Annotated in this window: 202 protein-coding genes, 1 tRNA gene and 10 pseudogenes (2 of these 213 only partly in view); 79 read left to right on the top strand and 134 right to left on the bottom strand. The window is 59.6% G+C overall.

Going from position 1 to position 226,453, the window contains the following annotated elements; genetic code table 11:
• The 3 genes from ACYZT5_RS12020 to ribBA form a co-directional block, all read right to left on the bottom strand.
• Positions 1-163, bottom strand: the 5' end (the start) of a protein-coding gene (locus tag ACYZT5_RS12020) for an ABC transporter permease (RefSeq protein WP_462052240.1). Its footprint begins 782 nt before the window's first position; only the first 163 of its 945 coding nucleotides appear in the window; its start codon is at positions 161-163; its stop codon lies beyond the left edge, outside the window.
• Positions 160-1,185: an ABC transporter substrate-binding protein gene (locus tag ACYZT5_RS12015; protein ID WP_462051290.1), complete on the bottom strand. Its 1,026-nt coding sequence runs from the start codon at positions 1,183-1,185 to the stop codon at positions 160-162. The genes ACYZT5_RS12020 and ACYZT5_RS12015 overlap by 4 nt, the downstream gene beginning before the upstream one ends.
• Positions 1,186-1,435: 250 nt before the next feature.
• Entirely contained in the window at positions 1,436-2,545 is a 1,110-nt protein-coding gene (gene ribBA / locus ACYZT5_RS12010; RefSeq protein WP_462051289.1) for a bifunctional 3,4-dihydroxy-2-butanone-4-phosphate synthase/GTP cyclohydrolase II, read from the bottom strand.
• A gap of 71 nt (positions 2,546-2,616) precedes the next feature.
• Between ribBA and ACYZT5_RS12005 the strand changes: the two genes are divergently transcribed.
• Positions 2,617-2,910, top strand: coding sequence for a DUF1330 domain-containing protein (locus ACYZT5_RS12005; protein WP_462051288.1), 294 nt, complete (start codon positions 2,617-2,619; stop codon positions 2,908-2,910).
• A gap of 6 nt (positions 2,911-2,916) precedes the next feature.
• Here the strand turns inward: ACYZT5_RS12005 and ACYZT5_RS12000 are convergent, their stop codons facing one another.
• From ACYZT5_RS12000 to ACYZT5_RS11970, 7 genes are all read right to left on the bottom strand, one after another.
• The gene (locus tag ACYZT5_RS12000; protein ID WP_462051287.1) at positions 2,917-3,480 is read right to left on the bottom strand and encodes an NUDIX hydrolase; all 564 of its coding nucleotides are present in this window, start codon (positions 3,478-3,480) and stop codon (positions 2,917-2,919) included.
• A 2-nt stretch (positions 3,481-3,482) separates the two neighbouring features.
• Complete coding sequence (locus ACYZT5_RS11995) at positions 3,483-4,235, bottom strand: GntR family transcriptional regulator (RefSeq protein WP_134417103.1); 753 nt, start codon at positions 4,233-4,235, stop codon at positions 3,483-3,485.
• Positions 4,236-4,323: 88 nt separating this feature from the next.
• Positions 4,324-4,713 (bottom strand): carboxymuconolactone decarboxylase family protein, encoded by a 390-nt coding sequence (locus tag ACYZT5_RS11990; RefSeq protein ID WP_046053523.1) that lies wholly within the window; start codon positions 4,711-4,713, stop codon positions 4,324-4,326.
• Between the two features lie 34 nt (positions 4,714-4,747).
• Positions 4,748-5,233, bottom strand: a complete 486-nt coding sequence (locus ACYZT5_RS11985) for a flavin reductase family protein (protein ID WP_095152789.1) — start codon at positions 5,231-5,233, stop codon at positions 4,748-4,750.
• 12 nt (positions 5,234-5,245) lie between these two features.
• Positions 5,246-6,727, bottom strand: coding sequence for an aldehyde dehydrogenase (locus tag ACYZT5_RS11980; protein ID WP_462051286.1), 1,482 nt, complete (start codon positions 6,725-6,727; stop codon positions 5,246-5,248).
• On the bottom strand, positions 6,724-7,557 hold the full coding sequence (locus ACYZT5_RS11975) for an alpha/beta fold hydrolase (protein ID WP_462051285.1): 834 nt from the start codon (positions 7,555-7,557) through the stop codon (positions 6,724-6,726). Before ACYZT5_RS11975 ends, ACYZT5_RS11980 begins: the two co-directional genes overlap by 4 nt.
• A 45-nt stretch (positions 7,558-7,602) precedes the next feature.
• On the bottom strand, positions 7,603-8,193 hold the full coding sequence (locus ACYZT5_RS11970; RefSeq protein WP_462051284.1) for an amino acid synthesis family protein: 591 nt from the start codon (positions 8,191-8,193) through the stop codon (positions 7,603-7,605).
• Positions 8,194-8,495: 302 nt separating this feature from the next.
• On the opposite strand from ACYZT5_RS11970, the gene ltnD reads away from it, so the two are divergent.
• The 5 genes from ltnD (at position 8,496) to otnI (ending at position 13,892) form a co-directional block, all read left to right on the top strand.
• Positions 8,496-9,401 (top strand): L-threonate dehydrogenase, encoded by a 906-nt coding sequence (gene ltnD / locus ACYZT5_RS11965; RefSeq protein WP_462051283.1) that lies wholly within the window; start codon positions 8,496-8,498, stop codon positions 9,399-9,401.
• A gap of 27 nt (positions 9,402-9,428) precedes the next feature.
• The gene (otnK, locus tag ACYZT5_RS11960) at positions 9,429-10,721 is read left to right on the top strand and encodes a 3-oxo-tetronate kinase (RefSeq protein ID WP_462051282.1); all 1,293 of its coding nucleotides are present in this window, start codon (positions 9,429-9,431) and stop codon (positions 10,719-10,721) included.
• Complete coding sequence (otnC, locus tag ACYZT5_RS11955; RefSeq protein ID WP_462051281.1) at positions 10,718-11,356, top strand: 3-oxo-tetronate 4-phosphate decarboxylase; 639 nt, start codon at positions 10,718-10,720, stop codon at positions 11,354-11,356. The genes otnK and otnC overlap by 4 nt, the downstream gene beginning before the upstream one ends.
• A 189-nt stretch (positions 11,357-11,545) precedes the next feature.
• The gene (locus ACYZT5_RS11950) at positions 11,546-13,006 is read left to right on the top strand and encodes a GntT/GntP/DsdX family permease (protein ID WP_462051280.1); all 1,461 of its coding nucleotides are present in this window, start codon (positions 11,546-11,548) and stop codon (positions 13,004-13,006) included.
• 103 nt (positions 13,007-13,109) lie between these two features.
• A complete protein-coding gene (otnI, locus tag ACYZT5_RS11945) occupies positions 13,110-13,892 on the top strand; it encodes a 2-oxo-tetronate isomerase (protein ID WP_462051279.1) in 783 nt (260 codons plus the stop codon).
• Positions 13,893-13,944: 52 nt separating this feature from the next.
• Here the strand turns inward: otnI and ACYZT5_RS11940 are convergent, their stop codons facing one another.
• The 3 genes from ACYZT5_RS11940 to ACYZT5_RS11930 all read right to left on the bottom strand — a co-directional run bounded on the left by ACYZT5_RS11940 (position 13,945) and on the right by ACYZT5_RS11930 (position 16,886).
• A complete protein-coding gene (locus ACYZT5_RS11940; RefSeq protein WP_462051278.1) occupies positions 13,945-14,766 on the bottom strand; it encodes a DeoR/GlpR family DNA-binding transcription regulator in 822 nt (273 codons plus the stop codon).
• A gap of 86 nt (positions 14,767-14,852) precedes the next feature.
• The gene (locus ACYZT5_RS11935) at positions 14,853-15,485 is read right to left on the bottom strand and encodes a response regulator (RefSeq protein WP_462051277.1); all 633 of its coding nucleotides are present in this window, start codon (positions 15,483-15,485) and stop codon (positions 14,853-14,855) included.
• Positions 15,486-15,518: 33 nt separating this feature from the next.
• Entirely contained in the window at positions 15,519-16,886 is a 1,368-nt protein-coding gene (locus ACYZT5_RS11930) for a cache domain-containing protein (protein ID WP_462051276.1), read from the bottom strand.
• Between the two features lie 243 nt (positions 16,887-17,129).
• On the opposite strand from ACYZT5_RS11930, the gene ACYZT5_RS11925 reads away from it, so the two are divergent.
• The 3 genes from ACYZT5_RS11925 (at position 17,130) to ACYZT5_RS11915 (ending at position 20,872) form a co-directional block, all read left to right on the top strand.
• Entirely contained in the window at positions 17,130-19,187 is a 2,058-nt protein-coding gene (locus ACYZT5_RS11925) for a carbon starvation CstA family protein (protein WP_462051275.1), read from the top strand.
• Positions 19,188-19,201: 14 nt separating this feature from the next.
• Complete coding sequence (locus ACYZT5_RS11920) at positions 19,202-19,399, top strand: YbdD/YjiX family protein (protein WP_109631600.1); 198 nt, start codon at positions 19,202-19,204, stop codon at positions 19,397-19,399.
• 141 nt (positions 19,400-19,540) lie between these two features.
• Entirely contained in the window at positions 19,541-20,872 is a 1,332-nt protein-coding gene (locus tag ACYZT5_RS11915; protein WP_462046901.1) for an IS4 family transposase, read from the top strand.
• 294 nt (positions 20,873-21,166) lie between these two features.
• Here the strand turns inward: ACYZT5_RS11915 and ACYZT5_RS11910 are convergent, their stop codons facing one another.
• From ACYZT5_RS11910 to ACYZT5_RS11895, 4 genes are all read right to left on the bottom strand, one after another.
• Positions 21,167-21,880: a metallophosphoesterase gene (locus tag ACYZT5_RS11910; protein WP_462051274.1), complete on the bottom strand. Its 714-nt coding sequence runs from the start codon at positions 21,878-21,880 to the stop codon at positions 21,167-21,169.
• Positions 21,881-22,021: 141 nt separating this feature from the next.
• Complete coding sequence (locus tag ACYZT5_RS11905) at positions 22,022-22,219, bottom strand: hypothetical protein (RefSeq protein WP_462051273.1); 198 nt, start codon at positions 22,217-22,219, stop codon at positions 22,022-22,024.
• 593 nt (positions 22,220-22,812) lie between these two features.
• Entirely contained in the window at positions 22,813-23,487 is a 675-nt protein-coding gene (locus ACYZT5_RS11900) for a polysaccharide lyase family 7 protein (protein WP_462051272.1), read from the bottom strand.
• A gap of 253 nt (positions 23,488-23,740) precedes the next feature.
• Positions 23,741-23,974, bottom strand: coding sequence for a site-specific integrase (locus ACYZT5_RS11895; RefSeq protein WP_462051271.1), 234 nt, complete (start codon positions 23,972-23,974; stop codon positions 23,741-23,743).
• A gap of 443 nt (positions 23,975-24,417) precedes the next feature.
• On the opposite strand from ACYZT5_RS11895, the gene ACYZT5_RS11890 reads away from it, so the two are divergent.
• Positions 24,418-24,804 (top strand): hypothetical protein, encoded by a 387-nt coding sequence (locus ACYZT5_RS11890; protein WP_462051270.1) that lies wholly within the window; start codon positions 24,418-24,420, stop codon positions 24,802-24,804.
• A gap of 157 nt (positions 24,805-24,961) precedes the next feature.
• Here ACYZT5_RS11890 and ACYZT5_RS11885 read toward each other — a convergent pair whose 3' ends face one another.
• The gene (locus tag ACYZT5_RS11885) at positions 24,962-25,180 is read right to left on the bottom strand and encodes a hypothetical protein (protein WP_462051269.1); all 219 of its coding nucleotides are present in this window, start codon (positions 25,178-25,180) and stop codon (positions 24,962-24,964) included.
• Positions 25,181-25,259: 79 nt separating this feature from the next.
• Between ACYZT5_RS11885 and ACYZT5_RS11880 the strand changes: the two are divergent.
• A pseudogene (locus ACYZT5_RS11880) lies at positions 25,260-25,670 on the top strand (cell wall hydrolase); the annotation flags it as partial.
• A 61-nt stretch (positions 25,671-25,731) separates the two neighbouring features.
• Complete coding sequence (locus ACYZT5_RS11875) at positions 25,732-26,193, top strand: lysis system i-spanin subunit Rz (RefSeq protein WP_462052239.1); 462 nt, start codon at positions 25,732-25,734, stop codon at positions 26,191-26,193.
• Here the strand turns inward: ACYZT5_RS11875 and ACYZT5_RS11870 are convergent.
• The 3 genes and pseudogenes from ACYZT5_RS11870 to ACYZT5_RS11860 all read right to left on the bottom strand — a co-directional run bounded on the left by ACYZT5_RS11870 (position 26,129) and on the right by ACYZT5_RS11860 (position 27,661).
• The gene (locus tag ACYZT5_RS11870) at positions 26,129-27,004 is read right to left on the bottom strand and encodes a sterol desaturase family protein (protein WP_462051268.1); all 876 of its coding nucleotides are present in this window, start codon (positions 27,002-27,004) and stop codon (positions 26,129-26,131) included. The two genes, ACYZT5_RS11875 and ACYZT5_RS11870, sit on opposite strands and share 65 nt — an antisense overlap.
• 162 nt (positions 27,005-27,166) lie before the next feature.
• Positions 27,167-27,368 (bottom strand): annotated as a pseudogene (locus ACYZT5_RS11865) (hypothetical protein); the annotation flags it as partial.
• Between the two features lie 205 nt (positions 27,369-27,573).
• Positions 27,574-27,661 (bottom strand) — tRNA-Ser (locus ACYZT5_RS11860).
• Between the two features lie 123 nt (positions 27,662-27,784).
• Here ACYZT5_RS11860 and ACYZT5_RS11855 point away from each other — a divergent pair.
• Entirely contained in the window at positions 27,785-28,456 is a 672-nt protein-coding gene (locus ACYZT5_RS11855; protein ID WP_462051267.1) for a Bax inhibitor-1/YccA family protein, read from the top strand.
• A gap of 65 nt (positions 28,457-28,521) precedes the next feature.
• Here the strand turns inward: ACYZT5_RS11855 and ACYZT5_RS11850 are convergent, their stop codons facing one another.
• Complete coding sequence (locus ACYZT5_RS11850; RefSeq protein ID WP_008155029.1) at positions 28,522-28,959, bottom strand: Lrp/AsnC family transcriptional regulator; 438 nt, start codon at positions 28,957-28,959, stop codon at positions 28,522-28,524.
• 135 nt (positions 28,960-29,094) lie between these two features.
• Between ACYZT5_RS11850 and ACYZT5_RS11845 the strand changes: the two genes are divergently transcribed.
• Entirely contained in the window at positions 29,095-29,991 is an 897-nt protein-coding gene (locus tag ACYZT5_RS11845; protein ID WP_462051266.1) for a DMT family transporter, read from the top strand.
• A gap of 14 nt (positions 29,992-30,005) precedes the next feature.
• Here the strand turns inward: ACYZT5_RS11845 and ACYZT5_RS11840 are convergent, their stop codons facing one another.
• Positions 30,006-31,025, bottom strand: a complete 1,020-nt coding sequence (locus ACYZT5_RS11840) for an FUSC family protein (protein ID WP_462052238.1) — start codon at positions 31,023-31,025, stop codon at positions 30,006-30,008.
• 68 nt (positions 31,026-31,093) lie between these two features.
• Entirely contained in the window at positions 31,094-32,719 is a 1,626-nt protein-coding gene (locus ACYZT5_RS11835) for an NADP-dependent glyceraldehyde-3-phosphate dehydrogenase (protein WP_462051265.1), read from the bottom strand.
• 216 nt (positions 32,720-32,935) lie between these two features.
• Between ACYZT5_RS11835 and ACYZT5_RS11830 the strand changes: the two genes are divergently transcribed.
• From ACYZT5_RS11830 to ACYZT5_RS11820, 3 genes are all read left to right on the top strand, one after another.
• Positions 32,936-33,391, top strand: coding sequence for a metallophosphoesterase family protein (locus ACYZT5_RS11830; RefSeq protein WP_462051264.1), 456 nt, complete (start codon positions 32,936-32,938; stop codon positions 33,389-33,391).
• Between the two features lie 249 nt (positions 33,392-33,640).
• Entirely contained in the window at positions 33,641-34,795 is a 1,155-nt protein-coding gene (locus tag ACYZT5_RS11825) for a hypothetical protein (protein WP_462051263.1), read from the top strand.
• A 58-nt stretch (positions 34,796-34,853) separates the two neighbouring features.
• Entirely contained in the window at positions 34,854-35,972 is a 1,119-nt protein-coding gene (locus ACYZT5_RS11820; RefSeq protein WP_462051262.1) for a glycosyltransferase 61 family protein, read from the top strand.
• On the opposite strand, the gene ACYZT5_RS11815 is transcribed toward ACYZT5_RS11820, so the two are convergent.
• A complete protein-coding gene (locus tag ACYZT5_RS11815; RefSeq protein ID WP_462051261.1) occupies positions 35,967-36,644 on the bottom strand; it encodes a class I SAM-dependent methyltransferase in 678 nt (225 codons plus the stop codon). The two genes, ACYZT5_RS11820 and ACYZT5_RS11815, sit on opposite strands and share 6 nt — an antisense overlap.
• A 192-nt stretch (positions 36,645-36,836) precedes the next feature.
• Between ACYZT5_RS11815 and ACYZT5_RS11810 the strand changes: the two genes are divergently transcribed.
• Both ACYZT5_RS11810 and dapF read left to right on the top strand, forming a co-directional pair.
• Positions 36,837-37,229 (top strand): GFA family protein, encoded by a 393-nt coding sequence (locus ACYZT5_RS11810; protein WP_462051260.1) that lies wholly within the window; start codon positions 36,837-36,839, stop codon positions 37,227-37,229.
• Between the two features lie 71 nt (positions 37,230-37,300).
• Positions 37,301-38,119: a diaminopimelate epimerase gene (dapF, locus tag ACYZT5_RS11805; protein WP_462051259.1), complete on the top strand. Its 819-nt coding sequence runs from the start codon at positions 37,301-37,303 to the stop codon at positions 38,117-38,119.
• 376 nt (positions 38,120-38,495) lie between these two features.
• On the opposite strand, the gene katG is transcribed toward dapF, so the two are convergent.
• From katG to ACYZT5_RS11685, 24 genes and pseudogenes are all read right to left on the bottom strand, one after another.
• Entirely contained in the window at positions 38,496-40,751 is a 2,256-nt protein-coding gene (katG, locus tag ACYZT5_RS11800; protein ID WP_462051258.1) for a catalase/peroxidase HPI, read from the bottom strand.
• Positions 40,752-41,122: 371 nt separating this feature from the next.
• A pseudogene (locus ACYZT5_RS11795) lies at positions 41,123-41,377 on the bottom strand (sulfatase); the annotation flags it as partial.
• A 201-nt stretch (positions 41,378-41,578) separates the two neighbouring features.
• Entirely contained in the window at positions 41,579-42,808 is a 1,230-nt protein-coding gene (locus tag ACYZT5_RS11790; RefSeq protein ID WP_462051257.1) for a hypothetical protein, read from the bottom strand.
• 391 nt (positions 42,809-43,199) lie between these two features.
• On the bottom strand, positions 43,200-44,159 hold the full coding sequence (locus tag ACYZT5_RS11785; RefSeq protein WP_462051256.1) for a PDR/VanB family oxidoreductase: 960 nt from the start codon (positions 44,157-44,159) through the stop codon (positions 43,200-43,202).
• Between the two features lie 3 nt (positions 44,160-44,162).
• Positions 44,163-44,600 carry a Rid family hydrolase gene (locus ACYZT5_RS11780; RefSeq protein ID WP_462051255.1) on the bottom strand — a complete coding sequence of 146 codons (438 nt, stop codon included), beginning with the start codon at positions 44,598-44,600 and terminating at the stop codon, positions 44,163-44,165.
• Complete coding sequence (locus ACYZT5_RS11775) at positions 44,597-45,631, bottom strand: Rieske 2Fe-2S domain-containing protein (RefSeq protein WP_462051254.1); 1,035 nt, start codon at positions 45,629-45,631, stop codon at positions 44,597-44,599. Before ACYZT5_RS11775 ends, ACYZT5_RS11780 begins: the two co-directional genes overlap by 4 nt.
• 21 nt (positions 45,632-45,652) lie before the next feature.
• Positions 45,653-45,880, bottom strand: coding sequence for a recombinase-like helix-turn-helix domain-containing protein (locus tag ACYZT5_RS11770; protein ID WP_462051253.1), 228 nt, complete (start codon positions 45,878-45,880; stop codon positions 45,653-45,655).
• Position 45,881: 1 nt separating this feature from the next.
• Complete coding sequence (locus ACYZT5_RS11765) at positions 45,882-46,199, bottom strand: hypothetical protein (protein WP_461998852.1); 318 nt, start codon at positions 46,197-46,199, stop codon at positions 45,882-45,884.
• 14 nt (positions 46,200-46,213) lie between these two features.
• Positions 46,214-47,356, bottom strand: coding sequence for an FAD-dependent monooxygenase (locus ACYZT5_RS11760; protein WP_462051252.1), 1,143 nt, complete (start codon positions 47,354-47,356; stop codon positions 46,214-46,216).
• Between the two features lie 13 nt (positions 47,357-47,369).
• Positions 47,370-48,335 (bottom strand): VOC family protein, encoded by a 966-nt coding sequence (locus ACYZT5_RS11755; protein WP_462051251.1) that lies wholly within the window; start codon positions 48,333-48,335, stop codon positions 47,370-47,372.
• On the bottom strand, positions 48,332-49,828 hold the full coding sequence (locus tag ACYZT5_RS11750; RefSeq protein WP_462051250.1) for an aldehyde dehydrogenase: 1,497 nt from the start codon (positions 49,826-49,828) through the stop codon (positions 48,332-48,334). The genes ACYZT5_RS11755 and ACYZT5_RS11750 overlap by 4 nt, the downstream gene beginning before the upstream one ends.
• A 10-nt stretch (positions 49,829-49,838) precedes the next feature.
• On the bottom strand, positions 49,839-50,642 hold the full coding sequence (locus ACYZT5_RS11745; protein ID WP_462051249.1) for an aspartate dehydrogenase: 804 nt from the start codon (positions 50,640-50,642) through the stop codon (positions 49,839-49,841).
• Positions 50,643-50,652: 10 nt separating this feature from the next.
• A complete protein-coding gene (locus ACYZT5_RS11740; protein WP_462051248.1) occupies positions 50,653-52,335 on the bottom strand; it encodes a thiamine pyrophosphate-binding protein in 1,683 nt (560 codons plus the stop codon).
• Positions 52,328-53,125 (bottom strand): SDR family oxidoreductase, encoded by a 798-nt coding sequence (locus tag ACYZT5_RS11735; protein ID WP_462051247.1) that lies wholly within the window; start codon positions 53,123-53,125, stop codon positions 52,328-52,330. The genes ACYZT5_RS11740 and ACYZT5_RS11735 overlap by 8 nt, the downstream gene beginning before the upstream one ends.
• Position 53,126: 1 nt before the next feature.
• Entirely contained in the window at positions 53,127-53,963 is an 837-nt protein-coding gene (locus ACYZT5_RS11730) for an IclR family transcriptional regulator (RefSeq protein ID WP_462051246.1), read from the bottom strand.
• Complete coding sequence (locus ACYZT5_RS11725; protein WP_462051245.1) at positions 53,960-54,844, bottom strand: alpha/beta fold hydrolase; 885 nt, start codon at positions 54,842-54,844, stop codon at positions 53,960-53,962. The genes ACYZT5_RS11730 and ACYZT5_RS11725 overlap by 4 nt, the downstream gene beginning before the upstream one ends.
• Positions 54,845-54,848: 4 nt before the next feature.
• Entirely contained in the window at positions 54,849-55,400 is a 552-nt protein-coding gene (locus tag ACYZT5_RS11720; RefSeq protein WP_462051244.1) for a cupin domain-containing protein, read from the bottom strand.
• A gap of 13 nt (positions 55,401-55,413) precedes the next feature.
• A complete protein-coding gene (locus ACYZT5_RS11715; RefSeq protein WP_462051243.1) occupies positions 55,414-56,181 on the bottom strand; it encodes an SDR family oxidoreductase in 768 nt (255 codons plus the stop codon).
• Positions 56,178-56,954 carry an ABC transporter permease gene (locus tag ACYZT5_RS11710; protein ID WP_462051242.1) on the bottom strand — a complete coding sequence of 259 codons (777 nt, stop codon included), beginning with the start codon at positions 56,952-56,954 and terminating at the stop codon, positions 56,178-56,180. The genes ACYZT5_RS11715 and ACYZT5_RS11710 overlap by 4 nt, the downstream gene beginning before the upstream one ends.
• A gap of 28 nt (positions 56,955-56,982) precedes the next feature.
• On the bottom strand, positions 56,983-57,984 hold the full coding sequence (locus tag ACYZT5_RS11705) for an ABC transporter substrate-binding protein (protein ID WP_462051241.1): 1,002 nt from the start codon (positions 57,982-57,984) through the stop codon (positions 56,983-56,985).
• Positions 57,985-58,023: 39 nt separating this feature from the next.
• Positions 58,024-58,860 (bottom strand): ABC transporter ATP-binding protein, encoded by an 837-nt coding sequence (locus ACYZT5_RS11700; protein WP_462052237.1) that lies wholly within the window; start codon positions 58,858-58,860, stop codon positions 58,024-58,026.
• Positions 58,861-59,373: 513 nt separating this feature from the next.
• Entirely contained in the window at positions 59,374-60,168 is a 795-nt protein-coding gene (gene scpB, locus ACYZT5_RS11695; RefSeq protein ID WP_462051240.1) for a methylmalonyl-CoA decarboxylase, read from the bottom strand.
• A complete protein-coding gene (locus tag ACYZT5_RS11690; RefSeq protein ID WP_462051239.1) occupies positions 60,165-61,391 on the bottom strand; it encodes a CaiB/BaiF CoA transferase family protein in 1,227 nt (408 codons plus the stop codon). The genes scpB and ACYZT5_RS11690 overlap by 4 nt, the downstream gene beginning before the upstream one ends.
• A gap of 30 nt (positions 61,392-61,421) precedes the next feature.
• Positions 61,422-62,714 (bottom strand): MFS transporter, encoded by a 1,293-nt coding sequence (locus ACYZT5_RS11685; protein ID WP_462051238.1) that lies wholly within the window; start codon positions 62,712-62,714, stop codon positions 61,422-61,424.
• A gap of 199 nt (positions 62,715-62,913) precedes the next feature.
• Here ACYZT5_RS11685 and ACYZT5_RS11680 point away from each other — a divergent pair, with 199 nt between their 5' ends.
• Positions 62,914-63,831: a LysR substrate-binding domain-containing protein gene (locus ACYZT5_RS11680; RefSeq protein WP_462051237.1), complete on the top strand. Its 918-nt coding sequence runs from the start codon at positions 62,914-62,916 to the stop codon at positions 63,829-63,831.
• A gap of 297 nt (positions 63,832-64,128) precedes the next feature.
• Here the strand turns inward: ACYZT5_RS11680 and ACYZT5_RS11675 are convergent, their stop codons facing one another.
• Both ACYZT5_RS11675 and baeS read right to left on the bottom strand, forming a co-directional pair.
• Positions 64,129-64,812: a response regulator gene (locus ACYZT5_RS11675; protein ID WP_462051236.1), complete on the bottom strand. Its 684-nt coding sequence runs from the start codon at positions 64,810-64,812 to the stop codon at positions 64,129-64,131.
• Positions 64,813-64,815: 3 nt separating this feature from the next.
• Positions 64,816-66,234, bottom strand: coding sequence for a sensor histidine kinase efflux regulator BaeS (baeS, locus tag ACYZT5_RS11670; RefSeq protein ID WP_462051235.1), 1,419 nt, complete (start codon positions 66,232-66,234; stop codon positions 64,816-64,818).
• A gap of 113 nt (positions 66,235-66,347) precedes the next feature.
• On the opposite strand from baeS, the gene ACYZT5_RS11665 reads away from it, so the two are divergent.
• Genes ACYZT5_RS11665 through ACYZT5_RS11655 form a run of 3 tightly spaced genes read left to right on the top strand, consistent with a single transcriptional unit; the run spans position 66,348 to position 72,084 of the window.
• Entirely contained in the window at positions 66,348-67,544 is a 1,197-nt protein-coding gene (locus ACYZT5_RS11665; protein ID WP_462051234.1) for an efflux RND transporter periplasmic adaptor subunit, read from the top strand.
• A gap of 2 nt (positions 67,545-67,546) precedes the next feature.
• Positions 67,547-70,693 carry an efflux RND transporter permease subunit gene (locus ACYZT5_RS11660; RefSeq protein ID WP_462051233.1) on the top strand — a complete coding sequence of 1,049 codons (3,147 nt, stop codon included), beginning with the start codon at positions 67,547-67,549 and terminating at the stop codon, positions 70,691-70,693.
• On the top strand, positions 70,690-72,084 hold the full coding sequence (locus tag ACYZT5_RS11655; RefSeq protein ID WP_462051232.1) for an efflux transporter outer membrane subunit: 1,395 nt from the start codon (positions 70,690-70,692) through the stop codon (positions 72,082-72,084). The genes ACYZT5_RS11660 and ACYZT5_RS11655 overlap by 4 nt, the downstream gene beginning before the upstream one ends.
• 121 nt (positions 72,085-72,205) lie before the next feature.
• On the opposite strand, the gene ACYZT5_RS11650 is transcribed toward ACYZT5_RS11655, so the two are convergent.
• Entirely contained in the window at positions 72,206-72,970 is a 765-nt protein-coding gene (locus ACYZT5_RS11650) for a DUF899 domain-containing protein (RefSeq protein WP_462051231.1), read from the bottom strand.
• An 85-nt stretch (positions 72,971-73,055) separates the two neighbouring features.
• Between ACYZT5_RS11650 and ACYZT5_RS11645 the strand changes: the two genes are divergently transcribed.
• Together ACYZT5_RS11645 and ACYZT5_RS11640 are read left to right on the top strand one after the other, a co-directional pair.
• Positions 73,056-74,276, top strand: coding sequence for a helix-turn-helix domain-containing protein (locus ACYZT5_RS11645; RefSeq protein WP_462051230.1), 1,221 nt, complete (start codon positions 73,056-73,058; stop codon positions 74,274-74,276).
• A gap of 36 nt (positions 74,277-74,312) precedes the next feature.
• On the top strand, positions 74,313-74,942 hold the full coding sequence (locus ACYZT5_RS11640; protein ID WP_462051229.1) for a Vgb family protein: 630 nt from the start codon (positions 74,313-74,315) through the stop codon (positions 74,940-74,942).
• 16 nt (positions 74,943-74,958) lie between these two features.
• On the opposite strand, the gene ACYZT5_RS11635 is transcribed toward ACYZT5_RS11640, so the two are convergent.
• Positions 74,959-75,819: a CAP domain-containing protein gene (locus ACYZT5_RS11635; protein ID WP_462051228.1), complete on the bottom strand. Its 861-nt coding sequence runs from the start codon at positions 75,817-75,819 to the stop codon at positions 74,959-74,961.
• Positions 75,820-75,992: 173 nt separating this feature from the next.
• Between ACYZT5_RS11635 and ACYZT5_RS11630 the strand changes: the two genes are divergently transcribed.
• The gene (locus ACYZT5_RS11630) at positions 75,993-76,400 is read left to right on the top strand and encodes a hypothetical protein (RefSeq protein ID WP_462051227.1); all 408 of its coding nucleotides are present in this window, start codon (positions 75,993-75,995) and stop codon (positions 76,398-76,400) included.
• Here the strand turns inward: ACYZT5_RS11630 and ACYZT5_RS11625 are convergent.
• Positions 76,348-77,238: a DMT family transporter gene (locus tag ACYZT5_RS11625; protein ID WP_462051226.1), complete on the bottom strand. Its 891-nt coding sequence runs from the start codon at positions 77,236-77,238 to the stop codon at positions 76,348-76,350. The two genes, ACYZT5_RS11630 and ACYZT5_RS11625, sit on opposite strands and share 53 nt — an antisense overlap.
• Positions 77,239-77,321: 83 nt before the next feature.
• Here ACYZT5_RS11625 and ACYZT5_RS11620 point away from each other — a divergent pair, with 83 nt between their 5' ends.
• From ACYZT5_RS11620 to ACYZT5_RS11610, 3 genes are all read left to right on the top strand, one after another.
• On the top strand, positions 77,322-78,653 hold the full coding sequence (locus tag ACYZT5_RS11620) for an aminotransferase-like domain-containing protein (protein ID WP_462051225.1): 1,332 nt from the start codon (positions 77,322-77,324) through the stop codon (positions 78,651-78,653).
• A gap of 207 nt (positions 78,654-78,860) precedes the next feature.
• The gene (locus tag ACYZT5_RS11615) at positions 78,861-79,277 is read left to right on the top strand and encodes an organic hydroperoxide resistance protein (RefSeq protein WP_462051224.1); all 417 of its coding nucleotides are present in this window, start codon (positions 78,861-78,863) and stop codon (positions 79,275-79,277) included.
• A 186-nt stretch (positions 79,278-79,463) separates the two neighbouring features.
• Positions 79,464-80,735: an epoxide hydrolase family protein gene (locus ACYZT5_RS11610; protein ID WP_462051223.1), complete on the top strand. Its 1,272-nt coding sequence runs from the start codon at positions 79,464-79,466 to the stop codon at positions 80,733-80,735.
• A 2-nt stretch (positions 80,736-80,737) separates the two neighbouring features.
• Here ACYZT5_RS11610 and ACYZT5_RS11605 read toward each other — a convergent pair whose 3' ends face one another.
• From ACYZT5_RS11605 to ACYZT5_RS11595, 3 genes are all read right to left on the bottom strand, one after another.
• Positions 80,738-81,337, bottom strand: coding sequence for an LOG family protein (locus ACYZT5_RS11605; protein WP_462051222.1), 600 nt, complete (start codon positions 81,335-81,337; stop codon positions 80,738-80,740).
• Between the two features lie 121 nt (positions 81,338-81,458).
• Positions 81,459-82,877: a MocR-like pyridoxine biosynthesis transcription factor PdxR gene (gene pdxR, locus ACYZT5_RS11600; protein WP_462051221.1), complete on the bottom strand. Its 1,419-nt coding sequence runs from the start codon at positions 82,875-82,877 to the stop codon at positions 81,459-81,461.
• 55 nt (positions 82,878-82,932) lie between these two features.
• Positions 82,933-83,553: an FMN-dependent NADH-azoreductase gene (locus tag ACYZT5_RS11595; protein ID WP_462051220.1), complete on the bottom strand. Its 621-nt coding sequence runs from the start codon at positions 83,551-83,553 to the stop codon at positions 82,933-82,935.
• Positions 83,554-83,768: 215 nt separating this feature from the next.
• On the opposite strand from ACYZT5_RS11595, the pseudogene ACYZT5_RS11590 reads away from it, so the two are divergent.
• Positions 83,769-84,220 (top strand): annotated as a pseudogene (locus ACYZT5_RS11590) (carboxymuconolactone decarboxylase family protein).
• Between the two features lie 81 nt (positions 84,221-84,301).
• Positions 84,302-84,622, top strand: coding sequence for a DMT family transporter (locus tag ACYZT5_RS11585; RefSeq protein WP_462051219.1), 321 nt, complete (start codon positions 84,302-84,304; stop codon positions 84,620-84,622).
• 95 nt (positions 84,623-84,717) lie between these two features.
• On the opposite strand, the gene ACYZT5_RS11580 is transcribed toward ACYZT5_RS11585, so the two are convergent.
• On the bottom strand, positions 84,718-86,001 hold the full coding sequence (locus ACYZT5_RS11580; RefSeq protein WP_462051218.1) for an MFS transporter: 1,284 nt from the start codon (positions 85,999-86,001) through the stop codon (positions 84,718-84,720).
• 137 nt (positions 86,002-86,138) lie between these two features.
• Between ACYZT5_RS11580 and ACYZT5_RS11575 the strand changes: the two genes are divergently transcribed.
• Positions 86,139-86,597 carry a winged helix-turn-helix transcriptional regulator gene (locus ACYZT5_RS11575; RefSeq protein ID WP_462051217.1) on the top strand — a complete coding sequence of 153 codons (459 nt, stop codon included), beginning with the start codon at positions 86,139-86,141 and terminating at the stop codon, positions 86,595-86,597.
• A 274-nt stretch (positions 86,598-86,871) separates the two neighbouring features.
• On the opposite strand, the gene ACYZT5_RS11570 is transcribed toward ACYZT5_RS11575, so the two are convergent.
• Entirely contained in the window at positions 86,872-87,765 is an 894-nt protein-coding gene (locus ACYZT5_RS11570) for a LysR family transcriptional regulator (RefSeq protein WP_462051216.1), read from the bottom strand.
• A gap of 99 nt (positions 87,766-87,864) precedes the next feature.
• Between ACYZT5_RS11570 and ACYZT5_RS11565 the strand changes: the two genes are divergently transcribed.
• From ACYZT5_RS11565 to ACYZT5_RS11555, 3 genes are read left to right on the top strand one after another with little or no spacing between them, the layout of a single operon-like run.
• Positions 87,865-89,088: an MFS transporter gene (locus ACYZT5_RS11565; protein WP_462051215.1), complete on the top strand. Its 1,224-nt coding sequence runs from the start codon at positions 87,865-87,867 to the stop codon at positions 89,086-89,088.
• 31 nt (positions 89,089-89,119) lie between these two features.
• Positions 89,120-89,680 (top strand): cyclophilin-like fold protein, encoded by a 561-nt coding sequence (locus tag ACYZT5_RS11560; protein ID WP_462052236.1) that lies wholly within the window; start codon positions 89,120-89,122, stop codon positions 89,678-89,680.
• Positions 89,681-89,705: 25 nt separating this feature from the next.
• The gene (locus ACYZT5_RS11555) at positions 89,706-90,734 is read left to right on the top strand and encodes an alpha/beta hydrolase (RefSeq protein ID WP_462051214.1); all 1,029 of its coding nucleotides are present in this window, start codon (positions 89,706-89,708) and stop codon (positions 90,732-90,734) included.
• A 373-nt stretch (positions 90,735-91,107) separates the two neighbouring features.
• Here the strand turns inward: ACYZT5_RS11555 and ACYZT5_RS11550 are convergent, their stop codons facing one another.
• The 3 genes from ACYZT5_RS11550 to ACYZT5_RS11540 form a co-directional block, all read right to left on the bottom strand.
• Positions 91,108-91,614, bottom strand: a complete 507-nt coding sequence (locus tag ACYZT5_RS11550; protein ID WP_462051213.1) for a LysR substrate-binding domain-containing protein — start codon at positions 91,612-91,614, stop codon at positions 91,108-91,110.
• Between the two features lie 291 nt (positions 91,615-91,905).
• Positions 91,906-93,021 (bottom strand): serine hydrolase domain-containing protein, encoded by a 1,116-nt coding sequence (locus ACYZT5_RS11545; protein WP_462051212.1) that lies wholly within the window; start codon positions 93,019-93,021, stop codon positions 91,906-91,908.
• A 649-nt stretch (positions 93,022-93,670) separates the two neighbouring features.
• Positions 93,671-94,459 carry an alpha/beta hydrolase gene (locus tag ACYZT5_RS11540; RefSeq protein WP_462051211.1) on the bottom strand — a complete coding sequence of 263 codons (789 nt, stop codon included), beginning with the start codon at positions 94,457-94,459 and terminating at the stop codon, positions 93,671-93,673.
• A gap of 85 nt (positions 94,460-94,544) precedes the next feature.
• On the opposite strand from ACYZT5_RS11540, the gene ACYZT5_RS11535 reads away from it, so the two are divergent.
• Together ACYZT5_RS11535 and ACYZT5_RS11530 are read left to right on the top strand one after the other, a co-directional pair.
• A complete protein-coding gene (locus tag ACYZT5_RS11535) occupies positions 94,545-95,831 on the top strand; it encodes an NTP/NDP exchange transporter (RefSeq protein ID WP_462051210.1) in 1,287 nt (428 codons plus the stop codon).
• Positions 95,818-96,762, top strand: coding sequence for an aldo/keto reductase (locus ACYZT5_RS11530; RefSeq protein WP_462051209.1), 945 nt, complete (start codon positions 95,818-95,820; stop codon positions 96,760-96,762). Before ACYZT5_RS11535 ends, ACYZT5_RS11530 begins: the two co-directional genes overlap by 14 nt.
• An 18-nt stretch (positions 96,763-96,780) precedes the next feature.
• On the opposite strand, the gene ACYZT5_RS11525 is transcribed toward ACYZT5_RS11530, so the two are convergent.
• Positions 96,781-97,461, bottom strand: a complete 681-nt coding sequence (locus ACYZT5_RS11525) for a glutathione S-transferase family protein (RefSeq protein WP_462052235.1) — start codon at positions 97,459-97,461, stop codon at positions 96,781-96,783.
• Positions 97,462-97,569: 108 nt separating this feature from the next.
• Here ACYZT5_RS11525 and ACYZT5_RS11520 point away from each other — a divergent pair, with 108 nt between their 5' ends.
• On the top strand, positions 97,570-97,941 hold the full coding sequence (locus tag ACYZT5_RS11520; protein WP_462051208.1) for a nuclear transport factor 2 family protein: 372 nt from the start codon (positions 97,570-97,572) through the stop codon (positions 97,939-97,941).
• A gap of 47 nt (positions 97,942-97,988) precedes the next feature.
• On the opposite strand, the gene ACYZT5_RS11515 is transcribed toward ACYZT5_RS11520, so the two are convergent.
• Positions 97,989-99,380, bottom strand: coding sequence for an aldehyde dehydrogenase family protein (locus tag ACYZT5_RS11515; RefSeq protein ID WP_462051207.1), 1,392 nt, complete (start codon positions 99,378-99,380; stop codon positions 97,989-97,991).
• Positions 99,381-99,480: 100 nt separating this feature from the next.
• Between ACYZT5_RS11515 and ptrR the strand changes: the two genes are divergently transcribed.
• A complete protein-coding gene (gene ptrR / locus ACYZT5_RS11510) occupies positions 99,481-100,365 on the top strand; it encodes a putrescine utilization regulator PtrR (RefSeq protein WP_462051206.1) in 885 nt (294 codons plus the stop codon).
• A 35-nt stretch (positions 100,366-100,400) separates the two neighbouring features.
• Here the strand turns inward: ptrR and ACYZT5_RS11505 are convergent, their stop codons facing one another.
• The 4 genes from ACYZT5_RS11505 to ACYZT5_RS11490 form a co-directional block, all read right to left on the bottom strand.
• Positions 100,401-100,862, bottom strand: coding sequence for a MarR family winged helix-turn-helix transcriptional regulator (locus ACYZT5_RS11505; protein ID WP_462051205.1), 462 nt, complete (start codon positions 100,860-100,862; stop codon positions 100,401-100,403).
• A 133-nt stretch (positions 100,863-100,995) separates the two neighbouring features.
• The gene (locus ACYZT5_RS11500; protein ID WP_462051204.1) at positions 100,996-101,436 is read right to left on the bottom strand and encodes an Ohr family peroxiredoxin; all 441 of its coding nucleotides are present in this window, start codon (positions 101,434-101,436) and stop codon (positions 100,996-100,998) included.
• A gap of 108 nt (positions 101,437-101,544) precedes the next feature.
• Entirely contained in the window at positions 101,545-101,997 is a 453-nt protein-coding gene (locus ACYZT5_RS11495) for an Ohr family peroxiredoxin (RefSeq protein WP_462051203.1), read from the bottom strand.
• A 76-nt stretch (positions 101,998-102,073) separates the two neighbouring features.
• Positions 102,074-102,514 (bottom strand): Ohr family peroxiredoxin, encoded by a 441-nt coding sequence (locus tag ACYZT5_RS11490; RefSeq protein WP_462051202.1) that lies wholly within the window; start codon positions 102,512-102,514, stop codon positions 102,074-102,076.
• Between the two features lie 236 nt (positions 102,515-102,750).
• Here ACYZT5_RS11490 and ACYZT5_RS11485 point away from each other — a divergent pair, with 236 nt between their 5' ends.
• Positions 102,751-103,758, top strand: coding sequence for an Ldh family oxidoreductase (locus ACYZT5_RS11485; protein ID WP_462052234.1), 1,008 nt, complete (start codon positions 102,751-102,753; stop codon positions 103,756-103,758).
• A gap of 33 nt (positions 103,759-103,791) precedes the next feature.
• On the opposite strand, the gene ACYZT5_RS11480 is transcribed toward ACYZT5_RS11485, so the two are convergent.
• The 15 genes from ACYZT5_RS11480 to ACYZT5_RS11410 all read right to left on the bottom strand — a co-directional run bounded on the left by ACYZT5_RS11480 (position 103,792) and on the right by ACYZT5_RS11410 (position 119,218).
• Positions 103,792-105,372 carry an aldehyde dehydrogenase (NADP(+)) gene (locus tag ACYZT5_RS11480; RefSeq protein ID WP_462051201.1) on the bottom strand — a complete coding sequence of 527 codons (1,581 nt, stop codon included), beginning with the start codon at positions 105,370-105,372 and terminating at the stop codon, positions 103,792-103,794.
• Between the two features lie 147 nt (positions 105,373-105,519).
• Positions 105,520-106,917 (bottom strand): fosfomycin efflux MFS transporter AbaF, encoded by a 1,398-nt coding sequence (gene abaF, locus ACYZT5_RS11475; protein ID WP_462051200.1) that lies wholly within the window; start codon positions 106,915-106,917, stop codon positions 105,520-105,522.
• Between the two features lie 71 nt (positions 106,918-106,988).
• Positions 106,989-107,906 carry a dihydrodipicolinate synthase family protein gene (locus ACYZT5_RS11470; protein WP_462051199.1) on the bottom strand — a complete coding sequence of 306 codons (918 nt, stop codon included), beginning with the start codon at positions 107,904-107,906 and terminating at the stop codon, positions 106,989-106,991.
• A 136-nt stretch (positions 107,907-108,042) separates the two neighbouring features.
• Complete coding sequence (locus tag ACYZT5_RS11465) at positions 108,043-109,071, bottom strand: trans-3-hydroxy-L-proline dehydratase (RefSeq protein WP_462051198.1); 1,029 nt, start codon at positions 109,069-109,071, stop codon at positions 108,043-108,045.
• Positions 109,072-109,188: 117 nt separating this feature from the next.
• The gene (locus ACYZT5_RS11460) at positions 109,189-109,911 is read right to left on the bottom strand and encodes an amino acid ABC transporter ATP-binding protein (protein ID WP_462051197.1); all 723 of its coding nucleotides are present in this window, start codon (positions 109,909-109,911) and stop codon (positions 109,189-109,191) included.
• A complete protein-coding gene (locus tag ACYZT5_RS11455) occupies positions 109,904-110,554 on the bottom strand; it encodes an amino acid ABC transporter permease (protein WP_008157201.1) in 651 nt (216 codons plus the stop codon). The genes ACYZT5_RS11460 and ACYZT5_RS11455 overlap by 8 nt, the downstream gene beginning before the upstream one ends.
• Positions 110,555-110,564: 10 nt before the next feature.
• A complete protein-coding gene (locus ACYZT5_RS11450) occupies positions 110,565-111,230 on the bottom strand; it encodes an amino acid ABC transporter permease (protein ID WP_462051196.1) in 666 nt (221 codons plus the stop codon).
• On the bottom strand, positions 111,223-113,001 hold the full coding sequence (lhpI, locus tag ACYZT5_RS11445; protein WP_462051195.1) for a cis-3-hydroxy-L-proline dehydratase: 1,779 nt from the start codon (positions 112,999-113,001) through the stop codon (positions 111,223-111,225). Before lhpI ends, ACYZT5_RS11450 begins: the two co-directional genes overlap by 8 nt.
• A gap of 10 nt (positions 113,002-113,011) precedes the next feature.
• On the bottom strand, positions 113,012-113,830 hold the full coding sequence (locus ACYZT5_RS11440; RefSeq protein WP_462051194.1) for an ABC transporter substrate-binding protein: 819 nt from the start codon (positions 113,828-113,830) through the stop codon (positions 113,012-113,014).
• 250 nt (positions 113,831-114,080) lie between these two features.
• Positions 114,081-114,830 (bottom strand): AraC family transcriptional regulator, encoded by a 750-nt coding sequence (locus tag ACYZT5_RS11435; protein WP_462051193.1) that lies wholly within the window; start codon positions 114,828-114,830, stop codon positions 114,081-114,083.
• 75 nt (positions 114,831-114,905) lie between these two features.
• Positions 114,906-116,162 (bottom strand): FAD-dependent oxidoreductase, encoded by a 1,257-nt coding sequence (locus ACYZT5_RS11430; protein ID WP_462051192.1) that lies wholly within the window; start codon positions 116,160-116,162, stop codon positions 114,906-114,908.
• Positions 116,159-116,395 (bottom strand): (2Fe-2S)-binding protein, encoded by a 237-nt coding sequence (locus ACYZT5_RS11425; RefSeq protein WP_008157207.1) that lies wholly within the window; start codon positions 116,393-116,395, stop codon positions 116,159-116,161. The genes ACYZT5_RS11430 and ACYZT5_RS11425 overlap by 4 nt, the downstream gene beginning before the upstream one ends.
• Positions 116,388-117,503 carry an NAD(P)/FAD-dependent oxidoreductase gene (locus ACYZT5_RS11420; RefSeq protein ID WP_462051191.1) on the bottom strand — a complete coding sequence of 372 codons (1,116 nt, stop codon included), beginning with the start codon at positions 117,501-117,503 and terminating at the stop codon, positions 116,388-116,390. The genes ACYZT5_RS11425 and ACYZT5_RS11420 overlap by 8 nt, the downstream gene beginning before the upstream one ends.
• A complete protein-coding gene (locus tag ACYZT5_RS11415; protein ID WP_462051190.1) occupies positions 117,500-118,432 on the bottom strand; it encodes a 4-hydroxyproline epimerase in 933 nt (310 codons plus the stop codon). The genes ACYZT5_RS11420 and ACYZT5_RS11415 overlap by 4 nt, the downstream gene beginning before the upstream one ends.
• A gap of 114 nt (positions 118,433-118,546) precedes the next feature.
• Positions 118,547-119,218: a GntR family transcriptional regulator gene (locus tag ACYZT5_RS11410; protein ID WP_282382455.1), complete on the bottom strand. Its 672-nt coding sequence runs from the start codon at positions 119,216-119,218 to the stop codon at positions 118,547-118,549.
• Between the two features lie 149 nt (positions 119,219-119,367).
• Between ACYZT5_RS11410 and ACYZT5_RS11405 the strand changes: the two genes are divergently transcribed.
• Positions 119,368-120,171 carry a hypothetical protein gene (locus ACYZT5_RS11405; protein WP_462052233.1) on the top strand — a complete coding sequence of 268 codons (804 nt, stop codon included), beginning with the start codon at positions 119,368-119,370 and terminating at the stop codon, positions 120,169-120,171.
• A gap of 41 nt (positions 120,172-120,212) precedes the next feature.
• On the opposite strand, the gene ACYZT5_RS11400 is transcribed toward ACYZT5_RS11405, so the two are convergent.
• The 6 genes from ACYZT5_RS11400 to ACYZT5_RS11375 all read right to left on the bottom strand — a co-directional run bounded on the left by ACYZT5_RS11400 (position 120,213) and on the right by ACYZT5_RS11375 (position 129,386).
• Positions 120,213-120,956 carry a hypothetical protein gene (locus tag ACYZT5_RS11400; RefSeq protein WP_462051189.1) on the bottom strand — a complete coding sequence of 248 codons (744 nt, stop codon included), beginning with the start codon at positions 120,954-120,956 and terminating at the stop codon, positions 120,213-120,215.
• Positions 120,957-121,270: 314 nt separating this feature from the next.
• Positions 121,271-122,761, bottom strand: coding sequence for a M15 family metallopeptidase (locus ACYZT5_RS11395; RefSeq protein ID WP_462051188.1), 1,491 nt, complete (start codon positions 122,759-122,761; stop codon positions 121,271-121,273).
• 219 nt (positions 122,762-122,980) lie between these two features.
• Positions 122,981-124,513, bottom strand: a complete 1,533-nt coding sequence (locus tag ACYZT5_RS11390; protein ID WP_462051187.1) for a multiheme c-type cytochrome — start codon at positions 124,511-124,513, stop codon at positions 122,981-122,983.
• A gap of 459 nt (positions 124,514-124,972) precedes the next feature.
• Positions 124,973-126,301, bottom strand: a complete 1,329-nt coding sequence (locus ACYZT5_RS11385; RefSeq protein ID WP_462051186.1) for a TolC family outer membrane protein — start codon at positions 126,299-126,301, stop codon at positions 124,973-124,975.
• Position 126,302: 1 nt separating this feature from the next.
• Entirely contained in the window at positions 126,303-127,643 is a 1,341-nt protein-coding gene (locus ACYZT5_RS11380; RefSeq protein ID WP_462051185.1) for an HlyD family type I secretion periplasmic adaptor subunit, read from the bottom strand.
• A 6-nt stretch (positions 127,644-127,649) separates the two neighbouring features.
• Complete coding sequence (locus ACYZT5_RS11375; RefSeq protein WP_462051184.1) at positions 127,650-129,386, bottom strand: type I secretion system permease/ATPase; 1,737 nt, start codon at positions 129,384-129,386, stop codon at positions 127,650-127,652.
• A 684-nt stretch (positions 129,387-130,070) separates the two neighbouring features.
• Here ACYZT5_RS11375 and ACYZT5_RS11370 point away from each other — a divergent pair.
• Both ACYZT5_RS11370 and ACYZT5_RS11365 read left to right on the top strand, forming a co-directional pair.
• The gene (locus ACYZT5_RS11370; RefSeq protein ID WP_462051183.1) at positions 130,071-141,119 is read left to right on the top strand and encodes a peroxidase family protein; all 11,049 of its coding nucleotides are present in this window, start codon (positions 130,071-130,073) and stop codon (positions 141,117-141,119) included.
• Between the two features lie 166 nt (positions 141,120-141,285).
• Positions 141,286-141,384 (top strand): annotated as a pseudogene (locus tag ACYZT5_RS11365) (KUP/HAK/KT family potassium transporter); the annotation flags it as partial.
• 35 nt (positions 141,385-141,419) lie between these two features.
• Here ACYZT5_RS11365 and kdpE read toward each other — a convergent pair.
• From kdpE to ACYZT5_RS11305, 12 genes and pseudogenes are all read right to left on the bottom strand, one after another.
• Positions 141,420-142,109 (bottom strand): two-component system response regulator KdpE, encoded by a 690-nt coding sequence (gene kdpE / locus ACYZT5_RS11360; protein WP_462051182.1) that lies wholly within the window; start codon positions 142,107-142,109, stop codon positions 141,420-141,422.
• A complete protein-coding gene (kdpD, locus tag ACYZT5_RS11355) occupies positions 142,106-144,805 on the bottom strand; it encodes a two-component system sensor histidine kinase KdpD (RefSeq protein WP_462051181.1) in 2,700 nt (899 codons plus the stop codon). The genes kdpE and kdpD overlap by 4 nt, the downstream gene beginning before the upstream one ends.
• A gap of 26 nt (positions 144,806-144,831) precedes the next feature.
• Entirely contained in the window at positions 144,832-145,404 is a 573-nt protein-coding gene (kdpC, locus tag ACYZT5_RS11350; protein WP_462051180.1) for a potassium-transporting ATPase subunit KdpC, read from the bottom strand.
• 12 nt (positions 145,405-145,416) lie between these two features.
• Positions 145,417-147,495: a potassium-transporting ATPase subunit KdpB gene (kdpB, locus tag ACYZT5_RS11345; RefSeq protein ID WP_462051179.1), complete on the bottom strand. Its 2,079-nt coding sequence runs from the start codon at positions 147,493-147,495 to the stop codon at positions 145,417-145,419.
• A 10-nt stretch (positions 147,496-147,505) separates the two neighbouring features.
• Positions 147,506-149,278 carry a potassium-transporting ATPase subunit KdpA gene (kdpA, locus tag ACYZT5_RS11340; protein ID WP_462051178.1) on the bottom strand — a complete coding sequence of 591 codons (1,773 nt, stop codon included), beginning with the start codon at positions 149,276-149,278 and terminating at the stop codon, positions 147,506-147,508.
• The gene (kdpF, locus tag ACYZT5_RS11335; protein ID WP_103316005.1) at positions 149,275-149,367 is read right to left on the bottom strand and encodes a K(+)-transporting ATPase subunit F; all 93 of its coding nucleotides are present in this window, start codon (positions 149,365-149,367) and stop codon (positions 149,275-149,277) included. The genes kdpA and kdpF overlap by 4 nt, the downstream gene beginning before the upstream one ends.
• Positions 149,368-149,796: 429 nt before the next feature.
• The gene (locus tag ACYZT5_RS11330) at positions 149,797-152,715 is read right to left on the bottom strand and encodes a multicopper oxidase domain-containing protein (RefSeq protein WP_462051177.1); all 2,919 of its coding nucleotides are present in this window, start codon (positions 152,713-152,715) and stop codon (positions 149,797-149,799) included.
• A gap of 337 nt (positions 152,716-153,052) precedes the next feature.
• Positions 153,053-153,208: pseudogene (locus ACYZT5_RS11325) on the bottom strand (GNAT family N-acetyltransferase); the annotation flags it as partial.
• Positions 153,209-153,220: 12 nt separating this feature from the next.
• Positions 153,221-153,700 (bottom strand): hypothetical protein, encoded by a 480-nt coding sequence (locus ACYZT5_RS11320; RefSeq protein ID WP_462051176.1) that lies wholly within the window; start codon positions 153,698-153,700, stop codon positions 153,221-153,223.
• A gap of 142 nt (positions 153,701-153,842) precedes the next feature.
• Positions 153,843-154,277, bottom strand: a complete 435-nt coding sequence (locus ACYZT5_RS11315) for a VOC family protein (RefSeq protein WP_462051175.1) — start codon at positions 154,275-154,277, stop codon at positions 153,843-153,845.
• 305 nt (positions 154,278-154,582) lie between these two features.
• Positions 154,583-155,413, bottom strand: coding sequence for an alpha/beta fold hydrolase (locus tag ACYZT5_RS11310; RefSeq protein ID WP_462051174.1), 831 nt, complete (start codon positions 155,411-155,413; stop codon positions 154,583-154,585).
• A gap of 374 nt (positions 155,414-155,787) precedes the next feature.
• Positions 155,788-156,141 (bottom strand): annotated as a pseudogene (locus tag ACYZT5_RS11305) (MBL fold metallo-hydrolase); the annotation flags it as partial.
• Positions 156,142-156,144: 3 nt separating this feature from the next.
• Here ACYZT5_RS11305 and ACYZT5_RS11300 point away from each other — a divergent pair.
• Positions 156,145-156,273, top strand: a pseudogene (locus ACYZT5_RS11300) (DNA-binding response regulator); the annotation flags it as partial.
• Positions 156,274-156,546: 273 nt separating this feature from the next.
• Here the strand turns inward: ACYZT5_RS11300 and ACYZT5_RS11295 are convergent.
• The gene (locus ACYZT5_RS11295) at positions 156,547-157,029 is read right to left on the bottom strand and encodes a GNAT family N-acetyltransferase (protein WP_462051173.1); all 483 of its coding nucleotides are present in this window, start codon (positions 157,027-157,029) and stop codon (positions 156,547-156,549) included.
• Between the two features lie 340 nt (positions 157,030-157,369).
• Between ACYZT5_RS11295 and ACYZT5_RS11290 the strand changes: the two genes are divergently transcribed.
• Positions 157,370-157,585, top strand: a complete 216-nt coding sequence (locus tag ACYZT5_RS11290; RefSeq protein ID WP_462051172.1) for a hypothetical protein — start codon at positions 157,370-157,372, stop codon at positions 157,583-157,585.
• A 43-nt stretch (positions 157,586-157,628) separates the two neighbouring features.
• On the opposite strand, the gene ACYZT5_RS11285 is transcribed toward ACYZT5_RS11290, so the two are convergent.
• Together ACYZT5_RS11285 and ACYZT5_RS11280 are read right to left on the bottom strand one after the other, a co-directional pair.
• The gene (locus tag ACYZT5_RS11285) at positions 157,629-158,369 is read right to left on the bottom strand and encodes a Mut7-C RNAse domain-containing protein (protein WP_462051171.1); all 741 of its coding nucleotides are present in this window, start codon (positions 158,367-158,369) and stop codon (positions 157,629-157,631) included.
• Positions 158,370-158,830: 461 nt separating this feature from the next.
• Positions 158,831-159,766, bottom strand: a complete 936-nt coding sequence (locus ACYZT5_RS11280) for a DMT family transporter (RefSeq protein WP_462051170.1) — start codon at positions 159,764-159,766, stop codon at positions 158,831-158,833.
• 99 nt (positions 159,767-159,865) lie between these two features.
• Between ACYZT5_RS11280 and ACYZT5_RS11275 the strand changes: the two genes are divergently transcribed.
• The gene (locus ACYZT5_RS11275) at positions 159,866-160,735 is read left to right on the top strand and encodes a LysR substrate-binding domain-containing protein (RefSeq protein ID WP_462051169.1); all 870 of its coding nucleotides are present in this window, start codon (positions 159,866-159,868) and stop codon (positions 160,733-160,735) included.
• A 33-nt stretch (positions 160,736-160,768) separates the two neighbouring features.
• Here the strand turns inward: ACYZT5_RS11275 and ACYZT5_RS11270 are convergent, their stop codons facing one another.
• Positions 160,769-160,930, bottom strand: coding sequence for a DUF2986 domain-containing protein (locus ACYZT5_RS11270; RefSeq protein WP_462051168.1), 162 nt, complete (start codon positions 160,928-160,930; stop codon positions 160,769-160,771).
• A gap of 635 nt (positions 160,931-161,565) precedes the next feature.
• On the opposite strand from ACYZT5_RS11270, the gene ACYZT5_RS11265 reads away from it, so the two are divergent.
• Together ACYZT5_RS11265 and ACYZT5_RS11260 are read left to right on the top strand one after the other, a co-directional pair.
• On the top strand, positions 161,566-162,162 hold the full coding sequence (locus tag ACYZT5_RS11265; protein WP_462051167.1) for an eCIS core domain-containing protein: 597 nt from the start codon (positions 161,566-161,568) through the stop codon (positions 162,160-162,162).
• Between the two features lie 352 nt (positions 162,163-162,514).
• The gene (locus tag ACYZT5_RS11260) at positions 162,515-163,648 is read left to right on the top strand and encodes an aminotransferase class V-fold PLP-dependent enzyme (RefSeq protein WP_201117413.1); all 1,134 of its coding nucleotides are present in this window, start codon (positions 162,515-162,517) and stop codon (positions 163,646-163,648) included.
• A gap of 436 nt (positions 163,649-164,084) precedes the next feature.
• Here ACYZT5_RS11260 and ACYZT5_RS11255 read toward each other — a convergent pair whose 3' ends face one another.
• From ACYZT5_RS11255 to ACYZT5_RS11235, 5 genes and pseudogenes are all read right to left on the bottom strand, one after another.
• Positions 164,085-164,570 carry a hypothetical protein gene (locus ACYZT5_RS11255; RefSeq protein WP_462051166.1) on the bottom strand — a complete coding sequence of 162 codons (486 nt, stop codon included), beginning with the start codon at positions 164,568-164,570 and terminating at the stop codon, positions 164,085-164,087.
• Positions 164,571-164,594: 24 nt separating this feature from the next.
• Positions 164,595-165,281 (bottom strand): hypothetical protein, encoded by a 687-nt coding sequence (locus tag ACYZT5_RS11250; RefSeq protein ID WP_462051165.1) that lies wholly within the window; start codon positions 165,279-165,281, stop codon positions 164,595-164,597.
• 111 nt (positions 165,282-165,392) lie between these two features.
• Positions 165,393-165,839 carry a GNAT family N-acetyltransferase gene (locus ACYZT5_RS11245; protein ID WP_462051164.1) on the bottom strand — a complete coding sequence of 149 codons (447 nt, stop codon included), beginning with the start codon at positions 165,837-165,839 and terminating at the stop codon, positions 165,393-165,395.
• A 286-nt stretch (positions 165,840-166,125) separates the two neighbouring features.
• Positions 166,126-166,554, bottom strand: a complete 429-nt coding sequence (locus tag ACYZT5_RS11240) for a hypothetical protein (RefSeq protein WP_462051163.1) — start codon at positions 166,552-166,554, stop codon at positions 166,126-166,128.
• A gap of 212 nt (positions 166,555-166,766) precedes the next feature.
• Positions 166,767-166,967 (bottom strand): annotated as a pseudogene (locus ACYZT5_RS11235) (AAA family ATPase); the annotation flags it as partial.
• Here ACYZT5_RS11235 and ACYZT5_RS11230 point away from each other — a divergent pair.
• Positions 166,964-167,173 (top strand): annotated as a pseudogene (locus ACYZT5_RS11230) (DUF6124 family protein); the annotation flags it as partial. The pseudogenes ACYZT5_RS11235 and ACYZT5_RS11230 sit on opposite strands and share 4 nt — an antisense overlap.
• A 56-nt stretch (positions 167,174-167,229) precedes the next feature.
• On the opposite strand, the gene ACYZT5_RS11225 reads toward ACYZT5_RS11230, so the two are convergent.
• The 4 genes from ACYZT5_RS11225 to ACYZT5_RS11210 all read right to left on the bottom strand — a co-directional run bounded on the left by ACYZT5_RS11225 (position 167,230) and on the right by ACYZT5_RS11210 (position 172,886).
• Positions 167,230-168,795 (bottom strand): amino acid permease, encoded by a 1,566-nt coding sequence (locus tag ACYZT5_RS11225; RefSeq protein WP_462051162.1) that lies wholly within the window; start codon positions 168,793-168,795, stop codon positions 167,230-167,232.
• A gap of 154 nt (positions 168,796-168,949) precedes the next feature.
• Positions 168,950-170,110 (bottom strand): iron-containing alcohol dehydrogenase, encoded by a 1,161-nt coding sequence (locus ACYZT5_RS11220; RefSeq protein WP_462051161.1) that lies wholly within the window; start codon positions 170,108-170,110, stop codon positions 168,950-168,952.
• Positions 170,111-170,113: 3 nt separating this feature from the next.
• Positions 170,114-171,505, bottom strand: coding sequence for an aldehyde dehydrogenase family protein (locus ACYZT5_RS11215; RefSeq protein ID WP_462051160.1), 1,392 nt, complete (start codon positions 171,503-171,505; stop codon positions 170,114-170,116).
• A gap of 7 nt (positions 171,506-171,512) precedes the next feature.
• Positions 171,513-172,886 (bottom strand): glutamine synthetase family protein, encoded by a 1,374-nt coding sequence (locus ACYZT5_RS11210; protein ID WP_462051159.1) that lies wholly within the window; start codon positions 172,884-172,886, stop codon positions 171,513-171,515.
• Between the two features lie 196 nt (positions 172,887-173,082).
• Here ACYZT5_RS11210 and ACYZT5_RS11205 point away from each other — a divergent pair, with 196 nt between their 5' ends.
• Positions 173,083-173,400: a carboxymuconolactone decarboxylase family protein gene (locus ACYZT5_RS11205; RefSeq protein WP_449643590.1), complete on the top strand. Its 318-nt coding sequence runs from the start codon at positions 173,083-173,085 to the stop codon at positions 173,398-173,400.
• A gap of 86 nt (positions 173,401-173,486) precedes the next feature.
• On the opposite strand, the gene ACYZT5_RS11200 is transcribed toward ACYZT5_RS11205, so the two are convergent.
• Entirely contained in the window at positions 173,487-174,380 is an 894-nt protein-coding gene (locus ACYZT5_RS11200; RefSeq protein WP_462051158.1) for an AraC family transcriptional regulator, read from the bottom strand.
• A 138-nt stretch (positions 174,381-174,518) separates the two neighbouring features.
• Here ACYZT5_RS11200 and ACYZT5_RS11195 point away from each other — a divergent pair, with 138 nt between their 5' ends.
• The 3 genes from ACYZT5_RS11195 to ACYZT5_RS11185 are packed head-to-tail and all read left to right on the top strand — an operon-like array spanning position 174,519 to position 176,667.
• Positions 174,519-175,262, top strand: a complete 744-nt coding sequence (locus ACYZT5_RS11195) for an SDR family NAD(P)-dependent oxidoreductase (protein WP_462051157.1) — start codon at positions 174,519-174,521, stop codon at positions 175,260-175,262.
• A gap of 29 nt (positions 175,263-175,291) precedes the next feature.
• Positions 175,292-175,693, top strand: coding sequence for a VOC family protein (locus ACYZT5_RS11190; RefSeq protein ID WP_150640965.1), 402 nt, complete (start codon positions 175,292-175,294; stop codon positions 175,691-175,693).
• Positions 175,690-176,667, top strand: coding sequence for a saccharopine dehydrogenase family protein (locus ACYZT5_RS11185; protein ID WP_462051156.1), 978 nt, complete (start codon positions 175,690-175,692; stop codon positions 176,665-176,667). Before ACYZT5_RS11190 ends, ACYZT5_RS11185 begins: the two co-directional genes overlap by 4 nt.
• A 134-nt stretch (positions 176,668-176,801) precedes the next feature.
• Here the strand turns inward: ACYZT5_RS11185 and ACYZT5_RS11180 are convergent, their stop codons facing one another.
• The gene (locus ACYZT5_RS11180) at positions 176,802-177,254 is read right to left on the bottom strand and encodes a hypothetical protein (RefSeq protein ID WP_462051155.1); all 453 of its coding nucleotides are present in this window, start codon (positions 177,252-177,254) and stop codon (positions 176,802-176,804) included.
• Between the two features lie 238 nt (positions 177,255-177,492).
• Between ACYZT5_RS11180 and ACYZT5_RS11175 the strand changes: the two genes are divergently transcribed.
• Positions 177,493-177,765, top strand: coding sequence for a DUF2790 domain-containing protein (locus tag ACYZT5_RS11175; protein ID WP_462052232.1), 273 nt, complete (start codon positions 177,493-177,495; stop codon positions 177,763-177,765).
• A gap of 62 nt (positions 177,766-177,827) precedes the next feature.
• On the opposite strand, the gene ACYZT5_RS11170 is transcribed toward ACYZT5_RS11175, so the two are convergent.
• From ACYZT5_RS11170 to ACYZT5_RS11150, 5 genes are all read right to left on the bottom strand, one after another.
• Complete coding sequence (locus tag ACYZT5_RS11170; RefSeq protein WP_462051154.1) at positions 177,828-178,766, bottom strand: LysR family transcriptional regulator; 939 nt, start codon at positions 178,764-178,766, stop codon at positions 177,828-177,830.
• 65 nt (positions 178,767-178,831) lie between these two features.
• Complete coding sequence (locus ACYZT5_RS11165; RefSeq protein WP_462051153.1) at positions 178,832-179,782, bottom strand: aldo/keto reductase; 951 nt, start codon at positions 179,780-179,782, stop codon at positions 178,832-178,834.
• A 23-nt stretch (positions 179,783-179,805) separates the two neighbouring features.
• Complete coding sequence (locus ACYZT5_RS11160; protein WP_462051152.1) at positions 179,806-181,296, bottom strand: efflux transporter outer membrane subunit; 1,491 nt, start codon at positions 181,294-181,296, stop codon at positions 179,806-179,808.
• Positions 181,297-181,315: 19 nt separating this feature from the next.
• Positions 181,316-182,800 carry a DHA2 family efflux MFS transporter permease subunit gene (locus tag ACYZT5_RS11155; protein WP_462051151.1) on the bottom strand — a complete coding sequence of 495 codons (1,485 nt, stop codon included), beginning with the start codon at positions 182,798-182,800 and terminating at the stop codon, positions 181,316-181,318.
• Positions 182,800-183,936, bottom strand: a complete 1,137-nt coding sequence (locus ACYZT5_RS11150) for an HlyD family secretion protein (protein ID WP_462051150.1) — start codon at positions 183,934-183,936, stop codon at positions 182,800-182,802. The genes ACYZT5_RS11155 and ACYZT5_RS11150 overlap by 1 nt, the downstream gene beginning before the upstream one ends.
• Before the next feature lie 225 nt (positions 183,937-184,161).
• Between ACYZT5_RS11150 and ACYZT5_RS11145 the strand changes: the two genes are divergently transcribed.
• Together ACYZT5_RS11145 and mug are read left to right on the top strand one after the other, a co-directional pair.
• A complete protein-coding gene (locus ACYZT5_RS11145; RefSeq protein ID WP_462051149.1) occupies positions 184,162-184,788 on the top strand; it encodes a TetR/AcrR family transcriptional regulator in 627 nt (208 codons plus the stop codon).
• An 8-nt stretch (positions 184,789-184,796) separates the two neighbouring features.
• Positions 184,797-185,330 (top strand): G/U mismatch-specific DNA glycosylase, encoded by a 534-nt coding sequence (mug, locus tag ACYZT5_RS11140; RefSeq protein ID WP_462051148.1) that lies wholly within the window; start codon positions 184,797-184,799, stop codon positions 185,328-185,330.
• On the opposite strand, the gene yghX is transcribed toward mug, so the two are convergent.
• On the bottom strand, positions 185,327-186,214 hold the full coding sequence (gene yghX / locus ACYZT5_RS11135; protein ID WP_462051147.1) for a YghX family hydrolase: 888 nt from the start codon (positions 186,212-186,214) through the stop codon (positions 185,327-185,329). The genes mug and yghX overlap by 4 nt on opposite strands.
• Before the next feature lie 359 nt (positions 186,215-186,573).
• Between yghX and ACYZT5_RS11130 the strand changes: the two genes are divergently transcribed.
• Positions 186,574-188,034 carry an MFS transporter gene (locus tag ACYZT5_RS11130; protein WP_462051146.1) on the top strand — a complete coding sequence of 487 codons (1,461 nt, stop codon included), beginning with the start codon at positions 186,574-186,576 and terminating at the stop codon, positions 188,032-188,034.
• Between the two features lie 113 nt (positions 188,035-188,147).
• On the opposite strand, the gene ACYZT5_RS11125 is transcribed toward ACYZT5_RS11130, so the two are convergent.
• The 5 genes from ACYZT5_RS11125 to glcD all read right to left on the bottom strand — a co-directional run bounded on the left by ACYZT5_RS11125 (position 188,148) and on the right by glcD (position 194,598).
• Complete coding sequence (locus tag ACYZT5_RS11125) at positions 188,148-190,328, bottom strand: malate synthase G (RefSeq protein WP_462051145.1); 2,181 nt, start codon at positions 190,326-190,328, stop codon at positions 188,148-188,150.
• 63 nt (positions 190,329-190,391) lie between these two features.
• Entirely contained in the window at positions 190,392-190,793 is a 402-nt protein-coding gene (locus ACYZT5_RS11120) for a heme-binding protein (RefSeq protein WP_462051144.1), read from the bottom strand.
• A 20-nt stretch (positions 190,794-190,813) separates the two neighbouring features.
• Positions 190,814-192,031: a glycolate oxidase subunit GlcF gene (gene glcF, locus ACYZT5_RS11115; protein ID WP_462051143.1), complete on the bottom strand. Its 1,218-nt coding sequence runs from the start codon at positions 192,029-192,031 to the stop codon at positions 190,814-190,816.
• Between the two features lie 3 nt (positions 192,032-192,034).
• Positions 192,035-193,099 (bottom strand): glycolate oxidase subunit GlcE, encoded by a 1,065-nt coding sequence (gene glcE / locus ACYZT5_RS11110; RefSeq protein WP_462051142.1) that lies wholly within the window; start codon positions 193,097-193,099, stop codon positions 192,035-192,037.
• On the bottom strand, positions 193,099-194,598 hold the full coding sequence (gene glcD, locus ACYZT5_RS11105) for a glycolate oxidase subunit GlcD (protein ID WP_462051141.1): 1,500 nt from the start codon (positions 194,596-194,598) through the stop codon (positions 193,099-193,101). Before glcD ends, glcE begins: the two co-directional genes overlap by 1 nt.
• Before the next feature lie 233 nt (positions 194,599-194,831).
• On the opposite strand from glcD, the gene glcC reads away from it, so the two are divergent.
• The 6 genes from glcC (at position 194,832) to ACYZT5_RS11075 (ending at position 200,687) form a co-directional block, all read left to right on the top strand.
• A complete protein-coding gene (gene glcC, locus ACYZT5_RS11100; RefSeq protein WP_462051140.1) occupies positions 194,832-195,599 on the top strand; it encodes a transcriptional regulator GlcC in 768 nt (255 codons plus the stop codon).
• Entirely contained in the window at positions 195,599-196,510 is a 912-nt protein-coding gene (locus ACYZT5_RS11095; RefSeq protein WP_462051139.1) for a LysR family transcriptional regulator, read from the top strand. Before glcC ends, ACYZT5_RS11095 begins: the two co-directional genes overlap by 1 nt.
• A gap of 113 nt (positions 196,511-196,623) precedes the next feature.
• Positions 196,624-197,553 (top strand): hydroxymethylglutaryl-CoA lyase, encoded by a 930-nt coding sequence (locus tag ACYZT5_RS11090; RefSeq protein ID WP_462051138.1) that lies wholly within the window; start codon positions 196,624-196,626, stop codon positions 197,551-197,553.
• Positions 197,554-197,577: 24 nt separating this feature from the next.
• The gene (locus ACYZT5_RS11085; protein ID WP_462051137.1) at positions 197,578-198,768 is read left to right on the top strand and encodes a CaiB/BaiF CoA transferase family protein; all 1,191 of its coding nucleotides are present in this window, start codon (positions 197,578-197,580) and stop codon (positions 198,766-198,768) included.
• A gap of 12 nt (positions 198,769-198,780) precedes the next feature.
• The gene (locus tag ACYZT5_RS11080; protein ID WP_462051136.1) at positions 198,781-199,305 is read left to right on the top strand and encodes a gamma carbonic anhydrase family protein; all 525 of its coding nucleotides are present in this window, start codon (positions 198,781-198,783) and stop codon (positions 199,303-199,305) included.
• A gap of 65 nt (positions 199,306-199,370) precedes the next feature.
• Positions 199,371-200,687 carry an MFS transporter gene (locus ACYZT5_RS11075; protein ID WP_462051135.1) on the top strand — a complete coding sequence of 439 codons (1,317 nt, stop codon included), beginning with the start codon at positions 199,371-199,373 and terminating at the stop codon, positions 200,685-200,687.
• A gap of 49 nt (positions 200,688-200,736) precedes the next feature.
• Here the strand turns inward: ACYZT5_RS11075 and ACYZT5_RS11070 are convergent, their stop codons facing one another.
• Complete coding sequence (locus ACYZT5_RS11070) at positions 200,737-202,500, bottom strand: L-lactate permease (RefSeq protein ID WP_462051134.1); 1,764 nt, start codon at positions 202,498-202,500, stop codon at positions 200,737-200,739.
• Positions 202,501-202,672: 172 nt separating this feature from the next.
• Here ACYZT5_RS11070 and ACYZT5_RS11065 point away from each other — a divergent pair, with 172 nt between their 5' ends.
• The 3 genes from ACYZT5_RS11065 to ACYZT5_RS11055 all read left to right on the top strand — a co-directional run bounded on the left by ACYZT5_RS11065 (position 202,673) and on the right by ACYZT5_RS11055 (position 205,434).
• Positions 202,673-202,909, top strand: a complete 237-nt coding sequence (locus ACYZT5_RS11065) for a hypothetical protein (RefSeq protein ID WP_008151753.1) — start codon at positions 202,673-202,675, stop codon at positions 202,907-202,909.
• A gap of 42 nt (positions 202,910-202,951) precedes the next feature.
• Positions 202,952-203,386: a DUF1801 domain-containing protein gene (locus ACYZT5_RS11060; protein WP_462052231.1), complete on the top strand. Its 435-nt coding sequence runs from the start codon at positions 202,952-202,954 to the stop codon at positions 203,384-203,386.
• Positions 203,387-204,030: 644 nt separating this feature from the next.
• A complete protein-coding gene (locus ACYZT5_RS11055) occupies positions 204,031-205,434 on the top strand; it encodes an MFS transporter (RefSeq protein ID WP_462051133.1) in 1,404 nt (467 codons plus the stop codon).
• Between the two features lie 55 nt (positions 205,435-205,489).
• On the opposite strand, the gene ACYZT5_RS11050 is transcribed toward ACYZT5_RS11055, so the two are convergent.
• From ACYZT5_RS11050 to ACYZT5_RS11040, 3 genes are all read right to left on the bottom strand, one after another.
• Positions 205,490-206,416 (bottom strand): sugar ABC transporter substrate-binding protein, encoded by a 927-nt coding sequence (locus tag ACYZT5_RS11050; protein WP_462051132.1) that lies wholly within the window; start codon positions 206,414-206,416, stop codon positions 205,490-205,492.
• Positions 206,417-206,651: 235 nt separating this feature from the next.
• Positions 206,652-207,440: a TIM barrel protein gene (locus ACYZT5_RS11045; protein ID WP_462051131.1), complete on the bottom strand. Its 789-nt coding sequence runs from the start codon at positions 207,438-207,440 to the stop codon at positions 206,652-206,654.
• Positions 207,437-208,459, bottom strand: a complete 1,023-nt coding sequence (locus ACYZT5_RS11040; protein ID WP_462051130.1) for a Gfo/Idh/MocA family oxidoreductase — start codon at positions 208,457-208,459, stop codon at positions 207,437-207,439. The genes ACYZT5_RS11045 and ACYZT5_RS11040 overlap by 4 nt, the downstream gene beginning before the upstream one ends.
• Before the next feature lie 200 nt (positions 208,460-208,659).
• Here ACYZT5_RS11040 and ACYZT5_RS11035 point away from each other — a divergent pair, with 200 nt between their 5' ends.
• Positions 208,660-210,666: a sigma-54 interaction domain-containing protein gene (locus ACYZT5_RS11035; RefSeq protein WP_462052230.1), complete on the top strand. Its 2,007-nt coding sequence runs from the start codon at positions 208,660-208,662 to the stop codon at positions 210,664-210,666.
• On the opposite strand, the gene ACYZT5_RS11030 is transcribed toward ACYZT5_RS11035, so the two are convergent.
• Positions 210,646-211,695, bottom strand: coding sequence for a LacI family DNA-binding transcriptional regulator (locus ACYZT5_RS11030; protein WP_462051129.1), 1,050 nt, complete (start codon positions 211,693-211,695; stop codon positions 210,646-210,648). The genes ACYZT5_RS11035 and ACYZT5_RS11030 overlap by 21 nt on opposite strands.
• Before the next feature lie 181 nt (positions 211,696-211,876).
• Here ACYZT5_RS11030 and ACYZT5_RS11025 point away from each other — a divergent pair, with 181 nt between their 5' ends.
• The 5 genes from ACYZT5_RS11025 (at position 211,877) to ACYZT5_RS11005 (ending at position 216,406) form a co-directional block, all read left to right on the top strand.
• Positions 211,877-212,989, top strand: a complete 1,113-nt coding sequence (locus tag ACYZT5_RS11025; RefSeq protein WP_462051128.1) for a fatty acid desaturase family protein — start codon at positions 211,877-211,879, stop codon at positions 212,987-212,989.
• Positions 212,990-213,025: 36 nt separating this feature from the next.
• Entirely contained in the window at positions 213,026-213,346 is a 321-nt protein-coding gene (locus tag ACYZT5_RS11020) for a MocE family 2Fe-2S type ferredoxin (protein WP_415768608.1), read from the top strand.
• Between the two features lie 18 nt (positions 213,347-213,364).
• Positions 213,365-214,606 carry an NAD(P)/FAD-dependent oxidoreductase gene (locus tag ACYZT5_RS11015; RefSeq protein WP_462051127.1) on the top strand — a complete coding sequence of 414 codons (1,242 nt, stop codon included), beginning with the start codon at positions 213,365-213,367 and terminating at the stop codon, positions 214,604-214,606.
• Position 214,607: 1 nt separating this feature from the next.
• Positions 214,608-215,477 carry a sugar phosphate isomerase/epimerase family protein gene (locus ACYZT5_RS11010; RefSeq protein WP_462051126.1) on the top strand — a complete coding sequence of 290 codons (870 nt, stop codon included), beginning with the start codon at positions 214,608-214,610 and terminating at the stop codon, positions 215,475-215,477.
• Positions 215,478-215,965: 488 nt separating this feature from the next.
• Positions 215,966-216,406: a cupin domain-containing protein gene (locus ACYZT5_RS11005; RefSeq protein WP_462051125.1), complete on the top strand. Its 441-nt coding sequence runs from the start codon at positions 215,966-215,968 to the stop codon at positions 216,404-216,406.
• A gap of 13 nt (positions 216,407-216,419) precedes the next feature.
• Here the strand turns inward: ACYZT5_RS11005 and ACYZT5_RS11000 are convergent, their stop codons facing one another.
• Positions 216,420-217,850 carry an MFS transporter gene (locus tag ACYZT5_RS11000; RefSeq protein WP_462051124.1) on the bottom strand — a complete coding sequence of 477 codons (1,431 nt, stop codon included), beginning with the start codon at positions 217,848-217,850 and terminating at the stop codon, positions 216,420-216,422.
• A 134-nt stretch (positions 217,851-217,984) separates the two neighbouring features.
• Between ACYZT5_RS11000 and ACYZT5_RS10995 the strand changes: the two genes are divergently transcribed.
• From ACYZT5_RS10995 to ACYZT5_RS10970, 6 genes are all read left to right on the top strand, one after another.
• Complete coding sequence (locus tag ACYZT5_RS10995; RefSeq protein ID WP_462051123.1) at positions 217,985-218,875, top strand: LysR family transcriptional regulator; 891 nt, start codon at positions 217,985-217,987, stop codon at positions 218,873-218,875.
• A 562-nt stretch (positions 218,876-219,437) separates the two neighbouring features.
• On the top strand, positions 219,438-220,775 hold the full coding sequence (locus ACYZT5_RS10990) for a TackOD1 domain-containing metal-binding protein (RefSeq protein WP_462051122.1): 1,338 nt from the start codon (positions 219,438-219,440) through the stop codon (positions 220,773-220,775).
• A gap of 6 nt (positions 220,776-220,781) precedes the next feature.
• Positions 220,782-222,110, top strand: coding sequence for a glycosyltransferase family 2 protein (locus tag ACYZT5_RS10985; RefSeq protein WP_462051121.1), 1,329 nt, complete (start codon positions 220,782-220,784; stop codon positions 222,108-222,110).
• A gap of 1 nt (position 222,111) precedes the next feature.
• Positions 222,112-222,960: a hypothetical protein gene (locus tag ACYZT5_RS10980; protein WP_462051120.1), complete on the top strand. Its 849-nt coding sequence runs from the start codon at positions 222,112-222,114 to the stop codon at positions 222,958-222,960.
• 6 nt (positions 222,961-222,966) lie between these two features.
• Positions 222,967-224,082 (top strand): HlyD family secretion protein, encoded by a 1,116-nt coding sequence (locus ACYZT5_RS10975; protein WP_462051119.1) that lies wholly within the window; start codon positions 222,967-222,969, stop codon positions 224,080-224,082.
• Positions 224,083-224,085: 3 nt separating this feature from the next.
• Positions 224,086-225,033 carry an NAD-dependent epimerase/dehydratase family protein gene (locus tag ACYZT5_RS10970; protein ID WP_462051118.1) on the top strand — a complete coding sequence of 316 codons (948 nt, stop codon included), beginning with the start codon at positions 224,086-224,088 and terminating at the stop codon, positions 225,031-225,033.
• Here ACYZT5_RS10970 and ACYZT5_RS10965 read toward each other — a convergent pair.
• Positions 225,005-225,265: a hypothetical protein gene (locus ACYZT5_RS10965; RefSeq protein ID WP_462051117.1), complete on the bottom strand. Its 261-nt coding sequence runs from the start codon at positions 225,263-225,265 to the stop codon at positions 225,005-225,007. The two genes, ACYZT5_RS10970 and ACYZT5_RS10965, sit on opposite strands and share 29 nt — an antisense overlap.
• A gap of 369 nt (positions 225,266-225,634) precedes the next feature.
• On the opposite strand from ACYZT5_RS10965, the gene ACYZT5_RS10960 reads away from it, so the two are divergent.
• Positions 225,635-226,453: the 5' portion of a hypothetical protein gene (locus ACYZT5_RS10960; RefSeq protein ID WP_462051116.1), read on the top strand. 267 nt of this gene lie beyond the right edge of the window; only the first 819 of its 1,086 coding nucleotides appear in the window; its start codon is at positions 225,635-225,637; its stop codon lies beyond the right edge, outside the window.

The following is a 226,453-nucleotide window of genomic DNA, read 5'->3' as shown; positions in this document are numbered from 1 at the left end:
CGAGGAACAGCAGGGCGGGGATCAGGTTGCTTGCGCCACGCCAGCGCTGTGCCAGTGAAGGGGATTGGTTCATCGCAGCCGCCTTGCCGAGTGCCGAGCCGGCAGCGCCAGTGGCGCTCCCGGTCTGCGTGGGTTGGCGGGACGCGGTTGCCGTCATTTTCATTTGACCAGCCATTCGTTCCACCGTGTCGCGATGGCCGGACCGTTTTTGGCCCAGTACGCGAAATCAAGAGTGATTTGATCCTTAGCGTAGGCAGTCGGCAGGTTAGGGGCCAGTACCGAATCCAGGCGCGCCACGCTGTCGACGTTGACCGGCGCATAGGCGGTCAGGTTGGAGAAGTCAGCTTGTCCTTTGGCGCTGCTGGCGTTGGCCAGGAACTTCATGGCAGCGGCCTTGTTTTTCGTCCCTTTTGGCACGACCAGAATGTCGGCCATGACCAGGTTCTGTTTCCAGCTCACGCCTACCGGTGCGCCGTCTTCTTGCAGGGCGTGGATCCGGCCATTCCAGAACTGACCCATGCTCACTTCACCCGAGGCCAGCAACTGTTGCGACTGGGCACCGCCGCCCCACCAGACGATGTCTTTCTTGATGGTGTCGAGTTTCTTGAAGGCGCGATCCAGGTCCAGCGGGTAGAGCTTGTCGGCGGCTACACCATCGGCCAGCAGGGCCAGTTCCAGCACGCCAGGGCTTGGCCATTTGTAGAGGGCGCGTTTGCCGGGATAGGTCTTGGTGTCGAACAGCGCGGACCAGTCCTGAGGTTTACCGGCGCCAAGCTTGCCTTCGTTGTAGCCGAGGACGAAGGAGAAGAAGAACGAACCGACGCCGTGATCGGAGACAAACCGTGGGTCGATTTTGTCGCGCTGGATGACCGAGAAATCGAGGGGTTCGAGCAGGCCTTCGGCGGCAGCGCGCAAGGCGAAGTCAGCTTCGACGTCGACCACGTCCCACTGCACATTGCCGCTTTCGACCATGGCTTTGAGTTTGCCGTAGTCGGTCGGACCATCCTGGACCACGGTGATGCCGCTGGCTTTGCTGAACGGATCGGCCCAGGCCTGCTTCTGCGCATCCTGGGTGCTACCACCCCAGCTGACGAAGTTGACGCTTTCGGCCGCCATCAATGCCTGACTGGTCACGCTCAGCAGTCCCGCAAAAAATATTGCGGTTGCACGTTTGTTCAACACCATTTTCACGCCCTCATTTGTTGTGTTTTGAGCGGGCTTGGTAATGCCCGCCTATCGGGAGCAGTAAGTCCATCTGGCCTCTAAAGGCGACCGTGCCAAGGGCTGTTATTGGTGCTTTTCCTGTCGGGGGCACTTGGCTGAAGCGTTCGGTCTATGGAATATCATATTATGGTATTCCAAACTTTGTGCAAGCACTTTGCCTTACCGGCTATCAGCCAAAAGTGTTTTTGTGGCGAGGGAGAGCGCCTCGGGATCACTGGGTGAAAGGAATGCTCTCCACCACTTCCAAGTTGTAACCGGTCAAACCGGCGTATTTCAGCGGCGGGCCAAGATGACGCAGCTTGCCGACACCAAGATCCTGCAGAATCTGCGCCCCGGTACCGACTTCAGAATAGATGCGCGACTGCGAACGACTGAACTGGCGAGGTGGCTGGGTCAGCTGCGGGACTCGCTCAAGCAGCGCCTGTGACGACTCATGATTGGCGAGCACCACCACCACGCCACGACCTTCCTCGGCCACTCGCTGCAGCGCCGCCCACAACGTCCAGTTGGAAGGGCCGCTGTATTCGGCGCCCACCAGATCGCGTAGCGGATCGATCACATGCACGCGCACCAGCGTCGGTTCGTCCCGGTGCAACTTGCCCATGACCATTGCCATGTGGACGCCGCCTTCGATGCGGTCTTCGAAGGTGATCAGGCGGAAGGTGCCATGCACCGTGGGCAGTTCACGTTCACCGATTCGCACCACGGTGTGTTCGGTGCTGAGGCGATAGTGGATCAGGTCGGCGATGGTGCCGATCTTGATTCCATGCTTGCGCGCGAACACTTCCAGGTCCGGACGGCGGGCCATGGTGCCGTCATCGTTCATCACTTCGACGATCACCGAGGCCGGGGTGAAGCCGGCCAGGCGTGCCAGGTCGCAACCGGCCTCGGTATGACCGGCACGAGTCAGCACGCCGCCTTCCTTGGCGCGCAAGGGAAAGATGTGGCCGGGTTGCACGAGGTCGGTGGCCCCGGCGTTGGGGGAGACAGCGGCTGCAACGGTGCGCGCCCGGTCGGCGGCGGAGATGCCGGTGGTCACGCCGACGGCGGCCTCGATGGACACGGTGAAAGCGGTGCTGAAGACGCTGCCGTTGCTCGGCACCATCTGCTCCAGCCCGAGGCGCTGGCAGTGGTCATCGGTCAAGGTCAGGCAGATCAGACCGCGCGCTTCCCGGGCCATGAAGCTGATGGTCTCGGCCGTGCAGCAATCGGCGGCCAGCAGCAGGTCGCCTTCGTTTTCCCGATCTTCGTCGTCAACCAGGAGCACCATCTTGCCTTGTCGATAATCTTCGATGATTTCTTCGATGCTGTTGAAGGCCATGTAAGGATTCTCAGTGTTTGATGGAAATATTTTGTGGTATACCATAATACAAAACAAACCGAGAGGTCACTATGAAGGCGTACTGGATTGCTCATGTAGATGTCACCGACCCCGATCAATACAGCCAATACACCCAGCGGGCACCGGCGGCCTTCGCGTTGTATGGCGGGCGGATGTTGGCCCGGGGCGGGCGCAGCGAAGCGCTGGAAGGACGGCCGACGCCGCAACGTAGTGTGGTGATCGAATTTGATTCCTACGAACAGGCGGTTGCGTGCTATCAGTCCGAGCAGTATCAGGAGGCGAAAGGGCATCGCGAGGGCGTGGCCCGGGCCGAGATCATTATTGTCGAGGGCGTGGCGCCCTGAGGGATGTCAGCGAATGAAGTGGATCTTGCCGGTATCATCGTTGCCGATATAGATGCCATAAACCCCGGCCTGGCGTTCCTCGATATACCGCTCAAGGATCTGCCGAATCGCCGGGTAGTAGATGCTATCCCAAGGGATGTCCTCGGGTGCGAAGAATTTGTAGTCAAGGGTTTCCGGCCCGTACTGGCCGGTGATCTCCAGCGCGATGGCGCGGAAGATGATGTACACCTCGCTGATCTTCGGCACGCTGAAGATCGAGTACGGCGAGAGAATTTCCGCGCGCACGCCGCTCTCTTCCCAGACTTCGCGCAGCGCTGCTTGTTCGGTGGTCTCGCCGCCTTCCATGAAGCCGGCCGGCAGCGTCCAGGTGCCCGGACGCGGCGGGATGGCGCGCTGACACAGCAAATACTTGCCGTCCTGCTCGATAATGCAGCCGGCGATGATTTTCGGATTGATGTAATGGATGTAGCCGCAACCGCGGCACATCAGGCGCTCGTGCGTATCGCCCGGCGGCAGCTGAGACCTAAGGTCACTGCCACCACACTTTGGGCAAAAGCTCGGGCTGAACATGTTTAGCGACCTATGCGCGGTTCTTTAAGCGCGATCGGCAGGGTGATCTGCGGGATCGCCCCGGTCTCTTCCTGCTTGCGCTTGAGGTATTCCAGGGCGACCGCCGCGGCGGCGCGTACGTGGTTGACGCAAGCCTGGTGGGCGGCAAGGGGATCGCCGCTCTTGATTGCTTCCACAATCAGCTCCATTTCCTGATTACTGGCGCCGCGACGGTTTTCCTGGGACACCGACGTCGCACGCAAGTAGCTGATACGCGCCTGCAGCTGACGCAATTGCAGCGCCGCGACATGATTGCCGGAGCCTTCGAGCAGTACATCGTAGAAACCCTGAACCGAATCGATGACCTGTTGCAGCTCGCCGTCCTTGAGGGCCTTGCGGTTTTCCTCGAGGGCTTTTTCCAGGGCCTTGATGTCCTTGGCCTTGGCGCGCAGGGTGAACAGCTGGACGATCAGGCCTTCGAGCACGCAACGCAGCTCATAGATGTCGCCGGCATCGGAGAGGGTAATGATCGCGACCCGTGGGCCCTTGGCGTCGGCGAATTCCACCAGGCCTTCGGATTCCAGGTGACGCAAGGCTTCGCGTACGGACGTGCGACTGACGCCCAGGCGATCGCACAGATCGCGCTCGACCAGACGGTCTCCCGGCAGAAGCTGGAAGTTCATGATGGCGCTTCGCAGTTTATCCAGCACGATTTCGCGCAGGGTAACGGGGTTGCGATTGACCTTGAAGCTGTCGTCGAGTGGCAGGCGTTTCATGGGGTCCGCTCTGAGTGTGGCTGTCCATGCAAAAAGAGCACTTCGATTGCAAGAATCTCCGTGCTCGGTCAGATCAAACAGCCAAGGGTTAACTGGAGGCCTCGGCATCGGCTTCGGCGAACGCTTCACGGGCGAGCCGGAAACTGTCTACGGCAGCGGGGACACCGCAATAAATACCGACCTGAAGCAGAATTTCGCGTATTTGTTCACGAGTCAGTCCGTTACGCAAGGCGCCGCGTACATGCAGCTTGAGTTCGTGAGGCCGATTGAGGGCCGAAATCATGGCCAAGTTTATCATGCTGCGCTCTTTAAGCGACAAACCCTCACGGCCCCAGACATGGCCCCAGCAGTACTCCGTGACCATTTCCTGCAGCGGCCGGGTGAAGTCGTCGGCGTTTTCGATGGAGCGTTTCACGTAGGCTTCGCCCAGCACTTGAGTGCGGATTTTCAGGCCTTTTTCGTACTTTTCATTGCTCATCATCATCCTCTCCCACAGGTGTTGAGTATTCCTGTCAGGCCAGGGCGGGCAGGGGGCCCAGCTTGCCTTTGTGATAGATCATCGGCGTCACCGGCTGGTCGGGCAGAATCAGATTCTTCACCGCGCCGACGATGATCGCGTGGTCACCGCCGTCGTATTCGCGCCACAGTTCGCACTCGATGATCGCCGTGGCTTTGCCCAGCAGCGGGTTGCCCAGTGCGCTGAGGTGCCATTCGATATCCTTGGCTTTGTCCTTGCCTTTACTGGCAAACGCATAGGCTTCGGCGGTCTGGTCAGCGGACAGCAGGTGAATCGCAAACTGCTTGCTGTCGCGCAGGATCGGGTAAGTGTCAGAGGCATAGTTGGGGCAGAACAGCACCAGTGCCGGATCGATCGACAGCGCACTGAAAGCGCTGGCGGTAATGCCGACGATGCCGCCGTCCGGGTCCAGGGTGGTGACCACCGTGACCCCGGACGGGAACGAGCTCATGACGTCTTTGTAAATGCCGGGTTCGATCATTTCGCAAATCTCCTAGCGCATCACAAACGGATCAGGCATTGGCGCCTGGGAGAGGTTGATCCACACCGTTTTCAGCTCGGTGTAGGCCAGCACCGAATCGATACCGCTCTCGCGTCCATAGCCGCTGTTCTTGAAGCCGCCGATCGGCGCCATGGCCGACACGGCGCGGTAGGTGTTGACCCAAATGATTCCGGATCGCACGTCCCGGGCCAGGCGATGAGCCCTGCCCAGATCGCGAGTCCAGATGCCCGCAGCGAGGCCGAACTGCGAGTCGTTGGCAATCGCCAAGGCTTCGGCTTCATCCTTAAAACGGATGACCGAGGCCACCGGGCCGAAGACTTCTTCCTGCATGATCTTCATCGAGTTGCGGTCGCATTCGAACAAGGTCGGCTCATAAAACCAGCCTTCGCCCAGATTCTGCGGACGCTTGCCGCCCAGACGCAGGCGCGCACCTTCGGCGATGGCATCGGCCACCAGGCCTTCGACGACGGCCAGTTGTTGCGCGGTGGCCATGGGGCCCATTTCGCTGCTGTCTTCCTGCGGGTTGCCGATGCGGATGCGTTTGGCGCGCTCGACCAAACGATCGACGAACTCATCGTAGATTTCGTCCTGCACCAGCAGCCGCGAACCGGAGACGCAGCTCTGACCGGAGGCCGCGTAGATCCCGGCAATCGCGCCGTTGATTGCGCTGTCGAGGTCGGCGTCGGCGAAGATAATGTTCGGCGATTTTCCGCCCAGTTCCAGCGACAGCTTGGCGAAGTTCTCGGCGCTGCTGCGCACCACGTGCCGCGCCGTCGCAGCGCCGCCGGTGAAGGCGATTTTGCGGATCAGCGGATGACGGGTGAGGGCCGCGCCGGTGCTTGGGCCGTAGCCGGTGACGACGTTGACCACCCCCGGCGGGATGCCGGCTTCCAGCGCCAGACGGGCCAGCTCGAGAATGGTAGCGGAGGCGTGCTCCGACGGTTTGATCACGATGGTGTTGCCCGCCGCCAGGGCCGGGGCGAGTTTGATTGCGGTCAGGTACAGCGGACTGTTCCAGGGAATGATCGCCGCGACCACGCCCATGGCTTCGTGCACCGTGTAGGCAAACAGGTCCGGCTTGTCGAGGGGCAGGGTGCCGCCTTCGAGTTTGTCCGCCAGGCCCGCGGTGTAGTGGAAGAACTCCGGCAAGTAGCTGACCTGGCCACGGGTTTCGCGGATCAGTTTGCCGTTGTCACGGCTTTCCAGCTGCGCCAGGTGTTCCTTGTTTTCGGCGATCAGGTCGCCCAGGCGCCGCAGCAGTTTGCCGCGGGCGGTGGCGGTCAGGCCGCGCCAGGCCGGGCTGTCGAAGGCGGTCTGCGCCGCTTGTACAGCGCGCTCGACGTCGGCTTCGTCGGCATCGGGCAGTTCGGCCCAGGCTTCGGCCAGGGCCGGGTTCAGGCTTTCAAAAGTCTTGCCGGACAGGGCATCGACCCATTCACCGCCGATGCACATCTGGAAGCGTGCGAGTGTCATGCAACGATCCCCTTTATTTGGTTTTGTCGGGCGTTTGCCGTGTCGAGAAACTCCAGCAACAGCTGGTTGACCAGGCGCGGCGATTCTACGGGCATCATATGCCGCTGTTCGGCGAGCACGGCAACTGTCGCGCCGGGAATGCGCTCGGCCAATTGCTGGGCCATTTCCGGAGTCGAACCCGGGTCCAGTTCACCGGTGGCGATCAGTGTCGGCACCTGAATGCTGGCCAAATCGTCAGCGCGGTACATGTCCTGGGTCGCGAACAGCTCATAGGTGGTCAGGTAGCCCTGTGGGTCATTGTCTGCCAAGGTTTGGCGCAAGGCAGCGATCTGCGCCGGGTTGGCCGCCTGATATTCGCGGCTGAACCAGCGCGACAGGGCGGCCTCGGCGTTGGCATCCGGTCCGTGCTCGGCCGCTTGAGCGGTGCGGGCGATGACCCCTGCGCGCTGTTCGGGGCTGCGATTGAACACGCTGTTGAGCACTACCAGGCCTTGCAGCCGTTGCGGGTAATGCAAGGCAAAAGCCCGCGCCACCAGCCCGCCCATGGAAAAACCGATCACTGTCGCCTGGGGCAATTGCAGGTGATCGAGCAGCTCCAGCAACTGGTCGGCATAGCCGAGCAGGGGCGTGCCGCTTTCCGGGCGCGGGCTGGCGCCGTGACCGAGCATGTCGTAGGCAATCACGCGGTACTTCGTGGCCAGACCAACGACTTGGCCGCCCCACATTTCTTTGTTCAGGCCCACGCCGTGGATCAAAACCACGGGCTGGCCTTGGCCGGTCGCCAGGTAACTGGTGCCAGCCGGGGTGAGTTCAGCGGTGAGCCGAATCATGGAGCGCTCCTGCATGCCTTTTTGTTGTAGTTGCTCTTTGCGGAATTACTGGGCGTTCTCGGCAGCCAGTTCTTCCAGATCGATGTAACGGTTGCCGATGCGTGGGTGCAGGCGGCCGCCGTCGGCGCAACCCAGGACCACGACGATTTCGTCGGCACGTGGTGCATCTTCGATCTGCATTTCCAGGGTGATGTAGTGCGAACGCAGGCCTTCGTCGTCCTTGTGCATCATCGGGATCTGGATCGAGGTGCCCGGGCCGCCGCGCTTGTTGGTGAAGCTCAGGTAGCTCTTGGCTTTCACCGCTTCGCGGTAATGGTTGCCAAAGCGCAGGGTATGGATGACGGCGGAGGCGTGTTCAATTTCACCGTCGGCGCCCACGACAGCGGCCTTGCCATAAGCCTCGATCTTCTCGGCTCCGCCGATGATGCCCACCAGACGCTCGACCATCAGTGCGCCGAGGTCGGAGCAGTTGGCGCGAATTTCCGGTTTCAGGTCTTCGACAAAGCCGCGGCCCAGCCAGGGGTTTTTCATCACGACGGCCAGACCGACCATGGTGACGGGCGTATCGGTGGCCTTGCCGCCTTCGATAAAGGTTTCTTCGACGTAGCTGACGATCTTGCGGATTTCGAAACTCATGAGCTGCTCCGTGTAGGGTAAGAGTGTCTGTGCGTCTGATGGTATACCATAATACCGGAAGCACAAGTCCCTGAAATGAGTTTCTGGTCGGAAGGCGACAAAAAGGGGGAATACGCAGGGCTGCTTCTTGGTGGCAATGACCCCATCGGGTCAATGCATCCGAGCTGCAGTTCAAGGGCAATGTTAAAAAATGTTATTCAAAAAAATAACTTCACATTTTCTGATCACTGGAGGATTATCTGCTCAACCTGTACGCGCCTTGCTGGCGTTGAAAAAGCCGCTGCTTTCCTCTGGAGTACCCCATGAATAACAAGAATGTCGGTGTAGTCGGTCTGGGCGCGATGGGCCTGGGCATTGCCCGCTCGCTGTTGCGCAGCGGCTTCAATGTGCATGCCTGCGATGTGCGAGCGGCGGTGGCGGAACAGTTTGCCAGCGAGGGCGGCGTGGCGTGCGCTTCGCCCGCACACATGGCCGCCGAGTGCGACGTGATCATTACAGTCGTGGTGAATGCCGAGCAGACGCAGACCGTATTGTTTGGCGAGGGGGGGGCCGTGGCCGCTTTGCGTCCTGGCAGTCTGCTGATCGGCTGCGCCACCGTGGCCCCGACCTACGCCGTGGACCTGGGTCAGCGTCTGGCCGAGCAAGGCCTGCTGTATCTGGACGCACCGATCTCCGGTGGCGCGGCCAAGGCTGCCGCCGGCGAGATGACCATGATGACGTCGGGCCCGGCTGACGCTTATGCCAAGGCCGAAGCGATCCTGGCGGGCATGGCCGGCAAGGTTTATCGCCTGGGTGACGTCCATGGCCTGGGTTCGAAGGTCAAAATCATCAATCAGCTGCTCGCCGGGGTGCACATCGCCGCTTCTGCCGAAGCCATGGCGCTGGGCCTGCGTGAAGGGGTCGATGCCGATGCGCTGTATGAGGTAATTACCCACAGCGCCGGTAATTCCTGGATGTTCGAAAACCGCGTACCGCACATTCTCAAGGCTGACTACACACCGTTGTCCGCGGTGGATATTTTCGTCAAGGACCTGGGCCTGGTGCTGGATACCGCCCGGGCCAGCAAATTCCCGCTGCCGCTGTCGGCCACCGCTCACCAGATGTTCATGCAGGCGTCCAGTGCCGGCTTCGGCCGTGAGGACGACTCGGCGGTGATCAAGATTTTTCCGGGCATCGAATTGCCGACTGCCAAGCCCCAGTCCGTTTGAAGCCCGAGCCCGTTTAAGGAACACCCCATGACTACCTCCACCGCACGCCCGCTGTTGGGCTGCATCGCCGACGATTTCACCGGTGCCACGGACCTTGCCAACATGCTGGTGCGCGGCGGAATGCGTACCGTGCAAAGCATCGGTATCCCGAGCGCAGATGTAGCTGCCGGGCTTGACGCCGATGCGATCGTCATTGCTCTGAAATCGCGTACCACGCCGGTCGCCGAAGCGGTCGAGCAGTCCCTCGCAGCGCTGGCCTGGCTGCGCGACCAAGGCTGCGAGCAGATCTTCTTCAAATATTGCTCGACGTTCGACTCCACCGCGGCCGGCAATATCGGCCAGGTCAGCGAAGCGCTGCTGGCCGCATTGGGTAGCGACTTCACCCTGGCCTGCCCGGCGTTCCCGGAGAATGGCCGGACGATCTTTCGCGGCCACTTGTTTGTGCAGGATCAGTTGCTCAGCGAGTCGGGCATGCAGCATCACCCGCTGACGCCGATGACCGATGCCAATCTGGTTCGGGTCCTGCAATCGCAGACCCGCCTGAATGTCGGCCTGTTGCGCTACGACACCATTGCCGGTGGCACTGAGCAGGTGCGTGCGCGAATCGCCGAGTTGCGGGCTCAAGGTGTCGGCATGGCCATCGCGGATGCCTTGTCGGACAGCGATCTGTACACCCTCGGTGCCGCCTGTGCCGATCTGCCGTTGTTGACGGGTGGTTCGGGGCTGGCCCTGGGTTTGCCGGAAAATTTCCGTCGCGCCGGCAAGCTGCGCGACCTCGACGCGTCGAAACTCCCGACGGTGTTCGGCGGGGAAGTGGTGTTGGCCGGCAGTGCTTCGATCGCCACCAATGGGCAAGTGGCCGCCTGGCTCGAAGCCGGCCGGCCGGCCCTGCGGATTGATCCGTTGGCTTTGGCAGCAGGTGAACCGGTGGTGGCGCAAGCCTTGACCTTCGCCCGTGATAACCAACAAACCGTATTGATCTACGCCACCAGCTCACCGGATGAGGTCAAGTCGGTGCAACAGCAACTGGGTGTCGAGCAGGCTGGCAGTCTGGTGGAAAACGCCTTTGGCGAAATTGCCCACGGTCTGCGCCAGAGCGGTGTGCGCCGCTTCGTGATCGCCGGCGGAGAAACCTCGGGCGCTGTGGTTCAAGCGCTGGGCGTACAGCTGCTGCAGATCGGCGCGCAGATTGATCCGGGTGTGCCGGCGACCGTCAGCAGTACTGACGAACCTTTGGCGCTGGCACTCAAATCGGGCAACTTCGGTGGCCGCGACTTCTTCAGCAAAGCCTTGAAGCAACTGTCCGGGGGTGTGCAGTGAGTAATGAAAACGCCCTGCGCGAAGAAATCTGCCAGGTCGGCCGCAGCCTTTATGAGCGCGGTTACACCGTCGGCAGCGCCGGCAATATCAGCGCGCGGCTGGACGACGGCTGGTTGATCACACCGACCGACGTCTGCCTCGGACGCCTCGATCCGGCGACCATCGCCAAGGTCAACCTGGCCGGCGAATGGGTGTCCGGTGACAAGCCTTCAAAGACCCTGGCGCTGCATCGCCAGGTCTACGACCGCAACCCGAATGTCGGTGGCGTGGTGCATACCCACTCCACCCATCTGGTGGCGTTGACGCTGGCAGGTGTCTGGCAGGCGGACGACATTCTGCCGCCGCTGACGCCGTATCAGGTGATGAAAGTCGGGCATATCCCGTTGATTGGCTACCAGCGGCCCGGTTCGCCGAAGGTGGCCGAACAGGTTGCTCGGCTGGCCAACGACGTTCGTGGCGTGATGCTTGAACGACTTGGCCCGGTGGTCTGGGAGAGTTCGGTGTCCAGGGCCAGTTACGCCCTGGAGGAACTCGAGGAAACCGCGCGGCTCTGGCTGATGAGCAATCCCAAGCCTGAACCGCTCGATCAGGCGGCGCTGGACGAGCTGCGAGAGACTTTTGGTGCGCACTGGTAAGGCGTTGGCTTAACACGACAGATCGATAACGCAGGCCCTGACCGGGAGACGCGCAGCGACTCTCGATGGCCGAGGCTTGCCAAAAAATACAATAACAAGAGGAAAACCAGGCATGACTCATCTTCATTGCGGCATGTTCAGATCCAGTGGCGGAAGCCTTTCGTTCACCCGGCGTAGAGGGTGTCTGAAATGAGCCCGTTAATCCTGCTGGTTACCGCAGGGCTCGGGATCGCTCTGTTGTTGTTCCTGGTGCTCAAGTACAAGTTCCAGCCCTTCGTGGCCTTGATGCTGGTGAGCATTCTGGTGGCGCTGGTGGCCGGAGTGAAGCCGGCCGATCTGGTCGCCACCATCGAAGGCGGCATGGGCAAGACCCTGGGACATATTGCGATCATCATTGCCCTGGGCGCGATGATCGGGCGGATCATCGAGCTCTCCGGCGGTGCCGAGGCGCTGGCCAAGACACTGATTACTCGTTTCGGCAACCGGCGTACGCCGCTGGCGTTGACGATTGCCGGCTTCATGGTCGGGGTGCCGGTGTTCTTCGAGGTCGGCGTGATCATCCTGATGCCGCTGGCCTATGGTATTGCGCGCAGCGCGCGTAAGCCGTTGTTGGTGTTTGCGCTGCCGATGTGCGCTGCCTTGTTGACCGTACACGCCTTTCTGCCGCCACACCCGGGCGCAGTTGCCGCTGCCAGTCAATTGGGCGCGGACCTGGGCCGCGTGCTCATGTTCGGTCTGCCAATCACCGCGTTCCTTTGCTATGTCGGCTACCGCGTGGCCGGGCGCATGACCCGTCGGGTGTACCCGATGACCGATGATATTCGTGCCGAGGTCTATGGCCCGCATGTCACCAACGAAGATCTGGCCGCCTGGTCCAATGGCAACGACAAGAGCACTGAGCGAGCGGCTGTGGCCGTGTCGCACATGGGCCTGGAAGAGTCCACCAGCAGCATCGTTTCCAAGTTGCCGCAGGCACCCGCACCTGGTTTTGGCCTGATCGTCAGCCTGATCCTGCTACCCATCATTCTGATTCTGCTGGGGACTCTGTCCACCTCGTTGCTGCCTGCCGAATCGATCCTGCGCGGCATCATGACCGTGCTCGGCGCGCCGCTGGTGGCGCTGCTGATCGACACCTTGCTGTGTGCCTGGTTGCTGGGTTCGCGTCGGGGCTGGAGTCGCACTCAGGTGTCGGACGTGATTGGTTCGGCCTTGCCCGGTGTGGCCATGGTGATCCTGATTGCTGGTGCCGGTGGGGTGTTTGGCAAGGTGCTGGTGGATACCGGAATCGGTGCCGTGGTCTCCGATATGTTGCGCACCACCGGTCTGCCGGTGCTGGCGCTGGGCTTTCTGCTGACCTTGCTGTTGCGCGCGGTGCAGGGCTCGACCACGGTGGCGCTGGTGACCACTGCCGGCATCATCAGCCCGCTGATTGCGACCCTCAATCTCACCCCGAACCACATGGCCCTGCTGTGCCTGGCCATGGGCGGTGGCGGGTTGGCCATGTCCCATATCAATGATGCCGGTTACTGGATCTTCACCAAGCTGTCCGGACTGAACGTGGCCGACGGCTTGCGCACCTGGACGGTGTTGACCACTTTGCTCGGCACCTTGGGTTTCTGTATTACCCTGCTGATCTGGCCCTTTGTCTAACGAACTGTCGACCTGTAGGAGCACGGCTTGCCGGCGATGGCGTCCTTGAGATCGCCATCGCGAGCAAGCTCAGCTCCTACAAAAGCCATCTATAGGAGCTACCATGCCTCGTTTTGCTGCCAACCTCAGCATGCTCTACCCGGAACATGCGTTTCTGGATCGCTTCGCCGCCGCGGCTGCTGATGGTTTCGAAGCGGTGGAGTATCTGTTTCCCTACGACTATAGCGCTGAAGAACTCAAGCAACGCTTGAGCGACAACGGCCTGGTGCAGGCACTGTTCAACGCGCCACCCGGTGATTGGACGGCGGGCGAGCGGGGCACGGTGTCGTTGCCGGGTCGAGAGGGTGAATTTCGTAGCGGTTTTGATCGCGCCCTGGAATACGCAGAGGTACTGGGCAACTCACGCATCCATGTCATGGCCGGGCTGCTGCCCTCCGAGAGTGATCGGGCACGGCATCACGCCATTTATCTGGACAACCTCGCCTACGCCACCGCCCAAGCGGCCAAGGCAGGCGTCACGGTATTGCTCGAGCCGATCAATACGCGGGACATGCCGGGCTTTTTCCTCAACCGGCAGGATCAGGCCCAGGCCATCTGCAAGGAAGTGGGCGCCAGTAACCTGAAGGTTCAGTTTGACTGCTACCACTGCCAAATCGTCGAGGGTGACCTGGCCACTAAACTGCGTCGGGACTTCGACGGTATCGGCCACATCCAGATCGCCGGTGTGCCGGACCGACATGAACCGGACCTGGGAGAAGTCAACTATCCCTATCTGTTCGAACTGATCGACCAGTTGGGCTATGACGGCTGGGTAGGGTGCGAATACCGGCCGCGTGGCAACACCTCGGCCGGCTTGCAGTGGTTGCGGGACTGGAAGGCGCGCTAAGCGCAACAGAGGCGGGGTGACGGGCTCTGCTGGATGCAGGAGCCCGTTGGTTTCAGGCCGGGGTATTGTCAGACGGCAGCAACAGCTCGACACCCTGCTTGCGGATGCTATCGGCCGCCGCAGGGGTCAACGCGTCGTCGCTGAGAATGATGTCGAACTGTTCGAGCCCGGCGATCCTGTACATGCTGAACGTGCCGTACTTCGAACTGCTGGCCACCAGCACTACTTGCGAGGCCGATTGCATCGCGACTTGCTTGACCTCCACCTTAAGCGCCGAAGGCGTGGTGAGGCCGCGATGCAAATCCCAGGAACTGGTCGATATGAAGGCGATATCGGTGACGACCTGACGCAAGGTGGCAACCGCCAGACCGCCCACGCACGATTGATTGGAGTGATCCAGCTGCCCGCCGGTATGAATCACCGTGACTTGGGGGGCTTCGATCAGTGCCTGGACAATGCCGAAATCATTGGTCACCACGGTCATGCCGGACAGCGCCTTGATGTAGGGGACGATTTCCAGCGTGCTGGTTCCCGCATCCAGGTAAATCGTCATATCGGCATGCAGTAGCCGGGCGGCGAGCTTGGCCATGGCCTGCTTCTGCGGCAACTCGACCACCGCCTTGAACTGATGGCTGGGCTCACTGTGAAGCTGGCTGGCGATTCGCACCCCACCTGTTACCGAGTAAGCACGTCCTTCCTGTTCAAGCAACGCGATATCGCGGCGTATGGTCATGTGCGAACAGTCGAACATGTCCATCAATTGATGAACGCTCAGCACCTGATGTTTGCGCAACTGCCGCAACATCAACTCACGGCGCTGTTCAGGAATCATCGGTGCGCCGCTTTCGGTGGCGATGTCCTTTTGACTAGGCATTCGAGCTCCAGAATGAAGAAATCCGCAGACAAGGAACGCGGGCAAACATAGTAGCGAATCTACGGTGAAGGAACGAGGAGTGCCTGCTACCGAGAGATGATTCCGTGATCAATCGCGTATTTGACCAGGGCCGCCGGTTTGTCGATGTTGAGTTTGCGACGGATGCTCAGGCGATGGGTTTCTACCGTCCGGACGCTGATGTCCAGTTCGCGGGCCATCTCCTTGTTGTTCAGTCCTTGAGCCATCTTGTACAACACCTGGCTTTCGCGCGGTGTCAGCTCGTTGTCGGTACTTTTATCGGCGATGAGCCGCTGGGCGATCTCGGCGCTGTAGAACGTACCACCACTGGCGATGGCTTCGATCGCTGCAATGATTTCCCGCGACGGTGAGTTCTTCAGTACATAGCCGCTGGCACCCGCGCGAACGGACTCACTCACGTATTCATTATTGTCGTACATGCTGAGCACCAGTACCTTGAGCGACGGGTACTGGCTGCGTAACACCCGGGTCAGCTCAAGCCCGTTCATGTCCTTAAGGCTGATGTCGACCAGCAACAGGTCCGGCTGGCAGCGCCCAACCATTTCAATGGCATCCGCGCCATTCTCGGCTTCGCCCACCACTTCCAGGGGGGCCATGACCGCCAGCAGCGCTTTGATGCCGTCGCGGACCAGGGAGTGATCGTCGACCAGGGCGACGCGGATCGGGTAGGGCAGGTTCATCGCGGGCATTCACTCTTGTTGTTGTGTGGCGTGTCAGCGTTTTGCGCCGGGCACTTTCATCGGCAGCAGTACGTCCAGCTCACTTCTTCCCGGCATCGAGATCAGGTCGAATCGTCCACCAAAATGCTCGACACGCTCACGGATATTACGCAGGCCAATGCCCGCATGACGACGTTCGACCTGAGCGACGTTGAAACCGATACCGTCATCGACCACCGTCAACCGTACGGACTCTTCAGACCCGTGCAGGGTAATGGAGACGTTTTTAGCCTGGGCGTGTCGTTCAATGTTAGTCAGGCCTTCTTGCACGATGCGAAACAGCGAGACCGCTGCCCCATCGACCAAATGACAGTCGAATTCGTTGTCGTTGTAGGTCACCACCAGGCCGCTGCGTTGCTCGAATTCTGCGGCGAGTTGACCGATCGCCGCCGGCAGGCCCAGGGTGTCGAGCAGCGACGAGCGCAGGTCGTGAGAGAGGCTGCGAACCTCGCCAATCGCTTCCCCCAGTCGTTCCGTGGCGTCCCTCAGCGTGCTCAAACCCTTGTCGTGTGCTTGCCCATTCTCGAGCAGATGGCTGGCCAGTTCGAATTGAAATTTGATGGAGACGAGCAGCTGGCTGATGCCGTCGTGCAGTTCACGGGAAACCCGTGATCGCTCTTCCTCCTGCAAGCTAACGATACGCTGAGTCAGGCGCTGAAGTTTTTTGTCGGCCAGGCGATGCTCGCTGACGTTGAGCGTCATGCCGCTGGCGAAGACAAACAGCACCGCCACGAGGGCCACCGCGGCAATCGCCAGCATGGTTTTACGAATGCCCTGGGCCACTTCGTCACGCGCCTGTTGGGTAGCGCGCTCAACGTCTTCAAGGTAGATGCCGGTGCCGAGCATCCAGCCCCAACGATCCAGCATCACCACGTAGGCGAGCTTGTCGGTCACTTGACCGGAGGAGGGTTTGTTCCAGGCGTAGCGTTGAAAGCCTTCGCCTGATTGCGCACTTTTGAGCAACGCCTGGATCACTGGCAAACCGTGAGGGTCCTTCATGTCCCACAGGTATTTGCCGACCAACTCTGACTGGCGCGCGTGCATCAGGCTGCGACCTTCGTGGTCGTAGACAAAGAAGTAGCCATTGATGCCAAAGCTGAGCTTGCGCAGTTCTTCCAGCACTTGTTGCTGTGCGTGTTCGTCACCGTGGCCGTCGTCGTACAGCGGCTCGATCAGGCTTTGCGCCATTTCGACGTAGTTCTTAAGTTCTGCGCGCTTGCTCGCCAGAATGCTGTCTTCGATCAGTTGCGCCTGTTGTTCACCCAGTTGCCGGTTCATGGAAATCACCAGCGCGCAGATGACGGCGATGGCCAACACCAGCGGCAGAATCCCGAGCGCGACGATTTTGTGTTTGAGCTGCATCTCTGCTCCTGTCCGGACCGAGGGAAGGCGAAGGCCCGGCATCATATGCCAAAGATACGCGCGTCCAGTAGCGGTGCTGGACGGGATGACAAACCGTCTACGTAGAACTACGTAGGCGCCGCGTACGTAGTAACGCGGATTTATTTGTAGACGGCATGCGGGGATATTGGGCCAGCTCCGCACAGCGGACACAATTATAAAAATTACCGCCGCAGTCCACTGGCTGTCGGCAGGAGACACGCTATGCCCCGTCTGGCTAAACACCTCGCCTGGTTTGCCGTGGCTGTCCTGGGAGCGTTTGCGCTAAGTGTCGTGGCCCTGCGCCGCGGCGAAGCGATCAATGCCCTCTGGATCGTAGTCGCAGCAGTCGCTATTTATCTCGTCGCTTATCGCTACTACAGCCTGTTCATCGCCAACAAGGTGATGCAACTCGACCCCAATCGTGCCACGCCCGCTGTCGTCAACAACGACGGTCTGGACTACGTACCGACCAACAAACATGTACTCTTCGGCCACCACTTCGCAGCCATCGCTGGCGCGGGTCCGTTGGTCGGTCCGGTCCTGGCCGCACAGATGGGCTATTTGCCCGGTACGCTGTGGCTGATTGCCGGTGTAGTGCTGGCCGGTGCCGTTCAGGACTTCATGGTCTTGTTCATGTCCACCCGCCGCAACGGTCGTTCCCTCGGTGACATGGTCCGTGAAGAAATGGGCCGCATCCCTGGCACCATCGCGCTGTTTGGCTGCTTCCTGATCATGATCATCATCCTCGCGGTGCTGGCGCTGATCGTGGTCAAAGCATTGGCCGAGAGCCCTTGGGGTATTTTCACGGTGATGGCGACCATCCCGATCGCGATGTTCATGGGCATTTACATGCGCTATATCCGCCCGGGTCGCATCGGTGAAATCTCCGTGGTCGGCGTGTTGCTGCTGCTGGGTTCGATCTGGCTGGGCGGGCAGATTGCCGCTGATCCGGTGTGGGCCAAGGCACTCACCTTCACCGGCATCCAGATCACCTGGATGCTGATCGGCTACGGTTTCGTCGCCGCGGTATTGCCGGTGTGGCTGATCCTGGCGCCGCGCGATTACCTGTCGACCTTCCTGAAAATCGGCACCATCGTGGCCTTGGCGATCGGCATCCTGATCACCATGCCCGAGCTGAAAATGCCGGCACTGACCCAGTTCATCGACGGCACCGGGCCGGTGTGGAAGGGCGGTCTGTTCCCATTCCTGTTCATCACCATCGCCTGTGGCGCGGTCTCCGGTTTCCACGCGCTGATCGCTTCCGGCACCACGCCGAAGTTGCTGGCCAGCGAAGGCCATGCCCGTTACATCGGTTACGGCGGCATGCTGATGGAATCCTTCGTCGCCATCATGGCCATGGTCGCGGCTTCGGTGATCGATCCGGGCGTGTACTTCGCCATGAACAGCCCGGCGGCCGTGGTCGGCGGTGACGCTATTGCCGTCGCACAAACCGTCAGCAGCTGGGGCTTTGCAATCACCCCGGAAGCCCTGCAAGCGGTGGCCAAGGACATCGGTGAAACCACTATCCTGGCTCGCGCCGGCGGTGCGCCGACCCTGGCGGTCGGTATCGCGCAAATCCTGCACCACGTTCTGCCCGGTGAAAACACCATGGCGTTCTGGTACCACTTTGCGATCCTGTTCGAAGCGCTGTTCATCCTGACGGCCGTCGATGCCGGTACCCGTGCCGGCCGTTTCATGTTGCAGGACTTGCTCGGCTCTTTCGTACCAGCGCTGAAGCGTACTGATTCCTGGACCGCCAACCTGATCGCAACCGCCGGATGTGTGGCGATGTGGGGTTACCTGTTGTACCAAGGCGTGATCGATCCGCTGGGTGGCATCAACACCTTGTGGCCGCTGTTCGGTATCTCCAACCAAATGCTGGCCGGTATCGCGCTGATGTTGGCGACCGTCGTACTGATCAAAATGAAACGCCAACGCTACGTCTGGGTCACCATGCTGCCAGCGGTATGGTTGCTGATCTGCACCGTCACCGCAGGCTTCATCAAGCTGTTCGACGCCAACCCGGCGATCGGTTTCCTGGCCTTGGCCAAGAAATACAGCGATGCCCTGGCCAACGGTCAGGTACTTGCCCCGGCCAAAAGTATCGAGCAGATGCAGCACGTGATCTACAACGCCTACACCAACGCGACGCTGACCGCGCTGTTCTTGTTCGTGGTCTTCAGCATCCTGTTCTTTGCACTCAAGGTCGGTATTGCCGCCTGGGGTACCAAGGAACGTACGGATAAAGAAGCGCCATTCCAGGCTTTGCCGGAAGCTTGATCGAGGAGTGCACCATGTTCAATGACCTGAGTCGCCTCGGTAAATACCTCGGTCAGGCCGCACGCCTGATGGTCGGGATGCCCGACTACGACACTTACGTCGAGCATATGCAAAGCAAGCACCCGGACAAACCGGTGATGAGTTATGAGGTGTTCTTTCGGGAGCGTCAGGAAGCTCGTTACGGAAGCAAGGCTGGGCCGAAGTGCTGTTGATGGTCGGTGGCAGTGATGCCACCTAAATAGCTAATAAAAAACCCGGCTGATGAGGCTAATGCCGATCAGTTAAGCCCTTTCGCTTGACCTTTGGCCGCAAGAAATCAAAATCCGATGCCTGTACTGGCATCGGATTTTTTTATGCGTCTCGCTCGGGCACTGGAACTGACCCACACCATCGTCTCCACTCCAAACTCAATCGAGGGATTGGACTCCTTGCTCGACCCTTCTTTGGTCGAGCAAGCACTTGAACAGGCAGGCGTAGCGACCCTGCGCAAGCGGCGCTTGCCGTTGGAAATGATGCTTTGGTGCGTGATCTCCATGGCGTTCTTTCGGCGCATGTCGGCGTGGGATGTGGTCAGCCGCATGAATATCATGCTGCCGGGCCAGCGCCCGCTGGTGGCACCCAGCGCCGTGGTTCAAGCCCGTCAGAGATTGGGCCGCGAGGCTGTACGACAAGTCTTCCATCTGACTCAGAAAAGTTGGCATGAAGCGGCCTCTCATCCAACTTGGGCCGGTTTACGTTTACTGGGGGTCGATGGCGTTGTCTGGCGAACGCCCGATACGCTGGAAAACCGTGCGCGTTACGACTCCGCCAGCAACCAGCATGGCGACACCGGTTTTCCTCAGGTACGCATGGTCTGCCAAATGGAGTTGACCAGCCATTTGCTCATCGGCAGTGCGTTTGACGGCTATCGCAGCAACGAGATGAAACTGGCGGAGCAGTTGATCGAAACCACCCCTGATCACTCGCTGACGCTGTTTGATCGTGGTTTTTATTCGTTAGGTTTACTGCATCAATGGCAGCAGGCAGGGATCGAGCGTCACTGGCTGATGCCGCTGAAAAAAGGCTCGCAGTACGAAGTGCTTCAGCGTTTGGGGCGCCAGGATGCGGTTGTCTCATTAAGCACTTCGCCGCAGGCCCGCAAGCAATGGCCGGGGCTGCCGGAGCGCCTGACCGCGCGGCTCCTGAGCAAAACGGTCAAGGGCAAGGTGTGTCAGATCCTGACGTCGATGGCCGATCCGCTGCGCTTTCCGCCCGACGAAATCGTCGACCTGTACAGCCAGCGATGGGAGATCGAATTAGGATTTCGGGAGATGAAACAGACTTTGCTCAACAGCAGTTACACGCTGCGCAGCAAGACGCCGGAGATGATCGAGCAGGAGCTGTGGGGAGTACTGCTGGGCTACAACTTGTTGCGCTATCAGATGGTGGAAATGAGTCGTCACTGTCCAGGAATTTACCCATGCGAAATGAGCTTTAGCGCGTGCACCTGGGCGATTCTCGGGTTTATCAACAGCGTCTCCGCCGACCGTTCCGGGAACATCCCCAAGTACCTGGCCGAGCTTCATGCCTCAGCCATGCATTACGTCCTGCCTCATCGGCGGGAGGAACGCATTTATCCTCGGGCTATTAGGCTCAAATCCCCGAAGTATCCGATCAAAAATAAAAATGCCAGTCAGCTTAACTGACTGGCATTAGGCTGATGAGGCCGGGTTTTTATTAAGTGAACTCCAATGTCGATCTGCGGATTCAGCAGTGGTTCGACTGTTTTCCCAGAGCCCGGTCAGCGACCTTGGCGTTGTGGATGAGGCGGCACAGGACAGCTGACGTGATGACCGACAGCAGTGGCCAGTAAATGAAAATGGCTTTCAGAAGCATGGCGTCACCTTCGCTTCATCTGATCCTCATAATCGTCGGAACTCCCGGCACCCGTATGCGGCCAATTGCCGAACGCTATTGTCCCCGGCCGATCCGTGGTTGAGTCAGGTTGCGGGGATGGTTTCGAGCGTTTCGAGATTCAGAAGGGTGAAATAGCCACGGTCCGGCCTCCAGCCAGCAGTATCGATGTGAATCACATTACCAAGGCTGACAGGCATCTGAAGCGGCGTATGCCCTACGACGAGTGCGCGTAGGCCATCAACGCCATGCATTTGCATCTGATCGATCCGCCTTCGCGACCACATGCAGTAGTTTTGGACCACCTGCAGCTGCCCGTTGCTTTCTGGCAATTCCAGTTCCTCACGCAGCTGTTCCCATGATGGAAATGGACAATCGGCGTGCACGATGCCGATCAGGCCGTGTGCTGTTTCGACTTCGATCGCGATAGGGAGCTTGGCGAACTGCGCCGCGAATGCTTGCTTCTCGAATGGCGACAGGTCCGTGAACCACGAGCCGCCGTTGCCGATCCAGCTGTCGAGGTCGCAAGTGTCGAAACACACCACGTAGTCGTCATGGTTGCCCCGCACCGGGTGGAACCATGGTTTGTCCAGCCAATCGAGCGCGTCACGGCACTCGGGCCCGCGGTCAATCAGATCGCCAACACTGAACAGGCGATCTACCGAGGGGTTGAGCCCGGCCGCGTCCAGAGCGGCCTGCAACCGAGTGAAATGGCCATGAATGTCACCGACCGCGAAATCTCGGCCGGCAACATTTGCGGCGAAGCGCTTCACGCGCGGCATCTTGATAGCTTCGAGCATGGGAATGCTTCTCCCGCAGCTCCCCAACGGGCTGGTAGTCTGTTGAGTTTAGGCCAGGAAGTGCTGGTCGACGACTACCGCGGCGACATGAAGACCTTTACCGCCTGCGCGACAAGCTTCCCGGATCCAGCACGGTTAGAGTCAGTAGCCAGTTGCTTGCCCGAAGTGGTTGTCCTGCCCTCCAGCGATGAGGTGCAGGGGCACGTGTTGCGCATCAATGGATGTGACTTCGAAAGTTTCCACTATATGGGTGTGGCGCTCACTCAGCCCGGTCGACTCTTCTACAAGAGCCTTAGCCATTCTCGCGTGGTTCGCTGCGATTTCATTGAGAGTTGACACGTTACATCTCCCGGTGACTGACCAAGCGTATCGCTGGAGTCCTTAAGCGTTAATTTAAAGTGCCGCCGCGTCAGAATTACGTCGTTCTGGGGCTGCTACGAGCGTCTTTTGCAATCCTTAAGCCAGGAATAGTCAATAAATTCGCGCCACGTTTCTCATGCGACGAATGGTTGCGCGAGGTTGGAAAGGTCCGATATTTGCTGGCAAGCGAGAGCCGCGTTGTAATCGTTCGCCTCCTTCAGCTGGGATATTTCCTGAGCCTATAAGGCCGGGGGAAAAGGTGATTAGACGTGCAGCCGTTGTTTTGCTAAAAAAATAGTGCATGGCTGCTGTTGACGCGCCAATGCATCTCCATTTCAGTTAAATGGAAATCGCCCAACATTGAGCTGGGCAATGATCAATGAGTCTGATGGCCAATACAGGGATAAGTAACAGCGACTTTGGCCAACTGTTCGCGCACCAAGGCATTGGGCTCATTGATCCCCTTTCTTCTGAAGGTTGATCCTTTCCGCTTCCCGCTACACCCTGTTGCCAAGGTGCAGCAGTGATGCTTCCTTGCTGCCCGTGTCGCTAGTCAGGCCGAGTAGGTGGTATCAGGCGTGAGTGATAGACAGATCGCTGATGACGCAGACTGAACCGTCTTCCGGGTCCGTGGTTTCGGAGTAATCGATCTGGTTGTACACGCCACCGTGGAAGGCGAGTGTTTTTGTTTCCCAGGTGTTGTCGAGACGCATGATCGCCGAAGTGGATTTGACGCCGTTACAGCTAGCCGATACGGAGACAGCGCCGCTCGAATTGGCGTGAATGTTGATTTTGAAAAGTGCACCGAGCGGCACGTTCTCCAAAACCGTCGAGTTGACCGGGTCGTCCTGGAGGTAACTCGATCGGAAGCCCATGGTGATTTTTCCTTTGTTCCAGAACACCTTTACCGGAGGTCGCTCTGAATCCTTCACATGAATTTGGCCGATCACAACTTTCTGCAGCGAGTTGACCTTCGTCAGTCGCATTTCTTGTTTGTTCCAGTGGTCCGCGGCACTGGAGAACAGCCAGTAACCTGGCTCCTTCCACTCGCAGCGAGTCCGCAGCGTGCTCTTGCTCGAAGCGCCAAGTGTCGGCGCCGTCATCTGCAGCGAACCATCGTCAAGCATCGTGACGACATCGGGGCATTCGTTTAGCACCCGCCAACCGATAAGCTCAAGCGCAATCGGGTTGGTGTCGGAGATTGGAAGCGGGGTAGCGATGGTGAAGTTGCTGATGTCTACAGTCATGGTTTTTGCCTCATTCCATTGATGTCGTTTTTTGCTCTGTTGAGCCTTGCGTTTGATGCGGCCTGCATCCCATTGCCCACTCAGTGAATGGGCAGGGTGAAATGTTCCGAGTTTCCGTTCATGTCTTAGTGATACTGTTTGGATATACAGTAGTCCAGGCGTGACGATTGGGCAAGGGTTAGCCGAGGGGGCGTATCGTTTTGTAGGTGTGTTCGGTCGGCGGGGCGCCGCAGGAAGGGGTAAAACGGGCTATTCACATAGCGCCGATGCGGCGGTAAACGCGCTCCGTGATGTCATCTTTGGTGTGCCCCAACAGCAGACTAGCCTCGCCGACATCGATGATTTCTGACGCGGCTTTTGGCCTGATATCTCGGAACTGAAAAGCCGCAATACGACCAGCGAGTAAAGTATCGCCGATCTCGATTGCTGCCAATCGTGCTTTCTCGCGAGCAATATCCCATCGTTTTCTCAGCATCGTCGCAGTCATCCGCTTTCCGTGCCGGCTCACAATCAGATAGTTCGAGAGGTGCCGAGTATTGCGCTCGGTTACGCGCTTGCTCCGATGCAGGGCTACGTCAAGGACTCGGCTGACGCACTGCGGGCACTGATCAATCAGTAGACGGCACCGTTCAACGTGCTGTCGGGAGGAACTGCTGCCGCAGCGTTCACAACGCGAGCAGTAGCCCCGCCCACAGCGCACACACTAGAAGCCGCTTGGCAAAACACCGGCACCACAGCAACGGTACAGTTCACGCCATCCGATGCAGGCACTCCCGTTGGTAGTAGCGGCTGGGTGGTGTTTGTCATGCCTGGCGCCATTTTCAATGGTCGATGCCCAATCGCCGCAGACGGCACCATTACCTACAAGGCCAGCGGTGGTGGCAGCGCCAGTTGTTACGCGCTCGGCTACTACTTCGACAGGTGATCAACATGCCCTATGCAATAACCGCATCAAGCTGGAGAGCCATCAACGCCGACATGGAGCTGCTCGAAGGGGAAAGACTCGTTGAGCAGATACCCCAGTCGTTGATAGGCGCGATCGCGGCCCAGGATCTATTGCGCGAAACGTCTGCCGATCTCAATGCGCGCACCCGTCTCGCATCAGCGCAGGTCACGGCGCTCCAAAGCCGAGTCGATGCAATCAACGACGCCATTGTCGGCAATTACGCATTGCCGGAAGAGGTCGAGGAAAAACCGCTGCGCGCAGCAATGCTGACGGAGTGGAAGAAAATACCGCGTGTTTCTCGGGCGTGTGACCGGCCAACCGATCTGGCCTGCGGTGCCGGCTTGGCCAGACCAACCGGAGCCCTACAATGAAGAAACCAGCGCCGCCCGAGCGGTATCAGCCCTGATCTGACCGCATCAAGAAATCGCACCCGCCATGAGCGGTTTTTTTGCCTGGAGAAAACCATGCGCGATCGCTGCAATGCTCTCGCTTAGCGAGAAGTCCAGACTAGTAGGGTGCGGAGCTGATTCAGTTCGCACCCAATTTAAACTTTATGTTGTTTGAAGGCCACCAGGACCACGACGGGGGCGGCGTGTAGCAGCCTGGCTGATTGGCCGGGGTCGCATCACAGCGAACGGTGTAGCCCTTGTTGTTGAATTCCCTTCCGCCTTCACCGGTACCGCGCTCACTGTATGAGGCGCAGCCGCCGAGCAAAGCGGCAATCAAAAGAATCGTTTTGTACTTCATAAATGCCTCCATGCGTGAGTGCATAGCTTAACCATTGAGTCCCGCCTAGTGCGGGTATTTTTTTGTCTGGAGAAAAGTGATGACTGCAACGGATAATGACTGCGACATCCTGGCCCGCACCCTTTGGGGTGAGGCCCGCGGGGAAAGTCTCGCCGGCCAGATCGCCGTGGCCTGGACCATCCGCAACCGTGTGAGCGATGGCAAAGCCAAGTCGTGGTGGGGCGAGGGCTACGCCGGTGTCTGCCTGGCCCCGTACCAGTTCAGCTGCTGGAACAAGAACGACCCGAACTTCGCCTACCTGAGCGGTGCGAAACCGATCCCGTTCCGCGAGTTTGCCCAAGCGCAAATCGCTGCGGACCAGGTGATGTCAGGCAAAGTGCCCGATCCCACCGGCGGCGCCACGCACTATTACGCGACCACCATGCCGTCGCCGGCTTGGGCGGCGAAGGCTAAGCAAACGCTGAAGGTCGGTCACCACGTTTTTTTCAAGGTGTGCCATGAGCCCCGCGGCATAGCGGTTGGCCGGGTGGCTGCTACTCATCTTGCTGCTGATGACTGGGAGTGGTGCGGCAGCCTGGCGCTGGCAGGCCAACAGCTACGGAGCGATCATCGCGGCCAATGAGGCGAATCGGCAGGCCGACCTTACCCTGATTGCTAATGCGGGTGCCACACAGGCCTGCAAAGCTCTTGAGCAGCAGCAGATAGCCGAGCAGGCGCTTGCTGACCTCGACCAGAAAGCCCAGAAGGAAAAGACCGATGGACTTGCCGAAAATGAAACTCTGCGCCGCGCTGCTGCTGACTCTGCTCGCCGGCTGCGCATTGCGGGAAGTTGTCGTGCCAGTTGTGGGGATGTGCCCGGTCCCGCCAGCTCCGCCAGCCTGGGCGATGCAGGAACCGTCGAACTCTCTGCAGCTTCTGGATCAACTGTTTTCGATTTCCGCGCCGGGATCATTGCCGATCAAGCAGCCTTGAGGGCGCTTCAGGCGTATGTGCGTGAGGTGTGCTTGCGGTAGCACTTTCATTTCGCCATGACAAAAAGGCTTGCTTGAGCGGATTCTGAGGGGAGACATCATCTCGAACGCCCGTTTCCACCCATTCTTCCTTTTTTGGTAGTCGTAGTGTGCCAAACATAAGGTCTAAAACCGGAAAGAACGCTGCATAGTTTGAGTTGTGATATTGAGTTTCTTTTCCGTGATGCAGTCTGTGCCATTGTGGACCTGAGATTATTCGGGTGAGGGGGCCCAATGAGAAACGGACATTCGCATGATTGAAGTAGCCCCAGCCACTGAACAATATCAATGAGCCTAGATAGGGAACCGTGTTCCCCCCGCAAATTATTGCGGTAGGTATGTGCGCAAGAAAATAGCCGATTAATGCACCCCCTACGCTCTGGCGTAGAGAGGTTGAGGCATTCATGTGCGCATCGCTGTGATGCACCCTATGGAATGCCCACAGGGCAACATATTTGTGCTCAAGTCGATGGGTCCAGTATTGGAAAAAGTCCCAAATGAATGCATAGATGAGAGTGGCAAGGATGCCACCGACTATGCCTTTTGATTGCCAATCCGGCACCATGCGTTCAAGCAGTGAAATGCTCGGCAAGAGTTGCGCGCATCGATTTAATACCGGGGCTGCAAAAGCTAAGCCGATCAGCAATAAAATGAAGACTTTGACGTTGTGCCACCTACCGCCTAAGCCGGGGTCGGCTACTGCTGGCCTCCACCACTCAAATAACCAAACCCCACCCGTCATCATGACTGCGATGATCACTTCCTTAGCGTTGCCTTGAAACACCAGGATGATGTACTGCAAGAAGTCGTTCATCGCTGCCCCATTTTTGTGGGCGAGTCTACAGAGACCCAGCTTGTCAGGTCCAATGCGATCGAGGGCGTCGGGCCAGAACCGATCAACCCGCTGCTAAGTGTCAGGCAATTTGGTGCGATCACCGGGTGGAGATATGTAGAGCCGCGTGGACAAGCTTGGCGGCTCGGGCGTCATGAGGACCGCGAGCGTTAGCTTGATGAACTCCTCGTTCCTATCGATGGTGTCCAAGGCGCCGTGTACGTTGTCGGCGACGTCAGCCGAACCGCGGGCCTCGACCAGAAAGCTCCATGATGGCAGCTTCGAGCGCGAGTTGATTTTCGTTGATCTTGAACAGCAGGGATGGGAGCAGGTCTGAATGTGGCATCGAAGATCCTCAGTTTTGAGGACAGCGCAGCATCACGTTACATGAAGGATATTTAACGATCGGCAGGACGCCGGAGGAGGGTAAAAGCGAGTTAGTTCTGGAACGCTTCCAGAATAGTTATGGAACACATCGCATGCGAGGCTCCATCGCCCAAACCCCAGAAACGACAAAGCCCTGAATAATCAGGGCTTTGACGGTACAAATATGGCGGAGGCGATGGGATTCGAACTCATGGACCTGTTACAGTCGACGGTTTTCAAGACCGTTGCCTTAAACCACTCGGCCACACCTCCGTTTGCGTTGCGGGCGCCATAATACCTGAATGAAACACACTGTCAAACTCTCTGCGTAGCTTGTTACAGAGCGTCTGTTATGATCTTTGCGACTGAACGTTTCAAACCAACAGGAGTGTCGCCATGCGCGAACAGGATTACGCAGTTAATAACAGCGTGCAGGCTGAGCAGCTAGAGGTTAGCCGCGTCCTGCGCAACACTTACGGCTTACTCGCTCTCACCCTCGCATTCAGCGGCGTGATGGCGTTTGTCGCTCAGCAGATGCGTGTCGGCTACCCGAACGTTTTCGTGGTGCTGATCGGTTTCTACGGCCTTTTCTTCCTCACCAACAAACTCCGTGATTCTGCCTGGGGCCTGTTGTCGGCATTTGCCCTGACAGGTTTCATGGGTTTCCTGCTCGGCCCGATCCTCAACCGTTACCTGGGTATGCAGGGCGGCGCCGAGGTGGTCAGTTCGGCCTTCGCAATGACTGCGCTGGTGTTCGGCGGCCTGTCGGCCTATGTACTGATCACTCGCAAGGACATGAGCTTCCTCGGCGGATTCATTACCGCAGGCTTCTTCGTGCTGCTGGGTGCGACACTGGCGAGCTTCTTCTTCCAGATCAGCGGTCTGCAATTGGCGATCAGCGCAGGTTTCGTGCTGTTCTCCTCGGTCTGCATTCTGTTCCAGACCAGCGCCATCATTCACGGCGGCGAACGCAACTACATCATGGCGACCATCAGCCTGTATGTATCGATCTACAACCTGTTTATCAGCTTGTTGCAGCTGTTTGGCATCATGAGCCGCGATGATTAATCGTCAGCCTTGAGGAAAAAACCCGCTTCGGCGGGTTTTTTCTTGCCTGCGATTTGAGTAAAGACTCACGCCATCGGTGGCAGCCGGCGCTTGACCGGGGTTTTCTTGACGATCGCCGTGTTGGTTTCGGCGTGGGTGTTGAGGCGGTCGAGCAGAGTGTCCAGTTGTTCCATCGAACGTACATGCAGACGGGCGATGAAACAGTCGTCGCCGGTGACCTTGTCGCACTCCGTGAATTCAGGGATGGCCTGGATCTGCCGCTCCACTTCCTGCAACTGGCCTGGCAACGGGCGAATGCGGACGATGGCTTGTAGTTGATAACCGAAGCATTTGGGGTCGATCTCGACGGTATAGCCTTTAAGCACGCCACGCTCTTCGAGGCGGCGCAGGCGCTCGGCGACGCTGGGCGAAGACAGGCCGCTGATTTGCGCCAGGGCCTTGAGCGAGCGGCGTGAATCTTCCATCAATGCCGTGATCAGCACTTGGTCGATATCGTCAGTCATGGCGAAAACCCTATTAGGCAATTAATTCAAACCGCCTTGATAAAAAAGGCAGAAGCCGAGTTTAGCCTGTTTTTTGCGCTGGAGAAGCCCCCCTGCGGATTGGCATACTTTGAGCTCAAACACAGGAGTCTGATGATGGACAAAACAATACGTCGCGGGTCATTTGAAATGACTGCCGCCATGCTGATTTCCGGGACCATCGGCTGGTTCGTGCTGGTGTCCGGGCAACCGGTGCTGGACGTGGTGTTCTGGCGCTGCGTGTTCGGCGCCGGCACGTTGTTGCTGATCTGCGCGGCATTCGGCTTCCTGCGCCAAGGCATTTTGACCCGCACCACGTTCTTGCTGGCCGTGCTCAGCGGGGTGGCGATTGTCGGCAACTGGGTGCTGTTGTTTGCTTCTTACTCCCGTGCCTCGATTGCCATCGGCACGGCGGTATACAACGTTCAACCGTTCATGTTGGTGGGGCTGGCCGCATTGTTCCTCAACGAGAAAATCACCCTGCAGAAACTGTTCTGGCTGGGCATCTCGTTTCTCGGGATGTTGGCGATTGTCAGCGCACATGGCGGGCAGGGCGAGAGCGGCAACGATTACCTGGTGGGCATCGCTCTGGCGTTGGGCGCTGCTTTCCTTTACGCGATTGCCGCGTTGATCATCAAACGCCTGACCGGTACACCGCCGCATCTGATCGCGTTGATTCAGGTTCTCACCGGCGTGCTGTTACTCGCGCCATTCGCGCACTTTTCGGCGCTGCCGCAAGCACCGAGCGCGTGGGCCAGCCTGGTGACCCTGGGCATCGTCCACACCGGCGTGATGTACGTGCTGCTTTACGGCGCGATTCAAAAACTGCCGACGGCACTGACCGGTGCACTGTCATTCATCTACCCGATTGCGGCGATTTTCGTCGACTGGTTCGCTTTCGGCCATCGCCTGGAGCCGCTGCAATGGCTCGGTGTCGCCGCGATTCTGTTGGCCGCTGCCGGCATGCAACAGGGTTGGAGCCTTAAGTTCCGTCGGGCGGTGACGACGCAGTAAGCCGTTAAGAAACGTCAGATGTTCCAGCGCGGTGCAGTCTTGGCCAAGCGCTGGCGCATCTCGCCGATGTTGGCGGCTAACTGTCGGACCAATAACCGGTAGCCGTCCAGAGGACTGTAAACCGGTGCGGCCAGGCTTGAGTCCGACGGCAGCTCGACGGGCCGACTCAGCCGCTGGGACGCACCGGATTTCAGGGCCCGGGCCATACCGATCAGTTGCACCCGAATCAACCGATGTTCGGCTTTCAAGGCCGATTGCAGATGGGCCATGGCATCCGGGTCACTGGCATCCGGTCGGGTGTTGCCGAGGATTTCCAGGGTGCTGACGCACATCCGCAGATGGCGCTGAATGGCATCGAGTTCAGTCATGGAGATCCGCACTTCCTTGGACACCGACGGCATCAATGAGCGCAGTTGCACCATCACCGTGTTCAGGCGTCCCACGAGTTTATGGTGTTCGTCATCGGTGACCGACTGGCCATTGATGATGCGCCCGTAGATCGTCGCGCAGTCGCGCAAGGCGTCGGCCAGGTTATAGCGCCAGGAATAAACCGCGTAGAGCGGCAGGGCGAAAGAAAATGCCAGGGCCAGGGCGATGCCGATCAGGATGTCCACCCCACGCCACAACCCGTCGGTGATCGGATTGTCACCATGCCCCGCGACGATAAACACGGTAATCGCCGAGAGTAACGCGGTGTAACCGCCCTTGCCGATGGCGTGGTACGAGAAGAACCCGCAGACCACCGCCATCGCGAAATAGGTTAGCCACGGCATCCCGAGCCAGGCCTGTTGCGCCACCAGCAGCAAGCCGACGCCGGCTCCGATCAAGGTGCCGATGGCGCGTTCGGCGGCTTTTTTACCGATGTTGCCGTGGTGCTGCAAACCGCCAATCACCACCAGCATCGTCACCGATGCCCACTCACCGTGGGGCAGGTGAATACCGGTGGTGAGCAGGATTGTTGCCAGCAACCCCAGCGACACGCGCACCGCGTGGATCACTCTGGCGTGGCGATAGCGCCGATACGGGTCCAGCAACGGACGCAGCAGTCGGCGCAACAGCGGTGGCAGTCGATTGGCTCTGAATGTGCTCAGGCTCGGTCTCCTCAGAAGATGTAATCGGTGGTCAGGAAACTCGAACTGCGTCCGCTGATGATCTCGCTGATGAGTTCTTTGTTGGTTTCCTGGAACTTGGTCGCCACCAGTGTGCGGATCGAAAACACCCGCAGCGCATCATGTACCGACAGCGTGCCTTCGGCGGAGTTCTTGCGGCCGTTGAACGGAAAGGTGTCCGGGCCGCGCTGGCACTGGGCGTTGAGGTTGATCCGGCCGACCTGGTTGGCGAAGGTGTCTACCAGTCGGCCGACCGCCACCGGGTTGGTGCCGAAGATACTCAGCTGCTGGCCGAAATCCGATTCCAGGACGTAATCAATCACCGTGTCCAAATGGCGGTAAGGCACGATCGGGACGACCGGGCCGAACTGTTCTTCCTGATAGACACGCATCTGCGGCGTCACCGGATACAGCACGGCGGGGTAGAAGAACGAAGCACGGGCTTCACCGCCATTGGGGTTGACCACGGTGGCGCCTTTGCCGACGGCATCCGCCACCAGCGAGTGCAAGTAATCGACCTTGCTCGCTTCCGGTAACGGCGTCAGCGCCACGCCGCTGTCCCACGGCATGCCAGGTTTGAGACTGGCAAGTTTGGCGTTGAATTTCTCGATGAAAGCGTCGACCACGTCTTCATGGACGAAGAGGATTTTCAACGCGGTGCAGCGCTGACCATTGAACGACAGCGAGCCGGTGACCGCTTCGTTCACCGCGTTGTCCAGATCCACCTCAGGCAGCACGATGCCGGGGTTTTTCGCATCCAGGCCCAACGCCGCGCGCAAGCGGTGCGGTTTTGGATGGAGTTTTTTCAGGTCGCTGGCGGCCTTGTTCGTGCCAATGAACGCAAAGATATCAATCTTGCCGCTGGCCATCAGCGCGCTGACGGTCTCGCGGCCGCTGCCGTAGATCACGTTGATCACCCCGGCCGGGAAGCTGTCGCGGAATGCTTCCAGCAGCGGACGAATCAACAGCACGCCCAGCTTGGCCGGTTTGAACACCACGGTGTTGCCCATGATCAGCGCCGGGATCAGCGTGGTGAAGGTTTCGTTCAGCGGGTAGTTGTAAGGTCCCATGCACAACGCCACACCCAGCGGTACGCGGCGGATCTGGCCGAGGGTGTCCTGTTCCAGTTCGAAGCGGCTGGAGCGGCGGTCGAGCTCCTTGAGCGCGTTGATGGTGTCGACGATGTAATCGCAGGTGCGGTCGAACTCTTTCTCCGAGTCCTTGAGGTTCTTGCCGATTTCCCACATCAGCAACTTGACCACGGCTTCGCGCTGTTCACGCATACGCTCCAGGAAAGCTTCGACGTGCTGGATGCGCTCGGCCACGCGCATCGTCGGCCACAGACCCTGGCCTCGGTCATAGGCACGGACGGCGGCGTCGAGGGCGGTCAATGCAGTGTCGGCATCGAGCAGTGGCGTGCTGCCAAGGATCACTTGTTCATCGCCATTTTCACCCGTCAGGTACACCGGGCTGCGGACTTGGGCGAGGGGCCCGGACCAGGTTTTCAGCTCGCCATCGACCAGGTATTCACGCTGTTCGGTCTGGCCGTCGAGGCGGTATTTTTCCGGTATGTCGGTGGAGTCGGGAAACAGGTTGCCAAGGATGTGTGCTGTGGTCATGTCGCTACCCCGTGTGTGGTGTAAGCCATGTGCTGGCGGCTTGCAGTTCGCAATTCACTTCAAAGGTTATACGCCTTAATGACTCGATTTTTTAACTGCAATCAAGCGCAAATGGGCAGAGCAGAGGGGTGATGGTCTGGATCTTGTGTCCCAAGCGTAGACCGCTTTGCTTAGTTACACTGTGTTCCGACTCTTGAGCCTGGTCTGGAGCTTTGCATGAAAGTTGGCGTGATTTCCGATACCCATGGCTTGCTACGCGCCGAAGCCCGTGCTGCCCTGGAGGGTTGCGAACGGATCATTCACGCGGGCGACATCGGCAACCCCGACATTCTCGATCAACTGAAGTCTATCGCCCCACTGCACGTAGTCCGCGGGAACAATGACCTGGACGCGCCTTGGGCAGAAAATATCGCCGACCGTTTACGTTTCGACCTCAACGGTTGGCAGACTCTGCTGGTGCATGACATCGCCGATGTCCCAGACGTGCTTGATGCAGGCATAAAGCTGGTGATCACCGGCCATTCGCACAAGCCACGCATAGAATGGCGCGGCGAACAGCTATACCTCAATCCCGGCAGCGCGGGACGGCGGCGCTTCAAGTTGCCGGTGACGCTGGTTCTGCTTGAGGTGCTTGAGACCTCAATTGAGCCGCGTCTGATCTCGCTGGAATGACCTTTCCCTGAACTGTCTCGGAGCAACGGCAGGCCGGCTCTGATAGGAAACATCTCGACATAAAATATACGCCTGACGCCCTCCGTATGTCGCTTGCAAAGCCTCTACCTCGTATCTTTACTGTTACCGAACAACAGAACATCACCTCTTCAAATATGTCTTTCATGTCAAGGTTTAAGCGCGCCTCTTGAAGTTCCGCCTGGATCTTTTTCTGATCTATCACCAGAAAACTCATAGGATGACGAAGAAATGAAAGGGAACTTGGCGGCAGTTATCCGAAGTCTCCTATCTCCTTCTATGCGGTATGAGATAAGAAACGCTTCAAACCGGTTGCGAGACATCCTTGGACGTGCGTGTTTCTGGCGCTGGGAGATTGCCAGGTTCAGACTGCAGAGCGAAAGTCCTTACGAAATCCTTTATATCGGAAGGAAAAAGCAGCGGGAAATGGCCAAGCTTCTCATCGGGGGGAAGTCCCCAGGAAATACCCCTATGGCTGACGGCGAACCGGAAACTTCCGCGTTGAATCATAGGGTAGTGGTCAGTGAAATGCCGACCTCGGGGGCCTTGTCTGTACCCTTGTATCTAAGTGCCGTCGTACCACTGGGGCGCTCCATCGAGGAGATCACCACAAAATACGATAGCGAGTTGCGTCGAAATATACGCAAGAACCGACCGCGCTACCGAATGATCCAGACGCTGTTGGATGAAGACATTGAAAAGGCAGACAGGGAAATGCTTCGACCTTATGCCACGGCAAGGCAAGGTATCCACGCTGCGCAAGTTGCCACGCAGGAAGTTTTGAGGATCGCCAAGACGGTGGGCCGGCTCGACCTGATAATGCTGGAGGACGAAGTTGTTGCATGCCACCTTGGCTGCGTACTGACTCGGGGCGGAAAGCGCTACTGGAGCACACTGCGTTTCGGCTATACCGAGGCGATTTTTTCAGATGCCAAAAGACTGCGCGAAGTCAATTCGATCACCACTTTCATGGCGCTTGAATGGGCGATCGATAATGGCTTCGATTATTACGACATCGGTCTTTGTGTGGCACGGCCTGATGATGGTCTTCTGAAATGGAAAAGACGGCGCGGCGGTGATATTGATTCCTTGGGAAACCACGCTTATATGTTTGTCCGGCTGCCCAAGACAGGTACAGCCCAATTCCTCTGGGACACGCCGCTATTCGCTGTCGAAGGGAAGGAAATGACCCTCCACCTTGGCTTGCCGGACGGGCCAAGCGATGAGGAGGTCGCCAGCCGTTATCATGAAATGGTCTTTGGCGGGCTGCACAAAATTTATCTCCATTGCGCCCAGAGCTCGGGCGAACAGTTCATCGAAACCATGCGCAGTCGCTATGCCAGTCTGCAGACCCCACCCATCATGCAAAGGATTGCATCCAGCTGAGCCATTTCCAGGACTGAAATTACAGCGCTTCGCGCCTGTCCCGCAGGGAGGACTTTTCATGGAAAGCGATGTCTCGGAAATAAGCACGTCGACCGCTGGCAATCGAAAAAAATGGACCCTTGCCGCCTACAGGTATATGGCGAGAAAAAGGCTGGCACGGAAGGCGGAGATCAACTTGAAAAGCCTGGCGGTGAAAAGCTGGGATATTGCGCCGGGTGGGACATCGCATTCGCCGCCGGCTATCTTCCTGCCCGGTCAAATGGAACGTGTGACAGGATGGGAGGCGAAGCGCTTTTATCCTTTCGAGCATCCCGCTCGCACCATGGAAGGGCTGGGTGACGTGGTTCAGGGCCCGACACGTGGCTACTTGCTCAAGGATGTCTGGCTGATCGATGGAGCGCTCTACAAGGACAATGCAAGTCTGTGGTTGTCTCTCAAGCCGAGTATGTTTCCGCGAATTCTCGTGGAAAACGAGATTGATCGCGGGGCCGTCTACTGCACGCAAAATGGAAATACATGGTTTGGCACATGGTTGATGGAAGACTGCCCGACTTATTCGTTGGCCTGCGACGAAGGCGTCCCGGTCACCACCGCGCCATCCGCCAGGTTTCCCATATTTACCCAGGCCCCCGCGTATGAGGACTGGGTTGGCATGAAACCGGTTCGCTTGAACGGTGCGTTTTTTCGTGAGCTCGTGCTATTCGACGATCTGAGCAACAATCGAAGCCGGCATTTACGTTTCCGTGCCATGGGTGAAAAGCTACTGTCGCACGTGAGCTATGAGTCTCACCCTGGCGTGTTCATTCTCCGGGGTGGCGACGGTGACTTGCGCTTTTTGCGCAATGAAATTGAGCTCGCTGAACATCTGCGTAAGAGTAGGGGGTTTCGCATAATCGATCCTTTGAAAACCGATGTCCCGACCATAGTGGCGACGTGTGCCGGGGCGCGGACCGTGGTGGGGGTCGAAGGGAGCCAGCTCGTACATGGTGTCAATGTACTGCAGCAGGGTGGTTCGTTGCTGGCACTGCAGCCACCGAACCGTTTCGTCAGCTACTTCAAGTACCTGACGGATCGCGACAGCCAGAATTTTGGCTTTGTGGTCGGAACGCCAGAGGGCGATGGCTTCAAAATCGACATTCAAGAGGTTGAGCGCACACTGGACCTGCTCCCATCATGACGGCTGGCGTTGCTCGACCACCAACAGCAACGACTGCGGCACAGGACTTTGCGGGTGCTGCGGCTCCTGCAGGCTGGCCAGCCGAAAGCCGGCCATGTCCAGCGCATTGAGCCAACTGGACAAGGTGCGCAAGTACCACGGCATGGGTTGCCACTGCCCCTTGAACCCAGCGAAGGTCTCTTCCCGCCAACCATCCTGATAGTCGCCCGCCGCCACGATCCACGGATGCAGCGTCTGGATCACCAGCGCACCGCCAGGGGCGAGCAGGGCGTTCATGGCGGCGAGCAGCGGGATGATGTCCTGGTGCAGCAGGGCGAAGTTGGCGCAGATCAGGTCGTAGTCGCTGCCGATGTCCACCTTCGCCTCCACCAACGCTTCATAGCTCGCCAAATGCACCTGCGAAGAGCCCGCCGCCCGCGCCGCCTCGACCAGCGTCGCATCGCCATCCACACCGACCGCCTTGATGGCGCGTTCAGCCAGCGCACGCAACAGCCAGCCCTCGCCGCAGCCCAGGTCGAGCACACGCTCGGGCTGGCGGCCTAGCACCGCCAGCAGGATTGCCTGGTCGGTGACTTTGAGGCGGCTTTCAATGGTGCCGGTGCGAATGGCTTCGATCCAGGATTGGGCATTGTGGTGCCAGCTTTGGAGGAGGGCGGATTCGGAGGCGGGCATTTCGATCTCCAGAGTTGTTGGTTGAATGGAAGGATAGGACAAGTGCTGGTGGATCGGACCTTATCGGTGACGGTTTACCTGCGTCATAATCACCGGCGATGGCCTTTTGCGAAGTCACGCCGGCGCGTCACTCGGGAAGACCGGCTTTGCGTTGCAAACATTCCGACCGCTTGATTGTAGAGGAGACGCAGCATGGAACGATTCACCGGCGGTTGCCTGTGCGGCGACGTCCGAATTGAGGCTTCGGGACGCCCATACCGGGTCGGCCTTTGTCACTGTCTCGACTGCCGCAAGCATCATGGGGCCCTCTTTCACGCTTCCGCAGTGTTCCCTCAGGATGCGGTGACGATCAATGGCGAAACACGCGACTACGCCGGGCGGTTTTTCTGTCCCCGCTGCGGCTCGTCCGTTTTCGCACGCACCGCCGACGAAATCGAAGTGAACCTGGGATCCCTGGATACCCCTGACCAGCTGATGCCAACCTACGAAAGCTGGAACGTCCGCCGCGAGTCCTGGTTGCCGCCGTTTCCGCTCACGAGACGATACGAGCGCGATCGTGACGCGACGGGTCGCTTTGAGGAGTAGGCCGCACGAACGGTGCGAAGGACTATTTTGTGGGATTCCATATTTGCTGGATCGCGAAAAGGGAACTATCAATGCCGCTGAGTTTTCATAAAATGCACGCCAATGGCGATGACTTCGTTATCGTGGACTCGCGAAACTCGTCCAATCCAATGACAAGTAACATGGCTCGGCGAATGGGGGATCGGAATCGAGGAGTCGGATTCAATCAACTCGCAGTGGTGCTCGATTGCGATGATGCAGATGCGCGCGTGATGTTTTGGAATGCAGATGGCTCCACGCTGGACGCTTGTGGCAGCGCAACGCGGGGGGCCGCGGATATGCTGATGCGCGAATCAAATATTACGTCGATAGCGCTCCGAACCAACCGTGGTCTACTCACTTGCGAACGAACCTCAACCGGCGCAATTTCTGTCAACATGGGAGAGCCGCTTTTCGGCTGGTCGGATATTCCTCTGGCTCTGGAAATGGATACTGCTGTTTTGCCACTTGCTGGTGGCCCAACTGCTTGCAGCATGGGAAATCCGCACTGCACCTATTTTGTGGATGATCTGACAGCCGTTGATATAGCGACAATAGGACCGACAATTGAAACCAACCCCCTATTTCCCCTCAGGACGAACGTGCATTTCGTCCAGATCATTGACCGAAAGCACATTCGATTGCGCATTTGGGAGCGCTGGGGGGGTATTCCGCTTGGTTCAGGTTCCTGCTCTTGTGGTGCCGCTGTTAACGGAATTCGTCGTGGCTTGTTAGACAATTCCGTGGAGGTTGAATGTGATGGCGGAACCGTAACGGTTCAATGGGATGGCGTGGGACCTGTCTTTCTCATCGGACCGGTAGAGACGACTTTTTCTGGAGTAATCACGGATAGCCTGTTACAGGCTTTGTAGTTTCTATCCCTGTGATAAACAGAGGAATTATTCATTCAGTCAAAAGCCCGCTGAGCCGGTGATGGTCAGCGGGCTTTTACTCGGGCGAGTTTTGTTCTGATCCGTATTTTCCTTCGCTACCTGCATCTGTAACCCACGCAGTCGCCGGCTCACAATGACAGCACGCTCCGCAGTTGCGGCAACCGCTGTACTGCAAACTCATAACGTAGGAGGCCCAATGGGCAAGATGGCAATTTTCCTGGGTGGATTTCTGGTGTTGACCATTTTGATCGGTGCGCTTGCCACGATTTCTCCCGTTTAGACACTTCCTCCAATCAGTAAAAAGCACAACGCCTCCACATTGGGAGGCGTTGCAGTTTCAGCACTACCGCCCGCGTTACTTAAGATCGAAGCGATCCACGTTCATCACCTTGGTCCAGGCAGCCACGAAGTCTTTAACAAACTTTTCCTTCGCATCAGCGGTTGCATAGACTTCGGCCAACGCGCGCAACTGCGCATGTGAGCCGAAGACGAGGTCGACACGGGTGCCTGTCCACTTCACTTCGCCGGTTTTGCGATCGCGCCCTTCAAACTCCTCATTAGCCTCCGAGACCGGTTTCCATTCCACGCCCATATCCAGCAGGTTCTTGAAGAAGTCGTTGGTCAACGCCTCCGGTTGCTGCGTGAACACACCGTGTTTGGTTTGCCCGACGTTGGTGTTCAGCACGCGCATACCGCCAATGAGCGCGGTCATTTCTGGCGCGGTGAGTGTCAGCAGTTGCGCCTTGTCGATCAACAGCTGCTCGGCCGGTACGCGGTATCTGCCTTTGAGGTAGTTACGGAAACCATCGGCGATGGGTTCGAGGAAGCCGAAGGATTCCACGTCCGTCTGCTCCTGGGAGGCGTCCATCCGTCCTGGCGTGAAAGGCACCGTCACGGTTTGACCGGCGTTTTTTGCCGCCTGTTCGACGCCAGCGCTACCGGCCAGCACGATCAGGTCCGCCAGCGAGATCTTCTTGCCGCTGTTGTTGAACTCGCTCTGAATGCTCTCGAGTTTCGCCAGCACGTTCGCCAGTTGCTCAGGCTGGTTGGCCTGCCAGAACTTCTGCGGGGCCAGACGCAGACGCCCACCGTTGGCACCGCCGCGTTTGTCGGAGCCACGGAAGGTGGAAGCCGCCGCCCAGGCAGTTGATACAAGCTGCGAGACTGTCAGGCCCGAGGCCAGGAGTTTGCTCTTGAGTTCGGCGACGTCACTGTCGTTGACCAGGGTATGGTCGACCGCTGGAATCGGATCTTGCCAAAGCAGTTCTTCGCTTGGCATTTCCGGGCCGAGGTAGCGGGAGAGAGGCCCCATGTCGCGGTGGATCAGCTTGAACCAGGCACGGGCGAACGCGTCGGCCAACTGGTCTGGATTGGCCAGGAAGCGCCGCGAAATCGGTTCATAGATCGGGTCGAATCGCAGCGACAGGTCGGTGGTCAGCATGGTCGGATTGCGTCGTTTGGACGGGTCGTGAGCATCCGGAATGATGCCGGCGCCGGCGTTGTTTTTCGGTATCCACTGGTTCGCACCGGCCGGGCTTTTACTCAGCTCCCACTCGAAGCCGAACAGGTTTTCCAGGTAGTTGTTGCTCCACCGGGTGGGCGTGGTGGTCCAGGTGACTTCCAGGCCGCTGGTGATGGTGTCCGGGCCTTTGCCGGTGCCGAAGCTGTTCTTCCAGCCAAAGCCCTGCGCTTCGAGGCCAGCGGCTTCGGGTTCGGCGCCGACATTGTCGGCAGGTCCGGCGCCGTGGGTCTTGCCGAAGGCGTGGCCGCCGGCAATCAGTGCCACGGTTTCTTCGTCATTCATCGCCATGCGCGCGAAGGTCTCGCGGATGTCTTTCCCGGCCGCAACCGGGTCCGGGTTGCCTTCCGGGCCTTCAGGGTTCACGTAGATCAAGCCCATTTGCACCGCAGCGAGCGGGTTTTCGAGGTTGCGCCCTTGCTCGGTACGACTCTCCTCATTTTCCCCCGGCTCGGCAACGAGTGGGCCTTCGCCGGGCTCTTGCATGGGCTCATTTTCTTTGCCATAGCGGGTGTCGCCACCCAGCCACTTGTTTTCCGAGCCCCAGTAAACATCCTCATCCGGTTCCCAGACGTCCGGACGACCGCCGGAAAAGCCAAAGGTCTTGAAGCCCATGGACTCCAGCGCGACGTTGCCGGTGAGGACAATCAGGTCTGCCCAGGAGATGTTACGGCCATACTTTTGCTTGATCGGCCAGAGCAGCCGACGCGCCTTGTCGAGGCTGACGTTGTCCGGCCAACTGTTGAGCGGCGCAAAGCGCTGCTGGCCGGAACCGGCGCCACCACGACCGTCACCGGTGCGATACGTACCGGCGGCGTGCCAGGCCATGCGAATGAAGAGTGGCCCGTAGTGACCGAAGTCCGCCGGCCACCAGTCTTGCGAATCGGTCATCAACGCCGTCAGGTCTCTTTTGACCGCTTCAAAGTCCAGGGTTTTGAATGCTTCGGCGTAGTTGAAGCCCTCGTCCATGGGGTCGGACAGGGACGAGTGCTGATGGAGGATCTTCAGATTCAGTTGGTTCGGCCACCAGTCGCGGTTTGTCGTGCCACCGCCAGCGGCGCTAAGGAACGGGCATTTCGATTCATTTGCCATGTGTGAGCTACCTTTGGTCGTGTTCATCCGGCTATTCGGCCCAGCGTGGGCGTTAAATAGCAACGAGCGAAACCAATGACACAGGCTGCAGGGCCAGCAGTTTGATCAACTGATTGTTTTGATCACACGGGAATTCTGAACAGCGGCAATCGAGTTGCCTGCACGGTGGCCTACGGCAGATTTAGTCAGGCTTCTGACCCATTCCTATCTCCTTATCAGCTCTTAACCGGCCGGCTAGGGTGCCAGCGCTCGAATAAGGTTAGACCCCAGTTGGGAAGTCAGCTAATAGGTGGAGTATTGGGTCGCGATAGGCAGAGTCTTTTACCGGCATCAGGGGTAGGCCCGCGCCTATTTGAGACGCGGGAAAGCCGTCACTTTCGCACGTTCTGGTACAGCATCAACCTTGAGGTTTCATGCATGGCGCGGGTCAACTGCGACAGGCGATTGAACTCTTCAGGGTTTTTCTCGGCGACGTTGTCCAGTGGCGTCGGTGAGGCCAGGTCATGGAGGCTTGGCGAGCTGCCGTCGTGCTCCATCTGCACCATGTAGTGTTGAGTAACGCCGGCAATCAGCGGGAATGTGCCTTCACGTAATACTAGCGGCACCACACGCTCACCCTCGCGCGCTAACACTCGCTAGTACAAGATCGGGTTTAATGAATTTCTGTTTTGTAAGCAATTGTTTGTCATGCGCTGCCATGTCGATGAACAACGCTCAATGGACAGGCTGAAACTACCGGACTAGAGGGATACCGATTCGAGCCAGCGGGGCTGACGGGTCATCCGCGCCGCTGGTCGAAAAAGCCTCGGGGTTCGGCGATAACGGGATCAGAAGTAGTACCCGATATTGACGTTGGTCCGGTAGTACCACTGATTGCTGCCAACCGAACTGGTATTGGTAAAGCCCGTACCGTTTTCCGCACCGCCATAGGGGTTGGCGTTTTTCGCCCAGGTCAGGTCGACCCACGCCATGATCGGCATGGCCAGGAACTGCGCACCGACGGTGTACATCTGCGAGTCGTCCCAACCGCTCTTGTCTTTCATCATTCGACTGTAGTCGTTGTACAGCTTGATCTTCTTTAGCTGCCCCAGTTTCGGCGTGGGGATGTCATAGCTAACATTCAGCGAGGCAATGGTGGCTTTGGAGGCGATCAGGTACGCGGGGGTCAGGCCGTTGCCGCCCATCAGCACCGAGTCGTTGCTGACACCGGCAGGGTTTTTTGGGTCGTACTCGTAGCGAATGCCTTGGGTGGAGACGGTCCACGCGCCGGCGTTGATGATGGCGTGGATACCGCCGGCCCAGTAATCGCCGTCGTCTTTGGTGGTGGCGTTGTACAACTGGGCGGCGGCCACCGATGCGCCGATTTCGGTTTTCCAGCCATCATTGATAAAGGTCCGCGCGACCCGGGCGTTGATCTGGTTGTGTTTCTCGTTGTCCTGGCGCGACTGGGTGAAAGGGATCGCATTGTCCTTGAGGTCGGCGAAACGCCCGACTTCCGGTGAGTAGCGAATGTCGGAAGGCAACATGCGCGGGAAATACCCGAGTTGCAGATCCCAGTCCTGATCCTTGTAGCTGTACTTCAAGCCAGTGCCGGCGCTGACGCCATAGCCCATGAAGAAGGGCAGGTGATAGCTCCAGCCAAATTGCGGGTAGGGTTCCAGGCCGAATGGTTTGAACGGCGCGCCCAGTTGCAGGTTTGAATTGCTGTTGAGGCGGTAACCGACGAAGCCGCGGTCGATGGAGCGTTTGCCGTCATCCTGAAACCAGTAGCCGACGTCACTGTAGAGGTTTTTGTACTTTGCCTGTACGTCGATGCGGAAGGTGTCGAAGAGAAAACGTCCGTTGTTTTCGGTGGTGTCCCAATGCTCGTCGCGGTAGTTGGTCCGCAAGGCACCGCCGATGTCCAGGCTGCTTTCGCCATCATCACTGCGCCAGGCGATATGCGGAAACGGCTTTTTTCCGGTCGTTGGCGAGTCGGGTGCAGCGGGACCGGGTTCACCGGCGAAACTCACGCAACTGCTCATCATCAGTCCCAGACATATAACGTAATGCTTCATGTTGACTCCGCTGCTCAATTGAACGCTACCAAGTGACCGGCAACACTGTTCCGTTCGCCTTAAAAGTGGCGATTGGCGGATAAACGTCGAGTGTTGCTTTGATTAAGTGCGTTTCTGTTTTTATTGTTTCATGGGTAATACGGCGTATGACAGATGAACTCATGTTTACTGAGCAGAAACTATGCCAACTGCCGAAGGCTTGCTAGATGCTTAAAAGTTCAATGAAAACAATTGTTTATATAGGAAACATAGTTGTTTGTGTTGCCCATGAAACAAGGGCTCCAGGGGGTAACGAAACTGCACGTTAACTGTGCGTTTTGTAGGTCACACCCCATAAAAAAGGCCGACATCACTGTCGGCCTGTTTAACCTGGGAAACTCAACTATCCGTGTTATAGATCCAGTACCAATCGCCGACTCTTGCATCCCGATACACACACCATCATGGATTTATTCGCCGCACGTTCGGCTTTGGTCAGCACGCCGTCCCGATGGTCGACATCACCTTCCAGCACGCGTGTTTCGCACGAACCGCACACGCCTTCGCGACAGCTGTACTCGATGTCACAGCCGGCATCGAGCAGCACGTCGAGCAAACTCAAGCCGGGCTCAATCGACAACGTCTTGCCGGATTTTTTCAGCTCGACGCTGTAGCTGCTCTGGGCATCTTCGGACGGTGGCAGTTCGGCCGCCGCGAAACGCTCGATATGCGCATGGGGGTAACCGAGACCTTCGCAGGTGCTTTCGAAAGCATCGAGCATCGGCGTCGGACCGCAGCAATAGAAGTGTGTATCGCTGGGCTGATCGGCCAGGTAGGCGCTCAGGTCTGGCGGCATGCCCTTTTCATCGTTGAAGTGATAGACGACTTTGGCACTCAAGCCGCTGAGTTCCTCAACCAGCGCGGCTTCCTGTCGCGAGCGGGCGCAGTAGATCAGTTCGGCGGATTTTCCCAGCGCCAACAGTTGGCGGAACATGCAGTAGATCGGCGTGATACCGATACCGCCAGCCACCAGCACGCTGTGTTTGGCGCTGAGGTCGAGCTGGAAATTATTGCGCGGTGACGAGATCGGCAGTTGCATGCCGACCCGCAGTTGCGCGTGCACAAATTCCGAGCCGCCGCGGCTGTTGCGATCACGCAGGATGCCGATCACGTAACGGCCTCGATCGCTCGGCGAGTTGAGCAGTGAATAACTGCGTACCAGTCCGTTGGGAAGATGCAGATCGATGTGCGAGCCGGCTTCAAACGGGGCGAACACCGTGTCGCCAAACGGCCGCAACTCGACGCTGATGATGCCTTCGGCTTCATAGCGCAGCGTGTGCACTCGAGCGGTGAGGGGGGAGGAATGGGACATCGGTCACCTCTTTTCGACAGTACGCAAATCGAGATCAAGACGCGCACTGGCCTCGATCTCCACCCGCAGTTCGGGAAACACCAGTGCGCTGACTTCGACCAGCGTGGAGGTCGGGAAAACCGCCTGACCTTCGAAGAAGTCATGGCGCGCGCGGCCCACTTCATCCTTGTCGGCGATTGCAGTGACATACACCGTCAAACGGTAAATGTTGCCGACATGCCCACCTGCCGCTTCAACCAGCGCCCGGACTTTGTTCAGCACGACCAGTGTCTGGGCGTAGGCATCGAGCGGCGCGTCAGCCACAACGGCCAGGCGTGTAGCGGGATGGCCGGTCATGCCGGACATCACCACTTCATTGCCGATCAGCAAGGCATTCGACCAGGTGGCGCTGGCCGGCTCGATCAACGAGCCGGCCTGAACACGTTGCACGGCTGCGTTCATGGCAACTGCTTCGCGTCGATCAGCTCCAGTTGGGCCTTGGCCGCGTTTTTCAGGTAGCGGCGCAGACGCACCACACCGAGGTCATGCTGGTAGAGGTTTTCCCGCTGGTTGGCGTCCGGCTCCATGAATTCGAGCAGCACCCGATCCTGTTCCAGCACCGCCCAGTGCCGTGCTTCCAGGCGGTTCTTGTAGAGGAAACGCCAAGTGTCGCGCTGCCAGCCGGTCAGTGGGCGGCATCGCCAGTGGAACACCGCCGACAAGGAGCGGCTGCTCGGTGTGTAGCTGCCGATGATGGTGAAGTTGCCGCCCGGGCCGCCGGTTTTCGGATACGGGATTTCCAGGCGCAGCCAGTGGCAGCCGTTATCCATGAACTCGGTCCAGTCGAAATTCACCCCGCGCTGGCCTTCTTTCTCGAAGAAGAAACCGTTGTCGGTGTCGCGGGTGACGAACTTGGCGGTGGCTTCGCCTTCGCTCATGGAGTGCGACATCTTGTGCAGGTAGGTGCCGTGCATCGGGTCCATGACGTTGTCGATGACGTAGCGATAATCGCCTTTCCACTCGGTGTAGCAGACGAAGCTGCTCCATTCGGGGGAGGTCAGTTGCTCCGGCAAGACCAGCTCCGGCGGAGTGTCCACGTGCGGATCTGCAGCGTTGTACAGAAAGATGGCGCCAGCGGCTTCACGGGTGTGGAACATGCGTGTCGGGCGGCTGCCTTCGAGCTTGCAACCGGGGCTGCCGGGGACTTTGGTGACCGTGCCGTCGCAGCGCACTTCGACGCCGTGATAAGGGCATTGCAGACGGTCACCCAACACCGGCCCCTGGGACAACGGCGCGCCGCGATGAGGGCAGTGATCTTCCAGGGCATGGACGCTGCCGTCATTGTCGCGCCACAGGGCGATCTTGTAGCCCAGACGGCGAATCGATACCGGTTTTTCGCCCAATTGATCGGAGGGCAGGACCGGGAACCAAAGGTTTTTCAACCCATTGGCCAAGAGGTTTTCAGCTGGATCGACGGTTGTATTCATGTTCATTTCTTATTGTCCTCCGGCGGGTCATTCGCCCAGCCGAGCCATCAGGGTTTTATAGGCGTCTGGTGTCCACTCTCCGGTGGTCAGCGGGCAGGGCGGCCCGGCCAGATTCAGGTGCACGAGCAGGTCGGGCAACTCGGTCACCCCGTTGCCAAAGGCGCGCTCGATAGAGTCACCGAGCAACTCTTCGAACTGGGTGTTGGGGCGTTTGCGGGCCTGATGCGGCTCCAGGTAGGGTTCGGTATTGCTCATCTCATTGACCTCCGTTACGTACCCGTTCGCGGATCATTTCGCGCACGGGAATAAAGTCATACGTCGGGAAAACTTCGGTGCTGAACACACCCCAGGCCGAGCGTTCGAGCTCGACGTTGAGGGTCGGCAGCAGACTTGGTGGCAAACGCAGGGTGACGATCTGGCCCAGGCCCATGGCCACGGTCCAGGACACCACCTCGACGCCTTGCGGGGGAAACCGTTCCCACCAGTCCTGCTGCTTCATATGCCGCTGAATGTCTTCCAGGTTCTTTGATTGGTCGTGCTTGAGCAGCACGGTCACCAGCAAGGTCTCGCTCATGCTCGTGTCCCTGCTCAAGCCACGTTCGGCATCGGTACAGCCCAGGCGTCATAGCCATAAACCCAGTCGGCGTTGCCGCCGTCCTTGAGCCATTGGTTGCCGCGCGAGCCGATCTGGATCTGGCTGGTGCGTTGCAGCCGTGCCTGCTGATAATCCTGCAGTGCATCGGCGATCTGCGCGGTGCTGGTCAGGTCTTGCAAATGGCGAGCGAGCACAACTGCGTCTTCGATCGCCTGGCCGGCGCCTTGCGCCATGAACGGCATCATTGGATGGCAGGCATCGCCCAGCAGGGTCATCGAACCCTTCGACCAAAACGGCAGCGGATCGCGTTCGTACAGCGCGGTCTTGAGCACCTCATTGCACGCATCGAGCAGGGCGCGAGCATCCGGGTGGAAGTCCTGATAGTGACTGCGCAACTCGTCGGCATCGCCGGCGCTGGTCCAGGACTCTTCATGCCAACTGTCCTGGGCGGTGGTGGCGAAGATGAAAATGTCCCGCCCCTGATTGAGTGGAAAGGTCACAATCTGGCTTTCCGGGGTCGGTCCCCACCATTTGGTGAACGCCTGAATGTTCGGCACATGGGCCACGCTCTCGGCCGGTACGACCGCGCGGTAGGCAACTACACCGGTAAAGCGCGGTTGCTCATCACCGAACAACGCGTTGCGCACTACCGAATGGATGCCGTCGGCGCCGATCAACAGATCGGTGACGTGGCGACTGCCATCCTTGAAACGCAACTCGATACCGTTGGCGGTTTGCACGACGTGCTCTGCGCGTTTGCCGAACTGCACCTGTTCTTGTGGAAAGACGTCTGCCAGCGCGGCAAGCAGATCGGCGCGGTGAATGGTCAGTTGCGGTGCACCGTATTTCTGTTCGGCGGCATCGGACATTTCCAGGCGCGAGGTTTCCTCGCCGCTGTCCCATAAACGGCTGATCCGGTGCGTTGGACGCGCGGCAGGGATGCGCACGGCAGCGCCTACCCCAAGACCATCCAGAGCACGTACGGCATTAGGTGTCAGGTTGATATCGGCACCGACCCGCAAAAAGGCTTTCGACTGTTCGAATACGGTGACGTTATGGCCTGCGCGAAGCAGGGCGATGGCGGCGGTCAGGCCACCGATTCCGGCACCAGCAATAGCGATATTCAGCGAAGACATGGACGACTCCTGCTCAGGGTTTCGGTTTGTCGGTGAGGAACTTGCCTTGCGGCGCTTCGACATGTTGCTGGCGTCGGGTATTGCCATCGATGCCGCCGGCGATGGCCCATTCGGCGAAGACCGTCGGGCCGGGTTCGAAGGTGCGCGGTTCCCATTCGCCGGTCAGTTGGTCTTCGTCGGCGTAGTACTCGACCAGCGCGCCGGCCGGGTTTTTGAAGTACCAGAAGAACGCCGACGACACCGGATGTCGACCCGGACCGATTTCCGTTGCCCAGCCGCTGCGGGAAATGTGCATGCCGCCGCCGAACACTTCGTGCACATCGCGCACGGTGAAGGCGACGTGGTTCAAGCCGGCACGAGGGGCGGGCAGTTGCAGCATGAACAGGTCGTGGTGGCCGCCTTCTTCGGCGGTGCGCAGGAACGCCCCGCGATCCGGATAGCGGTCAGAGGCCTGGAAGCCGAAACGTTCGTGATAGAAGGCTTCGCAGGCGTTCACGTCCTTGACGAAAAACACCACATGGCCGACTTCGATCGGCGTGGCGCGGTCGTAGACCGGCGCGGCCTTGTTGATCCGGCCTTTGGTCTGCCAGGTGTTATGGCCGCTGCACTCGATCACCAGTTCTCGCTTGCGGGTCACTTGCAGGCGGATCGCCAAGCCGTTGGGATCGGTGCAACCGATGCGCCCATCAGCTTCGATGAAGCCCGGATCGTTGGCGATTCGTTCGCTATAAAGCCTCAAGTCAGCGTCGCTTTCGACGCCCCAGACCACTTCGCGCACGGTCGAACCGGCCTCGATGGCGGGCGGCAAACCCGCCTTGTTGATGTCGGCGAGCACCACGCGGCAACCGTTGAGGGTTTCGAAGATCACTTCGTCAGGCTGCTCGCTGACTTTCGTCAGGCCCCAGTCGCTGAAAAAACGCACGCTGGTGTCGAGGTCCTCGACGCCGTAGGTGACTTCATCAATGCCTAAAACGCTCATAACCCAACCTCTCGTTGCACACCGGCCCAGGCCAATGGCTGTTCATTCATGCCCCAATAAAGGCTTTTCTGTTCCATGTACTGCAGGATGCCGAGGCGACCTTTTTCACGGCCCAGACCGCTGTCGCGCCAGCCGCCGAACGGTGTGGAAATCGAGAACTGTTTGTAGGTGTTGATCCACACCGTACCGGCCTGAATTTTTCGACCCAGCGCCCAGGCGCGTTTGTAATCGCGCGTCCAGATGCCGGCGGCGAGCGCGTACAGGCTGTCGTTGGCCTGCTCGAGCAATTGCGCTTCGTCATCGAAGGGCATGGCGACCAGAACGGGGCCGAAGATCTCTTCCTGACAGACCTGTTGGCTGTTGTTCAAACCTTCGAGGATGGTCGGCGGGTAGTAATAACCCTGGTCGTACACGCCGCCGCTCGGACGCTTGCCACCGAGCAACAGGCGTCCACCTTCGGCCAGTCCCAGAGCAACATAACGCTCCACCGACTCGCGGTGGCCGGCACTGATCAACGGGCCCATTTGGGTACGTTCATCGGCCGGATCACCGACGCGCAGTTCGGCCGCGGCCGCCACCAGGCGCGACATGAACGGCTCATACAACGCGCGGGCGACGAACAATCGCGAGCCGGCGATGCAGGCTTCGCCCGAAGAGCTGAAGATGCCGTACAGCACACCCGCCACCGCGTGGTCGAGGTCGGCGTCATCAAGAACGATGGTCGGCGATTTGCCGCCCAGTTCCAGCGACACCGGCATCATCTTGTCAGCGGCGATGTGGGCAATGTGTTTGCCGGTTTTGGTGCCACCCGTGAACGACACGCGCTTGACCAACGGATGACGCGTCAGCGCATCACCGAGCAGCGAACCCTTGCCCGGCAGCACACTGAGCAGACCTTTAGGCAAGCCGGCGTCCTCGCAGATGCGTGCCAGTTGCAAAGCCATCAGCGGCGTGATTTCCGCCGGTTTGATCACCACTGCGTTGCCCGCAGCGAGTGCCGGAGCGACTTTCTGCGCTTCGCTGGCAATCGGCGAGTTCCACGGGGTGATCGCGGCGATCACGCCCATTGGCTCGTACACACTCATGCTGACGAAATCACCGCGCGATGGCGTGATGGTTTCTTCGAGGGTTTCACAGGCCGCGGCGAAAAACTGAAACGTGCCGGCGGCGCTGGCCACCAGGGCACGGGTTTCGTTGATCGGTTTGCCGTTGTCCTGACGCTGCAATTGCGCCAGTTCTTCGCTGCGCTCACGGATCAGCTCGGCGATGCGGTACAGCACGCTGGCCCGTTCATGAGGTTTGCGCTGCGCCCAGCCGCTGTGCAAAAACGCTTGGTGGGCGCCTTGCACGGCGTCTTCCACGTCTTCGACACTGGCGGCATTCAGCCAGGCGACGGTTTCGCCCGTGGCGGGGTAGCACGTGGCATAACGCTCGCCGCGACCGAGGCGCCAGTCGCCGGCAATGCAGATCGGTAAAGTCTGTTCTAGAGTCATTGGCGGTCCCCTAAATCGAAATCGCGTGGGCGTGGTTGCCCAAGGCGCGGACGACGCTATAAACGGTCAGCGCCGAGGTCTTCGGGTTGGCCAGCAGCGGCTTGCCACGCAAGCTCAGTTCGAAACCGCCGAATGCACCGCGCGCTTCGAAGTGATGGACGTTCTCCTCGCTCAGCGGGTCGGCGATCAGTGTCACGTGGGTGCGATCCAGGCCGAGCCCGGCCAGCGACAAGGTCGCCGCGACGTTGGCGTTTTTTGGATAGAGCCGTGCCGCTTCGCGAGCGCTGCCTTCAAAAATCACCGTTGCTTCGGTAATGCTGTCCAGGTCGCAGGCCTGTTCAGCAGGGGTGTTTTTCCAGGCTTTAGCCGGTTTGCGACCGGTGTAATTGACCGAATCCAGCCCACCGACTTTGGCTGCCGACAGGGCGTCGATACCGCCGATGGCGCCGGGCAGCAATTCGATGCGGGTCTGGCCGCGTTCGGCCGCTGCTTCCAGGCGTTCAACCAGGCCGACTTCGGACAGCGCGCCGACCGAGACGATCAGGCAGGCAATGCCACGCTCCAGCGCGGGCAACACATGTTCTTCGATGGCGCGGTGGCCGGCGCACTCGACCAACAGGTCGGGACGGGCATCGGCCGGCAACGCGGTCAGCACCTGCGGCGGTTGCTTGAAGCTGGCCAGCCTTTGACGGACAAGCTCTTCAGACCCGGCCGAAGCGATGACGTAGTCAACGCACAGCTGCGGGTCCTTCTCCAGCAGTTCGAGCACGCCGACGCCAATGGCGCCGCAGCCGATCATGGTGATATGCAGCATGACGAAGTCCTCAGGCCGTGGCTTTTTGCGCTTTGGTTTCGCTGTTGGGCGGACCGGCGAACTGGGTGGCGAAGCTGCCGACGGCGAGCATGTCGACTTCCAGCAGGAACGGGCCGGGTTGAGCCAACGCGCCGTCGACCACGCGGCCGAAATCCTTCAGGTCGGTGACCAGGCCGTGGCGCAGGTTCAGGGATTGCGCCAGCTTGGAGTAATCCGGCGTGTGCAGGTCGACGTAGCAGTGACGGCTGCCATACACCGCGTCCTGAATGTTGCGGATCACGCCGTAACGTTGGTCGTTCATCAGCAGAATCACCACGTTGGCTTTTTCTTGCACCAGCGTCGCCAGTTCGCCGAGGTTGAGGATGAAACCGCCGTCACCGGCCAGGGCGAAGACCTTGCGCTCAGGCGCCGTTTCAGCCGCGGCCACGGCAGCACCGATCCCCATCGACAGGCCCTGGCCAATGCCGCCTCCGAGTGCATGCACGCCGGCGCGAGGGTGGAACAGGGTCAGCAGGCGGTTGCCCCAGATGCTGTTGGACAGCGTGACGTCGCGCACCCAGGAGAAATTGCGCCCGGTGATCGCTTGTAGCTGTTCGACCATGGCCGAATACGGGCCGAGGTCGGCGATCAATTGGGTGCGGGATTTTTCGCGGACATCCTTGAGTTCGGCGAGGAATGTCGGGTCGATCTGCAGGCGACCTTCCAGGCGATCCGCCAGACCTTCAAGGGCCAGCGCCGAATCGCCACAGATGAACAGTTCGCTGTTATAGCTGCGCCCTTCGATGGCCGGGTTGGCATCGATACGCAAGGTGTTGCGTGGCAATTTCAACGCGTACTTGAAGGTTTCGTTGCTGCGCAGACGCGAGCCTGCGATCAGCAAGGCATCGCAGCTTTGCAGGAACTGCTCGACGAGTTTGTTTTGCGAGAACGCGCCGAGGCAACGCTCGTCATCTTCGTTGACCACGCCGCGACCCTGAGTCGAGGTGATCACGCCGACGCCCATGTCCAGCAGGCGTTTGACTTGAGGCCCGGCATGCCGTGCGCCGCCGCCGAGCCACAACAGTGGACGGGTGGCGGTGGCCAGACGCTCGGCCACCAGGTCCAGCGCTTCAGGCGCAGGCACGGCAACCGGAATCGGCAGCGGTGACAGGTCGGTGGGCATCGGGATGAAGGTCGACTGGATGTCGATCGGGATCTCTACGCTGACCGGCCCGGTGGGGGCGGTCAGGGCAGTCTGCACGGCCAGCTTCATTGTGCTGAGCGCGGTTTCGACGCTGCGCACACGGAACGCAGCCTTCGACACGGCCTTGAGCATGGTCAGTTGGTCGCGAGCTTCATGGATATAAGCGAACTCTTGATCCAGATAAGGCGTTTCGATCTGCCCGGTGATGTGCAGCAGCGGAGTGCCGGCAGTCAACGCTTCGACCAAGGCGCCGGCGGCGTTACCGGCGGCGGTGCCAGTGGACGTCAGGCAGACACCGAGGCCGCCGGTGGTGCGGGCATAAGCGTCGGCCATGTTGGTGGCGCCGGCTTCACCGCGAGCCATGACGAAGCGGATGTTTCCGCGAACGGCGAAGGCATCGAGGATCGGCATGTTGTGGATCGAGATCACGCCGAACGCGGCCTTGACGTCGCACTGCTCGAGAAATGCGGTGATGGCAGCGCCAACGGTGACAGTATTTTCATTACGCATGGCGGGACAGGCCTCCAGAAACATCGATATGGCTGCCTGTGGTGTAAGCCGACAGAGGCGAGGCCAGAAACAGGATCGCGCGGGCCGCTTCAATCGGCAGGCCCAGGCGCCCTAAGGGAATGTGTTTGTGTTGCGCCAGCTGGGCGGTCCATTGGGTCCAGTCCAGATCCCGCTCTTCGCGGGCATCGAAACGTCGGCGCCATTGCCCGGATTCAACCAGGCCAATGAGGATGCCGTTGACCCGAATGCCTTGACCTGCAAATTCGGTGGCCATCGAGCGCACCAGGTTCATGACCCCGGCGCGAGCGGCCGAGGTGGCGACCATGTGCGGTTCCGGCTGGCTGGCCAGCAGCGAGTTGACGCAGACGATGGCCGCGTTCGGCTGGCGTTGCAGCTGTGCCATGAAGGCGTGGACCGGGTTGATCACCGAGAAGAACTTCAGGTTCAACTCTTCGGTCCAGGCACTGTCGGTGGTGTCGGCGAAGGTCGACACCCGACCTTGCCCGGCGTTGTTGATCAGCACGCTGGCCGGGCCCAATGCGGCCAGACTAGCCGCGGCAAACGCCTTGACCGAGTCCGCATCGAGCACGTTGCAAACATGGGCGAGCAGTCGTGCTTCGGGGAAGCGTTGACGCAACTCGGCTTCGGCGCTGCGCAACCGGTTTTCGTCCCGGCCGCAAAAGGCCACGGCCGCGCCGGCTTCGAGCAACAATTCGACGCAGGCCAGGCCAATGCCCGAGGAGCCTCCGGTGACAATCGCTGTGCTGTCTTGCAGTTGATAAAGGCTCATTTCAATCCCTCATCAACGCAGTGACGCGGTGCTGACCGTCATGGGCAGTAGCGCTGTTGTAGTTGAGCAGCCGCGACAGTTCGTCGGCACTGCGGCGCACTTGCAGCAGCAACTCGTTGAAGTTGACGTGGGCGATCTGTGCGGTCGGGATCGTGACGCCCAGAGCGGCGACGATCCTGCTCGTCTCATCGCGCACCGGGGCGGCGACGGTTGAGATCGTTGACTCAAAGAACCCTTCGCTGCTGACGAAACCGCGCTGGCGGTCGGCTTGAACCAGGTCGAACAGTTCCATCACGGTTTTCGGCGTGCACTCGGAGAACTGCTCCAGGTGTTCTTCCGGGTACAGCTCACGCAACTCTGCCAGCGACAGGTCTTCGAGCAGAATTCGCCCCAGGACCGTGGCGTGGGCGGGCAGGCGAGTGCCGACGTTGACCGCGCTGGAGAACACTGACGGCGGCGAGACCTTGGCCACGTAAACAATCGAACGACCATCGCGCACCACCAGGTTGCTCGGGTAGTTGAGGCGGTCGCACAAACGCGCCAACAGCGGCTGGCCCAGTTCGGTCAGCTCCAGCGAAGCCAGGTATTCAAAGCCCAGGCGCAGCACCGACATGCCCAGGCGGTATTCATTGCCGCTGCGGGTGACGAAGCCCATGGTTTCCAGGGTCGTCAGCAGACGAAATATGGTTGAGCGCGGCAGCGCCAGACGCCGTGCCAGTTCCGGCGCGGTCAGCGTGCGATTGCGCCGGCTGAATTCGCAGAGCAGCAGCAGGCCGCGTTCCAGGCCCGGCACGATGTATTTGTCCTGAGCGTCCTTCAGCAGATCTGAATCGTTCATAGAGATGCACCTGTCAGGGATTCTTTAATGGCAAAGGCCAGACGGCCCGCCACGACATAAGGTTGTTCGATAGGGCTGGCATGCCCGGCATCGGCAATCAGGTTGAACGTGGCGCCCAACGCCTTGGCCAGGGTCAGGCAGCTTTCGGGAGCCGTGATGCTGTCGGCTTCGCCGCAATGCACTTCGCAAGGCATCGACAGCGGTGGGTGCCGCAGCAGGTCATCGCTGCACAGCAGTTCAATGGCCTGGCGATAGCCATCGGGATTGAGCCGCGCCATGTTCCACTGCACCCAGGCCTGTGCTTTCGGGCTGGCGGCGGGTGAAAGCATGTAGGGACTGCGTTGCTCGGCCATCTGCTGAATGCTCTGTTGTTCCAGGGCACGCAGGCGTTTGTTGCGCACTTCCTGACGCTGCAAGGCGCGTGATGGATGGCCATAGCCTTGGGCAGGGCTGATCAAGACCAGCCGGCTGATCCGTTGTTGCTGCACGCCGCTGGCGAACGCTGTGGCCGTCATCGCGCCCAGGGAATGACCCACCAGCACACAGCGCTGGATACCCAGAGCGTCGAGCATCTGCAGCAGTCGTTCGGCGTAGTCCGAAGCGTCGGGGGCCAGCGATCTCAGCGGCGTGGAATCACCGTAGCCGGGAGCGTCCCAGGCAATCACCCGGGCGCTCTGCCCAAGCTCCTGCGCCACCTCTAACCACGACGCCGAGCCCGAGCCGATCCCGTGCAACAACACAATGGCCGGCCCGGCGCCGCATTCGCGAAAGGCCTGGCGACCGCCTGCGATCTCCAGCGTGCGCACTGGAAAGTTCAGGGCCAGTTGTGCCTGGAGGTCAGCCGTGAGCGGCGGGACGAGATTATCGATGGCGTACGACATGGGCTTATCCGCGCTTGATCGAGGCCAGGGGGTGTTCTGGCGGGTAGGTCGGAGTCAGCGGTTTTTTCGCGCCGAGCATCACGCACATCAGCGCGTCTTCATCGCCGATGTTGATCTCTTCGCGGTACACGCCGGGCGGTACGGAAATCACGTCGCGGTCGGTGAGGATGGTTTCGAAACGCTCACCGTCCTTCTCGATCACCACTTTGAGTTTGCCGCGCAGCACAAAGAACACTTCTTCAACATCGGTGTGCAGGTGCGGCGGGCCCTCGTGACCGGCCGGAATCACCATGGTGGAGAACGTGAAGTTCTCCGACGGGATGGTGTTCATGTCGGTACTCACGCCCGTGCCGCCGGTGCCGATGTAGCGCATTTGCGCACGACGGAATTTCGGGTCGTAATCGGCCTGGAACTTCAGCGCGTTCCAGTCGTACTTGCGCGTGTCGTAGCGGGCGATGCGGGTTTTCATCCAGCTTTCCAGATCGCTGCCGGCCGGTTGTTCCCAGCTTTTCGGGGTTGCTTGTTGTGAAGAAGAGTGTGCGGATAGATCGGTCATGGCTGTCTCCTGATCAAGGCATGACGAACCCGCCGTTGACCGGCAAGGTTTGTCCAGTGATGAAACGGGCGAGGTCGGACAGCGCGAACAGCACGGCGCCGCTGACGTCTTCGGGAAGTTGCGGGCGTTGGATGGCCCGGTGGTCGTTGTACAAACGGTGACGTGCTTCGGGCACGTAGGCGGTGGCTTCGACCAGCACCAGGCCAGGCGCGATGGCGTTGACCGTGATGTTGTCGGTGCCCAGTTCGCGGGCCAGGCTGCGGGTCATCGCAATGATTGCGCCTTTGCTGGCGACATAGGCCAGCAGGTTGGGCGCACCCCACAGCGGCGTGTCGGACGCCAGGTTGACGATGGCGCCATGACCACTGGCGCGCAGGGCCGGCAGACACGCTTTGGTCATCAGCCAGGTGCCGCGCACGTTGACTTGCATGACCTGATCCCAGGTATCGAGGCTCAGTTCTTCGCACGTCTTGCCGCCGGAATTGGTGATTGACGCGTTGTTCACCAGACCGTCGAGCCCACCGAGCAATCGGGTGGTTTCAGCCACGCAGGCATCGATCGAATCGGGTTGTGCAAGATCAACCGTCACGCCATGCACGGTCAGGCCTTCGGCGACCAGTTCAGTGGCCGATTGCTGGACGCGTTCGGCAAGAATGTCGGCGATCACCACGTGGGCACCGGCGCGGCCGATGGCCTGGGCAAACGCATAACCCAATCCGCGGGCACCCCCGGTGACCAGGATCCGGCGGCCTTCAAGCAAACGATTGAGGGCCGTCATCATTGAGTACTCAGCATGGCTTTGGGCATGTAATGCAGAACGCGTTTCTCGGCCCAGACCACCGCGCCGTAGGAGAGCACCCCGATCAGCGTGAGCATGACAATGGCGACGAATACGCCCGCGGTGTTGCCCTGACCTTCGGCATCGACCAGCAGGAAGCCCAGGCCCTGGTTACCGCCGACCAGCTCACCAACCGTGACGCCGATCACGGCCAGGGTCGAGGCAATGCGCAAGCCCGAGAACAGCGCAGCCATGGCCGAGGGGAACTCCACCAGGCGGAAGATCTGCCAGCGACTGGCGTTCATCGTCCGCACGAGGTTGATCATGTCCGGGTCAACGGTGCGGATAGCCGACAGCACGTTGATCATCACCGGGAAGAACACAATCAGGATGGCGATCAGGATCTTCGGGTAGATGGTGTAGCCCAGCCACATCACGAACAGCGGGGCGAAGGCGACTTTCGGGGCGATTTGCAGGGCCAGAATGTAAGGCGACAGCATGGCTTCAGCGGCGGGCGAGAGCCCGAGCGAAACACCGATCGCCACGCCGAGCAGAGCGCCCAGGCCGAAGCCGACAATGATCTCGAATGCTGTAATCAGGGTATGTTGCAGCAGGCCGCCGGTTTGCCACATCACCATACTTTCCTGGGCCACACGGCTCAGGTGCGGCATGACGAACTCTGGCATGCCGAGCAGTCCCGGGCCCCATTGCCAGAGCACCAGGAACAGGATCAGCAGTGCAACGCTGCCGAGCATGGAGTTATTGAGGTTTTTCATCGTGTCGTTACCTTGTTGTCACTCGCCGTTATTGCGCAGCTGTTTGGGTGTCGATGAACTGGTTGGTGTACAGGTCGTCGAGCTTCGGTTCCTGGGTGACGATGCCTTCGCTGACATAGAACTTGCGGACGGCTTCCAGCCGGTCGGGATCGATGCGGCCCAGTACGGTTTGATTGGCGTAGACGTGTTCGACGTAAAGCTTGAAAACCTTCTCCAGCGAATCTTCCTTGCCGGCGTAGGCGGGGACCGCTTTGGCGAAGGTGACCGCCGCGGCGCGCGGGTCCTGAATGATGTCGTGCATGCCTTGCAGGGTGGCCTGGACCACGCCGCGAACAATCTCCGGGTGCGTCTTGATGGCGTCGTCCGAAGCGAGGATCGCCTGGGCCATGCTCTCGAAAATCTGCGATTGCGGAATCAGCTTGATCTTCACCCCGGCTTCTTCGGCGTTGACCACCCAGTCCGGTACGCCCGCCATCGCCTGGGCTTTGTCAGCCGAGAACAACTGCCAGACGCCCGACGGACCGGCCGCCTGGATATTCACGTCGGTTTTGCTCAGGCCGGCTTTGCGAAGGGAGGCGAGCAAGGCGTAGTAGGTGGTATCCGAGTAGGACATCACCGTCATGGTCTTGCCCTTGAGGTCAGTGATCGAGTTGATATTTTCCGCGGCATTGGTGGCAATCATGGTCACGCCACCCGCGCCCAGCACGGCGACGGCGCGCACCGGAATACCGTTGGCCCGCACCACAATCGGGGTATCGCCCAAGGCACCGCCGAGCATGGCGTTACCGGCACCGATCTGTTTCGCCACGTCCACACCGCCCTTGGCCGCGATGAAGGTCATGTTCAGGTTCTGGGCGGCGTAGTAACCCTTTTCCTGAGCGATGATCCACGGGGCGAACGCCGGCGAGTTCGGCGGCGCCGGCAACAAGTAGGTCACGTCGGTTGGCTGCGCCTGCGCGGCGAAGGCCATGCCCAGGCCGAGCGCAATGCCGGTGGCCTGGCTGAAGCGTTGAAACAGTGACTTGAACATGCGTACTCCTGAATCGGTTGATGGCCGCAAGGGCGTTGATCAATGCAGTTCGGTGTCTTCGCCGACTTTCAGCAACTCCATCAGGCGACCGGCCAGCGGGCCGATCTCCGGCAGCTTGCGGCGCTCCAGCGGGTTGTCGCGAAACGGCAGGTCGACAGTGATTTCTTCGATGATGGTGCCCGGGCGGGCACTCATGACCAGCAGCCGGTCGGACATGGCGATGGCTTCGATCAGGTCATGGGTAATGAACAGGGCGGTTTTCTTTTCATCGAACAGCATCCGGGCCATGTCCTGCTGCAGGATCATCTTGGTCTGCGCATCCAGGGCCGAGAACGGCTCGTCGAGGAACAGCACTTGCGGGTCGATGGCCAGGGTGCGAGCCAGGGCTGCACGCTGACGCATGCCGCCCGACAGCTGGAACGGGTAGTGGTCGGCAAAGCCTTGCAGGTGGCAACGATCAAGCAGATCTTTGGCCACGGCCTGACGCTTGGCGGCAGGTACACCTTGAATTTCCAGGCCCAGTTCGACATTGCGGCGAATGCTGCGCCATGGCATCAGCAAATCTTTTTGCAGCATGAAAGCGACTTGGCGAACCGGACCTGTGACCGCTTCACCGCCGACGAACACTTCGCCTTCGGAAGGTCGATACAGGCCGGAGCCCATGTTGAGGATGGTGCTTTTGCCGCAGCCGGAAGGGCCGATGATCGACACCACTTCACCACGGCGAATCTTGAAATTAACGTCGCGAATGGCAAACGGCGCTTCGGATTTTCCTTTGGCCGGGAAACATTTGCCGACATTGCGAAATTCAATTTCGATGGGCTCCAGATCTTCCTTGGGAGCGGGTTTATTCCATTGAGGGGCGATGGCGTACATCTCGTTCACAGCCATTGGGAAGGGTCTCTGGTCTGTTTTATAGGTGATACGGTGTTTAGTGCATGAACAATGCCACCCCAATGCCAGGTTGATTTTTTGTTTAAAAAGCTTTGTTTATTAATGAGTTGCGAGTTTTTTAAGGTTTTTGGCGTGTTTCATATACGAAACAAGGTTTCCTGTATGGCACGAAATTGCACATTGAATGTGCGTGCCATGGGAAACGGCGAGAAAGAAGGGGTTGTTGGGGTAACGCGGAGGGGGCAAAAACAGGGCTTTTGTTTTACATATGAAACGAGGGGGCGGCTTTTTGTATTTTGGGTCGGGATTAGTGTTTTTCGTTCGGGCCTCATCGCGAGCAATCCCGCTCCTGTAGGAGCAGAGCTTGCTCGCGAAGGCGGTGGCTCAGTCAGTAGGGATGTTGAATGTGATGGCCTCATCGCGAGCAATCCCGCTCCTACAGGAGTGTGGCTTGGGCAGCACAAACGGTGAAAATTTCAGATCGGATCTGCTGTGCTATTTACCGCTAAACACCGCCGGCCGACGCTCGGTGAAGGCCGCCAGCCCTTCAGTGAAATCGGCGCTTTCGCAGGCCTGTCGCCGCAGTTCCGCAATCTGCTCCATCGCCTGAACGGGCATCGGTTGCAGGTCTTCCAGAATTCGCAATTGTTCCTTCACCGCCGCAATGGCCAGCGGTGCTTTGGCGGCGATGCCTTGGGCCATGTCGAGCGCAGTCGATTCCAGCGCGTCGCTGTCGACCAGCCTGTTCACCAAACCAAACCTTTCAGCGCGTTCGGCATCGAGCTTCTGCGCGGTGAAGAACATTTCCTTCAACACGTGAATTGGCAAATTGTTGAAGAACCGCAGCAACCCGCTGGTGGTGTAGGGCAAGCCGATGTTGGCCGGGGTCATTGCGAAGCTTGCACTGCGATCGGCAACGACCAGGTCGCAGCTCATTACCAGGTCGACCGCGCCGCCCCACACCGAGCCGCAGACTTGGGCGATCACCACGCCGGGGTAGGCGCGGATGCGGCGCAATACCTGTTCGAGGGGTTTGCCGTAGGCAATGGGGTCGCGGTCATGTTGCAGTTCGCGAATGTCATGGCCGGCGCTCCATACCGGTTGGCCCACTTCGCTGCCAAGTATCACAACGGGGATGCGTTGTGAGGCGAGGGCGGCGAGGCTTTCGTCTAGGGATGCCAGCAACTGCGCGCTGAGGGCGTTGCGGTGGGTGGGGTTGCTGAAGACCACCCGCGCGATGCGTTCATCGACCCGGTTGACGGTCACGGTGGCGGAAGAGGTTGGGTTCATAGGGCGGTTCCTGTTGATTGTTCGGGCGAATCGTCGGTGTCCTGGAACACGACCTTGGCGGCGAGCAGTGCGTTGATCGATGCGGCATCGAAACCGGCTTCGCGCAGGACTTCGATGGTGTGTTCACCCAGGAGCGGCGGCGGGCGGCTGGCGGCGCCGTCGGTGGCGCTGAACACCGGTGTCACGACCTGACGCAATGCGCCAAGTGTCGGGTGCGTGAGTGTTTCGGTCAGTTGGCTGTGCAGCACTTGCGGATCGTCGAACACTTCGTCGAGTGTGTTGATCGGACCGGCGGGCAATCCTGCCTCGACGAACAGCGTGGTCCATTCGAGTTTGCTGCGAGTTTTCAATCGGCTTTCCAACATCTCCCGCAACTCGTCACGACGTTCGACTCTCGCTTCGTTGGTGGCAAATCGCGGGTCATCCGGCAACTCAGGCAAATCGAGCAGCACACACAAACGTCCCCACATGGCCGAGGTGATCGGCGCCAGATTGAGCGGGCCGTCCAGCGTCTGGAACACGCCATAAGGCGCAATCACCGAATGCGCATTGCCGGTACGGCGCGGCACATCACCCAGGCTGAGATAGCGTTGACCGTGCACACTCAACAGCCCGACCAGACTGGCCAGCAACGACGTGCTGACGTGTTGGCCTTGCCCGGTAGTCGAGCGCTCCAGCAGGGCCGCCAACACGGCCGTCACCAGCCACATGCCCGAGGTCAAATCGCCGATGGCGGTGCCGGTACGCGTCGGGTCGCCATCGACGAAACCGGTCAGGCTCATCAGCCCCGAATAACCCTGTGCAATCTGGTCGAAGCCCGGCCAACTGCTCATCGGCCCGTCGGTGCCAAAGGCGTTGATGCTGCCCATGATCAGTCGCGGATTGCGGGCCCTGAGCACGTCATAACCGAGCCCCATACTCTCCAGGGTGCCGGGTTTGAAGTTCTCGATGACGACGTCGGCCTCATCGATCAACCGCTGGATCGTGGCCAATCCCTGGGGATTGCGAAAGTCGATGCACAGGCCGCGCTTGTTGCGGTTACACGACAGATAGTAAGTGCTCACGCCCCGGTCGAACGGGCCCCAGGTGCGGCTCATGTCGCCGGTCGGGCCGGGCTCGACCTTGATCACATCCGCACCGAGGTCCGCCAGCACCATGGTGCAGAACGGCCCCGACAGTGCGCGGCTCAGATCAACAATCTTCACGCCTTGCAAAGCTTGCATAGGGTTCTCCAGTGAAGGGTCAGGCGCGCGTTATTGCGGCAAGGTTTGATCACGGGTTTCGACGGCAAACGGCAGGATCAGAATGCCGGCCACGAAGGCCGCGGCCGTCCAAGCGATGGGCGCGCCCAGCGAGCCGTACCAATGAATCGCAGCGGCCAGCAGGAAGTTGACGCCCGCGCCGATGAAGCGGCCGACCGAGGCATTGAAGGCGAAGGCCGTGGCGCGGATCCGGGTCGGATACTGCTCGGGCAGCCAGAGGGAGAAAATCGCGAAGTTGCCGCCGAAGAAGCCGAGGAACACCAGCGACACCATGAACAGATGAAGGCCATCGTCCATGTAGAACACCCAGCCGAACGCGACAATGATCGATGCCGCCATGCCGGCGAAATAGATCCCCAGCGCAACCCGTCGACCCAGTCGTTCGGCCAGCCAGGGCGCCACGAGGCAACCCAGAATCGTGCTGAGCGACAGCACCGCCGCGCCGATGGAGGCGAGGTGCACGGCCCCGACGTGATCGATACCCGCTTGGGTGGCCAGCGTGACGACGGCCGTCGCTTCGTAAACCGAGCCGGCCCACAAGCCGACGATGGCGACGCCGACCAGTAAGGAGCTGGTCAGCGTGCGGCGCCGAAAGGCTGGTGCAAAGATTTCCCACCACGACGCGCGGGTTGCAGGCTTCAACGCGGGCGGTTTGACGTTGAGCGCAGGCTTGCGCACCTGGCCAGGCTCTTTCACTTTCAGCGCGGTATAGATCGCAATGAACGCCGGGAACAGGCCGCAGAGAAACATCACGCGCCAGCCATAGGTTGCGCCGACGGTGTAGTTCAGCAGCGCGGCAATGAAGAAGCCAAAGTAGTAGCCGGTTTGCAGATACCCCGCGCCCATCTTGCGCCGGTCTTCTGGCCAGCTCTCGGCGACATAGGTGCCGGCGAGTGCCCACTCGCCACCGACGCCAATCCCGGCGATCAGCCGGAACGCCGCCAATTGCCAGATGTTCTCCGAGAACGCCGCCGCGCCGGTAAACAGCGAGTAGACCAGAATGCTGGCGGCCAACATCTTCACCCGGCCAAAGCGGTCGGCGAGCGGCCCCCAGATAAACGACAGGCCCCAGCCGATCAGAAACAACCCGAACGTTATCGAACCGTACATGGCGATGTTGGTGGCGGTGGGCTCAATGCCCGAGGCGGGCAGCAGTTCGGTCAGGGCAGGAATCAAAACCAGTGCGAAGATCACCGAATCCACACCATCCAGAACCCATCCCACGTAGACCGTCCAGAAGCCGCGAATCTGCTCGCGGGTCAGGGGCGTTTTGATGGGCTTCACGCCCGTTGCTGAGGCTGTTAACACGCTAGACATTGAGATCTCCCATTGACCTTGATCAGGCCTATAGAAGCGCTGCTTGCCGGTGCCGGCCGTTAGCGCTTCGTTTGTTGTGAGACGAGTCTAGGCGTCGTATCTCATAAGCTTCAAATATGATATTCCTCTGCTTCCATCGGAAGGTTATATGGCTTTGGAGGGATGCATGGACCTGCGCCAGTTGCGGTATTTCATCAAAGTGGTCGAGTGCGGCAACATCACTCGCGCCAGCGAAGCACTGCATATCGCGCAGCCCGCGATCAGCCAGCAAATGCGCAATCTGGAACTGGACATGGACATGCAACTGCTCGAGCGCAGCGTGCATGGCGTGGTGCCCACGGCAGCCGGGCAGACGCTGTATCGGCATGCCATCGAACTGCTGCGCCAGGCTGACGGCACGCAGGAACTGTTGCGTCAGGACGCCGACTTCCCGCAGGGCAAAGTGTCGGTCGGCATGCCGTCGAGTACTGCACGCATGTTGGCGATTCCGCTTGCGCGCACGATTCGCAGTCGCTATCCGGGCATCAAGCTGGAGTTGATCGATGCGCCGAGCGCTGACCTCGGACGCCTGATCACGGTCGGGCGGGTGGCACTGGCAGTGAATGTCGATGCGGTCGAAACCCGTGGCATGGCCATGCAGCGGCTGTTCACCGAAACGCTGTACCTGGTGGCGTGGCCAGAGTTTTCATTACCGGATGAACCGCTGTCGATTGAAGCGTTGGCGAAGATGCCGCTGGTGCTGCCCTGTGCGCCAAACACGATCCGCAGTCGGGTCGAGTCAGCCTTCCAGGAGGCCGGCCTGCACTGCGAGGTTGAGTTCGAGGCCAATTCCACGGACCTGTTGTTCTCGGCCGTCCTGGCCAATCTGGGCGTGACAATCCTGCCGTGGGCGGCCGCCCATGTTGAACTTGAGCAACACAGGCTCAAGCTGGCCAGGATCGATCATCGACTGTTTACCCGTGATCTTTCGCTGTGCTGGCATGACACGGTCGTCGAGAGCAACGCGGTGCAAAAGGTCAAATCGACCATTTTTGAACTGTTCGAAGACTTTGGGCGACAGCCGGGGTGGGCGGCTGGACGATGACGCTGTGAGGGCTGCCTTTTGTCGGTGTGCCTGAACCGGACTCGCGATCGGTTGATCCATGTAGAAGGACTCAGGAGCTGTCGTCATTCTCTGCATTGAGGAACTCTAATCATTCAGCCCAAGGTACACCTGCGATACGACCTAACGCTGCTGATGCTGTTTGGGTTGATCGTCGTGGTGCTGGGCTATTCACCCCGCAGCAGAGTGGATTGGGCACTGGAACACTTGTGTGTCGGCATCGTCGGGCGTTCAAACCGGGCGGAGCGGGCGGCGATCATCCTCAGCCCGGACGACGCCTCAGTCGTCGGCGAGCTGAAACCGATAACCCACGCCATACAACGACTCGATGGGATTCTCCCCGGGGCAGGCCTGTTCGAGCTTGCGCCGCAGATTGCGAATATGGCTGTCGACCGTGCGGTCGGTCACCACTCGGTGATCGGAGTAGATCTTGTCGAGCAACTGATCCCGAGAAAACACGCGTCCTGGAGAGCGGGCGAGGGTGCTGAGCAGTCGCAGTTCCAGGGGCGTCAGGTCCAGTGCAATACCGTCGAAGGAGGCCTGGTACTGCTCTTCATCAATCTGCAGACGCGATCGCGCAGACGTCAAAAGATGCGGGCTGCGTCGCAGGATGGCCTTGACTCGGGCGACCACTTCACGGGGGCTGAAAGGTTTGCAGATGTAGTCGTCGGCACCCAGGTCCAGTCCGAGCAGGCGATCCACTTCCTCGACTCGGGCGGTGATCATGATGATGGGCACCGCACTGAAGCTGCGCAGTTCTTTGCACACTTGCAGGCCATCACGTCCGGGCAGCATCAGGTCGAGAAGGATCAGTCGCGGCTCGCGGGCACGTACCGCCGGCACCACGTCCAACCCGTTGTCCAGACACTGGGTCGGGTAGCCCGCAACGGTCAGGTAGTCGCGCATCAACGCGGCCAGTTTGGGTTCATCTTCGACGATGAGAATCGGAGTGTCGTTGACCATGGTTCAGGCATTCCGTGGCAGGCGCAGGGTCAGCCAGAGGCCACCCAAGGGAGAGTGGTCGGCCGTCAGGCTGCCGCCGTGGGCCAGGGCGATGCTATGACAGATTGCCAATCCGAGGCCGGCCCCGCCACTGGCGCGATTGCGTGAGGCTTCGCCGCGGTAGAAACGCTCAAACAGCCGGGGCAATTGTTGCGCTTCAACCCCGGGGCCGGAATCGAGGAATTCGATGCGCACGTCGTCGCCATCGATGGCAGCGCTGATGCGCAGTACACCGCCCGGATCGGTATAACGCACAGCGTTTTCCAGCAGGTTGCCGAACAGTTGTTGCAGGCGCTTGGGGTCGGCCTCCAACCGCAGCGGTTGCGCCGGCAGGTCCAGCTCCAGACGCAGCTGCGCAGCGTTGCAGCGCTCTTGAAACATGGCCGCGCTGCTTTCCAGCAGCTCGTTGAGCACGCATTCGCTCTTGCGATAGTTCAGTGCGCCGACGTCCGCCAGGGACAGCTCGTAAAGGTCATCCACCAGTTTGCTGAGCATGCCGACTTCGCCTTGCAGCGACTTCATCGAGGTCTGATCGAGGGTGCGCACGCCGTCCTCGATGGCCTCCAGTTCACCGCGCAATACCGACAGCGGGGTGCGCAGTTCGTGGGAGACATCGGCCATGAATTCCCGACGCATCTGTTCGTTGCGTTCCAGCGTGTACGCAAGCTGGTTGAAGTCGCGAGCCAGTTGGCCCACTTCGTCGTCGGACGACACGGTCACTCGATTGCTGTATTCCCCGGCGGCCAGACGGTGAGTGGCCGCGGCCACCCGTTTGACCGGTTCGAGCAGGGTGCGGGCAATCCACCAGGCGATCAGCATCGCCAACAGCAACGAGAGCACCCCCATCGCCAGGCTGGCACGCCATTGATACTGCTGAAAGCGTTCGCCCCCTGCTTCCGTCACGCTCTGGAAAGGGGTGACTGCCAGCCAACCGACGGTTTTGCCGGCCACTTCGATCGGACGCAGCAAGGCGTCATCTCCGATCGCGGGGTAACCGGTGACGCGTTTTTTTTGCTGATCCAGCAAGGCTATGCGGAACAACGCGCCCGTCAGGTCAGAGGGTGATGGAATCCTCAGCTCGTGGAACACATCTCCATCCCTCGGCTCCGGCCGCATGATCTCGAACCAGCGATCCGGCTGGTTGCGCAGGAATTCCCAGTTGCCCTCACGCTCGTAGGCGCTGGCCAGGCGCGGCAGCACCGGGGCCATGCGCTCCAGGGCCTGTTCATTGAGGTAGCCGAGAAACCCCCGGCCAAAACTCCAGCTGGTGGCCAGGCCCATGCTCAGGATGACAAACAGCACGCTGGCCAGTACTGCAACAAACAGCTTGGTGGAGATACTCAGTTTCATGGGCTCGGGCGGGTCGGTGAATGGCCCGGTCATTTAGGCCCTGACGCGACGAAGATTCAAGCTCGGCGGGCAATCTTCAATTTTCCTGCACATTTGCCTCGCAGTATGGCGCATGGCTCAAGCCACCCCGTCTTGCAGAGGCAGATATGTCGACCAAACTTTTCGCCAAATCCCTGGTAACCGCCGCCGTTATTCTTTCCCTGATCGTTCTGTTCGTGTTGAGCGGTTGTTCGGCCGGCGAGTCCGCGCCTGTCGCTGTCGCACCAAAAGTTTCGGTGATCACCGTGCAACCTCAGAGTCAGGCGCTGACCACTGAACTGGCCGGGCGCACCCAGTCATTCATGGTCGCCGAGATCCGCCCGCAGGTCGGCGGTATCGTCCAGCAACGCTTGTTTGTCGAAGGCGCCGAGGTCAAGGCCGGACAGGCGCTGTATCAGCTGGATGCGGCCCCTTATAAGGCCGCATTGGCTGAAGCGCAGGCGACCGTGGCCAAGGCCCGCGCCACCCTGAAGTCAGCCCAGGCCACCGCCAAACGCAATGCCCAACTGGCGAAGATCGACGCCATCAGCCAGCAGGATAACGAGGATGCTCAGGCCAGCCTGTTGACCGCCGAGGCCGAACTGCAAGTAGCGCAGGCCGGTGTGGATACAGCGCGCATCAACCTGGCGTATACCCGCATCAGCTCGCCCGTCGGCGGGCGCATCGAAACGTCGACCGTCACCCCCGGCGCGCTCGTCGTGGCCAATCAGGACAGCGCACTGACCACGGTGCAGCAGCTGGACCCGATCTACGTTGATGTCACGCAATCGACCACCGAACTGCTGCGCCTCAAGCGCGATCTGGCCAGCGGCGCATTGCAAGGCAACGGCGAGGGTGAAGCGCGGATCAGCCTCAAACTCGACGACGGCAGTACCTATAACCACGAAGGCCGCTTGAAATTCAGCGGGGTCAGTGTCAACCAAGGCACCGGCACGGTGACCCTGCGCGCCGAGTTCGACAACCCGGAGCATCTGCTGCTGCCGGGCATGTATGTGCGGGCGGTGCTGGAGCAGGCCTGGAATGATCAGGCGATTCTGATTCCACAACAGGCCGTGAGCCGCAGCGCCAGCGGCGTGACCTCGGTGTTGCTGGTGGTCAACGGCAAGGTCGAGCAGCGCGTGCTGACCATCGACCGCGCCGTGGGCAACCAGTGGTGGGTCACCGCAGGCCTGAAGGCGGGTGATCAGGTGATCGTGGAAGGCGGACAGAAAGTCCGCGTCGGCGCCGCGGTGTTGGCGCAAAACACCCGCACTCGGGGACGGACGCTGCACGCCGCCCCCACTGCCATTGCGCAGGAGGGTTGAGCATGGCGCGCTTCTTTATTGATCGACCGATTTTTGCCTGGGTCATCGCCATCGTCATCATGCTCGCCGGCGCGTTGTCCATCAGCCAACTGCCCCTGGAACAGTACCCGGATATCGCGCCGCCGACGGTGCGGATTTCCGCCACTTACACCGGTGCTTCGGCCAAGACCGTGGAGGATTCGGTGACCCAGGTGATCGAGCAGCAGATGACCGGTCTGGACAACCTGACCTATATGTCTGCCTCCAGCAGCTCGGCGGGCAGCGCCAGCATCAACCTGACGTTCAACGCCGGTACCGACCCCGACGTGGCGCAGATGCAGGTGCAGAACAAGCTGCAACAAGTTGAATCGAGACTGCCGCAGTCGGTGCAAAGTGAAGGCCTGACCGTGACCAAGGGCGGCTCGGACTTCCTGATGATTGCCGCCCTGGCCTCCGACAACCCGAGTGTCACCGGTACCCAAATTGGCGACTACATTTCCAGCACTTTGCTTGACCAGATCAGTCGTATCGATGGCGTCGGCGATGTGCAGACCCTCGGTTCGGGCTATGCCATGCGCATCTGGCTCGACCCGGCCCTGCTGGAAAAATACGCGCTGATGCCCTCGGACATCAGTACGGCCCTGGAGGCGCAGAACACCGAAGTGTCCGCCGGCCAGCTCGGCGCCTTGCCGGCGGTGGCAGGGCAGCAGTTGAACGCCACGATCAGTGCCCGCAGCAAGCTGCAAACCGCGGAAGAATTTCGCAATGTCGTGGTCAAGTCTTCAAGCGACGGCGCAGTGGTCTTGCTCGGCGATGTCGCGACGATTGAGCTGGGCAGTGAAAGCTATGACGTGAACTCGGCCCTCAACGGCAAGCCCACTGCCGCCATGGGCGTACAGCTCGCCGCGGGCGCCAATGCCCTGAAAGTCGGCGAAGCGGTGAAGGCCAAGCTCAAGGAGCTGGCGCCGTTTTACCCGACGGAAATGCAGTTGAAAAACGTCATTGCCTACGACACCACGCCCTTTGTCAGCCTGTCCATCGAGGAGGTGGTCAAGTCGTTGGGCGAGGCCATTGTTCTGGTGGTGCTGATCATGTTCCTGTTCCTGCAAAACCTGCGGGCCACGCTGATTCCGGCGATCACCGTACCGGTGGTGCTGTTGGGCACGTTCGGCGTGCTGGCGCTGTTCGGCTATTCGATTAACACCCTGACGATGTTCGCTATGGTTCTGGCCATCGGCCTGTTGGTGGACGACGCAATTGTGGTGGTGGAGAACGTCGAACGGGTGATGGGCGAGCAGGGGCTTTCGGCCCTGGCCGCCACGCGCCAGTCGATGGATGAAATCACCAGCGCACTGATCGGCATCGCCCTGGTGCTGAGCGCAGTGTTTATTCCCATGGCGTTTTTTGGTGGCTCCACGGGGATCATCTACCGACAGTTCTCGGTGACCATCGTCTCGGCCATGGTGCTCTCGGTGCTGGTGGCCATGACGCTGACGCCGGCGTTGTGCGCGACCCTGCTCAAGCCGTCCGATGCTCAGGGCCATGGCGCTCAAGGCGGGTTCTTCGGCTGGTTCAACCGCACCTTCGAGCGCGGTGCCGAGGCCTATAAAGGGCTGGTGGGCGGAATTTTGCAGCGTGGGCGTCGCAGCCTGCTGGTGTATGGGCTGGTGGGGCTGGCGATGGCGGCGGGTTATGCCAGCCTGCCGACCTCGTTCCTGCCGGACGAAGACCAGGGCATTCTCATGGCTCAGGTGCAATTGCCGGTAGGCGCCACCGACAGTCGCACCCAAGCGGTGATGAAGCAGTTCGAAAACTACATGCTCGAACAACCGGAAGTCGAGGCGCTGATCAGCATCACCGGCCTGGGCATGGGCGGCAACAGCCAGAACACCGCCCGCGCCTTTATCCGGCTCAAGGACTGGAGCGAGCGGTTGGGGGCAGGGCAGGATTCGGCGTCCATCGCCCAGCGGGCGACCCAGGCGCTGGCGAGCATCGGTGATGCCAATGTGTTTGTCATGCAGCCGCCGGCCGTGCGCGGCCTGGGGCAGAGTTCCGGTTTCGACTTGCAACTCAAGGATCTCGGTGGCCTGGGGCACGACGCCCTGGTGGCGGCACGGGAGCAGTTCATCGAGCTGGCGGAAAAAGACCCGCGGTTGCTGGGTGTGCGCAGCAATGGTCTGGACGACACGCCCCAGCTCAAGGTCAATATCGATGATCGCAAGGCCGGCGCCTTGAGTCTGAGCACCAGCGACATCAACGCCACCTTGTCGACGGCCCTGGGCGGGAGTTACGTCAATGACTTCCTCAATCAGGGGCGGGTCAAGAAGGTTTATGTTCAGGGCCAGGCGTCAGCGCGCATGCAAGCGGCGGATCTGGATCATTGGTTTGTGCGCAACAGCAACGATGAGATGGTGCCGTTTTCCTCCTTCGCCAGCAGCTCGTGGAGTTATGGCTCGCCGTTGCTGGAGCGCTATAACGGCAGCGCTTCTTTGGAAGTCGTTGGCGATCCGGCGCCGGGCGTGAGTTCCGGCGTGGCGATGGACGCGGTGGAAGCGATCATCAAGCATTTGCCGGAAGGCATCGGTTACGAGTGGACCGGGCAGTCGTATCAGCTGCGCCTGTCCGGTACCCAGGCGCCGCTGCTGTACGGGATCTCGGTGCTGTTTGTGTTCCTCTGCCTGGCCGCTCTTTACGAGAGTTGGTCGGTGCCATTCTCGGTGATGCTGGTGGTGCCATTGGGTGTGGTCGGCGCGGTATTGGCGACCCGTTTCACGGGCTTGAGCAATGACGTGTACTTCCAGGTGGGGTTGTTGACCACCGTGGGGCTGGCGGCCAAAAACGCGATTTTGATTGTTGAGTTCGCCAAGCATCTGCAAGAGCAGGGCAACAGCTTGCGGGAGGCGACGTTGATTGCCGTGCGCCAACGCCTGCGGCCCATTCTCATGACGTCCCTGGCCTTCATGTTCGGCGTGCTACCCCTGGCTTTGAGCTCCGGCGCCGGTTCCGCCGGGCGCCAGGCCATCGGCACCGGCGTGCTGGGCGGTATGTTCAGCGCCACGGTGCTGGGGATCTTCTTCGTACCGCTGTTCTTTGTGCAGATCCGCCGCCGTTTTGGCCGCGCTTCCACGGCTTCGACCTCCACCCAATCCGTCCAGACAGGTGACGCATGATCAAGTTTCACTGGCCATTGCTGGCCGTTCTGGCCCTCGGCGGCTGTGTCAATCTGGCGCCTCAGTATGAGCGCCCTGAAGCGCCCGTCGCCGAGCAATGGCTGCCGGCAGCCAGCACGCCCAAGGGGCAGGTGGCCGCCGACATCGAGTGGCAGCAGTTTTTCTCCGACAGCCGTCTGGCGCGCTTGCAGTCCCTGGCGCTGGTCAATAATCGCGACCTGCGCCTGGCCAGTCTGAACATCGAAAAGGCTCAGGCTCAATACCGCATCCAGCGAGCAGCGGCCTTGCCCTCGATCGATGCCGGCGTCAGCGGCACTCACAGTCGCACTCCGGGCTCGTTGTCCAGCAGCGGCACGGCGGCCACCAGTCATGACTACAGCGCGCAACTGGGGTTGAGCAGTTATGAGCTGGATGTGTTCGGGCGGGTACAGAACCTTCAGGACGAAGCGCTGGAAGCCTATCTGGCGCTGACCGAAACCCGGCGCAGCACACAGATCAGCCTGGTGGCCGAAGTGGCCACCGCCTGGCTGACCCTGGCGGCGGACAACGAACTGTTGCAGCTGGCTCAGGAGACCTTGCGCAGTCAGCAGGCGACCTACGAATTGACCCAGCGCAGTCACGCGTTGGGTGGTTCTTCCGGTCTGGCCCTGGCACAGGCGCAAACCACCGTGGAGTCGGCCCGGGGCGACGTGGCGGTCTATGAAAGCCAGATTCTCCAGGACCGCAATGCCTTGCGCCTGCTGGTCGGTAGCGACATTCCTGATGAACTGCTGCCGGGCGTGAGCCTGCAATCGGCTGCGGCGCTGGTTCAAGTGCCGGCTGAACTGCCATCCAGCCTGTTGCAACGCCGCCCGGACGTCCTGGCCGCCGAACACACGCTCAAGTCGGCCAATATCGACATCGGTGCGGCCCGCGCGGCGTTCTTTCCGAGCATTAGCCTGACGGCCAATGCCGGTTCCGCGAGTTCGGCCTTGTCCGGTCTGTTCAAGTCCGGCAGCGGTGCCTGGACGTTTGCCCCGAGCGTCAGCCTGCCGATCTTCGATGCCGGCAGTAACCGCGCAACGTTGGACGCGGCCAAGGTCGAGCGCGAGATTCAGGTACAAACCTACCAACAAACCCTGCAGACGGCTTTCAAGGAAGTGGCCGATGCCTTGGCGGTGCGCAGCACGCTGGATCAACGCCTGGCGGCCCAGCAAGCGTTGACCGCCGCCAGCCGCAAAAGCTTCGAACTGGCCGACGCGCTCTACCGTGGCGGTTCGCAAAGCTATCTCGAAGCCCTCGACGCCCAGCGTTCGCTGTACAGCGCGCAACAGGACTTGATCACCCTGCGCTTGGCCGAACAGAGCAACCGGGTGAGTTTGTACAAAGTGCTGGGGGGCGGCTGGAATTAACCGCTAGCTGAAAAAAACTCAAGCGACTGTCGGTCGAGCACCCTACGGGAGAGTGGTCTAACCCGTAATGCGAACTGTGCAGTTGCCGAACGCAGGCTTCGCCAGCGGCTACAAAAGGGGTTCAGTCCTTTTTGTATTCGTCATGCCGACGCCACCAAGGCCCCGTTTCATTGCGACCCTTGGGCGCACGATCAAGCCATTGGTACATGCCCCATAGCCCATCCAGCCCGCGGGCAAAGGTGGAATAGGTGTGGAAGATCTCACCGTCCTCGCGCACAAACGCACTCAGCCCCGGTCTGTCGCGCGAGTAAGTGGGCGCGTCGGTGCCGCAGGTGGCCGCGAACCGGGCGACGGCTTCCGGGATTTGTGCTGCGTCCATGGCATGTCCGCCACGCTGGTAGTTGTATTCAACGAGACCTTCGCGCTGTTGCGCTTCGGTGAACGAGACGTTGAAATCGGCGGTGAAGTCGCTGTCGGGCGCGGACGCCCAAGGGAACGTCCAGCCCATCCGCCGCTTGTACGCTTGCAACGTTGCGAGCGGTGCGCGAGACACTGCCACCAATGAGACGTCGTGGTTCGCCAGGTGAATGACGATGCCGTCAAAGCCGTCCGCAATCGCTGAGCAGGACGGGCACCCGGCCTTGTAATCGGGGCCGAACATGAAGTGGTAGACGAGCAGTTGCGAGCGCTTCTGGAAGAGGTCGGCCAAAGAGGCCGTGCCTTCCTCAGTGTCGAATCGGTAATCCTTGTCGACCCGCACCCACGGCAGCGCCTGACGTTGCCGTGCCAGTTCGTCGCTGCGCCGGGTCAGCGCTTTCTCTGCTTCGAGCAGTTCGAGCCGCGCTGTCAGCCATTCTTCACGAGTGGCGATCATGTGGTTGTTCATCGTTGTCCGCTCCGGGTGGATGGTCGTGAATTAGACTAAACAGCGAACATCCGACGGTGGGAGTGACAAATGTGGCGGGATTCCTATGGATTCGCTGATCACAGCCGCAGCACAGGCGCTGGCAGAGGGTGATCCGCTCGGCGCGCTGAACCGGGTTGCGTTGCGCGACGATGCGCCGGCGCTGGCGTTGCGCGGCATTGCGATGGCGCAACTCGGCGATCTGGTTCGGGCCAAGGCGCTGGTGCAGAAAGCAGCGCGGGCCTTCGGTCCGAAGGAGGCCTTGGCTCGGGCGCGGTGTGTGGTCGCTGAAGCCGAGATCGCGCTGGCCTCCCGGGAGTTGGGCTGGCCGGTGAAGGCACTCGATTCGGCGCGGGTGACGCTTGAGGCGCACGGCGATCGAGTGAACGCCGCTCATGCGCGGTATCTGCAGATTCGGCGTTTGCTGCTGATCGGGCATCTCGATGAGGCCGACGTGCTGCTCGCCGAGCTTGACCCCGCACCCTTACCGCCGGCATTGCGCGCTGCGCACGAACTGGTCGTGGCGGGGATCGCGATGCGGCGACTCGAGACGCAGAGGGCGCGGTCTGCACTCACCAGGGCCGAACACGCCGCACGCGATGCCGGTATTCCTGCGCTGACGGCCGAGGTGGAAAACGCTGTCCTTGCCCTGAATACGCCCGTCGCGCGGCTGATTTCCCGTGGTGAAGAACGGCCTCTGTTGCTGGATGAGGTTGAAGCGCTGCTCGGGTCAACGTCGCTGGTCGTGGACGCGTGTCGCTACGTCGTGCGTGGCGCCGGCATGTCGGTTTCCCTCGCCACACGCCCGGTATTGTTTGCCCTCGCACGGGCACTGGCCGAAGCCTGGCCCGCCGACGTGTCGAGGGAAACGCTGATTGCCCAGGCCTTTCGTTTGAAGCTCGCCGATGAGTCCCTTCGCGCGCGGTTGAGAGTCGAAGTCGGTCGGCTGCGCGCGGCGCTTAAACCCTGGGCCGGCGTCACTGCAACCAAGCGTGGTTTTGCCCTGGTGTCGCTGGTTGCCTCCGACGTTGTGGTGCTGGCGCAACCCGTCGAAGAGCAACACGCGGGGGTGTTCGCCTTCCTCGTCGACGGTGAATCGTGGTCGAGTTCGGCCCTGGCACTGGCCCTTGGCGTCAGCCAGCGGACGGTGCAACGGGCACTCGACGAACTGGCCTGCGCGGGCAAGGTGCAGTCGTTCGGTCGCGGCCGGGCACGTCGCTGGATGACCCCGCCGGTGCCGGGTTTCGCGACGACCTTGTTACTCCCGGTGCCACTGCCGGGTGACTAGGATGAACGCCACCCACCCGTAACGAGGAAAACCAACATGAAACAGTCAGCCGCTCAAATCCTTCGTGAATATGGACCCTTTGCCGGTGTCGACAAGGTGCATGGCGTCACCTGGGACGGCCGGCACGTCTGGTTTGCAACCGGCGAAAAACTCAACGCCCTGGACCCCGCGAGCGGCAAGACACTGCGCTCAATCGACGTCGCTGCCCATGCCGGCACTGCCTTCGACGGCCAGCACCTGTTCCAGATCGCCGAGGACCGCATCCAGAAAATTGACCCGCAGACCGGCCGCGTACTCGCGACTATCCCGGCGCCTGGTGGCAGTGACTCAGGGCTGACGTGGGCGGAAGGGACGTTGTGGGTCGGTGAGTATCAGGAGCGGAAGATTCATCAGATCGATCCCGAGACCGGCGCGATTCTTCGCACGATCGAATCCAACCGCTTCGTCACCGGGGTGACCTGGGTCGAGGGGCAGCTGTGGCATGGCACGTGGGAAGGGGATGAAAGTGAGTTACGTCATATTGATTCGAACACCGGCGAGGTACTGGAGAGCGTGAGGTTGCCGGCGGGCGTCGGGGTGTCGGGGCTTGAATCGGACGGCGGCGATCAGTTTTTCTGCGGCGGCGGTGGCAGTGGAACGGTGAGGGCGGTGCGGCGCCCCAAATAAGGCGCCGCTCAATCACTCAAGGCGCCCCAAACAACATCGTCCAGTAAACCCCCTCATCGCTGCGCGCGTCCGCCGCATAGGCTCCACCCATCTGGGTAAACATCGGGTTCATCAAGTTGGCGCAATGCCCCGGGCTGGCCAGCCAGCCCGACATTGCCTTGCTCGGTGAGCCCTGACCGGCAGCGATGTTCTCGCCGATCTGCCGGCCACGGAAACCAGCGGCTCGCGCCCGGTCTGCTGGCATCTCACCGTCGGGGTCCTGGTGTGCGAAGTAGTTGCCGTAGGCCATCGCCTTGCTGTGCCCTTGCGCCGCAGCGCCCAAGGCTGCGTTCCAGGCCAATGGCCGTGCGGCAGCGAAGCGCTGACGACCGCAGAGGCGTGGCTTTGAGCGTGCCGCATTGACCTGTGCCAGCAACGCCTTGCTGACCGCTCGCGTATCGCCCACCTGACTATCGAGCACCGGCCGTGCCAGCACGACCTGCCATTCACTCCGGGCGCGACTGACGCCAATGTCGGCGAACTGGGTATCGAGCAACGCCCCGCAGTAATCACTCTGGAGCATGTCGAAGGCCTCGTCGGCATCCCGCGCACCGACCACACGTATGGTGCGCACCGTCACCGCCTGATAACCGGAGGCTTTCAATCTATCCCGCACACCGCCGCCATAGCCGATCGGAAGGGCCAGGTTCGACTTCAACGACAGCGGCGATAACGCTCGACCCGCACGCCCCGAGCAGCGGTCGGGGTGCGCGCGGTAGTCGTTGATGGCTTCCACCAACTGCCTTTCGGCACCGGCGTGGGCGGGGTTGGCGAACAGGGAAAACAGGGGAATGAAACAGAGCGAGGCAACGCGAAAGGACAGGAGGGTTTGGCGCATGGATGGACAGCTCTGAGCGGGCAAGTGGATTTCACGGCTCGGCTATGACTGGCGCTTCAGTACAAGGTTCACGAGCGCAAGAGACATATTTGCGGTGGGGTCAGTGCGTCCGCCAAAGAGGACAGGGAGGTATCGTATGATGGCTTCTTTTCGCCAGTCACAAGGATTCACTCATGCCGTTAAGCAAACGCGATCAGGCGCACATCGAGCGTCGCCTGGTGGCCACCCTGACCGAGGCGTGTGAGACGGCCAAAGTGGAGATCGTCGGGTTCTGCTGGCTGACCCACGAGGTCGATTACGACCTGTTCCCCTCCAGTCTGAGGGTCATCTGGGTCTTCGATTCGCAGGCCAATAAGGATCAGGCGCTGGCCAGTGGACAGGGCGAGCGCATGCTCGAGTTGACCGCCATTGCGTTAAGCGAAGCGGACGTTCTCGTCAGCCCGGTATCGACCCATGTGCAGTTCGATTCTGAAGAAGCCTGTCAGCGTGCCAATGCCGGAAACTGGCAGCAACGCTTGTCGCGCCCGCTCACTTCGAAAACTTTCGCGCCCCGGCAACGCAAAGGATCACCGCGACGGTAACCCCCAGCATGCCAATGCTGACCTGCTCGTGAAGCAGCGTGGCCGCCAGCGCTAATCCAAAAAACGGCTGTAGCAGTTGAAGCTGGCCGACGGCAGCAATCCCCCCTTGGGCAAGCCCGCGGTACCAGAAGACGAAACCGATCAGCATGCTGAAGATCGATACGTAAGCCAGGCTGATCCACGCAGGTGTGGTAATTCCCGAGAACGAAGCTGGGGCCATGAACCAGGTTAGCGGGATCATGACGGGCAGCGACAGCACCAATGCCCAGGAGATCACCTGCCAGCCACCCAGTGTTCTGGAAAGCTTTGCACCTTCGGCATAACCCAGCCCGCAGGCGAGGATGGCCAGCAGCATGAGCATGTCGCCTGTGGGAGAAGCTGTCAGGCCTTGAGAGATCGCAAACCCCACGACCAACGCGCTTCCCAGGACCGAGAAGAACCAGAATACCGGCCGTGGACGCTCCCCTCCGCGCAACACGCCGAACACCGCTGTGGCGAGCGGCAACAGGCCAACGAAGACGATGGAATGCGCCGACGTCACGTACTGAAGCGCCAGCGCCGTCAGCAGCGGAAACCCTACTACAACGCCCATCGCCACGATCGCCAAGGGCATAAGCTGACGCTTGGCGGGACGTTTTTCTTTAAACAGCACAAGCATGCAAAGCGCAAGGAGCCCGGCAATCGCCGCTCGGGCCACCGTCAGGAACACCGGGTCGAATTCCAGCACGGCTAACCGCGTGGCTGGCAGCGAGCCGCTGAAAATCAGCACGCCGATGAACCCGTTGAGCCATCCGCTCGCGGTCTTTTCCGTCGTTGGGTTTTGCAGGGTCCGTTCCATGTGAGGGCACTCTCAATTTGTAGAGATCCATCGTATGATCGACGGTCACTACAATCAAAAAATTGTCATGGATACATCTAGACATGCCTCGCTCACGGTACAAGTCATTAGTGGATGCTTTTGCGGCTGACATCCGGTCCGGACGATTGTTGCCGGGCACGCGATTGCCGACGCACCGTCAACTCGCAGCGACAGAAGGGCTGGCGCTGGTGACCGCCACTCGGGTCTATGCAGAGCTCGAAGCCATGGGCCTGGTCAGTGGGGAAACGGGGCGAGGCACGTTCATACGGGAGACTTCGTTGCCGCCTGGCTTGGGTATCGACCAGAAAAACGTTGCCGTTGGAATGACCGACCTCAACTTCAACTATCCCTCGCTGCCCGGGCAGGCGGAACTCTTGCGAAATGCGCTGCGCCAACTCGCGTCGGGCGGTGATCTGGAGTCCCTGTTGCGCTACCAGCCACACGCCGGCCGTGCGCATGAGCGCGCCTCGGTGGCGCGGCATTTGCTCGCCCGAGGACTGACGGTGGATGCCGAGCAAGTGTTAGTGGTCAGTGGTGCCCAGCATGGGCTGGCCGTGACAATGATGGCGCTGCTGCAACCCGGTGATGTGATTGCAGCGGATGCGCTGACCTATTCAGGATTCATCGTGCTGGCCGAAGCCTTGCACCTTGAAATCGTGCCCATTCCCGTGACTGAACATGGACCTGACCTGGAGGCGCTGGACAGCCTGTGCGTTCGTCGCCGCGTGCGGGCGGTGTACACGATGCCGACGCTGCACAATCCGTTGGGATGGGTCATGAGTGCCGATCAGCGCGAGTCGCTGGTGACGATTGCGCGCAGGCATGACTTGCTCATCATCGAGGACGCGGCTTATGCCTTCCTTGCTGAGGACCCGCCTGCACCGTTAGCGCAACTCGCCCCCGAGCGGACCGTTTACGTTTCAGGGCTCTCCAAGAGTGTGGCCACCGGATTGCGCGTAGGTTTCGTCGCCGCCCCCACCGAAAAAGTGCCTGCGTTGGAGCGAACGATCAGGGCGACCACCTGGAATACCCCGGGCGTGTTGACGGCGATCGCGAGCACCTGGCTCGACGATGGCACGGTCATGCAGTTGGAAGCTGAAAAACGCCGGGATGCACAGGCCAGGCAAGCCATGGCCGCAGAAGTGTTGGCGGGGCTTGAGTGCGTTCGTCACCCGTCGTCCTATTTTCTTTGGCTGCCGTTGTCTGATGATGCAAGGGCTGACCAGATTGCCGGCGCGCTGATGCGTGAAAAAGTGGCGGTTTCAACCGCCGAGCCTTTTGCCACTTCTGCTCATGTCCCGCATGCGATTCGCCTGGCGTTGGGGTCAGCAGAGATGGGCGCACTGCGTGAGGCGCTTGAAAAAGTTAAGTGGGTAATAGGCGCTTACTCATAGCCCGAAGTCGCCCACCCACCATCTTTTTTTGTTCCCCTCTTGCGCGGCGTACGAGGGTAACCAACGACGTCTATATTGAAAGGTCCAGTCCGCTGCAGGTAACACAAGCGCCCTGACGAGTGGCGAATCCATCAAGCAAGAAGGACTGGTTGATACGGTCACGAAGGGCAATCTTTTTCATCCAGCATTTTCAATCAGGAGATCATCATGACCCAGATCGAAAAAGTACTGTACACCGCCAAAGTCCACACCACAGGTGGGCGGGATGGCGCTTCACGCAGTGATGATGGACGACTCGACGTCAAGCTTTCGTCCCCTGGCACCAAGGGCGATGGCACCAATCCGGAGCAGTTGTTCGCCACGGGGTGGTCAGCCTGCTTCATCGGTGCGATGCAGGTCGCTGCCGGTAAAATGAAGGTCACGCTCCCGCCTGACCTGGCCATTGACGCCGAAGTTGACCTGGGCACCAACCCAGGCGGTTACCTCCTGCAGGCTCGCCTCAACATCAGCCTGCCGGGAATGGATCGCGAAACAGCCCGGGCGCTGGTGGATGAAGGGCACAAGCTGTGTCCGTACTCCAAAGCCACACGGGGCAACATCAACGTCGAAATCAACCTGATCTGAGCCTGTCCTGTTAGGCAACTTGGGCAAGGCATCGCAAGGGTGAAGCTCAGCGTTTCGCCCTTGCGATATGGCTCACGTGCCCCATGCATTCTCTGACTGGCTGGCAAGGCGTCTTCCTGCAATGTGCACGGTGACCGATAAGCGCAAATTCGTAACTCATCGTGACCCTCAACTGAGGCAATGAAGATGAAGCCTACATTCGCGGTTGTTATCGCTACCCTCGCGCTTTGCGTCTCGGCCCTCGCCAACGCAGCTCCCGCCGCCGATCCCCAAGCCATTCAACCCTTCCACGTCAAGGTTGCGGACAAGGAACTCACCGATTTGCGCAACCGTATCGCGGCGACCCGTTGGCCGGACAAAGAGACGGTTTCCGATCGATCACAAGGCGCACAACTGGCGCAGTTGCAAGAGCTGGTTCGCTACTGGGGCACGAACTATGACTGGCGCAAGGCCGAGGCGCAGCTCAATGGCCTGGCGCAGTACGTGACCACCCTCGACGGAGTCGATATCCACTTTATCTGGGTGCGCTCCCCGCACCCGAACGCTCTGCCGATGATCATGACCCACGGTTGGCCAGGCTCCGTGTTCGAGTTCATCAAGGTCGTCGGTCCGCTCACCGATCCGACCGCGCACGGGGGCAACGCCGCCGATGCATTCGAAGTGGTGATTCCGTCCATCCCCGGCTACGGCTTCTCCGGCAAGCCGAGTGGTATCGGTTGGGATCCGGATCACATCGCGCGGGTCTGGGCGCAGCTGATGCAGCGCCTCGAATACACGCACTACGTCGCCCAGGGTGGTGACTGGGGCGCCCCCATTACCAGCGCGATGGCACGCCAGGCGCCGGCCGGATTGCGCGGCATTCACCTTAACCTGCCGGCCACGATACCGGCGGAAGCGAGCGCGGCGCTCGCTGTCGGAGGACCGGCGCCGGCGGGATTTTCCGAGGAGGAGCGCGCGACCTATGACGCCGTCTCCACGCTCGTCAAAAAAGGGAACCTGGCGTACAGCACAATGATGGCCGCGCGGCCGCAGATGATCGGTTACGGCGCGACGGATTCACCGGCCTTCCTCGCGGCGCTCCTGCTCGTGCATCCAGGCTTTGCCCGGTGGACTTATGGCGCCGACCCCCAACAGTCGCCGACGAAGGATGAAGTGCTGGACGACATCACGCTCTACTGGCTGACCAATAGCGCCGCCTCGGCAGCCAGGCTCTACTGGGAGAACAGGGGGCGAAGCCCGCTTTCTTCGGTCGCACAGAAGACCACCGAGATCTCGCTGCCGGTGGCCGTCACTGTGTTTCCAGAGGATGTCTACTGCCCGCCGGAGACGTGGGCACGGCGCGCCTATCGCAACTTGATCTACTTCCACCAGGCCGACAAGGGCGGCCACTTCGCGGCTTGGGAACAGCCGCAGCTCTTTACCGAGGAACTTCGCGTGGCGTTCCGATCGCTGCGCTAAGTTCAAACACCCTTGGGGCCAATCCATTTCGTGACGGTGGGGGTTTGCCACTGTTCAAGCGCATCGATCAGCGCCGACGGATCGGTGTGGAAGATCAGCATTTCGCTGTGTTCGGTTTTCATGAAACCTTCGTTCACAGCATGGTCGAGAAGGCTGCGAACCGGATTGAAAAAATCGTCGATGTTCAGGCAGCCGAGGCCTTTGTGGTGTTCGCCCAATTGAGTCAGGGTCGCGACTTCAAACAACTCTTCAAATGTCCCCAGGCCGCCAGGCAGCGCAATGAACGCATCGGCCCATTCACTCATGCGCGTCTTTCGGCTGCGCATGTCTTGCGTCACTTCATGCCGGGTCAGTCCGCCATGAAGATGCCCGAGGTCAAACAGCAGGCGAGTAATGATGCCGATGACTTCACCGCCTTCGGCGAGTACAGCATCTGCCATGACGCCCATCAGACCCTTATTGGTGCCGCCATAGACCAGTCGCATTCCGCGTTTTGCGATTTCCCGGCCCAAGGCTTGGGCGCCTTCGACATACTCGGGGTTGAAGCCGAAATTGGAGCCAGAGAACACAGCAAGGCTGCGAAGCGGGGGAGGCGTGGGCATCGGAGTATTCCCGGTGGAAGGTCAGCCCCCATGATGCGCACGCCTGGACCCGCGAAAAAGATCCAAGAATTGGCTGATGGACTGGGCCATAGCCCTCGACAGGTGTGCAGCGCCGATGCTTTTACATTAATTCCAGAATGCGTTTGCCAAGCTGTTCGGCGGCGTCTTGCGAGCCGATGTTCGCGAACCCGAGCAGCAGCGCAGAGTCGGTCTGGCCACGGATACTCCAGTCGGTCAGGGCTTCTGCATAAATCCCCGCGTGCTGTAGACGCTCGACCAGCGACTTGTCGGATTGCGGTGCCGTCAGTCGAAGGATCAGGTGCATGCCGCCCGGCTGCGCATCAATGCGAATGTGATCGCCCAGAGCCTTCTTCAGCCCCCTCGCGGTCGCCTCCCGGCGTTCGCCGTAGAGTTTTCGCATGCGCTGGATGTGGCGAGCAAAATGACCTTCGGTCAAGAACGTCACGACGATGGCTTGCGTGAGTTCCGGGCAACCGCCCAGGAAGGTCTGGCTGACGTCTTCGAATCGTTCGACCTGCGCTGGCGGTACAACCAGGTACGCGAGCCGTATTCCAGGAAACAGCACCTTGCTGAAGGTCCCGCAATAGAGCACCCGACCCTCACGATCCAGGCTCTTGAGCGCGGGCAACGGGCGACTGATGTAGCGGTACTCGCCGTCGTAATCGTCTTCGACAATCCAGGCTTGCTGCTGGCTCGCCCACTCCAGCAGCTCCAGGCGTCGTGGCAGCGACAGCGACACGCACAGCGGGCTCTGATGGGCCGGGGTGACGACAGCCGCACGCGCGTCGGGCGAGCTGTTCACACCTTGCGTGACACGCATGCCGTCCTGGTCGACCGGAACGGGGGCAATGTCCATCTGAAGATGTTTCAGCAACTGGCGGGTGGGCAGGTATCCAGGGTCTTCAACCAGCACGCGATCTCCCGGTTTAAGAAGTGCATAGGCGATCAACGCCAGGGTGTTTCGGTAGCCCGACGTGATGAACACTTGAGAGGGCGAGCAGGTAATTCCCCGCGCGACCTGCAGGTAGGTGGCAATCGCGGTGCGCAACGACTCCAGTCCATAGACGGACGGATTGGCCATGTCCGGGATCCGGGTGGCACGCACGCAGCGTGCGCCGATTTGCGACCAGATTTTCCTTGGAAAAGCGTCCAGCGCGGGCAGTGCCATTTGAAAGGGCAGCACCGGTGCCTTTTGCCTGATTGAAGGGCTTCCCGCTGAACCGAAGGGGTGCTCGGTGGGGGCAGAAGACGCCCGGACGTTGATCCCCGGCGCCACGACCGTGCCTGCCTGACCACGAGACTGGATGTACCCCTCGGCGGTCAGGAGTGAGTACGCGGTATCGATCGTTCCTCTTGCCAGCCCAAGTTCTTTCGCCAGTGCCCGGGCCGCAGGAATCCGGTCCCCCGGTGTGAGCGCGCCGTCAGTGATCGCGCCGCGGAACCGCCAATATATTTGCCGGTAAATCGGTTCCGTGGAGGCTGGATCGAGGGGTGAAAAACTGTTGATTTGAGTTGCCATTAGCCTCGCCCGTACATTCCATCGCGCTCAGTCTGCGCCAAAAGCGCTGCCAGCATTAGCCAGCCAAATGACGTTGGCGCAAAAAATAGTCGTGCAGCGCCTGGTCTGTCTTGCTCCGGGCCTGCGCTACCGCCTCCGGGCCAAAGGCTGTGCCTTCAACAGAGAAGAACGTCAGGTCATGCAGCCCGATCATGCCCAGCACGGCTTTTAGATACGGCGTCAGAAAGTCTGGCTGACGTGGGTGCTCCCCTGAAAATCTTCCGCCCGATGACACGGCGATAAAAACCGGACGGTCGCGCAGCAGGCTGGTTTTGCCTTCCGGGCCGACATTGAACGTGCGACGAACGCGAGCAATATGATCGATCCAGAGCTTCAGTGCAGCCGGTACGGTGAAGTTATGCATAGGCGTTCCAATGACCACGACATCGGCACTCTCCAGTTCTTCAATCAGTTCTTCCGAGCGGGCGATAGAACCTTCTTGAGAGACGTCTGCGGACGACTGTTGGGAAATCGCGTAAGGCTCATCCACCTGCGATAGAACATCACCCCCCACCACTCGGTTTATCACGTTCGCCGTTGGATCGTTGTTGAGTAAACACCCAATAATGTTTTTAGAAAGTCTGTAGCTCTCGGAAGTGTGCCCGCGAGGACTGCAAGTCACGTGGAGGATTTTCATGATTCACCCGTTTCTGAAGTGGCGTGTTTGAGGGAATCATTCTAGGAAGCGTATGACCCAGACCAAAGGTCCATGAATGGAGTTTGACACTGGGCCATGAGGGTTAGGGGTGGTGATGATCATGGCCCAGAACACAAGGCTGATCATGGACCTTATCAAATAGACCAAGCCGCAGCACGATGGAGTCCCTCAACCAAGCACTACAAGGATTCATCATGAGCAATCGTCTCGACTACGCCAAGGCTTCACCTGATGGTTACAAGGCTTTTGGAGGGGTGTACGTCTACCTTCAAAATAGCGGTCTGTCACACGAACTGATCGATCTTGTCTACCTTCGGGTTTCGCAAATCAATGGCTGCGCTTATTGCATCGACATGCATTCACGCGATCTGATCAAGCTCGGCGTTGCCGTAGAAAAACTCGTATTAGTGCCCGTATGGCGCGATGCCGGTGACGTGTTCAGCACCCGTGAGCGCATCGCACTCAGTTGGGCGGAAACAGTCACTCGCGTCGCTGAAACGGGCCCGAGGCAGACTATCAAGCCGCTGCTGCCGAGTTCAGTGATAAAGAACTGACTGATCTCACTTATGCGATCGGATTGATGAACGCCTTCAATCGACTCGGCATTACGTTCCGCTCGGTGCCTGCGGCTGCCGGCAACGCTTGAAGTACCCCATAAGTCACTAGAACGCTCACCCCGTCTCGCCGGGCCGTAACGCTTGGCGAGTCAACCAACGGAACGATCACTATGGCATGGGCACTACTTGGCATCGCCGGCATCCTCGAAATCGCATTCGCCTTCTACATGAAGGGCTCTGACGGTTTCACGCGATTAACCCCTGGACTCTTGGCGGCCGCCACTGGCTTGTCGAGCGTCTTTCTTCTTTCACTCTCGCTGCGAACACTGCCCGTAGGGACCGCCTACGCGGTCTGGACCGGGATCGGAGCGGCAGGCACCGCGATTCTGGGCATGGTGCTGCTGGGCGACGCCACGACGGCGCTGCGGATAGCTTGCATCGTGCTCATTTTGGCGGGTGTTATTGGACTGCGGCTGGTCTCGGGAAATTGAGGACCGGCGTTTTCATCCACTTGTGGCCGATTGCTGCCCGTCGCGAAGCACAGCTATGGCAGTAATCGAGATGGCGAGCAGTAGGTGCCTGGCTTTCATGCTGATCTTCCTTGATTGGTCGTTGAAAAATGAAACGTGAGAAACCACAGAACCAAGGCAGTAGCGCTGATCAAGGCGCCCAGTAGGCTTACAGCACTCCAGCCCCATAGCGCATAAACCTGGGTCGCGGCCGCGGCTCCCAGCGCGCTACCGACCGAGTAGAAGCACATGTATGCGCCGACCATGCGACTTTGGGCGTCGGGTCGTGCAGCAAAAATGAGGCTCTGGTTGGTGACGTGTACTGCTTGCACCGCGAAGTCGAGCAGTACTACGCCGCAAACCAGAGCGATCAGTGACGTTTCGGCAAAAGTGATGGGCAGCCAGGAAAGCGTCAGGAGCCCCAGCGAAATGCCGGTAACTCGTTGCGCCAGGCCTTGATCAGCCCAGCGACCGGCTCTACTGGCAGCAAGGGCACCGGCGACGCCGGCCAATCCAAACATGCCGATTGCAGTGTGTGAAAGCGACAGCGGCGGGGCGCTCAACGGCAGCACCATGGATGTCCACAGCACGGAAAAAGCGGCAAAGATCAGTAAGGCCAGAAGGCCCCTGGCGCGTAACGTGCGTTCGGTGATGAACAGTTTGAAGACCGAACCTATGAGCGTCAGGTAGGAGTCTTGGTGCCTTGGCGGCGCCGTGACAGGAACCACTTTCCACAGCACCGCCGCGATGGTCAGCATCAATCCTGAGGACACGAAGTAAACGGCGCGCCAGCCCGCGATGTCCGCAATCAGGCCAGAGGTAAACCGCGCCAGAAGAATGCCCAGGACAATTCCACTGGTTACCGTCCCCACTGCATGCCCGCGTTGTGATGGCATGGCCAACACGGCGGCGTATGCCACAAGTACTTGAACAACCACTGCCAGTAAGCCCATCACGATCATGGCACCCAACAGGGCCAGCCATTGCTGTGCTGCGCCGACCGCCGCGAGTGCAACCGCAGACAGCAGTACCTGAGTCAGAATCAGTCGCTTACGGTTTACCAAATCGCCCAGCGGGACGATGAACAGCAACCCCAACGCGTAACCAACCTGAGTAGCAGTCACGACAATTCCGATCATTGATGAGGCCACACCCAGGCTCTGAGCCATTGAATCGAGTAACGGTTGTGCGAAGTAAACGTTGGCTACTGCCAGCGCGCAGGTGACAGAAAACAATAACGTGAGCGACGGAGAAAGCCCTGGTGACCGGTCGGTCCTGCTGCTTTCTCCGGTATCCGAATGCAGTAATCCCGAAGGCTGCCTGGAGAACCGTTTGGTGGCTGAGTCGGCATCTGCTGTCATGTACACCTCCATGGCGTTAAACTGGTTTCAATTAAAAACTGGATTCAATTGTTGCTGTATCCGGTTTTAAATTGCAACCATATTGCACCAGGCTGGTGGACAGACTTGGCAAATCCACATTCCGGAAGGTCAAAAAGATGGTCGAAGACGCTTCACCGCAAAGCAGCGAATGCCCAGTAGCAAGGACACTGGAGGCCATTGGGGATCGCTGGTCGCTCATGATCATCCGCGACGCTTTTGATGACATTCGCCGATTCAGCGAATTTCAAAAGAGTTTGGGCGTGGCCAAAAATATTCTGGCATCGCGACTGAAAACGTTGGTCGAGGTCGGGGTATTCGACGTTCAACCGGCGTCAGATGGAAGCGCCTACAAGGAGTACGTCCTTACGGACAAAGGACGGGAGATCTTTCCGGTTGTGGTCAGTATGAGGCAGTGGGGCGAACGTTTCCTGTTCAAGCCACAGGAGACGCGTTCTGTGCTGATGGACAACGAGTCCGGCCAGCCTCTGATGCCGATTGATGTTCGCTCATCAAACGGTCAAAAACTTGGACCGTCTGACTGCCACAGAGTGAGACTTGTTGACGGCGAGTCGTGAATCGACAGCAGACTTGCCTCACACCAGAACGACGCTGGGGGAATTAGAGTCAGTGTGCTGGGCGTAGTTGACAAGAGCATGTCGGCTTTTGGCCGATTGCTGACGGTCACGATGGACCAGTAATCGAGCCAAGGCGGACGTCAGATGTTTGTCTGTCAATTGATTGCGCCGGGCCTCTGTACTCGGTCGTCTCAGCATCGTCGCTACCATCAACGAAGAAGGATGATGCATAGACTCTGCTCTACCCAAGTACTGAGTCTGCGATTCTCCGCCTCTAGACTCCTTCGCGCAGTGCTCTGGAAACAAGCGAAAATGCCGGAGAAGGTTGCCGCCTGCTGGGGTAATACAAATAGTATCCAGCGAACGGGGGGCACCAGTCATCGAGTATTCGCATCAGCCTACCTTCCTGAAGATGTGGTTCAAATTCCTCCTCGGGCAGATAGGCAATTCCCAATCCCGACAATGCTGCATCCACTATGTGGACGGACGTATTGAAAGTGAGTTGTCCGGTTACGCGGACGTTCACCTGCTTGCCGCGTCGCTCAAAGTCCCACACGTAAAGCCCGCCTGATGTCTGCATGCGTTGGTTGATACAGCGATGGTCCATCAAGTCGCGTGGGTTTTTGGGAACAGTACGAGTGGCAAAGTAAGCTGGCGCGGCAACGGCCGCCATCCGTAATGGCGGCCCTATGGGCACTGCAATCATGTCTTTGTCGATGGTGTCGCCCAACCGCACACCCGCATCAAAACGATCAGCCACGATGTCTCTGAATCCGTAATTGACGTCGAACTCGACCTCGATATCCGGATATTCGTGGAGCAATGGAGTGAGCTTGGGCAGCAGTGTTTTGCGCAGGACGTGATCGCCGCATGTGATTCGCACAGTCCCGGCTGGCTTGTCACGCAGTTCCGTCAGTACATCCAGTTCCGCTTCTATTTCATCGAAGCGATGGCCGATGGCTTGCAACAGTCGCTCGCCCGCTACTGTAGGCGAGACGCTGCGCGTGGTACGTGTGAGCAACCTGATCTGGAGGCGCGCTTCCAGGCCGCTGATGGCCTGACTCAGCGCAGATTGGGTGACCCCCAGGATCGAGGCAGCGCGAGTGAAGCTGCCCTCGCGCGCCACGGTGACAAAAGACAGCAGGTCGTTAAGGTTTCTTCTGACCATATTGCATCAGCCCTGCAGATTATTGATTAGCCTTACTTATAGCCTCATTAAGTATTCATTAGCTAGTCAGTGGAAAGTCCGTACCTCACCATTCCATTCATGAATACGAATGAAAATGAGGCCCCGATGGCTACTGTTTTCCCAATGGCTGAGGTAAATGATCAACCCGCTTACTGGAGCGGGGTCTTTGCAATGACGCTTTGCGTTTTCGCGCTGATCGCGTCGGAATTCATGCCCGTCAGCCTGCTGACACCGATAGCCGTTGATCTTCATGTCACTGAAGGGCTGGTAGGGCAGGGCATCGCGATCTCCGGGGCATTCGCGGTACTGACCAGCTTGTCGATTTCGGGGCTGGCAGGTACCTTCGACCGCAAAACGTTGTTGCTGGCGCTGACCGGGCTGATGGCTCTATCCGGTGTCGTGGTCGGGATGGCGCCAAACTATCTGACGTACATGGTCGGCCGTGCGCTCATCGGCGTGGTGATCGGTGGTTTTTGGTCCATGTCCGCTGCAACGGCCATGCGCCTGGTGCCTGCCAACCAGGTGCCGAAGGCATTGGCCATCTTCAACGGCGGTAACGCGTTGGCGACAGTGATTGCCGCACCACTGGGCAGCTATCTGGGTTCGGTCATGGGTTGGCGTGGCGCTTTTTTCTGCTTGGTGCCGGTAGCGGCGATCGCGCTGATCTGGCTATGGACCAGCCTGCCGGTCATGAAGGCGGATGAGCGTACGCCGGGCTCCGGCAATGTCTTCAAACTGCTGAAGCACCGGTCCGTGGCGCTGGGCATGGCCGGGTGCGCCGCGTTCTTCATGGGGCAGTTCGCTCTGTTCACCTATTTGCGGCCGTTCCTCGAAACAGTGACGCAGGTTGACGTAACCACGCTGTCGATGATCTTGCTCGTGATTGGCGGAGCGGGCTTCATCGGCACCCTGATTATTGGCACGTTCCTGCGGCGTGGGCTATTTCGGACACTCGTCACCATTCCCTTACTGATGGCCGGGATCGCCTTGGCATTGATTCCCTTTGGAACCTCGGTACTTGCCGTTGCTGTGATGCTCGGTCTATGGGGGCTCGTAGCTACGGCGGCGCCTGTGGGCTGGTGGGGTTGGATTGCACAAGCCCTACCCAGGAATGCTGAGGCCGGCGGCGGCCTGATGGTGGCCGTGATTCAGTTAGCCATCGCTATGGGCTCTACGGTTGGCGGTCTGCTGTTCGATAGCAGCGGCTATCAGAGCACTTTCGTGGCGAGCGCAGCCGTACTGCTACTTGGGGCTTTTCTGACTGCTTTGACTTCGCGCTCGAAAACACCCCAGGCCACTTGAGCCACGCACAGAGCAGGTAGACGTCATGACCATGAGCAGCCTCGGTACCCCTATTAACGATCTGCGTATCTTCGCCTCAGCAATCGAGCACCGCCGAGTCTGGAGCCTGAAGGGCCTGCGTTGGCTGGGATTGCTGTATGGAATGCTTTTAATCGGCGGTTACGAAGCCCGCCAACATCCTGCATCTGGCTCACATGAAACAGCTGCGAAAGATGCCGCATCGGCGTCGTTGATATTGGAGGAAACACGCATGTGGATGGACGTCGGCGAGCATCGTTTCGCCATTACTTTGACCGACTCTGATACCGCTCGCGCGTTTGCCGCGATGCTTGCGCTGACGTTGGAGATGAGCGATCTCAACAGCAATGAGAAATTCGCCAGTCTTCCTGAAGCGTTGCCCACCCATGCGAGTGCCCCAGGAACGCTGCGCAATGGCGATCTCATGTTGTATGGCACGGACACGCTGGTGGTCTTCTACCTGACCTTCAACTCGTCGTACTCGTACACGCGCCTCGGTCGTGTGGACGACCCTGTCGGCCTGTCTCAGGCGCTAGGTCTGCGTGATGTGCGGGTCGTGTTTTCCAAAGACTAATTTCTGCACATGAATAGGGTTTCCAATGAAAAAAATCATTCTTCTACTCACGCTTCTTGTCAGTTCACTTTCAGCAATAGGAGCGGATATGTCTAACGGCGCCGATAATTTTTATACGAGCGAAAAAGTGACCGTGCAAAAAGTCACGTTCAAAAACCAATACCAAATGAACGTGGCCGGGAATCTTTTCACGCCCAAAAATCTGGATCGCAGCGCGAAGAGTCCCGCTATCGTTGTCGGCCATCCGATGGGTGCGGTCAAGGAGCAGAGCGCGAACCTCTATGCCACGAAAATGGCGGAGCAGGGCTTCGTGACGCTGTCCCTGGACCTTTCGTTTTGGGGCGAAAGCGAGGGACAACCTCGCAACGCTGTCTCGCCGGATATCTATGCCGAGGACTTTAGCGCGGCGGTGGATTTTCTGGGTACCCAGCCTTTCATTGACAGGGAGCGGATTGGAGCCATCGGGATTTGTGGCAGCGGCAGCTTCGTGATCAGTGCGGCCAAGATCGATCCACGCATGAAAGCCATCGCAACCGTGAGCATGTATGACATGGGCGCAGCCAATCGCAATGGATTGAAGCATTCACAGACGCTTGGGCAACGTAAAGACATCATCGCGCAAGCAGCGCAACAACGTTATGTGGAGTTCACTGGCGGTGAAACCCGCTACACCAGCGGTACGGTGCATCAACTGGACGAGAATACGCATCCTATCCAGCGTGAATTCTACGACTTCTACCGCACACCGCGCGGCGAGTACACGCCACCCAGCTCGACGAAGGAACTGACGACGCACCCGACGCTGGCCAGCAACATCAAGTTCATGAACTTCTACCCGTTCAATGACATTGAGACGATTTCACCTCGTCCGATGTTGTTCATTGCAGGCGCAGATGCGCACTCAAGGGAATTCAGCGAAGAGGCCTACAAGTTGGCCGGTCAACCCAAGGAGCTTGTCATCATTCCAGGCGCTGGTCATGTCGACCTCTATGACCGTGTCAATCTCATTCCCTTTGACAAGCTGACGACCTTTTTTCAGAGCAACCTGAAGTAATCGATTGATCGGGTTTCCCTCGCAAATGAGCCTCACGAAAGTGAGGTTTTTGCAGCAATCAGATAGGCTCCCTCATGTCGTTTATCCAAGGTATTTAGCGATGCGTGAATGTCCGCTTCTGGCCGAATGCAGCCGTTGGATTACCTTTGCGAAGCATACGTGGGGATAGGGATTCGACCCCCTTCTCGTATCCACGAGGAATGCTCCAGACCAGTAAAAGCGACGGCCTCCCAACTGGCCAATGAAAGACTTTTCCACACCCAAGCAGGGGAGCTACTTTTTTAACAAAGTCAGTCGTTTGCGACCTCTCGCTGGGGCCGCTATCAGCCAGAGGGACTTCAGTGCACTCATAAAGCGCAGAAAGCCGCTCAAGTTATTGGATAGACAAACTGCGCTCAATCCAGTCAATAATCCATTTGACGTCAGGATGAATGTCCGACGACGGAGTTACCGCCTGACAAAATTCGATAGATATCGAGACATCTATCGCTTTCAAGAGCTGGCCAGTCTTAAGTTGCTCTGATACGAGCAGGTGAGTTGCTAGCGCAATTCCTGCGCCTTGTTCGGCTATCGTGAGAGCTATGTCATTACTCGTATGGGCAGTAGCTGCCTTAATATCAACATCCACACCAGAAGCTCTAAGCCAGATTCGCCACCACTCACCGTCATCTACGTGAATGAGTTCTCGAGAAAGAAGAGATTTAACGTCACCACATTTGCCTGCCCTATCCAAGTAGGAAGGTGAGCAAACAGGGAACACGGCTGGCTGGATGAGCAGCTTGTGGGGAAATACAAATTCATCGGGCATGCCATAAGTAATGCAAAGGTCCGCACTGCGAATTACGGCATCCGTGATGCGGGTGACTGGTTCAATGGACATTCACATGGCCGGGCACGCTTGAGACAGTGCATTCAACCTTGGGGTAAGCCACCTTGAAGCAAAAGCAGGGGCGCATACGATACTTATCCACCGCTCTTGGTCCTTCTCTCCAATGGCATTTCCCGCATCTATCAGCGTCTGGAAGCCTTTATTGACTGCGACAAAATATAGCTTTCCGGCAGGAGTCAGATTAACCCCTCGGGGTGTACGTTGAAAAAGTTTGATTTTTGCCCATGGTAGGTGTCAGGCACCCACTGAAAGATGGGATTAGGGTCTCCTCATTTTAATGCATTAATGCAACGCTTGAATCAGGGAGTTGAAGAAAACACCCTGCTCGCCATACAACACATCAGGTCCTTCAGCGTGCTCCCAAGTGGACCACTGGACCATAATCAAATTTTCCTTCTGATTGATTGCGATCGCTTGGCCGAAAATGCCATAGGCCCAAAAGGTTTCGTCTGAATTAAAGGTACTTGTAGGTGCATAGGAAGCCTCATCACCGGGCGCAAAGCCCATATACCACCACTGATATCCATACTGACCCTTCGGAGCCCATGACTTTACGGATCCGTCTGCGTTAGTCCAATCCGTAGAACGCTTTATCCAGTCGCTAGGCAGGACATGTTCGCCGTTAGAAAGTACGCCATTATTGGCCACAAACAGACCGAAGCGACCCCAATCTCGCAATGTTGCGTTGAAGCCATGGCCACCCATATCAACTTTTCCAGGTTTAAGCGCATACCAAACACCGTCTCGCTCCATTCCAGCTGGCTGCCACACTTTTTTCTCCAAGTATTTGGCGATGGTCATTCCGGTTGCACGTTCCAAAACCAAACCTACCAGCCAAGCCCCACCAGTGTTGTAGCTCCAGCGCTCTCCTGGTTTTACACCGGGATTTCGGGCGAGGCCGCTAACGAGCGAGAGGATACAACTGTAAGGATCTTTAGTGGTCTCGCATAAAATCATCTTGGAAACATCGGAATTGGGATCAGCGTAATCCTCACTCCATTGTATGCCGGAAGTATGTTGCATGAGTTGGTGCAGCGTTACTCCTTCCCATGCCGTACCTTCTAGCTCGGGAATATATTTCGTGATCAACGTATCAACCGATTCGATGGCATGGTCTTTTATCGCCGCACCAATGAGTACAGATACAATGGATTTAGCAACTGATCTGGATGCCCAAAGCGTCGTCTCATTAACGCTGTTACCGTAATGCTCAAGGACAATTTTGCCGTTCTTTATTACCAGCAATCCCGCAGCGCTTTGATTTTTTAGGTAGTCACTAATGCCAAGTTTTTTGTTGTCTAACTTATATTCCACATTTGAAATAGATTGGCCGGCCGGTAGCTTTTGTATGTTATTTTCGGAGCTAAAAAAAACATCACCACCATAAAGGTGGTACATATTTTTAGAACCAACAACCCTTTCACTCTGACTCCAGGTAATTTTTTTTTAGGGTCAGGAATAATTCTATCGACCGGTTCTGGGCAAGAGTGCATCATATAACCATAGCAAGCCATAAGAGGGCTGGCATAAGCTTCCTGCCAAAGTAAACTGCCGATAAGCAAGCTGCAAATTTTTATTGACTTGATCGCGCTGTTGGAAATTATTATTTTCATGGCGGGCCTCAATGAACTATTCAGTGTATCCACTCATAGCGTCATCTGTTGGTTATGCGGAATTCCGCTTGATCAATATAGTCATCGGATCAAATATTCCAAATTGAAATCATCAAAAACATGTAATTTCGAAATACCAATTTGAGGCAAAAAACTACTGTATATTCCGATTGGCTATTCCTGTAAAAAATTTGAGACAACTAGGGGTGAGTATCGACCTTCACTTATTGTTAGAGTTGCAGGAGGGGAATCATGGCCATTGATCGATCACGCCACTACGCATCATAAAAAGTCCTGGCTCTTCAACGTCAGGCCCAAAGGCATCACGGCTACCGAGTGGTTGAGATCGTAGTTATTGACTGGTGATTAAATATTGAATCACCTCTGGCTTTATAGACACACCCGAATGACAGCTTTTGGCCGAAAGCGGCCACTTACAAACCACCACCCAAGACCTTGAGATACTCCGGACTCTCGGAGATTGAGTTGTGCCCCGTACCCGGTATGACCTTCAGCGACGCCACCCCATTGGCGAAATGCGTGAAGAGCCGCTCCGTGCTGGAACGCGGTATCACTTCGTCGTGCTCAGCCGCGATCAACAGCGTCGGCACCGTGATGTGGGCGGCGTACCTCCAGGATTCAAAGGTGTCCTTGAGCAACCACTTCACCGGGAAAATGGGGAACTGCCGGGCGGCGAGTTCTTCAAGACTGTTGTAGGGCGTGATCAGCACCAGACGCGCCGCCGGGCGTTGGCTGGCGAGGCGCACGGCGACGCCCGAGCCCAGGCTGCGACCGACAACCGTAATGTGTGGATGGGTGGCGTAGACCTGGTCAAACAAGGTCATGGCGTCGCGCGAAATCATCTCCTCGGAGGGCGATCCGGAACTGCCACCGTAGCCTCTGTAGTGAAGCAAGTAGAGGGCGTGATCGGCAAAGGCTTCGGAAAACGAAGGCAGGCTCCGGGAGACGTCCTCGGCATTTCCACCGAAATAGATCAACGCGTTGGGCCCCGCGTGCGGTCTGACGGACACCAGCACCTGCGCGTCGGCGACTGACAGCGTGAGCAGCGTTGCCGATGTGCCGACAGCGCGAGGTTGCGGGTAGTAGATGAGGGCGCGCTGGAAGATGAACAGCGCAGCGCAGAGCGCCAGATACACGACGGCAACGATGACGAGGAGGGACACCAGTGTTCGTGACATTCGGCTAACTTTAGTGGGCGGCATTGACGGCTCTGGCCGGAAGACGGCTATCGCTTGATCGCTGTCAGAGTGTAGTAGACCGATAGCGCGACGCACCGGGAGGGCACCCATGCCCAACGTTGTGAAATGGCTCAACGTTCTGCCCTCCGAAAGAGCGGCGCTGAGGCTGGGTTTCGCCTTCCATTTCTGCGTGCTGGCCAGCTATTACCTGGTACGACCGCTGCGCGATGCCTTGGGTCTTGAAGGCGGAGCCGACAAGTTGCAGTGGCTGTTCACGGCCACTTTCGTGGTGATGCTGCTGATGGTGCCATTGTTTGGTGCGCTGGTTTCGCGGCTGCCGGCCACCCGTTTCGTGCCGTTGATCTATCGCTTGATCGCCTTATCGATGCTGGTGTTTGGTGTGTTGATCGCCCATCACGTTGCGCCGGTGGCGGTTGGCCGCGTGTTTTTCGTCTGGATCAGTATCTATAACCTGTTCATTGTCTCCATCTTCTGGAGCGTGCTGGTGGACCGGTTTTCCAGCGAACAAGGGCGGCGGTTGTTCGGCTTCATCGCGGCCGGTGGAACGCTGGGTACGTTCATCGGGCCTTTACTGGCTGCGACCATGGCCACCCGGTTTGGCCCGATGGCGTTGACCGTCGCCGCGGCGGTGCTGCTGGAGGTCGCGGTGCGCTGCTATCGGGCACTGTTGTCCCGTACCGCGTCGCAGGCAGGCATACGGTCGCTGGATGATCGGCGCATGGGTGGCAGCATGCTCGCCGGCATCACGCTGATTCTGCGCTCGTCTTATCTGCTGGGGCTGGTGTTGTTCATGCTGTTGCACACCAGCGCGGCGACCTTGTTGTATTTCGAACAGGGGCGAATTGTCGCCGGTAGCTATGCTGATGTGGCCAGCCGGACGCAATTCTTCGCCGTCGTCGATTTGATCGTGTCGGCACTGACCTTGATGTTTCAGCTCATGCTGACGGCACCGTTGATCCGTCTGATTGGTATCGGCGGGGCGCTTGCAGCATTGCCGTTGGCGACAATCGTGGCGTTCGCCGCCATGGCCCTGGCGCCCATGCCTGCAACCGTGGCGCTGGCACAGGGGCTGCGCCGTGCGGTTGAGTTCGCCATCGTGCGTCCGGCGCGAGAAGTGTTGTGGACGGTGGTCAGCCGGGAAGAAAAATACAAGGCCAAGAATGTGATCGAAACCCTGGTGTATCGCGGCGGAGATGCCGCCAGTGGCTGGCTGTCCGCCGGGTTGACGGCGCTGGGAGCCGGTTTCGGTCTGGTGGCGCTGGTGATCGTGCCGTTTGCCGGGCTGTGGGGCGGGTTATGCCTGTGGCTGGCCAGGCAGCAGGAGCAAAGGGCTGATAGCAAAAATGTGGAAGGACAATTCCATGAGCCACACTGATGGCTACACGCGTCGAAAAATACTCACGCTGGCTGCCGGAGTTTCGGCGGTTTTCACCCTCGATCCGGCCTTTGCAGCATCTACGCCGTCGACGGAAACAGGAGGCAAGAACATGCTGACCCGGGCCATTCCATCCAGCGCCGAGCCATTGCCGATCGTCGGGTTGGGCACGTATCGCGGCTTTGATGTCGAGCCTTCAAGCCCCGCCTACAAGCAGCTGCCAGCCGTGCTCAGTGCATTGTTCGAGAAGGGCGGGACGGTGATCGACAGTTCACCCATGTACGGTCGCGCCGAACAGACGACCGGTGAACTGCTGTCGATTCATGAGCCACGTTCGCCGGCCTTCCTGGCCACCAAGGTGTGGACCCGTGGCCGCGAAGAGGGCATCGCGCAGATGGAACAGTCCTTCAAACTGCTGCAGACCGACCGTATCGACCTGATGCAGATTCACAACCTGCTGGACTGGAAAACCCATTTGCCGACCTTGCGCCAATGGAAGGAAGAAGGTCGCATTCGCTACATCGGCATCACCCATTACACGGCGTCGGCGTATGACGAGGTGGAAGCGGTGCTCAAGGCCGAGCCGTTGGACTTTTTGCAGATCAACTATGCCCTGGACGATCGCGGGGTCGAGAAACGCATCCTGCCGCTGTGTCGCGAGCGAGGCGTGGCGGTGATCTGCAATCGGCCATTCGGCGGCGGTGATTTGCTCGCCCGCTTGAAGGGCAAGCCGCTACCGGGATGGGTCGCGCAAGTGGGCGTCAACAGCTGGCCGCAACTGGCGCTCAAGTTCCTGCTCACGCATTCGGCGGTGACCTGCGTCATCCCCGGCACCGGCAACCCGCGTTACATGGCGGAAAATGCGCGTGCCGGGTTCGGCCCGATGCTGACGGGGGCGCAGCGCGAGCAGTTGATTGACGTGGTGGGGTAGGCGCGTTTGCGAGAGCCGTCAGGTGTTGTCCGGCGCCAGAAGGAAGCGCTTCGGGATGGCCTCAGCAAACGGATAAAACGAAAACCAGGGCCTGGCTTCGTCAATGACCCGTTGAACGGAGGGTCTGTTCATCAGCCTGTCGAAATAGGCTTTCAAATGGTCATGGTTGTCGGGGAACGGCTCGAGCGTGCTGGTATAGAAAAGTGCCGGGGCGGCGGCGCAATCGGCCAGGCTGAAATCGTCACTGGCGACCCAGGTTCTGCACGCCATCTGACGGTCGAACATGCCGTACGCCGTCTGTAGCGTGGAACGTTCTCTGGTCAAATCGCCGTTAGCGGCGCGCATGCGATCAAAGACAATCTGTTGGAGCGGCCCCTGCAGATAGTGGTCGCAGATACGGTCCCACAGACGAACCTCCAGCGCGGTGTCCCAATTGTTGGGAATGAGCGGATGTGCACCTGGATAAAACCGGTCCAGGTATTCGATGATGATCGTGGTCTCCGCCACGTTGCGCTGGCGAGTGTGGTCGCGGATGACCGGGAATTTGCCGATCGGCCATAGCGCTTGCAGCTCTACTCTGTCTGCATCGTTCGCGAGATCGATGATGCGCTTTTCGAATTCGACAGCGTTTTCGTAGAGCGCGATGAGCACTTTGTGGCAGAACGATGACAGCGGATGATAGTAAAGAGTCAGCGACATCTTCAGCGCCTCACAAGAAGTGGCCTCCATCAGCATAGTCGCCGTCCGGATTGGTTCGAAACGCAGTGCTAGACTTTTTAGGTTGGACGAGAAAGCTGGAGGTATGCCATGACTGCTCAATCGATGGATAAAGAGCACATCAGTGTTGTGGTGCGCAATTATGTAGAAGGCATGGTATTCGCCGACGAAGCCTTGCTACGACAGGCTTTTCATCCCGCTTGTCGCATCATCGGCCACTACCATAAAGAACTGGAATGGTTATCGCTGGAAGACTTTATCAGCGCGATCAAGGCCGAGGGCCCGGCGGCCAAAGAGGTCAAACCGTTTTGGGAAACCGTTAGCGTTGATGTAACGGGCGATGCCGCCGCCGTGAAAGTCATTGATGACTACGTCGGTATGCGGTTCACGGATTATCTGTCGTTACTGAAAATCAATGAACGCTGGATGATTGTTAACAAGGTGTATTACCTGAACGAATAGAGCGCAGTTGCCTGGGAACCAAAAAACTCCCAGGCAACTGAAGGCAATCAGCGCCGATCCAGCCACACCGTCTGGGCATTGCAGAATTCGCGTACACCGAAATGCGAGAGCTCACGGCCAAAACCGCTTTTCTTCACGCCGCCGAAGGTGACACGCGGGTCGGATGCGCAATAACCATTGATAAACACGCCACCGGTTTCCAGTTCACCGGCCATCTGCTGGGCAAGCTCGACGTTGCGTGTGTAAATGGTTGAGGCGAGGCCGAATTCACTGTCATTCGCCAGTTCCAGCGCGTGGGCTGCATCGCGCGCAGTGATGATCGAGGCTACTGGGCCAAACAATTCCTGCTTGAACGAGGTCATCTGGTCAGTGACATCAGCGAAGACAGTTGGCTCGTAGAAGTTGCCCGGGCCTTCAGCCTTCTTGCCGCCCAGCAACAACGTTGCGCCTTCTTCCAGGGTATCGCGCACCTGTTGATCCAGTTCATCACGAAGATCAAAGCGAGCCATCGGACCGATGTAAGTGTCGGCGGCCAGTGGATCGCCGACCACCAGTTTTTGCGTGGCTTCGACGAACTTGCGTGTGAATTCCTCGACGATGCCTTGCTCGACAATCAGGCGTTTGGCGGCCGCGCAGACTTGCCCGGTGTTTTGATAACGGCCAATCACGGCGGCTTTGACCGCTTCGTCGAGGTCGGCATCGTTAAGCACAATGAAGGGATCGGAGCCGCCCAGTTCCAGTACACACTTTTTCAACGCCGCACCGGCTTGAGCGCCGATGGCCATGCCGGCTCGCACGCTGCCGGTGAGGGTCACCGCAGCGATACGTGGATCAGCAATCGCGGTGGAGACGCCGTCCGGCGTGACATTGATGACCTCGAAGACACCTTCGGGAAAGTCGGCGCGTTTGAAGGCTTCCCGCAGCAGATAAGCGCTGCCCATCACGTTTGGCGCATGTTTGAGCACGTAGGTGTTGCCGGCGATCAACGCTGGAACGGCCCCGCGCACGACCTGCCAGATCGGGAAGTTCCACGGCATCACAGCGAGAATCGGACCGAGCGGGCGATATTCAATGCGCGCTTTGCCACCTTCAACCAACGTCGGTTCCGCAGTCAGCATGGCGGGGCCGTGTTCGGCGTACCATTCGCAGAGCTGCGCACACTTTTCAATTTCGCCGCGCGCCTGAGTGATCGGCTTGCCCATCTCCAGCGTGATCATGTTCGCCATTGCTGCGGTGTTGTCGCGCAATGCCTGGGCCAGGGCGATCAACAACTGCGAGCGTTGATCAACGGGTTTGCTGCGCCAGACGCGGAACCCGGCAGCGGCGCGGGCAAGGGCGGCGTCCAGTGCCGATGCGGATTCGAAAGGGTAGAGGCCGATCTGCTCGCCGGTGGCGGGGTTGATCGAAATGGCATGGTTGAGGCTGGAAACTTGGGTCATGGCACCGTCCTGCGAGGTGGGGATGCGCTCAGGTTACGGTGGCGTTTGTTTTCTGGAAACTGAATAATACTGAGCATATCGTTCACGTTTGGAGAATGACTTGGATCTGGTTCAGCTCGAAATTTTCAAAGCCGTTGCCGAGCACGGCAGTATCAGCGCGGCCGCTCAGCACATCCACCGGGTGCCTTCGAACCTGACGACGCGGATCAAGCAGTTGGAGCTGGATCTGGGCGTGGACCTGTTTATCCGCGAGAAGAGCCGTCTGCGCCTTTCGCCGGCCGGCTGGAGTTTCCTGGACTATGCACGGCGCATCCTCGACCTGGTCCAGGAGGCCCGCGCCACTGTGGCGGGCGAAGAACCGCAGGGATCGTTTCCCCTGGGGTCACTGGAGAGCACCGCTGCGGTGCGTATCCCTGAACTGTTGGCCGCGTATAACCAGAAGCACGCCAAGGTCGAGCTGGATCTGTCCACCGGCCCGTCGGGGACCATGATCGACGGGGTGTTGTCTGGCCGGCTGGCGGCAGCGTTTGTCGATGGACCGGTGCTGCACCCGGCACTGGAAGGCGTGCCGGCGTTTGAGGAAGAAATGGTGGTGATCGCACCGCTCAACCATTCCCCGATCCATCGCGCGGGAGATGTTAACGGTGAAAACATCTATGCCTTCCGCTCCAATTGCTCCTACCGCCACCACTTCGAAAGCTGGTTCGCCAAGGACGCCGCAGTACCCGGCAAGATTTTCGAAATGGAGTCCTATCACGGCATGCTGGCGTGCGTCAGCGCCGGTGCAGGCCTGGCGCTGATGCCCCGCAGCATGCTCGAGAGCATGCCCGGATGCACCACGGTGAGCGTCTGGCCGTTGTCGGAATCGTTCCGCTATTTGCGCACCTGGCTGGTGTGGCGCCGGGGGACGGTGTCACAAAGTCTGACCATGTTTGTGCGCTTGCTGGAAGAGCGCGGGGTGGTGCGGGATGAGGCGGTGCGCTAGTTCGCGCGCGAGAATGTCCAGACCGGTATGCCGGCTCATTCCCCGGCTTTCGTCGACTTGATCAGATTATTACGCAGCTTCACGATCGCCTTCTGCAGGGTCGTGAACTCGTCGAGTGTCAGGCCCGTCGCGTCGGCGAGGCCCATTTCCGGTTGGCCTTCGCGCAGCTGCCGACCGTTCTTCGTCAGGCTGATCCGTACCTGGCGCTCGTCCTCGGGATCGCGCTGCCTTTGCAAAAAGCCCATCGCTTCCAGCTTCTTCAGGATCGGGGTCAGCGTGTTCGATTCGAGAAACAGCTTTTCGCCCAGGCTGCCGACGGTCTGATGGTCTTCCTCCCAGAGCGCGACGATGGTGATGTATTGCGTATAGGTCAGCCCAAGCTGCTCGAGTATCGGCTTGTAAGCCTTGCCGAAAGCCAGGTTCGTGGAATAGACCGCAAAACACAGGAAGTCGGAGAGCTTCAGGTTGTCGGGGGCGGCGTTGTCAGTGGGTTTCATGTACATCCTCTTTGGCCGAAGACTGATGGCTCGCAAAAAGTGAAATATACCTCGTATGCGATTGTGTCGAAACGACTCTAACTGACGGTGGCGGCCGGTTCGACGGCGAAAGTCGAACCGGTCGTACGGTGCATCATGCTGTCAGGGCGTGTATGACCACGTCGATATTGCCTCGCGTCGCCTTCGAGTACGGGCAGATTTGGTCTGCGGCGTGCGCCAGTTCCGTCGCGACGTCTTGCGTCAAGCCTGGCACGCGAAGACTCAGTCGGGCCTGGAGGAAGTAGGCCGGACCGGTCTGGCCCAGATCGATCTCAATATCAATGGCCAGATTGGGCGGCAGCGTCACCTTCATATTTTTTGCCGCGAGCTCGACGGCGGCGGTGTAGCAGGCCGACCATGCGCCGGCGAACAGCTGCTCTGCGGATGGGTGCGGCACAATGGCGGCGAACTCGTGTGCCAGTTTCGGGTTTCCAGGCGACGAGAGCTGGATGTCGAGGCCGCGGGAAGAGTTGCCACCGTCGCTGAACGTCGTGTGGGTTTTGCCTGTGGCCAGGACTTTTTCGATCTTGTTCATGGTTGAGTCCTCATCGTTTTGTTGGGTTGTGATTCGTATGCGCTTTAAGCGCATACGATATATGTGGCGTATCGACAGTGCCAATCGATAGCAACGCCGCGCGGTGCGTCAAGCCGTGAGGACGTTCAGGGCCACGTCAATGTTACCCCGCGTCGCTTTCGAGTACGGGCAAATTTGATCTGCGGTGTGCGCCAGTGTCGTCGCAACGTCGTGCGCCAGACCCGGCACGCGCAGGGTCAATCGAGCCTGAAGGAAGTAGGCCGCACCGGTCTGACCCAGATCGACTTCGATGTCGACGGACAAATCCGACGGCAGCACCACATTCATCTCACCGGCCACCAGCCCGACGGCGGCGGTGTAGCAGGCCGACCATGCGCCGGCGAACAGTTGCTCGGCGGTCGGGTGCGGCTGGGTGCCGGCGAACACGTGGGCTGGCTTGGCGTTGCCAGGCGTCGACAGGATGATGTCGAGGCTGCCGTCATGGCCGCGCGAGGTGTTGCCAGCGTCGCTGACGGTGGTGTGGGTTTTGCCGGTGGCCAGTACTTTTTCGATCTTGCTCATGATGATTTCCTAAGTTTCTACTGATTTCGTATGCGCTTATATCGCATGCGACATATTTAATGGATTAAATCGATCTTCACGCCGTCAGGACGTTCAGCGCCACGTCGATGTTGCCCAGCGTCGCTTTCGAGTACGGGCAGAGTTCGTGTGCGGCGTGCGCCAGTGCGGTTGCGACGTCGTGTTCAACGCCCGGCAAGCGGACAAAGAATCGAGCCTGAAGGAAGTAAGCCTGACCGGTCTGGCCCAGATCGACCTCGATGTCGACAGACACATCGGCCGGCAGCACCACTTTTTTCGCCTTGGCTATGTGTTCGATGGCGGAGATGTAGCAGGCCGACCATGCACCGGCGAACAGTTGCTCGGCGGTCGGGTGCGCTTGGGTGGCTGCGAACACGTGGGCCGGTTTTGCGTCACCTGGCGACGACAGCTCGATGTCGAGGTTGCCGTGGGCACGGGTCGCGTCGCTGAACGTGGTGTGGGTTTTGCCGGTAACCAGTACTTTTTCGATCTTGCTCATGGGATGAATCCTCAACGTTTCAATAGGTGGTGTTTGTCTGTCGTATACGTTTGTATCGTATGCGATGGAAATAATACTCGCGCAGAGCTCAATCGGTGTCAAGGGGTGGTGTGAGGTCCAGCCGACGAATGGTTTGTCGGCGGAATATGCCGAATTCGTCGTCGACCGGGCCTAAAGCGATCAAGCCGTGGCGTCTGGAATGGGCCAGTCTGGACGGTCTGTCCAAGGAGTTGATGATGAAACGACTGTCCCTGGCCGAAGCTCGCGAGCTGGCCGAATCGATCTTGCTGAACAACGGTTTCAACCTTGCCCACGCTCAGGCGGTGGCCGCCACGGTGATTGCCGGCGAGCGCGATGGCTGCGCCTCCCACGGTCTGTACCGGGTTTTGGGATGCGTAAATTCGCTCAGGGCCGGCAAGGTGGTGGCCGATGCCCAGCCACGGGTGGTCGACCAGGCCCCTTCGATCGTGCGGGTCGATGCGGCGGGTGGTTTCTCCCAATTGGCGTTTCAGGCAGGCCTGCCATTACTGGAGGAGAAAGCCCGGGCAAACGGGATTGCGGCGTTAGCGATCAATCGCTGTGTGCATTTTTCCGCACTGTGGGTCGAGATCGAGCAGCTGACCGCTGCCGGCCTGGTGGCGCTGGCGTGTAGTCCCAGCCATGCCTGGGTCGCGCCGGCAGGAGGCAGTCAGCCGGTGTTCGGGACTAATCCCATCGCATTCGGTTGGCCGCGTTCGGGCACGGATCCCTTTGTGTTCGACTTCGCCACCAGCGCGATTGCCCGTGGCGAAATCGAGTTGCATCGACGTGCCGGCCAAGCGATTCCCGAGGGTTGGGGTGTGGACGCTGACGGGCAGCCGAGCACCGATGCGAACGTGGTGCTTGATGCGGGCGCGATGCTGACGTTCGGCGGGCACAAGGGCTCGGCGCTGGCCGCCATGGTGGAGTTGATCGCCGGGCCGTTGATCGGTGACCTGACCAGTGCCGAATCGCTGGCCTATGACGCCGGCAGCAAGTCATCGCCGTACCACGGCGAGCTGATCATCGCCCTCGATCCGCGGCGCTTTCTTGGCGAGGCCACCGAGCAGCACTTGGCCCGTGCCGAAGTGATGTTCCAGAGCATACAAGAGCAGGGCGCACGCTTGCCTTCGCAACGGCGTTACGAGGCGCGAGCACGCAGTCTGGTGGAGGGCGTGCAGATTCCCGAAGCCTTGTACAACGACTTGAAGGCACTGCTGGATTGAAGGGAAACGGGCGCCAGTGGCGCCCGTTTGGTTCTACAGCGGTTGGCGATGGCTGTTGCCGTCGACCAGGCGGGTGATGCCAAGCGGATTGGCGTTTTTCAACGCCTCGGGCAAGAGCGCATCCGGGCAGTTCTGGTAGCACACCGGGCGCTGGAAACGCTCGATGGCCAGGCTGCCGACCGAGGTGCCACGGGCATCGGAGGTGGCCGGGTAGGGACCTCCATGCACCATCGCATCGCAGACTTCGACGCCAGTCGGGTAGCCATTGAACAGTACCCGGCCGACTTTTTGTTCGAGCAGCGGCAGCAGCTCGTCATGGGTTTGCAGGTCACCGGCCTCGGCAATCAACGTGGCCGTGAGTTGACCGTGCAAACTCTGCAACGCCCGTTGCAGTTCCACCTTGTCGGCCACTTCCACCAGAACCGTGGTGGGGCCGAACACTTCTTCCTGCAGCAGCGGGTCGCCGTTGAGTAGCAGGCTGACGTCGGCCTTGAACAGCTGCGGCTGGGCTTGCTTGCCCTGTTGTTCACGACCGGCCAGGTGGCTGATGTGCGGATGCGCGTGCAGCGCCTGCACACCCTTGGCGTAGCTGGTTAACGTGCCGGCGTTGAGCATGGTTTGCCCCGGCTGGTCGGCCATTACCGTGCTGAGCGATTCAACAAATGCGCTGAACTCGGGGGAGCGAATGCCGATCACCAATCCGGGGTTGGTGCAGAATTGGCCGCAGCCGAGCACCACTGACGCGGCGAGTTCGCTGGCGATTTTCTCTCCCCGCAACTGCAGGGCTTCGGGCAACACCAGCACCGGATTGATGCTGCTCATTTCGGCGAACACCGGGATCGGTTGTGGCCGTGCGGCGGCCATGTCGCAGAGGGCGCGGCCACCCTTGAGCGAACCGGTAAAGCCCACCGCCTGGATCGCCGGATGCTTGACCAGCGCTTCACCGACACCCGCGCCGTAGATCATGTTGAACACGCCTTTGGGCATGCCGGTTTGCTCGGCGGCGCGAATGATCGCATCGGCCACCTGCTCGGCAGTCGCCATATGCCCGCTGTGGGCCTTGAACACCACTGGGCAACCGGCGGCCAGGGCGGCTGCGGTATCGCCACCGGCGGTAGAGAACGCAAGCGGGAAATTGCTCGCGCCGAACACCGCGACCGGGCCGACGCCGATCCGGTACTGACGCAGATCGACCCGTGGCAGCGGCTGACGCTCGGGCACGGCCCGGTCGATGCGCGCACCGTAGAAATCGCCACGGCGCAGGACTTGGGCAAACAGCCGCATCTGGCCGCTGGTGCGACCGCGTTCACCTTGAATGCGCCCGGTCGGCAGCGCCGTCTCGCGGGTTACCAGGGCGACGAACTCATCGTCCAGCGCATCGAGTTGCGCGGCGATGGCCTCGAGAAATTCCGCGCGCCGGCTCGCCGGCAAGTTGCGAAAGGCCGGGTAGGCGGCAGCCGCGGCTTGGGCAGCGGCGTCCACTTCCTCAATGTTGGCTTGCATGAACGAGTAGGGCAGCGCTTCACCGGTGCTGGCGTCATGGCTTTGCACGGTGGTGTTGCCGGCGGCGCTGCGCGCACCGCCGATGTAGTTGTGGCCGATGATGTGGGGCATGAAAAACTCCTGTCGAAATGTTGGGGCCGGGTTCTTTGTAGGAGCGAGGCTTGCCCGCGAAGAACTCAAGAACGACGCGTTTATTTCAGACAACACGCGTTATCGTTGACGTCCATCGCGGGCAAGCCTCGCTCCTACAGGGGCGTCTCAAGCCAACGAATCGCCCCGGCGAGGGATGGCGGGTTCGGCGGTGTCCAGGGCAGCGATCCGCGCGGCAGATTCGGCATCCACCAGGTGCAGCGACTTGCCGCGGGTTTCTCGAGTCAGACCGACGGCGACGATGGAGATCAGCGCGGCGCCGACCAGGTACCAGGCGATCGGTGTCGAGCTGTGGTACTTGTTGAGCAGAGTGAGGGCAATCAGCGGCGCCAATGAGCCGGCGAAGATCGGTGCCACCTGATAGCACAGGGACAACGCGGTGTAGCGCACGTGGGTCGGGAACATTTCGGCCATCAGCGCCGAATAGGGTGCGTAGGTCATCGACTCGATCGCCAGGCCCAGGGTGATCGCCGCGATGATCAGCCAGTTGTTGCCGGTGTCCATCATCGGGAAACCGATGAAGCCCCAGAACGCGGTGAGGATCGCGCCGGTCAGGTACACCGGTTTGCGCCCGACCAGGTCGGACAAATAACCCATCAGCGGGATCATGAAGAAATGCAGCAGGTGCGCGCCGAACATCAGAAACAGAATCTCTGAGGTGTCCTTGTGCACCACCAGTTTCAGGTAGGTAATCGAGAAGGTCACGACGGTGTAGTAAAGGATGTTCTCGGCAAACCGCGCACCGATGCCGACCAGTACCGCACGCCAGTGATGACGCAGCACTTCGACCACGCCCAGCTGTTGTTGCTTGTTTTGCGCCTGACGGGCCTGGGCTTCCTTGAAGATTGGCGCGTCATCGACGCTGGTGCGAATCCAGTAGCCGATCAGCACCACGACGGCCGAGAACCAGAACGCGACGCGCCAGCCCCAGGCAAGGAATTGCTCCTCGGAAAGGTTCGACGACAACAGTAGCAACGCGACAGTCGCCACCAGGTTGCCGGCCGGGACACCGGCTTGCGGCCAGCTGGCCCAGAAGCCCCGGCGATTGTCCGGGCAGTGTTCGGACACCAGCAGAATCGCACCGCCCCATTCACCGCCGAAGGCGAAGCCCTGGATCAGCCGCAGCAACACCAGCAACACTGGCGCGGCGTAGCCGATTTGGTCGAAACCGGGCAGGCAACCCATCAGGAAGGTGGTGATACCGACCACCACCAGGCTCAGTTGCAGCAGGCGTTTGCGGCCGAATTTGTCACCGTAATGACCGAACACCAGCCCCCCCAACGGGCGGGCGAGGAAGCCGACGGCATACAGGGCGAATGCAGCGAGGATGCCGTCGATCGGGCTGTCGGTCTGGCGAAAGAACAACTGGCCGAAGACCAGTGCAGAGGCGGTGCCGTAGAGGAAGAATTCATACCATTCGGCGACGGTGCCGGCCATGGCGGCGGCCACGACACGTTTGAGTCCCGAGGGTGTGGTTGCGCGGGAGGTGCTGTGAGGATTGGACAAGCTGGCGTTTCCTGTAGAGGCGCAAAGACAGGCAGCCGGGCCGGGTCCTCAAGGACCCGCCCGACAATCACTCAGAGACCGACGTCCGGCAACTCCGGACGATTGGCCAGGGCCTTGGCCATGATCTGCTCGACGAACACGCGATCAGCTTCCGGCAAGGCTAGGCGAGGCGGACGGGTCAGGGCGCTGCCGCGACCGGCGATGGCTTCGCACAACTTGATGCACTGCACCAGATCGGCACGGGCGTCGAGGTGCAGAATCGGCATCAGCCATTCGTAGATCGGCATGGCTTCGGCGAAGCGACCGGCCTTGGCCAGGCGGAAGATGGTTTCGCCTTCTTTCGGGAACACGTTGGACATGCCCGAGACCCAGCCTTCGGCGCCTACTGCGATGCTTTCCAGTACTACGTCGTCGAGACCGGCGAACAGCACAAAGCGGTTACCGACTTCATTGCGCACGTCGATGAAGCGCCGAGTGTCGCCGGAGGAATCCTTGAAGCACACCACGTTGTCGCAGTCGGCCAGGGAAATCAGGATGTCCGGGGTGACGTCGTTTTTGTAGATCGGCGGGTTGTTGTAAACCATCAGCGGTACGTCGGCGTTTTTCGCCACGTAGCGGTAGTGCTCGGCAGTCTCGAACGGCTTGGAACTGTAGACCAGCGCCGGCATCAGCATGACCCCGTCGACGCCAACCCGGCGCACGGCGTTTGCGACTTTGGCCGCTGCGACGCTGGTGAACTCGGCCACGCCGCAGATCACTGGCACGCGACCGCGGGAGGCGTCGACCGCGACTTCGGTCACGGCGATTTTTTCTTCGGCGGTCAACGAGGTGTTTTCCCCCACCGAACCGCAAACCACCAGGCCCGACACGCCGTCACGGATCACGTTGGAAATCACCTGGTGGGTTTTTTCCAGGTTGATGGTGAAGTCATCGTTGAATTGAGTGGTCACCGCGGGGAAGACGCCACTCCAGTTAATGCGCTTGCTCATTGTTGCCTCCGGTCCAGTAATTGTATTTCGTATACGATATTGCAAGTGACAACGCTCGGCCAGTGCTTTTTTCAGTTACGTAGGGTTTTTGCTAGCCGTTTGTCAGAGTTTTTGGTGATGGTTTGTAGGACTGTAATCAGGCCCCAGGCCAGGTGTCAGACAGGCGATAGCCTTGCGGCCAGGGATCGCTCGGATCGAGCAGCAACTGGTGGGTACCGGTGATCCAGGCCCGGCCGGAAATGCACGGGTAGATCGCCGGGCGTCCCGCCACTTCGGTCAGCGAATCGATGCGGCAGTGGAACTCGGAGCCGATGATCGAGCGGCCGATAAAACGCTCGCCGACCTGCATCAATCCCTTGGCCTGCAGAACCGCCATCCGCGCCGAGCAACCGGTGCCGGTCGGTGAACGGTCGATCTTGCCGGGTTGAATCACCACCGCGTTGGCCCCGGTGGCGATGCCATCTTCAACGACGATGGGCGCGGCAATCTGGCAGAAAGAAATATGCGACCACTCGGGGTTCAGCGGATGGACAAAACCCAGTTGTTCATTGGCCGCGCGGGTGATTTTCAGCCCGACCTCGACCAGTTCCGCCGCCTCATCAGGACGAATGGAGAAGCCCAGGCGCTTGGCGTCGGCGATTACAAAACTGTCGCCGCCGTACGCGGTGTCGACCTGCAATGAGCCGAGGCCTTCGACTTCGATCCAGGCATCGAGGCGGTCAGCGAAGGAGGGCACGTTCTTGATTTCCACCCGTTCGACCTTGCCGTCACGGCAGTCGGCAACCGCTTCGATCAGCCCGCCCGGCGCTTCGAGCACCAGCCGGGTTTGTGGTTCGGTCATCGGCAGGATGCCGCTGTCGAGCAACACGGTGGCCACGCACAGCGAGTTGGAACCGGACATCGGCGGTGTGTCGGCCGGTTCCATGATGATCCAGGCCATCTGCGCCCGAGGATCCTTGGCCGGCACCAGCAGATTGACGTGGCGAAACACCCCGCCGCGCGGCTCGTTGAGGACGAAGTTGCGCAAGGTTTGGTCCTTGGCTATCCAGCGCGACTGTTCCCACACGGTGGCCCCGGGCGGTGGCGCGACGCCGCCGACGATCACGTCGCCGACTTCACCTTCGGCGTGGCAGCTGACTACATGAATCACTTTCGATGAGCGCATGGTTTGCTCCTTGTTTTGTCTGTTTGGGCCCCTTCGCGAGCAGGCTCGCTCCCACATTGGCCTGGTGTACACCCCCAAACCCTGTGGGAGCGAGCCTGCTCGCGATGGGGCCATCCGTTACTTCACCGATTTCAGGAAGGCCGCGGTTTCCGCATGCACCGGATTACCAATAACCTGATCCGGCGAACCGATCTCGTGCACCAGGCCATTGCGAAAGAACGCCACGCGGTCGGACACATCGCGGGCGAAGCGGATTTCGTGGGTCACCAGGACCATGGTCATGCCGTCTTCGGCGAGCATGCGCATGGTGTCGAGTACCTCGCCCACCAATTGTGGATCGAGGGCTGAAGTGGCTTCGTCGAACAGCATGTAGTCCGGCGACATGGCCAGGGCACGGGCAATCGCCATCCGCTGTTGCTGGCCGCCGGAGAGCTTGCCGGGAAAGGCTTTGAGCTTGTCGCCCAGGCCGACGTGGGTCAGTTGTTTCACCGCCAGTTCCTCGGCGTCGCACTTGCTCTTGCCCAGCACTTTGCGTGGCGCCAGCATCACGTTTTCCAGCACTGTCAGGTGTGGGAACGCGTTCCATTGCTGGAAGACGATGCCGATCTTCTGCCGCAGGCGGTTGAGGTCGGTGGCGCTATGGTGGACCTCGACACTGTCGACGCGGATGTTGCCTTTCTGGATCGGTTCCAGGCCGTTGATGCACATCAGCAGGGTCGATTTGCCCGAGCCGGAGCCGCCGATGATCGACACCACCTCGCCCTTGTTCACCGTCAGGTTGACGCCCTTGACCACTTCGAGGTTGCCGAAGGATTTGTGTACGTTGTCGATCTCAATCATTTTCTTGCCACCTTCTTTCCAGACGAGCGCCCAGGCGAGCGACCACCAGGCTCATGACGTAGTAAATGAGGCCCGCGATGCACAGCACCAGCAGCGGTTCCTGAATGCGGGTCACGATGGTTTGCGAAGCGCGCAGCAGTTCGACGATGCCGATCCACATCACCAGCGCGGTGTCTTTCATCACGCTGAGCACCAGGTTCAGCCAGCCGGGAAAGGCCACCCGTGTGGCCATCGGCAGGACGATCCAGCGCAGGTCCTGCAGGAAACTCAGGCCCAACGAGCGACTGGCCCGGCGCACGGTGAAGGGCACCGAAAGCACGCCGCTGCGCACGATCTCGGTGAAGTACGCGGCGGCGTAGACCCCGAGCACAATGCAACCAACGCTGAAGGCGCTGATGTTCAAGCCGACGATGCTTTTCAGCGAATTGAACAACACAAACTGGATCAGCAGCGGCACGCTGCGAAACACGTCCAGCACCCAGGCCAGTGGTAGGCTGGCGCGCGGCAACAGCGCTCGCAGCAAGCCGAACAGCAGCCCGGCGAAAGAGCCGAGGATGATCGACCAGAACGTGAGTTTCAGAGTGACCCAGGCGCCATCAAGCAAGAACAACAGGTCATTCCAGGAAAAACTGGTGGTCAACATGGTCACCTCCTCAGTAACGGAACAGCCGCCAGGCCATCAGCCGGGCGACGGCGACGATTGCCTTGGCAATCAGGTAGTACAGCGCCGCGGCGATGGCGAAGTATTCGAAGGTGCGGAACGTCTTGACGTTGTAATCCTGGGTCACGCCGGTGAGGTCATTGTTCAGCCCGACGATCACCCCCAGCGACGTCATCAGCACCGCCCAGACCATCTGGTTACTCAACGGGTAGAACACGATCCGCAACAGCTGCGGAACGATGATCATCCGGTAGGCCTGAAAGGCACTCATGCCCAGCGAACGCGCGGCGCGCACTTGCGTGCCCGGCACAGCCTTGAGGCCACCGCGAAAGTTTTCCGCCAGGTAGCCGGCATTGTTGAAGGTGATCCCGGCCAGCAACGCGAACCATGAACTGACATGCAAACCCAGCGAGCCGAGGCCGAAGTAGAGGACGTAGATCTGGAACAGCGACGGGGTGTTGCGGGCGATCGACACCCAGCCATTGCCGATGCCGCGCAACAACGGTTGTTTGGTTTCGCGCATCACCGTCAGGGCCAGGGCGATCAACACGCCGAAGATCATCGACAGCGCGGCGGTCTCGAAGGTGACCCAGGCGCCGGCGAGCATGTCCGGCAGGGCGCGCAGGGTCGCGCGCCATTGGAAGGTGTAATCAAACATGCGCGTGGCTCTCCAGAGGGGCGGCTGATTGCAACCAGGCCGGCAAACGACCGCTGGCCGTGGCGTTGCAAGCGGCGTCGACACATTCGGCGAGGTTGGCGAAGTGCACCTTGCGGCCCACCAGGCCGGGTGCGTAATGGGCGTACTTGCCCGAATTGGTCATCAAGGTTTTGGCGGCCAGCGGGATCACCGGTTCGCCGAGCATGCACCAGCAGGTATCGGTGACCAGGGTGGCGCCGAAGGCTTCGATCACGGCGATATGTCCAGCCTCGCGGGCCTGCTCCAGCACCGCACGACCGCAGGTGATGGCGAGCACCACCTCGGGGTGTTTGTGCCGACCCCGACACAGCCGCGCCAGATGCGCGAATTCGCTGAGGGAGAAATGCGGGTTGCCCAGCGAGACCACATCCACCCGGTTGTCGCGTGCACTGTTGAGTTCACGCCAGCTGAGCAGCAAATCCTTCAGGCGGATTTTTTCCACCGGCACATCGGCATCCGCCTCCAGTACTTGCGTCGGGTCGAGTGCTTCCGGCGTCACCCCGGCGATATGGAACAGCGGCGCGGCGGAGGTGGTGGCAAAAGCCGCGCCGAAGGCTTTCAGGTCATCCAGGCTCGGCCTGCTGTGTTCCAGCCCCAGCACCAGCGCAATCCTGCTGCCGGCCAGGGCTCCGATGTGGTAACCGAGCAGGGGGTAGAAGGCATCATCCAACTCAGCCAAAACCGGCAATTCGATTTGCAGTCTCGCTTTACGTTGCGCGTCCAGATGGCAACCAATCAACGGCGCGCGGCCGGTCAGGGCGATGCAGATATCCAGGTAGTCCGGGTATTTCAGGGTGCGTGCGCCGAGCACGCTGTTGGCATAAACAACGGCGTTGGATTCGGCCCAGACGATTTGCTCGCCGGCCTTCGGCGCGCTGTCGAGCAAGTAGGGTGCGCAGGTGAAACTGAGCTGCGCGCCCATCGCCATATAGGCATCGCCCAGGGCAGTGGCCGGTACGCCAAGCGCCGGGTCGATGCCCAACTCACGCCACCGACGCTGGTCGACGGAAATCGAATTGAGCGTGGTCGGCACCCGTACTTTGGCTCCCCACTGCACCAGTTGTTCGGCGAAGCGCAGGCTCGCAGGTCCCGTATAAATGCAGCCGTCGATGTGTGCCTGGGTGACATCCACCAGGTTGCGCGCGCCTTGCAGTTCGGCCATGCGCAGGACGATCTGCATGGCGATCTGGGCGGCCTTGCCATACTCGCCATCGAGCAGCGCCCGATCGTGTTCGGTGAGTTCGATAGAGGTGATTTTTTCTGCTGTCTGCAACGGACTGTCGAGTGCCTGCCAGGCATCACCCGGCAGGCGTTCGAACACGGTCACCGTTGATGCTTCGACCCGAGCAAAGACCTTGCCGCGCAACGCGATGAAGGCTTCCCGGCCGATGCACAGCACCGGCAGGGAACGCTCGAAAATGGTCTGTGCCACGAGCACGCCCAGGGTCAGGATCTCATCGGGCTCGGCCAGCACCAGTGCGGCCGGCGCATGACCGTTGCTGATCAATTCCATCAGCACACTGCTTCCTGTGCACGAGCCGCGGCCGCTGGGAATGGCCAGCACCCGGCCGGCCAGGTAGTCGCCGCTCAGCGGGTGGTGACGGTCGATGACTTCGCCGCTGTACGGGTCGACCCCGCCCCAGAAACTCAGCCCGACATCGGCAAACAGCAAGGCGCCTTGTGCGGCGCCGGCGACCAGGCTGCGACCGGTCAGAGAAGTGGGCCTAGGCATGCCTGACACCTCAGTAATAGACCTTGGGCACGGTCAGGTCGGTGGGTGAAATCTCGGTGCCGACCCATTTGGTGAACAGCTCGTTGTATCGCCCGCTGCGCACTTGCTGGTTAACGAACAGGTTGAGGTAGTTGAGCAGGCCATACTCGTTGCGCTTGGCGCCCAGGGACACGTAGTCGATGGTGTACGGCGCGTTACCGGCGATTTTCAGGTTCTTGTATTTGCCCGACTTGATCGTGGCGGCGGCCACGGTGTTGGTCACCACGGTGGCGTCGATGTGGCCCTGGGCGACCGCCAGCAGCGTGTCGTTCTGCGACTGATAGGCGCGGAAGGAGCCGCTGCCCCAGCTCTTCACGTCTTTTTCCAGGGCGATGGCTTCGTAGGTGCCGCTGGTGTTGCCCAAGGCTTTGCCTTTGATATCAGCGAAGCTGTTGATGCCGGTGTTGTCGCGGGTCAGCACCACCATTTGAAAGGCGAAGTACGGCACGGTGAGGCCGACGGTCTTGGCCCGTTCAAGAGTGTCGGACGTGGAGGCAACGATTACGTCGGCACGCCCGGAGACCAGCGCCGGAATTCGATCGGGGAAGGGCGTTTCAACCACTTCGGCGTCGACCCCGAGGATTTTCGCCAGGTCGCGGCAGTAGTCGACGTCGAAGCCGGCGGGGTTGTTGCCTTCATCGCGAAAACCCATCGGTGGGAAGTCCAGGGTCACAGCGCAGCGCAGCTTGCCCGATCCAATAATGTCGTCGAGCTTGTCGGCCTGGGCGGTGGCGATGAAGGAAGTACTGAGAACAGCGCTGAGGGCTACGGCAAATGCGGGGTTTTTCATAGAGGCCTCGTGGTCGGAAAGTGCTGTTGGATATCGTATTGTGAATTTCGTATACGATATTAGATTAGCAATGAGCGTGCCTGTTTCTGAACAGCGGCGAGAATTGTTCGCCAAGCCTTGAGCTAAACGTCTTGCAAGATTGTGGGAATGGGGCGTAGGAGACGAACGCCTCGATGGCCTGTATCAGGCGGTGTTACAGAAGGGAGCAGTGGGAACGCCGGGCGCCCCTTAAAGGAACACTCGCCCGGGTTCAGCGACGACTTTCGCGATACTGACTCGGCGCCAGACTGGTCAAGGCGCGGAACTGTCGGCTGAAGGCACTGTGATCGGTGTAACCGCAGCGCAGGGCGATCTCGGTGATGGGCAGGTCAGTGTGCAGTAACAGCCGCGAGCCTTCTTCCAGGCGGGCCTTGTGAATCATCTGCCGTGGGGTGAGTTGGAACACGCGTTTGCAGTGGCGCTCCAGTTGCGCCACGGAAAACCCGGCAATCGCGGTCAGTTCGGCGAGGCTGATGGGGCGGGCGAAATGGCTGCGGATATGCGCGTCCACCGCTGCGAGTTTCTGGAACGCCGGATGGCTGGACTGTGGCAGTTGCAGGTCGCGGGAGATGCCGGCCAAGCCGACCACATGACCCTGCAGGTCGCGCAGCGCGAGTTTGTGGGTCAGGCACCAGACCGGCTGGTTGCCGTAATACAGGTGCAGTTCGAGTTGGTCAGCCAGCTCGCGGCCGGTGGACAGCACCCGCCGATCCTGCTCCGTATACAGCGGGCCGAAGCGCTCGGGAAAGACCATGTCGGCGGTGCGCCCGAGCAACTCGTCAGTGTGTTTGAAGCCGCAGCGCCGGGCCAGGGTCTGGTTGACGAAGGCGTAGCGGGCCTCGCTGTCCTTGATGAAAAACACCACGTCCGACAGGGTATCGAGCAGCGCCGCGATCGGCTGCAGACTGCTAAGCAGCGTCGGCAGGTCGCAGGGTTTGAAGGTAGTGAGCGAGGCATACATGGCGCTGGGCGTCTGGTGGCAATGCCCCGGATCATAGAGACTCGGCAGCGGACCCGAAAGCCCCCGGGCCGGCATTCAGGCCGGTGGGGTGTCGTCCAGGCACAACAAGGTCTCGATCCGCGCCGGACTGAAGGGCGGGCGTGGTGCCGAAGGTTGCCAACCGAACAGGTGCTGCAATGCGCCGCCACACACCCGGCCCTGGCACGCGCCCATGCCGCAGCGGCTGGCCAGTTTGGCCTCGCGCCAGTCAGCGTGCCCGGCAAGCAGCCCGTAAGGCACGTCTTCGCACCGGCACACCAGGGTGTCGGGTTGCGCCAGCGACTTGAGTTGCGGGTCGAGGGTGAATGCCTTGTTCAGGGCGTTGGCGAAACCCTGCCAACGCGCACGCCGAGGCCACAATGCTCGGGCCGAATCAACGTCACCGACCGCGGCATGACCGGCGATTGCGCCTTCGACCAACGCCAGTTCACTGCCACCGAAACCGGTGCATTCACCCGCCGCGAAGTGGTCGGCGCGGCTGCTGGTCTGCCAGGCATCGACCGCGAGCGCCTGGCCATCGAGTTCGCAGCCCAGGGCCTGGCCGAGTTGGGTATTGGGGATCAGACCGAAACCGCAGGCCAGGCGATCACATTCCAGTTCGACGATTTTTCCTTGCTGTTGCAGGCGCACACCTTCCAGCCGCTCAGTGCCCAGGGCGGCCAGTACATGGGTGCCGGTACGGTAATGGTGGTCGAACAACGTGACCGACTGCATCAACTTGTTGGGCCAGCGTGGCAGTCGGGCGGCGAAACCGCCGACGGCAGCCGAGGAGGCCTGCTCGGCGATGCGCAGCACTTGGGCGCCGTTGTGTTTTGCGGTGGCGGCGCTGGCCAGCAATAACGGTCCGCTGCCGGCAATCACAACGCGTTCGTCCTGCACCGGCAGGCCGCCCTTGATCAATGCCTGGAGGCCGCCAACTCCCGTCACGCCGGGCAGCGTCCAGCCGGGGAAGGGCAGAAGCAACTCGCGGGCGCCGGTACACAGAATCAGTTTGTCGTAACCGATCAACCAGCCTCGATCGGCGTCTTCGACCAGCAGTTGTTTCGGCCCGGCGCAGGCAATCACCCGAGTGCCGGAGTGGCGGCGGATGTTGCTGCACGCCTCCAGTCGCTGGCGCATCTGACGTGCCGGGTTCGGCAGCTTGGCCTGAGGCCCGTCACGCCAGATTTGCCCGCCCGGCAGCGGGTTGTCATCGAGCAGGACGATGCGCGCACCGCTTGACGCCGCAGCGAGCGCAGCGGCCATGCCGGCGGGACCGGCACCGATGATCAGCAGGTCGGCGTATTCGCTCATGCTTGAGTCTCCACGTGCATGCCGTCACGGCACAGCGTTTGGCAGGCCAAGCGCCGTCGACCGTCGATGGTCACCCGGCATTCCTGGCAAATGCCCATACCGCACAGCGGGGCGCGGCGTTGGCCACTGACCGAGGTGCGCGTGCAGCCATCGCCGCTCAGGGCCAGTGCTGCGGCGACACTGGTGCCTTCGGCAACCCGCAGGGCACGTCCGTCCAGCATCAATTCAGGCATAAACGGGCTCTCCGAGAAAACGTTGCGGCAGATACGGTTGCGCGGCCAGTGGCGGCGTTTCGTCGAACAGCTGCGCGACCAGCAGGTCGGCGGTGCCGGGGGCGGTGGTGACGCCGAGGCCCTCATGACCGACCGCCAGCCATAAACCTTTGCGTTGTGGATGCTGACCCACCAGCGGCAAGCCGTCGGGGCTGGCAGCGCGAAAACCGGTCCAGGCACGGATGCCGTTGAGCTGAGCCAGACCCGGCATGTAGTCGGCGGCACGTCTGAGCATTTTCGCCAGCATCCAGCCTTCGACCTGCGGGTCGGTGGTGCCGAACTGCCGCGAGGCACCGATGAACAGTTGCCCGGTCGGCCGGGGCTGAATATTGCACGCCGTCGATGGGCCAGTGGCGTTGTGGGCACTGGTGACGTAACCGAGTTCCACCAAGGTGTGGGTGACTTTTCCGGGGTAGCGGTCGGTGATCAGCAAGTGGCCTTTCTTTGGCTCGATCGGCAACTCCGGGCACAGCTCGTTGGCCTGGACGCCGTTGGCCAGAATCACCGCTTCGGCGCTTAGCCAGTGGCCGTCGTCGAGTCGCACGCGGTTGCCGTCGACTTCGCTGACCCGCGCCCGGCGTTGGCTGATGTTTGGTGTGTCGAGCATCCAATTGGCCGTCGCCGGCGCATAAAGAATGCCGTCGCCATTGATCAGCAGTCCGCCTTCCAGGCCCTCGCGCAGTTCCGGTTCGCGCTGGCGCAAGTCGCTGCGGGTGATCAATTCGCAGGCCACGCCTTGGGCCTGCAAGTTCAGGTATTTGCTGTGGGCGACGGCCATTTCTTCGGCATTGGCCGCCAGCCAGAGGGTGCCGTTGCGGCGAAACGCGCAGCCCTCGGGAAGGGCCGGCGCCAGTTCGCGCCAGCGTTGCAGGGAATATTGACTGAGGGCCAGTTCGGCCGGGTTGTCATCGAGGACCAGCAAGTGGCCCATGCCCGCCGCCGTAGCGCCCGGCAGGCCTGCGTCCAGCACCAGCACGCGCAAGCCGCGACCCGCCAGCGCCTGGGCACAAGCGGCGCCGATGATGCCGGCGCCGATCACGATCACATCGGCCACGTGGCCCTCGCTCACGGGCGAATGCCCCAGGCGAACGGGTCGTCCTGTTCGATGATCAGGCTGGCTTCGGCGCTGATAAAGGCGCGGCCGCGAATGGTCGGCACGATGCGCTCGCCCTGAAGTTCATAGGAACCCTCGAACTCGCTGCCGATGACACTGGCCTGACGCCAGATCTGTCCCGGCTGCAATTTGTCGTCGGCCGCCAGGCATGCCAGTTTGGCACTGGTGCCGGTGCCACAGGGCGAGCGATCGTAGGCCTTGCCGGGGCAGAGGACGAAGTTGCGGCTGTCAGCCTGCTCGTCATCGGCGAACAGCTCGACATGGTCGATCAAGCCGCCATCTTCGCCGCGGATCCCCTGAGCTTCCAGTGCTTGCTGCACGGCGAAAGTGTAGGCGGTCAGCGCCTCAATGTTGTCGCCAGCAATGTCCAGGCCATGCTCGGCGATCAGGAAGAACCAGTTACCACCCCAGGCAATATCGCCGACCACCTGGCCGACACCCGGCACCTGCAGCGCCAGCGCTTTGCGGTAACGGTACGCCGGCACATTGCGCACGCTGACCGAATGGTCTTCGTGCAGCGTCGCCTGCACCGTGCCGACCGGGGTTTCGATGCTGTGCACGCCAGGGCCGATCTTGCCCAAATGCGCCAGCGAGGCCACCAGGCCAATGGTGCCGTGGCCGCACATACCGAGGTAACCGCTGTTGTTGAAAAAAATCACGCCGGCACAGGCGCTCGGGTCCACCGGCTCACAGAGCAGGGCGCCGACCAGCACGTCACTGCCCCGTGGTTCGAGTACGCAGGCAGCGCGCCATTGATCATGCTGTTCGGCCAGCCGCTGTCGACGTTCGGCCATGCTGCCGTTGCCCAGGTCAGGAAAACCGGCGGTCACCAGGCGGGTCGGTTCGCCGCCGGTGTGGGAGTCGATCACGGTGATGCGTTTCATGGGAGGGCCACGTCCGTTCAGATGAGTGAACGAAAGAGTGGCCTGTGCGGGGGCTTGCCGGCTTGATGGTTTTATCCAGTGCCGATGACGAAATCGGCACAGTGGATTGAGCGGTCAGTGGCTGTGAGGCAGGTGTTCGAACAGGGTCTTGCAGACGCCGGCAATGTGCTCGTCGAGCAACTTCACCGCGAGGTCCACGTCACCGGCGCGACAGGCCGCCAGGATTTCCCGATGTTCGTGATCGGCGCGATCCTTGCCGGCCGAAAGGCTCATCTGCATGCGCAGGTAACGCTCCAGCTTGTCGTTGACCGAGCGGATCAGGCTGACCAGAAACGGCCGCTGCGCCGGCTCATAGAGGCAGGCGTGCAATTCCCAGTTGAGCTCGGCCCAGCGTCCCACGTCATCTTCGCCGATGAACTCCTGGCAGATGCGTTCGGCGCGCGCGAAAGTGTCTTCGGTCATGTTGGGAATGGCCAGGCGCAGCACCTTGTCTTCGAGCAGCATGCGCACTTCGAACATCTGCGCCAGCTCTGCATCGGAAACCCGGGTGACCATCGCCCCGCGATTGCGCTGAAACATCACCAGGCCTTCGGCCTCCAGGCGCTTGAGGGCTTCGCGCACCGGAATCTTGCTGACGTTGAACTGGCGGGCGATGTCGTCCTGGCGAATCGGCTCGTCCTCGGCGAAATGCCCGGCGACGATGGCGTCACGCAGATGACGGGTGATGATTTCCGACGTCGAAGGCGAATTGCCAAGGTCGGGAGCGTTGAGTTTTGTCAGGGCCACGGTCGTGATCGTTCGGAATGAGTTGCAGATATGGTATACGAATTTGCCCGGGTGTTCGTCGGCCGTGGCCAGCCACGAGAATATCTTCACCCCCGGTGGCAACTGCTAAGCTTCGATCTGGCGGCGCTCAACCTGCACGGAGGCGGGCGATTGTGATCAATTTCGTTGGCAATTCGAGTGCGGACATCGTTCCCGAGCCTCTTGGCCGGGAAGAGGTGGAGCGGGTGCTCGCGCTGTTATTGGCCAGCCCGTTGTTCGCCAAGTCCCGGCGGATGGGCAGCCTGCTGCGCTTCCTGGTCGAGCACGACCTCCAATTTTCCAACACGCCTCTTACCGAGCACGCCATCGGCATCGCGGTGTTTCGCCGTGACCCGGCGGTCTACTGCACGGGCGATGATCCCGTGGTGCGGGTTCAGGTAGGCCGGTTGCGGCGCAAGCTCGCCAGTCATTACGCCACGTTTGGCCAACAGGATCCGGTGCGTCTGAGCATACCGGCCGGTTGTTATCGGCTGGCGTACCAGCGGCAAAGACCCAGGGCGACCGGCACGCGCCATCCTGTCCTGCAACTCCAGCCGTTTACCTGCATCACCCGCGACGGCGACGACTTTACCCAGGGCTTGTGCGAAGAGTTGAGCTGCAGGCTGTTCGAGTCGTTCGAACAGACGCAAACGCCGGCGAACCATGTGCTGATGAAGGTGCCACGAAGCAGCGTAAAAGCACCAGACCTGGGGCGCGCCAGGCGCGGCAGCTATTCCCTGGAGGGCAGCGTGCGGGTGGAACCTGCGCGTGTCCGGACCTCGGTACGCTTGATTGATGTCGCTCAGGGGCGAATCCGTTGGTCAGCGCAATTTGATCGCAATCGACCCTACGGCATCGCCACTCAGGAAGATCTGGCCGAGTCCATCTGCCGCTCGTTGACGGGCTATTTCGCCAAGGGTGGCAGTGACGATTGATGAGCAGAGGGGCAACCGCAAGGTTGCCCCGGATGTTGGCGTTACACGACAGTCCAGCTACCGCCAGAGTAGAGGCGGGTCGCACTATTATCGAAGGTCAAATCGATTTCGATTGATTGCGAGCGCGAGGTGCTGAACATGGTGCTGGTCTGCACGTTCTGTTCGAACCACACCAGAATGGTCTCGACGGGGGTTAGCACGGTCTGGCCGGTGACTACTTGTGCCGAGGCCACGTAGATGGGTGTGCTGATCTGCTTGCCATCGATGCCCGTGGACAATTGGCTGATGCCGGGGTGGATCGCACCGTAGTTGTTCACGAGGGTGATGGAGGTGTCGGGGCCACCACTCGTTGCCGAACCCAGCAGGCCGGCATTGTCGAGTATCGACTGTTGGCCCAGTCCGATATTGACGATGTTGGTCGACACATCGACTTGAACGTTGGCCTGGAAAACGTTGGACCCGAACAACTGATACTGGGGCGTCCAGCTGAAAGTGCTGTTGCTCAGGTACTGGACGTAGGACTGCCAGACCACGTTGTAGGCTTCATTTCCGACCTTCTTGGCAAAGCACAGCTTGTAGCCTGATTGTTTGAGCAAGGTCAGGTCACCGGCAGCGATCTGAATCTTGACCGACTTTTGGGTGGCCGCCAGGGTCGAGGTCAGCACCTTGCTGTAGTCGGTGGTCTTCAGGGCCGTTGAGGCGACGCTCTGGAACGACTTGAAGGCCTCTTGTACGTCATTGTGCAGCTGCTGGCTTTGTTCGCTTACTGCTTTTGACTGACTCATGGTTTCCCTCTTCCTTGGTGGTGTGTTGGGCAATCAATGGGCAGCGGGCATCGAATTCGACAAGGGATCTGGCAGCACCCGTGACACGTCTTCCATGCCTCCACCGGCGGAGGCGGGCGGTGCTGGTGATGTGTCACAACCCTGTAAGCACATTGACGGCTTCACGGTAGGCGGGTCGCGCAGCGCGGCGAAGTGTCTTGGCGTAACAGTCTGGAGGGTCATGGGCGCCGGTGCAGATCATGAAGTAACAGCCTGCGTAACGACGTTGTATCAATGGGGCGCAGCTATCGCTCAGGTGGCCTGAGTCGACGGTATCAGCGTTTGGGCAGATTCCAGCGTTTGCGAAAGTGCTCGTATTCCACCTCGGGCATTTGAACCAGCAAAGGGGACTGGCGAGGATCCAGCCAATTGAACAAGCGAGAAATATCCGCTTGATCCATGGCTGTGCAACCCAGCGTCGGGGAAGTGGCACCACGCCAGATGTGGAAGAAAATGCACGAGCCCGAGGCGGGGGACGCCGGTGTATTGTGCTCGATGAAAATGCCTTTTCGATACATGTCGTCATCGCGACGCATCCGTTCGGAGCTGTTCCAGTCTTTCGATACTGTCGCTCCGTCGACAAGCTCGTTATAGCGTGTCGAGTGGCTGTCATCCACGCATTCGATGGTCGATGTCAGCGCAAGGTAGGGCAGTTTGGTTTCGACCGTACTGTCGTAGCCAAAAGCCGTCCCCAGTTTGAATACCCCGGCGGGCGCTTTTCCATCGCCTTCACGTTTGACCGGACCTTCGCGTTGCTCAACGCTGCTTAGACCCTTGCCCCACGCCAGCCCGCTCTTGCCGACCACCACCGGAAACGGCGCTTGGTATTTTCGAAAGGTGTTTCCCTGCCGTTCATAGCGCTGGGCAGTGCCCTGGATGTCAGTCCAGTTTTTTGTGGTGACCACAATCAGCTGATGGCTGGTGTCGAGAGCAGCGCTTGCACCCAGCGGCGTGATGGGGAAGTCCATGACGTTCTTCGGCGAACCTTCCCCACTGTATGTGAAGTGCCACCATTCCTTCGAGTACCCGGTAAATCCTTCTTTCTCCATGGCCCGGCTGAGCTTCTGGCGATTGTCCCTGGCGGCTGCGTTGATCATCGGGTTGTCGGTATGCGCTCGCTCATCGAAGCAATCGAAACCTGTGCCCATATCGAGTGCGCCATCGCGCCAACGCTGGCCATAAGGGGCCGTGCAATCGACTTGCTCGGCTGACGGTGTCCAGCTATCGGCGGGCAGGGCATCCGGTCCGGTCAGTGTCAGATCCACGGTTGAGCCTTTGGAGTGGTTCGACACCCGTGCCACGTAACCCAGGCGCCAGAAGTCCTGCTTGTCCACGCGCGGATAGAACTCGGCCTTGCGGGGGTCACCCGGCACCAAAGCGAAGCGCCCCAGATCGGCAACGGCACGGCTGGGTCGATAACAGTCAAACACCTTCAAACCGTAGCCCTGCGCCTGCAATGCCGTTTGTACCCGAGCGAGGGCTTTTGCAGCCTCCAGCGATAACAGACACTCCCCAGCGGCGTAACCGTCGAGTGGGTGCCCGGTGAAGTTGTGCGCGCTGGCATAGCGAATGTCTTGCTCAATGCCCGGATCAATCGTATGCAAATAAACCATGTTCTCGGGTTGAGGCTCTGCACCGGCCATGCAGGGCACGACAATGCTCAAGCACAGGGCCCATCGCAGCCAGGGCCGCGCGAGCAGGGTGTGCGAGCGGAGCGAAAACAGTGTCGAGGCGGGCAGAGGCACGAGGGTGCAGGGATAGCGCATGCGGTGCTCCAAAAAGAGGCCGGTTCTCTAGCCAGATCAGGCGATGGGTCGAGTCGGTGACAGTAGCAACGCACGACCCGCTGCACCAGCCGCACCTGTTCAGCGCCGTATTGGCTGAATGGGCGTAAAGGAATAAAGCGGTAGCTAACCCTCGTTTCAGTCACCCGGTGACGTGGATGGGACGGGTCCGCTTCTACTTTTTTTGCGCAAACTGCGCAGCTAAAAGTGCGCAGTGACTGACCCGACGGCTGGCAGGCTTGTCGACAAGGGGACGCTCTGTGTGACTTTGGCCATCTGGGTGATTTCCACCTGCAACTTATCCTTGCCAAGCAGGTAGTCGGCCAGCTTCTGCGAAAACGGCCAGTAGTTCAGTTCGGCAGTCAAGGTGAGCGGCCCGACGGCGTCGGCCGGCACCAGGAAGGAGAACGCCCCAATATCGTAGCCCTTGGGCAGAATGCGGTTGTCCGAGAGAATTTGCGTGGCATTCCAGACCTCGACGTCCAATGGATTGCCGTCCTTGTCGCCTATGTGCACTTTGAAATTTCGCGTGTTGTCCTCGGTCTTGCCGTCCTTGATCGAGCCCAGCCGATAGAGCTCGCGACCACTGGCATCCAGCACCCGGAAATCGATCCACATCTCCCGTCCCTCCGGAAAGCCGGTCGGCAGCTTGTGCCCGGCGCCGACATTGGAAACTTTCACGGCTACCGAGGTGTATTGCCCGGGAATGATGGCTGCCGGCAGTTGCTGGAACTTTATTTCCCCCGCGCTCGCGAGCATGTCGCGTGAGCGTTGCGCGCCCGCATCCTGACCGAGATGCTTGAGCATCATAGCGTTGGCTCCGCTGAACCAATGCGAGGCGACCTGCTCGCGGTCTGGCCCCATGATCGCGGCCTTACCCGCAAAACCCGGCATATGGCAGCTCTGGCAGGTTATATCGTTGAGGCTGTAGGCGCTCTCCTGCCATTCGTCATAGGTTCGCTCGACCGCCACACTGCTGAACGGGTGCGTGACGTTGTGGCAGGTGCCGCAAAAGTCCGAGCGCGTGTGCAGAGCGGAATATACGGTGTCGTGATAGGGCGAAACGGCATCTTTACGCGGGCCGAACTTAGTCGGTTTACCGTGCGCTCGAGGGCTCAGGACATAGGCGCCGTTATCGAGGCCCGTGCGAGCACTAATGTTGTGGCAGGTCTCGCAATCGACCCCAGGCATTGGATGATTTTTCGTGCTGTCTTCAATCGAGGAGCGATTGATTTCCGAATTGATTTGCCCGGTCGTGAGGCCGATCGGGGTATGGCAGCCGGTGCAGAAGTTATCGACCTTCCCCTCGGTGGCCGAACTCGCACGCTTGAGCAAGGCCCGATAGATGGGTTCATCCCAGGCTTGGGACATCATCGATGAGCGCCACTGCTTGTAGATCTCCGTATGGCAAGCGCCACATACCTGAGCATTGTCGAAGTCTTTTACATTCAAAACCAGATTGCCGGGGGTATTGGCCCGATGCGGAAAGAACGGCATCGCGCCATTCACATGCATGAGCGTGGAGCGTGCAGGCTCCAGCCACTTCTCATTACCCTGATTGTCATTGCCCTGAGGTTCGTCGGCCGCCACCAGCGTTACCGTAAGCAGGCAGGCTAGAAAGCATAGAAAACGGCGAACGAATGGTCTGATCACCCGGACGATCAGGTTGTGGACAAAGGCTGCCAGTAATTCACTTGGCCTGGGCGCGTGTTTGCATGTGGGGTTGTGGTTCATAAGAGTTTCCCCAAGACGGTTGCAGAGGATGACTGCAGCACTTCCATTGAGTTGACAGGATTACTTCATCCTGCAAGCCATTGGTTATATGTACGGCTCCTCGACTCTCCACCTTTCATGAACGGGAGAAGCTCACTCGGTAATGACGTTGCAAGGACTGTGACAAAATATGTGCAATGACCTGAAGGTCCAGCAAACATTGGTTGGAGGCTGAGTTTTTTGCTGATCGAGACGCGAATACTGCGGGGGAACTGCACCCATTAGTGGGGGAGTTCACTCCGGAATCGGGGGGGGGGTAATGCCGATCAGTTTAGCCGTAACACGATCTGCAGCTGGCGAAGCCTGCGTTCGGCTGCTACAAGGTTTGTGTTGCGGCTGAAATGGCTTAACTGATCGGCATTACGCTGTTGTGCCTGGGTTTTGCCGACCACCTTGTAAAAATTGCCGCGCAAGTAAAAGTCAGTTGGTGACCAATAGTTCCGGGCCGAGGTAGTCGTTGATGTGGTCGATATCGTCGTCGCCCAGACTGCCCACCGAAGACGCCAGGCGCAGGTGCGACATCAAATAGCGCACCTTGGCCTCGAACAGATCGTGGCGCGCAACGAAGAGCAGCTCTTCGGCATTGAGGACGTCCGAGTTGGTGCTGGTGCCCCCCTCTTTGAAGCCCTTGCGTGTCGAAGCCAGCGAGCGTTCGTTGGACTCCACAGCCCTCTCCAGCGCGTGAACACGTTTGGTGCCGCTCTGTACGCCCTGATACTCACGGGTGGTTCCGGAGATGACTTCCTGTCGCGTGGCGTCGAGTTCGTCCAGGGCCTTATAGCTATTGGCACTCGCCTGGCGTGTCAACGCGCTGGTGCCGCCACCGTTGTACAACGGAAAGTTTACTTCCAGCCCGATTGAGGCGTAGCGGTTGCGTTGATTCAGCTCGGAGATTGATTGGCTCTCGCCCGCGGTGTAGCCGGCAACGAAATCCAGTGTCGGCCAGTGGCCAGCCCTGGCGCGTTTCACTTCTTCTTCAGCGAGGTCGCTGCTATGACGGCGCGCCTGGATCAGCGGGCTGTCGGTCTGGGCTTTGACCAACCAGTCCTGCAGGTTGCTCGGTAGCAGCGGTGGTGTATTGAAGCTCGGGCGTAAGGTGGTCACCGATTCGGGGGTTTCACCGATAAATTCCTCAAGCTTGCGGCGCGCGTTGACCAGGTTGTCCTGCGCTTCGATCAGCTCGGCCTCGGCGAGGTCGCGGCGAGCGACCGACTCGTCGATGTCGGTGACGGTGCCGGCCCCCAGCTCCATACGCCGTTTCGCCGAAGCGAGTTGCTCATCGAAGGCGCTCAGCTTGGACTTGGCCAGGACGATGGTTTCGCTGGCCAGAAGCACGTCGAAATAGCTTTCGGCCAGGCGCACCGCGGCGTCCTGACTCTTGGCGTCGAACACCGCGACGCTGTAGTCGGCACGCTGTTTACCTTGGCGGTACTCGGCCATTTTCTGTTTGTTGAACAGCGGCTGGCGCAAGCGCACGTTAGCGCCCTTGGAGGTGTAGTCGAGATCCCTTTCGATGCCGCTCTGGCGCTGGGTGCCATTGACCTTGTTGTCGTAGGCCGAGGCACTGATCTGCGGTAGCAAACCCGCCAAGCCGATGGCGCGGTTTTCCACACCGGCCTCCTTTTCATGCACGGCGGATCGATAGACGGGGCCTTGGAACTGCAACAGATCCCAGGCTTGTTTGAGGTCCATGGCGCTGACCGGGAGAGACAACGCTAACAGGCAGAAGATCAGGCAATGACGATCCATTTCATTGTTCCTTGAAGGAGCTGTCAACACGCTCAAGCATTGGTTTGAGAAGATAGCTCATCATGTTGCGCTCGCCAGTCTTGATGGTGACGCTGGCGGGCATACCGGGACGAATGTGATTACTGCCAAGCAGGCTCATGCCATCGGGCGTGACTTCTACCTGAGCCAGATAGAACGGTTGCTTGCTTTCCTCGTCGAGCAGGCGGTCGGCGGAGACGGTCTTCACGCGGCCGGGTATGTTGGGCGTCCGGGCATGGTTGAAGGCCGGGAAGGCAATGTCCACGGCCAGGCCAGGGACCATCTTGTCGATGGCTTGCACGGGAATCATCGCGTCGACCTGCAGTGGTTCGTTGTCCGGAACGATTTCCATGATCTTGAAGCCGGGCTGAATGATCCCGCCGATGGTCGCAATGCTCAGGGACTGGACCATGCCATCGATGGGCGATCGAATCACCGTGTGGGTCACTTCATAGTCCAGCGCACGCAAGCGGTCGGCCAAGGTGGTGTTTTCCTTGGCGGTGTCGGTGAGCTGCGATTCGACTTCCTTCAGGTAATCGTGCTGGCGCTGCAGGATGCGCAGCTTGATTTCGGTGGTCTGGCTACGCACGCGAGCGATGTTATTGAGGTTCTCGGCCTGGCCGGCGGAGAGGTCGGCATTGCTGCGTTCCAGCTCAAGCAGACGGTTGCGCGGCACATAGCCTTCGGCCGCCAGCACGCGGGTGCCTGTTAGTTCCTGGTTGAGGAAGTTGATCTGCGAGGCGCGGGCGCCATAGACCTGCTGCAGACCCTTGAGCTGCACCGCCGACGCCGCGAGGTTTTCCTGCAGGATGCTGATTTCGCCAGCGAGGCCGGCGCGCCGGGTGTCCAGCAGGCGTTGTTGCAGATCCATGGCGGCCACCAGGCGGTGGTCATTCCCGAAGCGTTTGAGCAATTGGGGATCGTAGTTCACCACATCGCGGCCGTCACGTTCCGCTTCCAGGCGGTTTTCCACCGTCTTGCTGACGATGTATTGGGCGCTGACCGCACCCTGTTCGGCAACGGCACGCAGCGAGTCGAGGCGGACCACCTCCTGGCCTTTTTTCACTGCATCGCCTTCGCGAATAAGAATGGCCTCCACGGTGCCGCCGCTCAGATGCTGCACGGCTTTGCGATTGCTGGTGACTTTTACCGTGCCTGTCGCTACCACGCCGGCATCCAGCGGCGCCAGCCAGCACCACAGGAGGAAGCCGCCGAAGCCGGCGAGCATCAGCAACATGCCCCAGCGCACGGGTTTACCGACGTCCAGATCCACTACGTTCCTGGGATCGGCGCGAATCATCTCGGTGGTTTGGTTCATTTGCATGATCGGTCACTCCTGTGCTTTGACGGAGGCCAGCGGAGTTGAGGCGCCTGCAGGCATCACACTGGCCTTGCGCAGCGCTGCGAATACTTCGTCGCGAGTCCCGAGCATCTGCACGCCGCCGTCGCGCAGCATCAGGACCTTATCGACGGCGCAGAGCACATTGGGACGGTGGGAAATCAGAATGACGGTGGCACCGCGGTTTTTGAGTTGGGCCAGCGCATCGACCAAGGCCTTTTCACCGACGTCGTCGAGGTTGGCGTTCGGTTCATCCAGCACAATCAGATTGGGTTCTCCATACAGCGCGCGGGCCAAGGCGATCCGTTGCTTCTGGCCACCGGAAAGCGGGCTGCCATCGGTGCCCAGACGGGTCTCATAACCCTGCGCCAAACGCAGGATCATCTCGTGCACTCCAGTCGTCCTGGCGGCGCGGATGACCGCGTCGCTGTCCACTTCGCCAAAGCGTGCAATGTTGTCGGCGATGGTGCCCTCGAACAGCTCCACGTCCTGTGGCAGGTAACCGAGCCAGGGGCCAAGTTCGCCCTTGTTCCAGGTGAATATGTCCGCGCCGTCCAGGCGCACCTTGCCGGCCTGGGCCGGCCAGACGCCGACCAACAGGCGGGCGAGGGTGGATTTGCCCGAGGCGGATGGACCGATAATGCCAAGGCTTTCGCCGGGAGAAAGGTTGAAGCTCACCCCGCGCAGAATCGTATTGCTGGTGCCAGGGGCACCGGCGTACACATTCTCCACCGCCAGCATGCCCAGCGGCCGCTGCAGCGACATGCTCGGTGACCGGCGCGGATAGTCGTTCAGCATCTCGTTCAAACGGCCCCAAGCCGAACGGCAGCCAAGCAGCTGCTTCCACGACGCGATGACTTGTTCCACCGGGCCCAACGCGCGGCCGGTGAGGATCGAGCAAGCAATCATCATCCCGGGGGTGATCTTGCCTTCGATCGCCAGCAGCGCGCCGGCGCCGAGGATCAGCGACTGCAACGTGATCCGCACGAAGCGCCCGGTGCTGCTGATCAGGGCGGCACGGTCGGAGGCCAGGGTCTGCATTTCCAGAATGCGCAAATGGCTTTGGTACCAGCGCTTGCCGATCGACGGCAGCATGCCCATGGCCTCGATGACCTCGGCGTTGCGCAGGTTGTTGTTGGCGTAGCTGGCGGAGGAGAGGGCGGCCTGATTGGCTTCGGCCAGCGGCTTTTGCGTCGCCTTCTCGGTGAGATAAGCCAGGCTCACCAGAATCAGCGAGCCGATCAGCGTGACCAGTCCGAGCAGCGGGTGGATCAGATAGGCGACCAGCAGGTAGATCGGCGTCCATGGCGCATCAAAGAAAGCGAACAGGCCATTGCCGGTGAGGAACTGACGCACCTGCGCGAGATCCTGCAGGGCCTGGGCCGGATTACCTCCGGCGCGGCTCAGGTTGCGCTCGAATGCTGCGGTGAAAATGCGTCGATTGAGGTCCATGTCGAGGCAGTTGCCGACCCGGATCAGCACGCGGGTGCGGAACATTTCCAGCGTGGCCATCAGCAAGAACAGGCCTATCACCAGAATGGTCAACATCGTCAACGTTGTGACGTTGCGACTGACCAAGGCCCGATCGTAGACCTGCAGCATATAAATAGCTGGCGTCAACATCATGACGTTGATGACGCCGCTGAACCCTGCCAACGAGTAAAAACTGCGGCGAAGTCGAAAAAGCGCGTCAGCCAGTTCGGATCGAATGCTCGATTGTTTGTGCATTTGGGTGACCCCTCTTCGAAAAGCCGTTAGCCCTTGCGGCGCGACAGCTAACAGATGTAGTCCGCAGGCAGCTGGTCGATACGCAGGGTGGTCGCTCTAGGGCGGGATCTCCTGCAAATCTCTGCGTTGCTTTCCTAGGCAGCAGCGTAGGTGGCGTCGAAACAATCGGAAATAACATTTCGCTCTAATGCTGCGAAGAACTGTCTATTAGTCTTTTGAAAACAGCTAGTTGAGAAGTCAAATACCAATCGTCTGTTTTGTGCGGCATAAAATTGACAATTTTTTACTATGCAACTTTAGTCCTACTCAATTGAGGGAGCCGCCCGCCTGGAGCCTGTCAACTTTTTGGCAACGCAAGGCACGGTGATTTTCCCGAGGGAGGGCACCATGTTGATTATTTCGTTCTTCTGCGGAGTGAAGGGGCTGTTCAGGAAGTTCGCCGTTACTTCAAGTTTCCATGGCCCACCCAGGGCTCGGGTTCGCTCTGCCTAATCGCTCAGCGAGCCATTCTTTCGCGAATTCCAGGCGCGCATCCCGGGGGGCCGTGTAACGGCTTTGCCATCCCGCGCCAGCGCTCGCCAAAAACAAAAGAACCAACACACTGCGCAAGCCAGCACCGGACTGGGCGTGGGAGGATTCTTATCGTCCCGTGTCCTTTCCCCAAAGAGATCGAGGGCAATCAAAATGGCCAATTTCAACAAGTCGGACCTGGAGTTCATCCTCAAGCAAATCTTCATCGCAGAAGCGCATGCCGACGGCGCCAGCCTCAGTGATTTGCTACCCAACAGTCAGGTGCCATTCGGCCTGCGCACCGTCGATGGCAGCTACAACAACCTGGTCGCCGGGCAAAGCGAGTTTGGCGCCGCGGACAATTCCTTCCTGCGCCTGCTTGATGCCCAGTATCGAGCGGCCTATGCCGCGTCAGGGAATGTGGTTGACCCGCAGCCACGGATTATCAGTAACCTGATTGTCGACCAGACCGCCAACAACCCGGCCGCAGTGGCGGCGAACGGCGGTGCAGACCCGGTGATCAGCCCCGGTCTGGATGGCGTGTTCGGCACGGCCGACGACAAGGAAGTGTTCTTCATCCCCAACGTGTCGCCGGACGCCGGTCTGACCGCCGGCTTCAACTCGTGGATGACCTTCTTTGGCCAGTTCTTCGACCACGGCCTCGACCTGGTCACCAAGAGCAGTACCGACTTCGTGTTTATTCCGCTGCAGTCGGACGATCCGTTGTTCGTGCCGGGCAGCCCGACCAACTTCATGGTGCTGCCACGTGCAGTGCATACCCCCGGCGCGGACGGAATACTCGGCACTGCCGATGATGGCCAGCCCAACACCACCTCGCCGTTCGTAGACCAGAGCCAAACTTACAGCTCGCACCCCTCGCATCAGGTGTTCCTGCGCGAGTATGTCCTCAACGCGGCAGGTGACCCTGTTGCAACGGGACGCTTGATTACCAACCGCGATCTCGGCGCCGATGGCAAGTTCGGCACTGCCGATGATGGCGACGGCACAAATGGCGGCATGGCGACCTGGGCAGTGGTCAAGGCCCAGGCCCGTGACATTCTCGGCATCAACCTGACCGACGCCGATGTGCACAGCGTTCCGCTGCTGGCAACCGATGCATATGGCAACTTCATCCGGGGCTCGAGCGGCATGCCGCAGGTGGTGATGCGCGTCAGTAACGGTACTGACGGTATTGCCGGAACGGCTGATGACGTCACTCAACTGGTCGAAGGCAATCGGGATGTTCCGATCAGTCTGGCCAGCGCGGTGAGCACCGGCCATGGCTTCCTCGACGACATCGCTCACAATGCCGCGCCGGTAGTCGTGGGCGGGGTTCTGCAGGCGGATGCTGACGCCGATGTCGGTAATGCGCAGCTGGTTGGCGCGGGCGGCAACAACCTGACCTACGACAACGAACTGCTCGACGCTCACTACATAGCCGGCGACGGCCGGGTGAACGAGAACATCGGCCTGACGACCGTGCACCATGTGTTCCACTCCGAACACAACCGCCTGGTCCAGCAAACCAAGGACACTCTCCTTGCTGCCGGCGATCTGGCCTTCCTCAATGAGTGGCTGGTGGACGACGTGACCGCGATTCCGACTACACCCGCCGGAATCGCGGCGTTGGTGTGGGACGGCGAACGCCTGTTCCAGGCCGCCAAGTTCGGCACCGAGATGCAGTACCAGCACCTGGTGTTCGAGGAGTTCGCGCGGACCATTCAGCCGCAGATCGACGAATTCCTTGCCCCCAACGGGTATGACACCTCGATCAACCCGGCCATCCTCGCCGAGTTCGCCCACGTGGTGTATCGCTTCGGTCACTCGATGTTGACCGAGACCGTCGATCGCTTCGACCCCGAATTCAATCCGCTCCTCACTGACCCGAACAACCCGGACTCGCAAATGGGTCTGATCGCGGCCTTCCTCAACCCGCTGGCGTTCGCCGGCAGCGGGGCGACTGCGGACGAAGCGGCAGGGGCGATCATTCGCGGTGTGACCCGTCAGCTTGGCAACGAGATCGACGAGTTCGTCACCGAGGCGTTGCGCAACAATCTGCTCGGTCTACCGCTCGATTTGCCGGCCCTGAACCTGGCGCGTGGTCGCGACACTGGCATCCCCACGTTGAATGAAGCGCGCCGTGAGATGTACGCATCAACCGGCGACAGCCAACTCAAGCCGTACATCAGTTGGGCTGACTTTGCGGACCACCTCAAGCACCCCGAGTCGTTGGTCAACTTCATCGCTGCCTTTGGCACGCATGACACGATTACGTTGGCGACCACACTGGCAGACAAACGCGCTGCAGCCTTGGCGCTGGTATTCGGCGGTGCTGGTTCACCGGCTGACCGCCTGAGCTTCCTCAACAGCACCGGTGACTATGCCAACGTAACGCTGGCCGGCAAGGATGGGCTGCTGGGTACTGCCGACGACGTGACGGGTGTGACGATCACAGGCCTTGACGACATCGACTTCTGGGTCGGTGGCCTCGCCGAAGAGAAGATGCCGTTCGGCGGCATGCTCGGCTCGACGTTCAACTTCGTGTTTGAAACCCAGCTGGAGGCGTTGCAGAACGGCGACCGTTTCTACTACCTGTCGCGTACCGCGGGCCTGAACTTCGGCACCGAGTTGGAGAACAACTCCTTTGCCAAGCTGATCATGCTCAACACCGATGTCACCCACCTGGCGAACACCGTGTTCCTGACGCCGACCTACACCCTCGAAGTGAATCGGGCCAATCAGTTCACTAACCTTGGCGCGGACGGCAGCGCCGACCCGACAGGCGGCCTCATGATCAACGGCGTGGAAATCGTGCCACTGGTGATCCGCGACAACCCCGACACCCCTGGTCTGGACAATAATTATCTGCAGTACACCGGTGAAGACCATGTCGTCCTGGGCGGTACCGCCGGTAATGACATCATCATCTCCGGTGACGGCGATGACACCCTTTACGGCGACGGCGGTAACGATCGCCTCGAAGGCGGCGCCGGGAATGATGCGGTACTGGGTGGCGCGGGCGATGACATCATCACCGACTCGTTTGGCGACAACCGTCTGGAAGGTAATGCCGGTAACGACGTGATCGTGGCCGGTAGCATGGGGGTTGCAGGCAACCTGATCCTGGGTGGCGATGGCCAGGACTTCATCGTCACCACCGAAGACATCACCACCACCTTCGGCGGTCAGGGTGACGATTTCATCCTCGGCGCCAAGACCAACCTGCCACCTACCGGCAACGAAGGTGATGACTGGATCGAGAAAGGCACCCAGGACGGTGCGCCTGGCGATAACGCTGCGCCGTTGCTCACTGACGATACGATCGGCAACGACATCTTTGTCGGTGGTGGTGGCTTCGACGAAATGATCGGCGAGGGTGGCGATGACATCTTTGTCGGCAGCGATGCCCAGGACAAGATGGATGGCATGTCGGGTTTCGACTGGGTGACCTACAAAAATGACAGGGTCGGCGTGACCGTTGACCTTGCCTTGGCCGCGCTGGCGCAGCCACACGGCAATGCGCCAAACCAGAACACCGGGGTGTTCAATCCGGTCGGCGCCTCGCCGGCCTCGATTCTCGACCGTTTTGCCGAGGTCGAAGGTTTGTCCGGTTCGAAATACGGTGATGTGCTCAAGGGCGATAATGTTGATGCGGTCACGATCATCAACCACGGTGGTGCCACGGGCGGTGCACTGACCAATGTGGCGTTGATCCGCGGACTGGAGCAGTTTCTGGCCGATGCCGGCTTGCCGACCACCGGTTTTGCCACGGGCAACATCATTCTCGGTGGCAATGGCAGTGACCTGATCGAGGGCCGCGGTGGCGATGATCTGATCGATGGCGACAAATGGATCAACGTCAGAATTGCAGTCTATGCCCCCGGCGACGTCAACCATACCGGCCCCGAGATCGCCAGCTTCGACAGCATGGTCGATATGATTCCGTTCATGCTGGACCGCACGTATAACCCGGGGCAGCTCAAGGCCGTGCGGGAAATCCTTCCCGGCACCTCGACGGGCGGGGCGGCCTTTGACACCGCCATTTTCTCCGGGCTCCAGTCCGAGTATGTGGTGACGCAGGACACACGCGGCACCGCCAATGTGGCGGACGATGTCTGGACGGTGACCGATACCGTAGCGGCTCGCGACGGCACCGATACCCTGCTGCATATCGAACGCCTGCAGTTCGCCGATACCCAGCGAGTGCTGGTGTCGGCGCAGAATGCGCAACCGACGGGCAGGCCGACCGTCGCGGATGGAAACGGCGGCGCGATCACAGTGGGCGACACACTGACGGTGAGCATGGCCGGTGTGCGCGATGCCAACAACATGACGGTGGGTAACCTGCAGGGGTTCGTCAACAACACCTCGGTGTCCTACTATTGGCAGTTCGAAGCCGACCCCGGTACCGGCGTGTTCGAAGACATCATCCTGCTGCCTGCGGGTGACCTGGCGTTCCAAAGTGCTGATGGCACCTCGTTCAAGGTCTCGCCGGATCTTGCCGGGCTGACACTGCGGGTCAAGGCGATCTACCAGGATGGTCATGGCACGACTGAAGTGGTGTTCTCCCAACCGACCGGCGTGGTGGTTCCCGGCGCGCCGGTCGTGCCGACGGCGCAGGTACCGGTAGTCGATGCCACTGCGGGTGGCGCGGGCCTGCACATGGTCCGCTCCGACCTCAACTTCATCCTTGATCAGATCAAGATTGCCGAGGCAGACGCGGCCGGTCAGGACATCCTCTCGCTGATCCCGAATATCCGCGCGCCATTGGGCCTGCGTGCGGTCGATGGCTCGAACAACAACCTGATGAACCTCAATGGCATTAACAACACCGAGTTTGGTGCCGCGGATAACACCTTCCCGCGTTTGACCGATCCAGTCTTCAATCCGGCGGAAGGTGCACCTGCCGGGTTCTTTGGCCCCGGCTCGCCGGCCATCCCGGGATCGTCGTACCAGCAGAACAGCGGCTATGTATATGACTCGCAGCCGCGCACTATCAGTAATCTGATCGTCGACCAGACGTCGAACAACCCGGCGGCGTATGCCACGGCTTACGATGTGGGCGCGGACGGTGAGCTCAACTACGGCGTAGTGGGTAGCGGTAACGACGACGTGCTCAAGGATGGCGTACGGATAGTCGCCAGCCCCGGCATGGATGGTCAGTTCGGTACTGCTGACGACCACGATGTGTACCTGTTCGAGAACACCACGGCGGATGCGGGGTTGTCCGCGCCGTTCAACGCCTGGATGACCTTCTTCGGGCAGTTCTTCGATCACGGTCTGGACCTGGTGACCAAAGGCGGTTCGGGCACCATCTTCATCCCGCTGCAACCGGATGATCCGCTGTATGTGCAAGGCGGCCACGCTAACTTCATGGTGCTGACCCGCGCAACCAACCTGCCGGGGGCGGATGGCGTTCTCGGCACGGCCGATGACATCCATGAGCACACCAACACCACCTCGCCGTTCGTGGACCAAAACCAGACCTACAGCTCGCACCCATCGCACCAAGTATTCCTGCGCGGTTATGAGCTTACCGACAACGGCCCGATCGCGACCGGCAGGCTAATCACTAACCGTGACCTGGGGGCGGATGGCAAGTATGGTACCGCGGACGACACCGAAATCGGTGGTATGGCGACCTGGAAGGTGGTCAAGGCGCAGGCCAACGACATCCTGGGTATCCACCTTACCGATGCCGACGTCGATAACGCCCCGCTGTTGGCGACTGACGCCTATGGCAATTTCATCAAGGGGCCGAACGGCTTCCCGATGGTCGTGATGAAGGGGGCTGACGGTCTTGGTGGCACGGCTGATGACGTCCTTGTCGAAGGCAATCTGCTTTCCCCCATTAGCCTGACCAATGCTGTGCGCACCGGTCACCAGTTCCTCGTCGACATTAACAACAATGCAGCGCCGGTGTTCAGCGGTGGCGTGCTCGTGCCTGACGCGGATTCCTATATTGGCAACGCAGTGCCGTTCAATCCGCAGACCGGGGCCAACCTGGCCTACGACAACGAACTGTTGGATGCGCATTACATCGCTGGCGACGGCCGGGTCAACGAGAACATCGGCCTGACCACGGTGCATGCGATCTTCCACTCCGAGCACAATCGGCTGGTCGCGCAGACCAAGGACACCGTGCTCGATTCGGGTGACGTGGCTTTCCTGAACGAGTGGTTGCTCACTCCAGTGAGCGCGTTGCCAGCCAACCAGGCCGAGATCGATGCGCTGGTGTGGAATGGCGAGCGCCTGTTCCAGGCTGCCAAGTTCGGCACCGAGATGCAGTATCAGCACTTGGTGTTCGAGGAGTTTGCGCGGACCATCCAGCCCAGGGTCGACCTGTTCTTCGCACCGACCCAAGTCTATGACGTTGACCTCGATGCCTCGATCGTCGCCGAGTTCGCCCACACCGTGTACCGGTTTGGCCACTCGATGCTGACCGAGACCGTCGATCGCTTCGACGTCGATTTCAACGTGGTCGGCGATCCGAACAGCGGTGATCCTGATCAGCAACTTGGCCTGATCGCGGCGTTCCTCAACCCGTTGGCGTACGCCGCCAGTGGTGTGACGCCCGAGGATGCGACCAGTGCGATCGTGCGTGGGTTGACTCGGCAAACCGGTAACGAAATCGACGAGTTCGTCACCGAGGCGCTGCGCAACAACCTGCTCGGCCTGCCGCTCGACCTGCCTGCGATGAACATCGCCCGTGGCCGCGACGTGGGGATTCCTTCGCTCAATGCGATCCGCCGCGACATCTTCAGCCAAACCGGTGATACCCAACTCAAGCCTTACATCAGTTGGGTCGACCTGGTGCAGCACCTCAAACATCCGGAGTCGTTGATCAACTTCATCGCGGCCTATGGCACTCATGAAACGATCACGGCGGCGACCACGCTGGAAGAAAAACGCGCGGCAGCCATGGCGCTGGTATTCGGTGGTACGGGTGCGCCGGATGACCGCCTGGACTTCCTCAACGGCACCGATGCCTGGGCCAACGTAACGCTGGCCGGCAAGGATGGGTTGCTGGGTACTGCCGACGATCTGAAGGGTGTGACTGTCACGGGGGTCGATGCCATCGACCTCTGGATTGGCGGCCTGGCCGAAGAGAAAACCCCGTTCGGCGGCATGCTCGGCTCGACCTTCAACTTCGTGTTCGAGAACCAGTTGGAAAAACTGCAGGACGGTGACCGCTTCTACTACCTGGAGCGTACCGCTGGCCTGTCGATGAACGCCGAACTGGAAAGCAACTCGTTCGCCAAGCTGATCATGGCCAACACTTCGGCTACGCACTTGCCGGGCCTGGTGTTCTCGGACCCTGCGTACTATCTGGAAGTGGACAAGACCAAGCAGTACAACGATGGCCTGGGCTACGCCGATCCGCTTGACGACAACAATCATCAGGTGGTGTTCCGCGACAACCCGCTGACCGCGGGGCCGGACACCAACTACATCCGGTACTCGGGTGAAGAGCACATCGTGCTGGGCGGCACCAACTACGCCGACATCCTCATCTCGAGTGAGGGTGATGACACGGTCTGGGGTGACGGCGGCAACGATCGCATTGACGGCGGTTACGGCAACGACCAACTGCGCGGTGGCGCCGGCGACGACATCATCACTGACGTCGGCGGCGACGATAACATCCAGGGTGGCGACGGCAACGACGTGCTGCACGGTGGCAACGGCGTCAACCTGATCATTGGCGGGTTCGGCAATGACTTCATCATCACCGGCGAGGACGCTTCCGAGGCCATTGGTGGCCAGGGCAACGACTTCATCCTGGGCAGCAAAGCCAACGAACAGGACATGGGTAACGAAGGCGACGACTGGATCGAGAAGGGCACTTCGGACGGTGCACCTGGCGACAACTTCGACCCGGCTGGCAACGACACGGTGATCGGCAACGATGTGTTCATCGGCGGTAACGAGAACGATAAGTTCAATGCCGAAGGTGGCGACGACATCATGGTCGGCAGTCTCGGCCTGGGTGACCGCTATATCGGCGGCTCCGGCTATGACTGGGCGACCTTCAAGGGGCTCGCCCAAGGCGTGACCATCGATTACACCGACCGTTTTTTCGATGTTCCACCAATGCCGGGGTCGGGTGCTTCGGCGCTGGTACGTTTCGACATCGTGGAAGGTCTGTCGGGTTCATCGCACGGTGACTTCCTGCGCGGTGATAACGAAGATGCCACATCGCTGCCCACTGCGGGGGCAACCGGCAGTGTGCTGACCAACATCAACCTGATCAACGGCCTGGCTGATTTGCTGCCAGACGGAGCGACGTTCTACGACGGCGGCAACATCATCCTCGGCGGTAGCGGCAGCGACCTGATCGAAGGTCGCGGTGGTGACGACATCATCGATGGTGACAAGTGGCTGAACGTACGCATCAGCGTACGGGAACACGTTGATGGCACTGGCGCGGAAATCGCCACGTTCGACAGCATGGAGCCACTGGTGCCGTTTATGCTGAACGGTACTTACAACCCGGGCCAGTTGGTCATCGTGCGGGAGATTCTGACCGGCGATAACAGCTTCGACACCGCGCTGTACTCCGGTAATTTTGGGGAATACGGCATCGAGATCGATGGCGACACGGTCATTGTGACCGACTCGGTGGCAGGGCGTGATGGCGTCGATCGCCTGACGGGCATCGAGCGTCTGCAGTTCGCTGACGTTGCGCTGTCGTCCGGAGTCGGCACCGCGCAAAACAAAGACCCATCGGGTCATCTGGCAATCGTCGATGCTGCCACCGGTGTGCGTGACGAAACGCCTGTCGCCGGCCAGTTGCTGCGCGTCAGTGATCGGGGGGTACACGACGCGGACAACCAAAGCGTGGCTAATCCGACCGGTGCGGTGACCGGTGGGGTGGCTTACTACTGGCAGGTCGAAAACATTCCCGGCACGGGTGTCTATGAAGACATCACCTTTGTCGCCGCTGGCGAGGCATCGCGGGCGACTGGCACCACCTTCCGGGTGGGGGCCGATGAGGCGGGTCTGAACATCCGCGTCCGTGCGGTGTATCAGGATGCCAAGGGCACGCTGGAGATCGTCGACTCGTCCGGGAACAGTACACCGACCGAAGGGCCGAGCGTTATCGGGCTTGCCGTGCAGAACCAGGTGTTGACCGCTGACCCGTCGAGCATCATCGACCTCGATGGCTTGAGCAATCCGCAGTTCACCTACCAATGGCAGGCGAACGACGGGCTGGGCTTCGTCAACATCGCCGGCGCTACCGCTAGCACGTTCGCGCTTGGCCAGACTCAGGTCGGCCAGGAAGTGCGCGTGGTGATGGGTTACGTGGATAACTTCGGTGTGGCCGAAAGCGTTTCGTCCAACATCCTGGGGCCGGTGGACAACGTCAACGATGCACCGACTGCAGGGCCGACCGTCACCGGGCTTGCAGTGCAGAACCAGGTGTTGACTGCTAACCCGGCGAGCATCATCGACGTTGATGGACTCAGCAATCCGCAGTTCACCTACCAATGGCAGGCGAACAACGGGTCTGGCTTCGTCAACATCGCCGGCGCTACCGGTAGCACGTTCGCGCTTGGCCAGGCTCAGGTCGGCCAGGCAGTGCGCGTGGTGGTCGGTTACGTGGATGACTTCGGTGCGGCCGAAAGCGCTTCGTCCAACATCCTGGGGCCGGTGGCCAACGTCAACGATGCACCGACAGGCGCGTTGCTGATCAGCGATACGACACCGGATCAAGGGCAGGTGCTGACCGCACTGACGGGTGGGATTGCCGATCCGGATGGGCTGGGCACCTTCAGCTTCCAGTGGCAGCAAGGTGTCGGCGCGTCCTTCACTAACATCAACGGCGCGACTGCTGCGACCTTCACCCCTGGTGCGGCGCAGGTCAATCTGCAACTGCGAGTGATCGTGCGCTACACCGATGGCTTCGGCACGCTGGAGTCGGTGACCTCTGCGGCGACGGCGGCGGTTGCGGCACTTGGCGTGGTGCTGCAGGGCAACGCTTTGGCGAACACCCTCACCGGCACCGCGGGTAACGATGTGCTGCTTGGCCTGGGCGGGGACGATACGCTGAATGGCCTCGCCGGTATCGACCAGTTGTTTGGCGGCACTGGCAACGACATCCTCAACGGCGGAGACGACAACGACGTCCTCAATGGCGAGGACGGCAACGACACCCTCAACGGTGGGCTCGGCGCGGATGCCATGAACGGCGGTGCCGGCAACGACACGTTTGTGGTCGACAACGTCGGTGACGTTGTCGCCGAGGCGCTGGGTGGTGGTACCGATCTGGTGCAAACCAGCCTGACGACCTACCTGCTCGGTGCCAACGTCGAGAACCTGACCTATACGGGAGCCGGTAACTTCACCGGTACCGGTAACGCGCTAGCCAACACCATCACCGGCGGGGCGGGTAACGACCTCCTCAATGGCGGTGCGGGCGCTGACCGGATGGTGGGGGGCGCCGGAAACGATACCTACGTTGTCGATGCAGCCGCAGACGTGGTGGTCGAGGTGGCGGGGGGCGGTACGGACACCGTGCAGACCTCGCTGGCCAGCTACACGCTGGGCGCTAATGTCGAAAATCTGACCTACACCGGAGCCGGCAACTTCGTCGGCAATGGCAACGGGTTGAACAACGTCATCACCGCCGGAGCGGGTAATGACACCCTCAATGGTGGCGACGGCAACGACATCCTCACCGGTAACGGCGGTAACGACACACTGAATGGCGACGCCGGTAACGACCAACTGTTCGGTGGCCTTGGCACGGATACCCTCAACGGCGGCGCTGGCGATGACAGCCTCGACGGCGGTGATGGGGCGGATGTCTTGAATGGTGGAGCAGGCAACGATACGCTGCTCGGTGGTGATGCTAACGATACATTGTTGGGTGGTGCCGGCAATGACTCTATCGATGGCGGTACTGGCAACAATACGGTGACTGGCGGTGCCGGCAACGACGTGATGGTTGCCAGCAGTGGCAACGATATCTTCATGTTCGCAGCAGGCTTCGGGGTCGATCAGATCATCGGCTTCGATGCCAACGCGGTGGGAGGCCAGGACCGGCTCGATATTTCCGCGTTCGGCGTCACTGCTGCGACCTTTGCCGGCAACGTCATCATCACTGATGTCGGTGCGGATACCTTGATCAGCTCCGCAGGAATAGCTGACTCCATCCGCCTGGTCGGTGTGGCCGATGCAACAACCGTCACTGCCGCAGACTTCATTCTCGCCACTTGAGGTCCTGATCAGTACTGTCGCAGACGCGTGAAAGCGGAGGGGAGGGCATGGATGCCCTCCCTTTTCTTTTTAATAAAACTGGCCGTTTTTTAAGCTGGAAAAGGGTGAACCACAAGGATCGTCAACGCTCTGGAAGTATCAGGCGTTAGCCCGCCGCGCAGCCGCTCTATTCGTTTTTTTGCTCAAGAACGCGAACAGCAATCTGAAGTACTTCAAGTTGCCACTGAACAGGGCGATAGAGCTGGGCACGCAGGTCGAGATGTAGCGGTAAACAAAGCGGCTTACTCCTGCAACCTATGCTCAAGGAATAAAGCGGTAGCCAACCCCCGTTTCAGTCACCAGATGACGTGGCTGGGAAGGGTCCGCTTCTACTTTTTTGCGCAAACCGCCCATGAAGACACGAAGGTAAGGTGTGTCGGTGGTGTGCGAAGGCCCCCACACGGCCTTGAGTAGTTGCAAGTGCGTCAGGACCCGATTTGGATTGGAGCAAAGATGAACCAGCAAGCGGTATTCCAGCGGCGTCAAATGCAAGGGCGCGCCGCAGCGTTCCACGACCCGTCGTTCTACATCGATTCGCACGTCACCGAATGTCAGTACCGAGTTGTTTTCGGCATCTTTCGCCTGTCTGCGCAACAGCGCGCGCACACGGGCGAGCAGTTCGCCGGTGCCAAAGGGCTTCACCAGATAGTCGTCAGCGCCAGTGTCCAGGGCCAGGATTTTGTCTGACTCTGCGCCACGGGCAGACAACACAATAATGGGCACCGGCGACCAGCTCCTGACATCCCGGATAAGGTCAATGCCGTCACCGTCGGGAAGTCCCAGGTCGAGCACGATCAGATCGGGCCGGCGCGTGCCCGCGTCGATGAGGCCCCGGTGAAAGGTATCGGCTTCATGAACTTCCAGGCCTTCGGCTTGCAGGGCCATTCGCACGAAGCGTCGTATTTCCTTCTCATCCTCAATGATCAGGACGTGGGGCACTGATTCGGTCATGGTAGGTCCTCGTCAGTTTGTTGCTCAAAAGGTTCGATGATCGGAGGGGCTTCACGGGGCAGACGTAACGTGAAGCAAGCACCGCCCTCTGGCCGGGTGACACCCAGAATGGTCCCTGCATGAACCTGGGCGATGGCCCGGCAGATGGCCAGGCCCAGCCCGACGCCGGGTATCGAGCTTTCCTTCTTGCCACGCATGAATTTGCTGAAGATCGCCTCTTCGTGACCGTGTGGTAGCCCCGGTCCTTCGTCGGTGACCCACAACTCGATGTTGTCAGGCGTGGCCCTGGCCCCCAGGCCAATGGTGGTGCCTTGGGGCGTGTACTTGACGGCGTTCTCGATCAGGTTGATGAGGACGCGTTCGATCAGCACCGCGTCGATGTGTACGGGAGGTAAATCATCGTCCAGAGCGACCTGCACCGAACGCTTGCCCAGAATCGGCTGAATAGCTCGCAGGGCGCTGCCCACCACGTCTTCAATGGGTTGCCACTGCCGATTCAAGACCACTTTGCCGGATTCGAGGCGCGCCATGTCCAGCAGGTTGTTGACCAGCGTATTCATACGTAGCGCGGACTCACCCACCGCCGTGGCAATCTCCGCGGCTTCGCCTGTCAGGGGTGGCTTGGTCAGCTTGAGCGCTTCGGCAAGTCCGACCATGACCGACAGCGGGGTTCGCAGATCGTGGGAGATGGCCGACAGCAAGGAGTTGCGCAACCGTTCGGACTCCATTTGAACCGTCGTGTCCTGGGCCACGTGAATGTAGTGAATCCGTTCGAGCGAGATGGCCAGCAATGACGCACAGGTGTCGAGCAGGCGTCGTTGTTCTGGCACCACCAGCCGGGTTGTGTCTCGCGGTTGCACAGCCAACACCCCGCGCACCCGCATGGGCGCCGACAAGGGCAGGTAGAGCGTTGAGCTTGAGGGCAGGGTGTCGGTGCCGTAGCCGGCCGGTTCGGCTTTGTCGAACGACCACTGGGCGATGGCAATGTCCACTTGCGGTGCATCTCCCGTCACCATGGGGGCTTGCAGCTTATTGTTATCGTCTGCCACGAGCAGCGCCGACCTTGCACTAAACTCGGCGGACAGAAACCGTGCGCTGATGTCCGCGACCTGTTCGGTCAGCAGCGCGGCCGAGAGAAGGCGAGACATGTCGTACAGCGCCCGCATGCGGTCTTCGCGCCGTTGCGCCACCCGCGCCTGATAAGTCAGGCCGGCCGTCATTTGTCCGATGACCAGGGCAACCACGAGCATGACGCTGAAGGTCACCAGGTATTGGGCATCGGCGAAGGCAAACGAAAAACGCGGCGATACAAAGAAGAAGTCAAAGGCACCCACTGACACAAAGGCTGCCAGGACAGCCGGGCCTCGGCCAAAGCGAACCGCCACGGCGACGACCACCAACAGGAAGATCATGACGATGTTGGCCAGTTCCAGCACGTGCGCCATGGGCATGACCACCAACGTCGTCACCGCGCAGAGCGCCACGCTCCAGACATAGGATCGCCACACGATCGGGCTATCGCTCGTGGCAGGCGTCGTCTCGTTCCGGGGCCGTCGATTGGCCGGGAGTGAGATTTGAATCACGTCAAGGTCGACGCCCAGCGCACCAATCCGATCGGCAAGCTCGCGCCGCCAGAGGCGCCGCCGCGGACGTTCGTCACGGCCCAGCACGACTTTTGAAAGGTTGTACTGCCGAGCGTACTTGACCAGTGCTTCGGCGATGTCCTGACCGGCCAGCGTCGAAATCTGCGCGCCCATGTCCTGGGCCAGTTTCAGACTCGCCAGAACGCGGCGGCGCTTGGCGTCGGGCAGACGCTGCAAGGCCGGGGTTTCGACATACACGGCGTGCCAGGGCACATTGAGCTGAGCCGCCAGACGGGCCGTCGAGCGTACGGTTTTTTCGGCCTGCTCATGGGGGCCGATGCAGGCGAGCAGGGAATCGCGGGTACTCCAGACCGGTTTGACCGCACCGCTTTGGCGGTACTGCAACATGTCGCTGTCGACACGGTCGGCGGTCCGGCGCAGCGCCAGTTCGCGCAGGGCAATCAGGTTGCCTTTGCGAAAGAAATTCTGCACCGCGCGCTCGGCCTGTTGCGCCAGATAAACCTTGCCTTCCTTCAAGCGCTGCAGCAGATCGTCGGGTGGCAAGTCGACGATAACCACTTCATCGGCCGTGTCGAAAACAGGGTCGGGCACGGTCTCCCAGACCCGAATGCCGGTGATACCGCCGACAATGTCGTTCAGGCTCTCCAGGTGCTGGACGTTCATGGTTGACCAGACATCGATCCCCACGCTGAGCAGTTCTTCCACGTCCTGCCAGCGCTTTGGGTGCCGAGAGCCGATAGCGTTGGAGTGAGCCAGTTCGTCAATCAGAATCAAGCCCGGGTGACGCGCGAGTGCGGCGTCCAGGTCGAACTCGGTCAGTGTGCGGTGCTTGTCGATGACCTGCTTGAGCGGCAGCAGTTCGAGACCCACTGTCAGCGCCTGGGTTTCAGCGCGGCCGTGAGTCTCGATCACGCCGATCAGCACGTTGATGTCCTGCAGTTTCGCGGTATGGGCGGCCGCCAGCATGGCGTAGGTTTTTCCGACACCTGCGCTGGCGCCAAAAAAAATCTTCAGCCGACCGCGTTTGGCGTGCGCTTCTTCTTCGCGAATCTGGGCCAGTAGCTGGTCCGGGTCAGGACGTTGTTCGGCCATCAGGCTCACCGTGTGAGAGTTAGCGCTCAATGTGCGGCGTCGAGTGCCAGGTTCAGTGCCAATACGTTGACCCGGGGTTCACCGAGGAACCCGAGCAGCATCCCTTCAGAATGCTCGCTGATCAGCTGGCGAACGCGCTCGACGGGCAGGTTGCGCGCTCGCGAAACCCGACCCGCCTGGTACAGCGCGGCCGCGATGCTGATATGCGGATCAAGGCCACTGGCGGAACTGTAGACCAGGTCGGCGGGCACCGTGGCGGTGTTGCCAGGATCGGCCGCGTGCAAGGCGTCGATCCGTCCCTTGAGCGCCTCCGCCAGTGCCGGATTCAGCGGGCCCAGGTTCGACCCTGCCGAGGCCAGCGGGTTGTAGGGCATGGGGCTGGTGGCGGAAGGGCGGCTCCAGAAATGCCCGGGATCACTGAAACCCTGACCGATCAGCAATGAGCCCACGGTTTTGCCATCCCGTTCGATCAGACTGCCCGCCGCCTGAGAGGGGAAGACCAGCCTGGCAATCCCGGTCGTGACGAGTGGATAGGCCAGGCCGGTGAGCAGTGAAAATACAATCAGCAGGGTCAACGCTGGACGCAGCAGAGAAGCCATGACAGTGCTCCCTCAAGTCAGACCGACAGCGAATAACGCCATGTCGATCACCTTGATGCCAATGAATGGAACGATGACCCCACCCAGCCCATAGATCAACAGGTTGCGCCGCAGCAGCAGGGCGGCACCGACCGGGCGGTACTTCACGCCTTTGAGCGCCAGGGGAATCAGGAAAATGATAATCAGCGCATTGAAAATCACCGCCGACAGGACCGCGGAGTTCGGGCTCGTCAGCCCCATGATGTTGAGTGCCGCGAGCTGAGGGTACGTGGTGACAAACGCGGCCGGCACGATGGCGAAATACTTGGCGATGTCGTTGGCAATCGAGAAGGTGGTCAGCGAACCACGGGTCATCAGCATCTGTTTGCCGGTTTCCACTACCTCGATCAACTTCGTCGGGTTGCTGTCCAGGTCCACCATGTTGCCGGCTTCCTTGGCGGCCTGAGTCCCCGAGTTCATTGCCACGGCGACATCCGCTTGGGCCAATGCCGGGGCATCGTTGGTGCCGTCGCCCGTCATGGCCACCAGCCGGCCTTCGGCCTGGTAGCTGCGGATCAGTTCCAGCTTCTGTTCGGGTGTCGCCTCGGCCAGAAAGTCATCGACACCGGCTTCAGCGGCGATGGCAGCGGCGGTGACCCGGTTGTCGCCCGTCACCATGACCGTCTTGATTCCCATGCGGCGCAGTTCGACGAAACGCTCCTTGATGCCACCTTTCACGATGTCCTTGAGCTCGATGACGCCCAGCACCTTGACCCCGTCGGCGACGACCAGCGGGGTGCTGCCCCGGCGCGCCACCTCCTCGATGCTGGTTTGCACTGCCTCGGGAAAGCTGCCGCCCAGACCCTGGACATGCTTGAGGATCGCCTCGCCAGCGCCCTTGCGTATTTGCCGGTCGCCCAGGTTGACACCGCTCATGCGCGTTTGCGCCGAAAAGTGCACGAAGTGGGCGTCGAGTGCGCCGATTTCTCGTTCCCGCAGATTGAAACGCTGCTTGGCCAAGACAACGATACTGCGTCCCTCAGGGGTTTCGTCGGCCAGGGAGGCCAGTTGCGCCACATCCGCCAGTTCGGCCTCCTTGATGCCCGGCGCCGGTAAAAATGCCGAGGCGTGACGGTTGCCCAGCGTGATCGTCCCGGTTTTATCGAGCAGCAGAACGTCCACGTCGCCGGCGGCTTCCACGGCTCGGCCGGACGTGGCGATCACGTTGGCTTCCATCATGCGACTCATGCCGGCCACGCCGACGGCCGACAGCAGGCCGGCAATGGTCGTGGGGATCAAGCACACCAGCAACGAGATGAGGACAGTGATCGAGACGGGCGCTCCGGATTTGGCCACGGCGACACCGAACAGCGAGAAGGGCAGCAGCGTCACCGTCACGCCCAGGAACACGATCGTCAGCGCGACCAATAAAATCGACAAGGCGATTTCATTCGGGGTCTTTTGCCGCTTCGCGTTCTCGACCATGGCGATCATGCGATCGACGAAGGTTTCGCCGGGGTTGGTGGTCACGCGCACGACAATCCAGTCAGAAAGCACCCGGGTGCCGCCGGTCACGGCCGAGAAGTCGCCGCCAGCTTCGCGAATCACCGGGGCCGACTCGCCGGTGATGGCGGACTCATCCACCGAGGCCGCGCCTTCGATCACTTCGCCGTCGGCGGGGATGACCGAGTCCCCAAGGTCGCCAGCTTCGACCACCACCACGTCGCCTTTGCACAGGTCGCTCGACTGAGCCAACTGCCACTCGGCGCCGTAGTGCGGTTCGCGCAGTTTCTTGGCCCAGGTTTCCTTTTTCAGGTTGCGCAGGGAAGCCGCCTGGGCCTTGCTGCGGCCTTCGGCCAGTGCCTCGGCAAAGTTAGCGAACAGCAAGGTGAACCAGAGCCACAAGCTGATCGCCAGGATGAACCCGGTGGCGGCTTCCCCCTTGCCACTCAGCGCCTGGCCCCATAGGGCGGTGGTGATGATCGCGCCGATGTAGACGACGAACATCACCGGGTTTCGCCACTGGATCCTGGGGCTGAGTTTGCGCACTGACTCGACCATGGCAGGCGTGATCAGTTTCGGGTCGAACAAGGAGAACGCTTTGCGTGTCATGTTCGTGGTCTCACTTGATCATGAGGAAGTGTTCGACGACGGGCCCCAGCGCGAGCGCCGGGACATAGTTCAGCAAGCCGACCAGCAACACCGTGCCGATCAGCAGCACCACGAACAGCATCCCGTGGGTGGGCATCGTGCCGCCGGTCACCGCCAGGCGTTTCTTCGCGGCCAGGCTGCCGGCGACCGCGAGTACCGGTACGATCACGCCGAAGCGGCCAAACCAGGCGATGATCGCCAGCATCGTGTTGTAGAACGGTGTGTTGGCCGACAGACCGGCGAATGCGCTGCCATTGTTATTGGCGGCCGAGGTGAAGGCGTAGAGGATTTCCGAGAACCCATGGGCACCGGGGTTGGCAATCCCCAGCCTGCCAGCCTCGGCCATGACGGCAATAGCAGTACCAAACAGCACCAGCAACGGCGTCACCAGAATCGCGATGGCGACCATTTTCATCTCGTAGGCTTCGATCTTCTTGCCCAGGTATTCAGGTGTACGCCCGATCATCAGACCGGCGATAAACACCGCCAGGATGGCGAACACCAGCATGCCGTACAGACCCGAGCCCGTGCCGCCGAACACCACCTCACCCAATTGCATGAGTATCAGCGGCACCGCACCGCCCAGTGGCGTGAACGAGTCGTGCATCGCGTTGACCGCACCGCATGAAGCCGCCGTGGTCACCGCCGCGAACAGACTGGATGCGCTGATACCGAAGCGCAGTTCCTTGCCTTCCATGTTGCCCGCCGCCGTATCGATGCCCAGTGCTGAAAACTGTGGGTTGCCCAGTTGTTCGTAATGGGTAACGGCAACCACCGCGATCACGAAGATGATCGTCATCGCCGCCAGCAGGGCCCAGCCCTGTCGTATGTCACCCACGACGTGGCCGAAGACAAAACACAGCGCCGTCGGGATCAGGAAGATCGCGATCAACTGAAAGAAGTTCGTGACGGCTGTAGGGTTCTCGTAGGGGTGGGCCGAGTTGGCATTGAAGAAACCACCGCCATTGGTGCCCAGCATCTTGATCGCCTCTTGCGAGGCAACGGGGCCCATGGCGATGGTTTGCTTGTCGGTGCTGCTGGCCTGGGTCACCGGGTTGCCCTGGGCATCGAGGGTCGGCTGACCGGCGTCATTGAGCACCGGAGCCTGGTACTGCATGACCTCCATCGTCGTGACTTCCTTATAGGGGTCAAGATTCTGGATCGCGCCCTGGCTGACGAAGAACAGCGCGAACATCAGCGACAGCGGCAGCAACACCCACAAGGTGATGCGAGTGAGGTCAGCCCAGGCATTGCCGATGCTGGTTGCGCTGTGGCGGGCGAACCCGCGAATCAGGGCAACGGCCACCACAATGCCGGTGGCGGCAGACAGGAAGTTCTGCACCGTTAGCGCAAGCATCTGGGTGAGGTAGCTCATCGTCGACTCGCCGCTATAGGCTTGCCAGTTGGTATTGGTGACGAAGCTGGCGGCGGTATTGAACGAAGAGTCGGGCGTAATAGCGCCAAATCCCTGCGGGTTGAACGGCAGTACACCTTGCAGCCGTTGCAGCGCGTAGACGACCAGTAACCCCAGCGCGTTAAACAGAATCAGTGCGAGGGCGTACTGCAGCCAACCCATTTGCGTTTCAGGTTTGACGCCGGCCAAGCGATAAAGCGGCGACTCGATGCGCGAGCCGAGGGCAAACCGGCCCTCCACTACGGTGGTCAGCCAATGCCCGAGTGGCCAAGCCAAACTACCCATCACCAGCAGAAAGGCCCCGAGGAGGACCCAGGCTTGAGTCGTCATAGGAAGTCCTCCGGAAACAGCAGCGCAGCGACCAGGTAAACCAGCAACCCGGCAGCAATGATGCCGCCGAACAGATAGAAACCGGTCATGACCGTCTCCTGTCCAACGCCGCACAGCCGCGCGCCAGGCCGACCAGGCTGATGAACAACAGGGCACCGAGTACCAAAAAGATGAAGTCCATGGCATTTCCTCCCGCGATGAGGAAAGCCTAAGTGGATGCTTGGAAAGTTGTTAAAAGGATTGGGGGCAAGAGAATAAAGATCTTGTAAAGGTGCTATTCAAATAGTGCGGTCATGTCGAAAGCTGGCAGGCGGATTTACCTCGCCTCCGCGTCAATCCGAAGTTCTCCAAGGCTCGTAGACTTAATCGACTGACCGCTTTTGGCCGATTTCTGCCTTCCACGACCGGCTGAAACCGACCCAAAGCCGACTGTGATGATAGGCGGCTTTGGATTGAAACGGTCATGTAAGCGTTTTTTGCGTTTGCTGACGACATAACTAGCCGTTTGATAGGCGACGCTAGCCGTTGCCTTTGCCTTTGCCTCCGCTGCCACTGCCGCTGCCACTGCCGCTGCCACTGCCACTGCCGCTGCCACTGCCACTGCTATTTTCTTGGTCATTGTTGGCCTTGACCTGTGGCCCGACGCCATCTCCCGTACGGAATGTTGGTAACGCAACCGAGTTCACGAATTTCACGCCGTCCCAGCTAGGCAATGGTGTGGGCATCAATTGAATCTGGCCCGGGTGCTCAGAGTCCCAGCGCAGCAACATCGACGTGTCCTCATGCTGTGTGTTGTGGCAGTGCTCCATGTAGGTACCGGCAAACTCACGGATGCGTATGGCCATTTCGACATTGTCGAGGCTCTCAGGATGGCGGCCTATATTGTAGATATCTTTGCGCGCCCCTTTTTCCCATTCTGGTGGTGTTTTGCCACCTCGACTGAGAATGATCCCTTCCTCGAAGTGCACATGCACCGGGTGACTCCAGCCATTGCCGCCGTTCTGGATCTTCCAGACTTCCAGCGTGCCTTCACCCTTGAACCCTGCCGGTGTCGGGCCAGTGGCCAGTTGTGGCGCGGCTGAAATCCGGCGCGGGTCCATGTTGAAGCCTTCGCCGCCATCGGTCTTGATCGTCCAGGGCTTAAAATCTGTGCCGTTGGAGCGGCCAAAGATAAAGGTGCGGTGCCGCGCTTGGGCAAGCCGGGCGATATCGGCAGGGTCATCACGGTGCAAGGGCAGGGGGATCATGAACTTGCCCTCGGGCTTGCCAGGCTTGGCGGGCTCGAAGTCGACCGGATTCATGCTGACATCCTGGCCGGTGTAAGGCTTGATGTTCAGTTGCATGAACACGCCCACGCCCGGGTCACCCTCGTCCCACTGTGGCCCGTGGCTGGTTTGCCTGACAACGGGCAGGTACTTCTCGGAGAGTACATCCGCCAATGGAATGTCACGTTTGGGAAGCTTGCCGTTTTCATGCTCCTCGATGTTGACGAAGAAAATCTTGTCGCCCAGCTTGATGCCGTTTTTCGCGAAGTCGACGACGATGTCATAGCGTTCGGAAATGCCCAGTATCGGCAGTATGGCATTGTGGTCCTGTGTGTCGCCGTCGCCATCGAGGTCCAGGCTGCCATCGAACGGCACCGCGTGCTCCATGATGTTGCCGTCGTTGGCAATCATGTGGAACGGCACCCGATTATATGAAACCCCGGAGCTTTTCGGGCCAGGAAACTCGCCACCATTACCATTGACCTGACGCACCACCGCCAGCTTGAAGTAGCGAGAAACCGATCCGTTGAGAATGCGGAAACGGTAGCGGCGGGCACGTACGTCCAGGAAGGGCTTGTAATCCCAGTTGCTCAGCACCTGGTCACCGAGAAAACCGTCGGTGTTGAAGGGGTTGAACCACAACTGGCCGGCTTGGTCCCAGGCCTTGTCGGCGATCGTCAAGTTGATGTCATAGTCGCGGTTACCCCACCCCAGCCCCGAACCGCTGGGCAAGCGCAGGTTGACCCCGTCGTCGACCGACTCATTGCCACGGTCCACGGCGCTGTAGTAGTTCATCATCGTAGCATTGCCCTTGTAGACATTCTGCGCGGTGAAATCGAGCATGTGGTCGTGGAACCAGTGGGTGCTCATGGTTTCGCGCCAGTCACCACGGATCTTGATGGTGCCGTTGTTGCAGGTCTTGAAGCCGGGGTTGGCGTCGTTGACGAAAAGCTTTTCACCGGGGTCGCACGGGAACGCTGCCCGTGCGTCCTCGGCCTTGGTATTGATGCTGTCGTAACCGGCCAACTGGATCGGCCAGCGATAGTCGTAGTACTGGCCCGGGAAGAAGAACGCGTTGGCAAAGCCGTCGCTTTCCGCGGGCGAGTGGCCGTTATGTTCATGGGTGGTGATGGTGTGCAGGCCAAAGCCCCGGTTGGCCGATGGGTCAATGGGCAAGGCATCGTAATGACGCATCAGCATCGCTTGGCCATAGCGTACTTGAAGCAGTTTGGGCGGAAAGGTGCCGTCGAATGTCCACAACGCATTATGGTCCTGGACAGGGAAGTTTGGGTGAAACTGCACTGCAATGCCCTTGGTTGTGCCCTCGTTGACCGGGTCGCCGCTGGTGTTGTGATAGAGCCCGCCTGGCGCAAATTCCCCCACGGCGTAGTTATGCCGTTGCATACGATCACGTAAGCCGCTGTTGACGTGCGCGCCTGCTTGCACAGTCTTGAAGGCGTTGCGCGGGAAAAACTCATTGAAACGTTGGTGCGACCAGCCTTTTCCCGGTGGCCGGCCTTCTGCGGGCGAATCGACTCGGCGATTGAGGAAATCCTCGATCTGCGCCTTCCAGGGGTTGCGGTCCAGTACATTGGAGAACTCTGTCGGGAAGGGCGTCAATGCTGGCTGCTTGAGAAAGGCATCCAGCGCAGCCGGCGACGGGCCGCTACGCGCCACCTTCAATGGATCTTGCGCCGGTGCGGGGCCCAGCGTCGGAACCGGAAACGGAACGGGTGATGGCGGGTCGGTCGCATCCAGTTTGTTCGAGCCGAACTCCTCGAAAAGTTCAAGCTTCTGTGTGAACGGTTTAGCCCCGAACACCGGGCTGGCATTTCCGTTAGTGGGGATATTGAAGCTGGTTTGCAGATCGGGTGGCAGCACATTGTCGACCAAGGGGGTCTTGCGGTCACCGCCCACTCCGTTGGGTAAGTCGAAGGCCCCGACGTTTGCGGGAGGCTGCTTGAGCAAGTCCCTCAATGCGGCTTTGGGGTCGGCGGGCTGATTGGTGAGCGCCGATGGGTCGGTAGGAGGCGGTGGATCGGTGTTGTCGAGGGGGACTGCCTGGGTCTGGGACAAGCCCAGCCCCAACATGATCGCGGCAGCAGAGATACTCAGCGCCAGCCTGGTTTTGGACAATGGACTAGGTTTCAACCTTCCGGTATCTAGTTTCATCGCAAACACCTCTGACTGGTTCCTCGGAACGCGTGGCAATACATGAGCAACGAGCCCCTGCTTCTAGCCCAGATGGCGAAACGTTTGATTTCGAGCCGGGATGAGAACGATGCAAATTTCCCGCCAAAAGTGACAGGTGGTGACTAATGGCTCTACGCCGCGTTCCCCTTGTCTGCTGGCTTTAAGCAGGCGTATGAGAAGCCAGGATGAAAGCCCCGATGACGGGGAAAATCCCCCACTACAGGGTGCGATTGTGTGGGGGCGGGCGGGCTAAGAGAAGTCGCCACTTTCTGAATGTATCGATGGCCGCTTGTGGCCGCCATAACACTTTTGCGGGCGTGGCCATTAGCAGTCGCCCTATGCGTGTCCCTTGATAAGGCGGGTCGACGAATACGCTTCGGACGGTCCCGATCAAGACTGCCGTCGCAACGACATGATTGTCGATTGTCGCCACGTACATCTGACGCTGAGCTAGAAAGTGAAGGATCGCCAGGGGGGAAAAGCCCTATTCCGAGGGGTACTTGGACCACGTCGCGTTGAGGGCTTCGGAGACCAGGTCGGTCAGGATTGGTTTGGAACTCGACTCCATCTCCATACCAATTTTGTCTTGTTGCTCTCTGACTTTCGGCGCGTACTTTGATGCTCGACCTTCAGATGCGAGCGAAGACAATTCCTCTTGAGAGAATAATTTTTCAAAAGCTTGCGCGATGTTTTCATCCCACTTGGGCTGGTACTTGGGCAGCAAAGCCTTGATCTCGTTCGATACCGCTGTAGACGCATCCGCACGTCCCAGCTTGGCGGCGATCGTCGCAAAGGTCACCGTCTGCTTCGCGACAAATAGTGCAATACCGGGGAGGTTTCGACCTATCTGTGCTTGGTTGACGAACGTTTGAGCGTCCCGATGTGATGGTGTTTCAGCGGACACTCCGTTTGAAAGTGCGAAGAGCAACGTCAGCGCGAGGGTGGCAGACTTAATCCTTGTCATTATCCAGTCCCACAAGGGCTGCAATGACCCAAAGGTGAACTTCGTTCCGGCTCGCCAGACGGCCGGAAAGCCGGCATACAAGAGGTTGGGCGGCTGCCTGCCTACGCGGTGATTGTCGTGCGCGCGAGCGAGCCGCCCGCCCTTAGCCGAGTTGCTCGGCAAGCCCGACGATGATGCCCTCAGGCCCACGAATATAGGCGAGCCGGTACGATTTCTCGTACTGCATCTGGCCAATGAGTTCTGCGCCATGGGCCTGCACCCGCGCAACGACAGCATCGATGTCATCGACGGCAAACATGATGCGACGAAGACCCAAAGCGTTCACTGGCGCGTCCACGGGCCCAAACCTGACTGCGTTTGGCGTGTGGAATTTGTCCAGTTCAATTCCCTGCCCATCGGGAGTCCGCAGCATCGCGAGGGTGGCTCGGACATCTCCAAGCCCTATGAGGCTCCCGACAGAAGGCCCTTCAACCGTGGTTTGGCCCTCAAGCTCGAGGCCCAACTCGATAAAGAACGCCTTCACCGCTTCGAGATCGTCGACAACTATCAGGACGTTGTCCATTCGCTTGACTGTCATGTCCTTCGGTCCCTCGTTCAACGGTGTCGCGTATTTGGGGGAATTGGCGTCTGGATCGAGCCGGGCGGATGATTATACCGAGGAAACAGCCTACCCGAGAGCTGCCCTTGGCGACTCCTTGGCCTCGATGTTCACCTTGGATAAAGCGCTCGAATACGTTGCCGATTCTGCCGGGGGAAAGTGTTCAGGTTTGAATACGGATTTTACATTTATCTTTTTGTGATGATCGTTGATCCAAGATCAATCCAACGCCGACCATTTCAGACGCCGCGACGGCGATCAGACCGCCGTCACGACGTTAGTGCTCAACCGCGAATGAACGCCAACAAATCGGCGTTGATCTGATCCGCGTTGGTAGTCGGCATGCCGTGAGGAAAGCCCGGGTACGTCTTGAGAGTGGAATGCTTCAATAGTTTGGCCGAAAGCGGCGCAGAGTCGGCAAACGGCACAATCTGATCATCCTCTCCATGCATGACCAGTGTTGGCACCTGAATCGCCTTTAGATCTTCGGTGAAGTCGGTCTCGGAAAACGCTTTGATGCAGTCGTAATGAGCTTTTGCACCGCCCATCATGCCTTGACGCCACCAGTTGTCGATTACGCCTTGTGAAACCTTGGCCCCGGGTCGATTGAAACCGTAGAACGGCCCCGACGGCACGTCCACGTAAAACTGCGCGCGACTGGCGACCAGTGCCGAACGGAACCCGTCGAACACTTCCAGAGGTAAACCGCCGGGGTTACTCTCGGACTTAACCATGATTGGGGGAACCGCGCTGATCAGTACGGCCTTGGCAACGCGTCCCGGTTTGGCTCGAGCGGCGTAGCGCGCTACTTCACCACCACCGGTCGAATGGCCAACATGGATCGCACCTCTAAGGTCGAGCGCATCGGTCAGCTCTATGACGTCAGCGGTATAGGTGTCCATTTCGTTGCCCACCCAAGTTTGGGTCGAGCGCCCGTGACCACGGCGGTCGTGCGCGATCACCCGGTAGCCTTTGAGCAAGAAAAACATCATCTGGTTGTCCCAGTCGTCCGCGCTCAATGGCCAGCCGTGGTGAAACACGATGGGCGTCGCGTCTTTCGGACCCCAATCCTTGTAGAAAATCTCGGTGCCGTCTTTGGTCGTAATGGAATTCATGGCGTGCATCCCCACGTGATCTGGTTTGTGTTGGGTTGCAGGGTACTTATTAGCGGCCTGCGTCAACTCGGAAAAGCTGGAAAGCGGTACCATCAAACTTGCGGCCACTACTGCTGAACTTGTCAATATGGCCCGACGCTGCAGATCTGTCTCCCGATTGGAGCCTTTCATTGGCGGCCTCTTCGATCATATTTTGTTGCTCAGGGGTGGTATCTCGAAGCTCATGAGGTTTCACCGCGTCACCTCCTCGTCCCATTCGTCGCCAACAGCCAAAGCAAGGGGAGATTGGACGGAGGCGCAAACCCAACAAGCAATCAGTAGTCCCAGAAACCCGCTACCCAGCGAAAGGTGTCACCATCCACTGCCACCCGGCCCTGGTTGGCGGTTGCCCGCAGAACGTCCGGCACCGGCGACGGCATGGAGGTGAGGGAAAAATCGGGCGACTCCCAGAACGCGACCTCAGTGGCCGAAACGTGGATACGCACGTCTGGACGCAGCTGGTTCCTCACCTCATCGACAAGCAGCCCGCCAATATGGTCCATGTGCATGTGAGTAATAACCACGTCGGTCACGGACGCAAGTTCGATACCGGCGGCCTTCAGTCGCTTTGGGAACTGCCCGGCCCGCGGAAAGCCGGGGAACTGCGCTCCCAGTCCAGCGTCGACGAGGATGACTTTGTCGGCGCTACGCACTACGAGTACGTTTAGCGCCCAATCGAACGCGTCTGAGCTGGCATACGCGTCGAGACGTTCGCATCGACTAGGGAATTTCTTCAACAACCAAAGGCAGATTGTGCAAGCTGTTTAGTCCTTGATGTGCGACTGCAAGGTAATAGTGGTCTTGAGTTCCAAAGCCAGTTGGGTGGGGAAGCCGGTTGCCAGTGAACGGCCGCTTCTGGCCCAGGCTGTGTGAAAACGCAGGCACCGTTTTGAAGTCTGCGTTGCTACGTAAAATCTGCCAGCGTTTGGTTAATCAGCAGACTGGAAATTTGCGTAGGAACGCGATTTTCGTTCTGGTTTTGGCCGTAAAACCTGCTCTAAAACGTTTTCACACAGCTTGGGCCGATTGCTGTCAATCACGAATGATCCCGCAGAAGTCCCTCGAACCTCTTTTCACCTTTAGGGGAATCGCCTTTACAGACGCATGCCCATCTCGAAAGCACGAGTCTCAAACCCGAACTCTGTGTACATGCGAGCAGCACGTGCATTGAACGGCCAGACAGACAACCTCAAGTCCTGGGCGTCATTTTCGATTGCCCAGTTTTTAACGAGTTGAATAAGCCTACGTCCAATACCTTTCCCCCAAAATTGCTCGGCAACACATACCGATCCGATGCGAACAACATTCAGCGGTTGCATCAGCGGCCCAGAGCTTGCCGACAGGCTGGCAGTAATGAAGGCTGCGGCCTGGTGACCGACATTCGCGATGAATACAACCTGACCCGGTTTCTCGAAAAGACCTGACCAGTGAGGAAGGTCGCGCGAAAAGTCTTGGGTGGCAGCCGCGTAAATATCGGGACGGGCAGCGTGGTGCACCGCGTTAAGTAATTGTCCCAACTCACAAATGCTAAATGCGTCTTCTACCGTTGCGATTCGGTAAGTAATGGCTTCGTCCATGATGTGCAACTCTCCTTGATTGTGTGGGTGGTTCGCAGGGCTCCCAGTCTTTGTCTCATGGCAGGGAGGATATTCCAATGGCTGCTTTTGGCCTATTTCTGCCTGTCACCATGAGGCGGCAATGACACAACGTAATCATTCAGTGGATCCACAAAATCGTGGACAGCATCTTTCCACCCGTACAGATCGTTGAGAAAACAGTATCTGGAACCGGTGGTTTCGGACGTTCAAGCGGTAATTCAGCCGGCGCCGGTGGCGCAAAACCGGCTCTTTGCAACTGAAACACTGGCGAAACATTCGGGCCGTATGATCCGCTTCACGGAAACCGAAGGTGTTAGAGATGAATCGGCCATCACGAAGCATGCGCAAGTTGCTCGACTCAGTCGCTACCAACAACGAGGTCGCGGCGCTGGATGTAATGCGCGCAGCTGAGCAGCTCGAGGACGAGTTGTTGCGCCAGCGGTTGCTCAACCTGATTCACCGGCTCAATCAGGACGCCAATGACTTGCGATTGGCGCGCGACGACATCCAGGGCGGTGCCATCAAATTAGCGTGACCGGCCGCCGGCGGGCCCAACGCAGCCGGCCCGATGTGCCCGGCTATCGGTCCAGCAGAGGTGCCAGCAGTGCACACATGCCGCGCCAGTGCGAACCCTCCCAGTAAACCCGTTGGCAGGCGTCGCAGCGCAGGAAGTGCGAATAGAGGGCGCCAACGCGTGGCGGCACCTGCGGCCGGGCCAGTTCCGGGCTGATCTCGTGCAGCGGCAGGTTGCAATGAAGGCACAGGCTGAATGGCCGCGCACTACGCGCCAGGTCGAGGCGTTCGTACAATTCGCGCAGCTGCAGCGACGGTTTCAGGGCATGCACGTAACAGCCGTGGCTGATGATCCGCCGCTTGAGCAGTTCGCGGTCGCGGGTTAGCACGATGCGTCCTTGCTGCGCAGCGATCTCGGCGATCTCGCCATCCTCGAAGCCATTGTCGTAGAGGGTGTCGAAGCCGCTCATGCGCAGCAGGCTGGCCAGCCCGCCAAGGTGCGCATCAGCGACAAAGCGCAGCACCCGTAAAGGTTGCGCACGAACCTTGAGCAGCGGGCTGATGTCCAGCGCTTCGAACTTGGGATAGACCGCCAGCCGGTCACCGTCGAAAATCATCCGCTCGAAGCCCACCGACTCGCCGTTGAGCAGCACCAGCTCGACCTCCGTGTGCGGTATCCCGAGCGCCTCGATCATGTGCTTGACCGTCGCCCCTCGCGCGCACTCGCAGGTGAATGACTGCCGCCGCCGTTCGGCCGGCAGGAAATCGTTGAGCTCCTCGTAGAAGCGGAAGGTTGCACTGGTCATGCTGAACAGTATGGCAGGGCTGCAGGATGAGCGAGTCTAGTCCGGACATCTTCTCCGGCAGGTCCCAAACTACGATCGTAATAATGTTGAAATTGACTATGCCATGGAGCTTCGCTGCTGGATGTACTGCTTGAAATTGTTATCCGCGTCATTTGCTACCCAGCAGGCTGGGCATTCATCAAAATCGTAATATTGGGAGGGCGACCGGATAGAACGGCATGGTGCGCGGATACACCAGAAAACGAGTCCATCACCGAGCTGGGAGCCGCAATGTGTGGTTGTACTCGTGTTGATGCTGTTCAGGCAGTTCACATTAGGCCGAGCAAGCCAGCTTTTTGGCCATTAGTCGCGCTACATGACCGGCAGCTATCGACCCAGGCTGTGTAAAAACGCAGGCACCGCTTTGAAGTCTGAGATGGACTCAAGACGTTCATTAATCGTCGGCGCACGCCACCCGTGTTTTATAAAGAGCAACTTTCGCGCCGGCTGGCCTTGCTGGAACGAAGCCCGTCCACTGGGCTCATCCCCAGCAATAGCAATCCCAGCAGGGTCAATCCGACGCCGACTATTGCACTGACGGTCAACGGGTCGCCGAACTGCAGCCATGCCCACATCATGGTCACCGGTGGTGTCAGAAAAAGTGCACCACTGATGCGTTGAATGCTGAAACGTTGCAGGCACAGCCAATAAAATCCATAGCCACCCAAGGTCGCGAAGACCACTAGCCACAAAACGCCCCCTGCAAAGCCTGCGCTGGTCGGCGGCCGTATTTGCCCTTCGAGGCAGGCCAGCACCGTAAACACCGGGATCACTGCACATACCTGAATGAACAGCGCGGTCGGGGCCGGCATCGAAGCACCGGGCGAAGCTTTCTGGTACAGCGTGGCCGCCGCCAGGGAGAGGACTGCCAGCAGTGGCAAGCTGTAAACCCAGAGGTCAGCGGCATCCCATTCGACGCTAGCACCGCTGGCCACCAGCATGCCGGTCAGACACAGCGCCAGGCCCACCCACTGCCAGCCGCGCGTGCGCTGCCCGGGCACGCTACCTGCCAACACCACAATCGTCAGTGGCAATAGATTGGCGATGAGCGAGGCAGTGCCCGGCGCGACACCCAGTTGAATGGCTCCGGCGATCGGTCCGATGTAACCGCCAATCGCGAACAACCCCAGCAGTCCTTGATGGGCTACATCACTGCCGCGCAATTCACGCAAACCCGCCCAAGCGAAGGGCAGCAACACAGCCGCCGCCAGGATGAAGCGCCATAAAGAGGCCAGATAGACGCTTCCCTGATCGGCCACATAGCGGTAACCGATGAAACCAGAGCTCCAGCTGACGACCATGGCCAACAGCAACACGCCGCTAGTCAAAAGTGATAAGCGAGTTTGTATTACGTTCATCGAATGGCACCTGACAGGGGGCTGAATTCGATGGTATGAATAATACGCTGATGCAATCAAACGATACGATCAGCACCATTGATGCAGGATTTATAAACCATGGCCGAAGCGCTTGATATTGAACTGCTGCGAACTTTTCATGCGATTGTGCGCTTTGGGCAATTCCTGGCTGCTGCAAGCTTTTTGAACAAAAGCCCATCGGCGGTCAGTCTGCATGTTCGTCGCCTGGAAGCATTGGCAGGGGGACGCTTGTTGGAGCGCGATAATCAGACAGTGAGCCTGACTCCACTGGGCCGTCGCTTTGCGCTGCAAAGCGCCGAACTGTTACGGCTCCACGACCGGCTGCTTGCCAGCTTTACCGCGCCGGTGGCCAGTGGTCGAGTCCGACTGGGCATTTCCGAGGAGTACGCCGGCGCGGTACTGGGTTGTACGCTGCCGCACTTGACGGCGGATTTTCCTTACATAGAACTGGAGGTAGAAACCGGTGCCAGTGGCCGCTTGAACACCCGCCTTCAGCGTGGGCAGCTGGATATGGCACTGTTAGTGGCGCTGGTTGATGTTGCTGCGCCGCAGATGCGTTGCATAAAGACCTTCGGCATCACCCAACCCGTCTGGGTTGCCGCTCACGACTACATACAGGACCTCACCAAACCGGTCCCCCTTGCATTGCACGGCAAGGGTTGCCCGTATCGAAGCGTGGCTGTTGACGCGCTGACCCAGCAAGGTCGTCGCTGGCGGGCGGTCATCATGAGCGCCGGGGTCACCGCATTGGAAACCGCCATTGAGGCCGGATTGGCCATTGGCATCGTCGACCGTGCCCACGTGCGTCAAGGCATGCGCGTGCTGACTGTTGCTGACGGGTTTCCTGAGCTGCCCGTGCATGAATTACGACTGATGTTGGCCCCGGGGGAGTTGAGTGAGGCAGGGGAGGTGTTGGTGGGATTGATCGGCCATGGCTTTGAGCGTTAACGCGTCAGAATCAGTAGCGAGCGACCGCTTTGATCAGCTCTCTGGGGCATTGGTTGAGTCTAGACTGGGTTCAGCAGCTAGTTTCAATCGGTCAGCTTTACTAATGTATTTAGACTTACTTGGCGGTGCCAATTTGGCACTGGCCTTTTTTGCGTGAGCCTTTAATAACTGCTTTATTTTTTTACGACGATTCATATTTTCTACTCGGCTTGTAAGTCCTTGAATGATGGCAGAGGTTTGCGCACGAAACCTAGGTAGTGAGATAGGGCTTCACTGCGTCTTCAAGCATGTCCACCCGCTCAGGATCCATGTAGCGAAAGTCGTCGGGAATATCCAGATCGCTTCCGCCGTGGGACTACGCCATTGGTTACGACTGCAGACGAACAGGAGGTTTGTCACTCTTGATCCAACAGTTGGCGGGTGGTGCGCGCCTCGTGAGTACCGGGTTCAGCAGCCGCGGCAATACGAGTTGGGAGTATGGTAAGCGTGAATCGGGGGCAGTGGCTAGGTTGTTGAGTTCCCGATACCAGCAGCGCCCGCTTCTGGCCCAGGCTGTGTAAAAACGCAGGCACCGTTTTGAAGTCTGCGTTGCTACGTAAAATCTGCCAGTGCTTGGTTAGTCAGCAGACCTGAAATTAAGGGAGCAACGGGCTAACAACCGTAAAGCCAAGGCGACAGGTGCCTTGACACGTACCGATTCGCAGGAAAGGTAGTCTGTCGCTTCCTCCGATTATCTTGGGGGCGCTTAGTTCGGGACTACGCTAAAGCTATGCGGGTCGTCGATCAATTGTGACCCACTGTTCGCGCTGCGTCCGTCCTTGGAGCGCCCAATGCCGCCCATCACCACGCGCCTGCTGGCGCTGTTTGTTCTTTGCCTGACTCTTGAAGTGCCAGCCCAGACCAACGCCTGCCCAGCTGGCGAGAAACAAGTGTGCCTGGACGACTGCATCTGCCTGCCAGACGTGGGACAGCTGCTCGGCCCCCTGCCTGATGGCATCTACCAGATCGCGGCACCTGCCCTGGCGCTGTGGCTGACCCAAGCCCGCGCTGAAGCAGCCAACGCCGGCATCCAACCCATTCCACCGCACATCCGGGAGCAACTGCTGCGCTGGTACGACCCCAGCGTCCTCGATACCGCGCACTACAAAGTTAGCGACAACGGCCAATTCAACGCCGCCACTGCCATGCTGCAAAACCCCGATGTCGGTGCCGTGACGCTGATCGACATTATCCTCTTCCGGGACGCTCAAACCGCAGAACAGAACATCGCGCTCTGGGCTCACGAATTAAAGCATGTGCAGCAGTATCAGGAATGGGGGGTAGAAGGATTCGCCCAGCGGTATACACAAGATTTCAATGCTGTGGAGGCGCCGGCTTATGCCATACAGGCTGAGGTCAGACGGTTGGTGCGGGAAGGGGCTTACTGAAGGGTAATGGATCAGTCACGGGGCATGTTCAGCAGCGCCCTCACAGCAGCAAAGCTTCGCGGTTTTGAGTGACTGCTTCTGGCCGGTTTCTGCCCCTCACGGAGGGCCGCTATGGGTCGGCTGCTGCCCTTCGTAACTGGTCGTTATCGACCGAACGTAAGGAGGTAGGAACCTTTAAGGCCCACCCTCCCACAACTCAGCAGCCACCTGCGAGCATTGCTACGTCCAGTAATCGACCTGATGATGCCAGCCGCTCGACAGAAGTCGCAATTCAATCCCGAGCAATCTTGTCATTTGCCAAGGCTTAGGGCAGGGTCGATACCACTGAGATCTCTGCCAAAGGAGTCACCCCATGTCAAAGCTATATCCCAGTATCGATCCCGAGGGGCTGGTCGAGTACTCAGTGGTCTACACCGACCGCTCGCTCAACCACATGTCGCAGTCATTTCAAGGCGTGATGAAGAACATTTCCAGGACCCTGAAACAGGTCTACAACGCCCAGGCTGTTGCGGTGGTCCCGGGCAGCGGCACATTCGGCATGGAAGCGGTGGCGCGACAGTTTGCCACCGACCAGCAATGCCTGGTGATACGCAACGGCTGGTTCAGTTATCGCTGGAGCCAGATCCTTGAGATGGGCAACATCCCGGCGGCCACCACGGTGCTGAAAGCCCGACCGGTCGACACTGGTCGCCAGGCTGCCTACGCCCCACCCCCTCTTGACGAAGTGCTGGCAGCCATTCAGGCGCAGAAGCCGCAGATTGTCTTCGCCCCCCACGTTGAAACCTCATCAGGGATTATCCTGCCCGACGAGTACCTGCGGGCCGTCGGCGACGCCGTGCATGCGGTGGGTGGCCTGTTCGTGCTGGACTGCATCGCCTCAGGCACGCTTTGGGTTGATATGCAGAAATGCGCAGTCGACCTGCTGATCAGCGCACCGCAGAAAGGCTGGAGCGCCTCCCCTTGCTGCGCCCTGGTGATGCTCAGTTCTTTGGCCCTCGAGCGCATCGAACAGACGCATAGCAGCAGCTTCGCCTGCGACCTGAAAAAGTGGCTTCAGATCATGCAGGCCTACGAACAGGGCGGACATGCCTACCATGCGACCATGCCCAGCGATTCCCTCGCGCGATTTAACGAAGTGATGAAAGAGACGCAAGCCTACGGTTTCGACAAGGTCCGCGGCGAACAACAGGCTCTGGGCGATCGGGTGCGCGCAATGTTGACCGGAAAAGGCATCAAAAGCGTGGCCGCAGCCGGCTTTCAGGCCCCTGGCGTAGTGGTGAGCTACACCGATGATGCCGACATCAAGAGCGGTAAGAAATTTGCCAACCACGGCCTACAGATCGCCGCCGGAGTGCCGTTGCAATGCGACGAGCCGGCCGACTTCCAGACCTTCCGCATCGGTCTGTTCGGACTCGAAAAGCTGCACAATATCGAGCGCACGGTCAGCACCCTCGAACAGGCACTGGACGAGGTGATGGTTAACTAAGCCCTCATCTTGCCCGCAGCACATACCGAACTTGTGAATTCTAGGAAGGCATCCTGCCCTGGGCACTGCCGGCCCATGGCGCTGATCTTCGACGAATATGACGCTGGTCGCCCGGACGTCATGTTAGAACCACAAGGGAAAGCCCGTGCACGCGTCTTACTGACACGTGCGCCCTCCAGCGCTATCAGAAAAGGTTTCCAACGAAGCCTTTCACGGGGCGGATGATTGGCGGCTGTATGACTTGGATCGACCCAAAGCTAACGATGGGGACAGGCAGAAATCGGCCCACAGCAGACGGTCACGACCGACCGCTTATGGCCGATTGCTGCCTTCCACGACCGGCTGCAACCGGCCAGAAGGAGTCATTAAGCCAAGGACGGGTTCAACCCAAAACTGAAGGTCTATGTCTTTACAAAACCAAAGGCGATTCACAGAGTCAGCGCGCAGGCAGCTCAGTGAAACGAAGCTTGGGATAGATCCTTCGTTCGAGCGCACATTCGGAGATCTGCCAGAATGCAGACAGCAGCGCTTGCTCTGATGGGCAATGTCGAGTCATTACCTCGAATTCGTTGTAATCGAATGCCAGTACGCGAATAGCAACATCATCCATGAACTCCAGGATCATGGCCCCGTATACATCATAGGCGTCGATAAATAGCTCTTTGACCACCACAACGCCCACTAGTGGGCGCGCTGCAAGATCTATATCAAGCGGCGCGCCACTAACAAGCTTCAGTGGAGGATTGCCCTCGCGCCTAATCGTTGAGACCGCGCCGCGAAGCTGCGATAGACCTTCCTTCAACTGGCTAACGGCTTTTTTCCGTTTTCGTTCGAGTTTTGTGCCCAAAATTGCAGCGGTATTAGGACTGTCTTTAGTCTGTAGCAGTAAGGTCACCTCGCTACCTAAAAACCACGGCGTCAACTAGCTCTTCGCCATCAGCGATTTTCAAGGGGCCATGGATAATCTGCTCTGCCGATACGCACGTTGGAGCAGATAGATAATATCCACCTCCTGAAAGTGGCCGGGCTCCGGTCGTTCCAGCTGAGTGTTTGAGAACCCGGCGGAGCCTTGAAACCCTTGGCGGGTTAAATCGGTGATCAAGAAGTCGCTGGGAAATAGGTCGTCTAGCAGCCTCACCGTCATGGCGCGAGCGTCATCTTCAGCGGTAGTAAAACTGAACCAAGTGTCCGCCTGCTCCATCATGGGATGCCAGTGTTCACGTTCCAGGGGGCTGATGAAGCCTGCATACTCTCGAAGCTCATCTAGCTGGGCCTGCGCTGAGCAGCTAAGAAGCTCGCGGTTGTGCTCATCGAAGAAGCAAATGCTGAACTCATCCGGAAAGCTTTGGAATGCCTGCGTAAGAGGATCCCCGCCCAAAAGGGGCGTCCTAATCATCAGCGGGCTACTTGGGTCATCGAAGCATGCCGTCAACAGCGTGAGGCCAGTGACATCGCCTGATTTGTAGGGCGCCAGGTAGAGCCTCAGCTCACGTCTCTCACGCGCAGCCAGAATGAACTCTTTCCCCGTCTTAACGACAAGCGCGGGGCCATCAGGCCCCTGAACAACCCAAAGGCCACGACCAAGCTGGGCTACCTCCCGAAGAACTTCAGGCTTCATGATCGATAAGTACATTAGGTCTCCTTTCTTGAGCATCCACTCTAGGCCGAAATCGACCCAAAGCGGTCATTCAGGTCGGTGCTGTACGCATGAGTGATCGCCATGCGTTGAACAACCATCCTCTAGTCATTTGATATATCGGTAGACCTTCGTTGTGCGCACCGAGAATCCCGCGCCCTCGTATAAACGATGAGCAGATTCACGATCTGGGTTGGATGTTAAATCCAGTGTTTTCGCCCCGAGGTCACGGCTTTTTTCTATTGCTGCTTGTATGAGTGCTTTGCCAACCCCTTGACCTCGAGCACTGGCATCTACTACGACGTCTTCGATCCAGGCACGAATGCCTGTCGGAATGCGAAAATGAATTAGGGTTAGCGCCCCCAAGATGCTTCCGCCACCTGTTGCTTTCACCACCAACAAATCGGAGCACTCTGAATCCACAATCTGCTTCAAATCTTCCATTGTCATCGCTTGAGCGTTTTTAGAAAGCTGTGGGAGAAGGTCATTCAAAGATCTGAGCAGTATGGGATCGGTTTCTTGAACCACCTCGACAATAGCGGATTGGTTTGTCATTAAAGATCCTCAAGTGAAAGGGGGTGAAGCTTCAATGGTTCAATTCGACACATCATCCCAAAGGGACTGCGAGTGACCGCTTCTGGCCGATAGCGGACACCCAAACGGCAGAGGAGAGTGAGCAAAATCGCGCCTCCCGCTCTTCCGCCAAGCCTGACCAGGTAGCAACCGGCGAAAATTGGCGCCGAAAGGACTAGCACCGGTGTTAACGTGTAACCGACTTACCCGTACATGTATAAAAGGCCGTCGATCAGTTCCAGTTCCTGTTGGCCGGAACTGTCTGGGCTCAACGTCCATATTCAACGTAGGGGCCCAAGTAGAAACCTTGCGTCTCCCAGTTGATTCGATAAATCACTTCTTTGCCTGGCTTGATGTTGGCCGCGATAGTTTTGATCGCGACACCAGCACATAATCCAGACTCGGCGAGCCCGGTGCCGAGATTCACTTCACCGGCAGGCAAAATGAAAGATGCCTTCTGACCGGGACCTATCTTGGCTGCGCGCTGACCATCAATGTAGAACACGACGTCACATCCCGAACCGACAAACCCGTCATCACGGAGAATGGTCAGGCGTCCCGGATCTTTCGTTCCCTGGCTTTTGAACGCGTATAGTTCATTGGCCGGCACTGGCCTCGCTTCAGAAACCCGCATAGGTGATGTTGCGCACCCGCCCAAGGCCAGCAAGAGCGCCCCCGTTGCGATAATCCTTTGCATAATTTTTCCCTCCTGAAAAAGGGCGAATGTATCAGAGCGTCATACTGCTTTGCTTCATAAAGCCATTCGCCAAAAACACCATCGCCAAGTACTACCAAGAGTGTCTGCTTTTGGCCGGCAGCAGCCAGTCATTCGTCGCCGAAGGTTTTCTCTCACAACCCCTGCTGGACCTGCGCGGATCGACCGTCAGAATGGCGAACGTCACCATCCATCTATTCAAGGCAGATTCCAGGCGTTGCGGGCAAGCTATCGAGAAATGCGGCAATCTGCCGGGTACCGCGCAAGTGCACCGTAGGAATTTGCGGGCCTATGGCCAAGCGCACCGCCTCGATACCTTGGCGGTAGCCACGATCGAAATTCCACACGAAGTTCAGAAAGGTCAGGAACGCCCGGTCGAGCTTCTCTGTACAGCCTGTTTTTCGTCGACCCAGAGGCCACTACCGAAACCCTGGTGGTTTACTGGTGCGAGACGCTGTCCTCGGTCGACGTCATGGTCGACCACTTGGTGGATCATCTAGAGGGTGGGTCGCGCAATGCCCTGCTGGGCATTTCAAACAGCATCATGCTGGCGGAGATCACGGCCAACCGAGTGCTGGATCAAATCGATCCGCCTCAATAGACGCGGTCCGCTGTGGCGAGGGAGCACGCTCCCTCGCCACAGTTTGCTCAGCGCAATCAACTTCCAGCCTGTTTATTCAATGCCTCTTCAGCCGCGGCGATTTCAGCCTGACGCTTGACGATCATGTCGCCAATCGGCGGCCCCTGGAAGCGTCGGGCTTCAAAACCGAACCAGACGATGGCCGTCAGCACCAGAAACCCAATGGTGATGTACAGCGCCCAATCATTCGGTGGCTGGATGCCGATGACGAAAATGATCACCATCGAGAGAACCGAGAGGAGGGCGAATACCGAGTACCAGAAGCGCCCCATGTTCCACGGCCCCATGGTTGGCCACTTCGACGTCCCGTAGGTAAACAGGCCCAGCACGATGGGAATGACGAAGGAGAAGAACAGGAAGATCACCGTGCAGGACACCACGATGGTATAGACCGGCGTTTCACCGATGGAAATCACCGACGATCCCCAGACGAACAACACCGCGAGGGTGGCACCGGTCCAGATCGCCGCCACCGGGCTGCGAAGGGTAGGTGAGACCGAGGCCAGTGCTTTGGAGAAGGGCAGGCCGCCGTCACGAGAGAACGCAAAGATCATGCGTGAGACCGAGGTCACGGTCGCCAGCCCGCAGAGAAACTGCGAGATGAAAATGGCCACGTACAGCGCCGTTTTTACCGTCGGGTTCACCTGGGTGTCCATCGCCCAGAAAAACACGGTCCAGCCATGCTTGGCGGCCTCGTCCATGCTTGGCAGCATCAGGACAAACGAGCTGAGCATGACCCAGCCGAACAGCAACGACCAGACCACCGACATGACCATGCCCCGTGGCACTGACATGGCCGCATTGCGGGTTTCTTCCGAGGTGTGCGCGGAGGCGTCATAGCCGGTGATGGTGTAGATCGGCAAGAGCAGGCCGAGCATGAAAATCCAGCCGTTCGAGACCTGTGGCCAGACGCTGCCGCCGACCTCACCGGAATAATTACTGAAGGTCCATAACCGGGCGAACTCATAACTGGGCGCCGATATCAGGCAGACGATGGTCAGCGCGAGCGCCGTGGCGAAGATCAGATAGCCCGAGAAGTCGGTGAGCTTCGCGGTCAGGCCGATACCCAGGTGGTTACACAAGGCCTGGATACCCGTCAGGATCGCCAGGAAAATCACCCGGGTCGTGGTGGTGTCTTCCATGCCCAGGGCCGGCCCGAAGGCACCGAAAAAGAAGTAATAGGTGCCAACGTTAATTGCGCCGAGCACGGTGACCAGCCCGAGCAAGTTGAACCACGCGGTCAGCCAGCCAGTGAAGCGGTTACCGAGAATCGAGCCCCAGTGATAGAGGCCGCCGGCGGTGGGGTAGGCCGAGGAAATCTGCGCCATGGCCATGGCGAAGACCCCCGAGATCAGGCAACCGATCGGCCAGCCGATGCCGATTGACGCACCGCCCGCACCCGAAGTGCCCTGGGCGAGTGAGTTGATACCACCCGAGAGAATGCAGATGATCGAAAAGGAAATGGCAAAGTTGGAGAAAACGCCCATCCGTCGCGACAGCTGCTGGGCATAGCCCATGCTGTGCAGCACCTTGACGTCATCGTCTTGCGGCGCGCTTGTGCCGGGCTGGCTTGCTGGCTTCATGTTGTGTGCCCCTTAGGTTTTGATACGCATCCATCCGGGTTGTACGTGGCCGGATGGGCTGGCCTTCAACCCCTTGTCGTACTGCTCCTGTTTCTTACGGATAAACCCCGTCCATGCTGCGAGTTCGCACCTTGGCCATGGACAGACAACTGCTCTAGAGACGGCCGTGGTACGCCGCATCGAAAATTTCTGCCGCGCCATTTCGGGTCAATGGCAGCGGGTTGCCGCCAGCGCAAGGGTCGACAACCGCCATGTCTGCGATCAGGTCGGCCTGCTGATCATCCACCCCCAGCTCAAACAGCGTGTGCGGCACGCCTATGTCCTTGCGCAACTTGAGGACGAAGGCCAGAAAACTGTCGAAGCCGGGAGAGGGCAGACGCAAATAAGCCGCGAGGCGGGTGATGCGTTCCTCGATGGCCGGGCGATTGAACTTCAGCACATAGGGCATGAACGTGGCATTGGTCATGCCGTGGTGGGTGTCGTACAGGGCGCCCACCGGATGCGAGAGGGCGTGCATCCCGCCCAGACCCTTCTGGAAAGCGGTAGCGCCCATCGCGGCCGCCGCGAGCATTTCCGCTCGCGCCTCCAGGTCCGAAGGTGTGTGTACGGCTCGCACCAGGGCATTGGCGACCAGACGCATACCTTCCACCGCAATGCCTTCGGCCATGGGATGAAAGCCGGGGGCGCAATACGATTCCAGACAATGCGCAAACGCATCCATGCCGGTGCCTGCGGTGACCTTTGCCGGCATGCCGACGGTGAGGGCCGGGTCGCTGATGACCACGCGCGGCATCATTTTCGGGTGGAAGATGATGCGTTTGGTGTGCGTACGCTCATCGATGATCACCGCCGCACGGCCCACCTCGGAGCCGGTGCCCGCCGTGGTCGGCACCGCAATGATCGGGGCGATGCTGCTGTCGTCGGCGCGGGTCCAGTAGTCGCCGATGTCTTCGAAATCCCAGACCGGGCGGGTCTGGCCGCTCATGAAGGCGATGAGCTTGCCCATGTCCAGGCCACTGCCACCGCCGAAGGCGACCACGCCATCGTGTTTGCCGGCGCGCCAGGCCTCGAGCCCGCCCGCCAGATTGGCTTCGACCGGGTTGGGTTTAAGGTCGCAAAACAGCGCGACGCCAAGGCCGGCGGCGCGCAAGGCGTCCACTGCTGACGTGGTGATCGGGGCACGCGCCAGCCCACTGTCGGTGACCAACAACGGTCGCTGGATCCCTTGACTGCGGCAGATCTCGGCAAGCTCGGCAATGCGGCCAACACCGAAGCGGATGCTGGTGGGGTAGTTCCAGTTCGCGGTCAGGCTCATGGCTCAGATCTCGTGGCGCAAATGGAAGGATTTCGCTCGGGTCAGGTGTTCATAACCCAGGCGCGACAGCGTGACGCCGCGCCCACTGTTCTTCACCCCTGTCCAGGCCAGGGCCGGGTCGAGGTAATCGCAGCGGTTCATGAAAACGGTGCCGGTGTCGATTTCGTTGCCCAGGTGTTCTGCGGCGGCAAGGTCTTGCGTCCAGATGGAGGCGCTGAGCCCGAACTCACTGTCGTTCATCAGGGCGATGGCTTCGTCGTCGCTGGCCACCGGCATGATGCCGACCACCGGACCGAAGCTTTCCTCGCGCATGACCGACATTTGATGAGTGACATCCACTAATACCTGCGGCGCGAGGTAGGCGCTGCCCGGCGCGTCAGCGGGAAAGGCCTTCGGATCGATCAGTGCCCTGGCGCCCTTGGACAGTGCATCGGCGATCTGACCACGCACGAATTCAGCAGCGCTCGGTGTGACCAGCGGACCGAGCGTGGTGGCTTCGTCCAGTGGATTACCGAGCACATATTGGCCGGTCAAGGAAACGAAGCGCTCGACAAAGGCCGGGTAGATTTTTTCATCGACATAAATGCGCTCCACGGCGCAGCAGCTCTGCCCGGAGTTGAAGAAGCTGCCATCCACCAGGTTTTCCACCGCGTGTTCGAGGTTGGCGTCTGCGCGGACGTAGGCCGGGTCTTTGCCGCCGAGCTCCAGGCCCATACCGAGAAAGCCTCCGGTGGCGGCGTTTTCCATGGCTTTGCCGGCGTCGACCGAGCCGGTGAAGTTCACCTGCTGCACGCGTCCTGAGGCAATGATCACCGCGGTATGGAGATGACTCAGCAGCAGGTTTTGGAACAATCCTTCGGGCAGATGGGCGCGGCGAAAGGCCTCGGCGAAACGCTCGCCTACCAGCAGCGTTTGCGAAGCGTGTTTGAGGATCACGCTGTTGCCGGCCATCAGCGCCGGGATGATCGTATTCACCGCCGTCAGGTAGGGGTAGTTCCAGGGTGCGACGACCAACACCGTACCCAGGGGCTCGCGTTTGATACAGCGTCGAAAACCGGTGACAGGCGTGGGTTCAAGCGCTGCCAGGGCATCAGGCGCAATGGCAATCATATGGCGGGCACGCTCTTCGAAGCCGCGCAGTTCGCCAGCGCCAAAGCGCACCGGGCGGCCCATCTGCCAGGCCAGTTCCGGCACGATCTCTGCCTTCATGGCCAGCATCGCGTCCACCGCGGCGCTGCAAAAGGCGGCGCGTTCGCTCAGCGGCCGACGTTTCCATTGCGCCTGGGCGGCAGCGGCAGCCGTCAGAGCCTGCTCGACCTGTGTGGCGTCGGCGCAGCGACGTTCGGCGTAGACCCGGCCATCGACCGGTGAGATGAGTTGAATCATCGTGGTCATGGTGGTCTCAATAGCGCTCGAAGCCGCGCTGCAGTTCCCAGTCGGTGATCCGCCGGTCGTACTCTTTCTGTTCCCATTCGGCGGTGTGCACGTAGTGGTCGATCACTTCATCACCAAACGCTTCGCGCAACATCGTTGAGGTCTGGAGCGCGGTGCTGGCTTCGCGCAGCGTCTTCGAGACTTCAGGCAAGTGCTCGTCGAGGTAGGCATCGCCTTCGAAGGGCGGCACGAGGCTGAGCTTCTCGTCGATACCGGCCAGTCCCGCAGCAATTAAGGCAGCGAAGGCCAGATAAGGGTTGAGGTCGGCACCGCCGATGCGACATTCGATGCGGATGGCTTTGCTACCTTCTGCGCACAACCGAAAGCCTGCGGTGCGGTTGTCCCGACTCCACACCGCCCGCGTCGGTGCAAAAGTGCCGGCCTGAAAGCGCTTGTACGAATTGATGTAGGGCGCGAGAAAACAGGTGATGTCGTTGGCGTATTTGAGCTGCCCGGCCACCCAGGAGCGCATCAGTTTCGACATGCCAAACTCCGCCTTGGGGTCGAAGAACAGCGGCTTTTTGGCGCTCTTGTCCCACAGCGAATTGTGGATGTGGCTGCTGGAGCCGGCGGCGTCATAGCGCCACTTGGCCATGAACGTGATTGCTTTGCCCTGCAGTTGCGCGATCTCTTTGCAGGCGTGCTTGATGATGACGTGGTGGTCGGCCATGGTCAGGGCATCGGCATAACGGATGTTGATTTCTTCCTGGCCCGGCCCCCATTCACCCTTGGAATTTTCCACGGGAATGCCGCAGGCCTGCAGATGTTTGCGAATCGCCCGCAGCACCGGCTCTTCGCGGGTGGTCTGCAGGATGTTGTAATCCTCGATGTAGTGACCGGCCGTTTTCGGCTTGTGGTAGTTGCGCTCGTGGATGGCCTCGTAGCTCTCGTCGAACAGATAGAACTCCAGTTCCGAGGCGAACATGCCGGTGTAACCACGCTCGCGCAGTCGCTCGACCTGCTTTTTCAGGATCGCCCGCGGGCTGTGTGGCAGGTCGCGCCGATGGTGATGATCGAGCACATCGCAGAGCACCAGCGCCGTGCACTCAAGCCAGGGCACCCGTCGCAACGTCGCCATGTCGGGTTTGAGCACAAAGTCGCCATAGCCTTTGCTCCAGCTGGCCGCGGCGTAACCCGGCACCGGCTCCATGTCGATGTCGTCGGCCAGCAGGTAATTGCAGCAGTGGGTTTCTTCGTGGCCGCTGTCGATGAAAAACTCGACCTGGAATCGCTTGCCGACCAGTCGCCCCTGCATATCGACCATGCACACCAGCACGGTATCGATCTCGCCGGAGGCGGCGGCACGTTTGAGTTCGGCTAAGCTGAGGAGGGGCTCGGTCATCACGTCAGTCCTGCGTGAATTGTTTGGGCCTGTCTGAAATAGCTGTTGCAGACGCTCTCCAGAACAAACCAAAACCTGCAGACGCGAGCATCGTGAGCAATAAGCTGATGTAAGCGTAGCCTACTGCCGCAGAGTGCAAGTTTCGCAGATCCAAGCCTGATGATTCTGTTCGCACCTCCCACTCGAGGACACAAAGATGGCGAAGAAGAGAGAGCACAACACCTACCAACGTCTCGAACAGCAGTACCCGGATTACTTGGCCGCAGTGGAGGCCCTGGGTACGGCGGTGCGTCACACCGGCCCACTGGAGGAGATCGTTGTCCAGCTGATCCAGCTCGGTGCCGCGGCGGCCATTCGCTCTGAGGGCGCGGTGCACAGTCATACCCGACGGGCACTGGAAGCGGGCGCTACGCCAGAGCAGATCCGTCATACGCTGATCTCACTGACGAGCACAATCGGTTTCCCGACCGTCGTTGCGGCCATCAGCTGGGCGGACGATGTGATTGAGACCTGAACGAGTTCGCTGAAAGACAGGGCTCCGCTCGTCTTGACCCTAAGCAACGGGGCGGGCTCCTTCACACTTAGGCAGTCATTTTTTGGCTATTTTCTCTGGCCCAGGGTTTCCCCAACAATCCGCGCGGCATCTCGTGAGGGCGGCATGCCGAATACCCGTGCGTAATCGCGGCTGAATTGTGTCGCGCTTTCATAACCGACCTCGAACGCTGCACTCGTGACACTTTTGGCGTTGGCCACCAGCAACGTCCGGGCCTGAAGCAAGCGAACCCTTTTTTGATACTGCAACGGGCTCAGCGCGGTGACGGCTTTGAAGTGCCGGTGAAAGGCCGACACGCTCATCGCCGCTTGTTGCGCCAGTGTCTCCACACGGATGGGCTTGGCGAAGTCCCGACGAATGTACTGGATGGCCAGGCTGACCCGAGCCATGGCGCTATCGGGTGCCGCAATATCACGCAGCATCCAGCCGTGGGGCCCTTGCAAAACACGGTACAGAATCTCCCGTTCGTAGGCAGGTGCCAGGGCCGCAATTTCCTCCGGTCGGCCCATCAAACGCAGCAACCGCACCCAGGCGTCCATCAGGTCGGGCGTGACAGCGGCTACCGAAAAACCTGCTTCCTTGTCGTAATGCCCGATGGGCTTTGGCAGATCCGCCAGCAGCGTCACCAGGACCGTCGGGTCGAGTGTCAGGCTGACCGCCAGATAAGGCTCACCGGAAGCAGCAGGGTGTACTTGACCGACCGCAGGCAACTCGATGGACATGACGAAATAGGTCGCCGGGTCATAGCGAAGTGTGCGGTCTCCGATGGTCATTGATTTACTGCCTTGCAGGATCAGGTTGATCATCGGCTCGTAAACCGCAGCCAGCAGGTGCTCAGGGATTTCGCCCTGGACCATGGCGACGCGGGGGATGCCCGTCTCCGTGCGGCGGTTCTCGGCCCGGGCAGCCAGCGCGCTAAGTTCATTCAGTTGGTTTGTCATGAGGAGCATCTGAACTCAGGCTGATACGCCCAGGCAAGCAAAAAGCAGAAACAGGCAGGATTCGAGCAGGAACGGCTGCGCTCGTTGCAACGGCGATGGTTACTGTGGTGACTCATCTCAGTGATCTTGGAGCAGCGAATGAGCGTTATCGTCATTACCGGAGGCAGCCGAGGCATCGGCGCCAGCACGGCCGAACACTGCGCCCGCCGCGGAATGGGGGTCATCCTGACCTACAAGAGCAATGCTGATTCAGCAAACGCTGTCGTCCAGCGTATCCAGGCATCGGGCGGCAAGGCTGTGGCGCTTGAGCTGGACGTCGCTGATGTGAAGCGGTTCGACAGCTTCAGAGAAGCGGTGCAACTGACTTTGCAGGCAACCTGGGGTGTGGCAACCCTTGGCGGGCTGGTGAACAACGCGGGCCATGGCTTGTTCAATCCCCTGGAATTGGTCACCGAGGCGCAGTTTGACGACTTGCTGAACGTACACCTCAAAGGCCCGTTTTTCCTGACTCAAGCGTTGCTGCCACTGATGGGAGAGGGCGCCAGCATCATCAACCTGACCAGCGCCACAACCCGCGTGGCCACTGCGGGTGTAGCGCCTTATGCCGCTTTCAAGGGCGGACTCGACGTGCTGACCCGTTACATGGCCAAGGAGTTCGGCCCTCGGCGTATCCGGGCCAATGCCGTCTCACCGGGGGCGATTCGCACCGAACTGGGCGGCGGTTTGAATGACGAATTCGAGGCTCTACTCGCGTCGCAAACCGCCCTTGGTCGGGTGGGCGAGCCGGAGGATGTCGCTCGCGTTATCACCCTGCTGCTGTCCGAAGAAGGACGCTGGATCAATGCTCAGACGATCGAAGTCGCGGGCGGGTATTTCATCTGAATCAGCACCTGAATAACGAGGCGACCACAATGCTTGACCATATTTTTATCTCGGTAAGCGACGTTGATCGTTCCATCCGTTTCTACACCGCGACTCTGACCCCGCTTGGCATTACCGGCAGGCTTGATTACGACGGTAAGGACGGCCCGCCAGGCCACCCGGACCTCAAGGGCTTCGGTGCCAATGGGCGGGTGTTTTTCTGGTTGCGCGAGGGTGTTGTGGAGGGGCGGGCGGTTCATGTTGGCTTCGTAGCGAACAGCAAGGCCGAGGTCAACGCAGCTTACGCGGCGGCTATGGAGAATGGCGCTGTAGACAATGGTGCACCTGGCGCACGTCTGTATTACGACCCGAATTATTACGCCGCCAATGTCCTTGACCCGGACGGTTACAGCCTCGAATTCGTCTACAAAAACTGGCAGCACGCACAATGAATCAATTAATGATCTACGGGGCGACCGGCTATACCGGTCGCATGGCTGCCGAGCATGCCAAAGCGCAGGGGCTGGACATTGTGATCTCTGGCCGCAATGGAGAAAGGCTGGAGTCACTCGCTGCGCAACTGGGCGTGCCTTATCGAGTGTTCACCCCTGATGCCCAAGCAGCCGAATCCCTGCACGGCATCGGTGCGCTGCTGAATTTCGCAGGGCCTTTTGCTCAGACGGCGGACGCCTTGATGCAGGCCTGTATCAAGGCCGGGGTCGACTATCTGGACATAACGGCCGAGATCAATGTCTATCGGCTGGCGGAACGGCTTGGCGCTCAGGCAGCCGAGGCGGATGTCATGTTGCTGCCCGGGGTCGGCTGGGACGTGGTGCCGACAGACTGCCTGGCAATGCATGTTGCTCGCCGTGTGCGGGAGCCGAAGTCGCTAAGGGTTGCGCTGCAAGTCGCTGGCGCCATGTCGCGGGGATCGGCCTTAAGTGTCAGCGAGATCATTGGCGCGGGCCTCTTGGCGCGGGTTGATGGGCTACTGGTTGCAACACCCGATGCGCAGCCCCGGTACTTCGATTTTGGCGACGGCCCGGCACTGTGCGCGCCGCTGTCCTTCGGTGACCTGGTCACCGGCTGGCACTCCACTGGCATTCCCAATATCGCCATGTTCGTGAACATCACCGGCGACGCTTTCCCTGAAGGCAATCTGTCACAACTGCCCGACGGCCCAAGTGCTGAGCAGCGAGCGGCTCATCGCGCCCGTGCTGTGGCTGAAGTCATTGGCGCTGATGGCACAAGTGCGTGTTCAGTGATCGAGACCGTCAACGGCTACACCTACACACCGTTGGCGGCTGTGGAGGCTGCGCGCCGGGTGCTGAACGGTGATCGGCGACCAGGCTTTGAAACGCCTGCGCGGGTGTTTGGCGTCGGATTCGCGCAGACGATTGCAGGTTCGACAATCACAGATTTTTAGGGCGCGACACCTACCGGCTGGCCCCATGACCTGCCCGTGTGTACGTCTGCCCCACGGGAAGGGGCATTCGCGACGACATTTTTACTGTAGCGCCGAATCTGTTAGATGAAGGCAGGGGGCAGGTCGAAGCAAGGCTATTTTCCCGAGCCTTTCTGTTTGATATCTCCGCAAAAAATATCGACGTTGCCACTGTCCGGTGCACTTCGCACGACGATGGAGTACTCACCGGAAAGCAGGATTGGCAGTGCGACAGGTGCGCTTCTTGAGAAAGCCCAGCCGTGTATGGCTTGGCGTTCGGTGTTGACATGATCATTCATTGCGTAAGCGACTGGACCGGGTTGCTGGCAGCTGCCTTTATTGATGAAGGTGAAGAGGCGCAAGGGTAGAGACGCCCCGCTTGGAGCACCACTGATGAAGAAACTGAAGCCGGTTTGTTTGCCCCAGTCGGCCAGCGTTACATTGCCGATCTGACCGGTGTTCTGTCGGGTGGCAACCAAAGGAACGCTCACTCCAGGGGCTGATGAAGTGGTGCAGCCGAAAAGGCTTGCGGTGACCATTAGCGCTGCAAGTGAGTTACTGCGCTTCATTGCCAACCTCCTGTGCTGAAAAACTGCAATGAGAGATTAGCGGGTATAGCTCATTAATCGTCTTCCTGGCGTGGCCTGTTCGAAGCCCTCCATTCATGCGGAATCTGGCAACAGTGTTTGTCCAGTGGGCCGCTGTATGAGGGAGGTGTAAACACCTAGCATCGTCTCTACCCCGTGAGCCAATAGAGTCAGTACCCACTCGCTCACGAGGTTAACTTTGGACGATATGGTGAATATGATGAACATTTCAAAACTTGCGATTTTTCTTGCGTTTGGCGTTTTAGGGTCACAGGCATTTGCAGGCGAGAGCCATTCAACTGCCACGGACAACAAGCTGCCTGTTGAAACGTACACTTACGATACGAAACTCGATATCCAAAAAGTCATCACAGTGACAGATATACCTGACCAATGCGGGCCGGTCCCGGCGCAAATGACGTATGAAGATTCTCAGGGTCAACGGCATGTCCTGCAGTATCAAGTCATGGGAACTGGCTGTTCAAATGGTTGAGTCGTATGTGGAAGATGGAGGGTCGACACTCCATGCCTGCAGCGCTGGCACTGTCAAAGTTGTTATCGTTTATTGGTTAGGCCTACGATTTTTTCATCGGATGCCAACACGCCTGGAATATAACTTTTAAGAAACTCCACCCATGTCTTTATTTTTGCATCCACGAACTTTCGTGATGGGTATATTGCAAATAAATTAAATTCTTCAAAATGAAACTCTGGCAGGACGCGCACTAACGTGCCGGCCCTGATGCCGTCGACTGCAGAAGCAATAGGCTGAATACCGATACCCATCCCACTCGTTATGGCGACGGTCATGGCATCGGCGGTGTTGACGTGAAAGGGAGACAATGGAATGTTGACGGTCTCAACGCCTTCGGGCCCCTCAAATACCCAGTTTCCAGCCGGCATTATCGTATTAACAATTCTCAAACAATCATGTGAGCCAAGAGCCCCTGGAGAATTGGGGCATCCGCGTTTTTTCAGGTACGCGGGCGAGGCGCAGAGAATGCTGTAAGTGATGCCGAGCCGCTGCGCTACAAATCCGGAATCGGGTAAGTCCCGGGCTAAAACAATCGACATGTCATAGCCTTCCTCCAGCAAGTCAGGTAGCCGATTAGTCAGTGTCAAATCAAACATGACCGAGGGATGCGCCTCTCGATACTTGGCAATGGCATCGATCACGTAATGATTGCCAATGGCTCCCATGGCGTGAATCTTGAGCCTGCCCACGGGCATGATGTGAGCAGTACCCGCTTCCTCCTCTGCTTCACGGACCTCGTCCAGAATTGTCTCGCATCGCTGCAAATAGCGCGTACCTGCTTCGGTCAACGCCAGACGTCGGGTCGTCCGGTTGATCAGACGTGTTTGAAGCCTGGCCTCCAGGCTGGAAACCGCTTTGGAAACGTTAGTGGTGGTGGTGTCCAATAGCTCAGCCGCTGCCGTAAAGCTGCCGCTCTGAGCGACAGCAACGAAAAAACGCATCGTCTGGAAAACGTCCATGGTTTTCACCTCGGGGGGATGGATGAAAGGGGCGTCCCTGTAGAAGGCCGCCCCTTCGTTGCGTGTTACTGCTTGCGCGGAATAAAACCAGGCACGCCGGTCTCAACGACGGAGTTGAATCGTACCCGGGTCGTAATCTCTTCCTTGATTTCACGCATGGCCCTATGAGGCAGGGTAGAAATATCAAAGTTTTCCCGGATATGACTCGGTGTAGCAGACGTGGTCAGAAAAGCGACTCCCCGCTGTACAGACCAGGCCAATGCCACTTGAGCCGGGGTCTTGCGAATGTGTTTAGCGATCCCTGTAATCACCGAGTCTTCCAGTACGTTCGGCTCCATGCCATGCCCGAGTGGCGCAAAGGCAAGAACGATGATTCCATGCTGCTGACAAAACTCAAGCAGTTCCCATTCAGGCAGATACGGGTGGGATTCGACCTGCACGACAGCGGGTTTTATCCGGGCCACTGCCACAATCTCTTTTAATGCCTGCAATGTAATATCAGACAAGCCGATGGACTTGCACCGGCCTTCATCCACGAGGCGCTCCAGCGCCCGCCAAGTCTCTATTAACGTCACGCCTGAGTCGTAGATAACTCGACCTTGTTCGTCTCTCGGGTCCTGGTTGTCGCCAGGTTGAAAGGCGAAGGGCGTATGGATCAGATAGCAGTCGATGTAATCCACCTGAAGCCGTCGGCAACTGGCCTCAAACGCAGGTTCGACTCGCTCGGGACGATGGTTGGTGTTCCACAGCTTCGTGGTAATGAACACGTCCTCTCGCCGGACCTTACCCGCCTCAAAAACTTCCTGTAGGGCAATGCCGACCCTGTCCTCATTTCGATAACGTTCAGCACAATCGAAATGGCGAAAACCCGCTTCCAATGCGTCCTTGACCGCTTGTGTTGTAACGGATAGATCCCGGAACAGCGTGCCAAATCCAACGGCCGGCATCTCACCCGATCCGTGTATCAGTGGGAATCGGGTATCGCGAAGTGCATCGTAAAATGATTCGTAAGGCATATCTTTTACTCCAATGTCTGGCGCTACTGATAGGAAGGTTTCTGGTCTTCGCGACTGGCCACTCTTTGCTCAAACACACCGACGGAATTACCGCCGAGGGCCACATACAGCCGCACGGTGTCGAGGTACTGCGCGGTCTTCACTCTGATTTGACCCAGCAACGCTTGCTCATAAGCACGTTCCGCCTCCAGCACCTGGAGAATGCTGTTCTCGCCTTGCGCGTAGGCTTGTTGGTTCAAGCGAAAACTCGTTTCAGCCGCGCGTAACGCGTCCTCCTGCGCCAGGTTTTCCTCTGCGTCATGATTGATAGCCTGCAGCGTGTCTGCGACCTGACCGAACGAATTAATGACGGTCTGCTGGTAGCCGGCGAGGGTTGCCTTGTAGCCGTCGACGGCGGCCTGACGTTCAGCTTTCAGCGTTCCGCCACTGAAGATTGGCGCCGTCAGCCCGGCAGCAAAACCCCAGAGTGCGGTGCCGCCATTGCCTGAAGCCGCCTGTGCAAGCGACGCGGACAGCTCGACATGGGGATAGAGGTTTGCTGTCGCCACGCCAACCGCGGCGCTGGCCATGTGCAATTCAGCCTCTGCTTGCAATACATCCGGCCGGTCGTGGGCCATTTCGGAAGGCAGACTGACGGGCACGTTTGCCGGCAAGGCAAACTCGGCGAGAGTGAAGTCAGGCGCGATCCAGTCAGCCGGGCCTTTTCCCGTCAGAATCGAGAGCGCGTGCCGGGCCGAATCACGCTGTTGAGCGAGAGGTGGCAATAGCGTGCGGTCCTGAGCGAGCCGCGTCTCGGCCAGCGAAACATCGATCTGCGTGGTGCTGCCATTGGCGTGCGCCATGCGTACCAGTTCGAGGTTCTTCGCGTCATTGGCGAGCAGCTTCTCGACGGCCTGCATCTGTGCGTTGGCCGAGGCAAGCAACAACGCCTGGCTCGCGACATCGCCCGTCAGGGTCAGGTACGCCGCTTCGTAGCGATGCTTCTGCAGATCGGTAAACGCTTCCTGTTGTTCGACCTGGCGCTTGTTACCGCCGAAAACGTCAAGGTCGAAGCCAACCCGCGGTCCGATCGCGTAGAAATTGGACACCGATGGCTCTTTCGCGTTGTGTACCCGTTGGCGTCCAGCCTGAGCGCCAAAATCGACCTGCGGATACAGCGCACCTTCCGCTGCAGCGACCGAGGACGCCGCTTGGCGGATCGTCGCGTCTGCCGCCACGAGCTCAAGATTGCCGTCAATGGCGCGACGTACAAGCTTGTCGAGCTTCGGCGAACGAAACGCCGACCACCAGTCACCGTTGACCTTCTTGCCCAGGTCAATGTGCTGTTCACCGGGCTTGTTGCCGCCTTGGCCAAGACGCTGCTCGGCCTGTTGGTCGTAGTGCTGCGACAGACTCGGCGCAGGCATTTGATAGTCGGGGCCGACGGTACAGGCGGTCAGGAACGCAAGAGCCGACACCGCACCGAACGTGGTTTTGAACAGTTGTCTGTTGATGAAGAGCGCATTGGATTTCATTTGGCAAACTCCACGAAAACTAGTTGGTCGCAACGGGCTTGCGAAGAAAGACAACCAGTGGGCTCACCACCAGCATCGCGAACATCAAAATCTTGAACTGGTCGATCACCGCGATAAAAGCCGCCTGGCCGGTGATCATTTCGTTGAGCCCCGCCAGTGCTTGCAGGGACGTCGGCGCGGAATGCGCAGCGGCGCGATACGGCGTCAGATTACTGGCCAGCGCCATGTGCATCGCTTGCGTATTGTTGAAGAAGAACAGCTGCACAATGGCAACGCCCAGGGTGCTCCCGTACACACGTGACAGGTTGAACAGACCGGTGCCTTCCGGGCGTAACGTGGGGTCGAGCGTGCTGAACGCGACCTTGGTCAGCGACGGCATCAAGACGCCGATGCCAATGCCCTGGATCGCACCGGCCACCGCCACGGGCGACCAGTCCATCAACGGCGAATAGCCGAGCATCAGCCAGTTGGCATAAATCACCACGGCGACGCCTGCCGCCACGAACAGCCGGCGGTCGAAACGCTCGGGAACACGGCCCATCAGCAGGAACGCACCGACCAGCCCCATTCCGCGCGGAATCGTCAGGGAACCCGTGGTGTCCGGCGGATAGCCGAGAATCTCGTCCAGCATCGGCGACGTCAGCGCCATGGTCGACAACAGCACGAAACCTACGGCGAAAAAGATGACCGTCGACAGCACGAAGTTGCAGTCTTTGAACAAGCGCTTGTTGAGGAAATGCACCTTCGCGGTCAGCACATGCACAACGAACAGGTAGAGCCCCAGTGCACAGCCCAGCGCTTCCAGCCAGATCTCGTTCGAAGAAAACCAGTCCAGGCGTTCACCGCGATCAAGCAACATTTGCAGGCTGATCAATCCCAGCGTGAAGCTGCCGAAGCCAAAGAAGTCGAACGACGGACGTTTCTCGGCCTTTTTCTCGGCCAACAAAAGCGCCATCACCAGGAAGATAAACGCCGATAACGGAAGGCTGATGTAGAAGATCGGGCGCCATCCGAAATGTTCGCCGACCCAACCGCCGATGCTGGGGCCGCTGACGATGCCGAACAGCACGATGGCCGTCCAGGTCGCGCCAAATTTCGCACGCTTCTCGAGTGGCAATGTCTCCATCGAAATCGCCATCGACAGCGGTGCCAGCACGCCACTCGCCAGGCCTTGAATAATGCGCGCGCCAACGAATTCCAGCGGCGTCGTTGCCTGCGTAGCGAGCACCAAGCCAAGGACGAAGAAGGCCAGCGCGGCTTGATAAACCCGCTTCAAGCCAAAACGCCCGGCGAGCCATTGCGCAATCGGCATCGTGATGGCGCTCGCCGCGAGGTACGACGTGAATATCCAGCCAGCCTGGTCGTCGGTCATCGACAGGGTGCCCTGAATCAACCTGAGTACCGCATTCGGAAGCGGCAGGTTCGCCGACTGCATATAGGTGGCGAGCAACGCGGCGAACCTTAATGTCCCCGCACCTTGAGGTCCGGCAAGATTGGCGTTCATCAGAAGTTACCTGCGGTTAACAGCGCCTTGAGCGGATGCCACCAAGGCGTGCGATACCCGGTATCGACCTTGACCGTGGCGCTGGTGCCCGAGAAAAGGGGCAGGGCAGGGTCCACCTCATCGAGTTCGAGTCGCACCGGTACGCGCTGGACAACCTTGACCCAGTTGCCGGTCGCATTTTCAGGCGGCAGCAGTGCGAAGTCCGATCCGGCACCCGGGCTCATGCTGGTCACGTGGGCTTTGAAGACGCGATCAGGATACGTATCGATACTGATGGTCGCTTCCTGGCCTGCACGCATATGGGTGACTTCCGTTTCGCGGAAGTTGGCCTCAACCCAAATCTCGCGATCAGAGAGCAGAGCGAAAGCGGGCGCGCCGTTGTTAACAAAGTTGCCAACCTGCAAATCGTCGACCTTGGCCACGATGCCATCGTCAGGCGCATACACCGTCGCGTACGAGAGATATAGCTGCGCCTCGTCGAGCTGAGCCTTGGCCTCACGAACCGTCGGGTGGCTATTGGCTTCGATGTTCGGATTACCGTTCAAGGTAACGACCGTGCTGGCGATCTGTTGTTCGATCGACGCTATTCGTTGCCGGGCAACTTTAAGGTCTGTGTCGGCGCGCTCGTAAATGGAGCGCGAGACGAACTCGGTAGCGACCAGCGCCTTCTTGCGGGCAAACTCCCGTTGGTCGAAATCGGCCGACTCTTTGGCCGATTGCAGTTCAGCCTGTTGCTGGCGGTAGCTTGCCTTGAGGCCATCGATGCGCAGCCGCGCGATGCTCAGCTGTGCTTCTGCACGGTCAACCGCGATCTGGAGCGGTTTCGGGTCGATCCGAAACAGAATCTGGCCCTTGTGAACAGGCTGATTGTCCTCGACCGCAATTTCGACGACTTGTCCGGAAATGCGCGCGTTGATCGATGCCTTCGCCACTCGGGCGTAAGCGTTATCGGTCGAAACAAAGGGCTCGCCCGCCACATAATGGGCGTACCCAACCGCAGCGAAGAGGAGAGGGAAACCCACCATCAGCAATGGCCGTACTTTCTCTTTAAACGGCTTTTTGATGGGCGAGTCAGACGGATTCGGGCCTGGGTGCTCGAAGGTCTTTGTAGCTGAGATGTCGAACTGTTTGGTCATGATCGAATGCACCTATTAACCGGGAAGTCGGGCTAACACCCACAAAAACAGCCATACCGTGCGCGGCCAGGAGGATCGCTCCGCCGCATCTGTTTCGTCGCCGCAACACCCTGTTCGAGCTCCGCTACAACAAACCTGCAAACCAAGGAATTTCTGGTTCCTTAATTTTGTGCGATGGTGTAAGAATATCCCCGAGCCCACCTTCATTCAAGGATTTTGTACGACATGGCACAAAAAAAGACTACAGAGGCGAAAGGCCGCGGCCGCCCTCGTGCTTATGACCCGCAGACAGCGCTGTTGCAGGCGCTTGATGTTTTTTGGAGCACCGGATATTCCGGCGCTTCTCTGGATAGCATCGCCACGGCAGCCGGCATGAATCGCCCAAGCCTGTATGCGGCATTCGGTGACAAGCACGCGCTCTATATCAAAGCGCTTGAGCAGTATTGGGAGTTTGCCGCTGCGGCCATGCAGGAGGCGCTGACGGACAACGAACTGACCTTGAGCCAGGCGTTGATGCGGTTTTATGAGGGGCAGTTGTCGATCTACTTCTCGGGTGACGGCCAGCCGCGTGGGTGCTTTGCGATCGGCACGGCGACGACCGAAGCCGTCGAGGACTCTGAAATACGCGAGGTCCTTTCGGACCGGCTCAGCCGGCTCGATGCCGATCTCGAAACACGTCTGCGGGCGGCCATCGATTCCGGCGAGTTGAAAGGCGATGTCGACCCGGCAGCCCTTGCCGTACTCGCGTCATCCATACTGCATAGCATTTCGATACGGGCGCGGGCGGGCAAATCCCGCGCTGAATTGACCGAACTTGTGCGCAGTGCGGTCAACGTGATCTGCGGTGGGTGAGGTTTACGGTGAGTGAAAGACTCGAAGATATTCTTGCCGAACAGCTAGCCGTGATTTTTTGTGGCATCAATCCGGGTGTGACTGCCGCTGCCAAAGGCCACCATTTTGCGGGCAGGGGCAATCGTTTCTGGCGCACGCTCCATCTTGCCGGCTTTACGCCTGAGGAGGTGCGCCCGGAAAACGATCGGACGATCTTGCAATATCAGTGTGGATTAACGGCCGTGGTGGAACGGCCTACGGCGCGAGCGGATCAGCTGGCCGCACATGAATTCATCGCTGCCGCTGCGAACTTTGAACAAAAAATCGTGCGTTATGCGCCACGTTTTGTGGCGTTTCTCGGTAAAGCGGCGTATTGCGCGCTGTCCGGCCAAAGAGACATTGCTTGGGGGCTTCAGCCAAAGACCTTCGGCAATGCCTCGGTATGGGTCCTGCCCAATCCCAGTGGTCGAAATCGCGCGTTCACGCTTGATCAACTGGTGGGTGCTTACCGGCAACTCTACTTGGCAGCAGGCGAGCAAAGCGGACTTCAGCTTCACCATTAAGCCAGGTATCGCCGAAACCACCCCAGCGTCCGGTCCCAGGCCAGCTTGGCCGCGGCCTCATCGTATCGAGGCGTGGAGTCGTTATGGAAACCATGGTTGGCGCCGGGGTAAATGTAGGCTTCATAGGTCTTGCCCGCGGCTTTCAATGCCTTCTCATAGGCGGGCCAGCCTTCGTTGATGCGCGTATCCAGTTCACCGTAGTGAAGCATCACCGGCGCCTTGATTCGGGCGACATCTTTGGCCTCTGGCTGGCGGCCATAAAAGGACACGGCGGCCCCCAATTCCGGATAGGCCACGGCGGCGGCATTGACGACGCCACCGCCATAGCAGAACCCGGTGATCCCGACTTTTCCGGTGGTCGCGTCATGCTTCATCAACCACTCGATGGCGGCGAAAAAGTCGTTCATGAGCTTTTCAGGGTCGACGGTCGCCTGCAACTCCCGGCCTTTGTCATCGTTGCCAGGATAACCGCCCACCGACGTCAGGCCATCGGGGGCGAGGGCGATGAATCCTGCCTTGGCCACACGCCGCGCGACATCTTCGATGTAAGGGTTGAGCCCGCGGTTTTCATGCACAACCACCACGGCCGGCACCTTGCCGGTGGCTTTCGCCGGGCGCACCAGATAAGCACGGACCTGCCCGTTGCCCTTGGGAGAGGGATAGGTGATGTATTCGGCAACAATGTCCGGGTCGGTAAATTCAACCTGCTCGGCGAGTGCATAATTCGGACTCAGGGCGGCGAGGAGGGCGCTGGCGGTCAAACCGCCCAAGGTGAACAACGCCGCCCGATCCAGAAACTCCCGCCGGTTGATCTTGCCGTGGGCGTAGTAGTCGTACAGTTCGAGCAGTTCCGGGGCAAAGTCTTTCGCAGTGAGACGGGTCATCTGTGCGCTTCCTCCGCCCGAGATTGTTTGGGGCGTTTGCTTTTGGGGTGGGGCAGACGGAAAAGGGCTTCAGCCCATCAGTGCCATCAAACAATATGAAACAAATAGTCGATTGAGTTGTTATGTAACGAAACTATAGAAGTGTTCTGCTTTCCCGCGAGAAAAGTTAATTTTTCGTACGTTGCAAGTTGCATTCTTAAACCCTCGCCATGGACGTGCGCAGGGTTCGTTTCACGGAAGCATTGAAAAATGTCCCGTGATTTTTTTGAGGTAATAAGGAGCTTGGGGCAATGGTGTTAATAAGTGAGACAGCGCAACACAGAGCAAAATCAAAACGGTGGTCAGCCCTAAGCGTGCTGATGCTGCCAGTACTACTGGTGACCGTAGACAATACGGTGCTTGGATTCGCGTTACCAAAGATTGCCGAGGCCCTGAATCCGAGCGCGAGTCAGCAGTTATGGATGATCGATGCCTATTCGCTGGTATTGGCGGGATTACTGGTGTCGATGGGTAGTCTGGGCGATCGAATCGGTCATCGAAAGCTGTTACTGGCCGGGTCTTTGGGTTTTGTCATTGTGTCGGTGCTGACGGCCTATTCCCATACGGCCATGCAACTGATTGCCGGGCGAGCTTGCATGGGGATTTTCGGTGCGATGTTGATGCCCTCTACTTTGGCATTGATACGTTCGGTGTTTCTGGATCGAGAGGAGCGGAGAGTAGCTGTCGCGATCTGGGCAACAACTCTGACGGTAGGATCAGCACTCGGTCCTTTGGTAGGCGGAGTTTTGCTGGAGTTTTTCAGTTGGGGGGCGATTTTCCTATTGGCGATACCCGTATTGGTGCCGTTGTTGGTATTGGGACCGGTGTTGTTGCCTGAGTCCGAGAAAGACTGTTCAGGGCCATTGGATCCGCTAAGTATCCTGCAATCGATGGTTGCCCTCAGTGCCATCGTTTATGGCATTAAACACAGCGCCAGTAATGGTTTCGACGGGATGGCGATGACAGCATTTGTAATCGGCATGGTTGCTGGGTGGATGTTTGCGCATCGGCAGTTACGTCTGCCAGTGCCGCTGATGGATCTGAGTCTGTTCCGAAGTGGCACCTTTAGTGGCTCCGTACTAATCAATCTGATGAGCCTCGCGTTCCTCGTCGGCTTTGTATTCTTCACCACTCAGTTCTTACAGATAGTCCTTCAGATGTCACCGTTGAATGCTAGCTTTGCGTTAGTACCTGGTCAGATCATGGCGATCGTCGTGGGAATGGCAGTCGTGCCTGTAGCGCGGCGAGTACAGGTGCATGTGCTGGTACCGATTCTGATGGCGTTTGCTGGGGCGGCGTTTTTGTTGGTCGCCAGCATCGGCAGCAGTCTGATCGTTCTGGTGGTGGCTTTTGCCTTGCTGAACATTGGCGTGGGCGCGATCGCGACGATATCCAACGATGTGATTTTGTCGGCTGCACCACCGGAAAAGGCGGGTGCGGCGTCGGCCATTAGTGAAACGGCCTATGAAGTGGGTGTGGTTTTGGGGACGACAGTGCTCGGTGGTCTCGTCACGGCCTACTATCGCGGCGCATTGCAGCTTCCGGTTTTTTTGAGTGAGGTGCAGACGATGATGGCGAGTGAGACGCTATCGGGTGCTAATCATGTGGCGGTGCAGTTGTCAGGAGATCAAGCACGAGAGCTGATGACGCAGGCGGGAAGCGCATTCGAGGGTGGAATTAATCTGGTTTCGTGGGTGACGTTCGGCTTGGCACTCATGGCGATTTTAATTGCCTGGCGCGCTCTGCGGATACCGAAGACGAAGCTTACTGAAGGGCAGTGATCGAAAACGAACGTCGGGCCGTTTGCCACACGGCCCGACTATTTCAGTGCTCGCAGTTACCAAACAGGTTCCAGGTTTCACCCTGTCTGCTCCGCCTCTTTTGTTCCCCCTATTTACCTCCTCGACTGCTTGTACGCGAGCCGGAATTTATGCAGCAGCGGTTCGGTATAGCCGTTGGGTTGTGCACATCCTTCGAACACCAGTGCGCAGGCCGCTTGAAATGCAACCGATTGCTCGAAGTCAGGCGCCATGGGTGTGTAGATCGGATCGGCAGCGTTTTGCTCGTCAACGACCCGCGCCATGCGCTGCAAAATGTCGACGGTCTGAGACTTGGTGATCACCCCGTGTCGCAGCCAGTTGGCCATGTGCTGGCTGGAAATGCGCAAGGTCGCGCGATCTTCCATCAACCCCACGTTATGGATATCGGGCACCTTCGAGCAGCCAATGCCTTGTTCGACCCAACGCACCACATACCCCAGCAGGCCTTGGGCATTGTTTTCGACTTCCTGACGAATCTCATCGGCCGACCAGGATGGGGCGGTAACGACCGGCACGCTGAGCAAGCCGTCCAGAAGTGCCGGGCTGGCGCCACCGAAGTCCGTTGTTTCAAGGGACTCCTGCACCGAGCGCACGTTGACCTGGTGGTAATGCAGCGCGTGCAAGGTGGCGGCGGTCGGCGAGGGCACCCACGCGGTATTTGCGCCTGCTTTCGGGTGGCCGACTTTCTGTTTGAGCATATCGGCCATTCGATCAGGCATGGCCCACATGCCTTTACCGATCTGCGCCCGCCCACGCAATCCACAGTCCAGACCGACGAACACGTTGTTGCGCTCATAGGCCTCGATCCACGCGGTATTTTTCATGTCGCCCTTGCGCAGCATCGCACCCGCTTCCATGGCCGTGTGCATCTCGTCACCGGTGCGATCGAGGAAGCCGGTGTTGATGAATGCGACCCGTGAGGAGGCGGCTGCGATGCACGCCTTGAGGTTGACGCTGGTGCGCCGTTCCTCGTCCATGATGCCCATTTTCAGGGTATGACGTTCGAGTTGGAGCAGGTCTTCGATGCGGCTGAACAATTGTTCGGCGAAGGCCACTTCGGCGGGGCCGTGCATTTTCGGTTTGACGATGTAGACGCTGCCGGTCCGGGAATTGCCGCGGCGTTGCAGGTCATGCAGGGCAATCAGGCTGGTGATGACGCCGTCGAGAATGCCTTCCGGGATTTCCAGTCCGCCCTTGTCGAGAATCGCCGGACTGGTCATCAGGTGCCCGACGTTGCGGATGAACAGCAACGAACGCCCGTGCAGTGTCAGTGCGCTGCCATCGGCCGCGGTGTACTCGCGATCCGGATTCAGCCGTCGCGTGATGGTTTTACCGTTTTTCTCCAGGTCTTCTTTCAGGTCGCCCTTCATCAAACCCAGCCAGTTGCGGTACACCTGCACCTTGTCGTCGGCGTCGACTGCCGCCACCGAGTCTTCACAATCAATGATGGTCGAGAGGGCTGCTTCAATCAGCAGATCCTTGACCCCAGCGGCGTCAGCCTGACCGATCACGCTCTGGCGATCGATCTGAATCTCGATGTGCAGGTCATTGTTTTTCAGCAGGATGGCCGTGGGATCGGCGAGCGAGCCCTGGAAACCGATGTACTGCGCGGTATTCGACAGGCCGGTCTGGCTGCCATCGTTCAAGGTCGCCTGCAGTGTTCCGTTGTCGATCCGGTAACGCGTCACCGCTGCATGTGAGCCGCTGTTCAAGGGGAATGCCTGATCCAGAAACGCCCGTGCAAAAGTGATGACTTTCGCCCCACGCACGGAGTTGTAAGCCCGGCCCGGTTCGGCGCCATCTTCATGCGAGATAACGTCGGTGCCATAGAGTGCGTCGTACAACGATCCCCAGCGCGCATTCGCGGCATTCAGCGCATAACGCGCGTTGACCGCCGGGACGACCAGTTGGGGTCCGGCCTGCACACTGATCTCTGTGTCGACGTTGGCGGTGCTGACCTTGACGTCTGCAGGTTGTGGTTGCAGGTAACCGATACCGCTCAGGAAGCTGCGATAAGCCGGCATGTCGGTCACCGGTCCCGGGTGTGAACGGTGCCAGGTGTCCAGTTCGGCTTGCAGGCGATCGCGCTCAGCCAGCAGCGCCCGGTTTTGCGGCGCCAGTTCATGCACCAGGGTAGCGAAACCACTCCAGAACGCTTGAGGGTCCAGGCCGGTTCCCGGCAGCACGTCCAGATCAACGAAACGTTGCAAGACAGGCGCGACCTTGAGGCCTTGGCAGTTCACGAAATCGGTCACTTTTTGCATCTCCATCACAGTGTTTATCGAGCGCTGACCGCGCTCAGCTCAAATCAGTTCGGTTCAGTTCAGGCATTGCGCGCCGGCTTTGGCGACTTGTGCGTCCTGCTCGGCTTTGACACCGGACACCCCGACCGCACCGATCACCTGGCCGTCGACGATGATGGGCACACCACCTTCAAGCGAGGTCAGTAATGGCGCCGACAAAAAGGCGTGGCGGCCACCATTGACCATCTCTTCATAGCTTTTGGATTCGCGCCGACCGAGGGCCGAGGTGCGGGCCTTTTCGGTGGCGATGTAGGCGCCAATCGGAGCGCAACCGTCGAGGCGTTCGAGGGCCAGAGGGTGGCCGCCGTCATCGACTATCACGATGGTTACGGCCCATTGGTTGTTCTGCGCTTCGGTGCGTGCAGCCGCGAGGATTTGGCTGACTTCGGTCTGGCTCAGTACGGCTTTGCTTTTCATGGCAATTCTCCAGTGCTCGGTTATGGCAAGGCGGCTTCGACCAGTTCGATCCAGTGCCTGACAGGGGTTCGGCCCGCACCATCGAGGTGGGACTGACAGCCAATATTGGCCGTGACAATGACTTCGGGATGTCCGCTTTCCAGCGCATTGAGCTTGTTGTCGCGCAGTTGCCGGGACAGTTCGGGCTGGGTCAGCGAATAGGTGCCCGCCGACCCGCAGCACAGGTGACTGTCGGGAACCGACGTGAGGTTGAAGCCCAGACTCGTCAGAATCGCTTCAACCGCGCCACCCAGTTTCTGCGCGTGCTGCAACGTGCAGGGGCAATGGAACGCCAGGCGTTGGTCGCTATGAATGCCGAGCTTTTCCAGCGGCTCGTCGCGCAGCACTTCAATCAGATCCTTGGCCAGCGCACTGACCGTTCTAGCCTTTTCGGCATAGGCCGGATCGGTGCTGAGCAGGTGACCGTAGTCTTTGATGAAAGCGCCGCAACCGCTGGCGGTTTGCACGATGGCTTCGGCTCCTTTTTCAATGCTCGGCCACCACGCATCGATATTGCGGCGGGCGCGATCAAGGCCGGCCGCCTGAGCGTCGAGGTGATAATCCACGGCACCGCAGCATCCGGCTTCGTGGGTCGCGGTGACGCTGATCCCCAGTCGATCCAGGACTCGGGCGGCGGCCGCGTTGGTATTGGGCGACAGACTCGGTTGCACGCAGCCTTCGAGCATCAGCACCTGCCGGGCGTGGTGAGTGGCCGGGCGCGGCTTGGCCGGATAGACGCGGCGAGGCAACTTTATTTGCAAGGTGTTGGGCAACAACGCCCGGAACACCTGGCCGCTGCTGACCAGCCCTTTGAACAGCGCAGGGTTGGGGACGATGCTGCGCAATCCCTCGCGCAACAACCGCTGACCGAGTGGGCGCGGCACTGCCGCATCGACCACGGCCCGGCCGATGTCCAGCAAGTTGTGGTAGTCGACACCGGAAGGGCAGGTGGTTTCGCAATTGCGGCAAGACAGGCAGCGATCCAGGTGCTGTTGTGTTTTTTGCGTGACTTCGTTGCCCTCCAGGACCTGCTTGATCAGGTAAATGCGGCCCCGCGGTCCATCCAGCTCATCGCCCAGTAATTGATAAGTCGGGCAAGTGGCATTGCAGAAACCGCAGTGCACGCACGTGCGCAGGATGCTTTCGGCTTCTTCGGCGCGGGGCAGTTGGCGTGCGTGTTCGCTCAAGGTGGTCTGCATGGGTCAAAGCTCCGCGTACAGGCGTCCGGGGTTGAAGATTCCCTGGGGATCGAGTTGTTGCTTCAAGTTCCGGTGGTAACGCATCAGTGCGGCCGGCAACGGTTGGAATGGGCTGTCGATCAGGCCATGGCTGTAGCAGGTCACATGCCCGCCGACTTCTTCCACGATCGAACGAATGAACGTTGCCTCTGCGTCGGATTTGAGCCAGCGCTGTGCACCGCCCCAATCGATCAGCTGACGGCCAGGCAGGGAAAGCCGAGGCGTTTTGTGAGGAACGGACAGGCGCCAAAGTGTCTGGTCCTCATCGAAGAAGCTCAATCGATGCTCGTTGAGATCCTCCCAGTACGAGGCGTCCAGCAACTCGCCGCCCAGTCGCTCATGAGCCGCAGCCACCGAGCCTTCGCCACCCTCAAGTCGCAGGTGCAGGCGCTGTCCATCGTGGCACGCGGCACTGATCGGCAGCGGCTGTTGCCCCCATTCTGCGAGGCGAAGCAAGGCGCGATCGCTGTCCATTTCCAGGCTGATGCTTAAGGCTTGCCGCGGCTTGGGCAGGACCTTGAGCGAGACTTCGGTCACCACGCCAAGCGAGCCGTAGCTGCCGGCCATCAAGCGCGACAGGTCGTAGCCGGCAACGTTTTTCATGACTTCGCCACCGAAGCGTAAATGCTTGCCATGACCGGTGATGACGCGTGTCCCAAGGACGAAGTCCCTGACGGACCCCGACCAGGGACGCCGTGGTCCCGACAACCCGCTGGCGATCATGCCGCCGACTGTGGCGCCGTCGCCGAAGGAGGGTGGTTCGCAGGGCAACATCTGCTGCGCTGCATCCAACACCTCAGCAAGCTCTGCCAACGGCGTGCCGCAGCGGGCGGTGATCACCAGCTCGGTCGGGTCGTAGCTGACGATGCCTCGGTGGCTGCGCGTGTCGAGTACTTCGCCCGCCACGATGCGCCCAAGAAACGCCTTGCTGTTGGAGCCTTGAATGCGCAACGGCGTGGCGTTTTGCAGTGCCTGGTTGACCTGCTCGAGCAGCGCGCCGCTGTCGTCGATATCGTGTTCACTGCGCATCAGAAACGCTCCAGTTCAGGGAAGGGCATCTGACCCAAATGAACGTGCATGGCGCCAAACTCGGCGCAGCGGTGCAGCGTCGGAATGTTCTTGCCGGGGTTGAGCAAACCACTCGGATCGAAGGCGGCTTTGACGGCATGGAACACGGTCAATTCATCGCTATTGAACTGCGCGCACATCTGATTGATTTTCTCCCGGCCCACGCCGTGTTCACCGGTAATGCTGCCGCCGACCTTCACGCACAATTCGAGGATTTTTCCGCCCAGGGCTTCGGCGCGATCGAGTTCGCCCGGTTGGTTGGCATCGAACAGAATCAGCGGGTGCATGTTGCCGTCACCGGCGTGGAAAACGTTGGCCACTCGCAGGTCGTACTCGGCCGACAATGCGGCGATCGCGCGCAGCACTCCGGGCAGCTCGCGGCGCGGAATCGTGCCGTCCATGCAGTAATAATCCGGTGAAAGACGGCCCACCGCAGGAAAGGCATTCTTGCGTCCGGCCCAGAAACGCACGCGTTCGGCTTCATCGCGGGCCTGGCGCACTTCGGTGGCGCCGGCCTGTTCCAGCACCTGGCGCACGCGGTCGCAGTCATCATGAACGTCGGCTTCAACGCCATCGAGTTCGCACAGCAGGATGGCTTCGGCGTCGACCGGATAGCCGGCGTGGATGAAGTCTTCGGCGGCGCGAATGGCCAGGTTGTCCATCATTTCCAGGCCGCCGGGGATGATGCCGGCGGCAATAATGTCACCCACCGCACGGCCAGCCTTCTCGACGGAATCGAACGCCGCCAGCAGCACTTTGGCGGTCTGGGGTTTGGGCAGCAGTTTGACCGTGACCTCGGTGATGACACCGAGCATGCCTTCGGAACCGGTGAACAACGCCAGCAGATCGAAGCCCGGAGAATCGAGCGCTTGCGAACCCAGGCTCAGGTGTTCGCCGTCGACGGTCAGGATGTCGACCTTGAGCAGGTTGTGCACGGTCAGCCCGTACTTCAGGCAATGCACGCCACCGGCGTTTTCGGCCACGTTGCCGCCGATAGAGCAGGCGATCTGCGAGGAGGGGTCAGGTGCGTAATACAAGCCAAACGGCGCTGCAGCCTGGGAAATCGCGAGGTTGCGCACCCCCGGCTGCACCCGAGCCGTGCGGGCGGCGGGGTCGATGTGCAGAATAGCGTTGAAACGCGCCATCACCAGCAGCACGCCTTTTTCCAACGGCAATGCACCGCCGGACAAACCGGTGCCGGCACCGCGGGCGACCACCGCGACATGCCGCTCATGACAGAGTCGAAGCACGCCTTGCACCTCGTCAATGTGGCGCGGCAGCACCACCAGCATGGGTGTGGTGCGGTAAGCAGAAAGTCCGTCGCATTCGTACGGTTTGAGCTCTTCCTGTTGATGCAGGACTTCCAGATCCGGCCACTGCGTGTGCAGGGCCTCCAGCAAGGCAGCTCTGTCGACATCAGGCAGGACGCCGTCGACGCGTTCATCGTAGAGAATGTTCATAGTCGGTTGGCGACCCTCAGTTGTTTTTATAGGAGGTCTGTGTCCGTTTACCACTGACTTGCATCATTGGCCTGAGGCGTTCTACTGTCTATGTGTTGTTTGGCTGGTCGAACCAGTTCTTTATTCGATGGTTTTTTATTTACGTAAAAAAACGTTTTTAAAACATAAGCTTATGTTTGTGTTTTAACGTTTGTGGTTTTGCTAGTGAGACTGGTCATACCAGTGGAGAGTCGATGGATAACGCAGAAACAAGCCGTAATCCACAAGTCGCAGACGTGGTCTGTGAACGCATAGAACGGCTGATCGTGGACGGGGTGCTCAAGACGGGGCAGCTGTTGCCCTCGGAGCGTCGCCTGACCGAAAAGCTTGGTGTTTCCCGCACGGCACTTCGCGAGGGCCTGAAGCTGTTGCGCGCCCGCGGGATTATCAAGACAGAGCAGGGCAAGGGTTCATTTGTAGCCGATCTTTCGGGTCACGGTGCCGCGTCACCGCTGATGCACTTGTTCAGTTCACAGCCACGCACGCTCTACGATTTGTTCGAGGTTCGCAGCCTGCTCGAGGGCGAGTCCGCACGCCTGGCGGCCTTGCGCGGAACCGACGCCGACTTCGTCCTCATCACCCGCAGCTACGAGGCGTTGCTCCATGCCCACAGCCGTTCACTGGAGGCGTCCGAACACGCCCGGCTCGATCATGCGTTTCACCTGGCGATTTGCGAGGCCTCGCACAACCCGGTGCTGGTGCAGACCTTGCGCTCGCTGACGGATTTGCTGCTGAACACGGTGTTTGCCTCGGTCAACAACCTCTACCACCGTGAACCGCAAAAGCGTCAGATCGACCGTCAACATGCGCGGCTCTACAACGCCGTCACCGGCCGAATGCCGGAGCAGGCGCGCAAGGCGGCCATCGCGCACATTCAGAGCATCTGCGAGAACCTCAAGGAAATCGAAAGCGAGGAACAACGTTTGGTTCGGGCGACGTTGCGACTTGAGGGGTGGACGTAATGCCGCATCTGGATCATTTCTCTTTGCACCTGTTCATTCTGGTCTGCGAGGAAGGCACCATCGCACGGGCCAGCGAGCGGGCGTTCACCGCGCCATCGGCGGTCAGTAAACGGATCTCCGACATCGAGGTGCGCTTCGGTACGCCGTTGCTCAAACGCAGCAAGCGCGGGGTTGAACCCACGCCGGCGGGGCAGGCTTTGCTGCGGCATGCCCGGTCGCTGACGCGAGCGATGGAAAGGCTCGACAGTGAACTCAGCGAATACGCGGAGGGTGCTCGCGGGCATGTCCGGGTATTGGCGAACGTGTCCTCGATCATGGAGTTTTTGCCGGAAGAACTGTCCGATTTCATGTTGACCAACCCCAGAATCCAGGCCGACATCGAAGAGCGTTTCAGCCCCGATGTGGTCCGTGGGGTGGCCGAAGGAAATGCCGATCTGGGCATTTGCAGGCGGTCAATGGCCGTGGGCGATCTGGAGTTTCTGCCTTACCGCCAGGACCATCTGGCCGTCGTGGTGGGGGCGGATCATCCCTTGGCCGATCGCACCAGCCTTGCATTCAAGGAGACACTGGACTTTGATCATTTGGGGCTGTCCGCCTTCGCCACCCTCAATACCTTCATGCGCGAAGACGCAGAGGCACACGGCCGGGAGTTGCGGTTTCGTTCCTATGTGTCGTCCTTCGATGCCGCGTTCCGGCTGGTTCAGTTCGGGCTGGGGCTGGCTGTATTCCCGCTTGAAGCGGTGGCGCGCTACGCTCAGTTGTTCGACCTTCGCATCATTCCCCTGACCGACGATTGGGCGCTGGGTGAGTTTGTGATTTGCGTGCGTGATCGTGAGGCGCTGTCGCTCTCCGCGCGGCGGCTGCTGGACCATCTGTTGTTGCGAGCCCCGGCGCGTCAAACGGCTCCCTGAATGCTGTTTTCCATCCATCGTGGTTGACGATGGATCAGGCCGTGAATGACGTCTTTTCGGTGCGTCGGTGTCTCTCTAGTCTGAGCCTGTGCTTTAGCCTGTGAGAGAACTTCATGACAACAATAACGATCAACGAAGTCGGCATTCGCGATGGATTGCAGAGCCTTCAAGCCATCATGCCCACTGTTGCCAAACGCCAATGGATCGATGCCGCCTATGCGGCTGGCGTACGCCATATGGAAGTCGCGTCCTTTGTACCCGCCAAACTGCTGCCGCAAATGGCCGATGCCAAAGAAGTCGTTGCCCACGCCTTGCGTTACCCCGATCTGGTCGTCTCGGTCCTGGCGCCGAACCTGCGCGGCTGTCGGGATGCGCTTGAGTCTGGTGCCCACCGCATCATTGCGCCTGTTTCCGTCAGCGCGGCCCATAGCCTGGCCAATGTTCGTCGTACGCCGCTGGAAATGGTCGAAGAGCTGGCGCGGATGTGCCAGTTGCGAACCGAACTGGGCTTGCACAACGTTCAAGTGATTGCCGGAATGTCCGTAGCCTTCGGCTGCACCCGTCAGGGCGATGTACCGTTGGCTGACTTGTGCGAATTGACCCGACACGTGCTTGAGGCCGGTTGCGATCTGGTCTCGCTCGGCGACACCACCGGCTATGCCAATCCCGGTCAGGTGGCGACCACGTTGCAGGCGGTGCGAGCCATTGCCGGGGAAAAACTCAGGGCCGCTCATTTTCATGACACCCGTGGTCTGGCGCTGGCCAACAGTCTGGTGGCCGTCCAGCAAGGCATCACCGAACTTGATTCGTCCCTGGCCGGGCTGGGCGGTTGCCCGTTCGCACCGGGTGCGTCCGGCAACACCGTGACTGAAGACCTGGTGTTCATGCTGCACAGCATGGGCTACGACACTGGCATCGATCTGGCCGCACTGATCGAATCACGGGACGTGCTGCACGCCGCGTTGCCGGACGAAACCCTTTACGGCTGCATTGCCCGCGCCGGTCTGCCACTCAATTACACGCCACCCGCCCGCCGCGCGTGAGCTGTCCGATCGAGGAAAACATTCATGTCCAGACTTCCATTGGACGGCATTCGTGTCGTCGAAATTTCTCACATGGTGATGGGGCCGACCTGCGGGATGATCCTCGGTGATCTCGGTGCCGAAGTCATCAAGATCGAGCCGACTCGCGGCGACGGTACGCGTCGTCTGCTGGGGGCCGGTGCCGGATTCTTTCGCACCTTCAACCGTAACAAGCAGTGCATCGCCATCGACGTCAACAACCCGCAAGGGCGCGACGCCGTGCTGGAGCTCATCGACACCGCTGACGTGTTCATCGAGAACTTCAAACCGGGGCGCATGCAGGCACTCGGTTTCGGTTACGCCGCGATTCATGAGCGTAACCCGCGCATCATTTATGCCTCGCACAAAGGCTTTCTCAACGGTCCGTATGACAATCGCCTGGCCCTGGATGAAGTGGTGCAAATGATGGCGGGCCTGGCCTACATGACCGGCCCTGTCGGCAGACCGTTGCGTGCCGGCAGTTCCGTGAACGACATCATGGGCGGGATGTTCGGCGCCATCGGCGTGCTTGCCGCGCTCAATGACCGCCACACAACAGGTGTCGGCCGTGAGGTGCAAAGCGCACTTTACGAAAATTGCGTATTGCTCGCAGCCCAACACATGCAGCAGTACGCCGTAACCGGGCAGGCGGCCGCGCCGATGCCAAACCGCATCAGCGCCTGGGCGATCTACGACGTGTTCGAGTTCGCCAACGGCGAGCAGATGTTCGTGGCGGCCACCGGCGAAGGGCAGTGGAATGCCTTATGTCAGTTGCTCGGTCAGACCGCGTTGCTCGACGACCAGACCCTCGCCACCAACAACGATCGCGTGTTGCAGCGACCACGGTTGCTGGCTCACCTGGCCGAAGTCTTTGCCACGATGGATGCTCAGGCGCTGGCTCTTGAGTTGGAGGCCCACAGCATTCCCTTTGCGCCGATCCGTCGTCCGGAGGAGTTGTTTGAAGATCCTCATTTGCTGCAAAGCGGTGGCTTGGCGAATCTCGAGCTCGAAGACGGATCGTTCACCGCCATGCCCTTGCTGCCGTTGTCCCTGGATGGCGAACGTCTGCAACCGCGTCAATCGATTCCGCGCATCGGCGAGCATACGCACAAGGTCATGCGTGAACTCGGTTACAGCGACGAGCACATCGCCGAGCTGTGTGCGGCCGGTGTGCTTAAAACGGACGCTCAGGCCTGAGGAGGCGTTGCCATGGCTATCTATCAATACGACACGCTGATTCCCGTCATCCACGCCGAAACCTTCGTCGCGGAAGACGCTACCGTCATCGGCAATGTCACGCTGGAACAGGGCGTCAGTGTCTGGCCTCAGGCTGTTCTGCGCGGTGACAACGAGCCGATTCGAATCGGTCAGCACAGCAACGTACAGGAAGGCGCGGTCTTGCATGCCGACCCCGGATTTGCGCTGACGGTGGGTAATGGCGTCACCATCGGCCATCAGGCCATGTTGCATGGCTGCACCATCGGTGATGGTGCGCTGATCGGGATTCAGGCGGTGGTGCTCAATGGCGCGGTCATCGGCAAGAACTGCCTGGTCGGTGCCGGCGCGATTGTCACTGAAGGCAAGGTATTCCCGGACAACTCCCTCATTCTGGGAGCGCCCGCCAAAGTGGTGCGAGAGCTGACACCTGACGCCATCGCCGGCCTGCAGCGTAACGCCCGGGATTATGTCGCCAAGGGCCAGGTTTACAAGGACAAACTGATTCGAATCAGCTAAACCCGTTGAGCAGGGTCCTGAAGGACGTTGCCTCTCTCCAATAATTACAACAATGGAGAAACATCATGGTTGCCATGACTGGCGAAATCGCACTGGCGCGCAGCGAAGAAACGATCAACGAGCTGTTGCTCTATCGGCGCGTGGCCTGGCGCATCATGCCGCTGGCCATTATCTGCTTTCTGTTCTCTTATTTTGACCGGATCAATATCAGCTTCGCCAAGACCCAGATGCAGCATGAACTGGGCTTGACCGATGCAGCGTATGGTCTGGCGGCGAGCATGTTCTTCATCGGCTACGTGCTGTTCGAAGTGCCCAGCAGCCTGGGCCTCAAACGTTACGGCGCCCCGGCCTGGATCTGCCGGATCATGGTGTCGTGGGGGCTGGCCACCGCTGCAATGATGTTTGCCTACACCCAATACACACTCTACTTTTTGCGTTTTCTGATTGGGGTCATGGAAGCCGGTTTTGGCCCGGCGATTCTGTTCTATCTGGCGTGCTGGTTCCCGAAAAAGCACTTGGCGAAGATGAACGGCCTCTGGTTCCTCTCGGTCCCTCTGGCGGGAGCATTGGGCGGGCCGGCCGCCGGGATTTTGTTGGGCACGATGGATGGTGTGCTTGGCCTTGCAGGTTGGCACTGGCTGTTCCTGATGTCGGGTTTGCCGTGTGTGGTGCTGGGGGCGCTGGTGTTGTGGAAACTCGATCGTGACATCGAGTCGGCCAAGTGGCTGACAAGGGGAGAGAAAGATCTGCTGGCCGCCAATCTGGCGCATGACAAAGCCAGGCAAAAGCCGATACTGGGGTCGCTATGGCGAGTGTTACTGACGCGGGAAGTCGCGATCATGGCGTTCATTTACTTCGTGATCAAGACAGCTTCCTATGGCCTTAATTTCTGGATGCCGCACTTGATCAAGTCGTCCGGCGTGCAAAGCGTTTTTTGGGTCGGCATGCTGTCATCCCTGCCTTATATCGTCGCGTGCATCGGCATGATCTGGCTGACACGGCTCTCGGACCGCACCGGTGAGCGCAAGAAATACCTGGTGATGTGCCTGTTGCTGGCGGCCGTAGGTTACTTGCTGGCCTGCCTGTTTTCCGATTCGTCCTGGGCCATGATGGCGGCACTGGTGCTGGCCACGGCGGGCACGTTCATCGCCATTCCGATCTTCTGGACGATTCCGCAATCGACCTTCTCAGGGCTGGCGATTGCCAGTGGAACCGCAGCCATCAACTCCATCGGTCAGCTCAGCGGCATGGTCGCTCCGGTGATGGTGGGCAAGATCAATGATGTCTCCGGGACCAGTTACATGGGCATGCTGTCCATCGCGCCGATGATCCTGATCGCGTGCTTTGTGGTCATGCGTTACGTCAAGAATCCCAAGCCTTGACCCCTGCGATGCACATGGGGTCAAGACTTGAGAAAGGCGGGCTAGTCGATCAATGCCCACCAACCACCATATGGCTGAACGGCGCCACATACGCCTGCAACGTCACCAAACCACCGACCAGAATGGCCAGGATGATCGAGTGGAAAAACACATAGCGCAGGATTTCCCCTTCATGGCCGTACCAGCGCGTGGCGGTGGACGCCACCACGATCGACTGGGCATCGACCATCTTGCCCATGACCCCGCCAGAACTGTTGGCCGCGGCCATCAAAATCGGGCTGATTCCCAGCTGCTCGGCGGTCACTCGTTGCAAGCCGCCGAACAGCACGTTTGACGCCGTATCCGAGCCGGTCAAGGCCACGCCGAGCCAGCCGAGCAGGGTGCCGAACATGGGGTAGAAGATGCCCGTCGCGGCGAAGGCCAGGCCCATGGTCGCGTCCAGGCCCGAATAACGCGTGAGGAAACCGAGGGCGAGCATGGCGGTAATGGTAATCAGTGAATAGCGCACAACCCACAGGGTTCGTAGGTACTGGTGGATCAGTTGCGGAATGGAATAGCCCATCAGCAACCCGCCGAGGATCGCCGACAGAAGGATGCCGCTGCCGGTGCTGGTGAACCAGGTGAACTTGTAGACCGCGTCCTCGGTTTTAGGCGTGGGCACCACGGGCGGGACCTTCTCGATCTGCTGGTGAATCGTGGTGAACGTCAACACCGGGGCGAAGATCGGGTTCGCCTCGCGCATCGGTTTGCCTTGAGGATCGAGCTTGGCCGAGTGGGTTGCCGGATCAATCGCCGGGCGGGTATCGAACATGTTTTTGAAGCTCTGGGTGCCCCAGGCGAAAACGAACACCGTGAGGATGATCCACGGCATCCACGCGCGCATCACAGCAGGCTTGGCATCGCTGGCAAAGGTCGCACTGGCGACGGGTTTTTCGTCATGCTCTTCGGCTATTTTGGAGTTGTCGACTCGCCCGGACAGTGCGGCGGAGGTATGCACGGTGGCCGGTTTCCAGACCCTGAGGAAACCGGTCAGGCAGGCCATGGAAATCAGCGCGGCGATCACGTCCACCAGCATTGGCCCGTGGTAGTTGGACACCAGGAACTGCGGCACGGCGAAACTGACCCCGGCCACCAGAATCGCGGGCCAGATTTCCAGCATCTTGCGCCATCCGGCGAAGGCCCAGATCAACCAGAACGGCACGATCACCGAGAAGAACGGCAATTGCCGGCCGACCATCATCGACAGTTCCATTTCATCCAGCCCGGTCACCTTGGCCAGGGTGATGATCGGCGTCCCCAGCGCGCCGAACGCCACAGGCGCGGTGTTGGCGATCAACGCCAGGCCAGACGCGGCCAGAGGCGAGAAGCCCAGCCCGATCAGAATCGCCCCGGTCACCGCCACCGGCGTGCCGAAACCAGCGGCCCCTTCGAAGAACGCACCAAAGCAGAAGGCAATCAGCAGCAATTGCAGGCGTCGATCGTCGGTGATGCGCGCCAGGGAATCCTGCAGCACCTTGAACGAGCCGTTCTCCGTTGTCAGCCGATGCAGGAAGATGATGTTGAGCACAATCCAGCCAATGGGCAGCAAGCCGTTGGCGGCGCCGTACAGTGCGGCCGAGCCGGCCATGTTCGCCGGCATGCCGAAAGCGAAAATCGCGATCACCAGCGCCGAGGTCAGGGCCATCAATGCGGCCAGATGCGCCTTGACATGGAAAAACGCCAGGGCTGCCAGCATCACCACGACCGGCACTGCTGCCATGATGGTTGAAAGTATCGGGTTGCCGAACGGATCGTAGATTTGCTGCCAGACCATGTTCCACCTCTGCTTTTTATTGTTGGGAGTGCAGACCCCGTGGGGGCGGTGGCTTCTAGTATAGGTGGCATTACGCCGCTGTCCTGGCAGGCCTTTTAGTGGGCCGCACTGAGCTAACATGGCCCATAGGTAAATGCGCTACTCGGACTTCAACAACGAGAGGAATGCAGCAATGACTGAACGCCATATGCACCACAAGGAAACGCTGTCGAACGGATGCAAGATCGAGGTCAAAGCCGAGATATTGAAGGACGGCTCACTGGGGATGTTCATCGGTGTTTACCGGCCGGACGGCACGGCCATTTTTGAGGACCACGATCCAAAACCGCATCTGCTGGACATGGAGGCTGCCTTTGACTGGGGGATCGAAAAGGCAAAGACCCTCGGCAACAGTCAAAAAACTCTGTAGAGCCCGGTTTTGGACACCCTCATGAAGAAGGCGACAACCACCATGAAGAAAGAGCAGGTCGATGCAAAGGAAGAAGAGGGGGGAGGTTCGGCCTCTCAGCGGATAGACGCGAGAATCAAGGAGCTGGGAGATTGGCGGGGCGAGACGCTCGCTCGGGTCCGAACGCTCATCCAACAGGCCGACCCCGAAGTGGTCGAGGAATGGAAGTGGCGGGGGGTTCCAGTGTGGTCGCACGCCGGAATCATCTGCACCGGTGAGACCTACAAGCAGGTCGTGAAGCTGACGTTTGCCAAGGGCGCCTCGCTGGAAGACCCTTCAGGCCTCTTCAACGCCAGTCTCGAAGGCAACACCCGACGTGCCATTGATGTGCATGAGGGCGACAAGCTTGATGAGAAAGCCTTGAAGACACTGATTCTCGCCGCCGCGGCGCTCAACACCTCGGCACGAGTAGCCGCTCGCACCAAACCTGCTAGATGAGTGGGCCTGCGAAACCCTGACGAGATGACCGCTATCGATGTCTCTCGTCGGGAGCTTGTGAGGCTCGTTGTCGTACAACAGTGCTCAGTCACTAAATCTCCATACCTGCGGTCAACACCCAAAAAATAAAAAGCCTGACGGGCCCACAACCAGCAGCAACTGTATGTAGTTGCAATTTTAACGAGCGGTCTTTGTCGAGACGAACGGCTATTTTTCAGATTGACAGCCTAGTAGTGAACTCGATATAAAAGACATGGTTGTACGACGACAGACGATTATCGACTGTTAACCCTAAAAATAAAAAAGAGTGTCGGCCCCATCATGAATTCAACCCGCCTGCGCGCCTCCCTGAATGCCCCTTCTTATGGTTCGACCTTGACTGCTTGCCCATCCCCGTAGTCAGGCGCGTTGCATACGACTGTCCCGCCAAACGCCTGCTAGCACTGTTATATGTCCAACTCCGGCCGCTGAGCATGGGTTACCCATTTTCGAGCCCGCAATACAGTGTCTGAGCAGTGCCCACGCTAATGAACTGAACCGGGCAGTGGCGCGGACTCATCGCGTTTTTGCCGATGCTCTACGACACCATTGATCTCGCTTGAAACCGAGAGATCATCACCATAATCCAATAATAAAGTGATGCCATGAATCTGAACGAGCCCATTAATCCGCAACGCATCGGCCAGGCCGTCGGCAAGTACCGCTGGACGATCTGCGCGCTGTTGTTTTTTGCCACCACCGTCAATTACCTGGACCGCCAGGTACTGAGTCTGTTGGCGCCGGATCTGTCGACGCAATTTGGTTGGAGTAATACCGATTACGCCAACATCGCTTCCGTTTTTCAGTTTGTATACGCGATTTCCATGCTGTTCGCCGGGCGCTTCGTTGACAAGATCGGCACCAAGACCGCCTATGTGGTAGCGATCGGCATCTGGTCGACCGGCGCGATCATGCACGCCTTTGCGGTGCCAATGGGTGAGGGGATCGGCGCCGTGAGCAGCGCGTTCGGCCTTGCCGTCATCCCTGTTTCGATCGCAGGTTTCATGCTGTCACGCGCCGTGCTGGCGATAGGCGAAGCGGGTAACTTCCCGATCGCGATCAAGGCCACCGCCGAATACTTCCCGAAAAAAGAACGCTCCTTCGCCACCGGCATTTTCAATTCCGGTGCCAATGTGGGCGCGGTCCTGGCGCCGATCTGCGTGCCGCTGATTGCCGCCCTGTGGGGCTGGGAAGCGGCGTTCATCGTGATCGGTGCGTTGGGCTTCGTTTGGGTGGCGGTATGGATTGCGCTGTACGAAAAACCGGAGCAGCAAAAACGTCTGTCGGCGCAGGAACTGGCTTACATCCGCAGCGATCAGGGCGCGCAAGCGCTCACCAGCACAGACTCGGGTGCCGCTGCCAAAAAAGTATCGTGGTTCAAGCTGCTGACCTACCGCCAGACCTGGGCCTTTGCTTTCGGCAAATTCATGACCGACGGCGTGTGGTGGTTCTTCCTGTTCTGGCTTCCGACCTATCTGTCAGCGCAATACGGCATGAAGGGCCAGGCCATCGTGTTGCCGCTGGCCGTCTTGTACAGCATGACCATGGTGGGCAGCATCGGCGGCGGCTGGTTCCCCAGCTATTTCATGTCACGCGGCGACGCGCCGTATGACGGCCGTATGAAAGCGATGCTGGTGATCGCCTTCTTCCCGCTGCTGGTGTTGCTGGCGCAGCCATTCGGTTACATCAGTTTCTGGGTGCCGGTGCTGCTGATCGGCGTGGGCGCCTCCGCGCACCAGGCGTGGTCGTGCAACATCTTCACCACCGTGTCTGACATGTTTCCGCAAAAATCCATCGCTTCGGTGGTCGGCATTGGTGGTTTGGCTGGCGGCTTGGGCGGCGTAGTCATGACCAAGACCGGCGGTTGGGTAATCGATCACTACAAACTGATCGGCGATATTCATACCGGCTACATGATCATGTTTGCCATCTGTGCGGTGGCCTATCTGGTGGCGTGGAGCGTGATGAAGACGCTGGTGCCACGCCATAAGGAAATCACCGATCTGTAAACGGCGACGCGTGACCTGCTGACTTCCTGTCCGCAGGTCATGCTCCCGTATGACGCTATTTGTAGCGTTGCTCAAAGACGGCCACTTGCTCCGGCACGATCAGCTGGAAGGGCACCCAGACATCCGCCTCCACCGACTCCCCTTTGATCATTTTGATAGCTGCTTGCAGCGCGGTGGTCGCTTGCGCTTTGGGGTCTTGAAAGACGGAAGCGACGAGCATCCCGCGCTTGATCGCCGCCAGGCCATCAGGCAGGCCGTCGATGCCGACAATCGCAATCTCGCCCTTGGCTTTGCCGGCTTGCTGCAATGCCATGGCGGCGCCGATGGCCATCTCGTCATTGTTGGCAACGATGGCATCAAAACCAGTGCCTGCCAGCAGCCAGTTGCTGGTCAGGTCCATCCCTTTGTTGCGCTGCCACTCGGCACTTTGTTGTTCGACGATCTTGATCCCGGGATAGTCCTTGAGCACCTGTTTCACACCTTCAGTACGGTCGTGCGTGGAGTTTTGTGCCAGGTCGCCCATGATGATCGCGATGTTGCCTTTGCCCCCGAGCTTGTCGGCCAGGTAGCGCATCTGCAATTGTCCGGCCTCAATGTCATTGGATGCCACTGTGACCACGCCTTTGGGCAAGACGCGCTCGTCCGGGTGGCGGTTGACGTAGACCAGCGGTGTTTTCGCCTCGACAGCGGCACGCGTCATGTTGGCGGTGGCGGCAGTGTCCACGGGCAAGACGATGACGGCATCCACCTTCTGGCTGAGAAAGCCCTCGATCTGATTGAGCTGGCGAACCACATCGCCCTGGGCGTCCTCGAACTGGATCTCGACACTCTCCTTTTTGGCGGCATCTTCCAGGCCGCTGCGCACATAGGTCATGAAGTTGTCGTCGACCCTGGCAATGCTGACGCCGATGCGATAGTTGGCGGCAGCCCATTGGCTGAAGAGTAATAACAGCGTGGCAAAAAGCAGTGTGCAACGACGCATGATGGTTTTCCTTTTGTTGTTATGAGTCGACATTCATCAAGACCAGTCAGTTAAGCCGTAATGCGATCTGTAGCAGCTGTCGAGCCTGCGAGGCTGCGTTCGGCTGCGCAGCAGTCGTCAAACCAGAAGCTGCGGTGCGTCAGGCAGACCGCATCAGCCGGATTCACGACTGCTGCGCAGCCGAACGCAGCCTCGCAAGCTCGACAGCTGCTACAAAGAGTGCGTCGCTTAAGGCTCAATCCAGCGTGAAGGCCTGCCGAAAGCGTTCGAGCGCCGCTTTGCTGTCGCCGCTGGCCCAGCCCTCAAGCCCGACGACTCCGGTGTATCCCATGCGGAACAAGGCTTTGGCAATGGCCGGATAATGGATTTCACCGGTGCCGGGTTCCATGCGGCCGGGGACATCGGCGACCTGGATTTCCCCGATAGCGCTGCCTGCGCGCTGGATCAGTTCGATCAGGTTTCCTTCGCCAATCTGCGCATGGTAAAGGTCCAGATTCATCTTCAAATGCGGGCTGCCCACGGCCTCGATCAGCGCCAGGGTATCGTCGGCACGCGCGAAAGGGGTGCCGGGATGGTCCACCTCGGTATTGAGGTTTTCCAGCAAGAATACCCGGCCTGCCTCTTCGCCCAGACGGGCGATTTTTTCCAGGGTCTTGCAGGCACTCAACCACATGCGTCCAGTGGTGAGGGCCACGGGTTTGACCGGCAAGCCTCTGTCGCCCAGACCAGTGCCGTGCAGGTTGAGGCTCGGGCAATTCAGTTGTGCGGCGACGGCCAGCGATTCGCGTGCGCTGTCGAGCAGGTGTTGGATGTCTTCGGGATCGGTCAGGTTGCCCGAGATGTAACCCGTCATGGAGGTGAAGTCAGCGCCGGTGGCGACAAGGGCCGGGATGTCTTTCTGCGTCCAGTCCCAGAGTTCGGCGCTGAAGTCCAGCGCGTGAATCCGTTTGACGCGTTCGGTGAACGGCAGGTCGAGGAAGACCATCTCGGCACTGATCGCCAGTTTGAACGGTGTGAAACTCATGAATGGGCTCCTTGCACGCGCACCGCTTTGCCCTGCTGGAAGGACTCGATACACGCGCGGGCAATGGCCAGTGCAGCCCGGGCATCTTCGCCGCTGGCGAGGGGTTTTTCGCCGGTGCGCAGACAGTCGACAAAGTGGTTGAGCTCGGCCACATAGGCATCACGCAGCAGGTCGGTGTCCAGGCGCTGGGTGTCGGCCTGGACACCATTGGCCAAATAGCGAACCAGGTCAGAGTCATTGACGCTGCCCATGGTCAGCATGCCAGCGCTGCCGAACACTTCCCCCCGAACATCGTAGCCATAGACTGCCTGGAAGTTGGCCTCGGCCGTCGCGATGGCGCCGTTGTCGAAACGGATCGTGACCACCGCGGTGTCGAGGAAGCCCTTGTCCTTGAAGTCCGGTGCAATCAGGGCATCGGCCATGACAAAGACTTCAACCGCTTCGGCGCCGGGATTCAGGTAGCGCAGGGTATCGAAGTCATGAATCAGGGTTTCGAGGAAAATCACCCACTGCGGCGAGGCGGCCGGATTGTTCAGCGCCGGGTCGCGAGTCAGCGAGCGCAGCAGTTGTGGCGTACCGATACGGCCCGCGACCACGTCCAGATGAGCCGCGCGGAAGCTTTTGGCAAAGCGCCGGTTGAAGCCGACTTGCAGCGTCACCCGTGCGTCGGCAGCGGCGGCGATGGCGCGGTCGGCTTCGCCGAGGGTGATGGCCATGGGTTTTTCACAAAACACGCCTTTGCCGGCGCGGGCCGCACTGATCACCAGTTCGGCATGGCTGCGGGCCGGGGCGGCGATCAAGACACCGTCTATTTCCGGGTCATTGAGTAGCTGCTGTGGATCGGTATAGACCCGCTGTACACCTAATTCTGCCGCGAGGCGGGCGGCCTGGCCGGGTGTCGGGTCGGCGATGGCGGCCAGGCAGGCGCCGGGAATGTGCCGGGCGGCAGTCAGGCCGTGAAAACTGCCCATGCGGCCAGCACCGATGAGACCCAGTCGGATGATCTTGGACGTACTCATGAAATGACTCCCTTTTATTGTTGTTCAATGACTCGACAGCAGGAATGTCCTCGCTGGCATTAAGCAAGGAGCAAGGGCTGTGCCAATTTTTAAGTCATTGATATTTAATAATTAATTTTAGAATTTTTGAGAAAGGTGTTCATTTCGATGACATGTCTATAATGACATGTCAAAAATATGAACATGGAGCGGATGTCATGATGAATCCACAGCCCATGGCCGTCAGCGTGCAAGACCTCGATTACATCACCGCGCTCGGTCCTGCGTCGTTGAACGAAGGGCCGATCGCTGAGCTGGAGCAGGCTTGGCTGGCGTGTCTGAAAGGTCGCATCGATCGACCTGCCAGGGTCAGGCAGATTATTTGGGACTCCTGGTTGCGCAGTGTCAGTGCCGGCCTCGATCCTGATGATGGTCAATACCGCTTTGTCGCTCCCGACGTGCTGGCCGCAACGCTGGCGGCCAATCGTGTGTTGATCACGGCGGCGGCGGAAGTCATGCGTGGGTTGCTGGCTTACAACCCCAGGGGCCACATCAATCTGACCGATGCCGAAGGGACGACGCTGTATTTCTGCGGCCTGGACCTCACGCCTGTGGGCAGCCGACTGCTGGAGTCGGTGCAGGGCACCAACTGCACGGGGCTGGCGATTGCCGAAGACCGGTTGGTGTATGTGCTGGCCGAGGAAAACTTCGGGATCGGCCTGCGTCGGCGGCGCATGCATTGTGCCGCCGCGCCGATCAGGGATGCTCAGGGCCGGACACTGGCCATGCTGACCCTGACCGCAGAGCCGGGCTGGTTTCATTTCCATACGCTGGGCACCGTCCAGGCAGCGGCCGAAGCGGTGTCGCGGCAGATGGCGTTGCAGGCCTTGCTGGAAGAACAACAAACCGTGCTTGAAGTGCTCAACGAGGGGCTTGTGGTGCTGGATGAGCGGGGCTGCATCAAAGCGCTCAACCGTTATGCCCGCCAATTGTTTCGAGTGGGCCGGGATCTGCTGGGCAGTCCGTTCCAGCGTTTGGGCCAGAGCGAACTGACCGATGAGATTTTGCTGCGCGGCGGGGAAGGGCTACGGGATCTGGATTGTACGTTTGAGCTGCATGATCGCAGCCACCTGGCTTGCCTGGTGTCCGTGTGCTCGCTGGAGCAGGGTGGACGCATAGTTTCGTTGCGCGAGAACCGGCGTATCCGGGAAATTACCCGGCGGATCATCGGCACCCAGGCCAGCTACACCTTCGAGACCATTCAGGGCAGTTCGCGAGCCATACAGGACGCGTTGCACCTGGGGCGGATTGCCAGTCGCAGTGATTCGACCACGCTGATCCTGGGTGAAAGCGGCACCGGCAAGGAGCTGTTCGCCCAGGCGATCCATAACGCCAGTGACCGTTGCAGCGGTCCTTTTGTGGCCGTCAATTGCGGGGCCATTCCGCGAGATCTGGTGCAGAGCGAGTTGTTTGGTCATGTCGAGGGCGCCTTCACCGGATCGGCGCGCGGAGGATCGGCCGGGAAGTTCGAATTGGCCGATGGCGGAACGATCTTTCTCGATGAAATCGGTGACATGTCTTTTGATGCCCAGGTCAGCCTGCTGCGCGTCTTGCAAGAAGGCGAGGTGACGCGCGTTGGCGCGAAAAAATCGCAGCAGGTGAATGTCCGCATCATCGCTGCCACCCACCGCAACCTGAGCCAGGCGGTGGCCGACGGTGCCTTCCGTGAGGATCTTTACTACCGGCTCAACGTCCTGAACCTGACGGTTCCGCCCCTGAGAATGCGCCGTGAGGATGTTCCCTTGCTGGCGCGACATTTTCTCAATCGTTGCGCCCGATCGCTGCGCAAATCAGTTCAAGGCATCTCGCCAGAGGCGCTGGATATTCTGTCGGCCTACCACTGGCCGGGCAATGTTCGCGAGTTGGAAAACACCATTGAGCGGGCAACCAATCTGGCGGTGACCGAACTGATACAGCCGGGTGATCTGCCGCTTGAAATCAAGCAAAGGCTGCGGCCGTCGGCGCCGGGAAATGTGCCCGAACCCCGTACTGCACTGGACCTTGGCGCCCATGAAATGAATGCAATCATCGCGGCCCTCAGGGATACCCGCGGCAACATCCGTCTGGCCGCCAAACAGCTGAACGTTTCTCGTGGCGGGTTGTACAACAAGATGAATCGGTTCGGGCTGAGTGCCGATGCTTTCCGTTCAGGGCTGGGCATTCTCTGAAGTGACGATCTGCAACGGAATATGGATGCGATGCCGGGCCGGATCGAAGTCCGGCGCGGTCTGCAATTCCACCAGCAAATCGACCAGCGCCGCCGCCAGCAATCGCGGCTGGGAATCGATGACCAAACTGATCAAACCCTGCGACAAAGCCTGGCGCGACAGCTCGGTCGACTCCTGCAAAATGCAGCACAGCGACGGCCGCTTCGGTAGCTGCGACAGGGCACTGATGATCCCGTCGCCGCCACCGCCGACCACGCACAAACCGCGCAAGTCGTCATGCCGTGCCAGCAGGTCCAGCGTCGCCTCTTCGGTGATGTCGCAGTTGTCCAGATTGATCACCGCTTCAAGCAGCCGCAACCCAGGAGCGCGCTCTGCCAGATAGCTGCGTAGCCCCTCGACCCGCGCCTGATGGCCGAGGAAACGGTGACCGCCGAGCAATACCCCGACACTGCCTTTGCGGGCGCCACAGGTGTGGGCCATGAGCCAACCCATGGTCCGTCCGACCTCGTGATTATCCTGGCCGACATAAGGCTCATCCGCCGCCTCGTGGATGTCGGACAGCAACGCAATCACCGGCACGCCAGCGGCTCTGATCTGAGCGATGGCGGCATTGATCAGCGGGTGAGCGAAGCTGACCACCGCCAGGCCATCGCACTGCACCGCCAGTTGTTCGATCTGGGCAATGATTGCGCTGGGTGCGCGATCAAATACGTATTCGAAATGGCAGCTCAGGTTGGCGCCGGTATGACGCTGCGCCGCCTCGGTGATGGCGGCGGCAACGTTGCCATAGAACGCCTGGGCCGTACCGAGCAGCAGGATGCCGAAACGATAGCTGGGACGCCGTTCGCGGATTCGCTGGCCGATCAACCTGGCGGCGAAATAACCGACGGCTTCGGCGGCCTGGAACACCTGCTCGGCGGTGGCCGGGTTGACCGGAGCCCTGGCGTTGAGCACCCGGTCCACGGTGGCGACACTCAAGCCAGCGTGCTCGGCGACCGTGGCGATGGTTGGGCGTTTATTGTTGTTCATGGCGGGTCCCGAAAACGCCTTGATAGAAAACTATCAAGCCTTGCTGGGCCTGGATGATAGCTTGATAGGGAATGTATTCAAGGGCTTGAGGGTAATCAGTGCGCTCTCTATCTTTTCTCCAACGGTGCCATCCCGCATCGAAGCAAGTGCCTAAACCATCAAGCTTGCGGAGAACAAAAAAATGCCTGAACAAAACGCAGCCTTTGAAACCCCTGATAAACCCGTGCCTCGGGATTATCGATTGATCGGTCCCGAAGCCGTCAAAGCGGCGCAAAAAGGCTTGGTGTCGGCCAACTGGTACCAATCGCCCATTTCTCGTAAACGCATGAAGGAATTGATGCAGCGCCGCGACGGCCCGGCCTTGCGCGATACCGCGATATGGTTGCTATCGATGGTCGTCACCGGCTTCGGTGGTTACTGGTTCTGGGGCTCCTGGGCCTGCATTCCGTTCTTCTTCGCCTACGGGTTGCTCTACGGCACAGCGTCGAATGCCCGTTGGCACGAAACCGGTCACGGCACGGCGTTCAAAACCCGCTGGATGAATGACGTGGTCTACCAGGTGTCGAGCTTCATGTTCATGTTCGAACCGCATGTCTGGCGCTGGAGCCATGCGCGGCACCACACCGACACCATCATCGTCGGTCGTGATCCGGAGATCGTCGAGCCACGTCCGCCCAGCCTGATCAATATGGTGTTGAGCCTGTTCAGAATGCCCTACGCATTGAAGACAATGAGGTCAGTCTGCCGGCATGCAGTCGGGCGGATGGATGAAGAAGAGCAGACGTTCATCCCGGAATCCGAGTGGCCCAAGATCTTTACGGCGGCGCGCATCTGGTTGGTGATTTATGGGCTCACCGTCGCGGCTGCGCTGTACCTGCAAAGCTGGTTGCCGCTGATGTTTATCGGTCTGCCAACCCTGTATGGCAGCTGGCTGTCCTACCTGTTCGGCCTGACCCAGCATGTCGGCCTGGCCGAGGACGTGCTCGATCACCGCAGCAACTGCCGCACCATTTACATGAACCCGGTGCTGCGCTTTATGTACCTCGATATGAACTATCACCTCGAACATCACATGTACCCGATGGTGCCGTTTCATGCGCTGGCGCAGCTTCACGAAGAGATCCGCCACGACTGCCCGCCGCCGTATACCAGCCTGTTCGAGGCCCTCAAGGAAATCCTCCCGACCCTCTGGAAGCAGCGCAAAGACCCGACGTATTTCATCCGTCGCCCTTTGCCCCAACGCGCAACGCCGGCCGCCAGCGCCCAGGCTGAACCTGAAGCAACGCCGGCCTGACACCTTCCTGTTTGTACCACTACAAGAGAAAACGCCATGACCGATCAATGGATCGACGTATGTGCCGTGGGCGAGATTAATGAAGAAGACGTCATTCGTTTCGACCATGGCCCGCACACCTATGCCGTCTACCGCTCCGCCGACGACGAGTTCTTTGCTACCGCGGGCCTGTGCACCCACGAATCCATTCACCTCGCCGATGGCCTGGTAATGGAGCATGTCATTGAGTGCCCCAAGCACAACGGGCGTTTCGACTACCGCTCCGGCAAAGCCCTTGGCGCACCGGTGTGCGTCAACCTCAAGACCTATCAGGTCCGGGTCGAGGCGGGGCGTGTCCTGCTCGCCATCACGGTTTAACTGCAGGGAGCCTGTGTCATGAATTCTGCCAATGCTCCACTGGTGATCGTCGGCGCCGGGCATGCGGGTGGCCGCGCGGCCCTGACCCTGCGTGCCGAAGGTTATCGCGGTCGCCTGATCCTGATCGGCGACGAATCCCACCCGCCCTATGAACGTCCGCCGCTGTCCAAGGGACTGTTGCAGGGCACGGTTGATTTGACTGGCTACACCCTGTGCGACAGCGCACGACTCGCCGAACTGGGCATCGAACACCTGGCCGGCAATCCGGTGAAATGCCTGGACCCGCAGCAGCATCGCCTGCAATTGGCCGACGGTAGCTGGCTGGCCTATGCGCGGCTGTTGCTCGCAACGGGAGGTCGGTCGCGGCGGCTGGCCTCTGTGCCCAAGCATCTGGGCAACGTGCTTTATCTGCGGACCCATGACGAAGCCCAGGCCTTGCGCGCTTCGTTGCGGCCCGGTGCTCGGTTGGTGATCATCGGCGGTGGCTTCATCGGACTCGAAGTCGCCGCGACCGCCCGTGCCTTGGGGTGCACGGTGACCTTGCTCGAGGCCGGGTCGCGTCTGGCGGGTCGGGTGTTGCCGGAGCAGCTGTCCAGTGTCCTGCTGGAACTGCATCGCAGCCAGGGCGTGGATGTCCGCTTGAACGTGGTCATTGAGGCGGTGCAAGGCAACGCCTGTGTCGAGGCCGTGCAACTTGTCGACGGCCAGCTTCTGCCCTGCGACCTGGTGGTGGTGGGCATCGGCATGCAACCCAACACTGAATTGGCCACGGCGGCGGGGCTTGAAGTCGGTCAGGGCATCCGCGTCGATGCTCAGTTGCGCACCAGCGCGCCTGACATCTTTGCAGCGGGTGATGTCTGTGAATTTCAGCTGCACCCGCAAGGTGTTTTCCAGCGTCAGGAAACCTGGCGCAACGCCGAGACTCAGGGCCATCACGCCGCCCTGAATCTATTGGGCGGCGAGCAGCCCTTCGAGGTCATTCCCGGTTTTTGGTCTGATCAGTACGACTGGGGACTACAGATCATGGGCGTGATCTCGAACGCCGAACCCACGGCGAGCCGGATAACCCCGGGAGGCGGTTTCCTGTTGTTCTACCTCGATGCCGAGCAACGCCTGCAAGGTGTTTGCGGCTGGGGCCAGGGCAATAGCGTCGCCAAGTACATCAAATTGTGCGAACGGCTGATTGCCAACCATAACCCCCTTTCGGTGGACGCGCTGGCCGATGCCGGTGTGCCGCTCAAACTACTGCTCAGGAGCTGACATGCGTGAATTTCTGGTATTTCAGTCCCTGTGGGCCATGCAAGATCAGCACGGCCAATGCGACCTTCCGCTGGAAGTGCAGCTAGAGAAAATCGCCGCCGCCGGCTTCGACGGAATCACCGACCATTTCTGGGTCGCGCAACATGCAGCGCGCCTGAGTGCCGCCGCCAAGGCGCAGGGCCTGCAAATTGAAGGTCAGGTGTTTCCCCGCAGCGTGGATGATCTGGCGGCGGCGATCGATGTCGCCACCCACTACGGATGCCACCACCTCACGCTGCAAGCCGACGTCAGGCCGCGCACGCTGGCGCAAGCGATCAAGCTGATCGAAGGCTGGCAGCGTCTGGCCGAGCAGGTGGATTTTCCGATCCTCCTGGAAACCCACCGCTATCGCCTCACCAGCGACTTATTGTTCACCCTCGACATCCTCGCTGAAATGCCCGATCTCAAGCTGTTGGCCGACTTGTCCCACTATGTCGTGGGCCGCGAACTGCCAGAGCCGGCCGCTGCCGAGGACGACGAACAGATCCATACCATCCTGCGCCACAGTTGGGGTTTTCACGGTCGTGTCGCCAGCAGCGAACAGGTCCAGGTGCCCTTGAGCTTCGCCCAGCATCGGCCCTGGCTGGAACGTTTCCTGGGCTGGTGGCGCTATGGGATCGAGGATTGGCTGTCCCGACCGAACACACCCGCCAGCCTGTCCTTCACCTGTGAACTCGGTCCACCGCCGTATGCCATCACGGGTGCCGACGGAAATGACATCACCGATCGCTGGGCCGAGGCGTTGATGCTGAAGGAGCTGATGCGCAAGGTCTGGAAGGAGTGCCAAGTGACGGCACTCGTCAGACCCGGCGAGGTGTGTCACGGGCGTTAGTATTTTTGCATCCTGCCGCGCTTCCCCCAGGACAAAATCGTTCTAAAAAAGCCCACCTTGCGCTTTGGACTTTGTACTACTCTTGAAGTTGTAGGTGAAGACGCAGACTGATGCGCAAGCGGATGGCGAGGAAACGTGGGGCGCGTTCCGAAGGGTACACGGTTAGAAAGATCTCCGCGCTGAGATCCAGCCCTTATGCCGTGTGAAGCAGGACAGCACAAAACTGTTCTGTGGGAAGCCTGATAAACCTTGTAAGCCGGAGACCAGCGCCGGCCACCTACTCGATTTACAAAGCCCGCCTTGTGCGGGCTTTTTCGTGTTCGCAGGATCCGTTTGTATCGGAACGTATCCGGCGCGGCTGCAGCTAACTTCGCATACAAATCCAAGGCATTGGCGACACTTGCGCGATACACGGTGGCCTCTGAATAGAGCCACCGCATCCGCGGCAACCTGCGCGCGACTCTCCGCGCACTCCTTGGAGAAATGCCATGTCCCGATTCAATCACCGTATCTCTGCTGGCATGCTCGGCGTCGCCGTTGCCGCGGCACTCACTGCCTTCGCGGGCCTGGCTCAAGCTCAAGAGGCGCCTCCAGTTAAAAGCTGGCAGGCGGGTCTTCACCGCACCGATCTGCTGCGCCAGGATCTCGACGTCGCCGGGCGTGAGGTGATCCAGGTTCGCGTTGATTTCGAGCCGGGTGTGGTATCCCCCAAGCATTCTCATCCGGGGGTGGAAGTGGCCTACGTGATTGAGGGCACGTTTGAATATCAGCTCGAGGGTCGGCCACCGGTAACGCTCAAGGCTGGCGATTCCTTGTACATCCCCGCAGGCACAGCGCACGTCGCGAAGAATGTCGGTGCGAGCAAAGCGTCGGAACTGGCGACGTACATTGTGAAGAAAGACACGCCACTGGTGGTGCTGGAAAAGTAAACGCCGTGTCGGGTTACCGGCGGTTATGACGCATTGCCAACGCGCGGCTTCCCAGTGCGATGGCCAGTGCGACAGCGACCAACACCAGCGCCACGGCGAAGGTGATTCGCATACCGCTGGCAACCGCTTCGGGTCGCGATGTTGCAATGTCGACAGCGGCCGATGCGAGCGCGAACACTGCGCCCAAGGTGGACGCCCCGGTGATCAGCCCCAGATTGCGCGACAGGTTGAGCATGCCGGAGATGACGCCCCGTTGATCTGGCTGAACATCCGCCATGACCGCCGTGTTGTTGGCTGTCTGGAACAGGGCATAGCCGATAGTGATCACAACCATGGGCAAGAGGTAGCCGCCGATGCCGAATGTCTCCGGCAGCACCGATAACGTGAAGCATCCGGTCGCCATGGCGAAGAGCCCGGCGAGGGTCATGCGTTGTGCGCCAAAGCGGTCGGCAATACGGCCTGCGGGCACACCCGTCAGTGCCGCGACAAACGGCCCGACCGACAAGACCAGCCCAACCAGAACAGCATCGAGGCCGAGTCCATGCGCGAGATAGAAGGGGCCGACCACGAGCGTCACCATCATCACTGTCGCAACGAGCAGGCTCATGGCGAGGCTGCCACTGAGCACAGGATCACGGAACATCGCCAATCGAATCAACGGTGAGGTGACGCGAGCCTCGGCGAACAGAAAGAGGCCGACACCGACGCCCGCCGCCAACAGCAAAGCGATGTTGATCGGGCCGAAACTGCCTCGCCCAAGGGTCATGGCCAGCGCATAAGCGGCGAGTGTCAACGCCAGCAGCAGTGTGCCCAGCGGGTCGAAGCCGGCACGAACGGTCTTGGGTTTCTGGCGATCGGCGGGCAAGTAGTGATGCGCGAGCACCAACGTCAGCAAGCCCAGCGGTACGGTGATGAGAAAGATCGCCCGCCAGCCGACCCCGCCAATCAGCAGGCCACCGAGCGACGGCCCCATCGCGGTACCTATCGCCGACATCGTCCCGAGCAACCCCATGGCGCTGCCCGTTTTCGCCTTCGCTACCGTCTCGCCGACAAAGGCCATGGTCAGCGCCATCATGATTGCCGCGCCGAGTCCCTGCAGCGCCCGGGCGCCAATCAGCATCCAGAGCGAGGGCGCAAAGCCGCACAACGCCGACGCCAGCGTGAACACGCCGATACCGGCCAACAGAAGCCGCCGACGGCCAGTGATGTCACCGAGTCGACCGACGCTGACGATCAGGGTGGTGATGGCGAGAAGGTAGGCGAGGACGATCCACTGCACTTCCTGAAAAGAAGCATTGAACACCTGGGCCAAGGTCGGCAAACCGACATTGGCGATACTGGTGCCGAGCGAGGACAGCAGCATCGACAGCGAAAGAGTGGCCAGCGCCCACCGAACGGACGGTGTCTGTTGCGCATGCTCTGCGACTGCACTGATTGATTTCATGCTGTTCCTCTTTTCTGGCCACTCCCGAAGCGGAGCTATCAGAAATCTACGCCCCGGCCTAACATGGCGGAAGGCGCACCCTTTGCACTTTATTCGTGCGTTCAACGCCCTATCACTCTGCCGCGAGGCGATGCATGTCCACTCCCGATCTCAACTTGCTGATCACCCTTGATGTGCTGCTCGCCGAAGGCAGCGTGGCGCGCGCCGCCAAACGCTTGCGGCTGAGCCCGTCGGCGATGAGCCGGGCACTGGCGCGATTGCGTGAAACCACCGGCGATCCGCTGTTGGTCAGGGCCGGACGAGGTCTGGTGCCCACCCCGCGAGCGCTCGAATTGCGCGAGCGGGTCAGTCAGTTGGTACAGGATGCAGAAGCGGTCCTTCGGCCTGCCGAGCAACCCGATCTCAAGCAGCTGAGCCGCACGTTCACGCTGCGCACCAGTGAAGGCTTTGTCGAGAATTTTGGTGCGGACCTGATTGCGCGCGTCGCCGAGCAAGCCCCGGGCGTGCGGCTGCGCTTCATGCACAAACCCGACAAAGACAGCACGTCACTGCGCGACGGGACGGTCGATCTGGAAACGGGTGTGGTGGGGAAGGCTGCTGGCCCGGAGTTGCGCACGCAGGGCTTGTTCCGGGACCGTTTCATTGGCGTCGTGCGAAGGGGGCATCCACTGAGCCAGGGCGAGATAACCCCCGCGCGTTATGCGGCGGGCAGCCACATCAGTGTCTCTCGGCGCGGGCTCGACAAGGGGCCCATTGATGAGGCCCTTGAGCCCCTGGAACTGGAGCGGCAGATAGCAACAATCGTCGCAGGCTTCTCCACTGCGCTGGCACTCGCCCGGGCCACCGACCTGATCGCCAGCGTTCCCGAACGGCACACCGCCAACCTGCGCGCCGGCATGCACAGCTTTGCGCTGCCGCTGCCGCTGCCGGCGTTCACTGTCGCCATGCTTTGGCATCCGCGGCTGGATGCTGATCCGGTGCATCGCTGGTTGCGTAGCTGCCTCAGGGATGTTTGTGCTGATTAAAAAGTTGTCAGATTTGAGCTAATGTTCATTGTTGAAACAGTGCATGTTTCACTCGTGTCACTGTCCAGTTTTTTGTTTGGTTATTGGTATATGGATGAGTCATTTTGATATAAAAACCCGTTGAACTTGTTGATGTGAGTGCGGTATTGGCCGTGGCACGAAGTGCTGCTCAAGGACTTTGTCGTCAATAGGAATTAGCCGCTATCACTATTAAATGGCGCAACGCTATCAATGGTGGCAATTAACTAGTAGTGAGCGTAGTTGTAACGTTTAAATTACTTAGTATGGATAACCTAATGAAATATAAATGATTGTGTTTTGGTGGTGACCAGGCTTTTTACCGTGTCGCAGCACGGCGAGCAAAGCGGGATCCAATTAAGGTTAATGACGAAATAGTGGCAGTCGACCTATCAAAAAATAACTTCACAATAAAGCTGACGCTTTTCTAATGCAGTGCTAGTGTTTGTAACTCCTTTTAACCGCACTTGTCTGTCTGCAGAGGCCGTGCGACATGCCGACTCCAACTCCACGGATTGCGATACTCGGTAATAGAGTTCCAAGCTTGAATCTTCCGGAGCTTGAACACTTCGCCGACCTGGGCAGCTTGTTGGCTGCACCCGCGTTTGATGTCTTGCTGCTGGACCTGCCAGCGGTTTATTCCGGGCGGGTGCTTCGAAAGTTGCGCTCGATTCCCCCTTATCGCTACACCCTCATTTTTTGTTGCCGTGATCAGAATGGCTGGTGTGAAGCCTTGGGTGACGGTGCGTGCCCTATCGATTCCAGCGAAATAAGAACCCTCTGGGGGGTATGGCAAGAACGCTACCGGTTGCTCAAACAGGGCTCCGCCCCCGAGCGTTTTGAAAGTCGGGTGATTTCCTGGTTGTGGTTGCGCGACAACGCCCACGTCTATGCCCTGCGCGACCCGGAGGTGCCCCAGCATTATCGCTATCCGTTGCTGGACGCCCTGGCTGATAACGAGCAGGTCAATTCGTTTGTCTGGCTCAGTTTGATGGTGCAGCAGGACTGGCTGGAAGAGGGGGTTCTGGTCGATCGCGTTCGCCTCTGTTCGGACTGTGGTTCGGGCCGGCTCAATTACATTGATGTATGTGCCGAATGTCAGGCGCTGGACATTTCACGGCAGCCTTCATTGCACTGCTTTACCTGTGGGCATGTGGGACCCCAGGAATCATTTCTCAAAGACGGGGTGTTGTTGTGCCCCAACTGCTTGAACCGGTTGCGCCATATCGGCAGTGATTACGATCGCCCCATGGAGAATTATCGCTGTCGGTCATGCCAGGCGTTTTTTGTCGATGCCGAAGTGCAGGCGCGCTGCCTGGACTGCGGCCTGTCACACACGCCTGACAAGTTGCGAGTACGCGAGGTCAGAGATTTCCGCCTGGCCGAGGCAGGACGTTTCCGCTGCCGCCAGGAGTTCGGCGATCAATCGGTTCATCACTTCGGTCGACTCACTCTGTTAGGCGGCAAGGATTTCTATGATCTGCTGACCTGGCAGATCCAGGTCGTGCGCCGCTACCCGTTGCCTGCCTTCTCACTGATCGGTCTGCGCTTCGTCAATCTGGCCGGTACGTTGTCTCGCCTCGGTGAGCATCACGGCCATGCCTTCATCGACAGCGTGGCTGATCGCTTGAAGGAAACCGTCAGGGAAACCGACCGCTGCTCTCGAAGTACGGAAGAGTACTTGTGGATCATGCTTCCCCATACCAATGGCAAGGGCCTGGAGTGCGTCAAACAACGCTTGAGCCGGGTCGCCGAGTTGTTTTCAGCACCGGAGGTCAGCGACATTTCCCTGCGTGTCGTCAGCATCACGGCGCCCCACGATCTTCTCGAGCAGGAAGATGGCGAACTACTACTGGCCCGTCTGGCCGGTGAGTTGGCGTGACACGCCATGAGCCCTTTAATGGAGCAACTCTACAACGCACTCAGCGCGCTCATGGGACCGGATGGGTTGAGCCGATTGTTTTTCATGCTTTTCCCCTTGTTTCTGATCTTTGAATTACCCCTGATGATCATGGTGCTGCTGGGTGTATTGCGCTGGTTCACGCGTCGGCGCACCCGTATACCGAAGATCAGCGTCTATCGGCCCAAGGTCTCTTGCATTATTACCTGCTACAGCGAAGGGATGGATGTTCAGACCACGCTGTTAAGCCTGTGCGAGCAGACGTACCCCGGCCACATCGAGATGATTCCGGTGGTAGACGGGGCCACGGTGAACCAGCCGACGCTGAGCGCCGTTCGCAGTTTTAACGTGGATTCGCAGTTGTACCCCAGGCGTCATTTGCGTCCGATCGCCAAATGGCAGAGGGGCGGGCGGGTGTCGTCATTGAACGCCGGTCTGTCGCTGGCCAGCGGTGACATCGTGATGGCGCTTGATGGTGACACGTCCTTCGACAACAACATGGTCAGCTCCATCGTGCGCCATTTCGAGGACCCGTCGGTACCTGCGGTCGCCGGTAGTCTGCGTGTGCGCAATGTCTGGGGCTCCTGGGTCACCGCGATGCAGGCGCTGGAATACCTGTTATCCATCCATATGTCGAAAATCGGTCTGGCCGAATGGAACCTGGTCAACAACGTCTCCGGGGCCTTTGGGGCATTCCGCCGCAGCTTTCTGGTGAAAATCGGTGGCTGGAACACGCACACCGCGGAGGATCTGGACCTGACGTTGCGCATCAAAAGTTACTTCAAGCGACACGACTTGAGGATTCCCTTCGAGCCGGAAGCGATTGGACACACCGATGCACCGTCGACGCTCGGTCAGTTTCTGATGCAGCGATTGCGCTGGGATGGCGACCTGTTTTTTCTGTACATCAGAAAGCACAATCACAACATCAACCCGAACTTATTGGGCTGGCCGACCTTTCTGATGATCCTGCTCAGCGGCTTCTTTTTTCAGCTGGTGCTGCCGTTCATCATCTTCAGCTACACCTTGCTGGCGTTATTTATTCTGCCGGGCAAGACGCTGTTGTTTCTGTTTGTACTGATCTATGCGCTGTACCTGATGATCACCACGCTGTTGTTCGGCGCCATGTTGTTGATGGTGTCCGACCGACCTCGAAAGGACATGATCCTGGGGTTATTGGTGCCTTTCTTTCCGCTGTTCATGCTATTTCTGCGGTGCTGGAGCGCAGTGGCCATGCTCAACGAGATATTTCGTCGCGGCCATGAAGAAACCTCGATGGCGCCGTGGTGGGTGCTTAAACGAGCCACGAGGTTTTGATATGCGATCGATACTGCTGCTCCTGACGCTGTCGTTGCCCCCGACGATACTGGCCGCACAACCACTGCCGCTTCAGACGGCGGGGGTGCAGTCGAGCCAATGGTCCCAGGCCAGCTATGTCTGGGACAGCGAAGCGTTGCTCGATCCCGATCAGCGTAAAGCGGAGCTTGAGCAACTGCGTAAAGCCGGGATGGACAAGATCTACCTTGGCCTCAAGGCCGCCCAGTTGAAAGACCTTGTCACGACGCGCCAACGACTGGAGCAATTGCTGCAGGACGCGGCAGGCGAGGGGGTGCAAGTCAGCCTGTTGCTCGGCGATTCGGCCTGGATCGAGCCGCAGGAACGCCATCAGCTCACCGATTTATTGGCGAAGCTGAAAGGGCTTTCATTCACCAGCCTGCACCTGGACCTGGAACTCGAGCAGCTGGGCGTACCGGTCCCGGATCAGCGTTTGAAGGACTTGCTCGACACCTTGCGCGCGGCCTCCGCAGCGAGCCCCTGGCCGGTAGAGATTTCCAGCCATCATCGCTGGTTCGCTGAGGCAAAACCCGGAACAACCTGTCTGCCGTGCGCGCTACCCGACGCGGGCGTGCGTCAGGTCAGCCTGATGATCTACACCCGCAACCCGAAAAACAGCGCACGAATGGCAGAGCAGATCGCCCAACGTTGGCCCGACCTGCAGTTTCGACTGGCGCAAAGCACCGAGCCGCAATTGGATGCCACGGAATCCTGGGCCGGCGCGTCGACTGAGCAGTTGCAGCACCAGACCCGTGCCTGGCGCGAACAGCTGCAACCACGAGGAATTGCCGGCATTGACTGGCAAGCCTGGCGAGACTTTCCAAAACGGTGAGCCGTCATGAAGATTCGATTCGATAGTCGTAAAGAACTGAGCCCGACCCAGGAACAGGGTTTGAGTGTGCTCTACGCCCCGGGCAAGCGCATGGCGTTTCGCGTGCGTTGGTATTTGATCCTGTTCCTGGTCGCGAGCCCCTTGCTTTGGCTGGGAGGAAAACTGGCCTACGGCATGCTGATGATCGACGCGCCGGCGCAATTGCGCCTGCCAATTCTCGAGGTGCGCGCACGGGATGCCGGTCGGGTCGATCAGCTGTTTGTTATGGCCGGGGAACAGGTCCAAGTCGATCAGCCGTTGGTCAGTCTCGACAATCCCGAATGGCGTGCGCGGCTAATGCAGCTCGCCGCGATGCCGACTAATACGGTGCGCGCCGCCAACACCCAATTGGACACTCGGGAGCGTCAGTTGCTCAGGACCCGAGTGAGCAGGACGGAGGAACGGGTGCAGGTGCTTGAAGACCTCGTTGTATCAGGCGCCGTCTCTCGTGGCGAAGTGCTGGCAGCCCAGTCCGAACTTGATGCTTTTAAAGCGGACCTGTTGGCGTTCGAGCGCCGCGAGCAACTGGCTCGTCAGTCGCCGTTGAGCGTTGAACGCGAGATTATTCAACAGGCCGCCGAGCAACAGTGGTTGAAAACGCGCCTCGCCGCGTTATCGGTCAAAGCCGCGCAGAGCGGTCGGGTTGCGGAGGTATTGGTCACTCCCGGCGAAAACGTCGGTGCCGGTACGTTGTTGATGCGCCTTGAGCGGCTGGAAGAGCCCCTGCTGTGGATCTATCTGGAACCGCTGAACATCAGCTATGCCGCGATTGGTCAGCCGTTGCGCGTTCGCATGCCCGATGGCGAGTGGTTGACGGCCCATGTTGTCCAGGCCGTCGACAGCGCCGGTCGCACGCCGACGGTGTTGCGTGGGCCATTCGCTGCCAGCGAAATGGGCTTGCAGGTCGCCGCCCGGTTTGATCGCCCCCTGTCGCCGCGCTGGAGAATCGATCAATTACCCTTGAATGTTCGCTTTCCGACCGACTGGCAACAGATGCTCAGTGACAGCCGTGAGCTCATCGAGCAATTAGGCGACTTCATTGCCATGGATCGAACACCCACCAGCGCACCGGGGAGTAAATAAATCATGACTGCCGATCGAATTCTTGTGACGGGCGGTGCCGGTTTCATCGGTTCGCACCTTGTCGAAGCACTGCTTGAAAACGGTTACAGCGTTCGGGTTCTGGACGATCTTTCCACCGGCAAATTGTCGAACCTGCCGATTGATCGCTGCCATTTGACCCTGGTGGTGGGGGATGTGGCCGACGCGCCGACGGTGGAGCGGGCGATGAAAGACTGCAGTTCGGTGGTTCATTTGGCTGCGGTGGCCTCGGTGCAGGCGTCGGTCGAAGACCCGGTCGCTACTCACCAAAGCAACTTCGTCGGTACGCTGAATATCTGCGAAGCCATGCGTCAGACAGGCGTAAGACGGGTGGTTTACGCGTCCAGTGCGGCGATCTATGGCAACAATGGCGAGGGCATGGCGATGACCGAGGACACGCCCAAGAATCCGCTGACTCCGTATGCCGCCGACAAACTGGCCAGCGAACATTTCCTCGATTTCTACCGACGCCAACACGGACTTGAACCGGTCATTCTGCGTTTTTTCAATATTTACGGGCCGCGTCAGGACCCTTCATCGCCTTATTCCGGCGTCATCAGTATTTTCAGCGAGAGGGCCAAAAAAAATCTCCCCATCACGGTTTACGGTGACGGGGAGCAAACAAGGGATTTTGTCTACATAGAGGACCTCGTCAAGGTCCTGGTACAGGCGGTCAAAGCGTCAAAACCGAGCATCGAACCGGTCAACATCGGGTTTAACCGATCCACCAGCCTTAACGATCTGGCGGCGGCGTTAAGTGAACTCCTCGGGCGACCCCTGACGTTGAACTACGATGCGCCGCGTTCCGGTGATATCAAACATTCACGCGCCGACAACAGCCGCCTGCTTCAGTGCTTCTCCCCGAGCACGCCGACCTGTTTTGCCGAGGGCCTGGGGCAACTGCTCAGAAGTATTGATTCCGGCGGGCGGTAGAGGCGAGCTCAGTCGCCAGCAAATGCTCAGCCAGCACATCATTCAGGAACCGGAACTGATCATTGAGCCCGACCACTTCATTGTTGAAGTGGTTAGCGGCTGCCGGCATCAGCAACGCCTCGAAGTTTTCGTCGAACACCAGTTCGAGCGTTTTGCGCGAAACGAATGATTGGGAATAGAAGTTATTGCCAAACACTGGAAAGCTCACGGCCAGGGTAACGGAGTGAATCATGACGTGCGCTCCTCGGACAGGACGTACCAGGAAAATACGCTCAATGTGACGGCCGTCAGGGCCAGGCAGGTCAGGAGATGGATAATCATGATTCGCCCCTCCGATGCGGGGTTTCGTGTTGGGTTGTGGTTGATCCTACGCTGACGGTTTTTGCGCGGAAGGCATTCGCGGCAATGGTGAATATCGACATAAGTGATGGACGGTTTTTTGGTGTTTTTGAGGGCCCCTTCGCTCCGGGCGGCGATCCGACGAAGGTGGCCTGAAGAACACCCTCAACCCCAAGCGAACAAACACCGAGACCTATACTCAAATTAATAGGCCTTTGAACACCGGACACTCCGTTCGGGCAAGTCTGTAGGAACCGCGATCTTGAACCTGCGTTCGCTGATCGTCGCCGTGTTGGTGGTGTTGGCGGGATGCGCCATGCCTGTGCGCGCCCCGGTGGAAGTGGTGCCGGTGGTGATTTCCCAAAGCACTTGGCAGCTGGTGGATCGTGAGATTGTCGCGGCGTCGCAATCGGCCACCGAGCAGACCAAAATCTACGCGCGCGGTGCCATGGATTACTGGCGCACGCGGGTCTATCAACTGACCGAAGAGAACTTCATTCCATGGTTCAGCAGTTACTGGACCCAGGAATGGCTATCGATGAAGGTCAGCTGGTACACCCTCAGCGCCAAGGGCGAGCAAGATGCCTCGGCCAAGCGCCTGGCGGCCTATCTGCTGGAGCAATACCAGGAGCGCGTGCTGGCGCCGGTCGCGGTGGAGATCGATCCCGACGCGATTCTCGGCCTGGCAACGGCGTTCTACGTGGACATTCTTCAGGAAGAACTGCAGAAAATCTCCCAGCGCCACGGCGTGCCGTTGGCTCAGCTCAATGGCCGAATCCAGAAAATTCCCGCCATCGCCCTGGGACCGCCACCCGCCCGCGACGCCTCGCTTTACCAGGTCGTGCACACCCAACCTCTGAATACGCTACCGGCCTACGCGGCGCTGATCGAGAAGATCCACAAGGCGGGCGGCGACAGGGGCGTGGGTTCGACCGATACCGCCATGGCGCCGGTTGCCAAGCGCGCCAGCAAACGGATGGAAGCCGAAATGGTCCCGCGAGGTGCGGCCAGTGCAGTGGCCGCTGCAGCGGGCAAATTGGCCGGGGGCTTGATTTCCGTCGGGGTGGCGGGGATTCGCGCG

The sequence above is a fragment of the Pseudomonas sp. LB3P14 genome (assembly GCF_054898045.1).
Note: the sequence above shows the minus strand (reverse complement) of the source record. Positions and strands in the feature narration are given on the sequence as shown.

Excerpts from the sequence above, each read along its gene's own strand:
- ACYZT5_RS11530 (WP_462051209.1), top strand. The coding sequence starts at position 95,818 with ATGAGCCACACTGATGGCTACACGCGTCGAAAAATACTCACGCTGGCT.
- ACYZT5_RS11080 (WP_462051136.1), top strand. The coding sequence starts at position 198,781 with ATGGCTATCTATCAATACGACACGCTGATTCCCGTCATCCACGCCGAA.
- ACYZT5_RS11050 (WP_462051132.1), bottom strand. The coding sequence starts at position 206,416 with ATGCGTCGTTGCACACTGCTTTTTGCCACGCTGTTATTACTCTTCAGC.
- ACYZT5_RS11280 (WP_462051170.1), bottom strand. The coding sequence starts at position 159,766 with ATGAACGTAATACAAACTCGCTTATCACTTTTGACTAGCGGCGTGTTG.
- ACYZT5_RS11320 (WP_462051176.1), bottom strand. The coding sequence starts at position 153,700 with ATGACAAGGATTAAGTCTGCCACCCTCGCGCTGACGTTGCTCTTCGCA.
- ACYZT5_RS10985 (WP_462051121.1), top strand. The coding sequence starts at position 220,782 with ATGAGCCCTTTAATGGAGCAACTCTACAACGCACTCAGCGCGCTCATG.
- ACYZT5_RS11400 (WP_462051189.1), bottom strand. The coding sequence starts at position 120,956 with ATGAGTCAGTCAAAAGCAGTAAGCGAACAAAGCCAGCAGCTGCACAAT.
- ACYZT5_RS11435 (WP_462051193.1), bottom strand. The coding sequence starts at position 114,830 with ATGTATGCCTCGCTCACTACCTTCAAACCCTGCGACCTGCCGACGCTG.
- ACYZT5_RS11220 (WP_462051161.1), bottom strand. The coding sequence starts at position 170,110 with ATGAGCCTGACCGCGAACTGGAACTACCCCACCAGCATCCGCTTCGGT.
- ACYZT5_RS11260 (WP_201117413.1), top strand. The coding sequence starts at position 162,515 with ATGTCAAAGCTATATCCCAGTATCGATCCCGAGGGGCTGGTCGAGTAC.
- ACYZT5_RS11215 (WP_462051160.1), bottom strand. The coding sequence starts at position 171,505 with ATGACCACGATGATTCAACTCATCTCACCGGTCGATGGCCGGGTCTAC.
- ACYZT5_RS11625 (WP_462051226.1), bottom strand. The coding sequence starts at position 77,238 with ATGGAACGGACCCTGCAAAACCCAACGACGGAAAAGACCGCGAGCGGA.
- ACYZT5_RS11415 (WP_462051190.1), bottom strand. The coding sequence starts at position 118,432 with ATGAAACGCATCACCGTGATCGACTCCCACACCGGCGGCGAACCGACC.
- ACYZT5_RS11830 (WP_462051264.1), top strand. The coding sequence starts at position 32,936 with ATGAAAGTTGGCGTGATTTCCGATACCCATGGCTTGCTACGCGCCGAA.
- ACYZT5_RS11385 (WP_462051186.1), bottom strand. The coding sequence starts at position 126,301 with ATGGATCGTCATTGCCTGATCTTCTGCCTGTTAGCGTTGTCTCTCCCG.
- lhpI (WP_462051195.1), bottom strand. The coding sequence starts at position 113,001 with ATGCCTAGGCCCACTTCTCTGACCGGTCGCAGCCTGGTCGCCGGCGCC.
- ACYZT5_RS11850 (WP_008155029.1), bottom strand. The coding sequence starts at position 28,959 with ATGACTGACGATATCGACCAAGTGCTGATCACGGCATTGATGGAAGAT.
- ACYZT5_RS11155 (WP_462051151.1), bottom strand. The coding sequence starts at position 182,800 with ATGAACGCCAATCTTGCCGGACCTCAAGGTGCGGGGACATTAAGGTTC.
- ACYZT5_RS11210 (WP_462051159.1), bottom strand. The coding sequence starts at position 172,886 with ATGACCGAGCCCCTCCTCAGCTTAGCCGAACTCAAACGTGCCGCCGCC.
- ACYZT5_RS11515 (WP_462051207.1), bottom strand. The coding sequence starts at position 99,380 with ATGACCCAAGTTTCCAGCCTCAACCATGCCATTTCGATCAACCCCGCC.
- ACYZT5_RS11780 (WP_462051255.1), bottom strand. The coding sequence starts at position 44,600 with ATGAACGCAGCCGTGCAACGTGTTCAGGCCGGCTCGTTGATCGAGCCG.
- ACYZT5_RS10975 (WP_462051119.1), top strand. The coding sequence starts at position 222,967 with ATGAAGATTCGATTCGATAGTCGTAAAGAACTGAGCCCGACCCAGGAA.
- ACYZT5_RS11075 (WP_462051135.1), top strand. The coding sequence starts at position 199,371 with ATGGTTGCCATGACTGGCGAAATCGCACTGGCGCGCAGCGAAGAAACG.
- ACYZT5_RS11465 (WP_462051198.1), bottom strand. The coding sequence starts at position 109,071 with ATGCGCTCATCGAAAGTGATTCATGTAGTCAGCTGCCACGCCGAAGGT.
- ACYZT5_RS11130 (WP_462051146.1), top strand. The coding sequence starts at position 186,574 with ATGCTGCCAGTACTACTGGTGACCGTAGACAATACGGTGCTTGGATTC.
- ACYZT5_RS11145 (WP_462051149.1), top strand. The coding sequence starts at position 184,162 with ATGGCACAAAAAAAGACTACAGAGGCGAAAGGCCGCGGCCGCCCTCGT.
- ACYZT5_RS11585 (WP_462051219.1), top strand. The coding sequence starts at position 84,302 with ATGGCATGGGCACTACTTGGCATCGCCGGCATCCTCGAAATCGCATTC.
- ACYZT5_RS11285 (WP_462051171.1), bottom strand. The coding sequence starts at position 158,369 with ATGACCAGTGCAACCTTCCGCTTCTACGAGGAGCTCAACGATTTCCTG.
- ACYZT5_RS11970 (WP_462051284.1), bottom strand. The coding sequence starts at position 8,193 with ATGAGTTTCGAAATCCGCAAGATCGTCAGCTACGTCGAAGAAACCTTT.
- ACYZT5_RS11705 (WP_462051241.1), bottom strand. The coding sequence starts at position 57,984 with ATGTTCAAGTCACTGTTTCAACGCTTCAGCCAGGCCACCGGCATTGCG.
- kdpF (WP_103316005.1), bottom strand. The coding sequence starts at position 149,367 with ATGACCGGTTTCTATCTGTTCGGCGGCATCATTGCTGCCGGGTTGCTG.
- ACYZT5_RS11485 (WP_462052234.1), top strand. The coding sequence starts at position 102,751 with ATGAAACGACTGTCCCTGGCCGAAGCTCGCGAGCTGGCCGAATCGATC.
- ACYZT5_RS11015 (WP_462051127.1), top strand. The coding sequence starts at position 213,365 with ATGAATTCTGCCAATGCTCCACTGGTGATCGTCGGCGCCGGGCATGCG.
- ACYZT5_RS11640 (WP_462051229.1), top strand. The coding sequence starts at position 74,313 with ATGAAACAGTCAGCCGCTCAAATCCTTCGTGAATATGGACCCTTTGCC.
- ACYZT5_RS11180 (WP_462051155.1), bottom strand. The coding sequence starts at position 177,254 with ATGAAGCGCAGTAACTCACTTGCAGCGCTAATGGTCACCGCAAGCCTT.
- ACYZT5_RS10980 (WP_462051120.1), top strand. The coding sequence starts at position 222,112 with ATGCGATCGATACTGCTGCTCCTGACGCTGTCGTTGCCCCCGACGATA.
- ACYZT5_RS11740 (WP_462051248.1), bottom strand. The coding sequence starts at position 52,335 with ATGCGTAATGAAAATACTGTCACCGTTGGCGCTGCCATCACCGCATTT.
- ACYZT5_RS11730 (WP_462051246.1), bottom strand. The coding sequence starts at position 53,963 with ATGAACGATTCAGATCTGCTGAAGGACGCTCAGGACAAATACATCGTG.
- ACYZT5_RS11310 (WP_462051174.1), bottom strand. The coding sequence starts at position 155,413 with ATGAATTCCATTACGACCAAAGACGGCACCGAGATTTTCTACAAGGAT.
- ACYZT5_RS11190 (WP_150640965.1), top strand. The coding sequence starts at position 175,292 with ATGCTTGACCATATTTTTATCTCGGTAAGCGACGTTGATCGTTCCATC.
- ACYZT5_RS11490 (WP_462051202.1), bottom strand. The coding sequence starts at position 102,514 with ATGAGCAAGATCGAAAAAGTACTGGTTACCGGCAAAACCCACACCACG.
- ACYZT5_RS11980 (WP_462051286.1), bottom strand. The coding sequence starts at position 6,727 with ATGACACTCGCACGCTTCCAGATGTGCATCGGCGGTGAATGGGTCGAT.
- ACYZT5_RS10970 (WP_462051118.1), top strand. The coding sequence starts at position 224,086 with ATGACTGCCGATCGAATTCTTGTGACGGGCGGTGCCGGTTTCATCGGT.
- ACYZT5_RS11055 (WP_462051133.1), top strand. The coding sequence starts at position 204,031 with ATGAATCTGAACGAGCCCATTAATCCGCAACGCATCGGCCAGGCCGTC.
- ACYZT5_RS11390 (WP_462051187.1), bottom strand. The coding sequence starts at position 124,513 with ATGAACCACAACCCCACATGCAAACACGCGCCCAGGCCAAGTGAATTA.
- ACYZT5_RS11170 (WP_462051154.1), bottom strand. The coding sequence starts at position 178,766 with ATGGACGTTTTCCAGACGATGCGTTTTTTCGTTGCTGTCGCTCAGAGC.
- ACYZT5_RS11895 (WP_462051271.1), bottom strand. The coding sequence starts at position 23,974 with ATGACTGCGACGATGCTGAGAAAACGATGGGATATTGCTCGCGAGAAA.
- ACYZT5_RS11560 (WP_462052236.1), top strand. The coding sequence starts at position 89,120 with ATGAGCAGCCTCGGTACCCCTATTAACGATCTGCGTATCTTCGCCTCA.
- ACYZT5_RS11150 (WP_462051150.1), bottom strand. The coding sequence starts at position 183,936 with ATGACCAAACAGTTCGACATCTCAGCTACAAAGACCTTCGAGCACCCA.
- ACYZT5_RS12015 (WP_462051290.1), bottom strand. The coding sequence starts at position 1,185 with ATGGTGTTGAACAAACGTGCAACCGCAATATTTTTTGCGGGACTGCTG.
- ACYZT5_RS11760 (WP_462051252.1), bottom strand. The coding sequence starts at position 47,356 with ATGTCTTCGCTGAATATCGCTATTGCTGGTGCCGGAATCGGTGGCCTG.
- ACYZT5_RS11065 (WP_008151753.1), top strand. The coding sequence starts at position 202,673 with ATGACTGAACGCCATATGCACCACAAGGAAACGCTGTCGAACGGATGC.
- ACYZT5_RS11545 (WP_462051212.1), bottom strand. The coding sequence starts at position 93,021 with ATGTACCACCTTTATGGTGGTGATGTTTTTTTTAGCTCCGAAAATAAC.
- ACYZT5_RS11835 (WP_462051265.1), bottom strand. The coding sequence starts at position 32,719 with ATGACCACAGCACACATCCTTGGCAACCTGTTTCCCGACTCCACCGAC.
- glcC (WP_462051140.1), top strand. The coding sequence starts at position 194,832 with ATGGATAACGCAGAAACAAGCCGTAATCCACAAGTCGCAGACGTGGTC.
- ACYZT5_RS11450 (WP_462051196.1), bottom strand. The coding sequence starts at position 111,230 with ATGTTTGATTACACCTTCCAATGGCGCGCGACCCTGCGCGCCCTGCCG.
- ACYZT5_RS11950 (WP_462051280.1), top strand. The coding sequence starts at position 11,546 with ATGAGCCCGTTAATCCTGCTGGTTACCGCAGGGCTCGGGATCGCTCTG.
- ACYZT5_RS11160 (WP_462051152.1), bottom strand. The coding sequence starts at position 181,296 with ATGAAATCCAATGCGCTCTTCATCAACAGACAACTGTTCAAAACCACG.
- ACYZT5_RS11095 (WP_462051139.1), top strand. The coding sequence starts at position 195,599 with ATGCCGCATCTGGATCATTTCTCTTTGCACCTGTTCATTCTGGTCTGC.
- ACYZT5_RS11580 (WP_462051218.1), bottom strand. The coding sequence starts at position 86,001 with ATGACAGCAGATGCCGACTCAGCCACCAAACGGTTCTCCAGGCAGCCT.
- ACYZT5_RS11240 (WP_462051163.1), bottom strand. The coding sequence starts at position 166,554 with ATGCAAAGGATTATCGCAACGGGGGCGCTCTTGCTGGCCTTGGGCGGG.
- ACYZT5_RS11890 (WP_462051270.1), top strand. The coding sequence starts at position 24,418 with ATGCCCTATGCAATAACCGCATCAAGCTGGAGAGCCATCAACGCCGAC.
- ACYZT5_RS11200 (WP_462051158.1), bottom strand. The coding sequence starts at position 174,380 with ATGACAAACCAACTGAATGAACTTAGCGCGCTGGCTGCCCGGGCCGAG.
- ACYZT5_RS11915 (WP_462046901.1), top strand. The coding sequence starts at position 19,541 with ATGCGTCTCGCTCGGGCACTGGAACTGACCCACACCATCGTCTCCACT.
- kdpB (WP_462051179.1), bottom strand. The coding sequence starts at position 147,495 with ATGACACGCAAAGCGTTCTCCTTGTTCGACCCGAAACTGATCACGCCT.
- ACYZT5_RS11605 (WP_462051222.1), bottom strand. The coding sequence starts at position 81,337 with ATGCCCACGCCTCCCCCGCTTCGCAGCCTTGCTGTGTTCTCTGGCTCC.
- ACYZT5_RS11715 (WP_462051243.1), bottom strand. The coding sequence starts at position 56,181 with ATGATGACGGCCCTCAATCGTTTGCTTGAAGGCCGCCGGATCCTGGTC.
- ACYZT5_RS11195 (WP_462051157.1), top strand. The coding sequence starts at position 174,519 with ATGAGCGTTATCGTCATTACCGGAGGCAGCCGAGGCATCGGCGCCAGC.
- ACYZT5_RS11505 (WP_462051205.1), bottom strand. The coding sequence starts at position 100,862 with ATGAAACCCACTGACAACGCCGCCCCCGACAACCTGAAGCTCTCCGAC.
- ACYZT5_RS11975 (WP_462051285.1), bottom strand. The coding sequence starts at position 7,557 with ATGATTCGGCTCACCGCTGAACTCACCCCGGCTGGCACCAGTTACCTG.
- katG (WP_462051258.1), bottom strand. The coding sequence starts at position 40,751 with ATGGCAAATGAATCGAAATGCCCGTTCCTTAGCGCCGCTGGCGGTGGC.
- ACYZT5_RS11775 (WP_462051254.1), bottom strand. The coding sequence starts at position 45,631 with ATGAACATGAATACAACCGTCGATCCAGCTGAAAACCTCTTGGCCAAT.
- ACYZT5_RS11615 (WP_462051224.1), top strand. The coding sequence starts at position 78,861 with ATGACCCAGATCGAAAAAGTACTGTACACCGCCAAAGTCCACACCACA.
- ACYZT5_RS11765 (WP_461998852.1), bottom strand. The coding sequence starts at position 46,199 with ATGAGCGAGACCTTGCTGGTGACCGTGCTGCTCAAGCACGACCAATCA.
- ACYZT5_RS11185 (WP_462051156.1), top strand. The coding sequence starts at position 175,690 with ATGAATCAATTAATGATCTACGGGGCGACCGGCTATACCGGTCGCATG.
- ACYZT5_RS11470 (WP_462051199.1), bottom strand. The coding sequence starts at position 107,906 with ATGAGCAAGCGCATTAACTGGAGTGGCGTCTTCCCCGCGGTGACCACT.
- ACYZT5_RS11430 (WP_462051192.1), bottom strand. The coding sequence starts at position 116,162 with ATGAGCGAATACGCCGACCTGCTGATCATCGGTGCCGGTCCCGCCGGC.
- ACYZT5_RS11720 (WP_462051244.1), bottom strand. The coding sequence starts at position 55,400 with ATGACCGATCTATCCGCACACTCTTCTTCACAACAAGCAACCCCGAAA.
- ACYZT5_RS11995 (WP_134417103.1), bottom strand. The coding sequence starts at position 4,235 with ATGAAACGCCTGCCACTCGACGACAGCTTCAAGGTCAATCGCAACCCC.
- otnK (WP_462051282.1), top strand. The coding sequence starts at position 9,429 with ATGACTACCTCCACCGCACGCCCGCTGTTGGGCTGCATCGCCGACGAT.
- ACYZT5_RS11000 (WP_462051124.1), bottom strand. The coding sequence starts at position 217,850 with ATGAAATCAATCAGTGCAGTCGCAGAGCATGCGCAACAGACACCGTCC.
- ribBA (WP_462051289.1), bottom strand. The coding sequence starts at position 2,545 with ATGGCCTTCAACAGCATCGAAGAAATCATCGAAGATTATCGACAAGGC.
- ACYZT5_RS11935 (WP_462051277.1), bottom strand. The coding sequence starts at position 15,485 with ATGAACCTGCCCTACCCGATCCGCGTCGCCCTGGTCGACGATCACTCC.
- kdpC (WP_462051180.1), bottom strand. The coding sequence starts at position 145,404 with ATGGCTTCTCTGCTGCGTCCAGCGTTGACCCTGCTGATTGTATTTTCA.
- ACYZT5_RS11750 (WP_462051250.1), bottom strand. The coding sequence starts at position 49,828 with ATGACTCTAGAACAGACTTTACCGATCTGCATTGCCGGCGACTGGCGC.
- ACYZT5_RS11620 (WP_462051225.1), top strand. The coding sequence starts at position 77,322 with ATGCCTCGCTCACGGTACAAGTCATTAGTGGATGCTTTTGCGGCTGAC.
- ACYZT5_RS11295 (WP_462051173.1), bottom strand. The coding sequence starts at position 157,029 with ATGGACGAAGCCATTACTTACCGAATCGCAACGGTAGAAGACGCATTT.
- baeS (WP_462051235.1), bottom strand. The coding sequence starts at position 66,234 with ATGACCGGGCCATTCACCGACCCGCCCGAGCCCATGAAACTGAGTATC.
- ACYZT5_RS11090 (WP_462051138.1), top strand. The coding sequence starts at position 196,624 with ATGACAACAATAACGATCAACGAAGTCGGCATTCGCGATGGATTGCAG.
- pdxR (WP_462051221.1), bottom strand. The coding sequence starts at position 82,877 with ATGGCAACTCAAATCAACAGTTTTTCACCCCTCGATCCAGCCTCCACG.
- ACYZT5_RS11645 (WP_462051230.1), top strand. The coding sequence starts at position 73,056 with ATGGATTCGCTGATCACAGCCGCAGCACAGGCGCTGGCAGAGGGTGAT.
- glcE (WP_462051142.1), bottom strand. The coding sequence starts at position 193,099 with ATGCGCAGTGAACACGATATCGACGACAGCGGCGCGCTGCTCGAGCAG.
- ACYZT5_RS11175 (WP_462052232.1), top strand. The coding sequence starts at position 177,493 with ATGAACATTTCAAAACTTGCGATTTTTCTTGCGTTTGGCGTTTTAGGG.
- ACYZT5_RS11060 (WP_462052231.1), top strand. The coding sequence starts at position 202,952 with ATGAAGAAAGAGCAGGTCGATGCAAAGGAAGAAGAGGGGGGAGGTTCG.
- ACYZT5_RS11085 (WP_462051137.1), top strand. The coding sequence starts at position 197,578 with ATGTCCAGACTTCCATTGGACGGCATTCGTGTCGTCGAAATTTCTCAC.
- kdpE (WP_462051182.1), bottom strand. The coding sequence starts at position 142,109 with ATGACCGAATCAGTGCCCCACGTCCTGATCATTGAGGATGAGAAGGAA.
- ACYZT5_RS11770 (WP_462051253.1), bottom strand. The coding sequence starts at position 45,880 with ATGAGCAATACCGAACCCTACCTGGAGCCGCATCAGGCCCGCAAACGC.
- ACYZT5_RS11820 (WP_462051262.1), top strand. The coding sequence starts at position 34,854 with ATGGAAAGCGATGTCTCGGAAATAAGCACGTCGACCGCTGGCAATCGA.
- ACYZT5_RS11875 (WP_462052239.1), top strand. The coding sequence starts at position 25,732 with ATGACTGGGAGTGGTGCGGCAGCCTGGCGCTGGCAGGCCAACAGCTAC.
- ACYZT5_RS11120 (WP_462051144.1), bottom strand. The coding sequence starts at position 190,793 with ATGAAAAGCAAAGCCGTACTGAGCCAGACCGAAGTCAGCCAAATCCTC.
- ACYZT5_RS11440 (WP_462051194.1), bottom strand. The coding sequence starts at position 113,830 with ATGAAAAACCCCGCATTTGCCGTAGCCCTCAGCGCTGTTCTCAGTACT.
- ACYZT5_RS10965 (WP_462051117.1), bottom strand. The coding sequence starts at position 225,265 with ATGATTCACTCCGTTACCCTGGCCGTGAGCTTTCCAGTGTTTGGCAAT.
- ACYZT5_RS11010 (WP_462051126.1), top strand. The coding sequence starts at position 214,608 with ATGCGTGAATTTCTGGTATTTCAGTCCCTGTGGGCCATGCAAGATCAG.
- ACYZT5_RS11785 (WP_462051256.1), bottom strand. The coding sequence starts at position 44,159 with ATGTCCCATTCCTCCCCCCTCACCGCTCGAGTGCACACGCTGCGCTAT.
- ACYZT5_RS11570 (WP_462051216.1), bottom strand. The coding sequence starts at position 87,765 with ATGGTCAGAAGAAACCTTAACGACCTGCTGTCTTTTGTCACCGTGGCG.
- ACYZT5_RS11070 (WP_462051134.1), bottom strand. The coding sequence starts at position 202,500 with ATGGTCTGGCAGCAAATCTACGATCCGTTCGGCAACCCGATACTTTCA.
- ACYZT5_RS11985 (WP_095152789.1), bottom strand. The coding sequence starts at position 5,233 with ATGATCGAACCCGGCATTTACAAAGACGTCATGAGCTCGTTCCCGTCC.
- ACYZT5_RS11635 (WP_462051228.1), bottom strand. The coding sequence starts at position 75,819 with ATGCGCCAAACCCTCCTGTCCTTTCGCGTTGCCTCGCTCTGTTTCATT.
- ACYZT5_RS11370 (WP_462051183.1), top strand. The coding sequence starts at position 130,071 with ATGGCCAATTTCAACAAGTCGGACCTGGAGTTCATCCTCAAGCAAATC.
- ACYZT5_RS10995 (WP_462051123.1), top strand. The coding sequence starts at position 217,985 with ATGTCCACTCCCGATCTCAACTTGCTGATCACCCTTGATGTGCTGCTC.
- ACYZT5_RS11565 (WP_462051215.1), top strand. The coding sequence starts at position 87,865 with ATGAATACGAATGAAAATGAGGCCCCGATGGCTACTGTTTTCCCAATG.
- ACYZT5_RS11900 (WP_462051272.1), bottom strand. The coding sequence starts at position 23,487 with ATGACTGTAGACATCAGCAACTTCACCATCGCTACCCCGCTTCCAATC.
- ACYZT5_RS11540 (WP_462051211.1), bottom strand. The coding sequence starts at position 94,459 with ATGCCGCCCACTAAAGTTAGCCGAATGTCACGAACACTGGTGTCCCTC.
- ACYZT5_RS11380 (WP_462051185.1), bottom strand. The coding sequence starts at position 127,643 with ATGCAAATGAACCAAACCACCGAGATGATTCGCGCCGATCCCAGGAAC.
- ACYZT5_RS11930 (WP_462051276.1), bottom strand. The coding sequence starts at position 16,886 with ATGCAGCTCAAACACAAAATCGTCGCGCTCGGGATTCTGCCGCTGGTG.
- ACYZT5_RS11870 (WP_462051268.1), bottom strand. The coding sequence starts at position 27,004 with ATGAACGACTTCTTGCAGTACATCATCCTGGTGTTTCAAGGCAACGCT.
- ACYZT5_RS11275 (WP_462051169.1), top strand. The coding sequence starts at position 159,866 with ATGGCCGAAGCGCTTGATATTGAACTGCTGCGAACTTTTCATGCGATT.
- ACYZT5_RS11030 (WP_462051129.1), bottom strand. The coding sequence starts at position 211,695 with ATGAACAACAATAAACGCCCAACCATCGCCACGGTCGCCGAGCACGCT.
- ACYZT5_RS11245 (WP_462051164.1), bottom strand. The coding sequence starts at position 165,839 with ATGACAAACCAATCCGCTATTGTCGAGGTGGTTCAAGAAACCGATCCC.
- ACYZT5_RS11660 (WP_462051233.1), top strand. The coding sequence starts at position 67,547 with ATGGCGCGCTTCTTTATTGATCGACCGATTTTTGCCTGGGTCATCGCC.
- ACYZT5_RS11675 (WP_462051236.1), bottom strand. The coding sequence starts at position 64,812 with ATGGTCAACGACACTCCGATTCTCATCGTCGAAGATGAACCCAAACTG.
- ACYZT5_RS11315 (WP_462051175.1), bottom strand. The coding sequence starts at position 154,277 with ATGACAGTCAAGCGAATGGACAACGTCCTGATAGTTGTCGACGATCTC.
- ACYZT5_RS11595 (WP_462051220.1), bottom strand. The coding sequence starts at position 83,553 with ATGAAAATCCTCCACGTGACTTGCAGTCCTCGCGGGCACACTTCCGAG.
- ACYZT5_RS11520 (WP_462051208.1), top strand. The coding sequence starts at position 97,570 with ATGACTGCTCAATCGATGGATAAAGAGCACATCAGTGTTGTGGTGCGC.
- ACYZT5_RS11885 (WP_462051269.1), bottom strand. The coding sequence starts at position 25,180 with ATGAAGTACAAAACGATTCTTTTGATTGCCGCTTTGCTCGGCGGCTGC.
- ACYZT5_RS11290 (WP_462051172.1), top strand. The coding sequence starts at position 157,370 with ATGAATCGGCCATCACGAAGCATGCGCAAGTTGCTCGACTCAGTCGCT.
- ACYZT5_RS11250 (WP_462051165.1), bottom strand. The coding sequence starts at position 165,281 with ATGTACTTATCGATCATGAAGCCTGAAGTTCTTCGGGAGGTAGCCCAG.
- ACYZT5_RS11500 (WP_462051204.1), bottom strand. The coding sequence starts at position 101,436 with ATGAACAAGATCGAAAAAGTCCTGGCCACAGGCAAAACCCACACGACG.
- ACYZT5_RS11755 (WP_462051251.1), bottom strand. The coding sequence starts at position 48,335 with ATGAGCGTTTTAGGCATTGATGAAGTCACCTACGGCGTCGAGGACCTC.
- ACYZT5_RS11610 (WP_462051223.1), top strand. The coding sequence starts at position 79,464 with ATGAAGCCTACATTCGCGGTTGTTATCGCTACCCTCGCGCTTTGCGTC.
- ACYZT5_RS11710 (WP_462051242.1), bottom strand. The coding sequence starts at position 56,954 with ATGAAAAACCTCAATAACTCCATGCTCGGCAGCGTTGCACTGCTGATC.
- ACYZT5_RS11330 (WP_462051177.1), bottom strand. The coding sequence starts at position 152,715 with ATGAAACTAGATACCGGAAGGTTGAAACCTAGTCCATTGTCCAAAACC.
- ltnD (WP_462051283.1), top strand. The coding sequence starts at position 8,496 with ATGAATAACAAGAATGTCGGTGTAGTCGGTCTGGGCGCGATGGGCCTG.
- ACYZT5_RS11920 (WP_109631600.1), top strand. The coding sequence starts at position 19,202 with ATGTTCAATGACCTGAGTCGCCTCGGTAAATACCTCGGTCAGGCCGCA.
- ACYZT5_RS11425 (WP_008157207.1), bottom strand. The coding sequence starts at position 116,395 with ATGCCTGAATTGATGCTGGACGGACGTGCCCTGCGGGTTGCCGAAGGC.
- ACYZT5_RS11815 (WP_462051261.1), bottom strand. The coding sequence starts at position 36,644 with ATGCCCGCCTCCGAATCCGCCCTCCTCCAAAGCTGGCACCACAATGCC.
- ACYZT5_RS11480 (WP_462051201.1), bottom strand. The coding sequence starts at position 105,372 with ATGCCCCACATCATCGGCCACAACTACATCGGCGGTGCGCGCAGCGCC.
- ACYZT5_RS11225 (WP_462051162.1), bottom strand. The coding sequence starts at position 168,795 with ATGAAGCCAGCAAGCCAGCCCGGCACAAGCGCGCCGCAAGACGATGAC.
- ACYZT5_RS11745 (WP_462051249.1), bottom strand. The coding sequence starts at position 50,642 with ATGCTGCATATCACCATGATCGGCTGCGGCGCCATTGGCGTCGGCGTG.
- ACYZT5_RS11455 (WP_008157201.1), bottom strand. The coding sequence starts at position 110,554 with ATGTTGACCACCAGTTTTTCCTGGAATGACCTGTTGTTCTTGCTTGAT.
- dapF (WP_462051259.1), top strand. The coding sequence starts at position 37,301 with ATGCCGCTGAGTTTTCATAAAATGCACGCCAATGGCGATGACTTCGTT.
- ACYZT5_RS11825 (WP_462051263.1), top strand. The coding sequence starts at position 33,641 with ATGAAAGGGAACTTGGCGGCAGTTATCCGAAGTCTCCTATCTCCTTCT.
- ACYZT5_RS11735 (WP_462051247.1), bottom strand. The coding sequence starts at position 53,125 with ATGAGCCTTTATCAACTGCAAGACAGCACAGCGATTGTCACCGGAGGC.
- ACYZT5_RS11940 (WP_462051278.1), bottom strand. The coding sequence starts at position 14,766 with ATGCCTAGTCAAAAGGACATCGCCACCGAAAGCGGCGCACCGATGATT.
- ACYZT5_RS11035 (WP_462052230.1), top strand. The coding sequence starts at position 208,660 with ATGAATCCACAGCCCATGGCCGTCAGCGTGCAAGACCTCGATTACATC.
- ACYZT5_RS11020 (WP_415768608.1), top strand. The coding sequence starts at position 213,026 with ATGACCGATCAATGGATCGACGTATGTGCCGTGGGCGAGATTAATGAA.
- ACYZT5_RS11680 (WP_462051237.1), top strand. The coding sequence starts at position 62,914 with ATGGACCTGCGCCAGTTGCGGTATTTCATCAAAGTGGTCGAGTGCGGC.
- ACYZT5_RS11725 (WP_462051245.1), bottom strand. The coding sequence starts at position 54,844 with ATGTCGTACGCCATCGATAATCTCGTCCCGCCGCTCACGGCTGACCTC.
- ACYZT5_RS11790 (WP_462051257.1), bottom strand. The coding sequence starts at position 42,808 with ATGAAGCATTACGTTATATGTCTGGGACTGATGATGAGCAGTTGCGTG.
- ACYZT5_RS11205 (WP_449643590.1), top strand. The coding sequence starts at position 173,083 with ATGGCGAAGAAGAGAGAGCACAACACCTACCAACGTCTCGAACAGCAG.
- ACYZT5_RS11700 (WP_462052237.1), bottom strand. The coding sequence starts at position 58,860 with ATGTACGCCATCGCCCCTCAATGGAATAAACCCGCTCCCAAGGAAGAT.
- ACYZT5_RS11265 (WP_462051167.1), top strand. The coding sequence starts at position 161,566 with ATGCCGCCCATCACCACGCGCCTGCTGGCGCTGTTTGTTCTTTGCCTG.
- ACYZT5_RS11650 (WP_462051231.1), bottom strand. The coding sequence starts at position 72,970 with ATGAACAACCACATGATCGCCACTCGTGAAGAATGGCTGACAGCGCGG.
- glcD (WP_462051141.1), bottom strand. The coding sequence starts at position 194,598 with ATGAACATTCTCTACGATGAACGCGTCGACGGCGTCCTGCCTGATGTC.
- ACYZT5_RS11005 (WP_462051125.1), top strand. The coding sequence starts at position 215,966 with ATGTCCCGATTCAATCACCGTATCTCTGCTGGCATGCTCGGCGTCGCC.
- ACYZT5_RS11395 (WP_462051188.1), bottom strand. The coding sequence starts at position 122,761 with ATGCGCTATCCCTGCACCCTCGTGCCTCTGCCCGCCTCGACACTGTTT.
- kdpD (WP_462051181.1), bottom strand. The coding sequence starts at position 144,805 with ATGGCCGAACAACGTCCTGACCCGGACCAGCTACTGGCCCAGATTCGC.
- ACYZT5_RS11810 (WP_462051260.1), top strand. The coding sequence starts at position 36,837 with ATGGAACGATTCACCGGCGGTTGCCTGTGCGGCGACGTCCGAATTGAG.
- ACYZT5_RS11910 (WP_462051274.1), bottom strand. The coding sequence starts at position 21,880 with ATGCTCGAAGCTATCAAGATGCCGCGCGTGAAGCGCTTCGCCGCAAAT.
- ACYZT5_RS11535 (WP_462051210.1), top strand. The coding sequence starts at position 94,545 with ATGCCCAACGTTGTGAAATGGCTCAACGTTCTGCCCTCCGAAAGAGCG.
- ACYZT5_RS11460 (WP_462051197.1), bottom strand. The coding sequence starts at position 109,911 with ATGATTGAGATCGACAACGTACACAAATCCTTCGGCAACCTCGAAGTG.
- ACYZT5_RS11270 (WP_462051168.1), bottom strand. The coding sequence starts at position 160,930 with ATGAATCGTCGTAAAAAAATAAAGCAGTTATTAAAGGCTCACGCAAAA.
- kdpA (WP_462051178.1), bottom strand. The coding sequence starts at position 149,278 with ATGACGACTCAAGCCTGGGTCCTCCTCGGGGCCTTTCTGCTGGTGATG.
- ACYZT5_RS11855 (WP_462051267.1), top strand. The coding sequence starts at position 27,785 with ATGCGCGAACAGGATTACGCAGTTAATAACAGCGTGCAGGCTGAGCAG.
- ACYZT5_RS11040 (WP_462051130.1), bottom strand. The coding sequence starts at position 208,459 with ATGAGTACGTCCAAGATCATCCGACTGGGTCTCATCGGTGCTGGCCGC.
- ACYZT5_RS11495 (WP_462051203.1), bottom strand. The coding sequence starts at position 101,997 with ATGAGCAAGATCGAAAAAGTACTGGCCACCGGCAAAACCCACACCACC.
- ACYZT5_RS11575 (WP_462051217.1), top strand. The coding sequence starts at position 86,139 with ATGGTCGAAGACGCTTCACCGCAAAGCAGCGAATGCCCAGTAGCAAGG.
- ACYZT5_RS11525 (WP_462052235.1), bottom strand. The coding sequence starts at position 97,461 with ATGTCGCTGACTCTTTACTATCATCCGCTGTCATCGTTCTGCCACAAA.
- ACYZT5_RS12000 (WP_462051287.1), bottom strand. The coding sequence starts at position 3,480 with ATGTTCAGCCCGAGCTTTTGCCCAAAGTGTGGTGGCAGTGACCTTAGG.
- ACYZT5_RS11655 (WP_462051232.1), top strand. The coding sequence starts at position 70,690 with ATGATCAAGTTTCACTGGCCATTGCTGGCCGTTCTGGCCCTCGGCGGC.
- ACYZT5_RS11165 (WP_462051153.1), bottom strand. The coding sequence starts at position 179,782 with ATGCCTTACGAATCATTTTACGATGCACTTCGCGATACCCGATTCCCA.
- ACYZT5_RS11690 (WP_462051239.1), bottom strand. The coding sequence starts at position 61,391 with ATGCAAGCTTTGCAAGGCGTGAAGATTGTTGATCTGAGCCGCGCACTG.
- ACYZT5_RS12005 (WP_462051288.1), top strand. The coding sequence starts at position 2,617 with ATGAAGGCGTACTGGATTGCTCATGTAGATGTCACCGACCCCGATCAA.
- scpB (WP_462051240.1), bottom strand. The coding sequence starts at position 60,168 with ATGAACCCAACCTCTTCCGCCACCGTGACCGTCAACCGGGTCGATGAA.
- ACYZT5_RS11845 (WP_462051266.1), top strand. The coding sequence starts at position 29,095 with ATGGACAAAACAATACGTCGCGGGTCATTTGAAATGACTGCCGCCATG.
- yghX (WP_462051147.1), bottom strand. The coding sequence starts at position 186,214 with ATGACCCGTCTCACTGCGAAAGACTTTGCCCCGGAACTGCTCGAACTG.
- ACYZT5_RS11045 (WP_462051131.1), bottom strand. The coding sequence starts at position 207,440 with ATGAGTTTCACACCGTTCAAACTGGCGATCAGTGCCGAGATGGTCTTC.
- ACYZT5_RS11025 (WP_462051128.1), top strand. The coding sequence starts at position 211,877 with ATGCCTGAACAAAACGCAGCCTTTGAAACCCCTGATAAACCCGTGCCT.
- ACYZT5_RS11925 (WP_462051275.1), top strand. The coding sequence starts at position 17,130 with ATGCCCCGTCTGGCTAAACACCTCGCCTGGTTTGCCGTGGCTGTCCTG.
- ACYZT5_RS11630 (WP_462051227.1), top strand. The coding sequence starts at position 75,993 with ATGCCGTTAAGCAAACGCGATCAGGCGCACATCGAGCGTCGCCTGGTG.
- ACYZT5_RS11665 (WP_462051234.1), top strand. The coding sequence starts at position 66,348 with ATGTCGACCAAACTTTTCGCCAAATCCCTGGTAACCGCCGCCGTTATT.
- ACYZT5_RS11555 (WP_462051214.1), top strand. The coding sequence starts at position 89,706 with ATGAAAAAAATCATTCTTCTACTCACGCTTCTTGTCAGTTCACTTTCA.
- ACYZT5_RS11550 (WP_462051213.1), bottom strand. The coding sequence starts at position 91,614 with ATGTCCATTGAACCAGTCACCCGCATCACGGATGCCGTAATTCGCAGT.
- ACYZT5_RS11990 (WP_046053523.1), bottom strand. The coding sequence starts at position 4,713 with ATGAGCAATGAAAAGTACGAAAAAGGCCTGAAAATCCGCACTCAAGTG.
- glcF (WP_462051143.1), bottom strand. The coding sequence starts at position 192,031 with ATGCAGACCACCTTGAGCGAACACGCACGCCAACTGCCCCGCGCCGAA.
- ACYZT5_RS11375 (WP_462051184.1), bottom strand. The coding sequence starts at position 129,386 with ATGCACAAACAATCGAGCATTCGATCCGAACTGGCTGACGCGCTTTTT.
- otnI (WP_462051279.1), top strand. The coding sequence starts at position 13,110 with ATGCCTCGTTTTGCTGCCAACCTCAGCATGCTCTACCCGGAACATGCG.